The 225,653-nt window shown below is 58.6% G+C and carries 230 protein-coding genes, 3 tRNA genes, 1 other RNA gene and 1 pseudogene (1 of these 235 only partly in view); 99 read left to right on the plus strand and 136 right to left on the minus strand.

The window, feature by feature from the left end:
- Positions 1–86 (minus strand): annotated as a pseudogene (locus tag ASD54_RS27290) (porin); the annotation flags it as partial.
- 510 nt (positions 87–596) lie between these two features.
- On the opposite strand from ASD54_RS27290, the gene ASD54_RS12095 reads away from it, so the two are divergent.
- The 3 genes from ASD54_RS12095 (at position 597) to ASD54_RS12105 (ending at position 4,595) form a co-directional block, all read left to right on the plus strand.
- Complete coding sequence (locus ASD54_RS12095) at positions 597–1,883, plus strand: hypothetical protein (RefSeq protein ID WP_062554872.1); 1,287 nt, start codon at positions 597–599, stop codon at positions 1,881–1,883.
- 64 nt (positions 1,884–1,947) lie between these two features.
- Positions 1,948–3,321, plus strand: coding sequence for a M20 family metallopeptidase (locus ASD54_RS12100; protein WP_062554873.1), 1,374 nt, complete (start codon positions 1,948–1,950; stop codon positions 3,319–3,321).
- 149 nt (positions 3,322–3,470) lie between these two features.
- Positions 3,471–4,595 carry a fumarylacetoacetate hydrolase family protein gene (locus ASD54_RS12105; protein WP_062555441.1) on the plus strand — a complete coding sequence of 375 codons (1,125 nt, stop codon included), beginning with the start codon at positions 3,471–3,473 and terminating at the stop codon, positions 4,593–4,595.
- Between the two features lie 34 nt (positions 4,596–4,629).
- On the opposite strand, the gene ASD54_RS12110 is transcribed toward ASD54_RS12105, so the two are convergent.
- Positions 4,630–5,511, minus strand: coding sequence for a DMT family transporter (locus tag ASD54_RS12110; protein WP_162249585.1), 882 nt, complete (start codon positions 5,509–5,511; stop codon positions 4,630–4,632).
- A gap of 232 nt (positions 5,512–5,743) precedes the next feature.
- On the opposite strand from ASD54_RS12110, the gene ASD54_RS26180 reads away from it, so the two are divergent.
- Positions 5,744–5,917 carry a DUF1328 domain-containing protein gene (locus ASD54_RS26180; protein ID WP_082547198.1) on the plus strand — a complete coding sequence of 58 codons (174 nt, stop codon included), beginning with the start codon at positions 5,744–5,746 and terminating at the stop codon, positions 5,915–5,917.
- A 228-nt stretch (positions 5,918–6,145) separates the two neighbouring features.
- Here ASD54_RS26180 and ASD54_RS12115 read toward each other — a convergent pair whose 3' ends face one another.
- Positions 6,146–6,607, minus strand: coding sequence for an Lrp/AsnC family transcriptional regulator (locus ASD54_RS12115; protein WP_062555442.1), 462 nt, complete (start codon positions 6,605–6,607; stop codon positions 6,146–6,148).
- A 130-nt stretch (positions 6,608–6,737) separates the two neighbouring features.
- Between ASD54_RS12115 and putA the strand changes: the two genes are divergently transcribed.
- Both putA and ASD54_RS12125 read left to right on the plus strand, forming a co-directional pair.
- Positions 6,738–10,442, plus strand: a complete 3,705-nt coding sequence (gene putA / locus ASD54_RS12120; protein ID WP_062554875.1) for a trifunctional transcriptional regulator/proline dehydrogenase/L-glutamate gamma-semialdehyde dehydrogenase — start codon at positions 6,738–6,740, stop codon at positions 10,440–10,442.
- A 70-nt stretch (positions 10,443–10,512) separates the two neighbouring features.
- The gene (locus ASD54_RS12125; RefSeq protein ID WP_244484750.1) at positions 10,513–11,118 is read left to right on the plus strand and encodes a DUF922 domain-containing protein; all 606 of its coding nucleotides are present in this window, start codon (positions 10,513–10,515) and stop codon (positions 11,116–11,118) included.
- 88 nt (positions 11,119–11,206) lie between these two features.
- Here the strand turns inward: ASD54_RS12125 and ASD54_RS12130 are convergent, their stop codons facing one another.
- A complete protein-coding gene (locus ASD54_RS12130) occupies positions 11,207–12,535 on the minus strand; it encodes a dicarboxylate/amino acid:cation symporter (protein ID WP_062554876.1) in 1,329 nt (442 codons plus the stop codon).
- Positions 12,536–12,750: 215 nt separating this feature from the next.
- Between ASD54_RS12130 and ASD54_RS12135 the strand changes: the two genes are divergently transcribed.
- The 3 genes from ASD54_RS12135 to ASD54_RS12145 all read left to right on the plus strand — a co-directional run bounded on the left by ASD54_RS12135 (position 12,751) and on the right by ASD54_RS12145 (position 17,358).
- Positions 12,751–14,607, plus strand: a complete 1,857-nt coding sequence (locus tag ASD54_RS12135) for an ATP-binding protein (protein ID WP_062554877.1) — start codon at positions 12,751–12,753, stop codon at positions 14,605–14,607.
- Complete coding sequence (locus ASD54_RS12140; RefSeq protein ID WP_062554878.1) at positions 14,604–15,965, plus strand: sigma-54 dependent transcriptional regulator; 1,362 nt, start codon at positions 14,604–14,606, stop codon at positions 15,963–15,965. Before ASD54_RS12135 ends, ASD54_RS12140 begins: the two co-directional genes overlap by 4 nt.
- A gap of 91 nt (positions 15,966–16,056) precedes the next feature.
- The gene (locus ASD54_RS12145; RefSeq protein WP_062554879.1) at positions 16,057–17,358 is read left to right on the plus strand and encodes a UDP-glucose/GDP-mannose dehydrogenase family protein; all 1,302 of its coding nucleotides are present in this window, start codon (positions 16,057–16,059) and stop codon (positions 17,356–17,358) included.
- A 10-nt stretch (positions 17,359–17,368) separates the two neighbouring features.
- Here the strand turns inward: ASD54_RS12145 and ASD54_RS12150 are convergent, their stop codons facing one another.
- Positions 17,369–17,821, minus strand: coding sequence for a response regulator (locus ASD54_RS12150; RefSeq protein ID WP_062554880.1), 453 nt, complete (start codon positions 17,819–17,821; stop codon positions 17,369–17,371).
- Positions 17,818–18,954 carry a PAS domain-containing protein gene (locus ASD54_RS12155; protein ID WP_062554881.1) on the minus strand — a complete coding sequence of 379 codons (1,137 nt, stop codon included), beginning with the start codon at positions 18,952–18,954 and terminating at the stop codon, positions 17,818–17,820. The genes ASD54_RS12150 and ASD54_RS12155 overlap by 4 nt, the downstream gene beginning before the upstream one ends.
- A gap of 156 nt (positions 18,955–19,110) precedes the next feature.
- On the opposite strand from ASD54_RS12155, the gene ASD54_RS12160 reads away from it, so the two are divergent.
- Positions 19,111–19,187 (plus strand) — tRNA-Pro (locus ASD54_RS12160).
- Positions 19,188–19,791: 604 nt separating this feature from the next.
- Entirely contained in the window at positions 19,792–20,451 is a 660-nt protein-coding gene (locus tag ASD54_RS12165; protein WP_062554882.1) for an MT-A70 family methyltransferase, read from the plus strand.
- 1 nt (position 20,452) lies between these two features.
- On the opposite strand, the gene ASD54_RS12170 is transcribed toward ASD54_RS12165, so the two are convergent.
- Both ASD54_RS12170 and ASD54_RS12175 read right to left on the minus strand, forming a co-directional pair.
- Positions 20,453–21,259 (minus strand): BglII/BstYI family type II restriction endonuclease, encoded by an 807-nt coding sequence (locus tag ASD54_RS12170; protein WP_062554883.1) that lies wholly within the window; start codon positions 21,257–21,259, stop codon positions 20,453–20,455.
- A gap of 61 nt (positions 21,260–21,320) precedes the next feature.
- Positions 21,321–21,557 carry a hypothetical protein gene (locus ASD54_RS12175; RefSeq protein WP_062554884.1) on the minus strand — a complete coding sequence of 79 codons (237 nt, stop codon included), beginning with the start codon at positions 21,555–21,557 and terminating at the stop codon, positions 21,321–21,323.
- A gap of 140 nt (positions 21,558–21,697) precedes the next feature.
- On the opposite strand from ASD54_RS12175, the gene ASD54_RS12180 reads away from it, so the two are divergent.
- On the plus strand, positions 21,698–22,006 hold the full coding sequence (locus tag ASD54_RS12180; RefSeq protein ID WP_062554885.1) for a hypothetical protein: 309 nt from the start codon (positions 21,698–21,700) through the stop codon (positions 22,004–22,006).
- Between the two features lie 162 nt (positions 22,007–22,168).
- Here the strand turns inward: ASD54_RS12180 and ASD54_RS12185 are convergent, their stop codons facing one another.
- Complete coding sequence (locus ASD54_RS12185) at positions 22,169–22,753, minus strand: hypothetical protein (protein ID WP_062554886.1); 585 nt, start codon at positions 22,751–22,753, stop codon at positions 22,169–22,171.
- 128 nt (positions 22,754–22,881) lie between these two features.
- On the opposite strand from ASD54_RS12185, the gene ASD54_RS12190 reads away from it, so the two are divergent.
- A complete protein-coding gene (locus tag ASD54_RS12190) occupies positions 22,882–23,325 on the plus strand; it encodes a hypothetical protein (protein WP_156379203.1) in 444 nt (147 codons plus the stop codon).
- On the plus strand, positions 23,322–23,510 hold the full coding sequence (locus ASD54_RS12195; RefSeq protein WP_062554888.1) for a hypothetical protein: 189 nt from the start codon (positions 23,322–23,324) through the stop codon (positions 23,508–23,510). Before ASD54_RS12190 ends, ASD54_RS12195 begins: the two co-directional genes overlap by 4 nt.
- 180 nt (positions 23,511–23,690) lie before the next feature.
- Here ASD54_RS12195 and ASD54_RS12200 read toward each other — a convergent pair whose 3' ends face one another.
- The 29 genes from ASD54_RS12200 to ASD54_RS12340 form a co-directional block, all read right to left on the minus strand.
- Complete coding sequence (locus ASD54_RS12200) at positions 23,691–23,963, minus strand: hypothetical protein (RefSeq protein ID WP_062554889.1); 273 nt, start codon at positions 23,961–23,963, stop codon at positions 23,691–23,693.
- On the minus strand, positions 23,960–24,307 hold the full coding sequence (locus ASD54_RS12205; protein ID WP_062554890.1) for a hypothetical protein: 348 nt from the start codon (positions 24,305–24,307) through the stop codon (positions 23,960–23,962). The genes ASD54_RS12200 and ASD54_RS12205 overlap by 4 nt, the downstream gene beginning before the upstream one ends.
- On the minus strand, positions 24,300–24,560 hold the full coding sequence (locus ASD54_RS12210) for a hypothetical protein (protein ID WP_062554891.1): 261 nt from the start codon (positions 24,558–24,560) through the stop codon (positions 24,300–24,302). Before ASD54_RS12210 ends, ASD54_RS12205 begins: the two co-directional genes overlap by 8 nt.
- Before the next feature lie 269 nt (positions 24,561–24,829).
- Positions 24,830–25,300, minus strand: a complete 471-nt coding sequence (locus ASD54_RS12215) for an N-acetylmuramoyl-L-alanine amidase (RefSeq protein WP_062554892.1) — start codon at positions 25,298–25,300, stop codon at positions 24,830–24,832.
- 110 nt (positions 25,301–25,410) lie between these two features.
- Complete coding sequence (locus tag ASD54_RS12220) at positions 25,411–25,782, minus strand: hypothetical protein (protein WP_062554893.1); 372 nt, start codon at positions 25,780–25,782, stop codon at positions 25,411–25,413.
- A 225-nt stretch (positions 25,783–26,007) separates the two neighbouring features.
- On the minus strand, positions 26,008–27,822 hold the full coding sequence (locus ASD54_RS12225) for a hypothetical protein (RefSeq protein WP_062554894.1): 1,815 nt from the start codon (positions 27,820–27,822) through the stop codon (positions 26,008–26,010).
- A 78-nt stretch (positions 27,823–27,900) separates the two neighbouring features.
- On the minus strand, positions 27,901–28,158 hold the full coding sequence (locus ASD54_RS12230) for a hypothetical protein (RefSeq protein ID WP_062554895.1): 258 nt from the start codon (positions 28,156–28,158) through the stop codon (positions 27,901–27,903).
- Positions 28,159–28,235: 77 nt separating this feature from the next.
- Positions 28,236–28,460: a hypothetical protein gene (locus ASD54_RS12235; RefSeq protein WP_062554896.1), complete on the minus strand. Its 225-nt coding sequence runs from the start codon at positions 28,458–28,460 to the stop codon at positions 28,236–28,238.
- 4 nt (positions 28,461–28,464) lie between these two features.
- Entirely contained in the window at positions 28,465–30,330 is a 1,866-nt protein-coding gene (locus tag ASD54_RS12240) for a carbohydrate-binding protein (RefSeq protein ID WP_062554897.1), read from the minus strand.
- The gene (locus tag ASD54_RS12245) at positions 30,327–30,878 is read right to left on the minus strand and encodes a hypothetical protein (RefSeq protein ID WP_062554898.1); all 552 of its coding nucleotides are present in this window, start codon (positions 30,876–30,878) and stop codon (positions 30,327–30,329) included. Before ASD54_RS12245 ends, ASD54_RS12240 begins: the two co-directional genes overlap by 4 nt.
- A complete protein-coding gene (locus ASD54_RS12250) occupies positions 30,878–33,313 on the minus strand; it encodes a hypothetical protein (RefSeq protein WP_062554899.1) in 2,436 nt (811 codons plus the stop codon). The genes ASD54_RS12245 and ASD54_RS12250 overlap by 1 nt, the downstream gene beginning before the upstream one ends.
- Positions 33,313–33,966, minus strand: a complete 654-nt coding sequence (locus ASD54_RS12255; protein ID WP_062554900.1) for a hypothetical protein — start codon at positions 33,964–33,966, stop codon at positions 33,313–33,315. The genes ASD54_RS12250 and ASD54_RS12255 overlap by 1 nt, the downstream gene beginning before the upstream one ends.
- 39 nt (positions 33,967–34,005) lie before the next feature.
- The gene (locus ASD54_RS12260) at positions 34,006–34,782 is read right to left on the minus strand and encodes a hypothetical protein (RefSeq protein ID WP_062554901.1); all 777 of its coding nucleotides are present in this window, start codon (positions 34,780–34,782) and stop codon (positions 34,006–34,008) included.
- A 12-nt stretch (positions 34,783–34,794) separates the two neighbouring features.
- A complete protein-coding gene (locus tag ASD54_RS12265; RefSeq protein WP_062554902.1) occupies positions 34,795–35,256 on the minus strand; it encodes a hypothetical protein in 462 nt (153 codons plus the stop codon).
- Positions 35,257–35,342: 86 nt separating this feature from the next.
- Positions 35,343–35,717, minus strand: a complete 375-nt coding sequence (locus tag ASD54_RS12270; RefSeq protein ID WP_062554903.1) for a hypothetical protein — start codon at positions 35,715–35,717, stop codon at positions 35,343–35,345.
- Positions 35,717–36,298, minus strand: a complete 582-nt coding sequence (locus ASD54_RS12275; protein WP_062554904.1) for a hypothetical protein — start codon at positions 36,296–36,298, stop codon at positions 35,717–35,719. The genes ASD54_RS12270 and ASD54_RS12275 overlap by 1 nt, the downstream gene beginning before the upstream one ends.
- Positions 36,298–36,633 carry a hypothetical protein gene (locus ASD54_RS12280; protein ID WP_062554905.1) on the minus strand — a complete coding sequence of 112 codons (336 nt, stop codon included), beginning with the start codon at positions 36,631–36,633 and terminating at the stop codon, positions 36,298–36,300. Before ASD54_RS12280 ends, ASD54_RS12275 begins: the two co-directional genes overlap by 1 nt.
- On the minus strand, positions 36,630–36,989 hold the full coding sequence (locus ASD54_RS12285) for a hypothetical protein (protein WP_062554906.1): 360 nt from the start codon (positions 36,987–36,989) through the stop codon (positions 36,630–36,632). The genes ASD54_RS12280 and ASD54_RS12285 overlap by 4 nt, the downstream gene beginning before the upstream one ends.
- A 69-nt stretch (positions 36,990–37,058) precedes the next feature.
- Positions 37,059–38,078, minus strand: coding sequence for a major capsid protein (locus ASD54_RS12290; protein WP_062554907.1), 1,020 nt, complete (start codon positions 38,076–38,078; stop codon positions 37,059–37,061).
- 29 nt (positions 38,079–38,107) lie between these two features.
- A complete protein-coding gene (locus ASD54_RS12295; protein WP_156379204.1) occupies positions 38,108–38,521 on the minus strand; it encodes a hypothetical protein in 414 nt (137 codons plus the stop codon).
- A 13-nt stretch (positions 38,522–38,534) separates the two neighbouring features.
- A complete protein-coding gene (locus ASD54_RS12300) occupies positions 38,535–38,972 on the minus strand; it encodes a hypothetical protein (RefSeq protein ID WP_062554909.1) in 438 nt (145 codons plus the stop codon).
- Positions 38,917–39,780: a hypothetical protein gene (locus tag ASD54_RS12305; protein WP_156379206.1), complete on the minus strand. Its 864-nt coding sequence runs from the start codon at positions 39,778–39,780 to the stop codon at positions 38,917–38,919. Before ASD54_RS12305 ends, ASD54_RS12300 begins: the two co-directional genes overlap by 56 nt.
- 143 nt (positions 39,781–39,923) lie before the next feature.
- Complete coding sequence (locus ASD54_RS12310; RefSeq protein WP_062554911.1) at positions 39,924–40,376, minus strand: hypothetical protein; 453 nt, start codon at positions 40,374–40,376, stop codon at positions 39,924–39,926.
- 300 nt (positions 40,377–40,676) lie between these two features.
- Entirely contained in the window at positions 40,677–42,323 is a 1,647-nt protein-coding gene (locus ASD54_RS12315; protein WP_062554912.1) for a phage portal protein, read from the minus strand.
- Positions 42,320–42,562 (minus strand): hypothetical protein, encoded by a 243-nt coding sequence (locus ASD54_RS12320; protein ID WP_062554913.1) that lies wholly within the window; start codon positions 42,560–42,562, stop codon positions 42,320–42,322. The genes ASD54_RS12315 and ASD54_RS12320 overlap by 4 nt, the downstream gene beginning before the upstream one ends.
- Positions 42,563–42,571: 9 nt before the next feature.
- Positions 42,572–44,710: a terminase gpA endonuclease subunit gene (locus tag ASD54_RS12325; protein ID WP_062554914.1), complete on the minus strand. Its 2,139-nt coding sequence runs from the start codon at positions 44,708–44,710 to the stop codon at positions 42,572–42,574.
- 4 nt (positions 44,711–44,714) lie between these two features.
- Positions 44,715–45,362, minus strand: a complete 648-nt coding sequence (locus ASD54_RS12330) for a terminase small subunit (protein WP_162249582.1) — start codon at positions 45,360–45,362, stop codon at positions 44,715–44,717.
- A 353-nt stretch (positions 45,363–45,715) separates the two neighbouring features.
- Positions 45,716–46,141: a hypothetical protein gene (locus ASD54_RS12335; RefSeq protein WP_062554916.1), complete on the minus strand. Its 426-nt coding sequence runs from the start codon at positions 46,139–46,141 to the stop codon at positions 45,716–45,718.
- Positions 46,138–46,566 carry a hypothetical protein gene (locus tag ASD54_RS12340; protein ID WP_062554917.1) on the minus strand — a complete coding sequence of 143 codons (429 nt, stop codon included), beginning with the start codon at positions 46,564–46,566 and terminating at the stop codon, positions 46,138–46,140. Before ASD54_RS12340 ends, ASD54_RS12335 begins: the two co-directional genes overlap by 4 nt.
- Before the next feature lie 136 nt (positions 46,567–46,702).
- On the opposite strand from ASD54_RS12340, the gene ASD54_RS12345 reads away from it, so the two are divergent.
- Both ASD54_RS12345 and ASD54_RS12350 read left to right on the plus strand, forming a co-directional pair.
- Positions 46,703–47,053 (plus strand): hypothetical protein, encoded by a 351-nt coding sequence (locus ASD54_RS12345; RefSeq protein ID WP_062554918.1) that lies wholly within the window; start codon positions 46,703–46,705, stop codon positions 47,051–47,053.
- 68 nt (positions 47,054–47,121) lie between these two features.
- Positions 47,122–47,520: a helix-turn-helix transcriptional regulator gene (locus tag ASD54_RS12350; protein WP_062554919.1), complete on the plus strand. Its 399-nt coding sequence runs from the start codon at positions 47,122–47,124 to the stop codon at positions 47,518–47,520.
- A gap of 156 nt (positions 47,521–47,676) precedes the next feature.
- Here ASD54_RS12350 and ASD54_RS26600 read toward each other — a convergent pair whose 3' ends face one another.
- From ASD54_RS26600 to ASD54_RS12420, 15 genes are all read right to left on the minus strand, one after another.
- Complete coding sequence (locus ASD54_RS26600) at positions 47,677–48,057, minus strand: hypothetical protein (protein WP_156379207.1); 381 nt, start codon at positions 48,055–48,057, stop codon at positions 47,677–47,679.
- A 69-nt stretch (positions 48,058–48,126) separates the two neighbouring features.
- Complete coding sequence (locus tag ASD54_RS12360; RefSeq protein WP_156379208.1) at positions 48,127–48,378, minus strand: hypothetical protein; 252 nt, start codon at positions 48,376–48,378, stop codon at positions 48,127–48,129.
- Positions 48,375–49,136, minus strand: coding sequence for an antitoxin VbhA family protein (locus ASD54_RS12365; RefSeq protein ID WP_062554920.1), 762 nt, complete (start codon positions 49,134–49,136; stop codon positions 48,375–48,377). Before ASD54_RS12365 ends, ASD54_RS12360 begins: the two co-directional genes overlap by 4 nt.
- A gap of 56 nt (positions 49,137–49,192) precedes the next feature.
- Positions 49,193–49,684 carry a class I SAM-dependent methyltransferase gene (locus tag ASD54_RS12370; RefSeq protein ID WP_062554921.1) on the minus strand — a complete coding sequence of 164 codons (492 nt, stop codon included), beginning with the start codon at positions 49,682–49,684 and terminating at the stop codon, positions 49,193–49,195.
- A complete protein-coding gene (locus tag ASD54_RS12375; RefSeq protein ID WP_062554922.1) occupies positions 49,681–50,340 on the minus strand; it encodes a hypothetical protein in 660 nt (219 codons plus the stop codon). The genes ASD54_RS12370 and ASD54_RS12375 overlap by 4 nt, the downstream gene beginning before the upstream one ends.
- A 116-nt stretch (positions 50,341–50,456) precedes the next feature.
- The gene (locus ASD54_RS26605) at positions 50,457–50,645 is read right to left on the minus strand and encodes a hypothetical protein (RefSeq protein WP_156379209.1); all 189 of its coding nucleotides are present in this window, start codon (positions 50,643–50,645) and stop codon (positions 50,457–50,459) included.
- A gap of 8 nt (positions 50,646–50,653) precedes the next feature.
- Entirely contained in the window at positions 50,654–50,980 is a 327-nt protein-coding gene (locus ASD54_RS12380; RefSeq protein WP_062554923.1) for a hypothetical protein, read from the minus strand.
- 63 nt (positions 50,981–51,043) lie between these two features.
- The gene (locus ASD54_RS12385; protein ID WP_156379210.1) at positions 51,044–51,883 is read right to left on the minus strand and encodes a hypothetical protein; all 840 of its coding nucleotides are present in this window, start codon (positions 51,881–51,883) and stop codon (positions 51,044–51,046) included.
- Between the two features lie 117 nt (positions 51,884–52,000).
- Positions 52,001–52,417, minus strand: coding sequence for a hypothetical protein (locus tag ASD54_RS12390; RefSeq protein ID WP_062554925.1), 417 nt, complete (start codon positions 52,415–52,417; stop codon positions 52,001–52,003).
- 106 nt (positions 52,418–52,523) lie between these two features.
- Positions 52,524–53,480: a nucleotidyl transferase AbiEii/AbiGii toxin family protein gene (locus ASD54_RS12395; protein ID WP_062554926.1), complete on the minus strand. Its 957-nt coding sequence runs from the start codon at positions 53,478–53,480 to the stop codon at positions 52,524–52,526.
- A gap of 61 nt (positions 53,481–53,541) precedes the next feature.
- On the minus strand, positions 53,542–54,363 hold the full coding sequence (locus ASD54_RS12400) for a hypothetical protein (protein ID WP_062554927.1): 822 nt from the start codon (positions 54,361–54,363) through the stop codon (positions 53,542–53,544).
- A gap of 3 nt (positions 54,364–54,366) precedes the next feature.
- Entirely contained in the window at positions 54,367–54,939 is a 573-nt protein-coding gene (locus ASD54_RS12405; RefSeq protein WP_062554928.1) for a hypothetical protein, read from the minus strand.
- A 301-nt stretch (positions 54,940–55,240) separates the two neighbouring features.
- Complete coding sequence (locus ASD54_RS12410) at positions 55,241–55,570, minus strand: hypothetical protein (protein WP_062554929.1); 330 nt, start codon at positions 55,568–55,570, stop codon at positions 55,241–55,243.
- 135 nt (positions 55,571–55,705) lie between these two features.
- On the minus strand, positions 55,706–56,146 hold the full coding sequence (locus ASD54_RS12415; RefSeq protein ID WP_156379211.1) for a hypothetical protein: 441 nt from the start codon (positions 56,144–56,146) through the stop codon (positions 55,706–55,708).
- Positions 56,147–56,729: 583 nt separating this feature from the next.
- Positions 56,730–58,103, minus strand: coding sequence for a hypothetical protein (locus ASD54_RS12420; protein WP_062554931.1), 1,374 nt, complete (start codon positions 58,101–58,103; stop codon positions 56,730–56,732).
- Between the two features lie 286 nt (positions 58,104–58,389).
- Here ASD54_RS12420 and ASD54_RS12425 point away from each other — a divergent pair, with 286 nt between their 5' ends.
- The 5 genes from ASD54_RS12425 (at position 58,390) to ASD54_RS12445 (ending at position 61,971) form a co-directional block, all read left to right on the plus strand.
- A complete protein-coding gene (locus tag ASD54_RS12425; protein WP_062554932.1) occupies positions 58,390–58,929 on the plus strand; it encodes a hypothetical protein in 540 nt (179 codons plus the stop codon).
- Positions 58,929–59,228 (plus strand): hypothetical protein, encoded by a 300-nt coding sequence (locus ASD54_RS12430; RefSeq protein WP_062554933.1) that lies wholly within the window; start codon positions 58,929–58,931, stop codon positions 59,226–59,228. Before ASD54_RS12425 ends, ASD54_RS12430 begins: the two co-directional genes overlap by 1 nt.
- 12 nt (positions 59,229–59,240) lie before the next feature.
- A complete protein-coding gene (locus ASD54_RS12435; protein WP_156379212.1) occupies positions 59,241–59,690 on the plus strand; it encodes a hypothetical protein in 450 nt (149 codons plus the stop codon).
- A gap of 326 nt (positions 59,691–60,016) precedes the next feature.
- Entirely contained in the window at positions 60,017–60,550 is a 534-nt protein-coding gene (locus ASD54_RS12440; RefSeq protein WP_062554935.1) for a hypothetical protein, read from the plus strand.
- 5 nt (positions 60,551–60,555) lie between these two features.
- Positions 60,556–61,971, plus strand: a complete 1,416-nt coding sequence (locus ASD54_RS12445; RefSeq protein ID WP_062554936.1) for a tyrosine-type recombinase/integrase — start codon at positions 60,556–60,558, stop codon at positions 61,969–61,971.
- Between the two features lie 204 nt (positions 61,972–62,175).
- On the opposite strand, the gene ASD54_RS12450 is transcribed toward ASD54_RS12445, so the two are convergent.
- Positions 62,176–63,147, minus strand: a complete 972-nt coding sequence (locus ASD54_RS12450; protein ID WP_062554937.1) for a helix-turn-helix domain-containing protein — start codon at positions 63,145–63,147, stop codon at positions 62,176–62,178.
- Between the two features lie 239 nt (positions 63,148–63,386).
- Here ASD54_RS12450 and ASD54_RS12455 point away from each other — a divergent pair, with 239 nt between their 5' ends.
- The 11 genes from ASD54_RS12455 to ccoS all read left to right on the plus strand — a co-directional run bounded on the left by ASD54_RS12455 (position 63,387) and on the right by ccoS (position 74,556).
- Positions 63,387–64,064, plus strand: a complete 678-nt coding sequence (locus ASD54_RS12455; RefSeq protein ID WP_062554938.1) for a YqcI/YcgG family protein — start codon at positions 63,387–63,389, stop codon at positions 64,062–64,064.
- A gap of 25 nt (positions 64,065–64,089) precedes the next feature.
- Complete coding sequence (locus ASD54_RS12460; protein ID WP_062554939.1) at positions 64,090–64,785, plus strand: class I SAM-dependent methyltransferase; 696 nt, start codon at positions 64,090–64,092, stop codon at positions 64,783–64,785.
- Between the two features lie 110 nt (positions 64,786–64,895).
- Complete coding sequence (locus tag ASD54_RS12465; protein WP_062554940.1) at positions 64,896–66,167, plus strand: APC family permease; 1,272 nt, start codon at positions 64,896–64,898, stop codon at positions 66,165–66,167.
- Between the two features lie 254 nt (positions 66,168–66,421).
- Positions 66,422–68,047, plus strand: coding sequence for a cytochrome-c oxidase, cbb3-type subunit I (gene ccoN, locus ASD54_RS12470; protein ID WP_062554941.1), 1,626 nt, complete (start codon positions 66,422–66,424; stop codon positions 68,045–68,047).
- A gap of 12 nt (positions 68,048–68,059) precedes the next feature.
- A complete protein-coding gene (gene ccoO, locus ASD54_RS12475) occupies positions 68,060–68,791 on the plus strand; it encodes a cytochrome-c oxidase, cbb3-type subunit II (protein ID WP_062554942.1) in 732 nt (243 codons plus the stop codon).
- Positions 68,792–68,804: 13 nt separating this feature from the next.
- The gene (locus ASD54_RS12480; protein ID WP_062554943.1) at positions 68,805–68,957 is read left to right on the plus strand and encodes a CcoQ/FixQ family Cbb3-type cytochrome c oxidase assembly chaperone; all 153 of its coding nucleotides are present in this window, start codon (positions 68,805–68,807) and stop codon (positions 68,955–68,957) included.
- Between the two features lie 2 nt (positions 68,958–68,959).
- Positions 68,960–69,823: a cytochrome-c oxidase, cbb3-type subunit III gene (ccoP, locus tag ASD54_RS12485; RefSeq protein WP_062554944.1), complete on the plus strand. Its 864-nt coding sequence runs from the start codon at positions 68,960–68,962 to the stop codon at positions 69,821–69,823.
- Between the two features lie 209 nt (positions 69,824–70,032).
- The gene (ccoG, locus tag ASD54_RS12490) at positions 70,033–71,613 is read left to right on the plus strand and encodes a cytochrome c oxidase accessory protein CcoG (RefSeq protein WP_062554945.1); all 1,581 of its coding nucleotides are present in this window, start codon (positions 70,033–70,035) and stop codon (positions 71,611–71,613) included.
- Entirely contained in the window at positions 71,610–72,104 is a 495-nt protein-coding gene (locus tag ASD54_RS12495; RefSeq protein WP_062554946.1) for a FixH family protein, read from the plus strand. Before ccoG ends, ASD54_RS12495 begins: the two co-directional genes overlap by 4 nt.
- Positions 72,101–74,407 carry a cation-translocating P-type ATPase gene (locus ASD54_RS12500; RefSeq protein WP_082547201.1) on the plus strand — a complete coding sequence of 769 codons (2,307 nt, stop codon included), beginning with the start codon at positions 72,101–72,103 and terminating at the stop codon, positions 74,405–74,407. Before ASD54_RS12495 ends, ASD54_RS12500 begins: the two co-directional genes overlap by 4 nt.
- Positions 74,404–74,556 carry a cbb3-type cytochrome oxidase assembly protein CcoS gene (ccoS, locus tag ASD54_RS12505; protein ID WP_062554947.1) on the plus strand — a complete coding sequence of 51 codons (153 nt, stop codon included), beginning with the start codon at positions 74,404–74,406 and terminating at the stop codon, positions 74,554–74,556. The genes ASD54_RS12500 and ccoS overlap by 4 nt, the downstream gene beginning before the upstream one ends.
- Positions 74,557–74,568: 12 nt before the next feature.
- Here ccoS and ASD54_RS12510 read toward each other — a convergent pair whose 3' ends face one another.
- From ASD54_RS12510 to ASD54_RS12555, 10 genes are all read right to left on the minus strand, one after another.
- Positions 74,569–75,264, minus strand: a complete 696-nt coding sequence (locus tag ASD54_RS12510) for a ParA family protein (RefSeq protein ID WP_062554948.1) — start codon at positions 75,262–75,264, stop codon at positions 74,569–74,571.
- 148 nt (positions 75,265–75,412) lie between these two features.
- Positions 75,413–76,498, minus strand: coding sequence for a chemotaxis response regulator protein-glutamate methylesterase (locus ASD54_RS12515; protein ID WP_062554949.1), 1,086 nt, complete (start codon positions 76,496–76,498; stop codon positions 75,413–75,415).
- A gap of 3 nt (positions 76,499–76,501) precedes the next feature.
- Positions 76,502–77,362 carry a protein-glutamate O-methyltransferase CheR gene (locus tag ASD54_RS12520; RefSeq protein ID WP_062554950.1) on the minus strand — a complete coding sequence of 287 codons (861 nt, stop codon included), beginning with the start codon at positions 77,360–77,362 and terminating at the stop codon, positions 76,502–76,504.
- A gap of 12 nt (positions 77,363–77,374) precedes the next feature.
- A complete protein-coding gene (locus ASD54_RS12525; RefSeq protein WP_062554951.1) occupies positions 77,375–77,863 on the minus strand; it encodes a chemotaxis protein CheW in 489 nt (162 codons plus the stop codon).
- A 1-nt stretch (position 77,864) separates the two neighbouring features.
- Positions 77,865–79,793: a methyl-accepting chemotaxis protein gene (locus ASD54_RS12530; RefSeq protein ID WP_062554952.1), complete on the minus strand. Its 1,929-nt coding sequence runs from the start codon at positions 79,791–79,793 to the stop codon at positions 77,865–77,867.
- An 84-nt stretch (positions 79,794–79,877) separates the two neighbouring features.
- Positions 79,878–81,554 (minus strand): methyl-accepting chemotaxis protein, encoded by a 1,677-nt coding sequence (locus tag ASD54_RS12535; protein WP_062554953.1) that lies wholly within the window; start codon positions 81,552–81,554, stop codon positions 79,878–79,880.
- Between the two features lie 20 nt (positions 81,555–81,574).
- The gene (locus ASD54_RS12540; RefSeq protein WP_062554954.1) at positions 81,575–82,090 is read right to left on the minus strand and encodes a chemotaxis protein CheW; all 516 of its coding nucleotides are present in this window, start codon (positions 82,088–82,090) and stop codon (positions 81,575–81,577) included.
- Positions 82,087–84,102 carry a chemotaxis protein CheA gene (locus ASD54_RS12545; protein ID WP_062554955.1) on the minus strand — a complete coding sequence of 672 codons (2,016 nt, stop codon included), beginning with the start codon at positions 84,100–84,102 and terminating at the stop codon, positions 82,087–82,089. Before ASD54_RS12545 ends, ASD54_RS12540 begins: the two co-directional genes overlap by 4 nt.
- Positions 84,099–84,467, minus strand: a complete 369-nt coding sequence (locus ASD54_RS12550) for a response regulator (protein WP_062554956.1) — start codon at positions 84,465–84,467, stop codon at positions 84,099–84,101. The genes ASD54_RS12545 and ASD54_RS12550 overlap by 4 nt, the downstream gene beginning before the upstream one ends.
- Positions 84,467–84,790: an STAS domain-containing protein gene (locus ASD54_RS12555; RefSeq protein WP_062554957.1), complete on the minus strand. Its 324-nt coding sequence runs from the start codon at positions 84,788–84,790 to the stop codon at positions 84,467–84,469. The genes ASD54_RS12550 and ASD54_RS12555 overlap by 1 nt, the downstream gene beginning before the upstream one ends.
- 300 nt (positions 84,791–85,090) lie before the next feature.
- Between ASD54_RS12555 and ASD54_RS12560 the strand changes: the two genes are divergently transcribed.
- Positions 85,091–86,815 carry a hypothetical protein gene (locus ASD54_RS12560; protein WP_062554958.1) on the plus strand — a complete coding sequence of 575 codons (1,725 nt, stop codon included), beginning with the start codon at positions 85,091–85,093 and terminating at the stop codon, positions 86,813–86,815.
- Positions 86,816–86,823: 8 nt separating this feature from the next.
- Here the strand turns inward: ASD54_RS12560 and ASD54_RS12565 are convergent, their stop codons facing one another.
- The gene (locus ASD54_RS12565; RefSeq protein ID WP_062555445.1) at positions 86,824–87,576 is read right to left on the minus strand and encodes a siderophore-interacting protein; all 753 of its coding nucleotides are present in this window, start codon (positions 87,574–87,576) and stop codon (positions 86,824–86,826) included.
- 145 nt (positions 87,577–87,721) lie between these two features.
- Entirely contained in the window at positions 87,722–88,792 is a 1,071-nt protein-coding gene (locus ASD54_RS12570) for a DUF475 domain-containing protein (protein ID WP_062554959.1), read from the minus strand.
- Between the two features lie 467 nt (positions 88,793–89,259).
- On the opposite strand from ASD54_RS12570, the gene rbfA reads away from it, so the two are divergent.
- From rbfA to ASD54_RS12595, 5 genes are all read left to right on the plus strand, one after another.
- Positions 89,260–89,676: a 30S ribosome-binding factor RbfA gene (gene rbfA / locus ASD54_RS12575; RefSeq protein ID WP_062554960.1), complete on the plus strand. Its 417-nt coding sequence runs from the start codon at positions 89,260–89,262 to the stop codon at positions 89,674–89,676.
- 7 nt (positions 89,677–89,683) lie between these two features.
- Positions 89,684–90,613 (plus strand): tRNA pseudouridine(55) synthase TruB, encoded by a 930-nt coding sequence (truB, locus tag ASD54_RS12580; protein WP_062555446.1) that lies wholly within the window; start codon positions 89,684–89,686, stop codon positions 90,611–90,613.
- 160 nt (positions 90,614–90,773) lie between these two features.
- Complete coding sequence (rpsO, locus tag ASD54_RS12585) at positions 90,774–91,043, plus strand: 30S ribosomal protein S15 (protein WP_062554961.1); 270 nt, start codon at positions 90,774–90,776, stop codon at positions 91,041–91,043.
- Between the two features lie 305 nt (positions 91,044–91,348).
- Positions 91,349–93,484 (plus strand): polyribonucleotide nucleotidyltransferase, encoded by a 2,136-nt coding sequence (gene pnp, locus ASD54_RS12590; protein WP_062554962.1) that lies wholly within the window; start codon positions 91,349–91,351, stop codon positions 93,482–93,484.
- Between the two features lie 179 nt (positions 93,485–93,663).
- A complete protein-coding gene (locus tag ASD54_RS12595) occupies positions 93,664–94,680 on the plus strand; it encodes a class I SAM-dependent methyltransferase (RefSeq protein WP_062554963.1) in 1,017 nt (338 codons plus the stop codon).
- 76 nt (positions 94,681–94,756) lie between these two features.
- Here ASD54_RS12595 and fabI read toward each other — a convergent pair whose 3' ends face one another.
- The 3 genes from fabI to fabA form a co-directional block, all read right to left on the minus strand.
- Positions 94,757–95,563, minus strand: a complete 807-nt coding sequence (fabI, locus tag ASD54_RS12600) for an enoyl-ACP reductase FabI (RefSeq protein ID WP_062554964.1) — start codon at positions 95,561–95,563, stop codon at positions 94,757–94,759.
- Between the two features lie 4 nt (positions 95,564–95,567).
- A complete protein-coding gene (gene fabB / locus ASD54_RS12605; RefSeq protein WP_062554965.1) occupies positions 95,568–96,791 on the minus strand; it encodes a beta-ketoacyl-ACP synthase I in 1,224 nt (407 codons plus the stop codon).
- A 70-nt stretch (positions 96,792–96,861) separates the two neighbouring features.
- Positions 96,862–97,377, minus strand: coding sequence for a 3-hydroxyacyl-[acyl-carrier-protein] dehydratase FabA (fabA, locus tag ASD54_RS12610; RefSeq protein WP_062554966.1), 516 nt, complete (start codon positions 97,375–97,377; stop codon positions 96,862–96,864).
- 289 nt (positions 97,378–97,666) lie between these two features.
- Here fabA and irrA point away from each other — a divergent pair, with 289 nt between their 5' ends.
- Positions 97,667–98,083 carry an iron response transcriptional regulator IrrA gene (gene irrA, locus ASD54_RS12615; protein ID WP_062554967.1) on the plus strand — a complete coding sequence of 139 codons (417 nt, stop codon included), beginning with the start codon at positions 97,667–97,669 and terminating at the stop codon, positions 98,081–98,083.
- On the opposite strand, the gene ASD54_RS12620 is transcribed toward irrA, so the two are convergent.
- Positions 98,084–98,740, minus strand: a complete 657-nt coding sequence (locus tag ASD54_RS12620; protein ID WP_062554968.1) for a trimeric intracellular cation channel family protein — start codon at positions 98,738–98,740, stop codon at positions 98,084–98,086.
- 159 nt (positions 98,741–98,899) lie between these two features.
- Between ASD54_RS12620 and ASD54_RS12625 the strand changes: the two genes are divergently transcribed.
- Positions 98,900–99,355, plus strand: a complete 456-nt coding sequence (locus ASD54_RS12625) for a hypothetical protein (RefSeq protein ID WP_062555447.1) — start codon at positions 98,900–98,902, stop codon at positions 99,353–99,355.
- Here the strand turns inward: ASD54_RS12625 and ASD54_RS12630 are convergent, their stop codons facing one another.
- The 6 genes from ASD54_RS12630 to ASD54_RS12655 all read right to left on the minus strand — a co-directional run bounded on the left by ASD54_RS12630 (position 99,356) and on the right by ASD54_RS12655 (position 104,528).
- The gene (locus ASD54_RS12630; RefSeq protein ID WP_062555448.1) at positions 99,356–100,129 is read right to left on the minus strand and encodes a YdcF family protein; all 774 of its coding nucleotides are present in this window, start codon (positions 100,127–100,129) and stop codon (positions 99,356–99,358) included.
- 5 nt (positions 100,130–100,134) lie between these two features.
- Positions 100,135–100,842: a YoaK family protein gene (locus tag ASD54_RS12635; RefSeq protein WP_062554969.1), complete on the minus strand. Its 708-nt coding sequence runs from the start codon at positions 100,840–100,842 to the stop codon at positions 100,135–100,137.
- 126 nt (positions 100,843–100,968) lie between these two features.
- The gene (locus tag ASD54_RS12640) at positions 100,969–101,796 is read right to left on the minus strand and encodes an alpha/beta hydrolase (RefSeq protein ID WP_062554970.1); all 828 of its coding nucleotides are present in this window, start codon (positions 101,794–101,796) and stop codon (positions 100,969–100,971) included.
- 18 nt (positions 101,797–101,814) lie between these two features.
- Positions 101,815–102,654 (minus strand): tryptophan 2,3-dioxygenase, encoded by an 840-nt coding sequence (gene kynA / locus ASD54_RS12645; protein WP_062554971.1) that lies wholly within the window; start codon positions 102,652–102,654, stop codon positions 101,815–101,817.
- A complete protein-coding gene (kynU, locus tag ASD54_RS12650; protein WP_062554972.1) occupies positions 102,651–103,850 on the minus strand; it encodes a kynureninase in 1,200 nt (399 codons plus the stop codon). Before kynU ends, kynA begins: the two co-directional genes overlap by 4 nt.
- A 120-nt stretch (positions 103,851–103,970) precedes the next feature.
- Complete coding sequence (locus ASD54_RS12655) at positions 103,971–104,528, minus strand: DNA-3-methyladenine glycosylase (RefSeq protein WP_062554973.1); 558 nt, start codon at positions 104,526–104,528, stop codon at positions 103,971–103,973.
- Positions 104,529–104,637: 109 nt separating this feature from the next.
- Between ASD54_RS12655 and ASD54_RS12660 the strand changes: the two genes are divergently transcribed.
- Entirely contained in the window at positions 104,638–104,892 is a 255-nt protein-coding gene (locus ASD54_RS12660) for a hypothetical protein (protein WP_062554974.1), read from the plus strand.
- Positions 104,893–104,983: 91 nt separating this feature from the next.
- On the opposite strand, the gene ASD54_RS12665 is transcribed toward ASD54_RS12660, so the two are convergent.
- Together ASD54_RS12665 and ASD54_RS12670 are read right to left on the minus strand one after the other, a co-directional pair.
- Positions 104,984–105,059 (minus strand) — tRNA-Ala (locus tag ASD54_RS12665).
- 151 nt (positions 105,060–105,210) lie between these two features.
- The gene (locus ASD54_RS12670; RefSeq protein WP_062555449.1) at positions 105,211–105,597 is read right to left on the minus strand and encodes a TIGR02300 family protein; all 387 of its coding nucleotides are present in this window, start codon (positions 105,595–105,597) and stop codon (positions 105,211–105,213) included.
- 266 nt (positions 105,598–105,863) lie between these two features.
- On the opposite strand from ASD54_RS12670, the gene cmk reads away from it, so the two are divergent.
- The gene (cmk, locus tag ASD54_RS12675) at positions 105,864–106,499 is read left to right on the plus strand and encodes a (d)CMP kinase (protein ID WP_062554975.1); all 636 of its coding nucleotides are present in this window, start codon (positions 105,864–105,866) and stop codon (positions 106,497–106,499) included.
- Between the two features lie 171 nt (positions 106,500–106,670).
- Positions 106,671–108,374, plus strand: coding sequence for a 30S ribosomal protein S1 (rpsA, locus tag ASD54_RS12680; RefSeq protein WP_062554976.1), 1,704 nt, complete (start codon positions 106,671–106,673; stop codon positions 108,372–108,374).
- A gap of 68 nt (positions 108,375–108,442) precedes the next feature.
- Here the strand turns inward: rpsA and ASD54_RS12685 are convergent, their stop codons facing one another.
- The 10 genes from ASD54_RS12685 to rimP form a co-directional block, all read right to left on the minus strand.
- Entirely contained in the window at positions 108,443–110,164 is a 1,722-nt protein-coding gene (locus ASD54_RS12685; protein ID WP_062554977.1) for a hypothetical protein, read from the minus strand.
- A 228-nt stretch (positions 110,165–110,392) separates the two neighbouring features.
- Positions 110,393–111,019 carry a ribonuclease D gene (locus tag ASD54_RS12690; protein ID WP_062554978.1) on the minus strand — a complete coding sequence of 209 codons (627 nt, stop codon included), beginning with the start codon at positions 111,017–111,019 and terminating at the stop codon, positions 110,393–110,395.
- A 534-nt stretch (positions 111,020–111,553) separates the two neighbouring features.
- Positions 111,554–112,555 carry an Ldh family oxidoreductase gene (locus ASD54_RS12700; RefSeq protein WP_062554980.1) on the minus strand — a complete coding sequence of 334 codons (1,002 nt, stop codon included), beginning with the start codon at positions 112,553–112,555 and terminating at the stop codon, positions 111,554–111,556.
- 117 nt (positions 112,556–112,672) lie between these two features.
- Positions 112,673–113,641, minus strand: coding sequence for a TonB family protein (locus tag ASD54_RS12705; protein ID WP_062554981.1), 969 nt, complete (start codon positions 113,639–113,641; stop codon positions 112,673–112,675).
- Between the two features lie 10 nt (positions 113,642–113,651).
- Complete coding sequence (gene exbD, locus ASD54_RS12710) at positions 113,652–114,107, minus strand: TonB system transport protein ExbD (protein ID WP_062554982.1); 456 nt, start codon at positions 114,105–114,107, stop codon at positions 113,652–113,654.
- Position 114,108: 1 nt separating this feature from the next.
- On the minus strand, positions 114,109–115,170 hold the full coding sequence (exbB, locus tag ASD54_RS12715; protein WP_244484751.1) for a tonB-system energizer ExbB: 1,062 nt from the start codon (positions 115,168–115,170) through the stop codon (positions 114,109–114,111).
- 350 nt (positions 115,171–115,520) lie between these two features.
- Positions 115,521–118,322, minus strand: a complete 2,802-nt coding sequence (gene infB / locus ASD54_RS12720) for a translation initiation factor IF-2 (protein ID WP_062555450.1) — start codon at positions 118,320–118,322, stop codon at positions 115,521–115,523.
- A gap of 100 nt (positions 118,323–118,422) precedes the next feature.
- Entirely contained in the window at positions 118,423–119,109 is a 687-nt protein-coding gene (locus ASD54_RS12725; RefSeq protein ID WP_062554984.1) for an RNA-binding protein, read from the minus strand.
- Positions 119,106–120,728, minus strand: coding sequence for a transcription termination factor NusA (nusA, locus tag ASD54_RS12730; RefSeq protein WP_062554985.1), 1,623 nt, complete (start codon positions 120,726–120,728; stop codon positions 119,106–119,108). The genes ASD54_RS12725 and nusA overlap by 4 nt, the downstream gene beginning before the upstream one ends.
- 74 nt (positions 120,729–120,802) lie before the next feature.
- Complete coding sequence (gene rimP / locus ASD54_RS12735) at positions 120,803–121,390, minus strand: ribosome maturation factor RimP (protein WP_062554986.1); 588 nt, start codon at positions 121,388–121,390, stop codon at positions 120,803–120,805.
- A gap of 247 nt (positions 121,391–121,637) precedes the next feature.
- Between rimP and ASD54_RS12740 the strand changes: the two genes are divergently transcribed.
- Positions 121,638–123,275 carry an MFS transporter gene (locus ASD54_RS12740; protein ID WP_062555451.1) on the plus strand — a complete coding sequence of 546 codons (1,638 nt, stop codon included), beginning with the start codon at positions 121,638–121,640 and terminating at the stop codon, positions 123,273–123,275.
- Between the two features lie 27 nt (positions 123,276–123,302).
- Positions 123,303–123,758, plus strand: a complete 456-nt coding sequence (locus tag ASD54_RS12745; protein WP_062554987.1) for a GNAT family N-acetyltransferase — start codon at positions 123,303–123,305, stop codon at positions 123,756–123,758.
- Position 123,759: 1 nt separating this feature from the next.
- Here the strand turns inward: ASD54_RS12745 and ASD54_RS12750 are convergent, their stop codons facing one another.
- Both ASD54_RS12750 and recR read right to left on the minus strand, forming a co-directional pair.
- Positions 123,760–124,953 carry a lytic murein transglycosylase gene (locus ASD54_RS12750; protein ID WP_244484761.1) on the minus strand — a complete coding sequence of 398 codons (1,194 nt, stop codon included), beginning with the start codon at positions 124,951–124,953 and terminating at the stop codon, positions 123,760–123,762.
- Between the two features lie 64 nt (positions 124,954–125,017).
- Complete coding sequence (gene recR, locus ASD54_RS12755) at positions 125,018–125,623, minus strand: recombination mediator RecR (RefSeq protein WP_062554989.1); 606 nt, start codon at positions 125,621–125,623, stop codon at positions 125,018–125,020.
- A 56-nt stretch (positions 125,624–125,679) separates the two neighbouring features.
- Between recR and ASD54_RS12760 the strand changes: the two genes are divergently transcribed.
- Complete coding sequence (locus ASD54_RS12760; RefSeq protein WP_062554990.1) at positions 125,680–126,300, plus strand: MOSC domain-containing protein; 621 nt, start codon at positions 125,680–125,682, stop codon at positions 126,298–126,300.
- 33 nt (positions 126,301–126,333) lie between these two features.
- Here ASD54_RS12760 and ASD54_RS12765 read toward each other — a convergent pair whose 3' ends face one another.
- From ASD54_RS12765 to ffs, 3 genes are all read right to left on the minus strand, one after another.
- Positions 126,334–126,657, minus strand: coding sequence for a YbaB/EbfC family nucleoid-associated protein (locus tag ASD54_RS12765; protein ID WP_062554991.1), 324 nt, complete (start codon positions 126,655–126,657; stop codon positions 126,334–126,336).
- 24 nt (positions 126,658–126,681) lie between these two features.
- The gene (locus tag ASD54_RS12770) at positions 126,682–128,562 is read right to left on the minus strand and encodes a DNA polymerase III subunit gamma/tau (RefSeq protein ID WP_062554992.1); all 1,881 of its coding nucleotides are present in this window, start codon (positions 128,560–128,562) and stop codon (positions 126,682–126,684) included.
- A gap of 125 nt (positions 128,563–128,687) precedes the next feature.
- An RNA gene (gene ffs, locus ASD54_RS12775) (signal recognition particle sRNA small type) lies at positions 128,688–128,784 on the minus strand.
- 106 nt (positions 128,785–128,890) lie between these two features.
- Here ffs and ASD54_RS12780 point away from each other — a divergent pair.
- On the plus strand, positions 128,891–129,301 hold the full coding sequence (locus tag ASD54_RS12780) for an HIT family protein (RefSeq protein ID WP_156379215.1): 411 nt from the start codon (positions 128,891–128,893) through the stop codon (positions 129,299–129,301).
- On the plus strand, positions 129,298–130,260 hold the full coding sequence (gene nudC / locus ASD54_RS12785; protein ID WP_062554994.1) for an NAD(+) diphosphatase: 963 nt from the start codon (positions 129,298–129,300) through the stop codon (positions 130,258–130,260). The genes ASD54_RS12780 and nudC overlap by 4 nt, the downstream gene beginning before the upstream one ends.
- A 16-nt stretch (positions 130,261–130,276) precedes the next feature.
- On the opposite strand, the gene ASD54_RS12790 is transcribed toward nudC, so the two are convergent.
- Genes ASD54_RS12790 through ASD54_RS12800 form a run of 3 tightly spaced genes read right to left on the minus strand, consistent with a single transcriptional unit; the run spans position 130,277 to position 132,860 of the window.
- Positions 130,277–131,218 (minus strand): DMT family transporter, encoded by a 942-nt coding sequence (locus ASD54_RS12790; protein WP_062554995.1) that lies wholly within the window; start codon positions 131,216–131,218, stop codon positions 130,277–130,279.
- 10 nt (positions 131,219–131,228) lie between these two features.
- A complete protein-coding gene (locus tag ASD54_RS12795) occupies positions 131,229–132,092 on the minus strand; it encodes a prephenate dehydratase (protein WP_062554996.1) in 864 nt (287 codons plus the stop codon).
- A 12-nt stretch (positions 132,093–132,104) separates the two neighbouring features.
- The gene (locus ASD54_RS12800) at positions 132,105–132,860 is read right to left on the minus strand and encodes a 3-deoxy-manno-octulosonate cytidylyltransferase (RefSeq protein WP_062554997.1); all 756 of its coding nucleotides are present in this window, start codon (positions 132,858–132,860) and stop codon (positions 132,105–132,107) included.
- A 156-nt stretch (positions 132,861–133,016) separates the two neighbouring features.
- On the opposite strand from ASD54_RS12800, the gene ASD54_RS12805 reads away from it, so the two are divergent.
- Entirely contained in the window at positions 133,017–133,565 is a 549-nt protein-coding gene (locus ASD54_RS12805) for a cytochrome c family protein (protein ID WP_062554998.1), read from the plus strand.
- A gap of 81 nt (positions 133,566–133,646) precedes the next feature.
- Here ASD54_RS12805 and ASD54_RS12810 read toward each other — a convergent pair whose 3' ends face one another.
- Positions 133,647–134,594, minus strand: coding sequence for an AEC family transporter (locus tag ASD54_RS12810; RefSeq protein ID WP_062554999.1), 948 nt, complete (start codon positions 134,592–134,594; stop codon positions 133,647–133,649).
- 328 nt (positions 134,595–134,922) lie between these two features.
- On the opposite strand from ASD54_RS12810, the gene ASD54_RS12815 reads away from it, so the two are divergent.
- A complete protein-coding gene (locus ASD54_RS12815; protein WP_062555452.1) occupies positions 134,923–135,915 on the plus strand; it encodes an adenosine kinase in 993 nt (330 codons plus the stop codon).
- Positions 135,916–135,924: 9 nt separating this feature from the next.
- On the opposite strand, the gene ASD54_RS12820 is transcribed toward ASD54_RS12815, so the two are convergent.
- Entirely contained in the window at positions 135,925–136,479 is a 555-nt protein-coding gene (locus tag ASD54_RS12820; protein WP_062555000.1) for an SH3 domain-containing protein, read from the minus strand.
- 180 nt (positions 136,480–136,659) lie between these two features.
- On the opposite strand from ASD54_RS12820, the gene ASD54_RS12825 reads away from it, so the two are divergent.
- Together ASD54_RS12825 and ASD54_RS12830 are read left to right on the plus strand one after the other, a co-directional pair.
- Positions 136,660–137,664, plus strand: coding sequence for a D-glycerate dehydrogenase (locus ASD54_RS12825; RefSeq protein WP_062555001.1), 1,005 nt, complete (start codon positions 136,660–136,662; stop codon positions 137,662–137,664).
- Positions 137,665–137,876: 212 nt separating this feature from the next.
- A complete protein-coding gene (locus tag ASD54_RS12830; RefSeq protein ID WP_062555002.1) occupies positions 137,877–138,377 on the plus strand; it encodes a DUF3833 family protein in 501 nt (166 codons plus the stop codon).
- Here ASD54_RS12830 and ASD54_RS12835 read toward each other — a convergent pair.
- From ASD54_RS12835 to recF, 3 genes are read right to left on the minus strand one after another with little or no spacing between them, the layout of a single operon-like run.
- Positions 138,367–138,858 carry a GNAT family N-acetyltransferase gene (locus tag ASD54_RS12835; RefSeq protein ID WP_062555003.1) on the minus strand — a complete coding sequence of 164 codons (492 nt, stop codon included), beginning with the start codon at positions 138,856–138,858 and terminating at the stop codon, positions 138,367–138,369. The two genes, ASD54_RS12830 and ASD54_RS12835, sit on opposite strands and share 11 nt — an antisense overlap.
- A gap of 2 nt (positions 138,859–138,860) precedes the next feature.
- Entirely contained in the window at positions 138,861–139,622 is a 762-nt protein-coding gene (locus ASD54_RS12840) for a molybdopterin-synthase adenylyltransferase MoeB (RefSeq protein WP_062555004.1), read from the minus strand.
- A gap of 28 nt (positions 139,623–139,650) precedes the next feature.
- Positions 139,651–140,772, minus strand: a complete 1,122-nt coding sequence (recF, locus tag ASD54_RS12845; RefSeq protein ID WP_062555005.1) for a DNA replication/repair protein RecF — start codon at positions 140,770–140,772, stop codon at positions 139,651–139,653.
- A gap of 173 nt (positions 140,773–140,945) precedes the next feature.
- Between recF and ASD54_RS12850 the strand changes: the two genes are divergently transcribed.
- Genes ASD54_RS12850 through ASD54_RS12860 form a run of 3 tightly spaced genes read left to right on the plus strand, consistent with a single transcriptional unit; the run spans position 140,946 to position 142,042 of the window.
- Positions 140,946–141,236, plus strand: a complete 291-nt coding sequence (locus ASD54_RS12850; protein WP_062555453.1) for a hypothetical protein — start codon at positions 140,946–140,948, stop codon at positions 141,234–141,236.
- A 42-nt stretch (positions 141,237–141,278) separates the two neighbouring features.
- Entirely contained in the window at positions 141,279–141,488 is a 210-nt protein-coding gene (locus tag ASD54_RS12855) for a SlyX family protein (protein ID WP_156379237.1), read from the plus strand.
- Between the two features lie 11 nt (positions 141,489–141,499).
- On the plus strand, positions 141,500–142,042 hold the full coding sequence (locus ASD54_RS12860; protein ID WP_062555007.1) for a DUF924 family protein: 543 nt from the start codon (positions 141,500–141,502) through the stop codon (positions 142,040–142,042).
- A gap of 7 nt (positions 142,043–142,049) precedes the next feature.
- Here ASD54_RS12860 and ASD54_RS26960 read toward each other — a convergent pair whose 3' ends face one another.
- The 5 genes from ASD54_RS26960 to ASD54_RS12885 form a co-directional block, all read right to left on the minus strand.
- Entirely contained in the window at positions 142,050–142,346 is a 297-nt protein-coding gene (locus ASD54_RS26960) for a hypothetical protein (protein WP_200958467.1), read from the minus strand.
- 96 nt (positions 142,347–142,442) lie between these two features.
- Positions 142,443–144,071 (minus strand): ABC transporter ATP-binding protein, encoded by a 1,629-nt coding sequence (locus tag ASD54_RS12870; RefSeq protein WP_062555455.1) that lies wholly within the window; start codon positions 144,069–144,071, stop codon positions 142,443–142,445.
- 5 nt (positions 144,072–144,076) lie between these two features.
- Positions 144,077–145,225, minus strand: a complete 1,149-nt coding sequence (locus ASD54_RS12875) for an ABC transporter permease (protein ID WP_062555008.1) — start codon at positions 145,223–145,225, stop codon at positions 144,077–144,079.
- Positions 145,222–146,304 (minus strand): microcin C ABC transporter permease YejB, encoded by a 1,083-nt coding sequence (locus tag ASD54_RS12880; RefSeq protein ID WP_062555009.1) that lies wholly within the window; start codon positions 146,302–146,304, stop codon positions 145,222–145,224. Before ASD54_RS12880 ends, ASD54_RS12875 begins: the two co-directional genes overlap by 4 nt.
- A gap of 161 nt (positions 146,305–146,465) precedes the next feature.
- A complete protein-coding gene (locus tag ASD54_RS12885; protein WP_062555010.1) occupies positions 146,466–148,298 on the minus strand; it encodes an extracellular solute-binding protein in 1,833 nt (610 codons plus the stop codon).
- A 260-nt stretch (positions 148,299–148,558) separates the two neighbouring features.
- Here ASD54_RS12885 and mepA point away from each other — a divergent pair, with 260 nt between their 5' ends.
- The 9 genes from mepA (at position 148,559) to ASD54_RS12930 (ending at position 157,157) form a co-directional block, all read left to right on the plus strand.
- On the plus strand, positions 148,559–149,533 hold the full coding sequence (gene mepA / locus ASD54_RS12890) for a penicillin-insensitive murein endopeptidase (RefSeq protein ID WP_244484762.1): 975 nt from the start codon (positions 148,559–148,561) through the stop codon (positions 149,531–149,533).
- A 103-nt stretch (positions 149,534–149,636) separates the two neighbouring features.
- Complete coding sequence (locus ASD54_RS12895) at positions 149,637–150,017, plus strand: methylglyoxal synthase (protein ID WP_062555457.1); 381 nt, start codon at positions 149,637–149,639, stop codon at positions 150,015–150,017.
- 13 nt (positions 150,018–150,030) lie between these two features.
- Positions 150,031–151,053, plus strand: a complete 1,023-nt coding sequence (locus ASD54_RS12900) for a glucokinase (RefSeq protein WP_062555011.1) — start codon at positions 150,031–150,033, stop codon at positions 151,051–151,053.
- Between the two features lie 226 nt (positions 151,054–151,279).
- Positions 151,280–153,001 carry an ABC transporter ATP-binding protein gene (locus ASD54_RS12905; RefSeq protein WP_062555458.1) on the plus strand — a complete coding sequence of 574 codons (1,722 nt, stop codon included), beginning with the start codon at positions 151,280–151,282 and terminating at the stop codon, positions 152,999–153,001.
- A gap of 30 nt (positions 153,002–153,031) precedes the next feature.
- The gene (gene dapB / locus ASD54_RS12910) at positions 153,032–153,853 is read left to right on the plus strand and encodes a 4-hydroxy-tetrahydrodipicolinate reductase (RefSeq protein ID WP_062555012.1); all 822 of its coding nucleotides are present in this window, start codon (positions 153,032–153,034) and stop codon (positions 153,851–153,853) included.
- Positions 153,854–153,877: 24 nt separating this feature from the next.
- Positions 153,878–154,513 carry a 2,3-bisphosphoglycerate-dependent phosphoglycerate mutase gene (locus ASD54_RS12915; RefSeq protein WP_062555013.1) on the plus strand — a complete coding sequence of 212 codons (636 nt, stop codon included), beginning with the start codon at positions 153,878–153,880 and terminating at the stop codon, positions 154,511–154,513.
- A 398-nt stretch (positions 154,514–154,911) separates the two neighbouring features.
- Positions 154,912–155,610, plus strand: coding sequence for a DUF1045 domain-containing protein (locus tag ASD54_RS12920; protein WP_062555014.1), 699 nt, complete (start codon positions 154,912–154,914; stop codon positions 155,608–155,610).
- Positions 155,607–156,746: an alpha-D-ribose 1-methylphosphonate 5-triphosphate diphosphatase gene (locus ASD54_RS12925; RefSeq protein WP_062555015.1), complete on the plus strand. Its 1,140-nt coding sequence runs from the start codon at positions 155,607–155,609 to the stop codon at positions 156,744–156,746. The genes ASD54_RS12920 and ASD54_RS12925 overlap by 4 nt, the downstream gene beginning before the upstream one ends.
- 108 nt (positions 156,747–156,854) lie before the next feature.
- Positions 156,855–157,157 (plus strand): hypothetical protein, encoded by a 303-nt coding sequence (locus ASD54_RS12930; protein ID WP_062555016.1) that lies wholly within the window; start codon positions 156,855–156,857, stop codon positions 157,155–157,157.
- Between the two features lie 134 nt (positions 157,158–157,291).
- Here ASD54_RS12930 and polA read toward each other — a convergent pair whose 3' ends face one another.
- Positions 157,292–160,282, minus strand: coding sequence for a DNA polymerase I (gene polA, locus ASD54_RS12935; protein ID WP_062555017.1), 2,991 nt, complete (start codon positions 160,280–160,282; stop codon positions 157,292–157,294).
- A gap of 202 nt (positions 160,283–160,484) precedes the next feature.
- Here polA and ASD54_RS12940 point away from each other — a divergent pair, with 202 nt between their 5' ends.
- From ASD54_RS12940 to ASD54_RS12950, 3 genes are all read left to right on the plus strand, one after another.
- Complete coding sequence (locus tag ASD54_RS12940; protein WP_062555018.1) at positions 160,485–160,877, plus strand: hypothetical protein; 393 nt, start codon at positions 160,485–160,487, stop codon at positions 160,875–160,877.
- Between the two features lie 359 nt (positions 160,878–161,236).
- Positions 161,237–161,695 (plus strand): MarR family transcriptional regulator, encoded by a 459-nt coding sequence (locus ASD54_RS12945; RefSeq protein ID WP_062555019.1) that lies wholly within the window; start codon positions 161,237–161,239, stop codon positions 161,693–161,695.
- 80 nt (positions 161,696–161,775) lie between these two features.
- Complete coding sequence (locus ASD54_RS12950; RefSeq protein WP_062555020.1) at positions 161,776–163,158, plus strand: dipeptidase; 1,383 nt, start codon at positions 161,776–161,778, stop codon at positions 163,156–163,158.
- Between the two features lie 355 nt (positions 163,159–163,513).
- Here ASD54_RS12950 and ASD54_RS12955 read toward each other — a convergent pair whose 3' ends face one another.
- Positions 163,514–163,723 (minus strand): cold-shock protein, encoded by a 210-nt coding sequence (locus ASD54_RS12955; RefSeq protein WP_062555021.1) that lies wholly within the window; start codon positions 163,721–163,723, stop codon positions 163,514–163,516.
- A 442-nt stretch (positions 163,724–164,165) separates the two neighbouring features.
- On the opposite strand from ASD54_RS12955, the gene ASD54_RS12965 reads away from it, so the two are divergent.
- A complete protein-coding gene (locus tag ASD54_RS12965; RefSeq protein WP_062555023.1) occupies positions 164,166–164,645 on the plus strand; it encodes a YbaK/EbsC family protein in 480 nt (159 codons plus the stop codon).
- Here the strand turns inward: ASD54_RS12965 and ASD54_RS12970 are convergent.
- Positions 164,642–164,998 (minus strand): hypothetical protein, encoded by a 357-nt coding sequence (locus tag ASD54_RS12970; protein WP_062555024.1) that lies wholly within the window; start codon positions 164,996–164,998, stop codon positions 164,642–164,644. The genes ASD54_RS12965 and ASD54_RS12970 overlap by 4 nt on opposite strands.
- Before the next feature lie 171 nt (positions 164,999–165,169).
- Complete coding sequence (locus ASD54_RS12975; protein WP_137134937.1) at positions 165,170–165,382, minus strand: hypothetical protein; 213 nt, start codon at positions 165,380–165,382, stop codon at positions 165,170–165,172.
- 498 nt (positions 165,383–165,880) lie between these two features.
- Between ASD54_RS12975 and ASD54_RS12980 the strand changes: the two genes are divergently transcribed.
- The 4 genes from ASD54_RS12980 (at position 165,881) to pncB (ending at position 173,450) form a co-directional block, all read left to right on the plus strand.
- Positions 165,881–168,484, plus strand: a complete 2,604-nt coding sequence (locus tag ASD54_RS12980) for a transglycosylase domain-containing protein (protein WP_062555026.1) — start codon at positions 165,881–165,883, stop codon at positions 168,482–168,484.
- A gap of 256 nt (positions 168,485–168,740) precedes the next feature.
- Positions 168,741–170,639, plus strand: coding sequence for a molecular chaperone DnaK (dnaK, locus tag ASD54_RS12985; protein WP_062555027.1), 1,899 nt, complete (start codon positions 168,741–168,743; stop codon positions 170,637–170,639).
- Positions 170,640–170,725: 86 nt separating this feature from the next.
- A complete protein-coding gene (gene dnaJ / locus ASD54_RS12990; RefSeq protein WP_062555028.1) occupies positions 170,726–171,865 on the plus strand; it encodes a molecular chaperone DnaJ in 1,140 nt (379 codons plus the stop codon).
- A 277-nt stretch (positions 171,866–172,142) separates the two neighbouring features.
- Positions 172,143–173,450 (plus strand): nicotinate phosphoribosyltransferase, encoded by a 1,308-nt coding sequence (pncB, locus tag ASD54_RS12995; RefSeq protein WP_062555459.1) that lies wholly within the window; start codon positions 172,143–172,145, stop codon positions 173,448–173,450.
- A gap of 47 nt (positions 173,451–173,497) precedes the next feature.
- On the opposite strand, the gene ASD54_RS13000 is transcribed toward pncB, so the two are convergent.
- Positions 173,498–173,893 (minus strand): DUF1236 domain-containing protein, encoded by a 396-nt coding sequence (locus tag ASD54_RS13000; protein WP_062555029.1) that lies wholly within the window; start codon positions 173,891–173,893, stop codon positions 173,498–173,500.
- 204 nt (positions 173,894–174,097) lie between these two features.
- Here ASD54_RS13000 and ASD54_RS13005 point away from each other — a divergent pair, with 204 nt between their 5' ends.
- On the plus strand, positions 174,098–175,222 hold the full coding sequence (locus ASD54_RS13005; protein WP_062555460.1) for a carbohydrate kinase: 1,125 nt from the start codon (positions 174,098–174,100) through the stop codon (positions 175,220–175,222).
- 3 nt (positions 175,223–175,225) lie between these two features.
- The gene (locus ASD54_RS13010; protein WP_062555030.1) at positions 175,226–176,149 is read left to right on the plus strand and encodes a pseudouridine-5'-phosphate glycosidase; all 924 of its coding nucleotides are present in this window, start codon (positions 175,226–175,228) and stop codon (positions 176,147–176,149) included.
- Between the two features lie 46 nt (positions 176,150–176,195).
- Here ASD54_RS13010 and ASD54_RS13015 read toward each other — a convergent pair whose 3' ends face one another.
- On the minus strand, positions 176,196–177,137 hold the full coding sequence (locus tag ASD54_RS13015) for a nucleoside hydrolase (protein WP_062555031.1): 942 nt from the start codon (positions 177,135–177,137) through the stop codon (positions 176,196–176,198).
- Positions 177,138–177,290: 153 nt separating this feature from the next.
- On the opposite strand from ASD54_RS13015, the gene ASD54_RS13020 reads away from it, so the two are divergent.
- A complete protein-coding gene (locus ASD54_RS13020) occupies positions 177,291–178,073 on the plus strand; it encodes an SDR family NAD(P)-dependent oxidoreductase (RefSeq protein ID WP_062555032.1) in 783 nt (260 codons plus the stop codon).
- A 39-nt stretch (positions 178,074–178,112) separates the two neighbouring features.
- Here the strand turns inward: ASD54_RS13020 and ASD54_RS13025 are convergent, their stop codons facing one another.
- The 3 genes from ASD54_RS13025 to ASD54_RS13035 are packed head-to-tail and all read right to left on the minus strand — an operon-like array spanning position 178,113 to position 181,486.
- Positions 178,113–179,333: a cyclopropane-fatty-acyl-phospholipid synthase family protein gene (locus tag ASD54_RS13025; protein WP_062555033.1), complete on the minus strand. Its 1,221-nt coding sequence runs from the start codon at positions 179,331–179,333 to the stop codon at positions 178,113–178,115.
- Positions 179,334–179,348: 15 nt separating this feature from the next.
- Positions 179,349–180,146, minus strand: coding sequence for a DUF1365 family protein (locus tag ASD54_RS13030; RefSeq protein ID WP_062555034.1), 798 nt, complete (start codon positions 180,144–180,146; stop codon positions 179,349–179,351).
- Complete coding sequence (locus tag ASD54_RS13035; RefSeq protein WP_062555035.1) at positions 180,143–181,486, minus strand: FAD-dependent oxidoreductase; 1,344 nt, start codon at positions 181,484–181,486, stop codon at positions 180,143–180,145. The genes ASD54_RS13030 and ASD54_RS13035 overlap by 4 nt, the downstream gene beginning before the upstream one ends.
- 227 nt (positions 181,487–181,713) lie before the next feature.
- Here ASD54_RS13035 and ASD54_RS13040 point away from each other — a divergent pair, with 227 nt between their 5' ends.
- The 9 genes from ASD54_RS13040 to ASD54_RS13080 all read left to right on the plus strand — a co-directional run bounded on the left by ASD54_RS13040 (position 181,714) and on the right by ASD54_RS13080 (position 188,036).
- On the plus strand, positions 181,714–182,280 hold the full coding sequence (locus ASD54_RS13040; protein WP_244484752.1) for a sigma-70 family RNA polymerase sigma factor: 567 nt from the start codon (positions 181,714–181,716) through the stop codon (positions 182,278–182,280).
- Positions 182,277–182,933 (plus strand): ChrR family anti-sigma-E factor, encoded by a 657-nt coding sequence (locus ASD54_RS13045; RefSeq protein ID WP_062555036.1) that lies wholly within the window; start codon positions 182,277–182,279, stop codon positions 182,931–182,933. The genes ASD54_RS13040 and ASD54_RS13045 overlap by 4 nt, the downstream gene beginning before the upstream one ends.
- Before the next feature lie 59 nt (positions 182,934–182,992).
- Positions 182,993–183,397, plus strand: a complete 405-nt coding sequence (locus ASD54_RS13050; RefSeq protein ID WP_062555037.1) for a DUF2177 family protein — start codon at positions 182,993–182,995, stop codon at positions 183,395–183,397.
- A 91-nt stretch (positions 183,398–183,488) separates the two neighbouring features.
- Positions 183,489–184,151, plus strand: a complete 663-nt coding sequence (locus ASD54_RS13055) for a hypothetical protein (RefSeq protein WP_062555038.1) — start codon at positions 183,489–183,491, stop codon at positions 184,149–184,151.
- Positions 184,144–184,560, plus strand: a complete 417-nt coding sequence (locus tag ASD54_RS13060) for a phage holin family protein (RefSeq protein WP_062555039.1) — start codon at positions 184,144–184,146, stop codon at positions 184,558–184,560. Before ASD54_RS13055 ends, ASD54_RS13060 begins: the two co-directional genes overlap by 8 nt.
- Entirely contained in the window at positions 184,560–185,561 is a 1,002-nt protein-coding gene (locus tag ASD54_RS13065; RefSeq protein ID WP_062555040.1) for a DUF3618 domain-containing protein, read from the plus strand. Before ASD54_RS13060 ends, ASD54_RS13065 begins: the two co-directional genes overlap by 1 nt.
- 86 nt (positions 185,562–185,647) lie before the next feature.
- Positions 185,648–186,463, plus strand: a complete 816-nt coding sequence (locus tag ASD54_RS13070; RefSeq protein ID WP_062555041.1) for a DUF1206 domain-containing protein — start codon at positions 185,648–185,650, stop codon at positions 186,461–186,463.
- A gap of 15 nt (positions 186,464–186,478) precedes the next feature.
- Entirely contained in the window at positions 186,479–187,228 is a 750-nt protein-coding gene (locus tag ASD54_RS13075) for a phosphatase PAP2 family protein (RefSeq protein ID WP_062555042.1), read from the plus strand.
- A 43-nt stretch (positions 187,229–187,271) separates the two neighbouring features.
- Positions 187,272–188,036 (plus strand): glycosyltransferase, encoded by a 765-nt coding sequence (locus ASD54_RS13080; RefSeq protein WP_062555043.1) that lies wholly within the window; start codon positions 187,272–187,274, stop codon positions 188,034–188,036.
- Here ASD54_RS13080 and deoA read toward each other — a convergent pair whose 3' ends face one another.
- The 10 genes from deoA to ASD54_RS13130 form a co-directional block, all read right to left on the minus strand.
- The gene (gene deoA / locus ASD54_RS13085; protein WP_062555044.1) at positions 188,037–189,347 is read right to left on the minus strand and encodes a thymidine phosphorylase; all 1,311 of its coding nucleotides are present in this window, start codon (positions 189,345–189,347) and stop codon (positions 188,037–188,039) included.
- A gap of 6 nt (positions 189,348–189,353) precedes the next feature.
- Positions 189,354–190,124: a deoxyribose-phosphate aldolase gene (gene deoC / locus ASD54_RS13090; protein WP_062555045.1), complete on the minus strand. Its 771-nt coding sequence runs from the start codon at positions 190,122–190,124 to the stop codon at positions 189,354–189,356.
- A gap of 101 nt (positions 190,125–190,225) precedes the next feature.
- Positions 190,226–191,029, minus strand: a complete 804-nt coding sequence (locus ASD54_RS13095) for a purine-nucleoside phosphorylase (protein WP_062555046.1) — start codon at positions 191,027–191,029, stop codon at positions 190,226–190,228.
- Complete coding sequence (locus ASD54_RS13100; protein ID WP_062555047.1) at positions 191,026–191,418, minus strand: cytidine deaminase; 393 nt, start codon at positions 191,416–191,418, stop codon at positions 191,026–191,028. The genes ASD54_RS13095 and ASD54_RS13100 overlap by 4 nt, the downstream gene beginning before the upstream one ends.
- 6 nt (positions 191,419–191,424) lie before the next feature.
- Positions 191,425–192,396 (minus strand): ABC transporter permease, encoded by a 972-nt coding sequence (locus ASD54_RS13105; protein WP_062555048.1) that lies wholly within the window; start codon positions 192,394–192,396, stop codon positions 191,425–191,427.
- A 10-nt stretch (positions 192,397–192,406) separates the two neighbouring features.
- Positions 192,407–193,510 carry an ABC transporter permease gene (locus ASD54_RS13110; protein WP_062555049.1) on the minus strand — a complete coding sequence of 368 codons (1,104 nt, stop codon included), beginning with the start codon at positions 193,508–193,510 and terminating at the stop codon, positions 192,407–192,409.
- A 103-nt stretch (positions 193,511–193,613) separates the two neighbouring features.
- Entirely contained in the window at positions 193,614–195,125 is a 1,512-nt protein-coding gene (locus tag ASD54_RS13115) for an ABC transporter ATP-binding protein (RefSeq protein ID WP_062555462.1), read from the minus strand.
- 82 nt (positions 195,126–195,207) lie between these two features.
- Entirely contained in the window at positions 195,208–196,200 is a 993-nt protein-coding gene (locus tag ASD54_RS13120) for a BMP family ABC transporter substrate-binding protein (protein WP_062555050.1), read from the minus strand.
- Positions 196,201–196,441: 241 nt separating this feature from the next.
- Positions 196,442–197,095 (minus strand): peptide-methionine (S)-S-oxide reductase MsrA, encoded by a 654-nt coding sequence (msrA, locus tag ASD54_RS13125; RefSeq protein WP_062555051.1) that lies wholly within the window; start codon positions 197,093–197,095, stop codon positions 196,442–196,444.
- A gap of 78 nt (positions 197,096–197,173) precedes the next feature.
- A complete protein-coding gene (locus tag ASD54_RS13130; RefSeq protein WP_244484753.1) occupies positions 197,174–197,527 on the minus strand; it encodes a hypothetical protein in 354 nt (117 codons plus the stop codon).
- Between the two features lie 175 nt (positions 197,528–197,702).
- On the opposite strand from ASD54_RS13130, the gene ASD54_RS13135 reads away from it, so the two are divergent.
- Together ASD54_RS13135 and ASD54_RS13140 are read left to right on the plus strand one after the other, a co-directional pair.
- Positions 197,703–197,792: transfer RNA gene (locus tag ASD54_RS13135), tRNA-Ser, on the plus strand.
- Between the two features lie 78 nt (positions 197,793–197,870).
- Complete coding sequence (locus ASD54_RS13140; RefSeq protein ID WP_062555052.1) at positions 197,871–199,523, plus strand: site-specific integrase; 1,653 nt, start codon at positions 197,871–197,873, stop codon at positions 199,521–199,523.
- A gap of 23 nt (positions 199,524–199,546) precedes the next feature.
- Here ASD54_RS13140 and ASD54_RS13145 read toward each other — a convergent pair whose 3' ends face one another.
- A complete protein-coding gene (locus tag ASD54_RS13145; RefSeq protein ID WP_062555053.1) occupies positions 199,547–200,047 on the minus strand; it encodes a hypothetical protein in 501 nt (166 codons plus the stop codon).
- On the opposite strand from ASD54_RS13145, the gene ASD54_RS13150 reads away from it, so the two are divergent.
- Positions 200,046–200,282 carry a hypothetical protein gene (locus ASD54_RS13150; protein WP_062555054.1) on the plus strand — a complete coding sequence of 79 codons (237 nt, stop codon included), beginning with the start codon at positions 200,046–200,048 and terminating at the stop codon, positions 200,280–200,282. The two genes, ASD54_RS13145 and ASD54_RS13150, sit on opposite strands and share 2 nt — an antisense overlap.
- Positions 200,283–200,377: 95 nt before the next feature.
- Here the strand turns inward: ASD54_RS13150 and ASD54_RS13155 are convergent, their stop codons facing one another.
- The 3 genes from ASD54_RS13155 to ASD54_RS13165 all read right to left on the minus strand — a co-directional run bounded on the left by ASD54_RS13155 (position 200,378) and on the right by ASD54_RS13165 (position 203,401).
- The gene (locus ASD54_RS13155) at positions 200,378–201,676 is read right to left on the minus strand and encodes a hypothetical protein (protein WP_062555055.1); all 1,299 of its coding nucleotides are present in this window, start codon (positions 201,674–201,676) and stop codon (positions 200,378–200,380) included.
- A gap of 6 nt (positions 201,677–201,682) precedes the next feature.
- Positions 201,683–201,964, minus strand: coding sequence for a hypothetical protein (locus ASD54_RS13160; RefSeq protein ID WP_062555056.1), 282 nt, complete (start codon positions 201,962–201,964; stop codon positions 201,683–201,685).
- Between the two features lie 291 nt (positions 201,965–202,255).
- Positions 202,256–203,401: a hypothetical protein gene (locus tag ASD54_RS13165; RefSeq protein WP_062555057.1), complete on the minus strand. Its 1,146-nt coding sequence runs from the start codon at positions 203,399–203,401 to the stop codon at positions 202,256–202,258.
- 321 nt (positions 203,402–203,722) lie between these two features.
- Here ASD54_RS13165 and ASD54_RS13170 point away from each other — a divergent pair, with 321 nt between their 5' ends.
- The 3 genes from ASD54_RS13170 to ASD54_RS13180 all read left to right on the plus strand — a co-directional run bounded on the left by ASD54_RS13170 (position 203,723) and on the right by ASD54_RS13180 (position 211,330).
- Complete coding sequence (locus tag ASD54_RS13170; RefSeq protein WP_082547204.1) at positions 203,723–205,579, plus strand: AAA family ATPase; 1,857 nt, start codon at positions 203,723–203,725, stop codon at positions 205,577–205,579.
- Positions 205,580–206,435: 856 nt separating this feature from the next.
- Complete coding sequence (locus ASD54_RS13175) at positions 206,436–210,527, plus strand: tail fiber protein (protein ID WP_062555059.1); 4,092 nt, start codon at positions 206,436–206,438, stop codon at positions 210,525–210,527.
- Positions 210,528–210,826: 299 nt separating this feature from the next.
- Positions 210,827–211,330 (plus strand): hypothetical protein, encoded by a 504-nt coding sequence (locus ASD54_RS13180; RefSeq protein WP_062555060.1) that lies wholly within the window; start codon positions 210,827–210,829, stop codon positions 211,328–211,330.
- Positions 211,331–211,345: 15 nt separating this feature from the next.
- Here ASD54_RS13180 and ASD54_RS13185 read toward each other — a convergent pair whose 3' ends face one another.
- The 7 genes from ASD54_RS13185 to ASD54_RS13215 all read right to left on the minus strand — a co-directional run bounded on the left by ASD54_RS13185 (position 211,346) and on the right by ASD54_RS13215 (position 216,857).
- Complete coding sequence (locus ASD54_RS13185; protein ID WP_062555061.1) at positions 211,346–211,870, minus strand: TIGR02281 family clan AA aspartic protease; 525 nt, start codon at positions 211,868–211,870, stop codon at positions 211,346–211,348.
- Positions 211,871–211,979: 109 nt separating this feature from the next.
- Positions 211,980–212,609 carry a uracil phosphoribosyltransferase gene (upp, locus tag ASD54_RS13190; RefSeq protein WP_062555062.1) on the minus strand — a complete coding sequence of 210 codons (630 nt, stop codon included), beginning with the start codon at positions 212,607–212,609 and terminating at the stop codon, positions 211,980–211,982.
- A 73-nt stretch (positions 212,610–212,682) separates the two neighbouring features.
- Positions 212,683–213,699, minus strand: coding sequence for an adenosine deaminase (locus ASD54_RS13195; protein ID WP_062555063.1), 1,017 nt, complete (start codon positions 213,697–213,699; stop codon positions 212,683–212,685).
- On the minus strand, positions 213,696–214,916 hold the full coding sequence (locus ASD54_RS13200; protein WP_062555464.1) for a phosphopentomutase: 1,221 nt from the start codon (positions 214,914–214,916) through the stop codon (positions 213,696–213,698). The genes ASD54_RS13195 and ASD54_RS13200 overlap by 4 nt, the downstream gene beginning before the upstream one ends.
- Before the next feature lie 114 nt (positions 214,917–215,030).
- Positions 215,031–215,651 (minus strand): TadE/TadG family type IV pilus assembly protein, encoded by a 621-nt coding sequence (locus ASD54_RS13205; RefSeq protein ID WP_062555064.1) that lies wholly within the window; start codon positions 215,649–215,651, stop codon positions 215,031–215,033.
- Complete coding sequence (locus ASD54_RS13210; protein WP_062555065.1) at positions 215,648–216,280, minus strand: TadE/TadG family type IV pilus assembly protein; 633 nt, start codon at positions 216,278–216,280, stop codon at positions 215,648–215,650. Before ASD54_RS13210 ends, ASD54_RS13205 begins: the two co-directional genes overlap by 4 nt.
- Positions 216,281–216,434: 154 nt before the next feature.
- Complete coding sequence (locus ASD54_RS13215) at positions 216,435–216,857, minus strand: pilus assembly protein N-terminal domain-containing protein (RefSeq protein WP_062555066.1); 423 nt, start codon at positions 216,855–216,857, stop codon at positions 216,435–216,437.
- 400 nt (positions 216,858–217,257) lie between these two features.
- On the opposite strand from ASD54_RS13215, the gene ASD54_RS13220 reads away from it, so the two are divergent.
- The 9 genes from ASD54_RS13220 to ASD54_RS13260 all read left to right on the plus strand — a co-directional run.
- Positions 217,258–217,437, plus strand: coding sequence for a Flp family type IVb pilin (locus ASD54_RS13220; protein ID WP_062555067.1), 180 nt, complete (start codon positions 217,258–217,260; stop codon positions 217,435–217,437).
- A gap of 73 nt (positions 217,438–217,510) precedes the next feature.
- Positions 217,511–218,020 (plus strand): prepilin peptidase, encoded by a 510-nt coding sequence (locus ASD54_RS13225; protein WP_062555068.1) that lies wholly within the window; start codon positions 217,511–217,513, stop codon positions 218,018–218,020.
- A 127-nt stretch (positions 218,021–218,147) separates the two neighbouring features.
- Positions 218,148–218,957 (plus strand): Flp pilus assembly protein CpaB, encoded by an 810-nt coding sequence (gene cpaB / locus ASD54_RS13230; RefSeq protein ID WP_062555069.1) that lies wholly within the window; start codon positions 218,148–218,150, stop codon positions 218,955–218,957.
- Between the two features lie 20 nt (positions 218,958–218,977).
- Positions 218,978–220,534 (plus strand): type II and III secretion system protein family protein, encoded by a 1,557-nt coding sequence (locus ASD54_RS13235; protein WP_062555070.1) that lies wholly within the window; start codon positions 218,978–218,980, stop codon positions 220,532–220,534.
- An 11-nt stretch (positions 220,535–220,545) separates the two neighbouring features.
- Entirely contained in the window at positions 220,546–221,217 is a 672-nt protein-coding gene (locus tag ASD54_RS13240) for a CpaD family pilus assembly protein (protein ID WP_062555071.1), read from the plus strand.
- Between the two features lie 14 nt (positions 221,218–221,231).
- A complete protein-coding gene (locus tag ASD54_RS13245; RefSeq protein ID WP_062555072.1) occupies positions 221,232–222,521 on the plus strand; it encodes a CpaE family protein in 1,290 nt (429 codons plus the stop codon).
- Between the two features lie 33 nt (positions 222,522–222,554).
- On the plus strand, positions 222,555–224,063 hold the full coding sequence (locus ASD54_RS13250) for a CpaF family protein (RefSeq protein WP_062555073.1): 1,509 nt from the start codon (positions 222,555–222,557) through the stop codon (positions 224,061–224,063).
- An 18-nt stretch (positions 224,064–224,081) separates the two neighbouring features.
- The gene (locus tag ASD54_RS13255; protein ID WP_062555074.1) at positions 224,082–225,086 is read left to right on the plus strand and encodes a type II secretion system F family protein; all 1,005 of its coding nucleotides are present in this window, start codon (positions 224,082–224,084) and stop codon (positions 225,084–225,086) included.
- Positions 225,087–225,094: 8 nt separating this feature from the next.
- Positions 225,095–225,653, plus strand: partial view of a type II secretion system F family protein gene (locus tag ASD54_RS13260; RefSeq protein WP_062555075.1) — the 5' portion only. Its footprint extends 422 nt past the window's final position; only the first 559 of its 981 coding nucleotides appear in the window; it begins with the start codon at positions 225,095–225,097; its stop codon lies beyond the right edge, outside the window.

Below are 225,653 nucleotides of genomic sequence, written 5' to 3' on the forward strand. Positions count from 1 at the left end.
GCAGCAACGATAGCGTCGGCAGCCTGGGCGCCGGATACTGCTGCAAGGGCAGCAGCGGAGCCGAGAAGAAGGCTCTTGATGTTCATAATGACCTCCAGTCATGATTTCTTTGGTGCCGCGCAAAATCTGAAAGCGTGTTGTCCCTGCCACCAATGCTTTGCGCTGGGAAATACATGACAGATGCTTAGGGTTTTAGGCAATGCAGGATTTTAGAATCTGATTATGTTCGAGATGCCTAAATTTAGAATTGTAGCAAATACGCAACAATTATGGGGACGCAGAGATCGGGCACCCAAAGCTCGGCCCCAAACGAGAACCGTGTGTCAGTCTTTGACAGCATTAAAAACGACCGTTCCGATCCACCGTTCGAAATTTCTAAGGCGAATCAAATATTAAGGAAGAATTAATTTTTGGAAACCGCTGCCGTCTCGCAATTGGCTATTTAAGATGCTCCTAACAATAACCGCTCGTTGAAGAAGGCAAATACGCTCTTGCTGGTCCTTCTTATCCTGCCTTAGTTGCCGCGGATCAAGGTCGTCACCTTCTCAAATCCGCCATCTCAAGGCCACGATTCGTTACCGCAATTGTCTCCCCCAATGCTTAAGCTCGGTCTCTTCCTGATAGGTGCTCGCTCCTTCGCCGCTTCGGCACATTATGCGTTGATGGGCGGAGTGCTTCTCATCGCTTGTGGTTTCCTTGGTGTGATCGTTCCCGACGACCAGGGCGTTCGCATTGGTCTTGCTATCCTCGGCCTTGGCTTGGCTACCCGGGCCTGCGTTTATGTCGGCGGCCTGGTTCTTCATTCGAGCCTTACTGTTGCGACACTCATCCTATCGCTGCTCTTTTTGCTCGTCTCGCTGGTCTGGATGGCGGCGCCTGTTATAGGCGCGAGACCCGCTGCTGTGGCTCTTGCTGTAGCGTTTACAATCGACGGTCTGTCGCGACTGCCGCTCATTGCGCTCGTACGGTTCGAGAGATGGAGGGATGGCGTTCTACTCGCGTCTGGAGAGCTTCTTCTTGCCTGGGTTCTGGCATCCGAGTGGCTGATACCTGCCTATAAAAGCCTTGCGCTTCTTTCTGGTATTTCCCTCTCTGTATCGGGGCACAGTCTTCTGCGGCTAGCCCTCCTGATGCACAACGGCGGTCCTTTCGGCTCGCTGCACGATTTCCTGACAGGTGACCTCCGCTCATGGCACCGCGAAATTCCTAAGGGCAGACGACCCGAATGCGAAAAACAGTCCGCATCGCTTGCGGTTCGTCTCTATATCTGGACACCGAAGTTTGCGGTCGCGGGTTCGACGAGCTGGCCTCTGGTCGATCGTTATCTGATGACCTTCGGGGAAGGTGGCAAGCCATCCGCTGGTCATGCGGCACTCGGCATTGATTCCGATCTATATCTGAGCCACTGGCCGGTGAGCGAAATCAGTGCCGGTATCCGCGATCTTCCGCATGTATTCTATTCTGGACGCAATAAGGATATGCCCGGACTATTTCCACCGTCCTACGCGTTCGAGTGTGAAGATTGGATTCCGGCTGATCAGTGCATCGAGTTCAGGACCCGAAACGCCGACGCTGTCCGCGCCTACTGGAATGCCTATCGGCAGAATACCGCCTACAACATAACAGACAGAAACTGCTCCATCGTCGTGGCGAATGCGCTGGAACTCGGGCTCGAAGGTCATCTGCGCACGTGCCACCCTTGGCTGCAACTGGCCAGGCTTCTGGTGCATCCGGCGCTCTGGCAGGCAAGCTACCTCAGATCGCGTGCGCACCATATGTGCTGGACACCGGGTCTCGTTCTTGACTACGCCAACCTGCTGAAACAAGTCGTGGAGCCGTCGGGAAGGGCCGCATCCTCCCTCTCAGCGGTCAGAACGCGCTGAATTCGCCCTTGGCCCCGTCGCTCCTTGGCTGGTAGTCTCGCGTGCTCCATGAGGATTGAAAGACATGAATGATCAGCAGCTTGTCGATACAGCGCACTCTCTAGCCGAAGGCCAGGCATTTTTCGATACTCTGTCCCGGCTGATCGCGCGCCGGTCCATCAGCCAATCGGAAGGACAGGTTAAGGATCTCCATGCCTATCTGCAGCAGGACATGTTGCCGCTCCTCGAGCCAATGGGTTTTGATTGCCGGATCCTGGACAATCCGACCGGGAGCGGCGGCCCCTTCCTGATCGCCGAGCGTATCGAAGATGAAAAGCGGCCCACAATACTCATCTATGGCCACGGCGACGTCTGCAATGGCGAGGCAGCGCGGTGGCGTTCCGGTCTGGCCCCTTTCGTTCTCTCCCGAGAAGGAGATCGACTGTACGGACGCGGAACAGCGGACAACAAGATCCAGCATCTCATCAATATCCTCGCGCTTCGCCATATCATGGAGCACCGCGGTTCTCTCGGGTTCAATGTTCGGCTTCTGATCGAGATGGGTGAAGAGACCGGGTCGAAGGGCCTGCACCAATTATGCGAAACCCACAGGCAAGAGCTGGCTGCCGACGTTCTGATCGCGTCCGATGGGCCGCGCCTCCAGGCCGATATCCCCACGATGTTCATGGGGTCGCGCGGTGGTGTGTCCTTCGAATTGCGGGTTGATTTGCGCGAGGGCGAGTTTCACTCGGGCAATTTCGGCGGCCTTCTCGCCGATCCGGTCACGCTGCTTGCCCATGCCATCGCCACCATCGTCGACGCCCGCGGTCAAATCCTCGTCCCCGAATGGCGACCGGACAGTCTGACTGACGATATCCGCGCGGCGCTCCGAGGGCTACCTGATCGACGCCATGATGCAGATTGGGGCGAAGAGAGCCTGACGCCCGCCGAACGGGTCTTCGGCTGGAATTCCTTTGCGGTCCTCGCCATCTCTGCTGGCAACATTGCAGCGCCCCAGAACGCAATCTGTGGCACTGCGCGCGCGGCCTGCCAGCTGAGATTTGTTGTCGGCACCAATATGGATGAGCTTCTTCCCTCGCTTCGCAGGCATCTCGATGCGCACGGCTACCCGATGGTGGAGGTCCATGAGGTCGGCCATGCGCCTTTCAAGGCCACACGCTTTCCGCCGGATCATCCCTGGGTGCGGTTCGTGGAGCGGTCCATCATGCACTCAACCGGCAAATCGGTGCATGTTTTGCCCAATCTTGCCGGATCGCTTCCGAACGATGTTTTCACGGACATTCTTGGCCTTCCGACGATCTGGATACCGCATTCGCACGCCGAGTGTGGCCAGCACGGGCCCAATGAACATGCATTGGTGTCCATTGCGGGAGAAGGTCTGCGAATCATGACTGCGCTGTTCCTGGACATCGGAAAGACAACGGAATTGCCCAGCTGATGATTGCTCGGAGAACCGGCTGGACAGAGCATGGTCTGAAAATTAGACATGCCTGATGATTGCGTGCTGCCATGAATAACCGGGTGCTGCGCTGAATTGGGACTCCAAGGGAGGAAAAACTGGTGACCCGCATTGCATTGACGAACGAAATGATCCTGCCGCATGAGCCGGAGGCGCTTCTTGTCGGACGCGTCTGGTCAAAAGCGCAGGACGGTCCATGCCTGGTTCTTGTCCGGAATGCGCATGTCCTGGATATCACACCACTGGGCCCGACCATGTCTGCCCTTCTTGAGCGGCAGGATCTCGTCGCCACATTGCAAGCAGGGAGTTTCCAGAACCTTGGCTCTCTGGACAGCTTCCTGGATGGATCAGCCGGGCAACTCTTGGCGCCGGTCGATCTTCAGGCGGTGAAGGCCGCAGGCGTAACCTTTGCCGACAGTATGTTGGAACGGGTTATAGAAGAGCAGGCGAGGGGAGATGCATCGCGTGCTCTGGAAATTCGTCAACGTTTGGCGCCGGTGATCGGTGACAATTTGAAGGGCGTTGCCGCAGGCTCGGAAAAGGCCGCACAGGTCAAGGCGCTCTTGCAGGAAATGAATCTCTGGTCGCAATATCTGGAAGTCGGTATCGGCCCGGACGCGGAAATTTTCACGAAATCCCAGCCGATGTCCTCCGTCGGTTGTGGCGCCGAGGTTGGTATTCATCCGATTTCCGAGTGGAACAATCCGGAACCGGAGGTCGTGCTATCCGTGCGCTCAGACGGAACAATCATCGGCGCGACACTGGGCAATGATGTGAACCTTCGGGATGTTGAAGGACGCTCGGCGCTCCTTCTGGGCAAGGCGAAAGACAACAATGCCTCCTGCTCCATCGGACCCTTCATCCGCCTCTTCGATGACCGTTTCACGCTGGAGGAACTCGGTCAGGTGAGGGTTTCGCTTCTGGTGGAGGGGGAAGATGGCTTCCAGATGACGGGCGAGAGTGCCATGTCAGCGATCAGCCGCAGTCCTGCCAACCTTGCCGGGCAGTTGTTGAACCGCAACCATCAATATCCGGATGGCGCGGTGCTCTTCCTGGGCACGATGTTCGCGCCCGTTAAGGACCGGCGCGGCAAGGGACAGGGCTTCACCCATGAGGTCGGTGATCGGGTGGAGATCGCAACGCCGCGGCTCGGTCGACTGGTAAACTGGGTCAACCGCTCGGATGCTTGCCCGCCTTGGACCTTTGGCTCTACGGCCCTGTTCCAGAATCTCGCACGCAGAGGCCTCCTGTAAGATGTAAGATAGCCGGAATAGGGCATGCCTTGTCCTATTCCGGAATGCTCGGCAGCACCTTGTCGCGCTTCTTCAATTGCTGCTCGCGGAAGAAGATGAACAAGCCTGAGCCCACAATCAGGGCTGCGCCAAGGATCATGGGCAGTCGAGGCACTTCTCCGAAGAAGGCCCAGCCGAAGATCACAGCCCAGAGCAGAAGTGTATACTGAAGCGGCGCGACCGTCGCGGCATCGGATATCTTCAGGGCGCGATTGACGAGAATATGCGCGCACATGGCCACGATACCCAGCAGTCCCAAAAGCAGGCCTTCCGTTGTCGATTTCAACGGAACCCAGTCGAAGGGCGCAATGAAAAGACCTGCGATCCCGGATGCAGCCAGCTGAAAGAACACCAGGGTCGTATCGGGCGTGTTACGCAGGCTGCGGCCGGAAATCAGCATGAAGGCGAAGGCGGCAGTACCGACGATCGAAATCAGCGCCGGCATGGTGAACATAGCGCTCGACGGTTCGAGCGTCACGATTACGCCAACGAAACCGATGGCAATGGCAAGCCATCGGCGCCATCCAACCTTCTCTCCCAGAATGAACGGTGATGCGGCGGCCACATAGATCGGTGCGGCCAGCCAGTAGGTCATCACATCCGCGAGCGGCATGTACATGACCGCATAGTAGAAGCAGAAGATCTCGACTGTCGAGAAAAAGACACGTGCCGCTTGCAGCCACGGCCGTTCCGCCTGCAATATCGCCTGCTTGCCCCCGAGCCACAGAAACGGTGCCAGGATAATGAGCGCAGCAACGCTTCTCAGGAGAATGACCTGACCGAGGCCATAGCTGGCGACGAGCCATTTCCCCATGGCGTCGTTCAAAGCGAACAGAACCATGCCTAGCAGCATGATCGCAGGTCCTGCCGTTGTCATCGATTTCAATCCCTGCTGTAGGGTTTGGCTGGTCTGCATCATCCATCTCCGCAGGAATCAGGGACACAAGGTGTCGTTTGTGTCTTTCGCCTTTGGCTTAACTATCCTCCGACAGAGAGGAAAACCAGATCCATGCCCGGAGTTTGCGATGTGTGACGGGAACAAACTCGGCAATGGAACCAGATGCTTCACATTCCGTTGATGGACAAGAATCATCGAAGGAACCTATTCCATGCTGAAGTGGGCACTTATCTTTCTCGTCATCTCGCTGATTTCCGGATTTCTGGGCTTTTCAGGCGTATCGGCCGCGACGGCCACGATTGCCCGCGTCCTCTTCTTCATCGCGATCGTGATCTTCCTGATCTTTCTGGTTCTCGCGTTCATGGCAGGAAGTGCGGTCCTGTAGGACCCTTAGATCGCTCGAGGTCGGTGGCCGGAGGATCGGCCACCACGAAGCCTTGCTCTTGGGCAAAAAAAAGCCCCACCGAAGCAGGGCAATATGGGGGAAAACTCGCGTCATCTGACGTGAGCATGATCATGAAGCCAGAAATCCGCCCAATTGACGAGGGCACTTTGCTGGAATTCGGTACGATCATTGATTAAAATGGCAGCATTGTTGCCCAATTTTTGTATTTTATCGTTCTTTGACTGATTGCATTGCGACGGATGTTGACGTGCTGGCGACATAGGGCAGGCTTGAGATCTTTTCTCCCAGCACTTCGCGATACCGCCGGATGCTCTGCGTTCTGATCTTGATGAGATAATCGAAGCGGCCGGCGATCATATGGCACTCTTCCACTTCCTTGATTCTTGAAATGGCCTGATTGAATTCGGTGAGTGCTTTCTCTCGCGTGTCGGAAAGCTTCACTTCCGCGAAAGCAACGTGATCCAGTCCCAGTTTTGGCAGATTGATCACGGCACGAAATCCCAGAATATAGCCTTCATCGACAAGCCGCTTCAGGCGAGCGTTGCACGGAGTCTTCGATAGACCGATCTTCTCTGCGAGTTCCGTCACCGAGATCCGGCCATCTGCGGCCACAACATCCAGTATCTTCAGATCGAATGCGTCGAGTTCGCTTGTTTTGCGGATTTCCATGGTGAATTTGCCTGCCTTAACGCCCATTTCAGGTGATAATACCTGAAAACAAAGCGCAGAATAGTCTCTCGCGTTGCGGTCTGCCGTAGTATCATTTTCCCACTGTTTCCCTTGATACGAGGCTTGAGCCATGACTGTGCAAACTCCGCTGTCGGTCGCAGACCCCTATGCTCTCAAACCTGCTTTCAGTGATTTTGCTCCGTCGATCCGGCCGCCATCGCAACTGCGGCAGGCGATCACCAATGCCTATCGTCGTGCGGAAATTGATTGCATCCTGCCACTTCTCGATGAGGCCAGTCTGGAACCGCAGCAGAAGCAGGCAGTGCGCAAAACTGCAAGAACGCTGGTGACTGCTCTTCGAGGAAAGCATCGTGGCTCTGGCGTTGAGGGGCTCGTCCACGAATATTCGCTGTCCAGCCAGGAGGGAGTGGCGCTCATGTGCCTTGCAGAGGCACTGCTCCGCATACCCGACATGGCGACACGCGATGCGCTGATCCGCGACAAGATCTCCCATGGCGACTGGAAATCCCATGTCGGCGGCGGGAGGTCGCTCTTCGTCAATGCGGCAAGCTGGGGTCTTGTCGTGACCGGCAAGCTGACCGCGACCGTGAATGATCGAAGCCTGACGGCAGCACTCACCCGTCTGATCGCTCGTTGCGGCGAGCCGGTCATCCGGCGCGGCGTCGATATGGCCATGCGCATGATGGGCGAACAGTTCGTCACCGGCGAGACGATCGATGAAGCTCTGAGCCGTGCTCGCGAGATGGAGCAGAAAGGCTTTGGCTATTCCTACGACATGCTGGGAGAAGCAGCCACAACGAAGGCCGATGCCGAGCGTTACTTCCGTGATTATGAGAACGCCATTCACGCCATTGGACGGCAAGCAAATGGGCGCGGAGTTTATGCCGGTCCGGGCATCTCCATCAAACTGTCGGCCCTGCATCCACGCTATTCCCGCTCCCAGGCGGCGCGCGTTATGGCGGAATTGCTGCCTCGGGTGAAAGCCCTTTGCCACTTGGCGAAAGGCTATGACATCGGCCTCAATATTGACGCTGAAGAGGCGGACCGTCTCGAGCTTTCGCTCGATCTTCTCGAAGAGATCTGCTTCGACCCAGAGCTGGCTGGCTGGAACGGTATCGGTTTCGTCGTGCAGGCCTATGGCAAGCGCTGCCCCTTCGTGCTCGATTTCATCATCGATCTTGCCAGCCGGTCCGGCCATCGTATCATGGTGCGGCTGGTCAAGGGCGCCTACTGGGACGCAGAAATCAAGCGTGCACACCTGGATGGTCTAGAGGACTTTCCCGTCTTTACGCGCAAGGTCCATACCGATGTTTCCTACATCGCCTGCGCTCGCAAGCTGCTGGCAGCGCGCGATCTCGTCTTTCCGCAGTTTGCCACTCATAATGCCCAGACGCTGGCCACCATCTATCAGTTGGCCGGGCCGGAATTTTCCATCGGCAGCTATGAATTCCAGTGCCTGCACGGCATGGGCGAGCCTCTTTATGAAGAGGTTGTTGATCCGGCCAAGCTGGCACGGCCATGCCGCATCTATGCGCCTGTTGGCACGCATGAAACCCTGTTGGCCTATCTCGTGCGCCGTCTTCTGGAAAACGGTGCCAACTCATCCTTTGTCAATCGTATCGGTGACGAAACGGTCAGCATTGATGACCTGATTGCCGATCCGGTCGAGGTCACGCGCGCTCAGGCCAGACCGGGCTCGAAGCATGACAAGATCGCCTTGCCGCGCGAACTTTTCGGTAAGAGCCGTTTGAATTCCGCTGGCCTTGATCTTTCCAACGAACAGACGCTTCAAAGCCTTTCGACAACGTTCAAGGCCACTGCAGCCTCGCCCGTACAGGCAAAGCCGCTTCTTGGCTTTGAGCCAGATCTCGGTGAGGAGCAGGCTGTTTTGAACCCTGCCGACCATCGCGATCGGGTTGGAAGCGTCATCCCCGTCACGACGCAGGATGTTGTGAAGGCCGCAACAGCGGCAGCTGAGGCTCTTGCCCGTTGGCAGGCCGTGACAGCCGCCGAGCGAGCCGATTTGCTGGATCGATCCGCCGCTCTTCTGGAAGAGCGCATAGATCACCTGCTGCCGCTGATCATGCGGGAGGCCGGAAAATCTCTTCCCAACGCCATTGCCGAAGTGCGTGAAGCGGTCGATTTCCTGCGTTACTATGCCGAACAGGCACGCCGGACCCTTGGTGTTTCGCATCTCCCGCTTGGTCCCGTTGTCTGTATCAGCCCGTGGAACTTCCCGCTCGCCATCTTCCTCGGCCAGATCTCTGCCGCCCTGATTGCCGGGAACACGGTTCTCGCCAAGCCAGCGGAAGAAACGCCGCTGATTGCCTACGAGGCAATTGGCATCCTGCATGAGGCAGGCATTCCGCGGAGCGTCATCCAGCTTCTTCCCGGTGATGGCCGCATCGGCGCGGCTCTTGTGGCGGCTCCTGAAACCGCGGGCGTCATGTTCACCGGCTCGACGGAGGTGGCGAGGCTGATCCAGAAGCAACTGGCGGGTCGTCTCTCTTCCGCAGGCAAGCCCATTCCGCTGATTGCTGAAACGGGCGGTCAGAATGCCATGATCGTCGATTCGTCTGCTCTGGCCGAACAGGTTGTCGGCGATGTCATTGCGTCTGCTTTCGATAGCGCTGGCCAACGCTGCTCAGCACTTCGCGTCTTGTGCCTGCAGGACGACGTTGCCGATCGTGTTCTGACGATGCTGAAGGGTGCGCTCGCCGAGCTATCCATTGGCAGGACCGACCGGCTATCCGTTGATATCGGCCCGGTCATTACAGAAGAGGCGCGCCAGACGATCGAAGGTCACATAGAGCGGATGCGCATTCTGGGACGTACCATCCATCAGGCCGCAATGCCGAAGGAAACCGAACACGGGACCTTCGTTGCTCCCACGATTGTGGAACTGACCTCGATCAAGGATCTGCAGCGTGAGATTTTCGGGCCGGTTCTTCACGTCATCCGTTTCAAGCGGAACGACCTCGACCGGCTGATCGACGATATCAATGCCACGGGGTATGGCCTGACCTTCGGCCTCCACACGCGCCTGGATGAAACCATCGCCCACGTACTCAGCCGTGTGAAGACCGGCAATCGCTACGTGAACCGCAACATCATCGGTGCCGTTGTGGGTGTGCAGCCATTTGGTGGTCGTGGCCTGTCCGGAACCGGTCCGAAGGCGGGCGGTCCTCTTTATCTCGGTCGTCTTGTCCAGACACCTCCGGTGCCGCCGCAGTTGAGCTCGGTGCATCGCGATGCGGCCTTGGGCGATTTTGCCCGTTGGCTGGAAGATCGTCAGCAGGCGCAAGCGGCCGAATTGGCGCGCACGATTGGCGGCGCTTCGGCGTTGGGGCTTGAATTGCAACTGCCAGGACCGGTTGGCGAGCAGAACCTCTACGCACTTCACCCGCGAGGTCGCATCCTGCTGGTTCCGCAAACAGAAGCGGGTCTTTATCAGCAATTGGCCGCAGCTCTGGCCACAGGAAATACAGCCGTCGTTGACATCAGCAATTCGGTTCTTGCGAACCTGCTGCATGCGCTTCCGTCGAGCGTGGCTGCACGCTTGCAGCGTACGAAAGACTGGAAAGCGGATGCACCCTTCGCCGGTGCGCTGATCGAGGGAGAGGGTGAGTTTCTGACAGAAACCCTCCAGCGCCTGGCAGCACTTCCTGGCCCCCTGGTCCTCGCACAGGCTGCGGCATCAAATGCTATGGCCAAGCCCGATGCCTATTGTCTGAACTGGCTGCTGGAGGAAGTATCCACCTCGATCAACACGGCAGCCGCTGGCGGCAATGCCAGCCTGATGACAATTGGGTGAGGCAAGGCTTGCCTTGCTGCTTCTGAGACAGCAATAGTCGCGCCGGGTTCATCTCGGCGCGAGACAAACAGTGCGACTTCAGACAGCATCGATCTTCATCGGCTTTTCCATCAGTGTTTTGACGACCCTTGCCGGTCAGGCCAACGCCGCCGACTGGCAGGCGGTTGAGCAGATCAAGACCTATGCCATCACAGGCAAGACGGGCATCGATCTCTATCGATCGATCGGCGAAAAAGGCCCGCAGGCCGGTGTGCAGGCCATTGCTCATACCAGTTTCAAGCTGACCTGGACGCGCAAATACGAGGTGCAGGGGACCGCTTGCGCCATCACGGTCGCGAAGCCGAAGCTGATCATTACCTACACAATGCCGAAACCCGCCAATCCGCTGCCGCCCGATGTGGAGCAGAACTGGGCCCGTTTCATCGCAGGCGTTGAGAAGCACGAGCGTGTCCATGGCGGCTTTACCAAGGAGCTCGTGCAGCAGATACAGGATTTCAGCCTTGGTCTGCGGGTCGAGAATGATCCTGACTGCAAGCGTATTCGCGAAGTCTTGACCAAACGTCTTGGCGAGCTTTCCAAAGCAGAGCGTGCGAGGAATGCCGAGTTCGATCGGATCGAGCTGAGCGACGGTGGCGCCGTCCATCAGTTGATACTGGCTTTCGTCAACGGTCCGTGATGCGACACGGGCATGAAAAAGCCCGCCGGGATGAACCAGCGGGCCGTCATCAGGGCTCGTTCAGACGTGCCCTATTCCTTGGGAGGAATTATTCCGCAGCCTGCAAGGTGCCATTGGCAACCGGCTCCGAGACATGTCCTGCCAGCACTTCCTGAAGTTTCGTCTGGTCAAGTTCATTTTCCCAGCGTGCCACCACGATGGTTGCGACCGCATTGCCAACGAAGTTCGTCAGGGCACGGCACTCGGACATGAAGCGGTCGATGCCGAGAATCAGCGCCATACCGGCCACGGGAACCGAAGGAACCACCGAAAGCGTGGCCGCCAGCGTGATGAAGCCTGCGCCCGTGATACCGGCGGCACCCTTCGAACTCAGCATAGCCACCAGCAGCAGCAGGATCTGATCCGCGAATGATAGCTGAATATCGGTCGCCTGGGCGATGAAGAGTGCCGCCAGGGTCATATAGATATTGGTGCCGTCGAGGTTGAACGAGTAACCCGTCGGAATGACGAGGCCGACGACAGAGCGCTTGCAGCCTGCACGTTCCATTTTCTGCATCAGACCCGGCAGTGCCGCTTCCGAGGACGATGTTCCGAGAACCAGCAGCAGCTCTTCCTTGATGTAGCGAATGAGCGCGAAGATCGAGAAGCCGTTGTAGCGTGCGACGGCGCCGAGCACCACGACCACGAACAGGATGGAGGTCAGGTAGAATGTGCCGATCAGGAAGGCGAGGTTGGCAACGGAGCCAATGCCGTATTTGCCAATCGTGAAAGCCATGGCGCCGAAGGCACCAATGGGGGCAGCCTTCATGAGGATGGCAACCAGCTTGAAGATCGGAGCCGTGACCGCATGCAGGAAGTCGGTCACAGGCTTTGCCTTGTCACCGACCATCGCCAGCGAAATACCGAACAGCACCGAGAAGAACAGCACCTGCAGGATATCGCCCTGCGCGAATGCGCCGACGATGGTTTCCGGGATGATGTTCATCAGGAAGCCGGTGATCGTGGTCTCATGGGCTTTTGTTGCATAAGTGGCAACAGCCTTGGCATCCAGCGAGGCCGGATCGATATGCATTCCTGAACCCGGCTGTACGACATTTGCAACCAGCATGCCGACAGCAAGCGCGAGCGTCGAAAAGGTCAGGAAGTAGATCATTGCCTTTCCGGCAACGCGGCCCACCTTCTTCAGGTCGGTCATTCCGGCAATGCCGGTGGCAACCGTGAGGAAAATAACCGGTGCAATGATCATCTTCACCAGACGGATGAAGGCATCGCCCAAGGGCTTCAGGGAAGCGCCGATATCCGGATAGTAATGGCCGAGAATGATACCGGCAGTAATGGCAACGAGCACCTGAACATAAAGCTGCCGATAAAGTGGCACCTTGCCGCGGGGGGCGGCAGCATCGAGATTCAATTCCATGTTGATCCTCCTTCGCGCCCCTACCCAATGGTTCTCCCGAGGCGACATTTGATGATGCCACCAGCTTTGCAACAGGCGTGCCAGATCACGTAGTTTCTTTATGTATCTGATTTTTAATGTTTAATTGTCATGATTGGAAAAGATCGGCCCAATGTCGTGCGATTTTCCGCATGGATCGCATTGCGTAGTGAATGTTATTGTGCGATTTTCCGCACATGGATTCCGGTGAACTTTATCCTCTTGGGGCAAAGGTTTCGGTGCGTCAGACGCACCGTCCATGGTTCATTTTCGCCGTGGTGGCCATCCTGTTGAGTACGGTTACGCTCATGACGGTTCGCACCATTGCGGTCGATGCCACGATGCAGGACCTCGAACAGCAAAGCCGGATCGATGCGGGTCTCAAGGTCGCGTTTCTGAAAGCAGTGCTGGAGCGACCGCGGGCTCTGCCGCTGATTCTGGCCCGTGATCGGGATGTTACAGATACGCTCACCGCTCCAACGCAAGAGCATCTCGATGCCTTGAACCGTAAGCTTCAGGATCTCGTGGAGGGGACGAATGCCTCGGTCATCTATGTGATCGACCGCCGCGGCGTTGCCATTGCGTCCAGCAATTGGCGTGAACCGTCGAGCTTCGTCGGTGTCGATTACAGTTTTCGCCAGTATTTTTCCCGCGCGATGGCTGAAGGAAAGGCGGAGCATTTTGCGCTTGGCAGCATCAGCCTGCGCCCGGGTCTCTACATCTCGCAACGGGTGGGTCCGCCGGACAATCCGATCGGGGTGGTGGTGGCAAAGGCCGAGTTCGACCAATTGGAGCGGGACTGGCGCGATGCGCAACGACCGACCTATGTCACGGACGCCCATGGTGTCGTGCTGATCACCAGCATCGAGTCCTGGCGGTTCATGGTCGAGGCGCCCTTGTCTCCGCCGGTGCAAGCCGAGATCAGGAGTAGCCTGCAATTTGGCGATGCACCGCTTCTGCCCTTGCCGATCACGCGGGAACGACAGCTTTCCGGGGATGCCGCTACAATTGATGCACTGCTTCCAGGAGCCTCAGTCGCCGGGTTTGTCGAAATGAGCCTCCCAGTGCCATCCACCCCCTGGTCACTCAGGTATCTGCTGCCCGTCCAGCCGCAACTCGACAATGGTGTGGGGCAGGCGCAGGTTTTATCCATGGCCATCCTGTTGCCCCTGCTTGGCCTCGCCGCTCTGGTAATCTGGCGCAGACAGACATCTCTTCGTCATATTGCAGCGGAGCAGGCGGCGCGGATCGAGCTGGAGCGTCGGGTTCTGGAGCGCACAACGGATCTGAGCCGGGCGAGAGACCGTCTTGAAGCGGAAATTGCCGATCACCGAGCCACCGAGAACCGCTTGCAGGGCGTCCAGGAGGAACTCGTCCAGGCAAACCGCTTGGCCATTCTTGGACAGGTCGCGGCCGGTGTCGCCCATGAGATCAACCAGCCTGTGGCGACAATCCGGGCCTATGCCGATAATGCTATAACCTATCTTGACCGTCAGCGAGAGGATGCAGCGCGTGACAACCTTACGGAGATCGCCGGACTGACTGAACGGATCGGGTCCATTACCGAAGATCTGAAGGCCCTTGCACGGCGCGGTCGATCTGCAGCCGAGCCGGTGGATATGCGGGAAGCGATCGCGGGTGCGCTGGTGCTGTTGAAAAGCCGCTTCTCCGGACGTCTGGACCGGGTCGAGATCCGGGCGGAAGAGCAGGATCTGTATGCGATCGGCAACCGCCTTCGGTTGGAACAGGTGCTGATCAACCTGATCCAGAATGCGCTGGAAGCGGTTGAACCCGTCGCCGACGGGGCCGTGGTCGTCTCCGCTGGCCGCGATGCCGACAGGATTCACATCAGAATTGAAGATAATGGCGGCGGCATCGCTCCAGCAATCCAGGAACAGCTGTTCTCGCCTTTCAACAGCTCGAAGGAAAAAGGGCTTGGTCTCGGTCTCGTCATCGCCAAAGACATCGTGACGGATTATGGCGGCAAGCTTTCGGTGGAGACCTCGTCGCAGGGCACAATCTTCCTCATTGATCTGAAGCAGGCTGACAGATGAACGCTACGACCTCCCTCCTTCTGGTCGATGATGACCGGGATCTGTTAAAAGCCACCGCTCAGACCCTTGATCTTGCCGGTTTCTCCGTCACCAGCCGAACCTCTGCATTGGAAGCATTGAGCAGTCTTGAGCGCGACTATGCCGGTGTCGTCGTCTCAGACATTCGAATGCCTGCTATGGATGGTCTGGAGTTTTTCGAGCGTATTCGATCCATCGACCCCGATATACCTGTCATCCTCATGACCGGGCATGGCGATATTCCCATGGCCGTGGTGGCTATTCAGGCGGGCGTTTATGATTTCATGACCAAGCCTTTTGCCGCCGATCGTCTGGTCCAATGCGTGAGGCGTGCTGCTGAAAAGCGCAAGCTCGTGCTTGAGAACCGCCGTCTGCGCGAGGCGGTGCAGGATGAAGATCAGGGCGATGTAACCCTTCTCGGTCAAACCCCGGTCATGCAGCGGCTTCGAAACACCATTCGCCAGATCGCCGACACAGATGTGGACGTTCTCCTGACGGGCGAAACCGGCACCGGGAAGGAGGTCGTGGCAAGCCTTCTGCACCGATGGAGCAGCCGCTCGAAGGGGAATTTCGTAGCACTGAACTGCGGCGCCTTGCCGGAGCAGATTCTGGAGAGCGAATTGTTCGGGCACGAGACGGGCGCTTTCACCGGCGCACAGAAGCGACGTGTCGGGCGCATTGAGCATTCCAGCGGCGGCACTCTTTTTCTGGATGAGATCGAGAGCATGCCGCCAGTCTCCCAGATTCAGATGCTTCGCGTGCTGGAAATGCGCGAGGTTACGCCGCTTGGGACGAACGAGGTGCGGCCAGTCGATCTACGGGTCATCGCCGCCGCCAAGGTCGATCTCGGCAACCCGCAGGAACGCCGCGATTTCCGCGAAGATCTCTATTATCGATTGAACGTTGTCAGTCTGTTTATCCCTCCCTTGCGTGAGAGGCGGGACGACGTGCCACTGCTTTTCCGCTTTTTCTGTCAGCGCGCGGCTAAGCGTTTCAATCGCGAGGTTCCACCGCTGACGATCTCCCTCAACCGCCATCTGCAGGATCACACGTGGCCCGGCAATGTTCGCGAGCTGAACCATTTCGCCGAGCGGTTCGTTCTGGGTCTCGAGACGCTCACCCATGACACCTTGATGCCGGAAGCTGAGGTAATGGATCGCTCCGGAACGCTACCGGACCGCATGGCGAAAATCGAGGCGGAACTGATACGGGAGGCCCTTCAGGCGAATGATGGGGACGTGAAGCGCACGATTGAGGCCTTGGGAATTCCGCGCAAGACATTCTACGACAAGCTTCAGCGGCATGGGATTTCGCGCGCGACTTTCGTCAATGGTAGCTGAATGACATTTGAAAGTTGAGAGCATGGCCTATATGCCATGGCTATGAACCCTTCATGCTCCCGCCCGGGAGAACGTCAAGCGAGAGCTCTTCATGCGGATTACGATGATCGGTGCCGGCTATGTGGGTCTGGTATCGGGTGTGTGCTTTGCTGATTTCGGTCACCATGTGACCTGTGTGGATAATGTCGAGGAAAAGGTTGCCGCCCTGAAGGCAGGCACCATTCCCATCTATGAGCCTGGACTGGACGAACTGGTAAAGTCGAATGTCAAGGCGGGTCGCCTGATGTTCACCACGGATCTGAAAGCGGCGGTGGCAGAGGCAGACGTGGTGTTCATCGCGGTGGGGACGCCCTCACGTCGTGGCGATGGCCATGCCGATCTTTCTTATGTGTACGCCGCAGCGAAGGATATCGCGCACGCCATGACCGGTTTCACGGTCGTCGTGACGAAATCGACGGTACCGGTTGGAACCGGCGACGAGGTGGAGCGGATCATCCGCTCTGAGCGCCCGGATGCTGAGTTCGCGGTGGTTTCCAATCCGGAATTCCTGCGCGAAGGTGCCGCGATTGCCGATTTCAAGCGGCCCGATCGGATCGTCATCGGCTCGGAGGATGAGCGCGCAAGCGAGGTGATGCGTGAAGTCTATCGTCCGCTCTACCTCAACTCCGCGCCCTTGTTCTTCTGCGATCGCCGGACGTCCGAGCTGATCAAATATGCCGGCAATGCGTTTCTTGCCATGAAGATCACCTTCATCAACGAGATGGCCGATCTCTGCGAAAAGGTCGGTGCCGACGTTCAAAAGGTGGCCAAAGGCATTGGCATGGACAAGCGCATCGGCGACAAGTTCCTGCATGCCGGGCCTGGCTACGGGGGCTCCTGTTTTCCGAAGGACACGATGGCTTTGGTGAAGACGGCACAGGACAATGACAGTCCGGTCCGCCTGATCGAAACGACAGTCGCGGTCAACGATACCCGCAAGCGTGCCATGGCCCGCAAGGTTATCGCAGCCTGCGGTGGCTCCGTGCGCGACAAGAAGATTGCTGTATTGGGGCTGACCTTCAAGCCGAATACGGACGACATGCGGGACGCGCCTTCGCTTTCGATCATCCAGGCACTTCAGGACAACGGGGCGCTCGTCCATGCCTATGATCCCGAAGGCATGGAGGCCGCACGAGGTATGTTGCCAGATGTCGACCTTGGCGACAGTCCCTACGATATCGCCGCAGGAGCGGACGCCCTGGTCCTTGTTACCGAGTGGGATGAGTTCCGGGCTCTGGACCTGCGACGGCTGAGGCCGATCATGAACGCGCCGGTGCTGGTCGACCTGCGCAATGTCTATCCGGCCGATGAAGTCCACCGTTACGGCTTCGAATATCACGGCGTCGGGCGATAGCGAGCGGCAACTATGCCTGCGATTGACGTTGCTGTCTGCTTTCCGTCATCTGTCGCCGACGCAGCCAGGGAGATGGCACGAGGCTCGGCGGGATGTTGCCGCGATTTTCGCCACGCACGAACGTTTCGATGAAGGAGAGCGCATTCTCGAGCCCGTTCATCGTATAGGGCTTCTCGATCGCTCCCATCGCTCCGGCAAAATCTTCCGGGATGCGCTTTAGATTGCCACTCACGAAGACATAGGAAATACCCTTGCTTTCAAGGTAGCGGCCCACATCTATGCCAGTCGGGCCATCCAGCAGGTGGATGTCGACGAAGGCGAATTCGGGGTGCTCCCGGTCGATGATGGCCTTTGCCTCCTGGCTGGACATTGCGACGCCCACGATCGTGTGTCCGGCATTTTCCAGCTCGCTTTCGAGTTCCAGCGCCAGCAAGGCCTCGTCTTCAACAATCAGAATATTCACGCTTTCCTGCTCTCCTCGACACTTCCGACCGGCAGACGAATATCGACGATCGTGTCGTGATGGTGTTGGTGTCGTTCTATCTTTGCATTCACCTGCCGCGCGCAGGTTTCCAGAATCGTGCGGCTGAAGGCTTCAGCTTCACTGTCGACGGCCACATCGACCGGTGGCATTGTGTCCTTGACTCTGATCTGGAAGTGTCCGTTCAGGCGGCGGATGCAGATGTCGATGGCACCGCCCCCGTCCTTGAGACCTCGCCGCACGGCGTCCCCGACAAGCTCGTTGATGATCAGTGCCAGAGGCGAGGCCTTTATGGCCGGCACGAGGACTGGCGATAGGTCGAAATGAACGTGGATGTCGTCGCGTCGCAGCGCGCTGATCATATCCGTAATGAGGTCTCGCGCGAAGTCCGATACGTCGAAGCGTTCTACATCTGCGGTCGTGAAAAGTTTCCTCTGGACCGTGCTGAGCGCTTCGACACGGTCCAGAACCGATCTTAGTGTTTTCTGAACGGTCGTATCCGCACTGGTTCTCGCCTGCAGTTTGAGAATGGATGCGATTGTCAGCAGGTTGTTCTTGACGCGATGATCCACCTCGTGAACCAGCAGCGTTTTGGCATCCAGGGCATCGCGCAAGTCCTTGGTACGGCGCGCCACCTCTTGCTCTGCGGAACTGCGGGCCGCAGCGAGTTCCTTCTGCTTGTCTTTCACATGCGTGAAATCCAGCTGAGACGCGAAAAAGTAAATGACTTCGCCTTCGCTGTTACGGACTGGACTCATGAAAAGCGCATTCCAGAACGTCGAGCCATCCTTTCGATAATTCAGGATATCGACCTCAAGGCTTCGCTCGGCAGCAATGGCTTCGCGAAGCTGTGTGATGGCTGTTTGGTCGCTTTCAGGCCCCTGCAAAAGCCGGCAGTTCCGACCGACCAGCTCCTCCTGCGAATAGCCTGTAAGCTGTGAGAATGCCTTGTTCGAAAAGATGATCGGATTATCGGGCTGCCGCGGATCGGTAATCAGCATCGGCATGCGCGTTGCTTTGAACGCGGCAGCAAACGGATCCTCCGACCCATGTTCCGCAAGAAGACGGTCGCCGGCTTCCCTTGCGTTCTGCTTTGAATTCTCTTCGCTGTTCATACAATGTGAGCCGCCTGAAAGAGTGCGAAACCAGAGAATGAAATAAGGCTGGATTGGTTCCTGAAAAGTACTTCTGCCCACTGCGGGCGACTTAAAAAAATCGTGCCAAGTGCTTGTTAAAGCCGCAGGCCTCGGTTATAGGAGCGCCACTGGTCACGGAGTGTAGCGCAGTCTGGTAGCGCACCACGTTCGGGACGTGGGGGTCGAGTGTTCGAATCACTCCACTCCGACCAGCCGTTAACGCCTTGTCCCGAAAGGCATTTTAGCTTCCTGATATGTAGTGTTTTGACCCTGCGGCGCGGGCTGTCTGACAGAAACTCTGACAGAAACCCCTGGTATCTGTCATTCAGGTCAGAACGACTATGGCCCTCCGAAGAGGGCCATATCAGTCGATGCCGACAACTTTGAATCTCACCAGGGATGGATGACCGCCGACAGGCTGCACGACCGTTCGGCCACCTTACTCGAGCCGCCTGCGCATTACGCAGACCCTACTGGCGACGTGCCGCATGTAGCATGTGCGGCCCGTATGTCGTCACCGAAGCGTTCGGATGCCAGCAGAGTAGGTAGATCGCGCCGGATGTGGCCGCATCAAGATATAGCCGGCGGGGAGTGGTTGGAACGCGTGACAGGTTGACGTGTGGCAATTTATAGAACAAAACACGAACAAAACGGCAATCTGCGAACGCAGACTCAACTGGGGACCGCCGAACAAAGGAATGTCCGGCGCAAGCTCTATATGCTACGTCAGAACTAACCGTCGGAAATTGTAACTCGACTGAGTGCAGCGCGTCCGGTACACAGTCCGCAAGTCCCGGGAATAAAAGGAGATTTCATTTGCTCAATCGTCCAGACGAAGCTCCATCACCATCCCAGGACTTTCTCGATTTCACCGCCGGCCGCAAGTTTGCGACCATCATGGCCGACCCGCCGTGGCAGTTCATGAACCGCACGGGGAAAGTCGCGCCGGAACACAAGCGCCTGAACCGATACGGCACGATGGAATTGGATGCGATCAAGGCGCTTCCCGTCGCGACGGCCTGCGCGCCCACGGCACACCTATATCTTTGGGTTCCGAACGCCCTCCTGCCGGAAGGTATCGAGGTCCTGAAAGCTTGGGGCTTCACGTATAAAGCCAATATCGTCTGGCATAAGCTCCGCAAGGATGGCGGCTCTGACGGTCGCGGCGTAGGCTTCTACTTCCGCAACGTGACGGAGCTGATCCTCTTCGGAACCCGTGGAAAGAACGCTCGGACGCTTCCGCCTGGTCGTTCGCAGGTCAACTACATCGGCACCCGCAAGCGCGAACATTCCCGGAAACCCGACGAGCAGTATCCACTGATCGAGAGCTGCTCACCTGGTCCATATCTCGAGATGTTTGGCCGTGGCGTCCGCCCTGGTTGGACTACATGGGGTAATCAGGCCGACGAGAGCTATGAACCGACCTGGAAGACGTACGGCTTCAACTCAGCAACCGACCGCGTGGCGGCCGAATAAGTCATTCTGTGGCGGCCGCGATGCCTTCTTCGACTAGGGCGGCGGCCTCTCCTTCGATATCTTCGAGACCAAGCCCTTCGTTGAACGTGACGATTGACGAAGGGAGTCCGACAAGTACCAGAGGACAGGGATTGCCGACGCCGCGATGTACACGGTCTTCGAGCTTCGACCAGTGGGTCGTCGCCTGGCCGTACTTGTCGGACACGAATTGACCAGCCCACGCCTCTTCGTAAGTCATTCCGGCGTTGACCCGACGTTCGACTTCGCGGTTCTGGCGAGCGGTCCGGCTCATACCGAATGCGACCACCGCTTCATGGGAGTTCAGGCCTCGCTCGACGGCGAACCGCTGCACCATCGCTTTCAGATGGTCCTGCATCGACGTCCCGCGCGTGATGATCACGCCGACGGAGATGGCGCTATCCGCGTGCAGCCGTTTGAAGTTTTCGAGGTCGCGATCATAAAATGGGTCTTTGTTGTTCCACTCGATCTCGCAGGCGATGACGCCAGCGTCGAAAGTCTTCACGTGGTCGATCTCGTGTGAGATGGCTTCGCGAGCTACGCCGTTGATCCGCTTCTCGACTGTGAAGTTCATCTTGGTCCAGCCTAGCTCGGCCAGTTTCCGGCGCAGTCTCTGCGTCCCTTGGGACTCCCCGCCGCCCGACCCGATGATTTCCTCGATCGGGATCGACAGTCCGCCTACAGCCTCTTCAAGCTCGGCGACCGCATCGGGAAAATCAACGCTCAGGATAGCGCGGGCGTGGGAGTGTATCTCGACTTGGAAGCCGCGTTTTATGAGGCTGTCAAACATATGTGTATCGCTGATTGATTCGTTGGCCGATACTACCACACGCGACCAGGAAGACGATCGACTACGCCGCGACTAGCCACCATATCAACACTGCGATAGGCACGGCGACCGTCAACGCCGCCATTACGTACGCCTGAACGACCGGAGCCTCCCGCTCTCTCTTCTCATCGAGTTCCTTGAGCCTGCTCTCGATGCCGCGGGGGTCGTCGACATGTGTCCTCTTGATCCAGTGTCGCTCGTGGGCGTCACTATCCTGAAGTCCGGTAAGCCACATCTTCACAAGCCACGGTCTCTTCATCACGCTCTCCCTTCCTATGGATAACGCGCAGCGCTTACACGAGCTCCGTTAACTCTTCGATCGCCAAATTGCCCATTGTCGACTTGCCGGATTCCATCGAGCCCGGCACAACACGCATCCGACAACACGGAGGCATGCAGATGGCGAATTTTGGTTCACCGGCCCACAACGCGGCGATGGGTAATCTTCCAGGCATGATGCTCGTAGCCGGTGGCGCGATGTGCCTCGCGCGCGGTGTCTCAGATGCCCTCGATGCGGTCGCCGAAGCTCGCTACCGTCGTCAGTACCACGATGCTCTGGGCGCGGCGTCTGCGCATGCCCGGGAGCTGGAAAACGTCGCCCGGGTCGCCGTGACGCTGATCGCCGAACTCGAGGTCGAAGTCGCGGGCCTGCGCACGGCATGCGCACAACGTCAGGAAGTCATTGAAGCTCTGGTCGGCCGCGCATGAGTATCTCGGACCGGGAGTGGCAATGGATTCGTCGGCAGTATGGGGACCTCGCTTACGAGCATCCGGAGTGCCACCAGCAGTGGCTCAAGTCGATGCCACGGCTCCGTCTCGTGGTCGACAACACGACCAGCAAAAAGCCCGCCTAGTTGGCGGGCTTTGTCGTCAGAAGGATGATTTTCGGGGATAGGGGAATGGCTCCGATTCCGTGGGCTTGAGCATCTTCGCTCGGATTTTCCAGACCATCGCCTCGTGCACGGTCATGCCCTTCGGCATGGGTTCATCGGCCACCGTCGGGAGGCGTTCGCCGAATGACGGGACGCCCTGGATGCCGTGGGGCTTGGCGGCGAGGAATTTGCGCACCTGACCGATGCCCGACGTGTACAGTTTCCGCAGCGCGACGTCGTCCATCTGCAAGAGCGCCGCCCTGACCTCCGGCGTAAGGGTCTTGGGTAGCGACATGGTCGCGCGCGTGTCACGGTGCGCCTTCGCGAATTCTAGGACGCTTTCGATATCGTTGCGATCGAGCCGGTGGGCTTCGGCCTGCGCCGCCTCCCGGGCATCCTTCAGCGTGTTCAGCAGGTCGGCGGTCTGGACGTCGGGTGTGTAAGACGGCGCTCCTCCGCCACCACCGAAGACGGTCCGGAACGGCATCGACAGAAGGTCGTCGAGCCACTTTCCAGCGGTCGGCAATGAGTTGATGAGCTTGCTCGCGGCAGAGGCGAGGAGGGCGGCAATTCTACGTAGCATTTCTAGTCTCCCATTTTGTTCGCAGAATATTGACTCGCATGAATGCAAAATAAAAACCGTCGGCGTATTGTATATTTCTAAGTATACGCACAAAAATAATTCAGGATCGCTAGAAGGGGAGAGAATTAGTGAATTCTGATCATATGAATGCTTATCAGTTTTGCCGAGACATGTACCAGATATTGAGAGGCATCGGCGTCTCGCCGAATTACATCGCCACCTTCGTCAAGCGCTCACCACAGACGCTCAGACGATACATGTCGGAGCCAGGCACAAAGGCTGCGCAGAAGCCGCCGCTGGAAGTAACCGACCGCCTCGTCGCGCTTATCGATATCCTCGAAAGAGGGCATCGTCCGCAGACCAAGGATGAGTTTAGGCTGATGTGCGAGTGGACCGATATCGTCAACCGAGCCGAGGTTCCGAAGTCGATGTTGGCGAATATCGCCGGCGTGAGTGACTACCACCTGGCATGGGTGGGTCGGAGCCATCCGTCGTTCGGTATCCAGCCGACGCTTGACCAGGTTGCTACTGCGATGGCGGTCGAGGCACTGATGCAGGGAGTGGCGGCATGAGCCATGTTGTCGTGTTGAAGAAGTTGCCGGACGGCAGCCTGCGCCGCGCTCGTCCGGCGTTCATGTTTCAGGACCCGAAGTGTGTGACACAGAAGCTACTGTTGCCAGAAGGGTATGTCGTATCCGGATCGCCCGAACATCAGGCGGCATTGGAAGAACTCGAAAGACTGGATCGGGGAGCCTGAGGGCTCCCTTTCTGCATTCAGACACCAAAAAAAAATAGGCCCAGGTGAAAACCCGGGCCTCTTAGTTTGGAAGGTTGTTTCAGCTGACGCGTCTTGGACTGGGGAGACCGAGGACACCGTCTGCTGAGTAGATATTGCGGTCGGCGTGTGCGCCCATCAAGACCGCCGGCGGAAAATGCTCTACTCGACCAGACCGTTGTCCTTGATCCACTTCTGCGCCGTATCGGCTCTCGTCAGGCAGTCCGCGTGCGCAGCCTCCAGACGGTCGTAGTACCGCTTGACGTTGCTCTGCATCTTCCACTCTTCCGTCGGCCTCGGTTTGCGTGCGCAGGGCGTCACAAGCGACTGCGGGGCCTTGGGGCGGACGTATTCGATGCGGACGTCGGGTTTCGTGGCCGCGCATCCGGAGAGGGCGATGGCGGCCACTATTGCGATGATGGATACCTTGATCATCTACCATCTCCCGACATCAGACGCTGGCGTGTCTTCTGCCAAAACGGCGCTGCGGGGGCGTCTTCGGTCGCCGATATCGACGACGTCTCCTCGGAGGCAATCCGGGACTGCTTCTCGTTCTCGATTAGGCCGTTCTGGAGGAATTCGAGCGTGGCTACGGCGACCAGGCGGTCGGCCTCGGCCTTCCGGAAGGCTTCCTCGTTCCTATCTGCGCGTTCGGTCTGGGCGTCGCGCTCGACCGTCAAGGTGGCTACCTGGTCCTTGAGGCTGGTGTAGTGCCAGTACCCCAGGCCGCCGACGGTGATGAAGGAAGCGGCGGCCGCGATCTTGAGACTATCAATCATGCGGCTTCGCTCTCGTCACATTGAACAGGCCCGCCTGAATCATCGTTTTCAGGTCCCACGCTCCCACTCCCATGTACATTCCGCCAAGCGCGAGATGTGCGCCGACGTAGATACCGAAGACTTCCTGGGATGAGGTCGGGTTCAGGAACATCGAGAAGGCAGCCATCGGCTGTAAGAGCAGGATGAGAAGCACGACGAGGCGCTTCGAGAATGTTCGAGTTTTGGCCGTGCCCTGGAGTTTGCGTGTTGTCATTGGGGCTTTTCCGGAACGTGATTTCTGGGGAGTATCCGAGGGCTTCGGCGATCTGGGTAAGACGGGTAAGTCCGTAGAGCGCGCCGTCGCCATCGCGGAAATCGCGTAGGATCGAGGGCCTGCAGGACTTCACGGTTTTCTTGATCACGGCCTCGGCGGAGGGGTGGGATATGAGACGCTGGCGGATCGCTTCCGCAAGGGTCTCTTTCATCTCGTCCATGCTATCGCTGGAATAGGGCGCAGCCTTCGTCGGTCTCCATTCACCCATGTTACGCAGCCTTCCGCAGGAGGTCGGCGTACTCGGGGATCGCGTCGAAGCACGGGCACGCCTTGAGCCATTCCCTCTGCGTGATCTGCCCGTCGCCGTTGAGGTCAGGCGAGAAGTCCCGATGGCCTTTTATGGCCTTGATCGCGGAATAGGTCCTCGCGAGTTCGGCTAGGAGCTTCCGGAGCGCGGCCTTCTGTGCGGGCGTCCTGGTGTCCTTGGGCGTCTTGCCGTCGGTAGCGACACCGCCGATGTAGCTGACGCCGATGGACGTGGCGTTGTGGCCCGCTACGTGCGCACCGGCCTTTTCGACTGGGCGGCCTTTCGAGATACGGCCGTCGGGGTGGATGACGAAGTGATATCCGACGTCGCTCCAGCCGAGCGCTTTGTGCCATCCGCGGATGGTGTCGATGGTGTAGTCTTTCCCTTCCGGGGTTGCGGTGCAGTGCACAGCAACGGTGTCGATCAGGCGCATGCGGGGTACTCAGGCGAATACCCCGATTATTCGTCGACCGGCGGTTTGGAACCAGTCCCGGAAACGCAAAAGCGGCCCGTAGGCCGCTCTCGATCGTGATGGTGGGCGGGTTAAGCCGCTTCTGCTACCCGGTCCTTCAGTTCCTCATGGGCATCGAGGAGCTTCTGGTGGACGATTTCGCTGATATCGCCCAGCATGCCGCGCTGTGCATCCTGGCTGGCTTGCTCGTAGTGCTCCTTATCCGAGCTGGACAGCGCCGAGGCTACGCTGTGGCGATATTCGCCGTTGGCGGCGAGGTGCGTGTCCTGGTGGGAAAGGTCCATGTCTTCGTCAATCCACTCCAGCGTTGTGTGGACTACCTGTCCGTCCACAGCGATGTCGAATGCGATATGAGCAGCGGGGTCGAACCCGAATTCGGCGTTGACGACCGAAATGCGATCTTCGAGTGCTGCGATCTGGTTCTTTGCAAGCGTATTCTTCATTTTTCGTCTCCCTGTTCAGATGTAAATCACAATCTGTAATTAGATGATTGCTGTCGGCGGCTAAATATACAAGTAGATATACGCAAAAATATACAAATAATTTTTCCGTATATCGTGTTGGCTTGCTTTGTTAGCAAAATTTAACCTGTGAGACATAGGTAGAGTGTTCCAAGGGGTGGTTTCAAGCGATCGGAAAAATAAATTTTGGGAGGGCTTAGGCGGCCCTCAAGGCCGCCATTTCCCGCTCACGATCGGCACCAACTGCATAGTGCCGTCGGGTTGCTCGATACCGAATGAATGACCCCAGGTGTTGATGCCCCGTGCATATGGCGGCTCGTCGATGATGTTTCCGAGACGCACGAGCTGACGGTGGTTTTCGACCGCGTGATTGTCCGCAGCCGCGATATCGATGCCGAGACCCTTGAGGTTGGTGTTCGATCCTCTCGAGCCGTTGGACCCCTGATCGCCGTGGCATTGGAAGAAGTAGCGGAAGAACCTCAAAGGCTGGTCGAGGCTAGACATGAGAAAATTTGCCGCAGGGTTCGCCAGTTTAAGGGCATGCTCCAACACATTGAACGTCTTATCACCTGCCTGCATAGCCTCGACTTGCGCTAGATTGCATCTCAGCAATACAGCGGCGTTCTTAGGGTCTCGCTTCCAGTCCAGTTCTAGGAGGGCGCGGAAGAAGTGCTTGTGATGGTTGCTCTCGACGATCCACGTATTCCGGGACGGGCTTTGGATAGACTCGAGGAAGTCGGCGGTAAGCTTGAGTTCCGCCTCGATATCGTCGTCGTCGTTGATCCGCTTTTCGATCTGTAGGAATGGATTCTTCCGGTTATGCGGGCTTCCGGAATATCCATCGTAGACGTCGTTCAGGACCTGCTCCGACGGATTAAGTGCCTCGACAACGGAGATGTCGCCTTCGGGCTTGCCCCAGAGCGCCCTCACGCATGACTGGTTGATCCAGCGGACGTGAACACAGCCTACGCCCAGCACGGGACGCTTGAGGCCACGCTCTTCGATTACCGTCGAGGCGTCTCTGACGATGCCGTTTTCCACGACCACGTCTAAATCCCAAATTTCCCCTGACACTGGATGACACCGGACATTCCGGCTGAAGACATTGCCTTCGAAGTCGCCCTGGATGATGACGGCACCGATCACGTGATTTTGGATCGCAGTCATTCCGGCCTTCGAACGTGAATAGTTCGGCACGCTGATCGCACCGGAAGCGCGGGCGAAGGCCTGCTTTGCGCCCCGGAACCTCGGAAGCGTTATCATGTCTTGACGCATACTGCCGAAGACATGCGAGCGTCCCTGGCAATATGATCCTATGCCGTCAAGAGGAGCCTCGTGCGTTGCCTTTATCGGAAAGGCACCGTCTACGACGATGTCTCCGAGATCATGGCGCTGGGTCGTCACATAGCCTTCGACCATCGCGGGCCAATCGGCGATCTTGTCGGTTTTCGATGCCGCGCCTTGGGCGGTGTGTTCGATCCCGACTATGCAGAGAGATGCATCCCGATAGGCGGCCAGTGCCGCCAGCGCCATGAGGGCAGGGCCGTGCACAGGGGTGTGCTGTTGTGCCGCCGTGACGATGAGACCCCATTTGACCCGCCTGTTGGGTTTCGCAGCGATGCCGAGCTGGTCGTACGAGGTTGGTCCCTGCCAGTTTGCAGGCCACACGACGCCCGGGTCATGGGTTACGCTGCGGGTGCGGACCTGACCCTTGCGATCGGTCTCGGATTCGATTTTCGGGGGGTGGAATTCGCGGGTCCAGCCTTCACGCCAGTTCGTCAGGTCCGTTACGGACGCGCGTTCGTCGAAGGATGCCGTCGGTGGAATGGTGTCGGTGGTGTCGAGAGGCTTCGGCGGCTCTACAGGCCTTGTTTCGACCCGATTACGGATCATTTCCAACGCATAACGCGCCTGGCGCTCCGAAATCCCCAATTTGACGGCCAGTGCGCGCCTACCGAGGTCTTGCAATCCGTTTTCGATGATCTTGGATGCAATAACGTGAGTGTTGGTGTCTTTTTTCAATTTTTTGTCTCCCCCAGACGTTTCTGATGAGACTTTTTGTTCGCGGATTCGCCATTGCAAATTTCGCCGGCCGAAATTTCAGCGTGTGAAGAAATCTTGGAGACCCAGCCAGACCAGAGCGCCCGCACCGGTTACGGCCGTCGTGAAGATGGCGGCCACGGCCTTGAAGGAGATTTTCTCTGCGGCTTCACGCTGCCGGCGGAGATATCGGAGGTCGTCCGTGAACCCCACGACGGAGTCGATGTCAGCTGGGTCAACGCGCATCAGCGAAAAGACTTCCTTGACGGCCTCTCTAGCGGCTGTGGATGCAAGTGCGCGGATTTCGGCTTCGGTCATCGAGTTTTGTCCATATTTCGAAGATCATGAACCCATGACCGCACATTCAGCTGCAAGATTCAGCCCGCCGCCGACGGTTACGGGTCCGGGGTCGGCGGCGTGTAGGTCACTTCGGTGGATTCCAGGCACGAGGATGCGTCCACGGCCGTCAGGGAGCCGATGATGGCCGCCGAGGAGTCGTCCTCGGCGGTATCCCGACGTCCGCGAGGGTTCGTATAGCTCGCGGCGGCCGCCCTCGACCGCTGCTTCTGGATGCGGCGGTCCATGAGTTCGACGATCGCGGATGTGGCACTGAAAGACATGGGCTTACTCCGGTGTGAATCTGATCTGTTTCGGCAGCCTCAACGGCACCGTCCGCAGGGTTATCCGACGGGCGAGAAGGTCCTCTTCGCGGAGAGACGGGAACGCTATCGTCCAACGAGTGGGGTTGGCACCGATCGCGGCGATGGGGTCGAGGCCGGTGGTTGCCGCTTCACGCGCAATGGCTTCCTGGGCGGTCGCATCGTTGTCTACGATATCGGCGTATGGGCCGATCGTATCCAGACCGACCGCGTTGACGGGCTGGTAGAGCCTCCCGAAGGTCGTGGAATACGCCAGATCGCCAGTCTGCTCCTGGTTCTCGCTTGCCTCGGGCGGCAGGGTGCCGTCACCGTTCGCCGCGGCGATCTGTATCTGCGCGATCCGCTGACCCCGGTTGTCGATCCGGCGCTCGATGGAGATGATCTTGCCGACGACCTCACCAACGCGTGGAGCCTCGATCCTTATCGTGTCCGCACAGGACATAGACCTGGCGTCGAGGTATGGGATCGGAAACGTCAGGACCGCACAGCGTGCGCGCAGCGTAACGATGCGGCGGAGGCGGTTCACGGCATAGCGCATCGACCGCTTGCCACGGTTGGTGCCAAAGTACGTTGCGAGGCGGCGGTCAGCCTGCGGAGCGAGCTTGGTAAAGGCCCGAGACCAGTATTTTTCCTTCGGAATGCCCCACCACATTGAAAACCGGGGCGTGGCGTCGTGTTCGACGAGGCAGGTAAACCGACGGCCGTTGTACTGGACGGAATCACCGACCTTGTAGTGCTTGCGGATCAGCGTATCCGGGTGTTCATATTCCCAATACGGGGTCACGTGGTCGGCGTTTATGTCGCCGAGCTGTAGGACTTCGACGGTCTCGACGAGTTCGTCGGCAACGGGACGCTCCAGCGCCACGGGCATCTCGATATCGAGGATTTCCTCACGGGCCTGCTCATAGTCGTGATACGCACGCCAGTTTACCGTTATCTCCTTCGCACGGAGGTGTAGGTAAGACCCTGCGGCGTCGCCGTAGTTAGCGCTGTTGGCCTGGACGCGCAACGAGGTCGCCGCAGGAGTGACGTCGGTGACTTCGATGCTGTCGAAGGTCCATCCCGTGTCGCTGCCGATCGGGTCGCCAGCCTTAGGCATCGAGGACTGTAGGTCGTCGAAGGTATAGGTTCGGATCGTCTTGATCCTGTTGAAGTCCTGACGTGCGCGGTTGCGCTGCGCGAACTGCGCCGATACCCGGAGCCTCGTCACGGGCTTCGGAGGGTTGTTGACCTGAAGGGATATCCCGCCCGACCGGAGACCGCTCGGGACGACGTGTTCGGTGCGTCCGTCGGAGATCGACACGAGTTCCGGAAGGAGCGTGATCGGGTCAAACCTCCAGAACTCGTTACGTGCGAGGATCGCGGTTGTCGGATCGAGGATCGCGTCCAAGTCAAAGAACGCAGGGTCATAGCGGTCGTCGTCGTAGCGGTCCTCGGGAGCCGCGTCGGCATCGTATTCGACCTCGCCGACGCGGAGCGCCATGGCGGCCGCGCGTAGGACCAGGTCTTCGCGGGGAGGGACTGCAATGAACTCCAGCTTGGCGGTGACGTCACCGAGTTCGATGGGAACCACGTTGACGCGACCACGGATGACCTGGCGCGGTGCGACGTCGTCCTCGGCGCGCTCCGAATACACGAAATACTGCTGGTTCAGACCGACCAAAGTCGTCATGTGGACGTTCTTGACGGTCGTCTCGAAGGTGAAGCGTATGACGTCGCCTTCCTCCGCCTCGCGGGAGACGAAATCGAAGACCTCGAACTGGTTCTTGCAGTGCAGCGCCGGATCGAACGGGGTGTTCCATGCGGCCAGGGGTGCGAGCCATTTCATCATTCGTCAGGCCCTCCGACTTCCTGGCATGGGAGTTCCCATGAGACTTCGGCTAGGCCTTCGACGGTGGTTTCCTTGAGGGGCTCCCACACGGTGAGTTCGAGGATTGGGCGGTAGTAGATGCGCAGGACGGCCGGTGCGGGTGCCAGCAGGGTCACCACACGGCCTGACGCAGTGAACGGCACGTCTTCAAACCCAAGCGTCAGTACGCGGATAGACCCCGGATGCGGATCGCGGGCGAGGGTGCGCATCGTCTCGCCCACATAGAAGATATCGGGCATGAGGAAGCTCGGCACCGCTTGAAACGACGGCAGCCTCTGCACGTGGTCGAGAGCCGGTGGTCGCATTTCCCCGGGTCCACTGGCTTTAATGACTACAGACATCAGGTCGAACGCGGAGTCCGACATGGTGACCGCGCGGCCGTTCCACGTGCGGTCTTTCACGACGGCACCTTCGATGTACGTACGGTCGATCGTCAGCTCGGTGCACGACTGCCAGCCGATCGCGAGGTCGGTGCAGATGAAGGGGGTGAATGGGGTGTAATCGTTCATCAGTCTAGCCTCACCGCCCGCCGTAGCTCGCTGACGAGGCCGTTGCCTTCCTGCTCGTCGTAGCGTCCGGAGAACGTCTTTCCGTTGATCTTGAAATTCAGGTCGATCGACTGCCGCGACCGTGCTTTCTGGAGCATGTCATCGATGCGCAGGCGCTCCTCTGGAGACGAGCCAGTGTCCGCGTAGGTCAAAATCCGGCCAGATGCTTTCCGCGCATCAAGCTCGGCCTGCGCGGCCGCGTTGCGCTGCCCTGTGCTCATGACACCGTAGTTGTCGTAGCCACGCGCCGCCCGGTATTCGAGCTGCTGATCGCGGGTCATCGACGCGTATTTCCTGTCACCGTATGCCTTGTCTTGCATCCTCATCAGGCGGGCGGTGTCATCCTGGATTTTATTGTCGCGGTTGACGAGCGGTTCGATGAGCTTGCCGCCAAGCCACTCCCCGATTTTCCAGGACGCCAGTAATGTAGCGCCAATCAGAGCGACCTGTCCGACCACGGCAGCCGCGGCAGTCGCCATCGTTGCGAACGCCGCACCGAATGCTGTAGAGAGACCACCGGCCAGTCCGAAGAGGATACGCACGGTGCCAACCATCGCGCCCAGGATGCCGGAGAAGCGGAGCATGCCGAGGAATAGAGCGGTCGTGAGGACGTCAGTGCCAAGAAAGCTGCCGATGACCTTCAGTCCGGAGTGGAGAACGTCCAGGACCCGCTTGAACATGCCCCAGGCTTCTTTGAGGTGTGCCAGGAAGTCGAGAACAACGGCGCGGGCTTGATTGAGCCATTCAAACCGGACAGCCTCGCCACCGCTGAAAACGGCTACGACGTCGCGTACCGCATCGGCGATCGCGACGAAGCCGTCTCGGACATAGTTCAGCCAGGCCCATTCGGAATCCTGACCGGACATTACCTTCTGGAACTCGGTGTAGGTCTTCGCGAGAACGTCGAATACCAAAGCGGTGACGGCAATCGCCACCTCCTTGGCCTTGTTGTAGGCACCCATCGCCCAATCGACGACCGCCTGCCCCTTCGTGAAGAGCGCGGATTCGAACGACTTGTCGCCACTGAAGAGACCCGCGATGTCACGAACGACGGCGGTGATCTCGACAAAAGCCTCGCGGGTCCAGACCGCGATGGATTTACGGTTGGCGGCGAGCCAATCCGCGAAAGCCCGATTGGTCTCGATAAGGATAGGCGTCAGTTCACGCGCGATCTCGAGCTTGGCTCCACCGATCGCCGTGTTTCGCACCAGTTCGGCGCGCTTCAGCTCGGAAGCAGCCTCTCCGTCGGCGTCGGTGACCTTACCACCGTACCGCTCCATATCGGCCTGGTATCTGCGCACTCCCTCGCGCCCCTGGCGCAGGACGGGTAGCTGGGTCGTGTCGCCGAAAAGACCTCGCACGAGTTCGACCTGACGTGCCGAATCGAACTTCTGAATTGCCTCTGCGATTTCTTCGAGGGCTTCGACCCCGCCGCCGAGAGCGACGTCGGCATCGAGACCGACTTCCTTTAGGTCTTCCAATGCACGGCCCGCAGGACCCATCGATTCGCGCAGCGCTTTCGAGGCTTCTAACAACTGCTGGAACTGGAGGACGAGTGGCAACAGGAGTTCGGCCTGCGCCTTCCGCATGGCTTCGATGCCCTGCGTATCCGCACCGTCTTTCAGGTACTGGTTGGCGAGGTTCGACGCAATCCGGCCGCGCTGGGTCGAGCGGATGACGGCCTCAAGCCGCTTCATCCGGTACTCGACGTTCTTGATGTCAGCCATACCGGTCGACTTGGACGCCTCGATCAACTGATTGAGGGAATCGGCGTCACCTGTCTGCAGAGCGAGGCCGAGGCCGTATCTCAGGAAACCCCTCGAACGGCTCTGGGCGTCTTGGTTCAGGTCGCGGTTGCGCTCGAGTTCACGAACAGTCGCCGATACGGTCTGTAGGGACCCGAAAAGACTGTCGGGGTCTGTCCCTTGCAATCCGGCAATGCCGCGCAGGGCAGCTTGATCCTGCACCGAGACGCCCGTCTGGCGGTTCGTCAGGTCCATTTTACTGAGGTCGGTCGCGGAAGACGACGTGATCGCCATCGCGGCCGCGACTTTGGCACCAGCAGCGGCGGCGGCCGCGCCGATCCCGATAAAGGCGGCCTTGGCGGACTTTTCCATGGCGGAGAAGCCGACGGTCTTCGTAGCCGTCGCGAGCTTCTTGAGACCCGCGGTGGCCTGTTCGATCCTTTTGGTCACCTGCGCCACGGAATCAGATGCGGCGTTGGCGAACTCGCGGCGGATCGCGGTGCCAGCCCGCCGTGCGAGGTCGGTGGTCGCACGGCCGGCACGGGAAGCCGCGTCTCTGATGGACGTCTCAAGACGGCGCAGACCTCTGCCGACGGCGTCGATACCGTCGATGGCAAACCTTGCGATGATATTCGGGTGTCTACTAGCCATCAGATGTCTCCGACAGCTTCATGGCTGTCCTTGTCGCCCATCGCGGCGGCGACGGCGTGGAATATTGAAATCCTGTCATTGCGGTTGATGTCAGCCTGGACACGTAGTGCGAAGCCGAGGGCGGCGGGCGTCAGCTCCATTCCGTCCCGACCGGTGCGCAGCGTGTACTCGGTGGCGTCCTTCACCATCGCCAGGAGACCGGAGTCTGGCCGCACGTCGTCGGCAGCCTTCTCATTGTCCTTGGGTGTAGGCCGGCGCGGCCTTTTCGGCTGTGCAGGCTTCTTTTCCTTCGGAAAGAAGTCCGACCCCGGACGGGTCATCAGGGTCGCGCTCAGTACCGAGAAGAACAGGTCGAGCTTGAACTCGATCTCGAGGCCGGAAATCAGCTTCGCCGAGACGTCCGACCCCTTGGCCCCTACGGTCTCGATCGCATCGACACCGATCGCCTCGACCCATTCGTCCGCAGTCGTTCGCGGTGTGCTGGGGTCGATAACCTCGGCGAGGGTAGGGTAAAGCGCGATCAGGTGGAGAATTTCACGGACGCTCAGGCCTCTGACGTAGTGCTGCTTGCGACCGACCAAAATGCCATGTCTCGCCGCCGGGTCTGCGGCGACGAGGATGTCATGGATCGTTATAGGTTTCGGTGCCTGCATCGATACGCCCTCCCTGGCTCAGATGCCGACGGTCTCCCGTCAGTCCTTGAGTTCGGTGATCTTCGCGTAGCGGAACTGCGGAGGCTGAGTGCCGTCGGCAAGGACCTGGACGTTAAGCTCGAGCGACACGAAGTCGTCGGTTCCCTGAAGCTGGATCGACGTCGTCGTGATGCGGCAGTTCCAGAGTTCAACCTGGTACTTGAAGCCGTCGTCATGTGTTCCGTAGAACGTGATCTTGCCGTAGCTGCCCTGGTTCGCGACCAGACCGTAGACGCCGATATCGTCCTGCGCCGTGATAGCGGCGGCCGAGAACGTAACCTCGATCTGGGTCGCACCTTCCGGGACGGCGATGATCTCGATATCACCCGTTTCGGAGTTCAGCTTGTAGTGGACGTCGCGAACGAAGGTGATCGGCTCATCGCCGCCGTCGTCAATCGAGATGATCGTGACTTTGCGCTTTCCGAGGTTGTAGGAACGCTTGACCTTGGGAGACTGGAACGTGATCGTCTCCGACGTCACGGCGGTCTGGACCAGCTTCGCGCCGAGGTCGTCCATGAAGTAGAGCGCTGCCGTCGTGCGGTTCAGCGAGAAGATGGTCATCGTGAAGTTGGTTTCCTTCTGGATGGTCTTCACGGCCGCCAGAACCTTTTCGGCACCTTCACGCGAATAGCGGGAGATGTCGGTGAGCGCGATGGTCATCGGTGCGGTCTCGATGTCGCCAAGGCTCTCGGCGTAGTCCTTGCCACGCGGCTGGAAACGCGCCTGGGCGGACTGGTGTACGTAGCTGTCGTAGTCAGGCTGGAAGATTTGAGCCATTGATGTTTCTCCTCAAAGAATGATGTCGGCCCGACCGGGAGCGGTCAGGATCGTGCATGTGTACGTCAGGGTTTTCTCGGCGACGCCCGCCTGCGGTGAGCCGGCAGTCGGTGAGGTCTGGGCGTGGAACCAATTCTTGACGCCGCGAAGGACCGGCGGATCGCTGTCGAGGACGGCTTCGACCTTTGTCTGAAACTCCGCCAGCGCCTCTTCCCCGTCGTCGGGGTCGCCGATCTGGGCGATCTGGATAGCTGCGACGATGCTGCGCTTCTTGGCCTTGCCCCGACTGGGGCCTTCGGTAACCGGACCGACGGTCTCGGCGATCTGGATCACGACAAGCGGAAACTCATTCGACTGGAAATCGCGGTCGGCGCGGAGCGCAGGGACAATCGAGACAAGGCCTTCAACGCCGTCACGTAGACGGCGCTCGATAGCCTTCCTCAACTGTATGATTGCATGCTCGTTGTCGGCCATTACGATCTCGCCAGGATTACCCAGAGATCGTGTCAAACCCGGCTGCAAGATTCAGCGCAGCGGTCGCCGCCGGCTAAAACCGGACGTCAGCCGAGCTTTGATGCACCGAGCCAGAATTCATCGAGCTGGGACTCGGACATGCCGAGCGCGACTCCGAATGCGCCGACGAGAGGATGCGACCGGACGAACGTCGTCGCTCCGACCAGGAGCATCCTCGCGGAGAACTGGGTCTCGGATGGAAGGTTGGAGACAATCGCTTCCACGGCAGCAGGCAGCATACCGCTGGCGACGGCTGCGAGAGCCTCGGCCTCGGTGATGTATGGATCGTCACCGAGCGCCAGCGCCTGGTAAAACTGGCGTCGCGAAAGGTTACGGAGATAGGGCTTGCTCGGCGGCAGAGGAGCGATCTCGACCGTCGTCGTGGTTTTGGTTTTGACGTCGTAGCGTGTCAGTGTTGGCATCAATTTCTCCACTGCAAGTATGCGTAGCCGCCGATGAAGTTGTCTGTTCCGTCACCGTTTCCGTGACTGAAAATGCGTATACCGGTGCAGTCGGCATCTCCGACTGCAAGTGTACCGATGAAGTGCCGCGTGTAGTCGAAGAAGTTTGTGCTGACAAAAAATCCGTCTGCGCTGCGCTGGATATGTACGTATCCGCGCAAGTTAAATCCGCTCGAAAACCCTTGGTAAACGACTATAGATTGAGCATTCGAGACCGCCACATTCATCGACACATTTACGTCGTTCATGTATCCGCTGTAGCCGCTAATAACTTCGCCCGAGCCGTCGATAAGCTGTACATGTATGTCGCCGTAGTCGGCGACCGCAGCTCCATCAACGGTGAACATCACTTCGTTTGCGTGTGGACCGGCATTGTAGAGTTCATACGCGTTCGAGCCGTTAAGGACGACCAAGTCACTGCCGACCCAACCGTGTTCGCCTCTCCCGGTCGAATTCCAAGTGGCTTGATCGACCATCCGTTGAACCTGGTCTACGGATGTGCCGCCCGTGCCGCCGATGGTTTTGAGTGAGGGCTTAAACATCAACGTACCTCCAGAATTTTAACCACCGTGTCGTCGGCGATGGCTTTCCAGACGAGCGTCTTCAGGCCGTCAGGGAGGCCGTAAAAGTGGACGCCAGGCGGAAGGTCGAGCATCTGGGCATCGGTCGATACGCTGCCGTTTCCGATCAGGATGCCAGTGTCGCCACCGACATGGATTTCGACGATGTCCGTGGAGGGGTGGCAGACGTGTGTGGAAGCCGAAGCACCGACGGTGTGCGTCGATACATTCGAGCTATCAAGCATGACGATCTGGAGCGCGTCGTAGCCCGGATTGTTGGCGATGGGGAGTTGTACGGTTTTCAGGTCGGCGGTCATCTGCGGTCCTCTATCAGTGTGATCTCGAGAAGATCGTGCGACACCAGCCGACACGAGATGGGTTGATACGAGCGGCCCGAGATCAGCAGCGTGTCGTCGTTGTCGATTGCGCAGTCGATGGCGTCGCCGCGTTCGGGCGCTATCGAGACCACGTGTGAAAGCATGACCCAGGCCATGGGCTGCGGTGCGGTCATGCTCAGGCCGTCGGTTTCCACCACGGCGTGCGATGGGTTGAATATCAGTTCGATGGCGTCGCCGACGACAGGGCCGTCATGCCGCAACCAGCGATGCACACCCGGCTCGCGCAGGTGCTTCATGGCTCGCTTGGTCATGAGTTGGAAAGCCTTGGCGGACATCGGAACCTCCTCGGAGATATCCGGTCGGGCGGCGTAGGGAGTTCGCCGCCCGACCGTGACAAGCGAGCCTTACGGCTTCAGCTTGAGCTTGATGATTGCGCGCGGGCGCTGGGTGTAGGAGATAACGTCCGTGGTGGACTTCATCTCGACGCCAGCATCGTGCGGCAACAGTTCCGTTGAGAAGTACTCGGGCTCGCCCATCTGGCCGAGCGTCGCGGTCGCGATGCCGGGAGCGTGGCGGACCTGGTACATGTCGTCGGCGATCGGGCAGAGGTATGCCTCGTCATCGGCGATGAGCGGACGGCCGGCGATCTTGCCGCGGCTGTACGACACGGCGAAGATGTCGTTGGCGATCGGGAAGCCTTCGCGGTTGTCGGCGCGCAGGAACTCGCCGTCCTTCCAGCGCTTCCAGATTTCCGCCATCTTCGGGTGGCCCGTGAGCTTCTTGAAGAAGGTCTTGCCGCAGATGAGAACGTAGCCGTTCGCATCGAAGGCACCGAGTTCTTCTTCGGAGAGTTCCTTGCACTCGATCAGCTTCTCGACGATCGGTGTCGAGGCGGTGTTGAGGTCGAACTCGACCTGGTGGCGGGTAACGCCGAACAGATCGTACCAGTCGTACCTCGAGAAGAAGTTGCCGTCGGCGTCCATTTCGAGGAGAACGCCCGTGATCGCGCCGCCCTTGGAGTATTCCCAACGGAGCAGGTTGCGGTTGTGTTGCTTGTCCAGGATGTCGTTACGCTCTGTTTCGAAAGCCTGTTCGAGTTCGGACCCCGCCGCACGGACGCCACGGATCGACTCCGCGAGAAGGGCGTCGGTCTGGGGGTAGTGCGGGATCATCACCGGGAAGACGCCGCGGGTGTCGCGCTGGGTGCTGTCACCCTTCGCTCCACGCGGAGCTTCCGGGATGAGCGACAGGTTGCCTTCCTTCAGCTCAATGAAGGCCGCGTTCAGGTAGACGCCCTTGGTCGTCCACGGCAGCCACTTCGCGAAGTGCTGCGGAATGTAGGGCTTCTTGTCGACGTAGTCGAGCATCGCCCTCTGAGTGAAGACGCCCTGTGCGCCCCTGTAGAAATCAACGAAAGTTGCCATAGTCTGTGTTCCTCCTCGGAATTCTGTGATCAGCGCAGCTTGATGCCCGCGGCCTCTACGGCGGCGACGATCAGAGCTTTCGCTGGAGCGGATAGGGCGGAGAGCGTCGTGTCACTCGTGCGGACCTCGGCGTCCTGATCGACGACGAGCTCATTGATGTCGCCATCGGTCGCGAGCGTCGGGCGCACCAGGAAGGCGGCCTTTACCTTCGCGTAGCCCTCGAAATCGGCGGCAGGCACCGAGGTTGCGGCAACCCAAAGACCGGTCGGCGTGTCGAAGTCTCCGGAAGCGGAGACCGCTTCCTCGTATTCGGCGACGACGACTTCGCCCGAGACATATTCGGTCTCGGATTCCTTGAGCGTCACGGTGCTGTACGACCGGTCGCTTCTGGCGGTGGAAAGAATGAAGGCCGCGGCGACCCTGTTCATGTAAGTGATAGCCATATCTCAGGGCTCCTTATGCGCGCTTGTTGAGTTTGTCGTAACGGCTGCGCGTCGAGGCCGCCGAGGACTGATGCTCGCGGTCATCCCTGACCGTGAGGCCGTCGGTGGAAAGGCCGCGAGCGCCTGCCTTGGTCAGTTCGCGAAGGACTGCTTTGCGAATCTGGGAGCCACGAGCGCCATTGGCGCGCATCAGACGTGCGAACTGGCCGAGTTCCTCGGAAGCGCGCTTGGCGGTCCTGACGGCCTGGTCGGCGTCGGCCTCTTCTTCTGGCGTCAGCTCCTCGTCGGACGCGACATCCTCATCGGCACGGGCCTTGCGCTTCGCCCTCAGCTTACGGATTTCTTCCTCGAGCTGGGCGATCTCCTCTTCCTCTTCGGAACGTGCCTTGCGCTTGCTACGGGTCTCGCCGTCCTCGTCCTCGTCGGCGCTTGCGCTTCGAGCGAACTTCATCTTCGGCGGCATCGTCTTCCTCGGCGCGGGCGCGCTTGTTACGCTTGCCACGGAACTTCCGGAGACCGCGTGCGCGCTCCAGCAGTTCGTCCGAAACCTCGACGTCGGCATCCACGGCGTCCTCGACGGCCGCAATGGCTTCGTCGATAGCTTCTTCGGCCGCGATTACGAGGTCCTCGATTTGAGTCTCATCCATGTTTCTCTCCTGTTTTCTTGTTTTCGACCGCTTCCGGGTGAAGGCGGGCAGGGGGTAGAGCTTCTTTCCCCGGGTGCCCGTGACGATCGCGTTGGGGTCCGCCCCGACGGGGACGATGGACACCTCGTGGAGGGTCCAGGACACGGCTTCAGCGAGCGGGACCTGGCCCTCGCGCTCGGTGATCACGTATTCATTGACGGTGAAGCCCGCGCTGACCTGGGGGTAGAACCCCGCCTTCTGGTCGGCGGCGATGGACTTGCGGCTGGGGGCGTAGACACCGTCGGCGTGAACCTCGGTGCCTTCGACGCGGACGTTGTCGACGCGGCCCAGGGTCGCCTCAAGGCCACGTTCGAGCATGTGGTTGTCCATCAACGGCATGCCGGGGACGCGTGAGAAGTCGAGACCGGAAGCGAGTAGGACCTCGTCAACCTCGATCGTCTTCGTGGGGTCCAGAGGATCGGGGATCGACGTCCTGACCGGCGTCTCGGTCGTCGCGATCATCGAGAAACGGCCGGCGGCGTCGTCGACGGCAGACGGATCGACGAGGATGGCGCGCTTCGAAAGCTCGACTCCCTGTGTCCTGGTCTGTTGTTTCCGCCTGATCTTGGGCATGCGACGTCCTGAATTTCTGTCTTCAGGGAGCGTGACAAAGTCAGCTGCAAGATTCAGCGCAGCCTCGGCCGCCGGCGAAAACGGCATAAAAAAAGACCCCGAGGTTTCCCCCGGGGTCTGGTTGTCGAACTGAGTCCAGAAGACTATTGTGCCTTCAGCTTGAGCCACGCCATTGCCGTCACCAGCATCGGCGTCATGACCATGATATCGAGGTCCCTGACGATGTCATTGGCCTCATCAATCAAGCCTTGTTCTACTTTCCGGTCCGACAAACGGAGCAAGATCATAGAGAGGTTCAGCTGCCGCTGCATCTCTTCGCCGGTCATTTCGCCGAAGAAGATATGATAGAGGTCAGCATATGACACGGTAGTCTGCCTCCCGAAATCCAGGCGCGCAGTCGTTGCCTCATCGATGTGAGACAAGAGCTCCGCACGTGGACCCGCGACGATCTCCGTCATCGTGACGACAACGACAGCGTCGTCGATCGTCATGACTGGAGAGGATGCGCCTGCGAGGAGCGTCTCCCTGAATTTCACGATTGCCTTGTCAGCAATCGCGGTTTCAGATTCAGGGATGCGGTGGGTAGAAGTAGCCATTTCCAGGGTCTCCTGGTGTGAGATGACGGCAGGTAGGCCGCCCCGATCCGGTGGATGCGATAAACCACTTCGGTTCCCTGTTTTCTCACGCCTCTGTCCGGACCGATCAAATCTCCCTCTGAACCGTTTCGACGGCCAAGACCTACGCGGCGGGGTCATAACATCGAATTAAGACAACTGGTTACCTAACCTGATGTGACTTCGCCGCAATTTTACGGGTTATGCCAGACACCCGGAAACGCCAGATGTTCAGGGACAGGAAGATGCGGCGGCCGACGTCAGCTGCCGCATCATTTTTTTCTAGGCCGGTTCCAGTTCGTCGGCGTCTTCGAGCTGATCCTCGTCGGCTTCATCGAGGTCGTCTTCGAGATCGAATGACAGGTCATCGCCGTCGAGGTCCTCGGAGGACGAGAGGAGGGCCAGCGGAAGAGATGACGCTGACGGTTCCCCGTCGGGGGTGGTGGGTGCTGCCGTATCCGGGAACAACTTGTCCAGGCCGTAGACCGGATAGCCGAGCTTGAGCAGGAACGCCCGCGCCATGTCGGTCGCGTTCTCGGCATCGATGTCCTCGACGTCTTCGCCGAGCTGGGCGACGCCTCGCTTGCGAGACATGAGACCGTTCTTGATAGCCTCGACGACCGCTGAGACCTCTTGAAGAGGATGGATGTGTCCGCGCTTCGGCGTCATCCACTCGACGTCGCAATAGTCTTCGACGGTCTTGCCAGGCTCCGGCACGAAAAGTTCGGCCATGTAGGCTGCCTGAACGAACCGCTCGAAGATCGGTTGGCAGAAGCGAGCGACCATCACGTGGTGCTGGATAGCTTCGATGTGCCGGATCATCTCGAGCTGGACAGCGCGGTACTGCCGGTCCGACGTCATCTTGTCGTGGTTCATGTTGACCATCTCGACATACCAGCCGAAGGAAACGGCGAGCTGTGAGAGGTATTCACGCTTCACGTCGGCGTAGTTCGAGTCGCCGGGCGACGGCAACGCCTGTTCGATATCCCAGCCTTCGGGGATTTCGACCCATTCGCCGGGTTCCATCGCGCGGAATTCACCGTCGGCACCGTCGAAGATGGACTCATCGTCACCGGCCAGACGCGGTTTCTTGTAGTATCCGCCCCTGGTGGAGCTGACGATCATCCTTTCAAGCTGGACCTCGTCGTATGTCCTGGCGCGCTGGGTGGTGTTAAGGGCGGCCGCACCCCAAGGGTAGCCCCTGGTGTCACCGATGCGGTCGGGCATGTAGAGGTGAAGCACCTCGGACGCAGGCACCCTCTTCGGCAACGCCGAGCCCGCAAGGAAGATGTCCTTGGGGTGATGGTCGAGGAGCCAGTATGCGACGGTACGATCGATCTGGTCGCGTTCCACGCCGTTGATGATGAGGTTTCCACGCTCTCCGGGGATCGTCTTCTCGAGCGGCAGGTAGTCGGCCTCGAGGAGCTGGACCTGAAACGGGATTTTGGTGCGCATGTCCTTCGCCATCCGTGGCCGCAGGCGGGCGATGATCTCGCCGTCCCGAGCCATTGCGATGGCGGCTTGGAACTGCTGGCCGTAGAAGTCGAGCTGACCCCTGGCGTCGGACTCGCGGACCCACTGCTTCCACAGCTTCCGCAGGCGCTTGTTCCTGATGATGGGTTTGATGCCGTAGTGTACGACGTTGTTGCCGACTTGACGGCACGACTGGCGGAAGTAGGGGTCGTTGGCATACATCCAGCGCGATTGGGCACGTAGCCTCGCATGCTCGGCGTTGCGCGCGTTGGGTCCGACGTCGGTCGCCTGGACGACACGTTGGTTTTCGCCCGCGGCCTCGAAGAATGTCTGTCCGGGCGGCAGTCCAAAGAAGTTGGATGCGCGGGCTCGCCAAGTTCCGAGTGCCTGACGGAACGTCCGGGTCGCCTTTTCAGGGGGCTTGGTCGTGGCTTGGGTGGTTGTGGACCTGTTCATCTCGGACGCACTCCATACCAACCGCCCCTGCGTGTGGATTTCGCAGGCTTAACGCCGTCTATCTCGTCGATACGGGCTTCGATCTGGGCGAGGACGAGGGCGGCTTCGGTGAGGGTTCGGAAGGTCTGGCCCCCCGAGGTGGGATGGGAGATCGAGACGATGGGCGACGCCATGATCTCCTCGATATCTTCGACCTCTTGGACAAGCCACTCACGGGACCTGCGGCGAAACAGCTTCATTCTTCCTCCTCACCAACGCCTCGGACGGGAGGACTTGATGACGCCTCCAGCTCGTGGCTGCCTTTTCTCTTTGCCCACCGCGGGTGGCGGCACCGTTGCCGTCTGCGGTCGCGTTTCTTTCTCCTTCACGACCCTTCGAACTTCGTGGATGGTGGCCGCCTCGGTCACGGCAGCGTCCAGCTGTGTGTTTACCGGGGCCTTCTCCGTCGCCGGAACCGACATGTCTTCCGTCGGCTCGAATATCTCGCCCGTTTCAGGGTCGTGCGGGATAGCGACAATTCCGGCCTTGTCAGCTGCAAGATTCAAATCAGACCATTTGCTGGGGTAGCTCGTCTGTAGGCCCTTGAGCGCCGCATAGGCGTAGGCCAGACACATCCATTCTTCCTCAGGTCGCTCGCCGCGCTTGGGTACCCACTTGAGTTTACCCTTCACCCGCTTGCGCTCCTCGCACATCAGTCGGTTCAGGTAGCCGGTTCCGAGCTTGTGGGGGATCAGGGCGCGGTTGTTGCCTGTGAACTGCAGGAGATGGAAGACGGCGTCTCGGGCGAGGTGCGAGTCGATCATGTAGAATGTCGATCCACGCTTCGCCTTGCGGGGCCAGACCGTCGGCCTCCGATGCGCGGAGCCATGGATAGCCCAGACGTTGCGGTTCTGGGGATACTTGGCCGCGAAGGATCGGACCTGGTCGGTGTAGTGTCCGCCGCCGTCGAGCGCCGACGCCACGATCTTCATCTCCGTGCCGTCACGTTTGTAGAACTTGCGGTCGAGAAGTTCGCGTAGCTGCCGATCGGCCTCCGGCTCGCCAGGGGCACCGAGAATGACCCAGTGTCCGATGATCCGGAACTGGCCGTAACGGTTCCAGCCGACGACACTGACCTCTCGGGACCCTAGCTGTTCGAGGTTGGAGCCTTCCTTGTTCGTCTGCGTGTCTCCGCCGACCGTCAATACGACCACGTCGTCCGGGACTTCGGCGGTGTACCTGGCGAGCAGAGCGGAAAGATCGGAGGCCTCGAGGGACGAGGCGGTGAAGTCATCGAAAGGCCAGCCGGCGACGGTGTTGAACCATGCCTTTCGAAGGGACGGGTTGCCCTTGGAGTCTACCCATTCCTGTGCGAGGTTGATCCAGCCGGCCTTACCTGCCATGGAAAGCCACTGCGGCACGTGGAAGCCCACACGGCCCCTGACCTTGGCGACGCAGGACGGCCGGTAGTCGACGTTCTCGACCATGTCGTACTTATGGCGCTCGTCGATCCGGCAATGCTCGGGACCCTCGCACTGGTAGAAGCACTCGGTGACGTAGTTGTTCTCGTCCCGCTTGAACTTGAAGCCGTATTCCGTGTCCTCATCGCCCCACTTGAAGTTCTGCCACAGGCCGCAATGGGGGCATTGAAGGTAAGGCAGCCTTTGGTCCGAACCGAGCCATCGCGCATAGGTCCGGCATTCGTCCACGAAGGTGGGCGTACTGCCGAGCGCCAGGATCGAGTCGGCCCATTCACCGCCACGCTGCTTGAGAAGGTTGGCCTTGTCGCCTTCGTCGAGATCGCCGGGGTCATCCGCCCATGGAGGAGCCGAGTACTCGTCTCCGAATAGCCACATGCCGCGCCACCCGCGCAGGGCATTCGACCTCGCCGCACCCGTGATCTTCATCTCCGCCTGGTTCTTGAAGATGTGATCGAGCATGGTGTCCTGCGTGTCGCCACGTCCGGCCTTTCGGCGGATCGCCTTGAGCGCAGGAACCGTCCTCAGGAGCGGTTCGATGACCTTCTTGTAGAACTCCTCGGCCTGACCGCGTGTCGGCTGCACGATGCCGATGGGGAAACCCTTGTATGCGAGGGCGTAGGCTGACATGCCGCCGATGAAGAGCGACCACCCGACACGCGTTCCCTTGAGGACCACGACCTCGCTGACGCCCTCGCTCATGAAGGCCTTCGCGATAGGCCTCTGGTATCCCGTGAACTTGACGTATCCGGGCTTGTAGGTCTTGGCCTCGGGGAGTTCGATGTTCTCCGCCACCCATTCCGAGGGGTCCCTCGGGGGCGGTATCTGGAGGGCGGTGTTCCTCAGGCGGTCACAGCCCTCGTTGAACAGCGTCAGCGCCTCCGAGAAGTCCAGGTGGTCGATGGAGAACGACGAGTGATCGTAAAGCATGCGCTTAGTCCTCGTCGGTGTCTTCCGATGACGGGGCCTGGGCTGCCTTGATGACGTCTTCTACCTTGAGCTTCGCCAGCATCGCCCGGACCTGTTCGTCGGCGATCTCCTTGACGACCCTCTGGATCGAGGCGTCCATGCGTCCGGCTATGGCGGCCGACAGGGTCATGAGGCGCTTCTTGATCTCGTTGTAATCCCGCTCGATCCGATCGAGGACAGGCTGTAAAGGAACCACCATACGGAGCATGTCGGCGGCTTCCAGTTCGGCGACAATGGCCTGGGCGTCCTCCTTGCGCTTCTTGGCTGCCGTCGGCTTCCCGTCACCGTCTTCGTCCCCGCCACCGGTCGCATTCCGGACGGCACGATCCTGGAGCCAACGGACTACGGCGGCGAGATCAAGCTCCCAGGCGACGCCACGGTCGCGGTCGGCCTTGGTGATGTATGGACAGTCCTCGAACTTGACCCACTTCTCGACGGTATTACGGTCGTATCCGAGCATGATCGCGCACTGTTGCAAGGATACCACGCGGGCCTTGTTGACCTCGCGTTTAGTCGCGCCTTGGGTGTCGTCTTCGATGGGTGGTGCTGAGGATTTCCGGGGCTTCCCGCGCTTATTCAGCAGGGGGGTATTGTCATCTTCAGTCGTAGGCATCGGCCGAAACTCCATGTAAATCGCTGTGACCATTGGAGATTTGCGGCTTGCAAGATGCAAAACGGACCGCCGAGACGCTCGGGGGTGCTGATGCTGAACGCGATTTTAAATTTTTGTAGCGAGTGAAAGAGTGCGGTCTCCAATACACCGCATCTTGCCAGAATGCTCAGGGACCCCGGGTGATTTTTGGAAGAATTGCGTGACGAGAGACGGGGCTTGCACCTCACTCCAGGTCTTGAAATCGACCGTCGGGCTATCGTTCGTCCCTCGTCACGAGGTGGCCCCAGATGGAGACCAAACAGGCATTGCCTACAGAGAGACTGCCCCGGCGTCCGGCATGGCGCAAGCGCCGGCTAACACTTGGGGTCGAAGGCCTCCCGATCCCCACGCCAGCGAACGTTGTCCTCGTTAAGCTCCTCGGTGGCTGCCGTGGCCTGAGGGTTCAGAAGCCACTTAGCCAACCGCTCTCGATCCTCTTGGTCCCAGACCCAATACATGCGGTCCTTCTCGTACATGCCGTTGCGTCCCCAGCCGCTGGGGTGGATTAAGACAATGTCACCGCCGCCTGGATCGGGATAGCTGTCGTGATGGATGCTACTGGCATCGCGAACGTTTGGCAGAAGTGACGTCTCGCAATAGTCATTGGGGCTTCGGCCATAGAACAGGGTCTCGCCCTTCATCTTTACGTCTTCGATGTCGCCTCCGTTGTAGCTACGAGCCTCAGAGAAGATGGTGCCATCGGGAAGTGCGATGAATTCTTTCCAGTGAACCAGCCTCATACCGCACCCCCATTCATCGCCGCCAGCCTCTGCCTATCCCTCTCATTCTCCGCATCGACTGTCTGGACGTCTATCCCGAAGTACTCACAGGCCTCGCGGCGGGTTACTATGCCGTCCTGGATCGCGGTTGCGACGGCTCCCACCGCTGCCACGGGATGTTCGCCCATCTCGACGGCCTCCCAGTTGAAGACGACGTCGAGAGGATGGCGCTCGCCGTCCATGCGGTACCTCATCGTGTCGGCGAACACGAGATACGGCGCGCGACCTTCCTGCCGGATTTCACGGAAACGATCAGACAAGGGACCTGGTCCCACGAGCTCAACGTCGCCGTAGTCGTTTGAATACCAAGACCGCGTCACGGTCATCGAAACGGTTTCGGGTAAGTCGTACACCCTGCCAACCTCCAGCTTAAATTCTTCAGACATCAAACTCTCCCTCTGTTGTGTCTCCTTTCATGTTGTGACCAGCCGACGACCAGCACAAATCCGCCGACGGAAAATCACGGTTGCAGTTGAATGTGGTCGTGCTTACCTATGCGCGACAACGAAAGAGGAACCCTTCATGCAGACATACGAATTCGACGTCGCCCAGAAGCCCGTAGGCCCGGGCGTTCACTCCTGGGAAGCAATCGACCGCGCCAACGGCAAGAAGATCGACCTGCCGAAGGGTGGCAATGACGACGGCGTGAAGAACCTGGTCGGCCGCTACCCGGAGATCGAAGCCTATCTAGAGAGCGAATACGGCGTGAAGACCGACCTCTCGAACATGTATCCCGCCGACAAGATGGACTACATTGACGGCGGGAGCAGGTGGACGCTGCCTCGCCCGCAGGATGGCGTCACGGTCATCGTCGACGATATCTTCCGCACCGTCATGTCGATCGAAGCTACGCACTACCCGCCAACGCCTTGAGATTGCATTCCGTTGACTTGTGTAGCATATACGAGACGCAAGAGCTGAATGTGTAACGGATACGCGACATGGCCGACAACTCAAAAATCCCGAGGTCACGCGGCAGCGTTGTCCACCCGCGTGTAGAGCGCGGTCTCAAGAAACTCGGCGAGGATATCTCCTTGGCTCGCCGTGCGCGAAGGATGAGCGCTCAGGACTTCGCGGATCGTTGCTCGATTTCGCGGGCAACTCTGCACCGGCTTGAAAGCGGTGATCCTGGTGTCGGCATCAATGCATTGGCTGTCGCACTGCATGCGCTGGGTCGTCTCGATGCGCTGATCGATATCGCAGACCCGATGCACGACGCCGTGACGATGATGCAGCTGAGGGAGGCCGTTCCGCAGCGGATCAACAGGCCGAGGAAGAAGTCCGATGTCGAGGCGGCGGGACTGGTCGAAAAAACAGACGGCAAGTTCGTCGGTTTCTGACATCCGGATGGCGCAGATGGAAAACAAAGACCCCGTCGGTGAGAACGGGGTCTTGGGTTATCGGCAATGTTATGGGACGTCTCTTAAATCGCACCCTCCGATCATCGCGTCCTTGCCGATGCCAGCGACGAGAAGACCGACAGCCCGCTTGTTACGTCAGACTGCATGATCATCATGCCTGCCGGCGGTTAGCGGCGCAACGTCATGGTCTCCAATCTTGGCCTGAACATCCACACCGCGAACGGAGAATACGTTTGGCGATATCTCTTGAGCCGCAAGGAGATTGAGGTAGGCAACGCATTCGTCCCCATGCGAAGGCTCGACGCCGTTCTGCTCGTCTGTGATGAACGACAGGACCGTTTCGAACTCTCGTTGAAATGCTTCTGGCTCCTCAATGTAGCGGCGCATCCACTCGTTATGGAGGCGGGCTAGAGTCTTGCCCGAGAAATAGGTGTCGGCCGAGGATTCGAGGTGCCATCCTTCGGGCATCTCGACCACGGCTCCCGGCTCGACATGATAAACATTGCTTTCTGACATCAAAAATCTCCCTAAGTTGGTGTCTAGGAAGATGTTAGGGTCGCCAGACGCCAAACGGCGCTCCGCCGGTCATTTTTCGGTGGTCGGCGTGTTTCCCTGCGCCCAGGGGGGCGGCAGGCCGTCGGTGCCGAGAAGCGTCTCACCGAATTCGGTTTCGAGACCCTTGATGAGTGCGACCTCGGTGTCGTCGAGCGTATCTTGCCAGACAAGACGCCAATTCCTTTTGTATAGCGCCCACGCCTCTTCGCGTTTGACCGGCCGCGTAGGATCGCGGTTCCAGCAGAGCAGTCGCAACCCTTCGTAGTCTGCGGGAATGATCACGTTGCGCTCCGATCTAGAAACAGACGTCGAGCCAGTTTATCCATGACGTCGTCTACGGCGGTGTCCTGCGCTGCCGTGCCGCCATTGTCCCAATCCAACGCATATCCTGGATTTAGGTCTTCGCACCGCTCGAGGACGAAACCGATATCACCCATCGCATCGATTTCCCGCAGCGCCGAAAGCAGGACGTCACGCTGCCGATCATCGAGAACGACTATGCAGTCGGCGGCGAGCAGGTGCTTGAACTCCTCAATACCGGACGGATCACTGCGGGAAGCGTCCAAGTGCTCGACATCCGCCCATGTCAGGTCTCCGTGCGCAGCGTCGCGAGCCGATGTCTCCGTCTCGGCGCTGACATTAAGGCCCGCAAGGCGCGAGTTCGCCAACGCGTCCCTGACCATTTCATCTGGTGACAGCTTAATCGGAGGTCTCGGTGTGTTTGGCTCCGGACCCCAGACCAACGGCGCTCCGAGCAAGTCCTCGGGCATCACCGCATGAAGTTCGACGTCTGCATTGATAGACTCCGTCGGCCATTCGCCATCGTCGTCGCGGGGAATGAGATCGAAACCCGGAAGTGCGGAGCTGCCGTCGATTGCGACCAACATGGAAAACATGAGACCTGTGAGGCGCTCGTGGGTCGGGTTGCCGTTCGGGTTACCCGCGAGGACTTGGACGTCGGGTAGATCGCGCCAGTACGTGACCAGGTGGGCGATGTGGGCGAATAGGCGTTGGCGGGCTTCGTGTGGTGTCATCGGCATGGGCGGTCTCCATCTCGGTCGGCACACTACCGGGAGATGGAGACCGTGTCCGGGTGTTACTTCAGAAAGACGAGCCAGTGCGTCAATCCTTTGCGTCCGCCCGTCTGCCCGAAAAGAGGCGCGTAGGGTAGGGCGAGATCGAGGACTTCACTGACTTTGACTTGGGTCTCGTTCCATTTGAAGACCAGCGTGCCGTTCGGCTTGAGGACGCGCATGCACTCGTGGAAGCCCTGACGCAGGTCGTCACGCCAGTTTTTGCCGAGCTTGCCGTACTTGGCGGCTAGCCAGCTCTTCGGGCCAGCGTTGACCAGGTGCGGCGGATCGAAGGCGACGAGGTAGAAGCTCTCGTCCGGATACGGTAGCGCCCGGAAGTCCAGAAGCGTGTCTGGTTCGATCCGCAGTTCCCGAGTGCCGTCTTCGCGGCCGTGAGAACGATCGGTGACCGTCAGGACCTCGTTACGGCGATCCCCGAAGATGACCTCGGGGTTGGCCTTGTCGAACCACATCATGCGTCCGCCACAGCAGGGGTCCAGTACCCGCGCCGTCATTCGGCTTTTCCGGTCGCATATGCGATCTCGTCAGCCACTGCCGAAAGGACGTCAGGATGCACATACCCGGCGTCCACGGCAGCCTGAAGGTCTTCGGGGCTGACGGTCGCGTAGTTGCCTCGGGCGAACGCGAACAGGCCGCGTAGGGCGGGGATGTGGTCGGTGGGGTCGGAAGCTATGGGTGTGGAGCCGACGAGAATGTGACTGCCGTTCGAGAAGTTCTTCTTAAACCATTCTGCCGGGGTCAGAAGTTCCGGACGATCGAGCCTCACACCAGTGCGGGCTTCAATCTCATCATTCGTGTAAACCACCGGAATGGTCTGGAAATAGTTGACCAACCACTTCTTCACGCTGGCGGCCGGCAGGAGCCCTGGTAGGCCCTTCAAAACGTGCCACAGGTGATCCTCTGACTTATCCTTCAGGCTGTAGACCAGGATGAATGTACTGCCGTCCCAACTTTGGCTGGCGTCGATCACGAGGCCGCACTTCTGTCCTGTCAGGAGCCGACCGAGTTCCTGGCGGACGGCACCCTCGACGTCGACCATGAACGTCTTCGCGGCGACGTACACGCCGTGACGGAAAAACGAGGTACGAACGTGCGTTTTCGAAAACACGATCTCGGCCAACAGGTTTTCAGGCTTCTTATTCTCAGACATCAATCATCTCCCTATCGTTGTTGTCTGAGATGATTGTGTTCTCGCCGATCGCAGGATGCGTTTTCGCCGGCGAGATTTCCGGAAATGAAAGACCCCGCCGAGTGCGGGGTCCATAGTCAACAACACATGTTGCAGAGCGTTCGCTCCAGCCTCGCGATGTCGTCGAGAATATGCTCCCGTTCGCGGCCGTCTTCGTACCGCAGGCGCTCGCGGAGGTCTTTGACTTCCCGCTCGAGCTGATCCGCGAGCTGGGCGTCGTCGTGACGCCAAGGACGACCCCATCGTGTCTGCATCTGCTCTTGCATGTCGCCTCCTAGTCGATTTCGGCAAAGACGTCGTCGCCGAACTCGTTGACCCCATAGGCATAAGCCTGGTGTACGGCTGCACCGTGAGCAAGTGCCAACTTGCGTGCCGATCGGACGGCGGGTTCGAGCTTTTTGCGGATAACATGCGTTTCTAGATCGACAACGTTAGATGCAGTGCCGGAAGTCGATGGCCGCTTCCACACGGGTCTGGTGACGGCGTAAGTCGCTAGGCTGCGCACGTAGCGCGTCATGCGTTCCTGCTGTTTCGGCGAGTACCCTTTGAATGCTTCGATGGCCCACATCGCGAGCACCATCTCGTCGAGTTCTTCTTCCATTGTCGTTCTCCCCGCCGATCTCCCGTGTCGGCTACAGACATTGTGGTATCCGCCGGCGCAGGATCAAAATCGGCCGACGGAGCGGGCAGAGGGAGCGGAAGTCGTGGAGGGCATCTCGTCCGGCAAGATGTCGTCGAGCGCGTTATTGAAGAGTTCGACGATGTGCGGCTCCGGAACCGAGTTGCGGGGGCCTTGGAACTGCCGAACGACCACAGTTGGAACGTCGTCAACAAGCCGCGGCGATGTCGCTACCGTCGCCCAAGGTTGTCCGTCAGCGTCGCGGATCGAATAGAAGTGGAAACCCGGATGTCCGAGATTTGCGTCATATGCACCGTGACCGATGCAGTGGCGCATCCGGGCGCTCTCGACGTCCAACGCGTCGGGAGTCAGAAGCTCGACAACGGTGTAGCCAGCGCCGAGGTCAACGACGTGGCGCTCGTCAGCGCGAGTGAGGTCTTTTAATGTCTTGCGCGGAGAGTGACGGCCGCGCATGGCTTTTTGCGACTCGTTGTAGAGAGCCTCGACCGTTCCGCACTTCATGAGCTTGAGCGGCCGCCCCTGGTCATCGACGCGAAGGAGCCAGGCGTGATGCTCCGCGCCCGCGAGCAGGAGCCAGTCAATGATCTCGACCAGCTCATACTGATATTGCCCGAGAAATGCATCCGTCCGTAGAAGCCAGCGCTGCATGATGTCCTCGAAGCGCCCCAGGTCGCGACAGGGCAACGGTGCACCGTTGCCAGCGGCGATATCTCGGTCAACCTGACGTGACCACTTCACAAAGAGACGGCCGACCGACTCTGAGATGAGTTCCGGAACGGTGCGGTTGACCATGCGCATGGGCTCAGCGTCCAGTTCGCGGAGCAGGACCTTGAGACCGATCTTTTCGTCGTCAGTGTATTTCATCGCGCTCACTCCCTGATCCGCCGTCGACATAGTCTTTGATGGGAATGATGTCCGGGCCTCATGCATGAAAAAAGCCGCCCTGAGGCGGCTCAGTTGGTCATGTGGTAAAGGAGGGGCTCAGGCGGCTCTCTGCTCGGCAGCTACGATCTTGTCATAAGCTTCACAGCCGCGTACCGATCCGAATTGCACTGTCCACCACGCATCCACCGCCGCCCTCCGATTGTCGGAGGTCTCTTTCTCGGTAATTCCAGCGTTTCGGATTGCGGCGGCGAATCCGTGTTCAGCGCTTAAGTCAGCCATGACCTGATCGAATGTCTGGAAACCGCAGCCCGTTACGTTAAGCTGCTCGTAGAACGACTTTATGAAGTGAAAATCGAGCAATTCGGTTGCCGACGCTGTGTCGTATATGCGAGTTCTACGATTGTTCTCTAAGCTGACGAACACGGGCTTCAACTCTTGTTGTCTGCGATTGATATGCCCGAAAATCACCGCCGATGATTTTGTGTTCTTCAGTATTTCTGCAAGCGTCTTCATTGTAGTTCCCCAGTTAGAGCGGATGTGCTCTTAACAATAAGGGTTGCTTCATCGGCGGAATGAAGCAACCCCTTTGTATATTTTTCTGTATATTTATTTTCTATCGTCAGAAGCGAGGCTTGTACGCCGGAACTTCATGCCTTGGCGTCTCGATGATTTTCTCGAGAAGCCTCGGTCTATAGTCCGGGCGGCGGACTTCGCGGATAACGTTGTTCCTCAGTTCCTCGTAAACGTTCGACCAGATGATGCCGATGTCAGTCCAGGCCTGAAACATCGTCTTGCCCGTCCGTCGGGCCGCACCATCCTTTTCCCAGTTCGCTTCAAGGCGCGCCATGACGATCCAACGCAGGGCCTCGGGGTCTTCCTGGCAGACCGACATCGGAATGCCACGCTGCGCACACACCCGTGCTACTTCCTTGGCGACGACGTCGCAGTTGAGTTCGGCCGGCCAAAGCTCGGTGTGGACGAGATCAGCGAGATGTTTGACGCGGAGGTCAGAAGCGGGCTGCATGAGGACTGCAAGGAGCTTCTGCGCCGCCGAGGTGGACTTCGGCTGTATGTAGCCGTGGAAATCCGGCAGGCCTTTGATCAGTGACGGGATGCGTCTTGAGACGGTCGGCTCTGTAGTCCTAGCCAAGGGACCATTGGCGCATCCGATATCGAGATCGAAGTTTGTCCGGATGCCTCCGGTTGTCGCTTGGACGCGCCACCGGTTCACGGACTCGCCGTACTCCATGGGCATTTCCCGCGGCTCCCGTGACAGGTCTTTTATGTTGATGCCTTGAAGCGCCAGGCGCGGAGCGATGGTCTTGAACGCGGTCTGGATTTCCCTGTTCGAGACGTGCCGGATAGCGACGATATCGGCGTCTTCGGTTTCGCGGAGCTTGGCATCAAACGCCAGGCCACCGACGACCACGTACGGCGGCAGGTGTGGCTTGAGTGCCTGCAGGACGCTCTTGGCGGCGTGTGCGGTGGCGGTCTTGGTCGTGTCGAGGCCGTATGCGCGGCTAGCCTGCTTGAGCTTGTCGCCGAGCGCAGCGTCGGAAATCGTGAAATGTGCCATGTGATGTCTCCCCAGACGTTTCTGAGGACGACCATGTCCGCCGGCCATGCAAGCGACAAAACTACGGCCCCGATCTCGCTGACTGGATGCGTTCCAACTCCCTGCCGAACGACGCTGACGTCAATCTCGCCGTCTGGGCGCGTTCCATCGTCTCCGAGAACTTGAGCCGCTTGCGGTATCTCGCCTGGTCACTGAACGCGAGGATGAGCTTGGGCTTGTTGTTGCCCCTCGGCTCGACACTGCGGACACCCTTGCGGCGGATTGGAGCCGCCACAGAGCGCCCCGGACGCTCCCAGTAACCACGGACGCCGTCGATCGTCGCGAAGAACGTGCCGGGTTCATTCCCGGACTTCGTGACCCACTTCAGGGGCTTCAATTTCATTCCCGCGCGCGCACGGGCTTTATCGGTGGTCGCCTCGTTACGTAACGCGCGCACGGCAGCGCGACGTCCGGCGAGCGTCAGTCTCTTCGTCTTCTCGGTCTTCGCGGCCTTGGCGACCTTTTTCAGGGTACCGCGCTTGATGCCGCCGTATTGGTCGGTGTTCTCCGGTGCAGCGCCGACGGCGACGTCATACCTGGTCGCGCCGACGTCTCCCTTTCGACGGATGCCGCCGTCGATCTGATATTGGAGGACGGCAGCCTGTTGCGGTTTGGCCTTGAGAACGGCGACCATTCGAGCGCCGTCGGCGGGTTTTGCCTTGTCGACCTGCCACGCCTTGTCCACGGTCCACTCGCGCGGCCGGTCGAAGACACGTCTGGACTCGGCGATGATGCCGCGACGTCCTTCGAAGGCTGCCGACGTCAACGTCGCGGCGGCCGCCTTGAGGAGGTCTGCCTCGACGGCGGCAAACTGTCTGCGGAGAGATGCCAGGTCAGCGCTCATGTGTCAGCTCCTCGCGTCGAGACGGTTGCGGAGAACGTCGATCTGGGACTGTAGATCGTCGCGTTCGTAGGCTGCGGCCTGAAGGGCGTCGCGGACCCACGTCAGGAGGCTGCCGGAACCGATGTACTCGTCGTGGAGCGACTGTGTCCCAAACACCTTCGAAGCCAAGCTCTGGGACGAAGTCTCGAACGACCACGCGGTGCCTCCGAGAAGCATCTGCAGAAGACTGCGATTGGCCGTGCGCACCCCTTGCTCGTCCCCCTCGAGGACGCGCTGGATGAATGGCTTCGTCTCTAGGTCGAAATCGACGATGCCGTAAGCACCGTAGGTTCGTGTGATGATCGATGCGTCGTAGTTCAGCAGCCAAAAATCGGAATCCGGGCGTGTGTATGTGATCGGGTCTTCGCTGTTCGCAACGGAGCCCTTCATCGTCAGCTCGTAGAGGCGGTTGAGGCCCGCGATGACGGCTGTGAGGTCGCCACCGTCACCGGGTGCCACGTTCTTGAGCTTCTCTTCTACGAGATGAAGGCGTGTGGCGACCGACTGGGAATCGTACAGTTTGGTCGTCGTCGTCATCAGCGTCTCCTCAATCCGGTCACGCGCCTGTCACGCTTCCCGACCTCGGTGGGCGAGGGGGTCACGGTCTTGTCTGAGGTCTTTACGGACTTGGCACCCTCGGCGGGCTTGGTCTTGTCGGTCATCGTCGGCGTCTCTGTTTACTGCCGACCAGAATACCGCAGGGACAAGCGTGACGGTGTACGCCGGCGAAAACGGGACAGAACCGTCACTACGTGCTTTCACCCGGAATCGATTCAAAAAAACGAAGTAATGGGGAGAAGACAGCGAAAATCACTATCGGAAAACGATGCGCAGCGCGTCACCTAGACGACGTAGAACCAGAGCCGTTGACGAGCGGAATGAGAGACTCGACATCGGTACGTCTCACCCGACGACGGACCATGCGTTCCGCTTCGACGACAGAAGAACCTCGAGACACCAGGTATCTCACCGCCATCTTTTCCAGAGCTGTCACCCGCGTCCGGTCGCGCTCGGACTGCTTGACCTCGGCCGTATGCGCGTACAGGGCGACCGCGACGGCGAGGGCGGTGTCTACCGCATCCGTCTCCGGCCGCTTCACTGCCCGAAGCCGCTTGCGCCATTCCCTAGTACGCAGAGTGCTGTCTGCACCGTTGTTCTTCCTCGGCATATCCGTCTCCCATCGTCACTACGTGTCGTCACTACGGGACGATAGGCGGCAGCGATGCATGAGACAAAACGGCGGCCGAGAGACCCAGCCGCCGAAATCAGTTCAATGTGAGAATGGGACACGGACGTCCCATGTTTAAATCAGAGCAAATCGCAGGCGCTGCATGCGCTCTTCCCGTGTCATGTCCGGATATCGCAGGTACTTGGGCTTGAGGCTCCTGCTGACGCATTCTCCACGGATAGACATGGGAGCGCCGATCTGGTGCCGGAACACCTGGGCGAGCATTGCCTCGATCTCGTCGGCGACAGGCCCACCCCTCTGTAAAAGCATCATCGCGACGTCGGCGAGCGCCTGGCGTGTCGTGTCTGCGTCACGGATGACAGAGGCGGTTTCTTCGGCCTTCGCTTTACGCTGCCGACGGCGTTCGGCTTGTTCGGCCGATTTCCGTGCGCGACGCTCGTCGTCGGTCTCTCCGGTGCGGTCTTGCCTCTTTGGCCGACCAGGACGTTTCCTCGTCGCCGCCGGTTCTCCGATGAGTTCTTCGAGCATCGTGATCTCTAGTGCCTTGGCTGCCATGTTCATCTCCCCGTCGGCGTCCAATATGGAGATCATGCTTGTCGGCGGAACTTCGCACAATTCAAAAGTTACATGTAACTGAAATAATTATGGCTACATGTAACTTACGATTTTAAGGCGATATCTGTGGAGGGAGCGCAAGAAATGGAAAAGGGGCGACGCCGGAAGTCACCCCTTTTCAGAGCAGGACGGCCGGGATGGCGTCTTGCTTTACCCTTCGAGTCTGACCGTCGGCGGCGCATAAAGCAAGTATCTCAACCGGTTAATATCAGAGCGTCAAATCTGACCGCACAGCACCGTTTCTGGTTTCAGATGTGTCTGCATACCTTCGCGAGCGTTATCGGTGCTGTACGTCGATCCCTGCCTCGATTTTGATGCCTTGCGGTTAGCGGCGACAGTCTTTCCCAGTTCCCATGCAGCTAGACGTTCATCACGAGCGCGACGAAGGAACTCCGGAGCCGGACGACGAACGACTGGACGATACGGTTCATGGTCAGAGGCCGAGGCAACGTTAGAGACAAGACGAACACCAGGTAGAATCCAAGAAGGCTGCGACGAAGAAGAAGAAGAATCGAGATTCTCCTTAGACGTCGAACCCAGAAGAGAGGTCCCACCAACGACCACACCAACAAGAACTATCCCGTTTGTAGTCTATATTCGCGTAAGCCTCTGTTCTCGTTGCCGTATTCGCCACGGTCGACTTGACGATCTTCTCACGGTTTTCGACCTTCCCCATCACGCGCTCGAATGCGTCTTTCATGACCTGAATGAGGGCTTCCTTATGGCTCTCCGGAACGATGAAGCTATCGTGAACCGGGAGTACTGGAATGCCGCGCTTGACCGTCATTTCCGTCAGCACGATCTCCGCCATTCTTGCGTCCAGTCCCTGTAGCCTGATGCCGACGTTCGAGTGGAAGTAGCTCTCGACTCCGCGGTGACGTCTCTTGATCGCTTCGATGACGGCCTCGGCCGTGCGGAAGTCGCCGTCCAGTTCCTTGGCGACCGCGCCCGACGCTGACTTGTAGCACGAGGCATTGATAAGGATGTTAAAGGCAGCCTTACACAGACCTCGGTCGTATCCCGGGATGTCGTATGCGTCGCCGACCAGTTCGACGCCCGCCTCTAGGTATATGATCCGCGGGTGTATTTGGGAGTAATCGATTTCCTCGGTCCGCTCGCCGTTCAGGAGAAAGTATTGGCGGTCATCGGACTTCACACCTTGCCACCACCCGCCATAGAACCGGCCGCCCAACGTCCATCCTCCATTGTAGACACGGTACAGCGTCTTGAGCGCCGGATACATCACGTGATTGCCTTTACGTAGCCACGGGCCGTCTTCAACGATGCCCTCGGCGGCAAGGACGATCTCGGTGGCCTCGAGGACTTTGTTGACCTTACGGACTAGGTTCCTGACGTCGTGTACGCGCCCGGACTCTTTGTACGGCACGACATTGCCGTCCTTATCCTTCATCACGATCTCGGGACGGTTCGGGGACAGCACGATCGGCTGCAGGAGCATCGACAGGGACGGATGGGGTGTGAATGACGATTGCCTGCCGCGAGGTCCGGGCGGACGTCTCTTGTGGTTAACGATGTAGCCGAGGCTGTCGAGCGTATCGATCGCTGCCGTGACGTTCGCCAGATTGACGCCCTTGGGCAGATACTGACGTCGGTTTTTATAGAAGGCGTCAGTCCGGGAGTATGAGATGCTCCTGCCCGGATACATCTTTGCCGACATGACGATATTGGCCGCGACCAGGCGCAGAACGGCGCTGCCGATCTTTGACTGCATCGCTGGTAGCTTGAGTACGTCGGCGAGGGCGTTATCGACCATCTCACACCGAAAGCCGAGCGGCATGTCGCGCGTCGGGTCCTCGAGCCAGTGGTCATCGTAGCCGTGCATCGATGACGTCTTATGAGACGTATCGGTGTCTTGTATTTTATCGAAATCAAGCATTGATCTATCCCGGTCATAATCGAGACAGAACTTCCGGCACCATCTCGTACCATTACGGTGCTTGTCGGCGGCGATTGAATCAATGAATACTTGAGAAATACTTTGTTTACTTCCGATCGCAGAAAATTAACTACACCCGCGGCGTCGACGTTGACTGCAGGAGTCGTGCCCGGCATGGTCGCCACGAGTTCAACAGGACCACGGACATGAACGCACTGCGAATAGCCATAGCGCACTGACAGCCCCTCGGGGCCGCACGCTATCGTTATGTTCGCAGGAGACCCTCATGTCGTTCTTCCGACGCAAGTTCTACACCGCCGACTCTCATTTTTCCCACGCTCTCATGCTCACTCACCCGGGCCGTCCCTTCGCTTCCACCGAAGCCATGGACGAGGCGCTCATCGACGCTTGGAACGCGGTCGTCGGCGACAACGATATCGTTTACCACCTCGGCGACTTCTCGATGAACCTCGGCGACGAGGATCGCGTCCGTGGCATCTTCAACCGGTTGCGCGGTTCCAAAGTCCTGATCTTGGGAAACCACGACTTCAAGAAGCCGAACCAGGTCCACCCGACCCTCGCGCGCCTCGACTGGATGACGGGTCCGACGACGTCGCTCGAGACGACGGACGACGGACACCGTGTCTTCCTTTCTCATTACGCGCACCGCACGTGGCCTGGGGCTCATAAAGGCAGCTTCCACTTCTTCGGGCATTCCCATGGGAACCTGCCGGCACAGGGACGGTCTCGTGACGTCGGTGTCGATTGCCCTGACGTCGCCTACGCGCCGCGCACATTCAAACAGCTGACAGAAGGGATGATCTGATGACGACCGGTGAAGACATCAACGCACTATATGGGACAATGATTTCGCCGAATGCGCACGTCGCCGTTCCGGATGCATGGCTACCGGCCGTGCACACGGCGATGCAAGAGCTGTGCGATCTGCCAGCGGAAATCCGCTCCTACGTCATCGTCCTCGGGATTACGACGGACGCCGAGGGCGATCTGAGGATCGAGGTCGGGGCGGCGATGGGGTTCATCTCGGACCCTGGGATCAAGCGAGTGTGGGCGATCTGCGACAAGGCGCTGGCGGCGACGGCGGCGCTCGGAGTCAGGAATTAAATGGAGAGCCTGATGTTCAACGTTTTACGACACAAATTTCCGGACAAGTTCGATGCGAACTCGCCGATCGAGATTGGCGCTGGCTGGCTCGGCGTGGCGCAAGACCTAGTCATGCAACTCGCCGAGTTGCATCCGGACATCCGCATCGGGGCGATGTTCCGCGATCAACACGGCATGCTCCACGTCGACGCCGGAGTCGTGCCGACTGCAACGCCAGGTGACGTCCCGGTGGATGACCTCGATATCCTTTATTACATCGTCGACAACGTCCTCGATCCGGTCGCCGACAAGCGCCTGCTCGACAACATGTTGCACTTCATCGGGCAAGCACGGCTTCTGTCGGCATGGACTTGTTATGAAGACGGCAAGCCTGGGTGGCTCGTCGACGCTCCCGACGGCCGGCGGCCGTTGTGCGCGGAGTGTCAGCGGCGGCGGGGGCTCCTGCGACGTCACGAGGCCTGAGAGGCACCGGTCGGCGGAGGCATATGAAGACCTCAGGGCGTCATTCGCGGCGCTCTGGACGGCGAAATTCAAGACGTCGTGATGTACGCGGCATGGTTGAAGTCTCGAATTACGAATTCCGATAGTTAGACTTTTATTCAATTGCGACCAGAGAATTAAAGACTCCGATAATGCGTTGATTAATTTACAAATGTCGCAGGATTTTGCGTTCTGGCGACATTTGTAGATTTGGGATTGCTTATTTATTGAGGGTTGTAATTTTCTTGTTGACGAGATGGCGGTGGGCGTGATTTTTGCGCTGACAGAAACAGCGTGAGGTCGAGAAGATGACGAAAAAACTTCCGGAGCCGGAACTCGATCATGCGGAGTTGAGCCGTCGTGCTTTGGCCGACATGGAAGAGGCTCTCGTCGAATTCCAACTCGGCATGGACGACGTGATTGGCGGTCTCAATACGGCCAAAGATGCTTTCCAGATGGAAGCGGACGGGAAGGTCGCTAGGCCCTTCGGCGAAGACACTCCGCTGAGACTGTCGGACGCGGTCTATCTGCCCATCCTCGGTGGCGAGGTCCGTCGTAACGGAGAGAGGTTGCCGTCGCCGACGTTTACCAAACGCTCTCTGGAGGGTGCGATCAAAGCCGGTCATCTGGACGGTCGTCTGCTCCGTGGAAAATGGACAGTCACGATCCTGGCGCTCAAGGCATGGCTCGATGGCGGCGCTCAGACAGAAGCGAAGCCCGCAGCGGTTAAGCCTGCGAGATCGGTTGCAGCTGTTTCGAACAGGGAGCGAGAGCGTCGCGCGGCTTCGAACGCGATCGCCCGCGAGATGCTGGCGTCGATCGGAAACACAAGGAAGAGGTAGCGGACATGGGTAGACCCACAGAAGGTGCGCGTTGGTGGCACGATAAGAAAACGGATAGATTCTTCATCCGTGATCTCGTTGACGGAAAGAGCGTCAAATTTAGCCTTGGCTTCGGAGAAGCAGATGAGCCGGACTTCGTAAATCGCCGTGAGGCGGAGCTGGCGAAATACGTCGCGCAGAAGCATGCCGGGGAAAAGCTGCGTATCAAGCATCAAGACGCATCGGACGTCTACGTTTCGGAGGTGATCGCGAGATACATCGACGTCCGCATCAATAAATGGGAGTTCTATGATTACGAAAACCCGCCGAGACGCGAGAAGGAATTTAAAGCGCGTCTGAATGTCCTTCTGGACTTTTTCGGCGATATGACCGTGATGGACCTTGATCACGATGCGGTGGCCGACTTTGTCGATTTCCTCGACGAGCGGACCTATCAGCGCGAGTTGGCAAGGAAGCAAAGCTCTTACGAGAAGCGGAAGAAGCGGCGTGACTGGTGTGCCGAGAACGATACCGGACCTGAGCCGGTCGCGAAGAAGTTCAATCCCAAGGCGGCTATTCGCTACCTCGATGATCTGAATGCGGCGATCGAGGCGGCAGTCACAACTAATCTTCTGAAATACGGGAGAGTGGTTCCGACGCCGAAGGACTATAAGCCGCGTACCGCTGTACTCACTCGGAAGCAGGTCGCCGACCTTATCAGGGCTGCGCGCCGCAAACGTGGCCTTGTGTTTGTAAATAAGCAACCTGTAAGGAACGCTCGGATTTGGGAGCATCTTGCCAGGTTTATCCTCATCGCCGTCTACACCGGTTCTCGAAAGTCCAAGGTCTGGAGAATCTCATATAGGAATGAGAAGGACCGTCCGTGGGTGGAGTTCCGAGGCAACAACCCAATCCACAACACGACTCTTCATCGACTTGGTGAAGACGAAGTCGAGCACAAGATGAAGCTAGCGCCCTCCATTCCGGCACCGGCTAGGTTGGCGGCGCACCTCCATCGCTGGAAGAGAATGGGGTTGTCTTATCCGTGCCAGGGATTGCAAGGGACCGCAGGTGATCCAAGGACGGCCTTGGAGAACCTTTTCGACGAGGTGCTGGGAGAGGGGCATAACGTCGTGACGCATACACTCAGGCACACGGCGGCCACTTGGCTAGTCTCGCGCGCGGAGCTTCCGATGGCGGCTATCGCCGCCTATCTCGGTATGTCGGTCGAGACGTTGGTCCGCAGGTACGCAAAGGTCCGTAAGGTCGATCTCGTGCGTGTAGGAAAGTCGTTCACTCATTCAAGGGCGGGGTCGGATCAAGAAATCGACGTAGATAGCCCAGCCTTCACCGGAGGCCGTTTCGTGTCGCCTGTGATCGCGGATAGCCTGACAGATACTGACAGAAACGAAACGTTGGCGAATGTTTTGGAAAGTGCGTGAAAAGGAAATAAAGCAATAAAATCAGTAAATGGCGCTGGGGAGGCGACAGTTTGGAAGCCTCCCCTCCACGTTCGGGACGTGGGGGTCGAGTGTTCGAATCACTCCACTCCGACCAGTCGAAAAGCTCGCAGTCGTGGGCTTTTTTCGTCTTTGTCTCCCGGTTTCCTTTTTTCTTTGCCCATGGTCCCCTATTGATCGGAGACGTCAGGCACCCGAGCAATCCGAGTCGGAGCGAAAACGGCGTCGATAGGCCGCCGGAGACGTATGAAACTGTCGCTGGAAGTGATGGCGGAAGGTATCGATCGTCCCGAAGCCGACAACCAGCGCTATGTGTTCCAAGGGCATGACGGTTTCTTCAAGCAGCTCACGAGCACGCGCCAGCCTCTGCTGTATAAGCCATTCCGCTGGTGCGGTGCCGGTTGCCGCCTCGAAGCGGCGAATGAATGTGCGGCGGCTCATCAGGGCCTTTGCGGCCATGTCATTGACTGAAATCCTTTTCTGCAGATTTCGTCCCATCCATGCGCAGAGGTCGGCAAGGCCATCTACTTGCGTCTGAGCCGACGCAGGGATGTATTGACTCTGATCACCATCTCGATGCGCCGGAATGACCATGCGCTGCGCCACGGCCCGGGCGATCCTGCCGCCTTGATCCTTTCGAATGATATGGAGGCAAAGATCAAGGCCAGCGGCTCGCCCGGCTGAACTCATCACGTCCCCGTCATCGACATAAAGAACTTTCGAATCCACCTGTATGCGCGGAAATCGTTCGGCAAGAAGCCGCGCCTGCGACCAGTGGACTGCTGCCCGCCGTCCATCCATGATTCCAGCCTCCGCCAGAAGAAAGACGCCAGAGCAGATGGAAACGATCCTTGCTCCTCTGGTGCTGACACTCTGGATGGCATGAATGGCCGCACGAGGCAGCGGAGTATCCACGTCGAGCCAGCCAGGCACAATAACGGTATGGGCATTGAGAAGCGCTGAAGGACCCGCCTCGACATCAAGGCTCACCGGTCCAGCCGAGATCCTGCCCCCTTCTCGTGCGGCGCAGACAAGAACCTCGTAGCAAGGCTGAAAAGCGTTGCTCAGAGAAAATATTTCGAGCGCCGCTCCAAGCTCAAAGATGTTGACGCCGTCATAGGCGAGGATCGCAACACGCGGCAGAGATTTGGAATCCATCGCTCACTATCCTTGCAGGGCAATTTGGCACGATTTTCGGCAATACTGTCACATCCGACCGTTGTGAACATCTTACCACAAATGTGAAGTTTGCACCCCGACGGGCAAGCGTGACCGATGGCCGATAACGGCATCAGTTACGCCCGATCTCAAAGGGTAATTATATGATTTTATTATCTTCTCATATTCAATCACTAGGCGCACCCAGTGCTGCAGATCTGAATTGGTCAGGTCATCTGATGCAGCAGATTTCCTCTCGCTTCGAGCTCAAGGATGGACCGGAGTTCCCTTGTGTATTCGCGCAAAACGCGCATCAACGAGGCAACATCCTTTGCCTTCCCATCCCCTTTCAGAGCGATCTCGGAACCTACCGGTTCGAAGTGCTTTTTGAGGGATTGAAAGCCTATCTCAAGGCGGAGTCCCAGTGGGACGGTTCAGTCAACACCGCTCGCCCGTTATTAGTTCTGTTCCAGCCGATGGAGCACCTTTCGACCACGAAAGACTACGAACGGATCTTCGTCGAAGCGCTCCAGTATCTTATCGATAACGATCAAGTTCCGTGGGTGAACGGAACGCCGACGAAGCCTGAACAGGAATATTGGTCGATGTGCTTCGACGGCCAGCAGCTCTTCATCAATGTGAGCCATCCCCAAAACGTCAATCGGCTAAGCCGCAACCTCTGTGACGCCATGGTGCTGGTCATCAACCCGCGAGAACGCTTTGACGTGGTCGCCGGTGCTCACAAGCGCGGCTACGCAGTGCGCGAAAAGATCAGGAAAAACATCGATCTGTATGATCGGATCTCGCATAGCCCGCTTCTCGGTCACTATCAGGCCGGCGATCTCGAATGGCCGCAATACATGCTTCCAGACAACAATGAGGCGCCTCCCATGAGATGCCCGTTGAAATTTCGTTGAATGATGGGGTGAAAGGGGGGCAGTAATGGCAGGTTTGGCATTTCGTATTCCAGAGCCGGAATACATGACGGAAGAGGAGGAATTTTGCTACGCGCTGGCGGACTACAGTGTTCCGCATGAGGCGCTGGCGAGAGAGATCGTCTTTACGGTCGACAGACGGTCGGTGCGGGCGCTCGATATCGGCTGTGGTCCGGGAGACGTACTGCTTCGATTGCGCAATCATGCGCCGAACTGGACGCTCTTCGGTGCTGATATCTCGGCGCGGATGTTGACGATTGCCCGCGACGCGGCACAAACGAGACTTGCATCGCATCACCAGGGCATCAACTGGATTTTGACCAACGGCCGCAGTCTTGGTTTTGAAGACGGCTTCTTCGACGTCATTCTGAGCAATAGCGTGTTGCACCATGTCGCCGATGCGGATCAATTCTGGCGTGAGATCGGTCGTCTTGCGGTCGACGGCTGTCATATCTTCGTCCGAGACCTGCGGCGGCCTGCTAACGAGGAAGAGGCGCGCCGACTTGTAGAACTGCACGTGGGACAGGAATCGAGGGTGGTTCAGGATCACTATCTCAGCTCCCTGAAAAGTTCCTACACCTGCCAGGAAGTCCGGGCGCAACTGGATGCTGCAGGTCTGGAAGGCCTGCAGGTCGAGGCTCTGGAGGACCGTTACCTGACGGTAAGCGGCCGGCTGCGTCGTACTGTTACAGCAGAGATATGAAACAGCAGCGCGTGGAAAACGGGTGAGCGGGTCCGGGCAGTTCGATTGTGCTTTCATGCCAGTCGTCGCCCGGCCCGGGAGAACTGCAAAAGACCGGGTGGAGAATTGCCATGTCACTCAAGAAATCGATGTCGGTTCCACAGGGCGTCGTCCTCGCCATATGCACCATCATCGGCTCCGGATTGCTTGGCCTTCCCGGCCTGGCAATAGAGGCAGGCGGAGGCGCGGCAGCCGCATTGGCCTGGCCGCTGACCATGCTGATCTCTCTTCCGCTCGTCGTCATCTTTCTCAGCCTCTCATTGCGCGTCCAGAGTTCCGGCGGTGTTGCCCGCTATGCAGCGATGGCGCTGGGCGACTGGGCGGAAACGGCCGTTTCCCTTATATTTTCGATAACCTTCATGCTGTGTATTCCGATTGGGACATACATGGGGTGCATCTATCTGCAGAAGATATTCGGACTGCCGGAAAGCTCGGTCATCTGGTTGGCGATCGGCGTTCTCTCCGTCTCGACCGTGGTGAACTTCTTTGGTTTGCGACCCGCATCCTGGATCAACATCGCATCAGCGCTTTCGCTCGTATTGCTCGTCCTGCTCATTGTCATCAGCCAGCCTGATTTGCTGGCAAAAGGAACGACAGCCTATCGGCACTACGCGCTGTCTCTCCCCGATGTCCCAATCTCCTCGCTCTGGACTGCCGCCGCTGTGCTTTTCTGGGCGTTTCTGGGATGGGAGAACTTGAGTTTCGGGACGGAAGAAGTGTCCGGCGGCACGAAAGCGATCAAGACGATCTTTGCGGTCGGGTTTGTTCTGGTGACGGCAATCTATGCGGCTCTTGCTGTCGTTGCTACAGGGGCCGAAGCATCGGGATTGAACATCCACGGCGTTGCCGGGCTTCTGGGATTGCTGGATGGAAGCCCGCTTGCAATTGTCGCCTATCCACTCATCGTTCTTGTGGTGCTGGCCAATGTGAACGCCTGGGTATTTGCCGCCAGTCGTCTGATCTATTCCGCGGGGCGCGCCCATATCTTGCCGTCATTTCTGGGTCATCTCGCAGAAAATGGTATGCCGAGACGCTCGCTCGCGTTCATGCTGGTGGCCTATATATGCATCTGTACAGCGCTTCACCTCGGTCTGTTCTCCATCACAGATGGATTGATGCTGGCAAACCAGAACTTCATCGTCATCTATCTGGCTGTCATCCTCTGCTATGTTCGGCTCAATCGCAGCTTGGTCGCAAGGTTGATCGCTCTGCTTGCCGTCGCTTCGAGCCTTTTCCTGGTTGCTGGCTTCGGTTGGACATTGCTGGTCCCGCTCGCGCTGATCCTTGCGGGCCATCAGTTGGAACAGCGTCGGCGGCTGCGACCTGCCGCGCTCGCAAGCTGATCCAACAGGCGTCTTTCCTCCCGGACCAGCAGCCTGCTGCTCCATGAACTGGAGTGGCAGGCTGCTGAGCGGAGAGCAAGACGTGATCGAGCGTGTCTCGTTACGATTATTTGAGCTTGGACGTGCACTTCGAAAATCTCTGTTGATTCAGATCAAGGCTCTCTTCTCCCGATAATGTGATTTCTCCCAAGCGAAGGGGTTCGTCGGTCCAACCGGTGCGGATCCTGCAATTGACGTCTCTGGGGGATGTTCCGATGAACAATACCATACCCGTCGTGGCGCTGACCCTGGGGGCCTTCGTGGCCCTCCTGGGGGCTGGCTTTGCTAACGACAGTCTTTTCGCCGCGCATATGTGGGTGCTCTTTTTCACCCTGACGGCATTCACAATCATTCTGCTTCGGCGGGTCAACTTCGCTCCCGTTAAGAAGGTGGCGCAGGCTTCCGATCATTCCGGCTACTTCGATGAAGTGGTGAAATACGGTGCGATCGCCACGACCTTCTGGGGTGTCGTCGGCTTTCTGGTCGGCGTGGTCGTTGCCTTGCAACTGGCATTCCCCGATCTCAACTTCGGACCTTGGTTCAACTTCGGGCGCATGCGTCCGTTGCACACATCTGCCGTCATCTTTGCCTTTGGTGGTAATGCGCTGCTGTGCACCTCGTTCTACGTGGTCCAGCGAACATCGCGTGCACGCTTGTTCGGTGGTGATGGTTTGGGTTGGTTCGTCTTCTGGGGCTATCAACTCTTCATCGTCATGGCCGCTACTGGTTATCTGCTCGGCATCACACAGGGCCGCGAATATGCAGAACCTGAATGGTATGTCGATCTTTGGCTGACGGTTGTCTGGGTCGCCTATCTGGTCGCTTTCCTCGGCACGATCCTGATGCGCAAGGAGCCGCATATCTATGTGGCAAACTGGTTCTACCTTGCCTTCATCGTCACGATCGCGCTCCTGCATGTCGTCAACAATCTGGCGATCCCCGTCTCGTTCCTGGGTGTAAAGAGCTACTCGGTTTTCTCCGGTGTTCAGGATGCGCTGACGCAGTGGTGGTACGGCCATAATGCCGTGGGCTTCTTCCTGACAGCAGGCTTCCTGGGCATGATGTACTACTTCGTGCCGAAGCAGGCCGGTCGTCCGGTCTATTCCTACCGCCTGTCGATCATCCACTTCTGGGCTCTGATCTTCATGTACATCTGGGCCGGCCCACACCATCTGCACTACACCGCACTGCCGGATTGGGCGCAAACGCTGGGAATGGTCTTCTCGATCATGCTGTGGATGCCATCATGGGGCGGCATGATCAACGGTCTGATGACGCTGTCCGGCGCTTGGGACAAGATCCGCACGGACCCGATCATCCGCATGATGGTCATCGCGATTGCCTTCTATGGCATGTCGACCTTCGAAGGCCCGATGATGTCCATCAAGGCCGTCAACTCGCTCAGCCACTATACGGAATGGACCATCGGTCACGTTCACTCGGGCGCCCTTGGCTGGGTCGGTATGATTTCCTTCGGCGCCGTCTACTTCCTCGTGCCGAAGCTGTGGAACCGTAACCGCCTCTACAGTCTGGCCATGGTCAACTGGCACTTCTGGCTGGCCACCCTCGGCATCGTTGTCTACGCCGCCGTGATGTGGGTTGCCGGTGTGCAGCAGGGCCTGATGTGGCGCGAATACGATAATCAGGGCTTCCTGGTCTATTCCTTCGCGGAAACCGTGGCCGCCATGTTCCCCTACTATGTGCTGCGTGCCGTTGGTGGCCTCATGTATCTGGCTGGTTCGCTGATCATGGCCTTCAATATCACCATGACCATCCTGGGTTACGAGCGGCGTGAAAACGTACCGGGTGCTATCCCGGCCGCCCTCCAGCCTGCCGAATAAGGAGTGGATCCCATGTCCATTATGGAGAAACACCAGTTTATCGAGCGCAATGCGACCCTGCTTCTGGTCGGCTCGCTTCTCGTCGTCTCGATTGGCGGTATCGTTGAAATCGCACCGCTCTTCTATCTGCAGAACACGATCGAGAAGGTGGAGGGAATGCGTCCCTACTCGCCGCTCGAACTGGCGGGACGCAATATCTACATCCGGGAAGGTTGCTATGTCTGTCACAGCCAGATGATCCGTCCCTTCCGCGATGAGGTCGAGCGCTATGGCCATTACTCGCTTGCTGCGGAAAGCATGTATGATCACCCCTTCCAGTGGGGCTCCAAGCGAACCGGTCCGGATCTTGCACGCGTCGGTGATCGTTATTCCAACGAATGGCACGTCCAGCACCTCACCCGTCCGCGCGATGTTGTGCCGGAATCGGTCATGCCCGGCTATGCCTTCCTGAAGGAAACCCCGCTGAAGGTGACGGATGTCACGATGGATCTAAAGGCCAACAGCCTGGTCGGTGTGCCCTACAGTGCGGAAATGCTGGAGAACGCCAAGGCAGACCTTGCAGCGCAGGCTGATCCGAACGCCGATACGGCGGGTCTTCTGGCTCGCTATCCAAAAGCCAAGGTTGGCGATTTCGACGGCAACCCGGCTCAGCTTACCGAAATGGATGCTCTGGTTGCCTATCTCCAGATGCTCGGCACGTTGGTCGATTTCACGACCTATGACGACGCCACTGGTTATCGTTGAGGAGGGCTGATCCATGGAAGTCTACACGGCAATGCGCCACTTCGCCGATAGCTGGGGTCTCCTGGCGATGGCTCTGTTTTTTGTCGGCTCGGTCCTGTTCGTTCTGCGCCCAGGCGCAAAGCGCTCGGCTCAAGACGCCGCAAGCATCCCTCTGAAGGAGGATTGATCATGGCAGACAAACATATCGATGAGATCAGCGGCGTCGAAACCACCGGCCATGAGTGGGACGGCATCCGCGAGCTGAACAATCCGTTGCCACGCTGGTGGCTCTGGTTCTTCTACGGCACGATTGTCTGGGCTATCGTCTACATGATCCTGTATCCGGCCTGGCCTTTGCTCACCAGCGCGACGCCGGGAATATGGGGCTATTCCAGCCGGGCCGAAGTTGCAGCTGAAATCGTCGCTGCGAAAGAGGCGCAGGGCGAAATGCTGCAGAAGATCGCAGACTCGTCCGTGCAGGAGATTTTGGCAGATCCCCAGCTGGCCAAATTTGCAACATCCGCAGGTGCCGCGGCCTTCAAGGTCAACTGCGTCCAGTGCCATGGCTCGGGTGCGGCCGGTGGAGCTGGCTATCCGAACCTCAACGATGACGACTGGCTGTGGGGTGGAAACATCGAGCAGATCCATCAGACGATCTCGCACGGCATCCGCTTCCAGGATGATGCCGAAACCCGTACATCGGAAATGCCGGCCTTTGGCGATATTCTGAAGCCGGATGAGATCAAGCAGGTGGCGGCTTATGTCGTGAGCCTGACCGAAAAACCGCACAATGCCGCACTCGTTGAACGCGGCAAGCAGCTGTTCGCAGACAATTGCGCTTCCTGCCACGGCCAGGATGCCAAGGGTAACCGCGAATTCGGAGCCCCGAACCTTGCCGATGCCATCTGGCTGAAGGTCAGGGGTGAGGAGCAGATCATCGCCCAGATTCGCCAGCCCAAACATGGCGTCATGCCAGCCTGGACGGCGCGCCTCGGCGATACGACTGTGAAGGAACTGGCAGTCTACATTCATTCGCTCGGTGGCGGCGAGTAACGATCTCCCGGACGAAACCTGAGTTTAACACCCGTCCTGAATTAAGAGCCGTCTCTTCGACAAGAGGCGGCTTCTTTCGTTTTGCCGAACGGGCTTTGGTGTCCATAGCGGTGCGACATCGCGGCGCGGCGGATCCATTCTTGACCTATATCAAGGTATGCTGTCGCATCCGGTGCGAAAAGGCTGGGAGATCATACTGGATCCTTGCCATGAACCTTTACACAGCCCCATCCACCAAAGACCGGAAGAAGACAGAGGACGAGAAGCGCCCCGCTGCGCCGCCGCCTCACGAGCCGCTCTACGAAGCCCAAAAGAAGATTTTTCCCAAGGAAATCAAAGGTCGCTTCCGGCGCTTCAAATGGCTGGTCATGCTGATCACGTTGGGGATCTATTATCTGACGCCCTGGATCCGGTGGGACAGAGGGCCCTTCGCCCCTGATCAGGCGGTGCTGGTGGATCTGGCCAATCGTCGCTTCTATTTCTTCATGATCGAGATCTGGCCGCAGGAGTTTTTCTTCGTTGCCGGTCTGCTGGTCATGGCAGGCTTTGGCCTTTTTCTCGTGACGTCTGCGGTCGGTCGCGCCTGGTGCGGCTATGCCTGTCCGCAAACGGTGTGGGTCGATCTCTTTCTGGCTGTCGAACGCTTTGTCGAAGGCGACCGGAACGCACGCATGAAACTGGATGCGTCACCCTGGAGCGCGCAAAAGCTGGCCAAGCGCACTGTCAAGCATGCGGCATGGCTTCTCATTGCCATTGCAACAGGCGGCGCCTGGATCTTCTATTTCGCCGATGCACCTTCGCTGGCCTTTGATTTCGTCACCGGCCATGCAGCTTTCGTCGCTTATTCCACAGTCGCGATCCTTACAGCCACGACCTATGTGCTGGGCGGGCTGATGCGCGAGCAGGTCTGCATCTACATGTGTCCCTGGCCCCGCATCCAGGGGGCCATGCTGGATGATAATTCGCTGGTCGTGACCTATAATGACTGGCGGGGCGAGCCGCGCGGCAAGAGCGCGAAGAAGGCGGTCGCGGAAGAGCGAGCCGTTGGCGATTGCGTCGATTGCAACGCCTGCGTCGCCGTCTGTCCCATGGGTATCGATATTCGCGATGGCCAGCAATTCGAATGTATCACCTGCGCTCTGTGCATCGATGCCTGCGACAACGTGATGGACAAGCTCGGACGTGAACGTGGTTTGATCGCCTATGCCACATTGAATGAATATCAGTCCAACATGGCGCTGGCGACTGATGGCGGGCGCTCGAGCATCGATCCGAACCGTGTACGCAAGTCCGACGGAAGCTTTGTCGATCAGATCCGGCACTTCGACTGGAAGATCCTGCTTCGTCTTCGCACGCTTCTCTATATGGGGGTCTGGAGTGCGGTAGGACTTGCCCTGCTGGTCGCCTTGCTCAGCCGCGATCGGCTGGAGATCAACGTCCTCCATGACCGCAACCCCCAATTTGTTCTCGAATCGGACGGTTCGATCCGCAACGGCTACACGGTGCGCCTCCTGAATATGATCCCAGAGCGCCGCACGGTATTTCTGTCGCTACAGGGATTGCCGGGCGCGGAAATGAAGATCCCCGAAATCTCGACCGATTATGCGGACCGCGTCTTCGCCATTCCGCTGGATCCGGACAAGGCAACGCCACTCAAGGTCTTCGTCACTTTGCCCAAGAAGGCGATCTTTGATCCGAGAGAAGGCTTCAACTTCGTCCTGGAAGACCGCGCCAGCGGCGAGACGGATATTTACCACGCAAACTTCAACACCCCGGGAGCCAGCAAATGACAACGCGCGATGCAGGCAGCTTCACCTTTACAGGCTGGCATATGCTGGGAGTGATCGGACTCTTTTTCGGTACGATCATATCGGTGAACTTCTACATGGCCTATCAGGCCGTCCATTCATGGAGCGGGCTCGTCGTCGAAAACACCTATGTCGCGAGCCAGCAGTTCAACGCGAAGGTCAATGAAGCAAAACAGCTGAATGCGTCAGGCATAACAGATGTACTCTCTGTCACACCCTCGAAGATCGAGATCCTGATCACCGATGCCAAAGGCCAGCCGGTCTTTGCAGATGAGGTCTTTGCGATCTTCAAGAGGCCCGTGGGCGACCATCAGGATTTCAGAGAGACACTTCAGCCATTGGGCAGAGGTGTATACGCTGTGGAACGAACCGTACAGGCGGGCCACTGGATCGTTGATATCAGTGCCCTGAAAGATGGAAGCCGCATCCTCCACCATTCGCAGCGGATTGCCGTCATGGGAGAGGCAAGATGAGCTGCTGCGCGCCCGGTACCGAGGCCGCGCTTGAACTGGCTGGCGCCTCACACACATTTCCCTCTTCCGAAGAACTGAGGCTGGCAAGCCGGGATGTCGGCGATGGCTTCCGTCAACTGGATCTCAGCGTTCCGGGCGTCCACTGCGGTGCCTGCATCACAGCGGTAGAACAGGCCTTGCGTGACGTTCCAGGCGTTCGCAGGGCGCGCGTCAATCTTTCAACGCGGCGGGTTTCGATTGTCTGGACTGCGACCGCCGAAGTAGCCGGGCAAGAAACGGATCCGCGATCCTTCCCGGCGGCCATCTGGAAGCGAACCGGTTACGAATCTCACCTCTTCTCCGCAGAGCTCGAGGGAGACGATGAGATCAGGTCCCAGCTTCTCCGCGGTGTTGCAGTCACAGGCTTTGCCGCGGCCAACATCATGTTGCTTTCCGTCTCTGTCTGGTCTGGAGCAGAGGCGGCGACGCGTGATCTGTTTCACTGGATCTCGGCCTTCATCGCAGCACCCGCGCTGATCTACGGGGGACGCTTCTTCTATCAGTCAGCCTGGGCTGCGCTCCGGCACGGACGCACGAACATGGACGTGCCGATCGCGCTGGCAATATCCTTGTCCTATGCTGTCTCCCTGTGGGAAACGATCAATCATGGCGAACATGCATGGTTTGACGCAACCGCCTCGCTCCTGTTTTTTCTGCTGATCGGCCGCACTCTCGATCATATCATGCGTGATCGTGCCCGCTCCGCCATCGTCGGCCTTGCACGTCTGTCTCCGCGGGGCGCCATGGTCATTCAGCAGGACGGCTCGCGTGAATATCGTCCGCTTGATGAAGTGAAGCCGGGCGATCGCATCGCAATCTCTGCCGGTGATCGATTGCCAGTCGACGGGATTATCAAACAGGGCAGCAGCGATGTCGACCGCTCCATCGTCAACGGCGAGTCTGATCCGTGCCCGGTTGGCCCCGGTGCCAGCGTCCAGGCGGGCACCATGAACTTGACAGGCGCTCTCGTGATCGAGGCGACGGCGTCAGCGCGCCAATCGTTCTTGTCCGAGATCATCGGGCTCATGGAAGCAGCTGAAGGTGGCAAGGCACATTACCGGCGCATTGCCGATCGTGCTGCCCAGATCTATGCCCCTTGCGTGCATGTTCTGGCGCTTGCAACCTTTCTGGGCTGGGGCATTTTCGGTGGTGACTGGAAACAGGCGCTGCTGATCGCCATTGCCGTTCTGATCATCACCTGCCCCTGTGCGCTCGGCCTTGCTGTGCCTGTGGTTCAGGTGGTCGCGGCCGGACGTCTTTTCAAACACGGGATCATGGTGAAGGACGGTTCGGCAATGGAGCGTCTCGCCGAGGTCGAAACGATTGTCTTCGACAAGACGGGAACACTGACCCTGGGCAAGCCACGCCTCGTTTCGAGTCGAGGAAAACCCGCACACGTGGCAATGGCAGCATCGCTGGCCGTCCATTCGCGACATCCCCTCTCGCAAGCGATCCACGCTAGTCATGTTGGGCCTGTTCTGGCTTTTGACGGTGTCGAGGAACTGGCGGGGCAGGGGATCCAAGCAGAAACGCCGGACGGGACCTACCGACTGGGCCGTCGTACATTTGCCTCGCCTGCCTCTCCCGAGATTGACACAGGAGGATTCTCAGAGGTTGTCCTGTCGCTGGAAGGACAGGAACTCGCGACATTCCTGTTTGAGGATATGCTTCGTTCCAATGCGCGCGAGGCAATCGAGGCTCTGAAGCAGCACGATCACGAACTGATGCTTTTGTCCGGTGATCGGGAAAGCGCTGTGGCTCGGGTGGCCGATCATCTGGACATTGACGCCTGGCGGGCTGAACTGACGCCGCGTGACAAGTGCGAAACCCTCGCAGAACTCACACAAACCGGCACAAAAACGCTGATGGTCGGTGACGGCATCAACGATGCGCCAGCTCTCAGGACAGCCTACGTGTCAATGGCACCTGCAACCGCAGCTGACGTTGGAAGGCAAGCCGCCGACTTCGTTTTCATGCACGAGGGGCTGGATGCGGTACCGACGGCGATCAGCATCTCGAAGCAAGCCGGTCGCCTCATTCGAGAAAACTTCGCCTTGGCAATTGGCTATAACGTCATTGCCGTTCCGATCGCCATTGCCGGTTATGCAACACCGCTTATTGCCTCGATAGCAATGTCCACATCATCGCTGATCGTTGTGGCTAATGCTCTGCGTCTCAATGGAATCGTCAGATCACGGGCTAATTCGGCTCCTCGGCAGGCTGTGATGACGACGAGCCAAACCAGAGAGGTGCATGCAGCATGAACATGCTGATTTATCTTATCCCGGTCGCTCTGGCTTTGGGTGGATTGGGTCTTGCAGCGTTCCTCTGGTCGCTGAAGAGCGGCCAGTATGATGATCTGGATGGCGCGGCCTGGCGGGTGCTGGAAGACGACGACGGGCCGAAATCCTGATTTTCGAACCATTCAGGCGGCGTTGCGTGACTTTGCCGCCTGTTGGGTGCGTGCAACACGCCGCATGACATCCTCGGCATAGAGGCGAGCGTTTTCACGTGCCTTGTCCAGATTGCTGACCCGACCAAGATCCATGGTGTGAAGTGTGCCGCCGCAATCGAAGACGTCGCGGAAAGCCGACCGCTCGATGATCGGAACGTTGAGAACGTCAACATTCTTCTGGGCCAGCAGCCCTTTGACGGCCAGGAGTGCACGCGTCGTTACCATCGAATTGACCCGGGTGAGGATCACGGAATGGGGCACCTTCAGTCCGAGCTTGTCATCGAGGTATTGCAGCAACTCAAGAACATGTGCGCCGCCCTGCGCATCCATCGCACACCCTTGGATTGGTATCAGCACATGATCGGAAAGCCCGATTGCCTTGGCAAGAAGCGGGCTGCGTGCACCGGGAAGATCGATCAGAACATAGTCCGATTTCTTCCGGGCTTCCTGCAGATGGCGGTCGATCGAGGATTGCGTGACATAGGGGATGACATTGAGGCGGGCGATGGGCTGCGATAGATCGTACCAGCGCGACATCCAGTACTGCGGATCGGCATCCAGAACCGTCACCCGGTGGCCCATCTGTGCCAGTTCTGTTGCGAGCAAAAGTACGGCGGTTGTCTTACCGGCGCCGCCCTTGGTGTTGGCAAAGGTGATAACGGACATGGTCTATCCTGATCAATGAAATCATGAGGCTGCATCGCTCGGCTGCTGCACGCTCATCGTGTGATTGCATTGTCGGTCTTCATGGTTAATCAACGGTATATGAACAACTAAAACAATTGCGGTTTGATCCAGTCCGTGCAGCCAGATTTCACCGGCGCCGGTCTGCTGCCATGATCTCCTGTGCGATCTGTTGAAGCGACACGATACGGTCAACGCCGCCGCGCGCGATAGCTTCCTTTGGCATGCCGAATACGACGGATGATGCCTCGTCCTGGGCGAGCGTAAAGGCACCCGCTTGATGCATTTCCTCCATTCCCCGGGCACCATCGTCTCCCATGCCGGTCATGATCACGCCCATGGCATTGGCGCCGGCGGCGCGGGCGGCGGAGCGAAACAGAACATCGACGGATGGTCGGTGGCGGCTGACAAGCGGACCGGTACGTACAGAAACATGGTAACGTGCGCCACGACGCTCAAGCAGCATGTGCTTGTCGCCGGGTGCAATCAGTACATGACCCCGCAGAACCGGATCGCCATCCTCTGCTTCCTTCACCTCGACTTCGCATAAACCGTTGAGGCGCTTAGCGAAAGCCGCGGTAAATTTCTCTGGCATATGCTGCACGATGATGATGCCGGGCGCGTTGGCAGGTAAGGTTTCCAGCATTTCGCGCAGCGCCTCCGTGCCGCCGGTGGAGGCACCGACGCACACGACCATCTCGGTCGTTTTTGCCATCGCCCCCCCGGTGGGCGGTGGAAGGATTGCATCGGCAGTCAGCTTTTCCTGGACCGGGCTGGGAGCCTCGCTCCGGAAACGCTTCAGTTTGTTCATCCGGGCCCGGGCGGCGCCCTTGACGGCGGTTCGGACGCGCTCGGCGCTTTCGGCAAGTTGATCGGCTGCGCCGATCTTTGGTTTCAGGATGATGTCGACTGCGCCTGCCTCCAGAGCCTGCATCAGGGTCTCCGAGCCCTGTTCGGTCAGCGAGGAGCACATGACCACCGGGATCGGATGCTGGGACATCAGCTTGCGCAGGAAGGTGATCCCGTCCATCTGCGGCATCTCCACATCAAGCGTGATGACATCCGGGATCTCATCTCGGATTTTTCGTGCTGCCATGAACGGATCGGTAGCCGCACCGATCACCTCGATTTCATCATCTTCGGACAGGATCTTGGTGAGTGTCTGCCGGATGCTGGCGGAGTCGTCGACGATCAGAACTCGGATCTTTTTCTTCATCAGTCAGATTCGCTTGAAGATGGTGTTCGCGACCTGCTTGATCGGCAGATCGAGCCCTGTGGCGGATTCGGAGTGGCCGATAAAAAGATAACCCCCTGGAATTAAGCAATCGCAAAGGTTGGAGAGGACGTGCTTTTGCGTAGACTTGTCGAAATAGATCAGCACATTCCGGCAGAAGATGATGTGCTGCAAATCCCGGACGGGATAGGCTTCATCCATCAGGTTCAAACGTCCAAAGCCAACCTTGCGACGGAGCGATACGTCGATCCGGACTTCTCCTCTGTCCCGGTCGACATGATCCAGCACGTATTTCCGTCGAAGATGATGGGGTACGGGATCAACCATGCCCACCGGATAGATCGCTTTCCGGGCTGTCTCCAGCACTTCCGTGGAAAGATCGGTGGCGATGATCTGGTAATCCAGGTTCGGGTCACGTGATCCGAGTGCTTCGGAAAGCACCATGGCCAGCGTATACGGCTCGGCACCGATCGAGCAGGCAGCACTCCAGACCCTCAGCTTTCCCGGAACATCTCTCAAGAGATCCGGCAGGGCCGTGTCGATGAGATACTCGAAATGCTTTGGCTCACGAAAGAAGTCAGTCTTGTTGGTCGTCACCGCGTCGATGAGGAAGATTGCTTCTCTTTCCAGCCCGTTATGGTCGAAGAGAAAATCGCAATAGTCGTCGAACGTGGCGATATTGCACACGCGCAGGCGCTTTCGAAGCCGGCCCTCCAGCATGGTCGCCTTGGTAACGGGCATCTTGATGCCGCTATATTTGTAGATGAACTTCGCCAGACGATCGAAATTCCGCCTGCTTAAACGGTCATCCGGAGACTGGGAAACCTGCCTGGCTGCTAAGCTCACGTAAGAACTCCGTTACGCTACGTGCTGCATGCGCGTGGCAGTCGCCAGTGCGCTGCCGCTATCGGAGAACAACCGGGCAAGATCGATGATGACAACGAAGCCGCCATTGCGGCGCACGACGCCGGAAATATAGTCGGAGCGCCACTGAATCCCGATATCAGGCGCTTCTTCGATCTGATCTCGCAGGAATGGCACGACTTCGTAAACACGGTCCGCGACCAGCCCGAGGGCGAGAACGCGATTCTCGACGGGAACATCCAGAACCAGGATACGTGTATGGGACGTCTTGACGGTTGGTGTCATCCCGAGCCGAACGCGAAGGTCGATGACGGGCACACCCTGACCTCGCACGTCCCGGAGCCCCAGAAGATAGTCAGGGCCATGGGGGATTTTGAACGCATCCTCGTGATCAAGGATTTCTCGGACGACTTCAACAGGCACGGCGAAGATTTCTTCGCCGAGACTGAAGGTTACGAACTGCGCTTCGGTTTTCTGCGCCATATCAGGCAATCCTCTGAAAGTCGTGATCCTCGTCATCGGGTCCACCCATGTCGAGCGCGAAGCCCTTCACGCGGGATTGTTGGCCCGCCACGCTGTTGTCCGATGAGCGAGCCGACGAGGCAGTCTTGGTGGCCGGACGCTTGGCTGATGGCTTCGGCTTTGCTGCCTGCTGCGGCGCGACGACCGGTCGAGAACCACCGGAGCGTTCGACCCGGAAGAAGGCGATGGACGCCTGTAATTCCTCGGCCTGTGCGGCGAGTTCTTCCGAGGTCGCCGACATCTCTTCCGATGCCCCGGCATTTTGTTGAATGACCTTGTCGAGTTGCTGGATCGCTTCGTTGATCTGGCTTGCACCAATATCTTGTTCGCGGCAGGCGGCTGAGATTTCTGCAACAAGTTCCGCTGTCTTCTGGATATCTGGCACGAGCCGGTTCAGCATCTCACCTGCTTCCGTCGCAACCTGGACAGTGGCGCCAGAGAGGGCGGAGATTTCGGCGGCTGCAGCCTGCGAGCGTTCTGCGAGCTTGCGTACTTCGGAGGCGACGACGGCAAAGCCCTTGCCATGCTCCCCGGCACGCGCAGCCTCGACCGCGGCATTGAGGGCAAGCAGATCCGTCTGCCGTGCGATTTCCTGTACGATGGAAATTTTCTCGGCAATCGTGCGCATCGCGAGGACCGCCTTGTTCACGGCCTGGCCGGACGCTTCAGCATCGCGCGAAGACTGGCGGGCAATCTTCTCCGTCTGAGCCGCATTGTCGGCATTCTGCTTGATGTTGGCGGCCATCTCTTCCATTGAGGCAGAGGCCTGCTCGGCAGCGGAGGCCTGCTCGGTCGCGCCCTGGCTCAATTGTTCCGAACCAGCCGATAGTTCCTGACTGCCGCTGGACACGTTGTCTGATGCAGACAGTGCATCGCCCACGATTGTGCGAAGGCGCTCCACCATCTTCTCCAACGAGATTCCCAGAGTGTCCTCGTCGGACTTGCGGCGCACATCGGTCGTCAGATCGCCTTCTGCAATGTCCTGGGCAATCGCTGCCGTTCTATGCAGATAGCCCACCATACGCTCCATGGCGATGCCGAGCGTGTCTTTGTCGGACAGCCGTTTCACGGTAACACTGATGTCACCTTCGGCGATCTGATCGGCAATGGAGGCTGTCTGACGCAGATTCGCAGTCATCTGGTTGACGGTGTCGATGACGTCCTTGACTTCATCATTGGTCTTGACCTGGATCTGCTGGTTCAGGTCTCCAACAGCGACCGCGCTGGCCGCAGATTGTATTGCAGCCAGCCCGCCTCGAATTCCGCGAAGAATGACGAACGCGGTTACGGAACCAACGAGCAGGGCGATGATAAGTCCGGATGTTACGATTGTGAGAGCGAGCGTCTTGCTTTCGATTGCATGCTCTTCCGCCTGCTGCATCTGACTGCGGTTGGTCGCGAGCCGACCTTGCAGCAGGGTTTCGATTTGCGACATGAGGGGAGAACTCTGACCTTGCATTAGAGCGAGGGCAGCCTGGCGATCACCGGCCCGAATATGCGCCCGAATCTGGTCATCGATCCTGCCGATGTCCCCCGCCAGTTTTACGATGTCCGCATAGGCCTTCTTGCCGGCCTCGGTTTCCGCAGCATCGGCCGCCCACTGGGCTGATTCGATGAGTGCTTTACGACTTGCGTCACTTTCTGCGATCAAGGGAGACGTTTCCGCTGCCGTCTGAGCTTCGATCAGGCTCAATTGCGCACGCGCGATCTGAGCCTGATCTTTTGACATGGTCAGGGCATTGGCCTGACGCGCCACCGGCCCCTGGAGGACGTGATGGAGTGTCTTTGCGGAGTCATCAAGGGCGTAGAGACCATATCCGCCCGTGATCAACATCAAACCCAATAGAAAGGCAAATGTAGCCGTCAGTTTTGTCTTGATAGTCAGGCGCATCACACTGAATCCCCGTGAGCGAAGAAAGCTTAAACGACCCGGTTCCCCAGAACGGGCGAGATGTAGGTTTGGAAGTCAGAGCGCCTAGGCGCTCTGACGAAAGTGTGCGTCTTCATCATCGGGTCCGCCCATATCCAGCGCGAACCCTTTGACGCGGGACTGCTGACCAGCCACGCTGTTGTCAGGGCGACGTTGCGGCGCGGCTTTGGAGGGGGCACGTTTTGTCTTGGCACTCGCCGACGATACGGGAGCTGTCCGGTGCCCACCGGAAGCCTCGACCCGGAAGAAGGCGATGGAGGCCTGTAATTCCTCGGCCTGTGCGGCGAGTTCTTCCGAGGTCGCCGACATCTCTTCCGATGCCCCTGCGTTCTGCTGTGTCACCTTGTCCAACTGCTGGATCGCGTCGTTGATCTGGCTTGCACCGATATCCTGTTCACGGCAAGCGGCAGAGATTTCGGAAACAAGTTCCGCCGTCTTCTGGATGTCTGGTACCAGCCGGTTCAACATCTCGCCTGCTTCCGTCGCAACCTGCACGGTGTCACCGGAGAGGGCGGAGATTTCAGCCGCCGCAGCCTGCGAGCGTTCTGCGAGCTTGCGTACTTCGGAGGCGACGACAGCAAAGCCCTTGCCATGTTCCCCGGCACGCGCAGCCTCGACGGCAGCGTTCAGGGCAAGCAGGTCTGTCTGTCGGGCGATTTCCTGAACGATGGAGATCTTTTCCGCAATCGTGCGCATCGCACCGACCGCCTTGTTTACGGCCTGGCCGGACGCTTCTGCATCGCGCGAGGACTGGCGGGCGATCTTTTCCGTCTGGGCCGCATTGTCGGCATTCTGCTTGATGTTGGCGGCCATCTCTTCCATTGAGGCGGAGGCCTGCTCGGCAGCAGAAGCCTGCTCAGTCGCGCCCTGGCTCAGCTGTTCCGAGCTGGCAGAAAGTTCCTGGCTACCGCTGGAGACGTTATCGGAGGCAGAGAGCGCGTCGCCCACGACGCTCCGGAGGCGCTCGATCATCGTATTCACGTAGCCGAGAAGATCGCCGATCTCATCGCGGGTCGTCACATTTGCAAGCTTAGTCAGATCACCGTCTGCTACGTTCTGCACTGCGTTGACGGCGTTCCGAAGACCGCTGTTGATGGACATCGCGATCCAGACAGCAGCAATGACAGCGATCAGGAGAGCCGCACCAGCGACGCCGAGGAGAATGAGGCGGGTCTGGGCATAGTCCGCACCAGCTTGCACCTTCGCATCCTTCAGACGGCTCGTCTCCAGTTCGACGACTTCGGTCAGAAGCTTGTCGATTTCGTTGACGGTTGCGCGGTTTTCATTGAGGGAAATCTTCAGGGCTGTCTGCGTGTCACCCGCCAGCACCAGCGTGCGGATCTGGTCGTCCTGCTTGCGATATTCCGTTTCAAGCGCGCTCAATTTATTCCAGAGAACTTTTCCCTGTTCTGTCGCGAGAAGCAGAACGGCCTGGAAGTTCTGGTCGAATTCCTTGCGGTAGCCATCACGAATTGTCGTGGCTGTTTCGATAGCCTTGGCATCCGTCACAAGAAGCATGTTCTTCTGCTGGCGCAGTTGTTGCAGCTGAGCATTATTCATGTTCTGCGCGAGGTTGAGGCGGGCTGCCGGACCTTCAACCACGGTCTGGAGTGTTGAGTTCAGTTCTCCAAGACTCGATACGCCGAGAACGGCAACCGAAACGAGCATTGTGATGACAAAGCCGAATGCAATGCCCAGTTTGAGTTTGATTGTGGCGCGCATTGTATTGTTTCCCTATCGCCTCAGGCCTGGGTCGGTGATCCGCCGATGCGTTCACGCTGAGCCGAGAATATGGTGTGAAGGTTCGGTATGATGATGAATTCCCCGCCGCGTCTGACGAGGCAGTCGATGAAATCAGGACGCCAGCGCATGCCGACGCTCGGAGGCGGTTCACCCGCGGATTTCATCAAGGTGGTGACTTCATTCACCTTATCCGTACGGATGCCGACCAAGGTCGGCTCCCCTTCTATATCCAGCTGGATGACGATGATCCGGCTGTCGATCGTTGTGCGTGTGGCCTCCATGCCGAAGGCCAGACGAATGTCTGCAAGCGGAATGACCTTTCCGCGAAAGTTGATGACGCTCGCAACGAAGGCCTTGGCGCCAGGCACACTGGTTTCTGGTACAAGATCGAGTATTTCCTGAACCTTGATCGCTTCCAGGGCGAACATTTCGCCAGCGATATCGAAGGTCAGAACCTCCAGTTCTTCTGCATTTCCCCAGAGGCTTTCGGGAAGTTTTCGTGCCGGTTCGCTCATCCTGCTGCGCGCAATTGCGCCTCCTGATGCTGCCCCGCCGCGACCAGATGGCCGACGTCGAGGATAAGGGCGACCCCGCCATCGCCAAGGATGGTTGCACCGGAGAAGGTCGCGACGTCATGGTGCAGTTTGGACATGCTTTTGATCACGGTCTGGTGGTCGCCGATGATCTGGTCCACCACGAGACCGACACGTTCCGAGCCGGTCGAGATCACCACGACCTTCTGGAAGGGATCTGGCGTCGTGTTCGTATGGAAGAGATCCCGCAGGCGGATGAAGGGAACCAGGCTGTCGCGCAGCGAGATGAAGCTGCGTCCGCGAGAACGCATGTCCTCTTCCGGCGAAAGTTCCAGGCATTCCTCCACGGCGGAGAGCGGTATCACGTAGCGACCGGCGCCAACCCGCACCAATAGCCCATCGATGATTGCAAGCGTCAGCGGAATGGCGAGCGAGATTTCCGATCCGGTGCCGTTGTGGCTCATCACGTCGATCGAGCCACGCAGAGCGTCAATCGTCCGCTTGACCACGTCCATGCCGACACCACGGCCGGACAGGTTTGTCACCTGCTGTGCTGTCGAGAAGCCCGGTTGGAAGATGAGCTGTAGAAGATCCTGATCTGCCAAGACCGCGTTGGGAGCGATGATCCCGGACGCTTCCGCCTTGGCTCGCACACGCTCGCGATTGATGCCGCGCCCATCATCCTTGATGGTGATGATGACTTCGCCCGCCGCCTGGCGCGCGGAGAGGTAAATGTGACCGACAGGGTCCTTTCCGGCGGCTCTGCGTTCTTCCGGCGTTTCCAGCCCATGGTCGCAGGAGTTTCGAACAAGATGAACCAGAGGGTCCGCGAGACGTTCGACGACGCTCTTGTCCACCTCGGTCGTCTCGCCTTCGGTGATCAGTTCAATGGTCTTGCCGGTCTCGATGGCAAGATCATGGACCAGACGGCGGAAGCGGCTGAAGAGATGCGCAACCGGAACCATGCGCAGGACCATCATCGTGTCACGCAATTCGCCGGAAAGCCGCTCGACGTCCTCCGACACGGCGCGCAGTTGCAGGTCGCCGCTGGAGCCAGCCAACTGGCTAAGGCGAGACTGTGCAATAACCAGTTCGCCGACCCGGTCCATCAACTCGTCAAGTCGCTCCGCCGGGACACGCACGTTCTCGTTCGATTTTGCCTGCTTCGCGTCCTGTTGCTGCGGAGCAGATTTCGCAGGCACCGCACTGTCCTGACGGGCAGGGGCGCTGGCGATCTCGATTTCCTTGGTCTGTGGTGGCTGTGCCTGTTCGATCGGCGCAGCGATAGTCTTCCGACGCTCGCCTACAATTTCGAGGCTGAGCTGCATTTCATCCATGACGAAAATGAAGACGTCGTCGATAGCAGAGCGTGGCTGTGTGGTTTTCAGATCGACAGTCCAGGAGAGGTAGAGATCGCGCGGGTTCAGATCGTCGAGCGACGGGATTTCCTGTTTGTCGACTTCGATAGTGCACTCTCCGAGCTCACGAAGCTCATCAAGCAAGGGAAGCGGATTTGTGCCATTCACCATCGCATTGCGAGGCAGGCTGAAGTGAAGCCTGTAATGGGTCAGGTCGGGGCCGGCCGCAGGCTTGGCGATCGCCTGCATGTCAGGATTGCCAGCATGCTCAACGGCCAGCCTCAGCGCGGATAGAAGATGTTCGCTTGCCGCGTCGTGATCCCCGGCAGGAACCTCTATGAGCGCGCGCATGTGGTCGGTGGCATTGAGGACGGCACTGACCAGGTCGTGCGTGGCCGGAACAACACCCTTGCGAACCTGATCGAAGGCGCTTTCGCAGTGATGGGTGAAGGCCGCCAGCGCCTCGAACCCGAACATGGCGCCGGATCCCTTCAGCGTGTGCAGCCCACGGAAGACGGCGTCGACCTGGTCCTTGTTGGCCAGGTCATGATTGAGATCCAGCAGACCGGTTTCGATCTGCTCAAGCAATTCCGCAGCTTCCGTACGGAAAACCGCTATTGGATCGGGAAAACTCATCTGCCGAGAACCTTCTTGACAATCTTGACCAGGCTTTCCGGGTCAAAGGGCTTGGTCAGCCAGCCTGTCGCACCGGCGGCCTTGGCTTGGCTCTTCAGTTCGTTGTCGGATTCAGTCGTGAGAAAAATGACCGGGACCCCCATATAGGCAGGGAGCTTGCGAAGCTCGCGGATCATGGTCAGGCCATCCATCTGCGGCATGTTCAGGTCTGTCACGATCAGATCGAATTGACCGCTTCGCATTTTGCTTAATCCATCCATACCGTCCACGGCTTCCGTGATGGCATAGCCCGCATTGGTGAGCGCAACGCGTGTGGTAAGGCGGATACTGGCAGAATCGTCAACAGTCAGAATCTTGGCGGTCATTACTTAACTCCATCATGCAGCCAGAAGTTGGAATCTTCCGGAGATATGTTTTGCAGGAAACCGCCTCGCTCAAGCACGTCACGCACATGACCTGACGCCGGCTTCAGCAGTGTGAGCTTCTTGCCGGAGGTCGAGGCATAGATGCGCGCCGACTCTATAAGTTGGATGAGGGTGAGATCTACAGGCTGGTCATCAGTTATATCTATAGCAACCACAGATTTCTGGGTTAGTGCTAATAGAAGCTCATCGCAATGGTTAGATATGGTGCGAAGCGTAGGGCTTTCGTCCCAGGAAAGGACCGCCACAGTCTCATTGCTGCTCATCGCGAATTAACCTGTCGCTAAACGGTGATTCAACTTTGGGTAATGTGGTGCCGGATGCTTAACAAGTTACTAATGGTCGAGCATCACTTCTTGCCTAGTAATTTCCGGTGCCTTCAGAATTGCGCACTTCAGCGTCAGGAAAATTAACCAAGCTGCAGAAATCGTGAGTCCTATTGGCAAGTCTTTAACGCCCGGCAGGTCAACTAATTCACGCACAAGTCGAGTAAAGCGATTCGAAACTCGATGCGGAGTGCTGGAACGGGGCAATTCTGCCTAAAACCGGAGATTGACGGCGTGGTAATGGCAGCAACCAGAAAAGAGATGAGCTTTCCGCGCGATGCCTCATCTTATGCGGATCGGCTGGAGGAAGCGCGTACGCGCATCGAGCAACGCTTTCTGGACGGTGGCGCTGTACTTCTGTCTATTCTCGATATCTTGAACAAGATGATCTCTTCTCTCGATGCCCTGACCGGCTCGCTGGACGAAGGAACTGCCAACGCCACGATGGGCGAACTGAAAGCCACCGTTGCCAGGCTTTCCAGCCTCACGGAAGGCGAGGCGAAGCGGCAGATCGGATTTCGAGAAATTGCCGAGGCAGAACGCTCTTTGCGTCCTCACATCAGCCGGATGCAGGAAACACTGCGTTATCTTCGAACCTTTGCCGTAACAGCCAAGATCACAGGGGCCGGTATCCCGGATTTCGCAGGATTTGCGGAAGAGATCCTCGAACGCATCCAGGAAGGCAGCGAGCAGGTCAATGGCCTGTCGCAAAAGCTCGGCGAACTCGGATCAGGACTTGGTCCTGTCATGAGCAAGGGCTCCGCGACACTGGACCGATATAGCCAGACGATTCCGACGATCGTGTTTGGCCTGGGGCGCGGCATCGATCAGATCAGCGCGCACCGCTTTGAGCTCAACCAGCGTGCCGAGCAGGTAAAGGGTATTGCAAGGGGCATCCAGAACAAGTTGGCTTCCACCCTTTCCGCCATGCAGGTGGGTGATATCACTCGCCAACGTGTCGAACACTGCCAGACCTCATTCTCGATACTGGAGGATTATCTTCTATCCGCGGAAGCGGCATCGCTGAGCCGTGACGATCATGAGGCGCTCAGAGCCATCGTTCGCCAACTCGTCGCTGCACAATTGCATCAGACGCGCCAGGATTTTGAGCGCGATACGGCGAGAATCGTCGAGACAATCGCGAGCTTCCGTCATGAACTTGGCCAGATCACGACAATCCAGCGTGAAATGGTCGGCGAGGGTGACGAGCCCTCGAACGGATCGTTACGCGATCTCGAAACCGGCATTGGACAGGCGCGTTCAGCCGTTACCGAAATCGAGGCGGTCGCTGACGAGGCTTCTCGGATGACGAGGCGCACCCTGGCGACAGTGGAAGTTCTCCTGAAAGACATCGGAATCGTTCGTGTCGTTCGCGGCGACATCCACTACATGGCCCTCAATACGAACCTGCGTTGCGGCAAGATTGGCGAGGAAGGCAAGGCCATCAACGTTGTCACGGCGGAATTGCGCATCTTCGCAGGTCATCTGGATGAAGCGGCTGAGCAGATCCTCGAGCAATTGAAGGTGCTTGAAGGAGCGGCAAAAGGCCTTTTGACCGATACGCCAGAAGATGCTCCACAGGATTGCCTTGATGATCGTCTGCGGCGCGCGCTGGAAAGCATCCGCTCGGTCGGCCAGGCCATGGAGGGTGATCTTTCCAATTTGGCGAAGGAAGGCGCTTCCGGGGTTGCTGAAATGAATGCCGCTCTTCAGCGACTGGATTTTCGTGCGGATCTGGGTGAAATCCTCCATCGGTGCGAAGAGGAACTGCATACCAGTTCCCACCAGTCCGTCGATGTCACGCGCCTTCAGCCTGCACTCGATGTCATTGGTCCCAGGATCAACCGGATCTACACAATGGCGGCCGAGCGAGAGCTTCACGCTGCCATCCTTGGAACCGCTGTCCCGGAGCAGGCACCGCTTACCGTCCTCTCGGATGATGATCTCGATGCCGCTCTGTTTTGACCTGAAAGTCAGTCATCGACGTGATCGTGACCGCCGTTGCGACCGGGGCGCCAGTAACCTTCTGATGCGATCCGATCCCGGCTGAAGCCACGTTCGATGAGATAATGGCGCTGGGCCCGCACATTGCTGGTCTCGCCGATGATGAGAGCCTGCCCATGTCCGTCAGGCAGCGCAAGCGTGCTCAACCGATCGATCATCACGGAGCTCGGACCTGCCTTGCCGCGTGCGATCCACTCGATCGTGACCTCGCCTTGCGTCTCGAAATCCTGTTTCCAGCTATCATCCTCGATCTCGATGAAAGCAATCGCTCGTGCGCCGGTCGGCAATGTCTCGAGAATGTGCAGGATGCCGGGAATGCAGGTTTCATCGCCAGTCAGCAGGTGCCAATCGGCGTCCGGCCTGCAAACCACCCGTCCGCGCGGACCCTTTACCTCGACCTGATCGCCCGGCTTTACGCTTCGGGCAAAGTTGGGACCGACGGAATTGCCGTGCAGAACGAAGTCCACAGAGAGGGTGCTGGCATCCCGGTCAACTGCGCGCACGGTATAGTGCCGGCGTCCATGGCCGCCTGCTGGATCATTCAAGAAAAAGACGATGTCCTGTCCAGGTTTGTACTCGAAACGGTCTATGTTTTCGACGCTGAACACAATACGCCGCATCTTTGGCGTCACGTCGAAGCTTTCAAGCACGGTGAGTGTCCAGGAGGGCAAATTGGGGCCTCGACGAGGCGTCTCTGTCACAGGGGCTGAAACTTGATCCATGGCAAATTCCTGAAAATTGAGAAGCAATCTGCCTCCCTGAATAACGGTCAATTCCTGTATTTAAAAGTCATGTTTTATTACGGTTATGTCATGATACCTGCAAAATGAAATCGGGCCCATCAAGGGCCCGATTTCGTGTCTGAACTCAAGTCAGTGCTTCGGCACCATGTGCCTGTTCACGTCGATTGTAGCGGATGGACGACCAGAGCGAGAGACCGATCAGACCTGCGCCGCCGAGACCGGTAATGACCTCCGGGATATGATACAGCGTCTGTACATACATGATGACCGAGAGGATCAGGATGGCATAGAATGCGCCGTGCTCCAGGTAGCGATACTCTGCAAGCGTGCCCTTCTCCACCAGCATGATGGTCATCGAGCGCACATACATGGCGCCGATACCGAGGCCGATGGCGATGATGAACAGGTTCTGCGTCAGGGCGAAAGCTCCGATCACGCCATCGAAGGAGAAGCTGGCATCGAGCACTTCGAGATAGATGAAGGCTCCGAGGCCACCTTTGGCCGCTTCGCTCATTGTCTTTTGGGACGCATCAAGAACGCCGCCCAGCACTTCCACCAGAAGGAAGGTCAAGAGGCCGTAGACTGCTGCATGCACGAAGGTCGAGGCGTCCGCTTCCGGCAGCAATTGCGAGAACAGCATGATCAGCAGCAGGACGAAGGCGATCTCGACGCCCTTGATCGTCGCGAAACGTGCAACACGGCTTTCGAGAAACTCCACCCAGTGCACATCCTTCTCATGGTTGAAGAAGAAGGTGAGGCCGACCATCATCAGGAAGGTACCGCCGAACGCGGCGATCGGCAGATGCGCCTCGTGCATGATACGTGAATATTCTTCCGGGCGCGATGCCGCCAGAACGATGGCATCAATGGGTCCAATGCCTGCTGCGATCACGACGATCAGCAGTGGGAATACGATACGCATGCCGAAGACGGCAATCAGGATGCCCCATGTCAGGAAGCGCTGCTGCCACACGGGCGTCATGTCTTTGAGCTTGTTCGCATTGACGATGGCGTTATCGAATGACAGGGAAATCTCCAGCACGGCCAGGACCGCACAGATAAAGAAGACCGTGAGGGTTCCGCTCACGGTTCCCGTCGACTGCCAGCCGAGAACGCCACCCAGCACAAGTCCGACAAAGGTGACGATGAATGCCCACCGGAAATAACCGAGGGTGGAGGATGAGGAACTGCTCATGGCTGCACCTCCCGGCTACTGGAGAAGGAGGGCATGCAAGATGTTGCGGGCACGCGCAGGGCGTCACCCGTCGAACGGATTGGATAGTAGGTCATGTTTGTTATCCGCCGGCTATGCTGCAGGCGGTACCGACATCGCGAGAGCGCCGTAAAAACTCTCGCCAGAGGGGCCCGGCACCAATGTTCAATCCCCGGCTTCGGTTTAGCCATGGGGGAGACAGCGGTTAAAATGGAGGATTCTCATAAAACGTCAAGTTCGATGTGCGACACGGTAACGCATGAGGTCAAAAATTCGTATGGTTGGGTTATCAAAAAACTCAGCTCTTCGTGAACGCATGTCAGGCAGATTTGCCCGGAAACCTTGACGTTTGGCATCAAGCGAGGCATTGAGCACGCCTGCCCGCGCCAACCGGTCCGGATTCTGCTATTCTGGCATCTTGAGATTGGCCGAAGGAAAGAAAAACAACAATGAGCAAAGCAACTTCTTCAGCGCCTTCCCAGCGCATGCTGCGCGTTGGCGAACAGGTTCGTGCCGCTATCACGCAAGTCCTGCAGCGGGGCGAAGTGCGCGACGATATCATCGAGCGCACGGTCATTTCAGTGTCGGAAGTGCGCATGTCGCCGGATCTCAAGATCGCGACTGCATATGTCACGCCTCTCGGCGTCTCCGATCATGCCAAGGTTATCGAAGCCTTGAACCGCAACGCGAAATTCATTCGCGGGCGAATGGGCGGCGCACTTCGTCAGATGAAGTACATGCCTGAGGTTCGCTTCCGCGACGATACGAGCTTCGATAACTACAAGAAAATCGATGAGCTTCTGCGCTCACCGGAAGTCAGTCGCGACCTCGCTGCTGACGACGCAAAAGATGACGAAAACGAATAAGAGCAAGATGTCCAAACCGCGTAAACCCAAGGGCCGGGCCATTTCCGGCTGGCTCGTTCTCGACAAGCCCGTTGATTTTGGCTCCACCGAAGCCGTGGGCAAGATCAAATGGCTGTTCAACGCCCAGAAGGCCGGCCATGCCGGCACGCTCGACCCGCTTGCCTCTGGCATGTTGCCGATCGCGCTCGGCGATGCCACCAAGACCGTGCCTTATGTCATGGATGGCCGCAAGATCTACGAATTCACGGTCTCCTGGGGCGAAGAGCGCACGAGCGATGATCTGGAAGGCGAGGTGACGCAGACCTCCGACAAGCGTCCGACAGAAGAAGAGATCCGTGCCCTGCTGCCAAACTACATGGGCGTCATCAGTCAGGTTCCGCCGCAGTTTTCAGCCATCAAAATCGCGGGCGAGCGCGCCTACGATCTGGCCCGTGACGGCGAAACCGTCGAGATCCCCTCTCGTGAGGTGGAGATCCACCGGTTGACGCTGTTGAAAGCGGAACAGGACCGCGCCTTCTTCGAAGTCGAATGCGGCAAGGGCACCTATGTTCGGTCGCTGGCGCGCGATTTTGGCCGCGACCTTGGATGCTACGGTCATATTTCCGGCCTCCGTCGCACATTCGTCGCGCCTTTCGCTGAAGAGGCGATGGTGCCACTGGCGGAACTGGTGGCTCTGGAAGAGATCGAGGACCGTGACGAGCGTCTGGCAGCACTCGACGCATTCCTCATGGAGACGAGCGAGGCCTTGTCTGCGCTGCCGCAGATCCGCATCAGCGATGATCAGGCCCATCGTATTCGCATGGGCAATCCGATCATTCTGCGTGGACGCGATGCGCCCGTCGATGAGCCGGAGGCCGTGGCGCTTGCCGGTGGCAAGCTGGTAGCAATCGGCGAAATCGGACAGGGCGAGTTCCGGCCGAAGCGCGTTTTTGCCTGATTTGCGGCAACTAACATAGCTCTTCCCATCAATGGCCGAATGGTTTATAGCCACGGCCAGCTAGGGTGCGCTTGTGCGTGCCCTTTGCGTTCATGGCCAAGGCTGGACGACATCCCGGCCTTTGGTGTCTTTATTCCTAAATTTCAGAAAGGATTGTCCGATGTCGATCACTGCAGAGCGTAAGGCTGCCCTCATCAAGGAATACGCAACCGTTGAAGGTGATACCGGTTCTCCGGAAATCCAGGTTGCTATCCTGACCGAGCGGATCAACAACCTCACCGAGCACTTCAAGGGCCACAAGAAGGACAACCACTCCCGTCGTGGCCTTCTCAAGATGGTCTCGAGCCGCCGTTCGCTGCTCGACTACTTGAAGAAGAAGGACGAAGGCCGTTACACGAAGCTCATCTCGAGCCTCGGTATCCGTCGCTAAGAGCAGATTCGGCGGACGATCCAAAGGGTCGTTCGCCGCATTTCATCCGGGCGCAAGACCCGGAAACGGCCGCATGGATTGCGGCAGACTTGGCAGGCCCGGATCCGCCGTTCCTGCTAACTTAACCGATGACCTGTCATGGGGCAGGATTGCCGGATGCTTTCGCCAGGCACATAGTCTGGCTCATTGAAAGCCTCTTGTTGTCTTGCCCGTGATCTCGTCACACGAAGCGCTGGATGCGGCTTTCGGCATGCTCCCCTTGGCGGGTGAGGTGCAAGGCCGCCGCGCATGAAGGACTGAAAATCATGTTCAACACACATGCTGTCGAAATCGAGTGGGCAGGCCGCACGCTCAGACTGGAAACCGGCAAGGTTGCTCGTCAGGCGGATGGCGCCGTCATCGCCACCTATGGCGAAACCGTGGTCCTGGCGACTGTGGTCTCTGCCAAGGAGCCGAAGCCGGGCCAGGACTTCTTCCCGCTGACCGTCAACTATCAGGAAAAGACCTATGCTGCCGGCAAGATCCCGGGCGGCTATTTCAAGCGTGAAGGCCGTCCTTCGGAGAACGAAACGCTGGTTTCGCGCCTGATCGACCGTCCGATCCGTCCGCTCTTCCCGGAAGGCTACAAGAACGACACGCAGGTTGTCGTCACCGTCATTCAGCATGACCTGGAAAACAACCCGGACATCCTGTCCATGGTTGCTACCTCTGCTGCCCTGACGCTGTCCGGCGTTCCGTTCATGGGCCCGGTTGGCGGCGCACGCGTTGGCTACATCAATGGCGAATACGTTCTGAACCCGCATCTGGACGAGATGGACGAGTCGACGCTCGACCTCGTTGTCGCCGGTACATCCGACGCGGTTCTGATGGTTGAGTCCGAAGCCAAGGAACTCAACGAAGAAGTCATGCTTGGCGCCGTCATGTTCGGCCACAAGGGTTTCCAGCCGGTCATCGACGCCATCATCAAGCTGGCTGAAGTGGCTGCCAAGGAGCCGCGCGAGTTCGAACCGGAAGATCATTCCGAACTCGAAGCCGAAATGCTGAAGCTTGCCGAAGCCGAACTGCGTGACGCCTACAAGATCACCCAGAAGGCTGACCGCTACGCTGCCGTTGATGCCGTCAAGGCAAAGGTCAAGGCACACTTCCTGCCTGCAGAAGGCGAAGCCAAGTATGCGCCCGAAGTGGTTGCAGCCGTGTTCAAGCACCTGCAGGCCAAGATCGTTCGCTGGAACATCCTCGACACCAAGAGCCGCATCGACGGTCGCGACCTCGAAACCGTTCGTCCGATCATTTCGGAAGTTGGCATCCTGCCGCGCACACACGGTTCCGCTCTCTTTACCCGCGGCGAAACGCAGGCTCTGGTCGTTGCAACGCTCGGCACGGGCGAAGACGAGCAGTATGTCGACAGCCTGACGGGCATGTACAAGGAGCAGTTCATGCTCCACTACAACTTCCCGCCCTATTCTGTCGGTGAAACTGGCCGCATGGGCTCCCCGGGCCGCCGCGAAATCGGCCATGGCAAGCTCGCATGGCGCGCTATCCACCCGATGCTGCCCACGCCGGAACAGTTCCCCTACACGCTGCGCGTCGTGTCTGAAATCACCGAGTCCAACGGTTCGTCCTCCATGGCAACCGTTTGCGGCACCTCGCTGGCGCTGATGGACGCAGGCGTTCCTTTGGCCAAGCCGGTTGCCGGTATCGCCATGGGCCTCATCCTCGAAGGTGAGCGCTTTGCGGTTCTCTCCGACATCCTGGGTGACGAAGATCACCTCGGCGACATGGACTTCAAGGTGGCCGGCACCGAAGCGGGCATCACCTCGCTGCAGATGGACATCAAGATCGCCGGTATTACCGAAGAGATCATGAAGGTCGCTCTCAACCAGGCCAAGGGTGGCCGTAACCACATTCTCGGCGAAATGGCCAAGGCCATCACCGAAAGCCGTGGTCAGCTGGGCGAATTCGCACCGCGCATCGAAGTCATGAACATCCCGGTCGACAAGATCCGTGAAGTCATCGGTTCGGGCGGTAAGGTCATCCGCGAAATCGTTGAGAAGACCGGCGCCAAGATCAACATCGAGGACGACGGTACGGTCAAGATCGCATCTGCTTCCGGCAAGGAAATCGAGGCAGCCCGCAAGTGGATCCATTCCATCGTGGCAGAGCCGGAAGTTGGCCAGATCTACGAAGGCACCGTCGTGAAGACGGCCGACTTCGGCGCATTCGTCAACTTCTTCGGCGCACGTGACGGCCTCGTTCACATCTCGCAGCTGGCTTCCGAGCGCGTTGCCAAGACCTCCGACGTCGTCAAGGAAGGCGACAAGGTATGGGTCAAGCTGATGGGCTTCGATGAGCGTGGCAAGGTTCGCCTGTCCATGAAGGTTGTCGATCAGGCAACCGGCCAGGAAATCAAGAAGGCTGAAGGCGACGCTGCCGCTGAATAAGGTTTCTTCTTGAGACCATTCTTGGGGCGCGGGATCGTTTCCGCGCCCTTTTGCTATCCCGGAGCACGTCCGAGCAAAAATGCGTTAGCGGTTTTGCGTCCGGACTGCGTAGAAACAAAGACATAGAGCATAATCAATGATCCGGTTGACCGGAAAAGCTCTAAGACCCGGAACCCACCATGATCCGCGACGCCGCTAAAACACTGTTTCATCCCTTCGCCATTGGCACGCTGGACGCGCCGGGCGAGGGCAGCCGCTTCCTCTTTCTTGCTGCGGAAGTGGCGCCTCGTTTACCCGAGGACTTCAAGGCTGAGATCCTGAACATCCAGCCGCTTCGCCCTCTCTTTCGCCCCTTGAGCGCGACCGGTGCCCGTGTGGTTCCGGAAGTTGAAGGCGAGAACTTTGATGGTGCGCTGATCCTGTGCAGCAAGCACAAAGGCGAAAACGAGCAAAATGTTGCCGAAGCCCTGACGCGTGTGCGCGACGGCGGGGTCATTGTTCTGGCCGGCGCCAAGGAAGACGGCGTCCAGCCGCTTCGCAAGCAGCTCGCCAATCTTGGCTTCGACGTGGAGCACATGCCGAAGTATCACGGGGTTGTCGCCTGGTTCACAAGACCGGCAGACGTTACGGCTGCTGTGGTCAAGCTCGCAAAGCAGCCGCAATTGATCGACAATCGGTTTGAGACCGTTGCTGGAACCTTCTCGCACGATCATGTCGATCCGGGCTCGGAGCTGCTCGCAAGCCGCCTGCCGCGCGATTTCGATGGAAACGCAGCCGATCTGGGCGCAGGTTGGGGCTATCTCTCGGTCATGCTCAAGGAAGCGTCGCCGCGTACCAATCGTATCGATCTCTTCGAGGCCGATCACCGTGCATTGGAGTTCGCGAAGCAGAACCTTGCGCGCAATTGCCCGGATCTCGCGACCCGCTTTTTCTGGCAGGATCTCGTGGCTGAGCCGATCAAGGAGAAGTACGATCTCGTGATCATGAACCCGCCGTTTCATGAGGGTCATGCAGCCGATCCAGCCATCGGCCAGGCTTTCATCAAGGCAGCATCCAGCGCGCTGCGCATCGGCGGCCAGCTGCTGATGGTGGCCAACCGCGGTCTCCCCTATGAGCCGGTCCTGAAGGCAGAATTCAAGGAAAGCAGCGAAGTCTGCCGCAATGCCCGCTTCAAGGTGCTTCAGGCACGAAAGTAGGTCAAAGTCGCCATCAATTAGAAAAGGCCCCCGGATCTGATGATTCGGGGGCCTTTCTTGTTCGACGCTCGGTTCCTTACTCGGAGTCGGCGTTGCGCAGACGATCCAGATTGGGCAGCGAGGTGATGTTGTAGCCCGCATCCACGTAGTGGATTTCACCCGTGACGCCGCGCGAGAGGTCCGACAGAAGATAGAGGGCGGAACCGCCGATATCCTCGATTGTCGCGGTGCGGCGGAGCGGCGAATTCTTCTGGTTCCAGGAGTAGATAGCGCGCGCATCGGAAATGCCAGCGCCGGCCAGGGTCCGGACAGGGCCAGCCGAGATCGCGTTGACGCGAATACCCTTTGGACCATAGTCTGCGGCCAGATAGCGTACGGACGCTTCCAGAGCTGCCTTTGCGACGCCCATGACGTTGTAGTTCGGGATAACGCGCACCGAGCCGCCATAGGTCAACGTCAGCATCGCGCCTTCGTCCGTCATCAGTTCTGCGGCGCGCTTTGCGATCTCCGTGAAGGAGAAACAGGAGATGACCATGGTCCGGCTGAAGTTGTCACGGGTCGTATCTGCGTAAAGGCCCTTCAGCTCGTTCTTGTCGGAGAAGCCGATCGCGTGGACGATGAAGTCCAGCTTGCCCCAGCGCTCCTTGATGGCATCGAACGTGGCATCGACAGATGCCAGATCCTCGACATCGCAGGGCAGGACGAAATCGGAATTGACCTCTGCTGCCAGCGGCTTGACGCGACGGCCCAGCGCTTCACCCTGATAGGTGAAGGCCAGCTCTGCGCCCTGCGCCGAAACAGCCTTGGAGATGCCCCAGGCAATGGAGTGATTGTTCGCGACGCCCATGATGAGCCCGCGTTTTCCCTGCATGATACCGCTCATGGTCTTATCCGTTATAGCGCTGGAAGACGAGCGTGGCGTTGGTGCCGCCGAACCCGAAGGAGTTGGAAAGGGCAATATCGAATTTCGCATTGTCGATGCGCTGACGAACGACAGGCATATCGGCAAAATCTGGATCGATCTCTTCGATATGCGCGCTTTCACCAATGAAGCCAGCCTGCATCATCAGCAACGAATAGATCGATTCCTGAACGCCGGCCGCGCCGAGAGAATGGCCCGTCAACGACTTGGTGGATTGAATGTGCGGGATCTTGGAGCCGAAGACTTCGCGGATCGCTCCCATTTCCTTGGCGTCACCCACGGGCGTGGATGTGCCATGCGTGTTGATGTAGTCAACCTCGCCTTTAACTGTAGAGAGCGCCTGCCGCATGCAGCGGATTGCGCCTTCGCCGGAGGGGGCGACCATATCGTAGCCGTCGGATGTCGCACCGTAGCCGACCACTTCCGCATATATCTTCGCGCCACGCGCCTTGGCACGCTCCAGCTCTTCGAGAACGAGGACGCCTGCGCCACCGGCGATGACAAAGCCGTCTCGGTTGGCATCATACGCGCGCGAAGCAACCTCTGCGCGGTCGTTGTACTTCGTTGACATGGCGCCCATGGCGTCGAAGAGGTCGGACATCGTCCAGTCCAGATCCTCGTGGCCACCGGCAAACACCATATCCTGCTTGCCCCATTGGATCATTTCGACCGCATTCCCGATGCAGTGCGCCGATGTCGAGCAGGCTGAGGAGATCGAGTAGTTCACGCCATGCAGCTTGAACCATGTGGCAAGCGTTGCCGAAGCAGTGGAAGACATGGCCTTCGGCACAGCGAACGGCCCAATGCGCTTGGGGCTGTTGTTCTGGCGTACGATATCGGCAGCTTCAACGATCTGGCGGGTGGAAGGACCGCCGGAGCCCATGATGATGCCAACGCGCTCATTCTGCGCGTAATCGGCTTCTTCCAGGCCTGCGTCGGCAATCGCCTGCTTCATCGCAACATGGTTCCAGGCGCCGCCCTGGGAGAGAAAGCGCATCGCGCGCCGATCCACCAGTTCGGTCGGATCAAGGGTAGGCTTGCCCCAGACCTGGCACTTGAAGCCGTGCTTGGCAAAATCGCTGGAGAAGGTGATGCCGGACTTGGCATCGCGAAGCGAGGTGGTCACCTCATCGGCATTATTGCCGATTGAAGAAACGACACCCAAACCCGTGACAACTACCCGTCGCATGACAATGAACCTTTTGAAGTCGTTGAAAAAAGAAAGCCGACATCGCCGGCTTCCTGGCACTGGCCTGCAATCAGGCCGCCTTGTCCTTGGAAAGCCCAACGCGAAGGTCGGTCGCCTGATAGATCGTCTCGCCATCGGCCTTCAGCCAGCCATCGGCGGTGCCAAGAACCAGACGCCCACGCATGACACGCTTGAAGTCGATGCCGTATTCCAGGAGTTTTGTGTGCGGGCGAACCATGCCCTTGAACTTGACTTCGCCGGTTGAGAGAGCCATTCCGCGGCCTTCCTCACCCAGCCAGCCGAGGAAGAAGCCGGTCAGCTGCCACATCCCGTCAAGGCCGAGGCATCCTGGCATGATCGGATTGCCCTCGAAATGGCACGGAAAATACCAGTCGTCCGGCCGCACATCGAACTCGGCGCGCAGAAAGCCCTTGTCGAAGGCGCCGCCTGTTTCGGAAATTTCCGTGATCCGGTGAACCATCAGCATGGGCGGCAGCGGCAATTGCGCATTGCCCGGCCCAAACAGTCTGCCGTGGGCGCACTCGATCAGTTCTTCGTATGTGTAGCTGGATTGTCTGCTGCTCATGAGGTCTTTCCGTTCCCCCTCGTCTTTGGTCCACAGCGTGTTTAAAGCAAGACCGCTGGAAAATGAAGCGCGAGGGTTAGGTCTCCTGCGGATAAGCAGAAGCTTTTCGCGCCATCTTGGTGGTCGGCATATAGGAAGCGGCACCGGCAAACCAGAGGCTTTGAGCGCATTTTTCGCATTTCGACCTAACAGGAACCTTAGAAGCGCCATTTCTCGCTATTGAAAGTAAGGGCTGCAAAAGTTATATCGAAAACTTGAGTACATTGGTCTTGATGGAGCAAGGCAACGAATGGCGGACGCCACAGTTCAAGTGGAAACAAGACTTCGCGCGCGCGGCTTGCGCCCGACGCGTCAGCGTGTAGCGCTGGCCGATCTCCTGTTCGCCAAAGGTGATCGTCATCTGACGGTCGAAGAACTGCATGAGGAAGCCTCCCAGGCAGGCGTGCCCGTGTCGCTGGCGACCGTCTACAACACGCTCCACCAGTTTACGGAAGCCGGACTGATTCGCGTTCTGGCCGTCGAGAGCGCCAAGACCTATTTCGATACGAATATCTCCGATCACCACCACTTCTTCGTCGAGGGACGCAACGAGGTGCTGGATATTCCGGTCAGCAATATCGAAATCGGCAATCTTCCCGAAGCGCCCGAGGGAATGGAAATCGCCCATGTGGATGTGATCATCCGCCTGCGCGAAAAGAAATCCTGATTAATTCCGCTTTTTGGTTTTCGTCTTCAGCGCCTCGTCCGCGGGCCTGCCTGGACGCGGGCGATAGCGTGGCAGCGTCCATCCGAAATGCAGCGCACCTCCGCGAAGCGCAAAAGCGATGACGATGCCCGCTGCGGAACTGGCGGCCAGCGGCAGATCCAGCAGCTGTGCGGCTGTGAAGGCGCTGGCGCCAGCAAGTGCTGCCGTCACATAGATTTCAGGGCGCAGCAGAATTGACGGCTCGTTGGCAATCAGATCGCGCAGAATACCGCCGAACGTTGCCGTCATCGTGCCGGTAACGATGGCGATGGTTGGCGAACCGGTGGTCGCCAAGCCCTTGGCCGCCCCCATGACGCTATAGGCCGAGAGACCGATCGCATCCAGCCAGATCAGCAACTGGTAGCGCCATTCGATCATGTGCGCTGTCAGAAACACGATGATTCCAACTGCAACACAGATGAGCAGATAGGTCGGGTCAGCGACCCAGAAAACTGGCTTGCCGAGCACGAGATCACGCAGAGTCCCGCCGCCCACCCCCGTGGCCGCCGAGAAGAACAGAAAGCCGATGAGATCCAGTTGCTTGCGTGATGCTGCAAGCGCGCCTGTGGCGGCAAACAGGGCGACCCCTGCGTAATCCAGCAATCCGAGCAGAGCCATGGCAGGGCTTTCCCCTTAATGTTCACAAGCGTCGCACAAGTACGGCGCGATTATATGCGCGGCATCTGATTTTGATGCCGCCGTCCCGGCAGGTTTGTATGCCGTGAAAAAGCATCGGGGAAGTCGATCGTGGTAAAAAGCTTCAGCAATCTTTTCTTGATGTCATCGCTCGCTATCCTCATGGCAGTCGCGCCTTCGGTTGCCTCTGCGCAGCAGCCGTTGTTAAGTGATCCCGAGATCTACGAAAAGGATCACTACCGCAAGGAATGCCCCGGCGTTTTGTTCGGCGATGGCTTCATCAAGCGCTTTGACGTCAATAATGATGGGTTGATCGACGCAGTCGTCAATCATGGAGAAATGACCTGCAAGGGTCAGAAGGGCATTGGCTGCACCGAGGAAGGTTGCCCCAACAACTTCTATCTTCAGGTCAAGGAAGGCGGCTACTTCATGATCGCCACCGCCCAGATCTATGGCTATGATTTCGTCAAGCGGTTCGGCAACATGGTGTTCGTCTTCAAGATGCACCCGAAATATTGCAACCGTACCGAAAAGCCCGATTGTGAAATGACGGTCCGGATCCGCGGCGCGCAAATGGTCACGATCTCGAAGAAATAGTCAGCCGGTTCGCCCGGATAGCCGATAGGCGACGATCGCCAGCCATTCCCGGACCGCCGTTGCCATGTTCTGGGCATTCAGCGAGGGTTGGGTGAAATCGAAGCCGATCTCCGTCCTACCAGTCGTTCGGTAATCGACCGGGTAGGGAATAACGCCGATCCCCATTTTGGCAAAGAGCGCCGTGGCGCGTGGCATGTGGAAGGCGGAGGTCACCAGCAGGCAATCTGTCAGGCCATGCCGCTCCAATAGCTCCCTGGTGTTGGCTGAGTTCTCAAACGTATTGCGCGACGTGTTTTCCTTGATCAGACGGTCGGCGTTGATCCCCAAATCGGTAAAAAACCGTTCTGTCACCTCTGCTTCACCTTCATATCGCCCGCTGAACGAACCATCGCCACCGGAAATGATCATCTTGGCTTGCGGGTATTTCAGAGCCAGTCTCACCGTCTGCGTATAGCGGTCCGCCGCTGCATTGAACTCTATGCCACCGCGTGCGTCCATCACGTCATTTTCGATCGCGCCACCCAGCATGATGATGCAGGAGACAGAGGCGGGGTCCGGTTGAGGGCGCACTGCCTTGTTCTCGAGCCTTTGCAGAAGAACATTGCCGGTTGTCGTGTAAAGCGTCACGAACAGCAGAAGCGCAGCAAGGCTCGAAAACAGGAAACCGGATTTCCGCCAACCCGCGAGGCTGAGAAGCAGCGCCAGCAGGATCGCCAGGAACACAAGCGAAAGCGGCTGTGCGACCAGCCAGACGATCTTCGAGAGATAAAACATGAACACTATCTACGTGAGGTGCTGGCAGGGCGCTGGTTATAGCGGTGGTGCAGCGTCTTGCGGATGAAAAGCGACGAAATGGCGATGCCCATGGCAAATACAGCCGCAAGGAACAATGATTCGCGCGCAAATGCACCGCCGATCAGGGCGCCGCACAGGGCACCCGTCACCATGCCGGACCAGGGTACGATCTGGATGGACCAGTCCAGCCGCCGGTCTCCCATGATGAAGCGGCCAATGCCGCGCCCCAGACGCGATAACGCGCCCGTCACATAGGTCAGGCCGATTGGCAGGCCTTCGATCTGTTCGACGGCGGCATTCACGACCCCCATGGCGAGAACGACGAGGTAGAAGCGCAAGACGCCAAGCTGCGGCTGGTCCAATATCGAAGCGAAACTAAGGAGCAGGGACACCGCCGCCAGAACCCCGAAGATCCTGCGTCGAACGATACTGGCGATGACGATGCCTAGCGCGTTGCCCATGACGAAAAGGGCAATGGCGCCGAGCAGCACCAGTCCATGTCCCCAGTTGCCATCCACGAAGAAAATGGCGGCGCGCGTGGTATTTCCCGTCATGAACGAAACAAAGTCGCCGGAAAGCCGCAGGCCGATGGCATCAGTTATTCCGGCCAGGAAGGAAATCGCGGCAACGAGCGCAATCCCTGTCCAGGCACGTTGCGCCCGAATCAATCGCTTTCGCCTCGCCACAGTCATTGGTCGTCACCCGGTGATTCGCATTCCGTCACACCCAAGCGTAGATCCCCTTCAGACCGAAGGGGAGGGGCCATGTTGAGGAAGGTCGCTCACATTTTACAGACGAAGACGAAGAAGCGTGAAAAGTCAGGAAAGAAGGGTCTTCACCAGAGGATGATGAGGATCGGCAAGGCCGTCGACAATGGTGAAATGGTGCTTGTCAGGTTCCGCATAGGCTCCGGTTTCCGCGCCGAGACCGAGCCACACGCTGGCCATCAACGTATTCTGGCGAACGAATTCAGAGCGCTCGTTCGCACCCACCCAGCAGAAAAGGCGCGTGTCGCGACCGGGCCTCATCAAGACGGGACTTTCCTGAGCGGCCTCCGCATCGTCTAGCCGCAGCTTGGCATTGAGGTTGGTGTTCACCAGCGGCCGCAGATCATGAACGCCGGAAATCGAAACCACCGTCCGCACCCGTGACCGAACATCGTTCGGCAGCGGTGAAGTTTCGGCCACCATGCGGGTGACAAGATGCCCGCCGGCGGAGTGGCCTGTCAGGTGGATTGGTCCGTCGATCTCGCCTGCCGCATCCGAAATCGCAGCGGCAACTTCCTGAACGATGTTACCCACACGCACATCCGGACAAAGCGTGTAGGAAGGCATGGCCACCGCAAAGCCATGCTCGATGCTGCCATGGGCCAGATGCGACCAGTAGTTTTTGTCGAGTGCCTGCCAATAGCCGCCGTGGATGTAGACGACCAGACCCTTCGGGGTTCCTTGTGGCAGGAAGAGATCAAAGCGATTACGCGGGTTTGCACCATAGGAAAGATCGAGCCGGGCGCGACCTGCTTCGATCATGCGTTCGCGATAGAGCCTTGCCGGTTCCACCCAGACTTCAGGCCAGGCTTCGCCGCGCGGGATGTTGCCGCCGTTTGTATAGGCGTCGCTCCAGTCATCGATCCGGTAAAACAGCATGAATCCCTCCCGCTGGTGTCAAAGTACGGTTCTGACGCGCCACAATTCTGGAAACAGTTCCACCTCCAGCATCTTCTTCAGATACTGGGTGCCAGACGTCCCACCGGTGCCGCGCTTGAAGCCGATGACACGCTCGACGGTGGTGACATGGTTGAAACGCCAGCGACGGAAATAGTCTTCGAAATCCACCAGCTTTTCCGCCAACTCGTAAAGCACCCAATGTTTGCCGGGCGCCGCATAGACGGCTCGCCAGGCTTCCAGCACCTGCTCGCTCTCACCACGTTTGTCACGCCAATCCTGGCGTTCGCCGTCAGCGCCGATGTCGAAACCGCTTCGTCCGAGAAGCAGAATGGCTTCATCGTAAAGGCTTGGGCGGGACAAGATGTCTTCCAGATGCGTCATCAGGTCCGGGCGGTGCTGGTGCGGCCCCAGCATCGCTGCATTGCGATTGCCCGCCAGAAACTCGATGGCGCGATACTGATAGGACTGAAAGCCGGAAGACTGACCAAGCGCGTTGCGGAAATCGGTATATTCGCTTGGCGTCATCGTGCGCAGCACGTCCCAGGCACTGTTCAATTGCTCGAATATGCGTGCCACGCGTGACAGCATCTTGAACGCGGGCTGCGGATCGTCCCGTCGAATGGCCTGCATGGCGGAGGTTATCTCGTGGATCGCGAGCTTCATCCAGAGCTCGGACGTCTGATGCTGGATGATGAACAGCAATTCGTCATGCGCGCTGGAAAGCGGCTTCTGGGCAGACAGGATCGGGTCGAGCTGCAGATAATCCGTATAGGACATGCGCTCGCGAAAGGACATTTGCGCCCCCTCCCGGGAAGGATCGTAGGGCTTGTCGGTCACGTCACGAGCGCCTTCTGCTTGAATTGCGGTTGGTCCCAGAGATTATTCGTCATGATGTCGGCCAGAATATCGACAGCAGCGCGAACGTCGGTCTCATCGATATAAAGCGGCGTGAAACCAAAGCGGATTGCGTCCGGCGCACGGAAATCACCAATCACGCCGCGGCTGATCAAGGCCTGCATGATCGCATAGCCTTCCGGATGGATGAAGGATACCTGGCTGCCCCGCTGGGTGCCGTCGCGTGGTGAACCGAGTTTCAGGCTCGGGCATTTGCCTTCAACCTCACGAATGAACAGATCGCACAGCGCAATCGACTTCTGTCGGATATCGGCCATGTCGATGCCGTCCCACGCATCGAGAGCCGCATCGAGCGCCGCCAGCGCAATGATCGGCGGCGTACCGACGCGCATGCGGTCTATTCCGTCGCCCGGACGATAGGTAAGATCGAAAGCAAACGGTCTTTCGTGCCCCAGCCATCCCGAGAGGGCAGGACGTGCCTTGTCCGCCCATTTCGGCGCCACATAGATGAAGGCAGGCGCACCCGGCCCACCGTTCAGATATTTATAGGTGCAGCCCACGGCGAAATCGGCTTCAGCCCCCGCGAGGTCAACCGGGATGGCGCCTGCAGAATGCGCCAGATCCCAGATCGCAAGTGCACCCACGGCATGGGCCTTGGCGGTCAGCACCTTCATGTCATGCAGCCGGCCGGTGCGATAATCCACTTCCGTGAGCATCGTCACGGCCACGGTCTCATTGATCGCCGCCTCCACTTCGTCCGGCGCGACCACTTTGAGCACGTAACCGCGATCGAGAGACTTTATGAGTCCTTCCGCCATGTAGAGATCGGACGGAAAGTTACCGCTGTCCGACAGGATCACCCTGCGGCTTTTGTCTTCAACGAGATCGAGGGCTGAGGCAAGTGCCTGATAAACCTTGATAGAAAGCGTGTCACCCATGACCACGGTTCCGGCAGGTGCACCGATCAGTCTGCCAACGCGGTCGCCTATCCGGCGGGGCATGGTCATCCACTGCGCGTCGTTCCAGCCGCGGATCAGCATCTCGCCCCACTGATGTGTCATCAGCGAGGAAACCCGCTCGACGGCTGAATGCGGCAAGGGCCCGAGCGAATTCCCATCCAGATAAATGACACCATCCGGCATGTAAAACAGTTTGCGTGTCCTAGCGAAATCCATCATGCCGACAATCCCATCATAAACCTCACCGCCTCGTCATAGCCGAAGAACATAGACGATAACGATAATCCAGATATTTTAAGTTTAAAATAGTCTTGGTGAGGTGACTGCCAATTTTACCAATCAAGACGACCTGAATTTTTTGCTCACGTAGACGGAATTCTGCAGACCGAAGCGCCAGAGATGATCAACCGCCTTGCTGATGCCGATTCTCCGGTCTGTGACGACCAGCACCGATTCGTGGGATGGTTTCAGTTCGAAGGGCGCGTCTGACAAGGGTAGGCCATCATGCCGGATGTCGATGCCGAGTGCCTGGGAAACCCTTCCGGGTCCAGCGCATAGCAGCAATGGATCGGAAACCCGGCGCCGCTCTTCCATTTCTGCCAGGCCGTGGACCGGCTGGAGGGCGCGGATCAGCACCGCGCTTGCGGGAAGGCACACGAAGTTCAGGCACCAGTGGATGCCATAGGAACGGTAGACATAGGCGTGCGCGGGCGGCCCGAACATGGAGCGGTTGCGGTTGGTCTGGCCGCGAAAACTATGCGAAGCCGGATCATCGGGCATATAGGCTTCAGTCTCGACGATGACCCCGCCAATGCCATCAACGCAAAGGCTCGCACCGATGAGATCGCGGGCAACCTCGACGGCGCTCCTGTTGAAAAACTGTTCTAATTCCTGCAAACGCCTCTTTCTCCCATTTCCCTGTCACTATCTGGACGCGGCGAAAACATTCGGCAAGTCAAAGATCAGCAGGCTTGCCATCGTCAAGCTCCCATCTTAGGTAAGCGCCATGGCTGCGCGCGATCGATACTCCCGGAAACTTGAATGCCCTCAATGCGGACACTCCGGCTTTGCCGAGGTTTCCGAGGATGATGACCCGCGCCGCAAGGACCCCGGCTTCCAGATCGACGAAATGCCGAGGGGCTTCTCGACCGAATTCGCGTCACGCGATCCCCGCAAATACATGCTGCGCTGCCAGTGCAGCCACAAGTTTCGCTTTGAAAGCAAGAGCGTTTACGCGCCGGGCGGCGAGCCGCGGCGGTAGGTGGTCTGGTAGGTCGACGAGGTTGGTCTGAAACGCTCGTCTGCTACGACAGATGCAACAGCTTCAAACGTAGAATTAGAATGGAAAAGTTTGGTGGAGCTAAGCGGGATCGAACCGCTGACCTCTTGCATGCCATGCAAGCGCTCTCCCAGCTGAGCTATAGCCCCATCAGGGTACCGGGCATTTACCGGTTCCGGGAACCCGTTCGAAGCAGCGCTTCTGTCGGGGTGGCGGCTTATTACTTCCGGAAATTTCCAAGCGCAAGCCGAAAATGAAAAGCCCGGTGATTTTTTTCACCGGGCCTCGAAATTCAAGAGCTTAGACTTCGTCTTCGTCGCCACCGACGCCGATGATGCCGGACACATCGTCATCATCATCGTCTTCATCGGCTTCCAGGAACGTGTCGTCGTCGTCGCCGTCGATTTCGACGTCGTCATCGCCCATATCCGGAATGTCATCGCCGGCCGCCGCGTCATCACCCTCTTCGAGCGAGACGAGTTCGACATCGGGATTTTCCGTATCGACTTCGGCGACCTCTTCCTCTTCGGCCTGCTCCATCTTCATCTGCGCCGTGTTCTCTTCAAAGAAAGAGAGTGGCCAGGATTTGCCGGTGTAAGGAGAGACGACCGGATCTCTGTTCAGATCGTAGAATTTCTTGCCCGTATCCGGGTCAGTACGCTTGGTTCCAAGTTCCGCTTTTGCCACTGTGGATGCCCCGTGAGAATGGCCGATCAGTTCGGCGTTGCCGCAAATGCGACGCTCAAAAATGTTAGCCGGTCCCATTAAAGCTTGTAAATCCCCATGTCAAAGGCAAACTTCGCATGTAAATGCCCGGTTTCCGGCCCTTTTGCAGAACCTGTCGCGGGCGCGTTGTCTCCCATCAACTCACGAGGACAATACAAAACTTCTCCGTCTGGTCATGCGGCGGATATTTCGTTAAGCCGGATCCCATTGATTTTCGGGAGTGAGTCATGACTTTTATCATCGCGATCGATGGGCCAGCTGCTGCCGGCAAAGGAACGCTCTCGCGCAAGATAGCCGATACCTACGGCTTCCATCACCTCGATACGGGCCTGACTTACCGGGCCACCGCAAAGGCGCTTCTGGATGCTGGCCTGCCGCTGGACGACGAGGATGTGGCTGCAACAACGGCTCATAAGATCGATCTGGCCGGTCTTGATCGCTCCGTCCTGGCGCAGCACCATATTGGAGAGGCGGCCTCCAAAATCGCAGTCATGCCGTCGGTTCGGCGCGCCCTTGTCGAAGCCCAGCGCGCCTTTTCGAACCGAGAGCCGGGAACTGTGCTGGATGGGCGCGATATCGGCACGGTCGTCTGCCCACAGGCGCAGGTCAAGCTGTATGTGACGGCCTCGCCGGACGTGCGAGCAAGGCGTCGTCATGACGAAATCATCGCCAATGGTGGAAGTGCCGATTACGAGGCCATTTTCGAAGATGTCAAAAAGCGCGATGAACGCGATATGGGTCGCGCCGATAGCCCTTTGAAACCGGCAGATGATGCGCACTTGCTTGATACATCGGAAATGAGTATAGAGGCCGCATTTCAGGCAGCCAAGATCTTGATCGACGCAGTCCTGAACCCCAATTGACGGTCCGTCGGCCAAGCCGGTGAACCGGAGACTGAACAGACTAAGCTTGAAGATATGGGTCCTGCGCCGGATTGCCCTCGAAGTGTGTAGGGCGGACTTGTTCTTTGGGTATGAACAACACCAACCCCCGGCGCATTGCGTGCCAGACAAACGGCACGATCAGGAGATTTCATGTCAGTAGCAACCCCCACGCGGGAAGATTTCGCAGCCCTTCTCGAAGAATCCTTTGCCTCTAACGATCTGGCCGAAGGCTATGTTGCCAAGGGTACAGTCACGGCAATCGAGAAGGACGTCGCGGTTATCGACGTAGGCCTCAAGGTTGAAGGCCGCGTTCCGCTGAAGGAATTCGGCGCCAAGGGCAAGGACGGCTCGCTCAAGGTCGGCGACGAAGTTGAAGTTTACGTAGAGCGCATTGAAAATGCTCTCGGCGAAGCTGTTCTGTCGCGCGAAAAGGCTCGCCGCGAAGAAAGCTGGATCAAGCTCGAAGCCAAGTTCGAAGCTGGCGAGCGCGTTGAAGGCGTTATCTTCAACCAGGTCAAGGGCGGCTTCACGGTTGACCTCGACGGCGCTGTTGCCTTCCTTCCGCGCTCTCAGGTCGATATCCGTCCGATTCGTGACGTAACGCCTCTGATGCATAACCCGCAGCCCTTCGAAATCCTCAAGATGGACAAGCGTCGCGGCAACATCGTTGTTTCGCGTCGTACGGTTCTGGAAGAGTCCCGTGCCGAGCAGCGTTCTGAAATCGTTCAGAACCTCGAAGAAGGCCAGGTTGTTGACGGCGTCGTCAAGAACATCACCGATTACGGTGCGTTCGTTGACCTCGGCGGCATCGACGGCCTGCTGCACGTCACCGACATGGCATGGCGCCGTGTAAACCATCCGTCGGAAATCCTGAACATCGGCCAGCAGGTCAAGGTTCAGATCATCCGTATCAACCAGGAAACTCACCGCATCTCGCTCGGCATGAAGCAGCTCGAGTCGGATCCGTGGGATGGCATCTCCGCCAAGTACCCGGTTGGCAAGAAGATCTCCGGTACCGTCACCAACATCACCGACTACGGTGCATTCGTTGAGCTGGAGCCGGGCATCGAAGGCCTCATCCACATCTCCGAAATGTCCTGGACGAAGAAGAACGTTCACCCCGGCAAGATCCTGTCCACGAGCCAGGAAGTTGACGTGGTCGTTCTCGAAGTCGATCCGTCCAAGCGTCGTATCTCGCTCGGCCTGAAGCAGACCCTCGAAAATCCGTGGCAGGCATTTGCCTACAGCCATCCGGCTGGCACGGAAGTTGAAGGCGAAGTCAAGAACAAGACCGAATTCGGCCTGTTCATCGGCCTCGAAGGCGACGTCGACGGCATGGTTCACCTGTCCGACCTCGACTGGAACCGTCCAGGCGAGCAGGTCATCGAAGAGTTCAACAAGGGCGATGTCGTCAAGGCTGTCGTTCTGGATGTGGACGTCGAGAAGGAACGCATTTCGCTCGGTATCAAGCAGCTCGGCCGTGATACGGTCGGTGAAGCCGCTTCCTCCGGCGAACTGCGCAAGAACGCTGTCGTTTCGTGCGAAGTCATCGGTGTTAACGATGGCGGCGTTGAAGTGAAGCTCGTCAATCATGAAGACATCACGTCGTTCATCCGCCGCGGCGATCTTGCCCGCGACCGCGATGATCAGCGTCCTGAGCGCTTCTCCGTTGGCCAGGTCTTTGATGCTCGCGTCGTCAACTTCTCCAAGAAGGACCGCAAGGTCATGCTGTCGATCAAGGCTCTCGAGATCGCAGAAGAGAAGGAAGCTGTTGCACAGTTCGGTTCGTCCGATTCTGGCGCATCGCTCGGCGACATCCTGGGCGCGGCTCTGAAGAACCGCAGCAACGACTAATCGTCGCTGGATTGAATAGAACAACCCGCCGGTGCCTTGATTGGCCCCGGCGGGTTTTTTGTTGCCTGTTACCAGCCGCCCAGCCGCCCGTAGAAGTCGGATGATTCTGCCGAGGTAGATGCGTCCTCTTCAGATGTCTTGGGAGCGCCGCTGCGATGCGAAGGCTCATCGCGATCACGGGATTGGTCTTGCTGATTGTCTCGCCGCCGCCTGTGGTGCCGGTCCTCATCCTCCGCCTCCACCGCCGGAATCAGGGCATCCTCATCGTCACCCGGTCCGCCGTCTGAGGGGTAGAGCACATGCGCAGGAACGGCAGTTTCCTTCAGGACTGTCCGCATCTGGACAAGGGCTTGCGCCAGACCCGCAATGGCGGATTCATCCTGAAGCAAGGCCGCAGTCAGACTGAGCGGGATCGCAGGCTGTGGAATGATCTCCGCCGCACTAGGCGCGGACATGGCGTCTGGTGGGGACGATTTCAAAACTGGTGCGTGATCTTTGGAAGCAGCTGCTTGCCGTGCGGTCAGCGCCTCCTTGTTCAGACCTTCAAGCACATCTTCCTCAGCGGTCGAGCTGCTTACCGCGATGCGCTGAAGAAACAGATTGGAGCTGCTTTCCCCCTCTGCGCCTTCCATGGTCTGCACTTCCGAGGCTTCCAGGATCAATCGCTTGGCAAGCATAGCATCATTTGCTTGCACTGCGCGGCCAGTTGGGTTGGCAGTGGTTTTCACATCCGCCGGGCGTGTCCCTGCCTCCTCATCTGCTTCACCATAGGCGTTGGGCAGGATCTGCCGATAGCCCCTTTCGTCAAAATCACTCTCGTCCAGAGTGAAAGAAGGGTTCCCCGTCTGCAGCGTTTCGGCTTTGGTTGAATTGCTGGCAGAAACCTTCGTGTCGTTAGGCAGCGAATCTGCTGCCGCCTCGCTGTCGGATTGGGGGAGCGACGCCGGCATTGCCGTGGCCAGGGCAGGCGATGTGCTGGAAGGCACCGCGCTTCGGCCCCCCGGAACTGCGCGTTGCGAAGCCGCCCGGTCAATATCCGAATCACTGCCCTTGATGGCGATCTCAAGACTGACAGGCTCGTCGGCTCCAGATATGGCTTCTTGCGGACCTCGATCGGCCATTGGTTGGCCGCTGGAAAGGGCGGATCGAGTAGGCGCCCGCAAGTCGCCTGGAACCTGCTCTGCCAGCGGCATCATAGGACGGCTCGTCCGAGACTGGTCTGTCAGCCCTGTATCATTGGCGGCTTTTGGCGGGATGACAGGCCGAAACGTCTCTGAAAAGTCGTCGATATCGTCAAGATCGGTATAGCCGGCTGTGATCTGACGCTGAGCCGCCTCGCGATCGCGACCGACCGTTTCCAACTGCGCCGCAAGCTTCGTAGCCTCTGCCCCTGCTGGATTACGCAGTGCCTGCACAAGCATGCCAATCGCCAAACCACGGACCCACTGATTGAGCGCTTTCTGCAGAGCGGCTTGAGCGGATGGAGGCAATGCCTTCAGAGCGTCCAGCAGCCGCTCCGTAAAGTTTGCCGTGCTTTCGTCTGGTTGCCGCTCGATGTTCAACAAGGAGCCGATCATGTCCGTCACATTGGCAATGCTGCGCCCGCTGGAAAGCTGTCCGGCAAGTGCGAGTGCGACAAGCCGTTCCTGAACGGGTTGAGCCGCATTGACCGGGATTACCGGCTCAATGTCACTGCCTGCTGGCGGTTTGATGGACGGGGCTTCAACTGGTGCGTCCTGGGGTGATTGTGCCGGACGGAGAGAGGCAACGCTGGAAATAGGCGGCAGCATAGGGACACCTCCGCTTGCCTGGAACAACGGGCATTTCGGCGAACTTCAGGAGCCTCCCGGGTTTCCTTTCCCTGCGCCACGTCTCATGACGTGAATCTGCCGACAGGCTGTCAGCCTGCCCAGATCAAGGTAAATCTTTGGTAAACAAACTCCGCCGGGAGGCCGGTTTTATTGCGATCAGGCAATCAATATGTCGCAAATCGAACCAGTCGATCACCTTTGCAACCATCAACTATGGGCGAAGATATCCGTCTCTTCCCAGCCGAGAAGGTCGAGTTTCGAACGTGTCGGCAAGAAGGCAAAACAGGCTGCCGCCAGTTCCATACGATCGTCACGCATCAGGCGTGCGAGCAGCTTGTCTCGCAACGCGTGCAGATGCAGAACATCCGAGGCTGCATATTCGAGCTGTGCCTGAGACAGGACCTCGGCCGCCCAGTCTGTCTGCTGCTGCGCCTTGGAGATATCGACCTCAAGCAACTCCTTGAGATTGTCCTTCAGGCCGTGGCGGTCCGTATAGGTACGGGTAAGGCGGGAGGCGATCTTGGTGCAGAACACGTTTTCCGTCGTCACGCCGAAGGTATGGAAAAGCACCGCGATATCGAACCGGCCATAATGAAAGATCTTTTGCCGCGAAGCATCGGCCAGAAGACTGCAAAGATTCGGTGCCTGGGATTGACCGCGGGCAATGCGAATAACGTCCGCTGTGCCGTCTCCGGGCGAGAGCTGGACGACGCAAAGGCGGTCTCGGCGCGGAACAAGGCCCAGAGTCTCCGTGTCGATTGCAACAGCATCCGTGTACCGTCTCATGTCCAACCCGGAAATGTCGCCCTCGTGATAGCGGATCGTGGTGCTCATGCCTGCCCTCAGTTATCAAGTCTCGGATCTATCGAGTGGATGCCTACTTCAATCCCAGCTTGATCAAAAGAGAAATCACCCTGAAGATCGAGGGTCTCCGCCCTATCCTTCCAAAGCCTCCGCATAGAATCGCTCAAACATTTGGCGGAGGCGACAAGAGATATGCAGTATACGCATTGCTGCATTGCGGTGAAGCTCTTGTTCCCGCCGACCATAAATCATATATATCGACCATCGAAGCGACGCACTCCTCCTCCCAGCGTCGCACGATGAGATCGGCAATCTCCTCCTCCTCCCAAATTGCCGATCAGGTTTAAAAGCCTGCCGCACCTCCTCCCGCGGCAGGCTTTTTCATTTCTAAAGCATGGCGCGCAATAGTGGGCCGCGGTTTTGCGGTAACGACATACGATTAAACAAAGAGATAAGCGTCAGGAGCGAATCTGAAAGATCGCGACGCGCTTTAGAACCGCCTTCATCAGCCGCTCTTGTAAACGCCCTGAAGCCGTCTAGGCTGCTTCTGCTGACTTCACGCCGTCAGTGACGCACAATCAGCTTTTCGATTGCCTGCATCAGGCTATCATCCACCTCTAGCCCGTTCTGAAGGGCAAGCGCGCGCAGACCCAGACCCCGTCGGCCAGGCAATCGTACACCTTCTTCGCGAGACATCTCCTCCGCAAGAAGCTGAATACGACTGTTGACGCGTTCACCGGCAGCCGCGCAGGGATCAATCGCGATGATGAAATGGCCGAGTGCCGGAGCGGGCCCTTGATCGTCGAAAAGCGAGCTTGCCTCGAAAGAATAGTTGGCGCCGGTCAGGCTGGCCGCCAAAACCTCCACCATCAAGGCCAAAGCGGCTCCCTTGGCGCCTCCAGCGGGGGCCATGGTGCCGGTCAGGGCGATCGTTGCATCGGTCGTGGGGTTTCCGTCAGGATCCAGAGCCCAGTCATCCGGTATTGATGTACCCTTCTGGTGCGCCTCCATAACTTTGCCGCGCGCGACTTTCGACAGGGCGAGATCAATAATGATCGGCTCTTGCCCTGGAACGGGCAAACCAAACGCTATGGGGTTCGTGCCGAAAAGCGGCCGTCTGCCACCCCATGGCGCCATGGACGCCGGAGCATTGGCAAACATCAGGGCAATGAGACCCTTCTCGGCAAACCGCTCCACCGTCAGCGCCAGAACGCCTGCGTGGTGCGAGCGATGAATGGCCGCCGCCGCAATACCTTGGCTCTTCGCAAGGGGAACGAGCCGATCAACGGCAATGTCGATGGCCGGATAAGCAAAACCCAACCCTGCATCGATTGAAAGCATCGAAGGTCGCGGTTGGGTCACGGCAACATGTGCGTCCGGCTTCACCTTTCCGGACCGCGCCTGCGCGACGTAGGCCTGCACGCGTCTCAGGCCATGCCCGGATTGTCCAGCCGCCTCTGCCGCAACAAGGCTTTTCGCAACAGACAGTGCGGCTGTCGCAGGAACGCCATTGGCTTCGAAAACGGAAGCGATCTGACGTTCGAGTTCGGAAAGCGAAATATGCATGCTTCAGTCCTTGGCTGGTCGCGGCGAACGAATCCCGAGAGCGCGACCCGCAAGGGCTTCACAACATTGGCGCATATCGATATCGCAAAATCGCAACACACGTTTGCGCGGCATGCTTTAGCAGTTTCTATAGCCGAGCGGAACCGTAACCTTGTTGCCGATGCCCGAAGGCGGTGGCGGCACGGGAGAGGCCCGGCGAACCAGATCCACCATGTAGTCATCGAAATCGCCAAAGCCCGAAGAACGCGCCAGCGAAACGGCGCTCAGATTTCCGCCACCATCAATCCGGAAGCTCACATAGGCGGTGCTACCACGTCCATTGGCCGGGCACTTTCCGCGCTGACGGGCCAGATGCGCCGCAAGCTTGGCCTGCCACTTCGCCGGTGAAACGGAAGACGTGCCAGTTGCGCTGGATGTGGCGGCTGCAGCTGTCCGCGTCGATTCCTGAACGTCGGCCTTTGCCTGTACGGTAGCTTTCGCTGCCGGCGGCTGCGGCTTTGGCTTGCGCTGTTCTACCTTCTTTTCAGGCTTCTGTGTCACCACCGGCTTTGGCGTCTCCGGGGCAGGGCGGGCTGCGGGCAAAGGAACCTCGACATGCTCCAACATGGTCAGTTGTTGTTCCGCCGGTTGTTCAACGGGCTCCGGAATCTCTTGTGGAATGGTCTGGGTGGTTTCCTGCACCGGTTCCGGCTTCTCCTCGATCGGTGGCGGCTCCGGTTTGAGCATGGCAGTTTCCAGAGGCTGCTCTGCTGGCGGTTCCGGTGTTGGCTCAGGTTCCGGGACGGGCTGTGCGTCAGGCGTCAACTCGGCCTGCTCAACCGGTTCGCTTTGCTCTGTCTTGACCTCAAGCGAGTCTTGCGTTTCTTCGGACACAACCGTTTCCTCGGTCGCTGCGGCTTCCGGAACCGCTGCAAGCTCGATCATGATCGCGGCAGGCGGCGCAAGATCACCGCTCTCCTCCGGCTCATGACGCAGCAGAACAGCGGCCGCAGCCAGATGAGCGGTTAGAACCAGCGAACTTGCCCCGGTCCACAGGGCTGCTTCACCCAGTCTTCGTTTCCATCTGCCGGCTGTGGATGTCATCATGACTAACTCCTCAAGGCCCTAGTGCCGGTGTCGTCGTTGATGGAACGCCAACCGTTTCCAGGCCCACAAGAGCGATCTTCAAATAACCAGCATCGCGCAAAAGGTTCATGACTTCCATGAAGTGGCCGTAGTCCACCATCTTGTCTGCACGCAGGAAGATCCGCGTATCCTTGTTGCCCTGTGTCTGCGCTTCCAGAGCCTGTGAAAGCTGCTCGCGCGCTACGGGGTCATTGCCAAGGTTAAGGCTAAGATCTTCCTTGACGGTCAGATACAGCGGTTGGTCAGGTCTCTGGGCCGGTTTCGCGGTCGAGGCGGGGAGATCGACATTGACATCCACTGTCGCGAGCGGCGCCGCCACCATGAAGATGATCAGCAGAACGAGCATGACATCGATGAAAGGGGTGACATTGATCTCATGATTCTCGCTCAGATCATCCCCATGGTTTTCGCGAATTCCACCTGCCATGTCACTCTCCCGCCATCAGCGACACGTTAGGCTTTGTACGCTGGCCAGGCGGCACTTTGCGGAAATCCAGATCGCGGCTCACCAGCCGCTCGACACCTGCGGCAGCATCGGCCAGCAACTGCCGGTAACCGGTAATGGACCGGGCAAAGATGTTATAGATCACCACGGCAGGAATGGCGGCAACAAGACCGATCGCAGTCGCCAGCAGCGCTTCAGCAATGCCGGGTGCAACAACAGCAAGGTTGGTCGTCTGGGATTGGGAGATGCCGATGAAGGAGTTCATGATCCCCCAGACGGTCCCGAACAGTCCCACGAAGGGGCCGACGGAGCCAATCGTAGCAAGTGCACCGGTCCCGCGCATCATCCGGCGACCCGCGCCGACCTCGATCCGTGAAAGTACTGAAGCGACGCGCTCCTTGACGCCGGAATTGTCTGCATGATCGAGCGTGGTCTCGGAAAGCTTGAGTTCGCGTGCTGCCTCATGAAGCATGGTGGCAGCAGGACCTTTGCGCCGCTCCGCAAGCACAATGGCGTCCGCCAGTGTGCGCGACTGACGAACCGCCTCCACGATTGCCGTCGCGCGCCGCCGCGCGCCCATAAGTTCCAGAGATTTGGCCAGCCAGACCGTCCAGGTCAGCAGAGAGGCCAGAGCAAGGCCGATCATGACGCTCTTCACCACCCAATCGGCGGCCATGAACATGCCGAGAGGCGAAAGATTATGGGGAATGTCCGAGCGCTCGCCGCTTGGGAGCAACTGGGAGAGCGCTTGACCCGTTGCCTCGACAATTGACTTACCCTGTGGCGCGTCGCCGGCTGGCGGCGTTGCTGCCGAAGTAGCACCGGTTGACGGCGTGGTCTGCCCAGGGGCAGCAGGAGCGGTCCGGTCCAAAGGTGCCGTAACTGCCGGGGCGGCTTGCTGGGTCTGGGGAGTTGAAGGCTGCTCGGTTTGCGCAAGGACTGGCAGGGCAATAAATGCAAGGCAGGTTGCCACCAGAAGCATCCGGCTCCAAGAATTCCGGGCTGTCGGCGGTTGAATAGAGAGGTTGGCGAGTGTGTAAGACATGGACAGCTCCCGATTTCTGACCGGCATCAGGGATGACGGGTTATCCCGCCCTATCGCGGACAGGCCAGTCCTGCCACGCTCCGTTGAGCTACCGCATAATAAACATGACGAAAAATGTAAACTATTAAAGGCCGCCGTTTGAAAGAATCTTTCAGACGGAACTCATGTTTTAAAGCATGGCGCGCAAAAGTGTGCAGCGGTTTTGCGATAACGACATGCGATAAGGGAAGAGAGATAAAGCGGCAGGAGCGAGTCTGAAAGATTGCGACGCGCTTTATCTCAAAAGGCTTTCTGAAACGAAAAACGCCGGGCACGAGGCCCGGCGTCGGATGCAATCGATCGTGTGACGATCAGAGTGTGCGTGTAACGTGTTCCACACGGAAGCACTCGATGGTGTCGCCAGCGCGAATGTCTTCGTAGTTTTCGAAGGCCATACCGCATTCCTGACCCACCGGCACTTCGGAGACTTCGTCCTTGAAGCGCTTGAGTGTCTTGAGCTTGCCTTCGTGGATGACCACGTTGTCGCGAACCAGACGCACGCCTGCGCCGCGCTCGACCTTGCCTTCCACGACACGGCAACCGGCAACCTTGCCGACCTTCGTGATGTTGAAGACCTCGAGGATTTCGGCATTGCCGAGGAAGGTCTCGCGACGTTCCGGCGACAGAAGACCCGACATCGCTGCCTTCACGTCATCCACCAGATCGTAGATGATGTTGTAATAGCGAATTTCGATACCTTCGCGTTCAGCCAGCGAGCGAGCCTGTGCGTTAGCACGAACGTTGAAGCCGATGATGGCTGCGTTCGACGCTTCAGCGAGTGAGATATCCGATTCCGTCACGCCACCCACTGCGGAGTGAACGATGCGGGCACGAACCTCGTCGGTGCCGAGCTTGTCGAGAGCGCCGGCAATGGCTTCGATCGAGCCCTGCACGTCACCCTTGATGACCAGCGGGAACTCCTTCATGCCGGAGCTCTGGAGCTGGTTCATCATCTGCTCGAGCGAGCCGCGCGAACCGGACTGGCGTGCTGCCGCCTTGTCACGGGCCAGACGCTGGCGGTACTCGGAGATTTCGCGAGCACGTGCTTCGTTCTCGACGACGGCGAACTTGTCACCGGCAGCAGGTGTGCCCGACAGGCCAAGAACCTCGACAGGCATGGCCGGACCGGCTTCCTTGACGTGCTCACCCTTGTCGTTGACCAGCGCGCGAACGCGGCCCCACTGATCGCCCGCCACGATGATCTGGCCCGGACGCAGAGTACCCTTCTGGATCAGAACGGTCGCAACGGCACCGCGACCACGGTCGAGCTCGGCTTCGATAACCGTACCTTCAGCCGTCCGGTTCGGATTGGCCTTCAGGTCGAGAATTTCGGCCTGCAGCAGGATAGCTTCAAGAAGCTTGTCGAGGTTGGTCTTGTTCTTTGCCGAAACTTCGACGTCAAGAACTTCACCACCCATGGATTCGACGAAGACTTCATGCTGCAGAAGCTGCGTGCGCACCTTCTGCGGATCAGCCGTCGGCTTGTCCACCTTGTTGATCGCCACGATGATCGGCACGCCGGCCGCCTTCGCGTGGTTGATCGATTCGATCGTCTGCGGCATCACGCTGTCGTCGGCCGCAACCACGAGGATTGCAATGTCCGTCGCTTGCGCACCACGGGCACGCATGGCCGTAAAGGCGGCGTGGCCGGGCGTATCGATGAAGGTAATCTTCTGGCCGTTCTGTTCGACCTGATAGGCACCGATATGCTGCGTAATACCACCAGCTTCGCCAGCAACGACGTTGGCGTGACGGATGGCGTCGAGAAGCGAGGTCTTGCCGTGGTCGACGTGGCCCATGATGGTCACGACCGGCGGACGCGAAACCAGCTCGCCTTCATCGTCCTTCACGTTGAAGATACCTTCTTCAACGTCCGACTCGGAAACGCGCTTCACGGTATGGCCGAATTCGGTTGCGATGAGTTCTGCAAGGTCGGCGTCGATGACGTCGCCCGGCTTCATCATCTGACCTTCCTTCATCAGGTACTTGATCACGTCGACAGCGCGTTCGGACATACGCTGCGAAAGTTCCTGGATCGTGATCGTTTCCGGCAGGATGACTTCGCGCATGACCTTTTCACGCGTTTCCTGCATCTGGCTGCGGCGGAACTTTTCCTGACGGCGGCGCATGGCAGCCATCGAGCGGCCACGCGAGGAACCGTCATCATCCACATCGGCGGTGGTCACCGTCAGCTTGCCGCGGCGGCGATCGTCTTCCTTCGGACGGGCCGGAACCTTGGCCGGAGCCGGGGCGGCAACCTTGCCACGCGCCGGACCGCTACGGGCTGGACCGCGATCATCGTCTTCGTCATCCGATGGCTTGCGACCACGAACCGGCAGACCAGGCTGCGGGGCAGGTGCGGCCGGAGCCGCACGGGGCGGCTGGGGACGGTTGTTGTTTTCGCGCGGGCGAGCCGTGACCGGAGCCGCAGACTGGGAACGTTCCGCTGGAGCCTCTGCAGCCGGAGCTGGCTGTGCAGTGGCGGGCGCAGCAGGCTCGGCGAGCGCCTGAGCCTTTGCCTCCGCAGCACGACGCTCTTCTTCGGCACGCTGTTCTGCAGCGCGACGCTCTTCCTCAACCTTGCGACGGGCCTCGTCTTCGGCACGCTGCTTGGCTTCGATGATATCGCGTGCCTGAGCTTCTGCCAGGGCGCGGCGGCGTGCATCCATTTCCGATGCGGAAAGGTCGTGCAGCACTGCACCGCGCGGACGGTCGCTGTTCGGACGCGAGTTGTTCTGCTGCGGGCGGGAATTGCCCTGCTGCGGCCGCTGGTTCTGCGAGCTCGGCTGATGAACGCGCTGGGGTGACTGCGGCGCCGGACGGGCGGGCTGCGGCGCGGGCGCTGCGGGGCGTGCCTGCTGAACAGGAGCCTGCTCTACGGGGCGCGGCGGCTGGGCAGCCGGTGCTGCTGCAACGGGAGCCGCAACAGGCGTGATCGGCTTTTCGTCTTCGGGGCGGAGAGGGCGGCGCTTGCGGGTTTCAACCACAACCGCTTTGGTGCGACCGCGACCCATATCCTGGCGCACGGTACCCTGGCTCATCCCTGACGGCTTCAGGGTGAGGGTTTTCTTGCCCGATACGCTGAGTGTCTTGTCGTCTTTACTGTCGGTCATCCGTTCCTGTTCCTTCCGGCAGGAGCGGATGGCAACCATCAGGTCCTGTCGTTCAATACACGTCTTCCAATGCGGCAGCCGGCAATAGCCGGTGACCGCGTCATGTGTCTGACCGGCCAGCGCCACCATCTGCTCCGGAGTGACCGCCATTGCGGTACGTTTCGAGCATGGTTGCGCGCTTCACTACACCTTCACCCGCCTGTCCGGCAAGCGCCGCGGCATGGATAAAAGCATTCTGGCCCATCAGTTCGTCCATTTCGGCTGCGGAGAAGAGCCGAAAGGAGGGAATCTCCTCCTCGGCATCCGTTCCGAGCCTCCAGGCCTTGCGGGCCTGGTCAATCTTTCGCACGCCATCTGCGGCGGCATCGGCAGCGTGAAACACGCCGACCGCTTCGCCGGTCCGCACGGCATTATCCACCTTCATCGCGCCGGAGATGAACTGTCCCGCCTTGCGAGCCATGCTCATCATCCCGACCAGATCGGTTACCAGCAGGCGCTCGACCATCAGGCCCAGATCGGGCTCGGCCTTCACGTCCCGCTTGAGAGCCCTGGCGAAGAGCTTGCGTTTGATCGCGAGCTCCACCAGATCCCGTTCCGCCTTCACCCAGCATCCACGACCGGGTAATTGCCGCTTCAGATCCGGCACAACCTGCCCCTGCGGGCCGGCAACGAACCGGATCAGTTCATGAGGGTCGAAGGTCTTGCGGCTCACGATACAGGTACGATCGTTCACCACGAGTTCCTCTTCATCCGCTGCGTGATCACGGGCGTCAGCCGCCGCAATCATTGTTCGGCAGCGGCGTCCGCCTCCTCGTCAACGGCCTCTTCTTCAAGAGCAGCCTGTTCGCGAGCCAGATCTTCCTGCGTGATCCAGCCAGCAGCCAGGCGCGCCTGCAGGACCATGTTTTCCGCTTCCACGCGGGAAACGTCGAACTTTGAAAAGAGGCCTTCGAATTTCTTGGTCTCACCGTCCTTGCGCTCGGACCAGCCAACCAGATCGTCTGCAGCGCAACCGGCGAAATCCTCTACGGTCTTGATACCGTCTTCGCCAAGCGCAACGAGCATCTTTGCCGTCAGGCCGTCGATCTGGCGCAATTCGTCGGATACGCCGAGTTCCCGGCGTTTTGCATCCATTTCGGCTTCGATCCGGTCGAGATATTCACGAGCACGCGTCTGGATCTCGTTGGCCGTATCTTCGTCGAAACCGTCGATAGAGGCGATTTCGCCAAGTTCAACGTAAGCCAGTTCCTCGACCTGCGCAAAGCCTTCGGACGCCAGAACCTGACCCACCATTTCGTCGACGTCGAGCGCATCCATGAACAGGTTCGTGCGCTCGTTGAATTCCTTCTGGCGGCGCTCGGATTCTTCCTGCTCCGTCATGATGTCGATATCCCAGCCCGTCAGCTGCGAGGCAAGACGAACGTTCTGGCCACGACGACCGATGGCCAGCGAAAGCTGCTCGTCCGGCACCACGACTTCGATGCGCTCTGCATCTTCATCAAGAACCACCTTGGCCACTTCCGCAGGTTGCAGTGCGTTGACGATGAACGAAGCCGGATCGCCCGACCACGGAATGATATCGATCTTTTCGCCCTGAAGTTCGCCGACGACCGCCTGAACTCGGCTACCGCGCATACCAACGCAGGCGCCGACGGGATCGATCGAGCTGTCGTTTGAAATGACGGCAATCTTGGCGCGAGAACCCGGGTCGCGAGCAACCGACTTGATCTGGATGATGCCATCGTAGATTTCCGGCACTTCCATGGTGAACAGCTTCACCATGAACTGCGGATGGGTACGCGAGAGGAAAATCTGTGGGCCACGCTGTTCACGGCGAACGTCATACACGTACGCACGAACGCGGTCGCCATAGCGCATGTTTTCGCGCGGGATCATCTCGTCACGGCGAATAATGCCTTCGCCACGGCCAAGGTCGACGATGACGTTGCCGTATTCGACGCGCTTGACCGTTCCGTTGACGATTTCGCCGACACGATCCTTGAATTCGTCATACTGGCGATCGCGCTCGGCTTCACGAACCTTCTGCACGATAACCTGCTTGGCAGACTGTGCAGCGATACGGCCGAAATCCATCGGTGGCAGCGGATCGGCAATGAAGTCGCCGATCTTGGCGTCGACGTTGCGGTCACGGGCCAGAGCGAGCGGAATCTGGGTCGTGTAGTCTTCCGCATGTTCCACGACTTCCAGCAGGCGCTGAAGGCGGATCTCGCCCGTCTTGGAATTGATGTCCGCGCGGATATTGCTTTCCGTGCCGTAACGCGAACGAGCGGCCTTCTGGATAGCATCGGCCATAGCGGCCAGCACGATTTCGCGGTCGATGACCTTTTCGCGCGCCACTGCATCTGCGATTTGCAGAAGTTCAAGCCGGTTCGCACTCACTGCCATTGTCGTCAGTCTCCGTCGATCGATTTTGTCTGTGCCCCAACCCGAGGAGGGTGAAGGTCTTGAAACGTGTTGTCTTACTCTTCGTCAGCGTCGTTCTGGTTCGCGGCTTCCGCCTTGGCCAGTTTGTCGGCGCGCAGGGCGTCGCGGATCAGATCATCCGTCAGGATCAGCTTGGCTTCCGCCAGGGCTGTGAACGGAACACGCAGGCGGGGCTCTTCCCCGTAGCCGATCTGGTCGCGCTCCAGCGTGAAGCCTTCATCGTCTGCCTCGGTAATCTTGCCGCGAAAACGCTTGCGGTTATCCAGCAGGATGGAGGTCTCGCATTTCACGATATGACCGGACCAACGGGCAAAATCAGACTTGCGAACCATGGGCCGGTCGATTCCGGGCGACGATACTTCCAGATGATACGCCTTATCGACGGGATCTTCCACATCGAGAACCGGAGAAATCGCCATCGAAACCTGCTCGCAGTCTTCAACGGTCATCGTACCGTCGTTGCGCTCGCACATGACCTGAAGGGTCAAACCGTTGAGGTTCAGCAAACGCACCCGCACAAGACGAAAATCCATCGCGTCGAGAGTGGGTTCAATGATTTCGGCGATCCTGAGATCGAGGCCCGTCTCGACGATGAGACGCGGTTCCTTCTGGTTTTCCTGCATATGGTCTTCCGGCTTTGCTCGCACAAGGGCGAGAACGTCGCGTGCATCGACCGCCTAACAAAAAAGAGCGGGTCCGGTGCGGCCCCACTCTTCATCTGACGATCAAGAATTTGAACTCTCTATACCGCTTAAGCCCCGTGAATGCAAGGGTTGCGGTCAGAGCCGCCAAAGCCTCTCGATTTGCGCTTGTTAGAGGTGGCCAGCACGCTAAGTTAGTCAGCATAAACAAATCAGCATGAGGTTCAACGTGCCCGAGCGCATCTCATCCTTTGCGCCCTTCCGTCACCAGACCTTCCGTGAAATCTGGCTCGCAAGCGTCGTTTCCAATTTCGGCGGTCTGGTGCAAGCGGTCGGTGCCGCCTGGATGATGACGGCGATCTCCAGTTCGGAAAACATGGTGGCGCTTGTTCAAGCCTCGCAGGCTCTGCCGATCATGCTGTTTTCCCTGATTGCCGGGGCGCTGGCGGACAATTTCGACCGTCGGGCGATCATGATCTCCGCGCAGGGGTTCATGCTCATTGTCTCGGTTTTTCTGGCAGTGTTTGCCTGGGTGGATCTTCTGACACCCTGGCTGCTGCTGGCCTTCACCTTCCTCATCGGCTGCGGAACGGCGCTCAACAATCCATCCTGGCAGGCCTCCGTCGGGGATCTCGTCCCGCGTCCGGTCCTTCCTGCCGCGGTCTCCTTGAACAGCGTCGGCTTCAATATCACCCGCAGTGTCGGCCCTGCCATCGGCGGCATTATCGTGGCCTCTTTCGGAGCGGCCGCGGCCTTCGCCGTCAATGCCATGAGCTACATCTCCCTGATCTTTGCCCTGTCGCGCTGGAAGCCCGAAACACCGGACAACCGGCTTCCGCGCGAGACGCTGGGGAGGGCGCTTTCGGCGGGCTTTGGCTACGTGGCCATGTCTCCGAAGCTCATCAATGTCCTGTTTCGCAGCCTCCTCTTCGGCGTCTCCGCCAGCGCCATTCTGGCGCTGCTGCCGCTGGTCGCGCGCGATCTTGTCGTGGGTGGTCCGCTGACTTACGGTCTGATGCTCGGTGCCTTTGGCGTAGGTGCCGTGATCGGCGCCCTTTTGAATGCGCGCATTCGCGAAACATTTTCGACGGAGATCATCGTCCGCATCGCTTTCACCGGCTTCGGGGTGAGCGCTGTAACCGCTGCGCTCTCATCCTCCACGCTCCTGACCTGTGCAATCCTTACGATCCCTGGGGCGTGCTGGGTTCTGGCGCTTTCGCTGTTCAATACAACGGTGCAACTGTCGACACCGCGCTGGGTGGTCGGGCGCGCACTTTCCTTTTACCAGACAGCGACCTTCGGCGGAATCGCCCTGGGCAGCTGGCTCTGGGGCATGCTGGCGGAAACCTATGGCGTCTCAACCTCACTGATGATTGCCAGCCTTGCGATGGTTTTCGGCGCACTGTTCGGCTGGCGTTTCGCGCTTCCATCCATGGAGGCCCTGAACCTCGATCCGGCCAATACTTTTCGCGAACCCTCGCTTCGGCTTGATCTCCAGCCAAGAAGCGGCCCGATCGTTCTGCTCGTTGACTACACGGTGCGCGAAGAAAACGTGCCTGCCTTCCTGGCGCTGATGTCCGAGCGACGCCGTATCCGTATTCGTGACGGTGCGCGCCAGTGGGCCCTGATGCGGGACTTGGAAAACCCCGATATCTGGACTGAAACCTATCACACGGCCACCTGGGCGGATTATGTGCGTCATAATCAGCGTCGCACCAAGGCGGATGCGGAAATCTGGACGCAGATCCGGGCGCTCCACGCGGGGCCGGACGGTCCACGCGTCCATCGCATGCTGGAGCGGCAGGCCATACCTCCCGATCACGCCCGTGAGGATGTCTTCCACAAATCGGCGCTCGACCTTCATTGACCTTGTCGCAACATCCGGAAAACCCGCATGACCGAATATCGCAGAGCCGAAGAGACAGACCTTACCGCCATCGTCGCCATGCTTGCCGATGACGCTCTGGGCCGGACCCGTGAAGTGGTGTCAGATCCGGTCGACCGACGGTATGTCGATGCATTCCATGCCATTCAGGCTGATCCAAACCAAATGCTGGCAGTCGCGGTCGATGGCTCAGGCGATGTCGTAGGATGCCTGCAGATCAGCTTTCTGCCTGGGCTTTCCCGCCTTGGCCTCTGGCGCGGCCAGATCGAAAGCGTTCGGGTGGCGGCAAGCCAGCGTGGCAAGGGCGTCGGGCGGGAGATGATTCGCTGGGCCATCGGAGAGTGCCGCAAGCGCGGCTGCGGCGCCGTTCAATTGACCTCCGATAATCGCCGGGAGGACGCCCATCGCTTTTATGAAAGCCTAGGCTTCGAGAAAAGCCACGTGGGCTTCAAATTAACGCTCTGACTTATCTCAGCTTCGCCTTGAGGTTCTTATCGGGAAAGCAGGTGGGCGCCATCCCGTTCTTCGCCTGCCAGTCGCCAATCGAGCGGCGGGTCTTGAAACCTGCCAGTCCATCGGCCTTGCCCACGTCATAACCTTTCGCCTGCAAGCTTTTCTGCATGGCCAGCACATCGGAACGCAGCATCTTCCCCGTGGGCTTCCAGCCTGCCTGAAACGGACCTGCTCCGAAAGCGATACGGTCCGAGAGATTGCCGATGAAGAGCGCATAGAGATCGGAGTTGTTATACTCCTTCAGCACGTAGAAGTTCGGCGTCACGATGAATTCCGGGCCATTGCGACCGGCAGGCACCAGCATCATGCCATCTACCTTTGCCTCATGTGCCGGAAAGCCTTTGCCGTTGACACGGGAAATTCCGAGCGAAGCCCATTGCGAAATCAGCTTGGCGAGATCCGGCCCCTCCTGCGCACAGGAAACCTGAGCCGGGATCGTCACCTCGAAGCCCCAGTCGCGGTCGCGCTGCCAGCCCTTCAGCACCAGATAGTGTGCGATGGAGGCGAGTGTATCCGGCACGGAATCCCAGATATCCGCCTTGCCGTCGCCGTCGAAATCAACCGCATACTTTGCGTAACTCGAGGGCATGAACTGCGGCTGGCCCAATGCGCCGGCCCAGGAACCCCGCATACGCTCCGGCGTGATGTCGCCGTGCTGGATAATGCGCAAAGCGTCGATCAACTCGGTGCGGAACATGTCCTTGCGGGTGGACATGAAAGCCTTTGTTGCCAGCACATCCAGCGCCGCAAAGGGCAGTTTCGCACGTCCATATCCGGATTCACGACCCCATATCGCAAGAATGATCGACCCCGGTACACCATAGGTCTGTTCTACCTTGCGCAAGGTCGCAGCATGCGTCTGCGCCAGCGAACGCCCGGTCATGGCCAGGCCTTGCATGCGTTGCTCGGAAAAATAGGCGCCGGGTGAGGAAAATTCGGCCTGGGTTTGATCCTGTTCCTTCGGCGGCGTGGTGCCCGGTGGAACAAGGTCCGGCAGATCCCATTTCAATGAAACGCCTTTCAGCGCCGCATCGATCGTGGAGGCGGAAACGCCGGCCTTCTTTGCTTCCGGCGTGATGTCCCGGCTAAGCCATTGGCGAAATTGCTGCTCAACCTCGGCCTTGGAGGGAGCCGCCAGCGCAGGCATGGGAAGGCCGAGTGCCATCAATGAGAGGCAAAGTGTACCAAGTTTCCGGATCATCCACGCCTCCTCAAATCGCCGTTCGTGCACGTAACGCTGCCGTCAGCGTACCCTCGTCCAGGTAATCCAGTTCCCCACCCACGGGCACGCCATGGGCCAGCCGCGTGATTTTCACGGGCAGGTCTGACAGGCGGTCCGTTATGAAATGGGCGGTTGCCTGACCTTCCACGGTCGCATTGACGGCCAGAATGATCTCGCGAATGCCACCTTCGCTCACGCGGTCGACAAGGCTCTTGATGTTGAGATCGTCAGGCCCCACGCCATCGAGCGGCGAAAGCGTTCCACCCAGCACATGATAGGCGGCGTTCATGGCGGCTGCCCGCTCAAGCGCCCAAAGGTCCGATACGTCCTCCACGACGATGATGACGGATTGATCGCGACGGTCGTCGGTACAGACGGTGCAAGGGTCGCTTGTATCCACATTGCCGCAGCGGGAGCAGACCTTCACCTTGTCATAGGCCTCGCCCAGCGCGTGAGAGAGCGGGCCCATCAATTGCTCGCGCTTCTTGATGAGATGCAGCGCCGCCCTACGTGCGGAGCGGGGGCCAAGCCCCGGCACCTTCGCCAGCAGTTGAATGAGTTTTTCGATTTCGGGACCGGTAACACGTTTTGCCATGAGGCGCTTTTAGACGATAAGCACCGTTAACGGAATCTCACATTGAGGTATCTCTCATGAAAGTCAGCGCCGTCTGTCTCGGCAAGCCGGAAAAACTACCGGGCAAGAGCTACAAGAGCGGCATCAACAAGCAGCCGGTGGGCTATCCAGTCCATGTGGACGAGAACGGGCTGGTGGGTGATTCGATCTGCAACGGCAAATATCACGGGGGCCACGAACAGGCGGTCTATCTGGAAGGCAGCGAGACGCTCCGCTGGTGGGAGCAGGAACTGCAAAGGAATCTGCCACCGGGAACCTTTGGCGAAAATCTGGTCATTGATGGCCTTGAGAATCGCGATGTCTGTGTGGGCGACCGCTTCCACCTGGCAGGTGGCGTCATTCTGGAAGCCACATCACCGCGCGTTCCCTGCAACACGTTCACGGCGCATATGAATGATCCGAAAATTGCCAAGCGCTATACAGCGGCGGCGCGACCCGGCATTTATTGCCGCGTGATCCAGACAGGGGTTCTTGCAGCCGGTGAAGACGTCGAATTTCACCCCTATCGGGGCGAGCGCGTCAGGATTGCCGAACTCATGATCTTTCAGCCAAAGCGGCTCAGCATCGAGCAGCGAACCCGCTACCTGAGCGTTCCGCTGCATGAAGATCTCCAGGCAAAAATCAGGGATCTGGTATAAAAAAGGGCCGCATCTGCGACCCTTCGTCGGAGATCAGAACGGCAGCTTCATGCCGGGAGGCAGCGGCAGACCAGCCGTCACGGCGGCCATCTTTTCCTGCGCCTGCGCCTCGCTCTTGTCCTTTGCATCCTTGTGTGCGGCAACGATAAGGTCTTCAAGAATCTCGACCTCGTCTTCCTTGAACAGCGACGGGTCGATCTTGAGGCTGCGCAACTCGCCCTTGCCGTTCAGAACAACAGTCACAAGGCCGCCACCCGCCTTGCCCTCGACCTCAAGAGCGGCGATTTCCGCCTGCATCTTTTCCATCTTGGCCTGCATTTCCTTGACCTTGCCCATCATGCCCATGATGTCGCGCATCGTCTTGTCCTTCTCTTGTCGTTGTCAGATGTCGAGGTCGTCACCCGGCAGAATGTCGCCTTCGTCTGTTTCGATTATCGCCGGAGGTTGAGCCTCTTCCAACTCGTCCTCAACCGGCACCTTGATGCGAACGTCAATGATCCTGGCGCCCGGAAACTGAGCGAGAATGGCCGCGACATCCGGATCGGCTCGTGCATCCGTCTTGTGCTGTTCCTTGATCTGCGCTTCCGCCTCGGCCAGCGTCGGTTCGCCGCGCTCATTGGATAGCGTTACCCACCAGGTAATGCCGGTCCATTCTTTCAGCTTGGATGCCAGATCACTGGCAATGGATTTCGGCGCATCCGGCTCCAGGCGAATCTCAAGCCGACCCGGTTCCAGTTTGACCAGATGAACGGATTGGCGCACGCGTGCCCGCAGGATCGGCTCCCGGTTCGCTGTGCAGAGGTCGGAGATATCGGCGAGCGATCGGACATCCACCTTCGGCTGAGGCTGCGCATTTTCTTGCGGCCTGGTTTCCACGCGCCCGACCGGGGAGGGCTCAGCGCTGCTGGAGGGAACGGCCTGAAGTCGTGCCACCGGTTGTCCAGCCGTGGTGCGGGCCTGCGGTGTTTCGATTGCGCGGGCGGCCGGTGCCGCAGACATGGAGGCAGAACCGCCAAGGCTGGCCCGGGCGCCGCCACCGGAACCGCTTGGCGCGGATGCAGCGCCAGCATTGCCCGAAGCCAGAAGCTCGGTCACGCGTCTCGCCGCATCCTCCGGCGAAGGAAGGTTCGCCGCATGGGCAAGCCGGATGAGTACCATTTCGGCAGCACCTGCCGGACGAGACGAGTTTTCCGTTTCGGGTATGCCTTTGAGCAGCATCTGCCACATGCGAGACAATGTGGTGACGGCAACGGCTGCGGAAAACTCGGCACCGCGAACGCGCTCCACTTCGCTCAACGAAGCATCGTCGGCGGCTGCCGGAATATATTTGATCCGGGTTACCAGATGGGTGAAATCGGCAAGATCGGTCAGCACCACGACCGGGTTGGCGCCCGCTTCGTACTGGGCAGTAAACTCCTCCAACGCTGCCGTCACGTCACCACGAACAATGTGCTCGAAGAGGTCGACGATACGCGCCCGGTCGGCGAGCCCCAGCATGCCACGCACGGTTTCCACCTGAACGGAACCGCCACCATGGGCAATCGCCTGATCGAGCAGAGAAAGGCCGTCACGGGCGGAACCTTCCGCAGCGCGGGCAATCATCGCAAGCGCTTCCGGCTCGAACGCGATCGCTTCCTTGCCGAGAATGGTCGAGAACAGGCCGACGAGATCAGCGGCACTGATGCGGCGCAGGTCGAAGCGCTGGCAGCGCGAGAGAACCGTGATCGGGACCTTGCGGATTTCCGTCGTCGCAAAAATGAACTTTACATGCTCTGGCGGCTCTTCCAGCGTCTTCAAGAGACCGTTGAAGGCTTGCGTCGAAAGCATATGCACTTCGTCGATGATATAGACCTTGTAGCGCGCCGATACCGGGCGGTAGCGCACCTGCTCGATGATCTCGCGAATATCGTCGATGCCGGTATGGGAGGCAGCATCCATCTCGATCACATCGACATGGCGGCCTTCCATGATAGCCTGACAATGCTCGCCCGGAACGCGCAGGTCGATGGTCGGCTTATCGATGTCAGCGGTCTTGTAATTCAGGGCTCGCGCCAGAATGCGCGCTGTCGTGGTTTTGCCCACGCCACGAACACCCGTCAGCATATAGGCCTGGGCAATCCGGCCGGTCTCGAACGCGTTGGTCAGCGTTCGTACCATGGGCTCCTGGCCGACCATCAGGTCGGAGAAATCCTTCGGGCGATATTTTCGCGCCAGAACGCGGTAGGTGGCTTGGGGGGAATTCGTCAGGCCCGCATCACTCATCAGGTGTCACTCATCCTGTACCGCCAGTCTGATAGAAGCCTTGGTGGGGCCAATTCATCTCCGGTCAGTTCATTGATCGGACATCAGCGGGAAGCTGGCCGAACACTGACCGTGAGATAGATTAGGTGGGAGGCTGGCACGGCGACCCGTGCCGGGCTCGTTAGGGCTGCTTCCTTCCGGACCTGACCCGGTTGGCGAGTGGCTCGTCCACCACCAACCTCCCGAGGCCACATATCGTCGTTTCCCAAACCAAATGCAAGCCCCCAAACCAAATGCGAGCCAAGCCCTGAAAAAACTGCTAGCAAGATTATCGATGCAGGAGAGCCACGTGAATCGATTTGTGCTGGACGCCCGACTGGAAAAGGATTCTGAACTCGTCACCACGCTTGGCCTCTGCCAGTTGCGTTTGCTGAAAGACAGCCGCTGGCCTTGGTTGATGCTGATTCCACAGCGGGCGGATAAGACCGAGATCTTTGAACTGACGCCGCTTGATCAGACGATGCTGACCTTCGAGACCAATCTGGTTGCAGAAGCCTTGAAGACGGTGACGAAGGCTCGCAAGATCAATGTGGGTGCTCTCGGCAACATCGTTTCGCAGCTTCACGTCCACATTGTTGCCAGGCACGAAGGTGATCCCAACTGGCCCGGTCCGATCTGGGGTCATGGCTCCGCCACGCCTTGGGCCGACGATGCCAAACAAAACTTTCTGACCAATCTGAATGAAGCCCTCGCATCATGACACTTTCCATTTTTGAAACTCGTGCGCCGCACGATGAGCCAAGCAAGCTGACCGCATTTTCCGGAAACCGCCTGAATCGGGACGCCGAACATCGTACCGACGATTGCCTGGAGCCGGCGCTGGGTGTTCCAGGGCAGACGCTTCTGGTCATTGCTGGCGGCAAGGTCGTCCTCAAGCGGGAGGAGCCGGTTCCAGGCGCGTTCTTTTCGCGTGACGAGATCGCTGACCTGGGGTCGGACGAGGACAATGCCGTTCTCCTGGGCTACACGGTCGATGGAGCGCCACGCATCGCCATGCCGATTCGCACTCCCATGGAAGAGCTTGAAGCACGTTTCCGATTGACGGATGGCCGAAGCGCCTTCCGGGACGGTCTGCTGGATGAGGAAACGCTTGGCATCATCGCACAGGGCATCAGTCTGGTGCACTGGAACGGGGCCAACCTGTTCTGTGGCAAATGCGGAACGAAGACGGTCAGCCAGCAGGGCGGCTACAAGCGCAGCTGTCCGAACTGCGGACATATGATGTTTCCACGCACCGATCCGGTTGTCATCATGTTGACGGTCGACATCGAGCGCGATCTGGTGCTGCTGGGTCGCGGGCATCATTTTGCCCCGGGAATGTATTCGACGCTCGCCGGCTTCGTAGAGCCGGGTGAGACCATCGAAGATGCCGTTCGCCGCGAAACCTTCGAGGAAGCCGGCATCCGCACAGGCCGCGTTCGCTACCATGCCTCCCAGCCATGGCCCATGCCGCATTCTCTCATGATCGGCTGTTATGCCGAGGCGCTCGACCGGGACATCAACCGTGATGAGCAGGAGTTGGCAGATTGTCGCTGGTTTACGCGGGACGAGATCGCCACCATGCTGGACGCCGATCCTTCCGGAGAGGGGCCGTTCAGTCCACCACGCGGGGCGATCGCTCACCGGCTGATGCGCGATTGGGTGGAATGGCAAAGATAAGGGAGGCCGATGACGGTCAGTGAACCGCCATCACCTCGTCCTCCACCGCTTTGGGCTTGCGACGTGTAAACTGGTGCACCGCCAGCGAGACGCCAAGGATCTGCAGAAGGGCACCCAGGCTCTCGGTTATCGTAGGCCATCGCCCATCCATCATCAGCCCGAAGATGAGGCCGAAAACTGTTTCGGCAATGATGAGTTGCGCCGTCAAAGCGAGCGGCAGGCGGCTGGATGCGATGCTCCAGCACCACGTGGCAAGCCATGAAGCGGCAATGCCAAGCACGATGGCCCAGAGGAAGAAACGCGTTACCGCTTCGGCTGGTGCAGTGACATAAGCATTGGAGGCTAGGGGGATCAGCATCCCTGCACCGATCAGGCAGCCGATACCATGCAGTGTCGTCCAGTCGATGGCGCGCGGTGGATTTTCTGAGCGCATGACCTTTGCATTGAAAATGCCATAGACGACCCAGACCAGAAGGGCCGCCACGGCGCAGCCGATACCGGCGGCCATCATCTGCCGACCCTCGACGTCCAGCCCGTTCAGATGCTCGGCGTTGACGATCAGGATCCCGCTGCCGATCATCACGAGCGGCAGGCCGATCCTGCGCCACGAAATCGATTTGTCGATGAGATTGGCGATCACTGGCAACATGATGGGGGTGATGCCGATGATCAGCGGCGGCACGACGGATCCGGCCCACAGCACAGCCTGCGATGCAAGCGCGAAATAGGCGACATAGCCAATGAGGCCCAGCACAGAGCCGGCGAGCGCGTGCCGCCACCCGATGTTGCGCGGCCGGAAATAGGGATGCGCCAGCGATATCAGGCAGGTCAGCCCGAAAATCGCATAGCGCGCTATCGTGATATCCCACAGCGTGAAGGGGTGCACCAGCCGCGCGGCAACAAAGGTCAGCCCCCAGACGGCACAGGTAAACAGACCGGCGAGCAGACCAAGCAGCATGACGCGACCGTCACGCTGCGTTCAGGGTGCCGCGCATGGGATGCCCGCGATAGACGCCGAGAATGCGAACCTTCTCGGAAAAGAACCGGAGTTCCTCCAGCGCGCGGCGCACCGGTGCATCATCCGGGTGCCCCTGGATATCCGCATAGAACTGGGTCGCGATGAACTTGCCGCCAATCTGGTAGCTTTCCAGCTTGGTCATGTTGATGCCGTTGGTGGCAAATCCACCGAGCGCCTTGTAGAGTGCCGCCGGAATGTTGCGGACATTGAACACGAAGGTTGTGACAAGAACGTCTTTCTCGTCGCGGCGTGTCGTCCAGTGTTCGTCGCGGGACAGGACGACGAAACGCGTGACATTGTGTTCGGAGTCCTCGACGTTTTCCTGCAGGATGTCGAGACCGTAGAGGCTGGCTGCCAGCCGTGGCGCCAGCGCCGCCATGCTGCGGTCCCCCCGTTCGGAAACCAGCTTGGCAGCACCCGCCGTATCGCCTGCCACGACGGCCTTCCAGCCGTTTGAGCGGATGATCTTGCGGCACTGGCCGAGCGCATGGATATGGCTGTGAACGGTGCGGATATCGTCATGCTTCACGCCGGGCAGAACCATCAGCTGGAAGCGGATCGGCATGAAGTATTCGCCGACGATATGCAGGCGCGATTCCGGCAAGAGATGATGGATATCGGCAACGCGGCCTGCCAGCGTATTCTCGATCGGGATCATGGCGAGATCCGCATCGCCGCTTTCCAGAGCCACGAAGGCATCTTCGAAGGTCGGGCACGGCAAGGGCTCCATTGTCGGGAACATGTCCCGGCAGGCCATGTCCGAGTTGGCGCCGAAATCGCCCTGAAAGGCGATGCGATTGGTGGTCTGAACCATCTGCTTTTCCGATTATTGCTTGCGGCCAGCGAGGATTGCACGGGCCTTTTCGAGGTCGGCGGGAGTATCGACGCCGAGAGGAACCGAGTCAACGATCTCGACATCGATGCGCATGCCCGCCTCAAGGGCGCGCAATTGCTCGAGGCGCTCGCGAAGTTCCAGTGTCGAGGGACGCAGCTTTACGAATCGTTCGAGAGCCGAGCGGCGATAGGTGTAGAGACCGATGTGGTGATAAAGCGGGCCGGGGCCCGTCGGTGCAGTTGCCCGTGTAAAATAAAGGGCCCGAAGGCGGTTGTCCGCAATCGGGGAACCGATCACCTTCACGATGTTCGGGTTGAGCTTGTCTTCTTCGTCGACGATCTCCACCGTCAGCGTCGCAATATCGACGCTATTGTCTTCCATCGGACGAAGCGACGCATGGACCGCATCCGCCTCGATTGTCGGCAGATCGCCCTGCACATTGACGACAAACTCAACCTTGCCTTCGGGATCCGCCGCAAGAAGTGCCTCATAGATGCGATCGGAGCCGGATTGATGGTCGTCGCGTGTCATGACCACGTCGAACCCGGCGGCCTGCACAGCCTCGAAAACACGCGTATCGTCCACCGCAACCATCACGCGACCGACATCGGCTTCGCGTGCACGATGCGCCACCTGCACGATCATCGGCAGCCCGTTGATGTCCGCCAGTGGCTTGCCGGGAAGCCGCATCGACGCCATCCGTGCCGGAATGAGAACGAGTGTCTTGTCAAATCGCGGATTGCGCATGGTTTTCTCTTCGTATATGCCGCGCTGATGGAGGCAAAAGGTCTCAGGGGCGGGTTCGTGATTCAGGTTGCGCCAGTCCCGCAAAAGACATAGCTTTCGGTGGAATTCAAGGTGGGACGCCTGTGATTCCGACGGGTGGGAAGGAGCTTTTCGCGGATGAATGCCTATTCGAACATGGCTATGGGGGCCTTGCTCAGCACTGTATTTGTCTTGATGTCTGTGTCGATCGCCTCTGAAGGGCTTTTTCATTCGAAAGCGCCTGAAAAGCCTGGCTTTGCGATTGTAGCGGAAGAAGCGCCGAGCGCAGGTGGCGAAGCCGCCGCTCCGGCTGCTGTTCCGATCGCACAGCTTCTGGCAAAGGCCGATGCAACGGCGGGTGCCGCCGTCTTCAAGAAGTGTCAGGCCTGTCATTCCGGAGAGAAGGGCGGACCGAACAAGGTCGGTCCAGATCTCTGGGGTATCGTCAATCGCCCGATTGCGGGCCACGAAGGCTTTAGCTATTCGGCAGCTCTTAAGGATTTCTCCAAGGGCGGTTCCGTGGTCTGGGACTTTGAGCACCTAAATCACTTCCTTGCTGCGCCAAAAGCTTATGTTGCCGGAACGGCCATGGGTTTTGCCGGTGTGAAGAAGGATGATGAGCGCGCAAATCTGATCGCTTATCTCCGTTCGCTGGCCGATAGCCCGGCACCGCTGCCGACGCCCTGATCAGGCGTTGGGTCCGACTCTAATCGAAAGGCTCGCCCTGGCGGGCCTTTTTTTCGTTCGTTGTCGCCTGCCGATATTAACTTAGCTGAGAAGCCAGGCCCAGAAGCTAACGGAAAGAACGCCGAAGAGCGTCGTGATGCTGATGACGGAAGCGGCCAATCCGCTGCCGGAGCGAAAGCGCGTCGCGATGATCCAGGCGTTGATGCCTGTGGGAACTGAGGCGGTCAGGACCATGGCGGCCGTCCAGGTCTTCGGCAGGTCGACCAGCAGGGCAACGGCGTAGACTGCTGCCGGAAAAAGGATCAGCTTCAGCACTGCCATGACCGAGGCAAGCCCAAGCTGCCCGCGTACCGGATATTTGGTCAGTGTCATGCCGAGAGAAATTAGTGCAGCCCCGGCGGTGATGCTGGCGATCTGGTCGACGACGCTTTTCAGCACGGTTGGCAGAGTACCAAAGCCCGAAAGATTGAACGCGACGCCCAAGGCCAGCGCGATGACCAGCGGATTGCGGCTGAGATTGCTGCCGACCTGTTTCAGAACCGCGCCGATGCTGCGCCGCCCACCGCCATCGACTTTGGCGCTGGCATGCTCCATCAGGACCGTGCCGATGATCATCATCAGCGGCAAATGGATCGCCAGCAAAATGGAGATTGCAAGAATGCCGTCATCGCCCACCGATCGTCCAACCAGCGGCAGCCCGATGAACACATTGTTGGCGAAGGCGGCGGACATGCCGGCAATGACGCCCACCTTTTCATCCCGCTTGAAAAGATACTTCGCGATCAGATGACCAATGGTCCAGGTGACCGCAACGCCGCCGAAATAGGCAATCCAGAGCCTGAAAGGTGAAGCGCCTCCAAAATGCGCTTCCGCCAGCGTCCGGAAAATGAGTGTCGGCAAGGCGATCTTGAAGACGAATTCAGCGATCGAATCGCCCGCCTCAGAGCGCATGAGACCGGTCCGGGCGACAAGCCAGCCAATCAGGATCAGGATGAAGACGGGAGCGACATTGGTGAATACGGCAGACAAGGCGGGAACTTTCCGGGTCGGGGAGTTCCGGTCTATCGCATTCGCATATCAGTGACAAATGATGCTGCGCGCGGGCGATGCAGAAAAAGCACGCCCGTCCTCGGCTATGAACCCACGCTGCAAGCTTCGCGGTTGTGAGGGGTACCGGAACCGCCTCGCGCCAGTTCATCCGTGGACTGCAAGGCGTTCCGATGCTCCAGTCACTAAACGATAAGGATGACGATGGTATGACAGCAGTATCGAGCGCGCGACGGCCGGTTTTTTGCTTTTCTTCGGGCGTGAAATTATCCATACAGAGCGCGCAAATCCTACGGAGATGGATCAGTTTATGAGCAAGTTCGACGTCCTCACCATCGGCAATGCCATTGTCGATATTCTGTCCCGCTGCGAGGACACGTTTCTGGACGAGAACGAGATCATAAAGGGAGCGATGAACCTGATCGATGCCGATCGCGCCGAGCGTCTCTACAGCCTGATGGGCCCGGCCCACGAGGCATCCGGCGGAAGTGCCGGCAATACGGCGGCAGGTGTTGCCAGTTTCGGCGCGCGGGCTGCCTATTTCGGCAAGGTGGCCGAAGACGAACTGGGCAAGATCTTTCAGCACGACATCCGCGCGCAGGGCGTTCATTTCGAAACGAAGCCTGAAGGCACCTTTCCACCAACGGCCCGCAGCATGATTTTCGTCACACCCGACGGCGAACGCTCGATGAACACCTATCTCGGTGCCTGCGTCGAGCTTGGTCCCGAAGATGTGGAGCCGGAAGTCGTTGCCCAATCCAAGGTCACCTATTTCGAGGGCTATCTCTGGGATCCGCCGCGTGCCAAGGACGCCATCCGTGATTGCGCCCGCATAGCTCATGAAAACGGGCGTGAAGTCTCCATGACGCTTTCCGACAGCTTCTGTGTCGGACGTTACCGCGCGGAGTTTCTCGAACTCATGCGCTCCGGAACCGTAGACATCGTTTTCGCCAATCACGAAGAAGCCCTCTCGCTCTACGAGACCGATGACTTCGAACTCGCTCTGTCCAGCATAGCAAAGGACTGCAAGCTGGCGGCTGTCACACTTGGCGAAAACGGCGCAGTGATCGTGCGCAAGGACGAGCGGGTGAAGGTCGAGGCGATCAAGATCGATCGCCTGCTCGACACGACCGGCGCGGGCGATCTGTTTGCAGCCGGCTTCCTGACGGGCTACACGCAGGGCCGCTCGCTGGAAGATTGCGGCAAGCTTGGCTGCCTTGCGGCAGGAATCGTGATCCAGCACTTCGGGCCACGACCCATGGTTTCCCTGAAAGACGAAGCGATCAAGGCCGGGCTGCTGTAAAGGCAGCCCTTATTTGAAGGCTTCTCCCGGATAGGCGCCCCAGATTTCGCCTTGCGAAACCCAACCCTCGGCACTTCCGGCCTGCGCGCGGCACCAATCGCCATTGCATTCCTTGATATGGATGATGACGCCGGGCTCAAGCTTGGCAACCACCTGAGCCGAGGTCTGGGCTTCGCGCCGCATGTTGACAAAGACATCCTTGCCCTTGCCACGCATCCAGGGAGCGGCAATCGCGGTGCGGTCACCCGATAGAAGTGCCTGGTTCACCCAGCCTTCCGTGCCCTCGGCATCACGCACACGCCGCCAGTTTTCGTATTCCTGGATGATCTCCATCGGAAGCCCTTCCTTGGTGTACATCCAGGAGACCGCATAATCGACGCTTGGCCCGATGCGGATATTGACGCGGCGTGACTTCAGGCTGACGAAGCGGGGGAGGGGCAGGCCACTGGCACCCTTGGTCGTGCCTTGCGCATGGGCAGTGCTGTCTTCCATCACAGCGCCAAGCGTGGCTGCCATGATTGCAAGAACGCTGGTAAGGCATATGGTTCGTATGAAACGACGCATGTAAACTTCTCTCTGGCCCGTGAGGTTCAGTCAAACCGAAAAACCTTGGCCGGACCTGTCGTTGCGCAAGTCCGCGAGGTTTTATTTGTCTTCCCCGTCGGGTCTGGTAGAAAACGGCTGATCCGCCGAATGTCGCCGATCTTGGTTAACGACCTCTGAACGCGTTTCTGAAGGATACTCATGACTGCCAGGAAGAAGCCCAAGGTCTATCTGACCCGCAAACTGCCGGATGCGGTGGAAACGCGCATGCGCGAATTGTTCGATGCCGAATTGAACATCGATGATTCGCCCCGCACGCGTGAGCAGTTGGCGGAGGCCCTGAAAACCGCGGAAGTTCTCGTTCCCACGGTGACCGACCGGATCGATGCGGGCCTGATCGAGGCCGCCGGACCGCAATTGAAATTGATTGCCAGTTTTTCCAACGGTGTCGATCACATTGACGTTGATGCCGCAGCAAAGCGCGGAATTACCGTCACCAACACGCCCAACGTCCTGACGGAAGACACCGCCGATATGACGATGGTTCTGATCTTCGCCGTACTGCGACGCCTGATCGAAGGTTCGAAAGTACTGACCGATGATCCATCGAGCTGGGCAGGGTGGTCGCCGACCTGGATGCTGGGGCGACGCATTGGTGGAAGGCGCATCGGAATCGTCGGCATGGGGCGAATCGGGACCGCCGTTGCCCGCCGTGCCAAGGCGTTCGGCCTTTCCATTCACTATCACAATCGCAAGCGTGTGAACCCGGCCACCGAAGAAGAGCTGGAGGCGACCTATTGGGATAGCCTCGACCAGATGCTGGCGCGGGTCGATATCGTATCCGTCAACTGTCCGTCGACTCCGGCGACCTTCCATCTTCTGTCGGCACGACGATTGGCGCTCATGCAGCCGTCCAGCATTATCGTGAACACCGCCCGTGGCGATATCATCGATGAAGATGCGCTGATCCAGCTTCTGCGGGATGGTAAGATCGCCGGCGCGGGGCTTGACGTGTTCACCAATGAACCCCTGGTCAATCCGAAGCTTCTCAAGCTTGCCCATGAGGGCAAGGCCGTGCTGCTTCCACATATGGGGTCTGCCACCATGGAAGGGCGGATCGACATGGGCGACAAGGTCATCATCAACATCCGGACCTATTTCGACGGTCATCGCCCGCCAAACAGGGTGCTGCCCGGTCGCTTGTGACAAAGGTCCTCAACTGTTCGTTTCAAAGAGCCCGCATCCGTGCAAGGACGCGTTACTGCGTTAACGCGGCAGAGCCTGCCCGTGGTGTGAAGGTCAGTTCGGGCAGTTCCCTCAAGAGCGATAGCGGCTAAATTCCATTCGAGATTTCGTGATCGGAAATCCAGTCGCTCGGCGGTCGCGTATCACATCGCGAACAGGAAAGGAGACAGCCTATGAACAGGGCAGTGCTCTCTATGGCGATGGGGCTTGCGATGCTGACTGTGACGCAAGAAGCGTATTCAGCGGATTTTACACTCGAATCCTATTTCACCGGCAAGACGAAGGCGACCGGATCCTTCAGCGCCATCAATGGCGTGAAGAGGCAGTTCGATGTCGACCTGACCGGCACGTGGAATGGCAAGACATTGACCTTGCGCGAGGATTTTAAATATTCCGATGGCGAACGCGACACCAAGACCTGGCGCTTCACCAAGATCGGACCCGGCAAATACACCGGAACCCGTGAAGACGTGATCGGAGAAACGACCGTCGAAATCGAGGGCAAGGTCGCCAAGTTCAACTACCTTGTCAATCTTGGAACGTCTGCCAAGCCCAACAAGGTGCATTTCTACGACACGATGGAACTGAAACCGGACGGCACTCTCGTCAACACGGCATGGGTTACGAAGTACCTGCTGCCGGTTGCCAAGACGACGGTGATCTTTAAGCGGTAACCGGTTGCGCCAGCGGCTTCATCATCTCGATGAAGGTGATGCGGTCATAGCCCGGATGAGAGCGATCGGCGGTTTTGACAAAACCCCAGCGCTGGAACGCTTGGTGATTCTCGCGAAGTTCGATGCGGGTTTCCAGACGCAAGTTTGGAAGCCCGCGCTCGACAGCCTCCAATTCCGCACGCTCGAGAAGCGCGCGACCGATGCCCTTGCCTTGCATCGCCTTGGAGATCGCAAGTTTGCCGATGTAGAGGAAAAGCGGCGGCTCAGGCCGGCAGAAGATGCAGCCGACCAGCACGCCCTGATCTTCCGCAATGTAGCAGATTTCATCTTGTGCCTTTTGGGCAAGCGACGTTTCCGTCAGCTTGTGGGCCGAGGATGGTGGATCAATGCGCTCATCCATATAGGCAAAGGCCGACATGATCAGCGAAAGCAGTCCGGACCAGTCGGTAAAGTCATCGGGTAGCTTGTTGATGCTCAGCATGGTCAGGCCTTTGAACGCCGCCGGTAACGGATGGTGTTGAAATTCGCACCGAGGCTATCGTAGCTCAGCAGGCGACCGATCAAGGGTTCGCCGATGCCGGTGACGATCTTGATGACTTCCATCGCCATCAAGGTACCGATGACACCGGTGAGAGCGCCAATGACGCCGGTTTCTGCGCAATTGGGCAAAAGCCCCTGCGGCGGCTTGATGGGGAAGAGATCGCGGTAAGTGGGGTTCTGTTGGCCTTCTTCATTCGTCTCGTAAGGCGCCAGAACCGTTACCGTGCCATCGAACCGCCCGACAGCGCCTGTGACCAGCGGAATTTCCGCCGCCTCTGCCGCATCGGCAGCGGCATAGCGTGTATCGAAATTATCGGAACCATCCACCAGAAGATCGAAACGCTTGAGGTGGGTTGCCGCGAAGCTTTCGTCGAACCTTTCCTCAAAGCGCATGACCCGCACATTGGGGTTCAGCCGTGCAATGGCCTGCGCGGCACTTGCCGTCTTCAACTCGTTCAGGGTGCCGCTATCGTGGATGACCTGACGCTGGAGGTTGGAGAGCGATACATGGTCGTCATCGGCAATGCCGAGCGTTCCAACGCCCGCAGCCGCCAGATATTGCAGCACAGGGGCGCCGAGCCCGCCAGCACCGATGACCAGCACACGGGCATTCTTGAGACGTTGCTGCCCTTCGCCACCCACTTCCGGCAGCAGGATATGCCGCTTGTAGCGCTCGATTTCGTCCTGGCTGAGTATGTCTGTCATGAGGATTCTGGCATTCTGGAGTGCAAGATCAGCTAAGGACTTCGCCCTGGCTGACGGTGAAGAACTGCGCCCGATCGTTCAGCGCGGAGAACATGGCACGATCCGTGCCGGTCATGAAGGCCTGACCGCCAAGATCATGAACGAGATCGAAGAGCGATGCACGGCGACCCTCATCGAGATGGGCGGCAATCTCATCCAGCAGCAGAACGGGCGCGCAGCCCGTCATGTCGCCCGTCAACCGTGCATGGGCAAGGATCAGCCCGACCAGAAGCGCCTTCTGCTCTCCGGTCGAGCAACGCTCCGCTTCCATGTCCTTCTCCCGGTGGCGCACCAGAAGATCGGCACGGTGAGGACCATGAAGTGTGCGTCCGGCGGCAGCATCGCGATGGCGGCTATCACGGAGGTTTTCCGCATAGGCCTCTTCCAGTTCGGCATAAGGGCGCGTGTCGTCTTCATCCAGAAAACCAACCAGACTAAGGGTTGGAGAAGGAAAGGGCGTTTCGCCGCTCCGCGCAAGGAGCGCAGCCAGCAGGGTCAGCATTTCGCGGCGGGCGGCCGCCATGGCAATGCCCAGCTCGGCCATCTGCACCTCGATGCCGCTCAGCCATGCAGGATCGAACCGGCCTTCCGAGAGAAGACGATTGCGGCTGCGCATGGCGCGCTCGTAATCGGCAGCGCGACGTCCATGGGCTGGATCGAGCGACAGCACGAGCCGGTCCAGAAAGCGGCGGCGATCCGATGCGCCGCCGGTGAACAGCCCGTCCATGGCCGGTGTCAGCCACAGCACGTTCAGGTGGTCGGTCAGTTCCTCGACCGACTTGGCGGGCGTGCCGTTCAGACGCAGCTTGCGGCTTGTGCTTTCTTCGCCGGTCTCGATGCCGGTGCCGATGGCAACCTCGCCCTCGCGTCCCTCTAGATCGGCAAAAACCGAAAAGCCGCCGGACGCCCCAACCCGCGTTACATCCGACAGGACGGCGCGGCGCAGGCCGCGACCGGGCGAGAGAAAAGAGACGGCTTCCAGAAGATTGGTCTTGCCCGAACCATTGTCCCCCGTCAGCACCACATGACGCTCGTCCAGCGCAAGACTGGCTGATGCATAATTGCGAAAATCAGTGAGCTTCAGCCGGGTGAGATAGGTCTTCTGCGCCATGCTGCTCTGCTATCGCCAGTGACCGGCGAAGGCAAGCGGATCGTGGTCTCTTCGGAACAGTCTTGATCACCATCGAGAACTGTAGGCAAAGTCAGATCAAACTATCTGAGGATGAAGAATTCTGCTGATGTAACCTGTGCCACTGTGCTATCATGTCGCAGGAGGATGCGCGCATGGTGGACAATGAGGAGATGACACCGGACGAAGCCCGCGACGACCATTGGCAGATGCTGCGGTTTCTGGGCTTCAATGCCGGGTTCGGATTTGCAATCGGGCTTCTGATCGCAGTTGCCATCGTCTGGATGAATGTCGGCGATCTTGGCACGCGCATGGCGCGTTCGGCCAATCCGCCGCTGGTGTTCTTCATGCTATCGGTGCCGCTGGCCTTTACCTTTGCCAGCGCCGTGCTGGGATCGGCGGTGATGCTGATGCCGTACAAGCGCAAGAAACAGCTGAAAGGGTAGCCTCAAGGCCCTTGCTTCGTTACAAAGCCAGCCATGAGCGAGATCAAGACTGACGCAGAGCGCATAACGCTTCTGGAAGAGACCATTGCCCATCAGGCAAGGACAATCGACGAGCTGTCCGAGCAGATCGCCGAACAGTGGAAGGTTGTCGAGCAGACGCGCGCCAAGCTGGACCGGCTGACGGAGCGTTTTCTCAGTCTGGAAGAATCGTCGCTTGAAGCACCCGCTATCACCCGACCGCCCCATTATTGAGGATTGTCACCATGATTCATGAAGGGGCCGCCAAGGTTCTCGACTTTTGGATTGAGGCCGGGCCGGAGCGCTGGTTCGACAAGAACGCCGAATTCGATGCGAGTTTCCATGACCAGTTTCGCGAGCTGCATTTTGCTGCGGCACGGCAGGAGTTTTCCGGCTGGCTGAGAAATGCGCAGGAAACTCTGGCGCTGCTACTGTTGCTCGACCAGTTCCCGCGGAACTGCTTTCGTGGCACCGCGCATATGTTTGCGACGGACTATCTTGCACTTCATTACGCAAGACAGGCTCTTGCCGCAGGGCTGGACCACCAAGTCGAAGAGCAATTGCGGATCTTCTTCTATCTACCGTTCATGCACGCCGAGACCCTGGCCGATCAGGAATTATGCTGCACTCTGTGTGAGCCACTGGGCGGCACATCCCTTCAATACGCGATCATTCACCGGGACATCGTTGCCCGGTTTGGCCGCTTTCCGCATCGCAACTTTATTCTGTTAAGAGAAACGACAGCGGAAGAGCAGGCCTTCCTGGACGCGGGTGGCTTTTCCGGGTGATTCGATATCAAGGGTTCGATGATGGTGCCGCATTCGGATTTGCGGGCGTCGTCGGACCAGCAGGCGGGCTTGCCGTCTGCTCCGCTGGCGGTTCGGTCGCTTGACCGTACCATTCGGCGGCACCCCAGGCGACCATTGCCAGAAGAAGACCGGCCACGAGCACCATGAAGACCGGTTTTCCCCTTTCACCCTGACGGGCGTCTGTCGGCGTCAATGGCCTTTCGACCGGTGGTGTCGTGCTGCGGGTAAAGTTCGGATCCTGCAAATGCGTGGGCGTGCCACGGTCGTCGATACGTGTGTTCATGCCGATGTTCCTCCATGGCGCGGTGATTGCGCAATCTGGGGAGCCAACGACGTGAGATTAGAAATGGTTCCGAGGGCAGAAAGCCCCGGAACAGGGTTATTGCGCAACGGCCCCGGTACGCACCGCTTTGAGATTGAAAGCGGCGGCCATCAGCGCCTTGGTATAATCATTCTTCGGCTCTGCGAAGATATCCGCCGACGGGCCTTCTTCCATGACCTTGCCCGAGCGCATGACGATGACGTGATTGGCCAGTGCCTTCACCACTTTCAGATCGTGGCTGATGAAGAGGTAAGCGAGATCGTGCTTCTGTTGCAAGTCGCGCAGCAGATCCACCACCTGGGCCTGAACGGTCATATCCAGCGCCGAGGTCGGCTCGTCCAGCATCACGAAACGCGGTTTGAGAACCATGGCGCGGGCAATGGCAATGCGTTGGCGCTGGCCACCGGAAAATTCATGCGGGAAGCGCCAGCGGGTAGCAGGGTCCAGCCCCACTTCCTCCAGCGACCATGAAACCTGCCGGTCTCGCTCCTCGAAGGAAAGCTGCGGCTGGTGCACACGCAAACCTTCGGCGATGATATCGCTGACAGACATGCGGGGGCTGAGTGAACCGAAGGGATCCTGAAACACCACCTGCAACCGGTCCCGCAGCGGGCGCATCTGCTTGAAGGTATATTCGTTGATGTCCTTGCCGATGAAACTGATGCGGCCCTGGCTGGAAATGAGTCGCGCCAGCGCAAGGCCTAGCGTCGTCTTGCCGGACCCGGATTCGCCAACGATGCCGACCGTTTCCCCGGCGCGAAGGGTGACATCGATACCATCGACCGCCTTCACATGATCCACCACCTTGCGCAGGAAGCCCGCCTTGATAGGGAACCAGACGCGAATATCCTTGCCTTCCATGACAACGGAACGTGACGGATCCGCAGCGGGCGGTTCGCCGCGCGGTTCCGAATCCAGCAGATGGCGGGTGTATTCGTGGGACGGACGCTCGAACACATCCGCGACCGCGCCCTGCTCGACAATCCTGCCCTTGGTCATGACGCAGACGCGATCCGCGAAACGGCGGACGATGCCGAGATCATGGGTGATGAACAGGATGGACATGCCATAGTCGCGCTGAAGCTTTTTCAGAAGCTCCAGAATCTGCGCCTGAACGGTGACGTCCAGCGCCGTCGTCGGTTCGTCTGCGATCAGAAGCTTGGGGCGGTTGGCAAGCGCCATGGCAATCATCACACGCTGACGCTGACCGCCCGAAAGCTCATGCGGATAGGCTTTCAACCGCTTTTCCGGTTCGCGAATACCCACCTGATTGAGGAGTTCGATCACGCGGGCACGCGCAGCATCACCCGTCATGGCCTGGTGTAGTTCAAGAATTTCCGCCACCTGCTGCTCGATCGTATGCAGCGGGTTGAGCGAGGTCATCGGCTCCTGAAAGATCATGGTGATGTCGTTGCCGCGTACATGACGCAGTTCGGCATCAGAGGCCGTCAGCATGTCCCGGCCCTCGAACAGGATGGAACCGGATGGATGGCTGGCCGATGGATAGGGCAGGAGCTTCAGCACCGAATTGGCGGTAACCGACTTTCCGGAACCGGATTCGCCGACCAGCGCCACGACTTCGCCGGGCTGGATGTCGAAGGAGACCCGGTCCACGGCGAGCGACTCATGGCCGCCCTGATGAAACGCGACCGACAGGTCTCGAACGGAGAGGAGGGGCTCTGTCATCAGGCTCACCGGAATGTCTTGCGGGGGTCGAAGGCGTCACGCACGGCTTCCCCGATGAAAATGAGCAGCGAAAGCATGACGGACATGGCGAAGAAGGCCGTCAGCCCCAGCCATGGCGCCTGGAGGTTGTTCTTGCCCTGCGCAATCATTTCACCGAGCGAGGGCGAGCCGGGTGGCATGCCGAAGCCAAGGAAATCCAGCGAAGTGAGGGTTGCAATCGAGCCGGAAAGAATGAACGGCAGGAAGGTGAGCGTCGCGACCATCGCGTTCGGCAACAGGTGGCGGAACATGATGGTCCAGTCACCGACACCCAACGCACGGGCTGCCCGTACATATTCGAAATTTCGCGCCCGCAGGAATTCGGCTCGCACCACGCCGACGAAGCCGACCCATTGGAACAGAAGCATGATGCCGAGCAGGACGAAGAAGCCGGGAGGCAGGATCGCGGCGATGATCAACAGGATGTAGAGAACCGGCATGGAGGACCAGATCTCGATGAAACGCTGCATCAGAAGATCCGTCCAGCCGCCGAAAAAGCCTTGGATCGCGCCAGCGGTCACGCCGATGATGGCCGACAGGATGGTAAGCGCCAATCCGAACAGAACCGAGATGCGAAAGCCGTAGATGAGGCGGGAGAGAACATCGCGCGCCTGATCGTCGGTGCCGAGCCAGTTCATGTTGCCGAGCGTGCAGTTCGGATCGGCATCCTTCAACGGATAGGCAGCGCAACGCTCTGCCTTGTCCATCAGCCAGAAGGGTTGCGTGGGGGCAGAATGGGGAATTTCGGAATTCACCGTCTGATAGGAATATCGGACCGGCGGCCAGATCATCCAGCCATTGCCCTGAATTTCCTGCTGGATGTAGTCGGACCGGTAATCGGTGGTCGCCAGAAAGCCGCCGAACTTCTCCTCCGGATAGTTCACGACGACGGGAAACAGCATCTCGCCCTTGTAGGAGACCATCAGCGGTCGGTCATTGGCGATCAGTTCGGCGCAGAGCGACAGCACGAACAGGACCATGAAGATCCAGAATGACCAGTAGCCGCGACGGTTGGCCTTGAAATTCTGCCAGCGACGAAGGTTCGTCGGCGAAAGAAGACCGCGCCGGGGCGGTGCAGCGGGAGCGGTGCGTTCAGCGACAGAGGCCATGCTCATACCTCCCGCTTTTCAAAGTCGATGCGCGGATCGATCCAGGTATAGATCAGGTCCGAAATCAGACCGACCACGAGGCCGAGCAGCGAGAAGATGTAAAGTGTGCCGAAGACGATCGGGTAGTCGCGGTTGACGATCGCGAGATAGCCAAGACGGCCAAGGCCATCCAGCGAGAAGATGTTCTCGATCAAAAGCGAACCGGTAAAGAAGGCAGAGATGAACGATGCCGGGAAACCGGCAATCACGATCAGCATGGCATTGCGGAACACATGGCCATAGAGCACGCGATGCTCCGACAGGCCCTTGGCGCGCGCTGTCACCACATACTGTTTCTTGATTTCGTCAATGAAGGAATTCTTCGTCAACAGCGTTGTCGTCGCAAAGGCCGACAGGGACAGCGCAATGAGCGGCAGCGTGAGGTGCCAGAAATAGTCGACGATCTTCTGCCACCAGTTCAATTCGGCCCAGTTGTCGGACACAAGGCCGCGCAAGGGGAACCAGTCGAAGAAGGAACCGCCCGCAAACAGCACGATCAAGAGAATGCCGAACAGGAAGCTCGGCACCGCATAGCCGATGATGATGACGCCGGAAGTCCACACATCGAAGGCCGAACCATCCTTCACCGCCTTGCGAATGCCAAGCGGAATGGAGACCATGTAGGAGACGATCAGGATCCAGACGCCCAGCGACATGGAAACCGGCAGCTTGTCGATAATGAGATCCAGCACCGAGGAATTGCGGAAGAAACTCTCGCCGAAATCGAAGCGGATATAGTTCCACATCATTTCCAGAAAGCGCGTGAGAGGCGGCTTGTCGAAGCCGAACTGCTTCTCGAGCTTGGCAATCAGCTCCGGATCAAGACCCTGACCGCCGCGATAGCGCGCCTCGTCTCCGCCACCGGCCTGCAGGCTTTCCGAACCTCCGCCGGAAAGCCGGTCGCCGCTATCGGAGCCCTGCAATTGCGCAATGACCTGTTCGACCGGACCACCCGGTGCAAACTGTACCACGAGGAATGAAATGCCCATGATGCCGATCATCGTCGGAATCATCAGCAGAATGCGGCGAAGGATATAGGCTCCCATCAGCGCTGGCCCGTCCGGCTGGCGCCTGCGCAGCGCGTGTCATTCCTGGTCAAATTGCAGCATCTCCTGAGAGCTAGGTTAGAGAATCAGTTGTCCCGACTAGAGGGACTCTATGGCGAGAATGGCGCAAGCAGCTTGAACCGGGCTTGCGCCGCTGAAGTTTACTTCGCCCACCAGAGCGCCGGGAAGCCGATGCCGTATTCAGGCAGGGGATCAGGGCGAACGAGCTTGCTCCAATAGGCGATGCGCGTTTCGCCGGAATAGAACATCGGGATGACGAAGTGGTTCGCCAGCAGCACGCGATCGAGCGCATGGACCGCGGCAACCTGATCCTCCCGCGTCGGAGCGGTGATGATGAGCCGGATAATCTGGTCGACGGCCGGATCTGCAATGCCGGCAAGATTGCGCGAACCGGTCTGGTTTGCGGCTTCCGAACCCCAATATCCGGCCTGCTCGTTGCCGGGGTTCATGGTCTGCGCCCAGACGCCGAATATCATGTCGAAGTCGAAGCTGCGGACGCGATTGACATATTGCGAGGAATCCACGGTGCGAATGCGCGCATCAATGCCGATCTTCTTCAGGCTTGCCACATAGGGGAGAACCGTCCGCTCCATGGACGGGCTGTTGAGCAGTATTTCGAAGCTCATCTGTTGACCGGTCTTGGCATTGACCATCCGGTTGCCCTTCAGCTCCCAGCCCGCCTGCTTGAACAATTCGACGGCCTTGCGCAGGTTATCGCGCACCTTCTGCGGATCGCCATTCACCGGATTGGTATAGGGCTCGGTGAAGACGCGGGCCGGAACCTTGTCCTTCAGGCCGTTGAGGATCTCCAGTTCCTTGCCTTGCGGAAGTCCCTTGGCGGCCAGATCCGTTCCCCAGAAGAAACTGTCCACACGGTTCAGGCCACCAAAGGCGAGATTCTTGTTCAGGTCCTCGAAGTCATAGGCATAATTCAGCGCCTCGCGAACACGCGCATCCTTGAACTGGTCGCGGCGCAGGTTCGGCACATAGGCCTGCATGACGCCCTTGGCGCGAAACTCGTTCTTCAGCGCCTCACGTTTCACGCGCCCATCCTTGACTGCATCGAAATCATAGCGTGTCGCCCAGCGGCTGGAACTGTTTTCCTGACGATAGTCGATCTGCCCGGCGCGGAAGGCTTCCAAGGCCACATCGTAATCAGCAAAATAGGTGTAAGAGATCACCCGGAAATTGTTCTGGCCGATATTGATCGGCAGATCCTTGCCCCAATAGTCGTCCCGCAATTCGTAGCGGATGGTAGAGCCGGCCTGGAAGCTGGCGATCTTGTAGGGGCCTGAACCCATGGGCGGCTCCAGGCTTCCCTTGGAGATATCGCGCGCGACGCCCTTGGCATCCTTGCCTTCATACCAGTGCTTGGGCAGAATCGGAAAATCCCCGACGATAGCGGGCAATTCCTTGTTGTTCTTTTCGTCGAAGCGGAAGGTCACTTCCCGCTCGCCGGTTTTCTCCGCGCTTGTTACATGACGGTAGTAGTTCGCCAGGACATTGCTGTTGGCCTTGGCGCTCTGGAAGCTGAACACCACATCATCCGGTGTGACCGGTTTTCCGTCGGCCCATTTTGCTTCTGCACGTAGCCGGAATGTCACCGACGAGCGGTCTTCGGGAAATGACAAGGCCTCCGCCAGCAGGCCGTAGCTCACGCCGATCTCGTCTTCCGACTGCTTCAAAAGCGTATCGAAGACGATACCGACACCTGCTGCCGGATTGCCTTTGTCGGCCAGTGGATTGAAGCTGTCATAGGTGCCTTCATCGGCAAGTCGCAACTCCCCCTGCCTGGGCGCGTCCGGGTTCACATAAAGCAGGCGCTTGAAATCCGCGGGCAGCTTTGGCGGCTCGAGAACGCCGATCGCGTGACGCCACTGTGGCTGGTCCTGGGCATGGAGATCGGCCGGAGACGCCATCATTGCCAGCACTGCGAGCGCCAGCGCCCCATTTCGAAACTGCGCCAAATTCATTCGGGCTGCCCCTTCTTATTTTCCGTATGTCGATGAAGCATAAGGCAATTATCGACAAAAAACAGTCCGGCCGCCTCACCATCGGTTTACCGCGGATCGTGGCTTGCCCTCAATTGGCCCCAGAATTGAGGGCAGAGATTCACCAGACAGGCAAATCAGTTTAGAAACGAAGCGAGATGGCTTTACTGGCAAAGCGGCAAAAATCCGGATTCCTGCGCATGAGATCATTCCCGACTGTCCTGAAAGCTGGCGTGCTGAGCATGCTTTCGTTTTCCCTATCCCTCTCCGCCGCCATGGCGGATCAGCCGGCCAAGCAGGCTTTCGGGGCCGTGACGCTGCCGAGTGCTGGCACGCCGACGCCGATCGGTTCCTACGCGAAAGGCTGCATTTCCGGTGCCATGGCGCTGCCGGATGATGGACCGCATTGGCAGGCCATGCGCCTTTCCCGCAACCGCCACTGGGGCATGCCGCAGACGGTTTCTCTGTTGAAGAAACTTTCGGAAGACGCCGCGAGCATCGGCTGGGGCAATGGCATACTGGTGGGTGACATGTCGCAGGCACGCGGTGGGCCGATGGTCTTCGGCCATGCATCCCATCAGATGGGTCTGGATGTCGATGTATGGTTCACGCCCATGCCGGAAAAGCGCCTGACGCCGGAGCAACGAGAAACGCTTCCCTTCACCTCCATGCTGGACAAGTCGAAGTTCCTGACGGTTGATGGCCGCAAATTCACCTCGACGGCGGCACGGCTTGTCATGACTGCCGCCAGCTATCCGCAGGTGGAGCGCATCTTCGTCAACCCGGCGATCAAGAAGAAACTCTGCGACAGCTGGACCGGCGATCGCAGCAATCTCGGCAAGGTGCGGCCCATGTATGGCCACGACGAGCACTTCCATATTCGCCTGACCTGCCCGCCCGGCCTCGCCAGCTGCAAGCCGCAAGCCGCCGTTGCTGCGGGCGATGGCTGTGACAAATCGCTGGCCTGGTGGTTTACCGAGGAGCCTTGGGCCAAGCCGAAGAAGGATCCGAATGCGCCGCCGCCAAAGCCGCCGCGTCCGGTCATGGTGTCCGATCTTCCCAAGGCCTGCGCCGCTCTGCTGGAAGCCCCTGCCAATCGCAATGCCGTAGCCGGAACCCGACCGCCAGCCGCACCCGCTTCGGCGCTTGCACCCATGGCAGATGACGATCTGCCCGATCTGCCCGATAGCGCACCGTCACCGCGCGCCAAACCCTGATTATAATCGGTTTAAATGCTTCCCATGTCCGACGGGTTCGGTATAGATACGGCCGGTGGGCGTGGGGAGAAACCGTGCGCTCTGACGAATGGGAGGCGGTCCGATGTCTGACAGACCCTGTATCGCGCTGATTGCGCATGACCAGAAAAAGGCCGAGATGGCCGAGTTTGCCCGGCGGCATCAGCTTGCTCTCTCCCGGTTTCGCATTGTTGCGACCGGCACGACAGGCGGGCGCGTTCTGGATGCCTGCCCGACATTGGATGTGACGCGCCTGAAAAGCGGGCCGCTGGGCGGCGACCAGCAGATTGGCGCGATGATCGCGACGGGAGAGGTCAGCATGCTGATCTTTTTCACCGATCCATTGACGCCGCTGCCGCATGATGTTGACGTGAAGGCGCTCACCCGCCTGGCGACCGTCTACGACATTCCCATGGCGCTGAACCGCGCGACAGCTGAAAAGCTGATCGATTTTCAACTGACCTGATACGGATTTTCTGATGGCAAACGCATCCGAGAGCGAAACTCTGGCCTTCCCGATCCTGATCGGCGACATCGGTGGAACCAATGCCCGATTCTGGATCCTGTCGGACGCGAAAGCCGAGCCGCAGCAATTTCCCAATGTGCGCACGGCAGACTTCGTCAACATCGATGATGCGCTTGCCCGTGAAATCCTGCCGAATGCGAAGCAGAAGCCGCTCTCTGCCATACTGGCGATTGCCGGTCCGATCGAGGGCGATGAAATCGCGCTGACCAATTGCGACTGGGTGGTGCGCCCGAAAACCATGATCGCCGATCTCGGTTTCAAGGATGTGCTTGTCATCAACGATTTCGAGGCGCAGGCCTTGGCCGCAGCGACGCTGGCGCCGGAATATCGCGAGCCGATCGGTCCTGCGCACGAGGCACAGATTGCCTCTCGCGTCGTCATGGGTCCCGGAACGGGTCTGGGTGTGGCAGGACTGCTGCGCGCCCGCGACATGTGGTTTCCCATCCCGGCCGAAGGCGGCCATGTGGACCTCGGCCCTCGCAGCGAGCGCGACCTGCAGATCTTCCCGCATATCGAGCGGATCGAAGGTCGGGTGGCGGCGGAGCAGATCCTGTGCGGGCGTGGTCTCGTCAATCTTTACCGGGCGCTGTGCACGGCGGATGGCATAGAGCCGAAGTTCACCGATCCGGCAGATATCACTTCGCACGGTCTGGCGAAGTCCGACCCGCAGGCCACCGAAACGCTGTTGCTGTTCGTCACCTATATCGGTCGCTATGCGGGCGATCTGGCGCTGATCATGATGGCAAAGGGCGGGGTCTATCTGGCAGGCGGTATCAGCCAGAAGATCATTCCCGCCTTCCGCTGGCCGGAATTCCGTGCCGCCTTCGAGGACAAGGCCCCGCACAACGGCCTGATGCGCCAGATTCCCACCTTCGTGGTCACGCATCCGCAGGCCGCTCTCTCCGGACTTGCAGCCTTTGCCCGCACGCCGGATGAATTCGGCCTGAACACCGCAGGCCGCCGCTGGCGTGGTTGATGCAAAGCCGCAAGTTGTTGCTGCTCTTTCTGTTGCAAGGCGGGAACACCTTGCAGCAACAGCACGGCTGACACGCAATGGTGTGCTAGCAAAACAGGCACGGACTGGCTAAGACCGGCTTGAGTTTGGCAATTTCGCCGCCTCGTCACATGGGACATTGCTTTTGGAGCAAAGCGAAAAAGAAAGACTTGCCGCGTCCCGCGTCGATGCCGGTACAGTTACCAGCATGCTGAAGCGCATCATCGCGGAAAACGGTCGCGAGCACGTCAAGGGCTATGCTTTCGCCATCAGCTGTCTTGTGCTCGTCGCGCTGTCCACGGCCTTTACGGCCTGGATCATGGAATCCGTGGTCAACGAGGCCTTCGCCAACAAGCGCGCCGACCTGGTGCTCCTGATCTGCGGCTCAATTTTCGTTGCCTTTCTCATTCGCGGTTTCGCCTCCTATTTCGAAGCGGTGACGCTTTCCAAGATCGGCAACAACATCGTCGCCGTCTATCAGCGCCGCCTTTACGACCATTTGATGAAGCTGTCGGTCGGTTTCTACAACGAGTCCCGCTCCGCGCATCTGGCAGCGCAGATCAGCCAGAACGTCAACGGTATCCGTGACGTGATGAACCTGACGATCACATCGACCTCGCGCGATCTCCTGACGCTGATTGCGCTGATCGGCGTGATGATCAGCAAGGACTGGATCCTCTCGCTCATCGTGTTTTTCGTCGCGCCGCCGCTGCTCTATGCCCTGCGCTACGTATCGAAGCGGCTGCGCAGCGCGACGCGCGAGTCTGTCGAGTTCAACAGCCATGTCGTCGGTGCGATGCAGGAGACGATCCAGGGCATTTCCATCGTCAAGGCCTTCACGATGGAGCAGGAACTGAGCCGCAAGGTCGATTCCATCATCGGTTCTGCGGAAAATCGTGCTAACCGCATTGCGAGGCTCTCGGAACGCACGGCGCCCCTGACGGAAACCTTCGCCGGTGTAGCGATCTCCAGCGTTCTGGCCTATGCAGCTTTCCGCTCGATCTACAATGACGTGCCGCCAGGCGCCTTCTTTTCCTTCGTGACGGCGCTGCTGATGGCCTATGACCCGGCACGGCGTCTCGCCAAGCTGCAGGTCAATATCGAACGCGCCGTCGTCAACGCGCGCATGATCTACGATCTGCTCGATCTCCAGCCCATGCAGCGGGAGCATCCGGAAGCCAAGGATCTGGTGATCACTTCCGCGACTGTCGAACTGCGCGACGTCGTATTCCGCTATGGCCCGAATGAGCCGGTGCTGAGGGGCGTCAGCATCACCGCCGAAGGTGGCAAGACGACCGCGCTGGTTGGCCCCTCGGGTGCGGGCAAATCCACGATCATTGCGCTGATCCCGCGATTCTATGATCCGGCAGAGGGCACGATCCTGATCGACGGACAGGACATTGCGAAGGTCACGAAAGTCTCGCTTCGCAACCACATCGCCTATGTTTCTCAGCAGCCTTATCTGTTTGAGGGCACGATCCGCGACAACATCCGCTATGGCCGGCCGTCAGCCACGGATGCTGACGTGGAACAGGCAGCAAAACTTGCCTATGCCCATGATTTCATTCTGGCCCAGCGCATGGGTTATGACACGCCTGTGGGTGAAAATGGTGTGACGCTATCAGGCGGCCAGCGCCAGCGGCTGTCCATTGCCCGCGCATTGGTGCGCAATGCGCCGATATTGCTGCTCGATGAGGCGACCTCCGCACTCGACAACGAATCCGAAGCCGCAGTCCAGAAGGCCCTTGAAACAGCCATGAATGGACGAACTGTTCTGGTCGTGGCCCATCGACTGTCGACTGTCGTCAAGGCCGACAAGATCGTGGTGATGGCAGAAGGTCGCGTGGTGGAAGAAGGCAGCCACGAGGAACTTGCACGCCGTCAGGACGGGCTTTACGCTCGCCTCAACAATCTGCAAGCACCGAACTGATCAAATCCCGGATGGAGAACAGAGTTTCCGATGAGCGAGCATGACATGAAGCTGGTGGTCGTGGGCGCCGCAGGGCGTATGGGCCAGACCCTGATCCGCATCATTCAGGAGACCAAGGGCGCGAAACTTCATGCAGCGGTGGAGCGGGAAGGTTCACCCTTCATCGGCAAGGATGCTGGCGAGCTGGCGGGTGCCGGATTCATTGGCGTTCCGGTTACCGCAGATCCGCTTGAAGCCTTCCTGCATGCCGATGGCGTTCTGGATTTCACCTCACCTGCCGCCAGCGTCAATTTCGCCGGTCTGGCCGCTCAGGCCCGGATCGTTCATGTGATTGGAACGACGGGCTGTGCGCAAGCCGACGAAGACAAGTTCCAGGCCGCCGCACGCCATGCCCGGATCGTCAAATCCGGCAATATGAGCCTTGGCGTGAACCTGCTCGGTGTCCTGACGGAGCAGGCCGCCCGTGCGCTGCCTGCGGCAGGCTGGGACATCGAAGTGCTGGAAATGCACCACAAGCACAAGGTGGACGCGCCTTCCGGCACGGCCCTTCTGCTGGGCGAAGCCGCAGCCAAGGGCCGTGGCATTGCGCTAAAGGACCATTCCGTTCGCGTGCGCGATGGCCATACCGGCCCGCGTGAGGCTGGCACCATCGGCTTTGCCACGCTGCGCGGCGGCTCGGTCATTGGCGAACATTCGGTTCTTTTTGCCGGCGAGGGCGAAATCGTCACCCTCTCGCACAGCGCCGGAGACCGCTCGATTTTTGCCCGTGGTGCCGTGGCCGCAGCCCTATGGGCGCATCCGCAAAAGCCGGGCTTCTATACCATGCTCGATGTACTCGGGCTCAACAGCTGATCACCCTTATATCTGGAGGAATTCATGAGCGGAACTCTCGTACTCGTCCGTCACGGACAGAGTGACTGGAACCTGAAGAACCTGTTCACCGGCTGGAAGGATCCTGAACTGACAGAGCTTGGCGTACAGGAAGCTACCGCAGGCGGACAGGCTCTGGCTGAGACCGGCATCAAGTTCGATATCGCCTTTACCTCCGAACTGAAGCGCGCCCAGGAAACCTGCCGCATCGTTCTGGAAAAGGTCGGTCAGAGCGGTCTGGAGACGATCCGCGATCTCGCCCTCAACGAGCGTGACTATGGCGATCTTTCTGGGCTGAACAAGGACGATGCTCGTGCAAAGTGGGGCGAAGAGCAGGTGCATATCTGGCGCCGTTCCTACGACATTCCGCCTCCGGGTGGCGAATCCCTGCGTGACACCGGTGCTCGCGTCTGGCCCTATTACCTGACTGAGATCCTGCCGCGCGTCTTGAAGGGGCAGACGGTTCTGGTGGCAGCGCATGGCAATTCTCTGCGTTCGCTGGTCATGGTTCTGGATCGGCTTTCGAAGGAAGAAATCCTGAAGCTGAATCTCGCGACCGGCGTACCCATGGTCTACAAGCTGAACGCGGATTCGACCGTTGCGTCCAAGCAGGTGCTTGGCGATATGTCTGGCGCGCACTGACACCTATCTGACATGAGAGCGGCCCCGCGATTGCTCGACGGGGCCGCTTGCCATCCGGATCAGGGGATTCATCCGGAGGAAGGAAGAGGGCGGATCTTGCACGCATCTGCACCGCTTCCGGGGAATTTACTCGAAACTTTTACTTGGCGTACCAGTAGGCAGTAAGCACGCCGCTCGCTGCAAAGACGGCCATGAAGGTTGCCATCAGGATTTCTGCATCCATCGTCATTCTCCTTCTGTTTGCGTGACAATGCGCAAACAGAGCATTTGGTTGCGATGGGGCGCTGGATTTTCATTTCAGCCAGCAACATAAGTTGCATAGGGCTGTGAGAGAAATGTCATAAACATCCTGTTTGTAGAGCAGATTATCGATCCGACAGAACAGGTCATCACCCCGCATGCGCAATGCCATCTACTTCTCGCCGCCAGAAACTCATGCACTGACACAGACCGCGAGCGCCTGGCTGGGACGCAGCGCCTTTGGGACGCTTTCCGCTGAGACCGTGACGGCGGGATCATCGGCAGAAGAGCACCGGCAACTGACTGCGGAACCGGCGCGTTACGGATTTCATGCAACGCTCAAGGCGCCGTTCCTTCTGCCGACGGACCGGACGCAAGGGGCGTTGGAGATCTTCTTCGACGAGTTCTGCAGCAGGCAGGCGCCGACGCTAGTGCCGAGGCTCGAACTGACGGAGATTGGCCCTTTCTTCGCCCTGACCTGCGGTGGCGGGACGGAAGGGATCAACCACCTCTGCAACAGCGTGGTCGAAGCATTCGAACCCTGGCGCGCACCGCTGACCCCGGAGGATATGGCGCGCCGGAAGCCGGAGCGGTTGAGCGAGCGCCAGCGGGAGCTTCTCGATCGCTGGGGCTATCCTTATGTCTTCGAGGAATTCCGGTTTCACATGACGCTGACCGGACCTGTCGAGGAAGGCAGCAAGGCCAGGGTCCGGGATATCCTGCAGACTGTTTTCGCAGACCATCTTGGCAGGCCGCTGCCCATTGAGCATCTGGGTCTTTTCGTGGAAGTGGAGCGCGGTGCACCCTTTACGGTGGCTCGCCACGCAGAACTGCGCGGCATGGGGGATCGCCCATGAGCCACGAGCAGGTGTTTACCAATGCACGGATCGTCCTGCCGGAGAGTGTCATCAGCGGTGCAGTGGTCATCCGCGACGGGCTGATTGCCGACATCAGCGAATCCCCAACCCGGACCGGCGAAGATCTGGACGGGGATTATCTCATTCCCGGACTGGTGGAACTGCACACCGACCACCTGGAAACACATTACGCACCGCGTCCGGGAGTGAAATGGGATCTGACGGCCGCCTTGCAGGCCCATGATGCCCAGATCGCCACCTCGGGCATTACCACGGTCTTCGATTGCCTGCGGCTGGGCTCGGATGAAGCCGGTGGGTTCGCACGCGGCGAAATGCGCGAATTGGCCAATGTCATTGAACAGGCGCAGAATGAGGGCCGATTGAGAGCGCAGCATTTCCTGCATCTGCGCTGCGAAGTACCGTGTCCGGACGTGCTGGAGCAGTTCTCGGATTTCGAGGGCGATCCGAATGTGCGCCTGGCGTCCCTGATGGATCACGCACCCGGCCAGCGGCAGTTCCAGACGCTGGAGCAGTACATCTTTTTCTACAAGACCAAGCGCGGCCTTGATGAGGAGGCGTTTCGGGCCTTCACTCAACGCCGTATGGAAGCTTCCGCGCGCTATTCTGCCAGACACCGCGATGCTCTGGCCGAGCGCTGTGCCGCCAACGGCATCTTTGTGGCAAGCCATGACGATGCGACCCTTGCGCATGTGGAAGAAGCAATTGGCCATGGGGTGCGGCTTGCGGAATTCCCGACGAGCATCGAAGCGGCGGAAGCATCGCATGCGGCGGGTCTCAGCGTTCTGATGGGCGCGCCGAATGTCGTGCGCGGCAAATCGCACTCCGGAAACATCGCTGCACGCGATCTGGCGGAGCGCGGCCTGCTGGATGTTCTTTCGTCAGATTACGTGCCCTTCAGCCTTTTGCATGCACCGTTCATTCTGGCGGATACGGTGGAGGGACTGGATCTGCCGCATGCCATCTCAATGGTCACCCGAGCCCCAGCCGACGCTGTTGGTCTGACGGATAGAGGCCGTATTGCAGAGGGCGCCAGGGCGGATCTCGTGCGCGTGCATCGGGTCAGCGGCGTCCCGGTCAGTCGTGCTGTTTGGCGCGCGGGCAATCGTATTGCCTGAGCTGAAAGACCTCGCGCTGGCCCGCGCGGGGAACCACTCCACTCCGAATGAGTTTCTCTCACCAGGCTTGAAGCCAGGCCTGCAAACTAGAAGCTATGGAGAAACGGAATGGACGAACTTCGATCGATGAAACACAGCAAGATCGAGACCGACCTTGACCGCGTTTCAGCACTCGAAGCGCGTATCGTCGTGCTGGAAATCGTATCCATGTCGGCGCTGGCCATGGCAATGGATACGTCCGAGAATGCCGACACGGAAGCGGCGCGCGGCATGGCCGGCCTCATTGTGGATACGGTCAACCAGCGTTGCGATGAACTTGGCGTGTCGGACCAGACGCGCAAGGCGGCGCGCGATTACGCGAACCGCCTCTTGGGTGTTGCCATGGAAAGCCTTTATCCGCAGCCTCACTAAAGCGCGGCGCACCTTTTTGGATTCAACAGAGCCGCGCTTTCGATCTTTTCCTGCCGCATGTACGTTATCGTTCAATCGAGGACGATTGAACGCGACATGCTGTAGCCAGCGTCTGCAAGGCGTGGTTTGCGCGATCAATGCGCCTCGTCCCAGTTTGACGCCGCACGCGCATCGACTTTCAAGGGAACCTTCAGTTCGAGTGCCGGGAGAGCGGCGTTTTCCATCGTATGGACGATGACCGGCATGGCGACACCCACTGCCTCGTCTTCCACTTCGAAAATCAATTCATCGTGGACCTGAAGCAGCATCCGCACCTTCTCGCCCAAACCGGATTTCGCAAGCGCCGGTTCGATCTGCACCATGGCACGGCGGATGATATCTGCCGCAGAGCCCTGGATCGGCGCATTGATTGCTGCGCGCTCGTTGAACGCTCTTACCGACGGGTTGGACGACTTGATGTCCGGATAGTGGGCGCGGCGTCCGAAGATGGTTTCGACATAGCCGTTCTCCCGCGCAAACGCCTTTGTGCTCTCCATATAGTCGCGAATGCCGGGGAAGCGCTCGAAGTATTTCTTGATGTAATCGCCGGCTTCGGAGCGTTCGATGGATAGCTGGTTGGCAAGACCGAAGGCCGAGATGCCGTAGATGATGCCGAAGTTGATCGCTTTGGCACGGCGTCGGACCTCGGATGGCATGCCTTCCACCGGCACGCCGAACATTTCGGACGCCGTCATCGCGTGAATATCGATCCCCTCGGCAAAGGCCTGCCGAAGCTGTTGGATGTCGGCGACATGCGCGAGGACACGCAGTTCGATCTGGCTATAGTCAGCCGAAAGCAGCTTGTGTCCGGGCGTCGAGATAAAGGCCGTGCGGATCTTGCGGCCCTCCGCATTGCGCACCGGAATGTTCTGCAGGTTCGGCTCGGAGGAGGAGAGGCGACCCGTGGTGGTGGATGCGAGCGAATAGCTCGTATGCACTCTCTTCGTCTCAGGATGGACATAGGAGGGCAGGGCATCCGTATAGGTGCTCTTGAGCTTGGTCAGCTGGCGCCAGTCCACGATCTTGCGCGGCAGGGGCTCGCCCTGCGCTGCCAGATCTTCCAGAACCTGCGCTGATGTGGACCATTGCCCGGTCTTGGTTTTCGAGCCGCCGGGAAGGCCCATTTTGCCGAACAGGATATCGCCCAGCTGCTTCGGCGAGCCGATATTGAAGCGCTCGCCCGCCAGCTCATAGATTTCGTCCTCGAAGCTTGCCGCCTTTTGCGCCAGTTCGCCGGAAAGGCGCGACAGGATCTGCCGGTCGATGGTGATGCCGCGTTCTTCCATATGGGCCAGAACCGGCACGAGCGGACGCTCCAGCCGCTCATAGACGCGGGTAAGACCAGCGGCGGCGAGGCGCGGCTTCAGGGTCAGCCAGAGACGCAGCGTCACATCGGCATCTTCGGCGGCATAGGCGGTGGCCTTGTCGATGTCGACATAATCGAACGTCACGGCGGATTTCCCGCTGCCAGCCACATCCTTGTAAGCAATCGGCGTATGGCCAAGCCAGCGCTCCGACAGCGCATCCATGCCATGATTGCCAGCACCCGCTTCCAGCACATAGGAGATGAGCATGGTATCATCGAAGCCCTGCAACGTGATGCCGTGGCGCTTGATGACGAGATAGTCGTATTTGAGGTTTTGCGCGACCTTCAGGACAGACGGATCTTCCAGCAGCTCCTTCAGGAGCGCCAGAGCCTCTGCCATCGGAACCTGGTTCTCGACAAGCTTTACGCCATCGCTGAACAGATCGTCGGCACCCGCCTTGTGCGCCAGCGGCAGATAGGCCGCCCGGATCTCGTTCGCGTTCGGCTGTTGGGTATTGTCCTGAATGGCAAGCGAGACACCCACCAGCTCCGCCTGCATGGGATCGAGCGAAGTGGTTTCCGTATCAAAGGCCACGATGCCCGTTTCCCGGGCAGCAGCGATCCAGAGCTTCAGGTTTTCGACCGTGCGGATCGTCGTATAGGAGGCGTGGTCGATCTTGTGACCGGAAAAGGCCTCATGCCTCTGCGCTGCCAAATCCATGGCCCTTGCGCCATCCGCCGAGGACGCAGAGGCGGGCTTGGCGGACGCTGTCGCAGCCTTCGGCGCTTCCGCATCCTGACCCTCCGCCACGCCCGGATCGAGATCCGGTCCATGAGCTGTTGCCCCCCATTCGACCGGCACTTCCGCGGGCTCGATGGCAGACGCATCGCAATCACAAGTCTCTGCAACGCGACGGGTCAGCGTGGTGAATTCCATGGCCTTCAGGAAGGCGATGAGCTTCGGTCCGTCCTGTTTTTCCAGAACCAGCTCTTCCAGGCCAAGCTCCAGCGGCACATCCGTGCGAAGCGCCACCAACTGGCGGGAAAGACGGGCTAGATCCGCATTGGCGACAATGTTTTCGCGTCGCTTGACCTGTTTGATCTCCGAGGCCCGGGCCAATAGGGTTTCGAGATCGCCGAATTCTTCCAGAAGCTGAGCGGCGGTCTTCGGGCCAATCCCGGGAATGCCGGGAACGTTGTCGGTCGAATCGCCGGTCATCGCCTGAAGATCGATCATCTTTTCAGGCGGCACGCCCCATTTCTCGATGACATCAGGAATGCCGATCTGCTTGTCCTTCATCGCGTCGTACATATGCACGTTGGGCGTAACGAGCTGCATCAGGTCCTTGTCGGAGGAAACGATGGTGACATCGGCGCCGATGGCCTCTGCCGCACGAGCATAGGTCGCGATGATGTCATCCGCCTCGAAACCTTCCGTCTCGATGCAAGGCAGATTGAAGGCGCGCGTCGCGTGGCGGATCAGACCGAATTGCGGGATCAGGTCCTCAGGTGGGGCCGAGCGGTTCGCCTTGTAGAGAGGGTAGATCTCCTTGCGAAAGGTCGTCGAGGAATAGTCGAAGATGACGGCGAGATGCGTCGGCGTCACTCCGACATCGGTGTTGCGCGCATCGCGCAGGAGCTTCCACAGCATGTTGCAGAAGCCTGAGACCGCATTGACGGGCAGGCCGTCCGACTTGCGGTTCAGGGCAGGGATGGCGTGAAAGGCGCGGAAGATGAAACCCGAACCGTCAACGAGGAAGAGATGATCGCCTGTTTTCATGGAAGGATGGATAGCGCGACAGCGGCAAAAGGTCCATCGGCGAGACCTGCTCGGCTACGTTTTAATCAGGGTTCAACGCCGGATTATCGGAGGTACTATCAGCCCCGTTCGCAGCGCTGTTCAGGTTTCTGACGTGCATTTTTGAACGATGCACCTAAGTTGAAAATGGATTTCTGAGGCATATGACAAAGGGAATAGGCGGATGATTGCTCAAACATCTGGTTCGAACAGGCGGAATTTCTATCTTCTCTTGCTGGCGCTGATCCTTCTGGTCACTGTGATGGACTATCAGCAGGAAAAGAGCGGAGCAGACATTTTGCGCCATGTCATGCTCTGCCCGGTCTACCTTCTGGCTGGCCACGGCATTGCAGCTCTCTTTCCCCCTGTAGATCGAGCGTCCAGTTCGTGGTGGATCGACATGGAGCGTCACATCCTCGATGGCCTTTCGCTTGCAATCTTCCCCGTCGTGGTCATCCTTGACCATCCGGGGGTAACCCTTCTGGAGCAACTGCAGACCTTACTCCTGTTCATGCTGCTTTACGTTTTCGCGCGATGCGTGATGTCGTGGGTGAAGCACCGACCTTCGGTCAGGTGATCACCGCAACGTTACCTCGTTGTCATCGAGCCTCGCCTTGAATCTGCCCGATACGAAAACCATCTCAATCGTACCGGCGATTGATCACGCCGCAGCCTGACCGCTGGCTCGTCCCCCGCCGCGGTAGGCCGGGCAAAGGCTCATCCCCCCTCTCCGGGCCTTTGTCCCTCCATTCCGCCACGACCGTCCCCCTCCCCGGTCGTGGCGGTTTCACTTTCTGGGCCTCCCCTTTCAAAAGCCTCAAAAAAGCATACGGTGCTATGCAACTTCTGCTGCCCGAATCATATGGCTGTTGCCCGGCAGACGGATGGCCTAGACCGTCGGGTGAGGGGAGGCCTCAAAACAGGCTCAGGGATGCCATGCCATTTGAACGCTCGGATTCTGCGCTGTATCTCGCCACGCAACTGGCCAAGGGGCTTTCTCGCGCCTTGCAGAAACGGGCAACGGCGCTGGGTTTCTCCCCAGGCCAGTTTCCAGTGCTTCTGTCGCTTTGGCACGAGGACGGACTGACCCAGCGCCAGCTCCTTGACCGGCTGGATGTCGAGCAGGCGACATTGGCAAATACGCTCGCACGCATGGAGCGCGATGGCCTCATCCATCGAACGCCGCATCCCACCGACCGGCGTGCCCAGATCATTGTCCTGACGGAACACGGTCGTTCGCTGGAACGTCTGGCGATCGAAGCCGCAGCCCATGCGGATGATGAGGTCTTTGCCGGGTTTCGTCGTTTCGAGCGAGAACTGTTGATGGAATACATGCGCATGGCCATCGCCAATGCGCGCAGGCTGGACGATCCTTCGGAGCAGGGTCGCTCCTGAATTTCTATGCGCACCCGGTTTCCTCTTGGTACGGATCGGTCTAGGTTCAGGCCTTCGCAATTTAGTAAGAGCTGATCTCCATGACCGATCTCACTCCCGTTCTCGACCGGGCGGACAAGAACCTCGACAAAAGCCTTGAGCGCCTTTTCGAACTGGTGCGCATTCCCTCGATCTCCACCGATCCATCCTACAAGGCCGATTGCCGCAAGGCCGCTGAATGGCTGGTGTCGGCGCTCACGGAACTGGGGTTCTCGGCTTCGGTTCGCGATACTCCCGGCCACCCGATGGTGGTCGCCCATCATGAGGCCGGTCGTGCGGATGCGCCGCATGTGCTGTTTTACGGTCACTACGACGTCCAGCCGGTCGATCCGCTGGAGCTTTGGGAAAACGATCCGTTTGCTCCGGCCATCAAGGAGCTCGACGGTGGCCGCAAGATCATCACTGGTCGCGGCACCTCCGACGACAAGGGCCAGTTGCTGACCTTCCTCGAAGCCTGCCGCGCCTACAAGGACACGATCGGCTCCCTACCGGTGAAGATCACCATCCTGTTCGAGGGTGAGGAGGAATCGGGCTCTCCGTCGCTGAAGCCATTTCTGGAAGCGAACCGGGATGAACTGAAGGCGGAGTATGCGCTCGTTTGCGACACGGGCATGTGGGACACGCAAACGCCCGCAATTGCCGCGACCCTTCGCGGTCTCGTCGGAGAAGAAGTCACGGTGCAAGCTGCCGATCGTGACCTGCATTCCGGCCTGTTCGGCGGCGCTGCCGCTAACCCGATCCACATCCTGACGACTGCGGTTGCCGGCCTTCGCGATGAAACAGGCCGCATCACGCTTCCCGGCTTTTATGATGGCGTCGAGGAAACGCCGGAAAACATCAAGGCAAGCTGGGGAACGCTCGGTCGCGATGCCAAAAGCTTCCTCGGCGAAGTTGGCCTGTCCGAACCATCTGGCGAGAAGGGCCGCTCCGTCCTGGAACTCACCTGGGCAAGACCGACCTGCGAGGTCAATGGCATTTGGGGCGGCTACACGGGCGAAGGGTTCAAGACGGTCATTGCCGCCAAGGCATCCGCCAAGATCTCGTTCCGACTCGTGGGAACACAGGACCCTGACAAGATCCGCGAGAGTTTCCGCACCTATATCCGCTCAATGATCCCGGCAGATTGCTCGGTCGAATTTCATGAGCATGGCGGATCGCCTGCCATCCAGCTGTCCTATGATTCGCCCGTGCTGACGAAGGCCAAGGCCGCTCTTTCCGACGAATGGCCGAAACCTGCCGTGATCGTCGGGATGGGGGGCTCGATCCCGATCGTCGGCGACTTCCAGACCTATCTCGGAATGGATTCCCTGCTGGTTGGCTTCGGCCTGATCGATGACCGAATTCATTCGCCAAACGAGAAGTACGATCTCAATTCCTTCCACAAGGGCATCCGCTCCTGGGTGCGTATTCTTGCGGCTCTTTGATTTGGGAAAATGAGGAGGACTGCGTTCACTCCGAGCGCAGTCCTCAAAAACAAAAAGGCCGGGACGAACCCGACCTTTTATCTGCCTGTTTCACTCTGCCAGTACATCCGTGGTCAGTTTGCAAAACAGGTCCGGCATTTCTACGGCGCCAACCTAAATCAGCGCTTCTGTATCTTCATGGTCTCTCAAGAAGGTTAACGTTCGGTTAACGAAACCGTAAACCTTCGAAAGGCAACGCAGCCGTGAGGCTGGCGGAAGATCGCGTCGTCATGCCGCTTGATCCTGAAATGGGAATGGCGCCCCGCGATTGCAAGGGCGCCATTCAAAAACAAATCCGAAGAGTCGGATAAAGCTATCAGGCAGCCTGCAGGCTGTCAGCCGAAACGCGGCCCGAACGACGGTCGGTGACCAGTTCGTAAGCGATCTTCTGGCCGTCCTTGAGGCCGGCCATGCCAGCGCGCTCAACAGCAGAGATGTGAACGAAAACGTCGGCAGCGCCGTCGTCAGGCTGGATGAAGCCGAAGCCCTTGGTTGCATTGAACCACTTTACAGTACCAGTAGCCATTACGAAGTCCTTTCTTTCGCAACGTTGACTTTGTTCCGTGCCCGAAGGCGCGAAACGTGGAAGGTCGTATTTGAAGGAAAGGTCGTCGTAAGCGCAGTCAGCGCTGTAGTGCCGCTTGTCAAACAAATATCGATGTCAGGGAGTTAGCCTCGCCACGCCGCCTGTGTCAAGGCTGACGGAATATCACAACTCCCGCTTAAAAATGGAAGAAGCCCGGCGTGGGAGGAGGATACGCCGGGCTTCAGATACTGACCAACAACTGGGAGGAGGAGGTGTTGTTGGTCCCGTCGACAAACACTGGGAGGAGGAGTGCGTTTGCCGATGACCTCAAGATAATACAGAATAGCTTAAAAAACAGTCAACATTTCGCAGTGCAGCATTGCATTTTTCGCATGGCTCTTTCCGGCTTGCGCACGAGGGGCGTTCTGGATAGCGTGACGACATGAGCCTACAGTCCGTCAAAGATTTTTTCGCCGTTCATGCACCCGATATTTCGGTCATCGAAACCGAGGCGAGCTCGGCTACTGTCGCCCTTGCCGCCGAGGCGCACGGCGTTGATCCAGACCAAATCGCAAAGACCATCTGCCTGCGAGCGGGGGATGAAGTCTTGCTGCTTGTTGCCTCCGGGATGAGCCGTCTCGACAATCGGAAATTCAGAGACCGCTTTGGGGCAAAGCCGCGCATGCTGGAGGCCGATGAGGTGGTGGCGCGCACAAGTCATCCCGTCGGGGGTGTCTGCCCGTTCGGTGTTGCTGAACCTCTGCAGATCTACTGCGACGAATCCTTGCGAAGGTTCGAGCTCGTCGTCCCGGCAGGCGGCGCAACCAATGCCGCCGTGAAGATTTCGCCACAAAAAATGGCGGAGTTGACCTCCGCCATTTGGGTCGATGTTTGCCAACCGCCAAAGGCGCCAGAAGCTTAGCTGTAGTAGCGACGATACCAGGCTTGCTTCTGCTCGAACGAGTTCGAACCGACGAGATAGCCAAGTGCAAAGAATACGCCGCCGACAACCGTCAGAAGGGTTCCAGCCGTTGCCGGATGCTCGCGAATGACGCCCGCAACGGAAGTCGCTTCTTCCTGGACGTACTGGGCTGCATCGCTCGCCTTTTCCTTGACCGTGTCATAAGCCTCGGAGCCAAAATTACCCAGCGATGCGCGAATGCTATCCATCTCGCGGCGCAATGCAGACAATTCGGCACGCAGGGCATCGTCGGCCTCGTTGGCAATGCGCTGGCCACGTGCTTCAAGCGACCCTTCTCTTCCGGCTTCGATCATGACGCGATCTCCTTGTTCATCAACCTCAAAAGACGCCGGTTAACTACCAAGTCCGTGATAGGTTCCTTGTGATCTGTTCTCAGTGGACGCTTTGCGGATCAGCCCCCTGTTCAGGGGCATGGGTTGGATCTGACAAAGCGGGCGGAATTCCAACCCGCAGGACATTGCGGCTTATCGGCTTTGAGCCATGGCCTCGGCCAGCGCCGCCAGGGCTTCCTTCTCGTCCATTCCCTTCTGCAAGGAGTTGACCAGAATAAGTGCCAAGGCCTCACCGTCCGGGCTGTCCTTGCTGATCTGGTATTGCTGGCAGGCAGTATCAAAAACCTGCTGCAGCAAGGTCAATTGCGCGGGGCCGACAGGTCGTCGTATCTGTTTGGAATGCAACTGAACCTCCATCCGTGCCTGGCAGTCTTCTCCCGAGACGCCGTCAGATCATTCAACCACAAGCTCTTCACGATCCGGGATGGCGTCCCTACGCAAAATTGTCATCAAGCCGGAAGAAACGCAACATTGTGATTAAGTGACGGTTATATGTATTTGTTGTCGTTTCGAAGGCAACTAGCATTCTTTGTAGATGATTTAGCATAGGCTCATAATTTTGCTGCACCAGATGCATACACCATGCAGGATCTATTTTGGCTCAGTCCTTTTTACACTTTGAACGTGCAATTGGTTGTGTCCGTCAAGGTTTCTGCAACCTCGTGTGTGATCCAATAGGTTAGCAGATAGGAATTGGCTTTAACGCCCCCTTAAATCGCCGCATTTAGCTTGCAAGGCGGCAAGTTATGGCGGGGTCTGCGGCGCAACGATCCCTTGCGTCGCTTCCTTTGGCCCAAGACCGCTGCAATGTACCACCAACAACCGGGAGCATGGCCAGGAGATATGGCATCGGGCAAGAGACCGCGCGAACGCGTCGAGCCATCATTTGGCGCCGATCAGGACAATGATTCAGGCGAACTGCGTCTCGGCGCAGGAGAGCGGATCGTCGGTCACTCTTCCCGCAAGTCGAAGCGTGTTCCCGTTGAAGACATCGATGACGATGATGATGGGGAGGAAGAGGACCTGGAGCCTCGAACCCGGCGTGCGAAACCGGCAAGGACGAAGCGGCCAGCCCGCGCAAGTCGCGGTGGCGGCTTCTTTGGTGCAATCCGCTCTTTGCTCTACTGGTGCATCGTTCTGGGAATATGGGCCGGTATCGCGGTCGGTGGCGTGGTTATCTATTTCGCCGCTCAAATGCCGAGTGCGAGCACGTGGTCGATTCCCGACCGCCCTCCCAATGTGAAGATCACCGCTCTCGATGGAACGCTGGTAGCCAATCGCGGTACGACTGGAGGCGAGGCGATAGCGCTCGAAGAGATGTCGCCCTATCTGCCCCAAGCCGTCATGGCCATCGAAGACCGCCGCTTCTACTATCATTTCGGCGTCGATCCCCTTGGTCTTGCGCGTGCCTTCGTCAACAATCTGACGGGCCGCAGCATTCAGGGTGGTTCGACTCTGACCCAGCAATTGGCAAAGAACCTGTTTCTATCGCCGGAGCGGACATTCGAGCGCAAGGTACAGGAGGTGCTGCTCTCCTTCTGGCTGGAGCACAAGTTCACCAAGGATCAGATCCTGGCGATGTACCTGAACCGTATGTATTTCGGTTCGAACGCCTATGGCGTGGAAGCGGCGTCGCAACGCTATTTCAACAAGTCGGCGCGGGACGTGAACCTTGCGGAAGCTGCCACGCTTGCGGGTCTCCTGAAGGCGCCGAGCCGTCTTTCTCCAGCCCGCGATCCGAAAGCGGCCGAAGAGCGGGCGCAGGTTGTATTGGGGGCCATGCGCGAGGAAGGTTATGTGACCGCCGAGGAAGCAAAGACCGCCATGTCGCAGCCGCCTGCCAAGGCGCGTTCCTACTGGTCCGGAGCAGAGCATTACGCCGCCGACATGGTGATCGACGAGGTCAAGGCGCTCATTGGTGATGTAAAGACGGACATCAACGTTCAAACGACCCTGGACATGCGGCTGGAAAAGCAGGCGGAAGCTGCACTGACCGCAGCACTGGACAAGGAAGGCCGCAAGGTCAATGCGTCCCAGGCGGCTCTCGTTTCGGTGGATGCGACCGGAGCCATCCGCGCCGTGGTCGGCGGACGCGATTATACCGATAGCCAGTTCAATCGCGCGGCCAAGGCCAAGCGCCAGCCGGGCTCTGCCTTCAAGCCCTTTGTCTATGCTGCGGCACTTGAGGCTGGTTACAGGCCCGACACCCTGATGAATGACGGGCCGGTGAGGATCGGCAACTGGACGCCGGAAAACTATGACCAGAAATATCGCGGCCAAGTCACTCTCTCGACTGCGCTCGCCCACTCGCTGAACACGATTGCTGCCCAACTCGTGATGCAGGTCGGTCCGAAGAATGTGATTTCGGTGGCGCACCGGCTGGGCATTGATTCCGATCTGCAGGAAAACGCATCCATCGCGCTCGGAACGTCGGAAGTCTCGCTGGTGGAGCTGACCTCCTCCTACGCAGCCTTCATGAACGGGGGCATGAAGGCGACACCGCATCTGGTGACCCGCATCACCGATACGAGCGGCAAGGTTCTTTACGAGGCAGACTATTCCAACCCGCCGCGCGTGCTGAGCGAACAGGTTGTGGCCAATCTGAACGGCATGCTGAACCGCGTGATGACCGAAGGAACGGGTCGTGCGGCGCAGCTCTCCAAATGGCAGGCGGCGGGCAAATCTGGTACGACGCAATCGTTCCGAGACGCGATCTTCGTCGGTTTCACCAGCACCATGACGACGGGCATCTGGTTCGGCAACGACGATGGGACGCCGATGAAGAAGGTGACCGGCGGCGGATTGCCCGCCCGCGCCTGGAAGACCTACATGACGGCAGCGCTTGAGGGCTACAAGCCGACGCCTCTCTTTGGCGTTGGCATCCAGCCCGCCAAGCCGGAGCCGCAGACAACCTTGAGCGATATCATTTCCGGTGTTCTCCCGGGTGTTGGTGGATCGCGCGACGATTTCCCGCCCGCACCTGATGCGCCGCCGGAAGATGTGCCCGTACAGGGCCAGGCAAGCTATCCGGCAGCGCCGCCGCCGGTCCAGCAGGGGTACCCAGCACAACCGCAGCAGCCCGTGACACGGGAACCCGCCATGCGCGACCCCGCGCAACGGGCGCCTTCCCAGCGTGATCCAGCCCCTGTGGACCGACGCCAGCAGGCGGTTCAACCGAACTATCCGCCGGGAGCCGTTCCCGATTACAGAGCTCGCGATGGCGGGCAGATGGTGCCTCCGGCCGATGTGCCCAATCGAGGCTACCAGGACTATCGCCAGTATCGCGGACCCTATGACGACCGTGTCCCCCCGGATGCCGTTCTCGAAGGCCGGGCACCTCCCGATGCCGTGCTGGAAGGGCCTGTTCCGCCGGGGGATGTGGGTGGAAGCAGTCGTCGCGGACAGCCACGCGAATCGACACTTTTCGATATCATCATGGGCCAATAGAGACCGCTGGATTGAAGCTTGCGTTCCCCGTACCCCTTGTCGCGACGCAAGTGCCCTTGCGTGAGGCTTGATCCGCTGCGAATTCCGCATTTTTTTGCGCGAGACCAGTGACTTTCCTGCCTTGCAGTCGGAAAAAGCGGTCCTTATATACGCCGCATGACAGCAGCCGATGCTGCGAAACCATCCCAGTCGAGGAACTGTCAGTGGAATGCCTTGAGAAGGGGTTCCGACAGTTCGCTTAAAGGAGAGAGAAGAAATGGCAAAAGTAATTGGCATCGACCTTGGCACGACCAACTCCTGCGTTTCCGTCATGGACGGCAAGGACGCGAAAGTGATCGAGAATGCCGAAGGCGCACGTACCACGCCGTCCATGGTTGCATTCAGCGATGATGGCGAGCGTCTGGTCGGCCAGCCGGCCAAGCGTCAGGCTGTAACAAACCCCACGAACACGCTGTTTGCCGTCAAGCGCCTGATCGGTCGCCGCTATGACGACCCGACGGTTGAGAAGGACAAGGGTCTCGTCCCTTACGAAATCTCCCGCGGTGACAATGGCGATGCCTGGGTCAAGGCCAATGGCAAGGGCTATTCTCCTTCGCAGATCTCCGCCATGATCCTTCAGAAGATGAAGGAAACGGCTGAAGCCTATCTCGGCGAAAAGGTCGAAAAGGCCGTCATCACTGTTCCGGCCTACTTCAACGACGCCCAGCGTCAGGCAACAAAGGATGCAGGCCGCATCGCTGGTCTTGAAGTCCTGCGTATCATCAACGAGCCGACGGCTGCCGCACTTGCCTATGGTCTCGACAAAAAGGACGGCAAGACCATCGCCGTTTACGACTTGGGTGGCGGTACCTTCGATATTTCCGTTCTCGAAATCGGTGACGGCGTCTTCGAAGTGAAGTCGACCAACGGCGACACCTTCCTCGGCGGTGAAGACTTCGACATGCGTCTGGTCGAGTATCTCGCAGGCGAATTCAAGAAGGACAGCGGCATCGACCTGAAGGGCGACAAGCTTGCGCTTCAGCGTTTGAAGGAAGCTGCCGAAAAGGCAAAGATCGAGCTGTCCTCCTCGCAGCAGACCGAAATCAACCTGCCGTTCATTACGGCGGATGCATCCGGTCCGAAGCACCTGACGATGAAGCTGACCCGCGCGAAGTTCGAAAGCCTGGTGGATGATCTGGTTCAGCGCACCGTGGCACCGTGCAAGGCAGCCCTCAAGGATGCTGGCGTTTCCGCCTCCGAAATCGACGAAGTCGTTCTCGTCGGTGGTATGAGCCGCATGCCGAAGGTGCAGGAAGTCGTCAAGCAGCTGTTCGGCAAGGAGCCACACAAGGGCGTGAACCCGGATGAAGTGGTCGCCATGGGCGCTGCAATCCAGGCTGGCGTTCTGCAGGGTGACGTGAAGGACGTTCTGTTGCTCGACGTGACCCCGCTGTCGCTCGGTATCGAAACGCTGGGTGGTGTCTTCACCCGTCTGATCGATCGCAACACGACGATCCCGACGAAGAAGAGCCAGACCTTCTCGACCGCTGAAGACAACCAGCAGGCCGTGACGATCCGCGTCAGCCAGGGCGAGCGCGAAATGGCCGCAGACAACAAGCTGCTCGGTCAGTTCGACCTCGTTGGCCTTCCGCCCGCACCCCGGGGCATGCCGCAGATCGAAGTCACGTTCGACATCGACGCCAACGGTATCGTGCAGGTATCCGCAAAGGATAAGGGCACGGGCAAGGAACAGCAGATCCGCATTCAGGCCTCCGGTGGTCTGTCCGACGCCGACATCGAAAAGATGGTGAAGGACGCCGAGGCGCATGCCGAGGAAGACAAGAAGCGCCGCGCTGGTGTTGAAGCCAAGAACCAGGCGGAAAGCCTTGTTCACTCCACCGAGAAGTCTCTCAAGGAGTATGGCGACAAGGTTTCCGAGACGGATCGCAAGGCTATCGAAGATGCGATTGCCAGCGTGAAAACGGCAATCGAAGCCTCTGAGCCGGACGCAGACGATATCCAGGCCAAGACCCAGACCCTCATGGAAGTTTCCATGAAGCTCGGTCAGGCCATCTATGAATCGCAGCAGGCTGAAGCCGGAAACGGCGGCAAGTCCGAAGATGGTGTAGTCGACGCCGACTACGAGGAAATCAAGGACGACAAGAAGTCCGCTTGATGCGAGGCTTCTTCCACCTGGTGTAACTGCGTTGAGTATCCGGCTGCCCTCGTGCAGCCGGAATCCTTTCGGGAGCCGCAATCTTCATGGCAAAAGCTGACTATTACGAATTGCTGGGTGTCGGCAAAACAGCGGACGAGAAGGAGCTGAAAAGCGCCTTCCGCAAAATGGCGATGAAGTATCATCCGGACAAAAACCCGGATGACCAGGAAGCCGAGAAGAAATTCAAGGAGATCAACGAGGCCTACGAAACCTTGAAGGATCCCCAGAAGCGCGCAGCCTATGACCGTTTCGGTCATGCAGCCTTCGAACAGGGCGGCATGGGTGGCGGCGGCTTTGGCGGAGGCCAGGGTGGCTTCGGCGCCGGGGGCTTCTCTGATATCTTCGAAGATATCTTCGGCGAGATGATGGGTGGCGGTCGTGCGCGCCGGTCTTCCGGTGGTCGCGAGCGCGGTGCCGATCTTCGCTACAACATGGAAATCACGCTTGAGGAATCCTTCACTGGCAAGACGGCGCAGATCCGCGTTCCAACAGCGGTGACATGCGATGTCTGCACCGGTTCGGGTGCAAAGCCCGGTACGCAACCGAAAACCTGTGGCACGTGCCAGGGTTCCGGTCGCGTACGCGCAAGCCAAGGCTTCTTCTCGGTCGAGCGCACCTGTCCGACGTGCCATGGGCGTGGCCAGATCATTCCCGACCCTTGCACCAAGTGCCACGGTCAGGGCCGGGTGACGGAAGAGCGTTCGCTATCGGTCAATATTCCGTCGGGCATCGAAGACGGCACACGCATTCGCCTGCAGGGCGAGGGCGAAGCCGGTGCACGTGGCGGTCCGTCGGGCGATCTCTACATCTTCCTGTCGGTCAAGCCGCACCAGTTCTTCCAGCGCGATGGAGCCGACCTCTATTGCACCGTTCCGATTTCCATGACGACGGCAGCCCTTGGCGGAACCTTCGACGTTGGGACACTGGATGGCACGAAGTCTCGTGTGACGGTGCCGGAGGGAACGCAGCCGGGCAAGCAATTCCGTCTGAAGGGTAAAGGAATGCCGGTTCTGCGCTCGTCGCAGACGGGTGACCTCTATATCCAGATCCAGATCGAAACCCCGCAGAAGCTCACCAAGCGTCAGCGCGAGTTGTTGCAGGAATTCGAGGAGATTTCCTCGAAGGAGAATAACCCGGAATCGACCGGCTTCTTCGCACGGATGAAAGAGTTCTTTGAGGGGTGAGGAAGGCTCCGAGTAGTTCTTCTTGTCGCATGGGTTGGGCGAAAAACCGCTTCGCACTTTGCCTGCCCAAGCTTTGAAGCGAAAGGCCGGGATACGCGCCTCGTATCCTGGCCCTATTTTTAAAGCGCATGCCGAACGCGCTACATTCAAATCGATTGATATGATGGCTGGACATCCTATCGGCTTTTTTCGATAACAACCGGCGAGGTTGTCAGTCGATGCCTCGATCAGAGGAAGTGCAAACGCGCCGTTCTTCGGCCGTTGGGCAAAGGCAATCATGGCAACCAAGACCGATATTGCAAAGCGCGTCTACAATCACACCTGGAAACTCGATCCGATCGTGCGAAGCCTGATCGATACGGATTTCTACAAGCTTCTGATGCTGCAGATGATCTGGAAGCTTTATCCGCAGGTCGACGTGACCTTCTCGCTGATCAATCGTACCAAGCGTGTGCGGCTGGCCGACGAGATCGATGAAGGCGAATTGCGGGCGCAACTGGACCATGCGCGAACGCTTCGGCTTTCAAAAAAGGAAGCGATCTGGCTGGCCGGTAACAGCTTCTATGGCAAGTCGCAGATTTTCGAGCCGGATTTCCTCGCCTTCCTCGCCAATTATCAATTGCCGGAATACGAGCTTTCCAAGCGAGACGGTCAGTATGAACTGACCTTCCATGGTCGCTGGGTGGATACTACCATGTGGGAGATCCCGGCGCTTGCGATCATCAACGAACTGCGTTCACGGGCAGCGATCCGGTCATTAGGCCTCTTCACGCTGGATGTTCTCTATGCCCGCGCCAAGGCCCGCATGTGGGAAAAGGTAGAGCGCCTGCGTTCGCTTCCGGGCCTGCGGATTTCCGACTTCGGTACCCGTCGCCGCCATAGCTTTCTCTGGCAGCGCTGGTGCGTGGAAGCGTTGAAGGAAGGCGTGGGGCCTGCTTTTACCGGTACCAGCAACGTCCTTCTGGCCATGGATTCCGATCTGGAAGCGGTGGGAACGAATGCCCATGAACTCCCCATGGTCATGGCGGCCTTGGCTAACAGTGATGAAGAGCTGCGGGCTGCGCCCTATCAGGTTCTGAAAGACTGGAACCGGCTCTATGGCGGCAATCTGCTGATCGTACTGCCGGACGCCTATGGCACGACGGCCTTTCTGCGCAATGCGCCGGAATGGGTGGCAGACTGGACGGGCTTCAGGCCGGACAGCGCGCCGCCAATCGAAGGCGGCGAGAAGATCATCGAATGGTGGAAGAAGATGGGGCGGGATCCGCGCCAGAAACTGCTGATCTTTTCCGATGGCTTGGACGTCGATGCAATCATCGACACCTATCAGCATTTTCAGGGGAAGGTGCGCATGTCCTTCGGTTGGGGTACAAACCTGACGAATGATTTCGCAGGCTGCGCTCCCGAAGACATAGCCGGTCTGAAGCCGATTTCCATCGTTTGCAAGGTAAGTGAGGCGAACGGCCGTCCTGCCGTCAAACTCTCTGACAATCCGTTGAAGGCAACGGGCGATCCGTCCGAAGTCGAGAGATATCTGAAGTTCTTTGGACAGGAAGATCTGGTCGAGCACGAAATCTTCGTCTGACCAAATGCTGTGAAGCGGGCCGCGTGGCCCGCCTCACGGTACACAGCTTACTCGATGATCTGCACGACCGTATGGGTGCGGGGATCGACGATCACGCGCTGATCGTTGACGATCGCGTAGGAATATTCCCGGTGCTGCGGAACCGGCGTCAGCACGACGGTTTCCGGCAGAGGTTCACCGACAACTACCTTACGTTCGACAACAACGGGTGCTGCGACCGGTTGCTCGCGAACATAGGTAACGACCTCGCGCGGCGGCGGATCAATGGCTGTGCCAAGTGCGGCACCCGCAATGCCACCAACGGCCGCACCGATGGGACCGCCCACGATTGCGCCTGTCACGGCGCCGCCGGCCGCACCGCTGACCGTGCCATCCTGAGCAGAAGCTGTACCAATCGTGGCGAGGGTCAGAACTGCCGTGGCAGCCAGAATGATCTTACGCATAAGTTTATCTCCTCTCGTTGTTTCGGTTCGGCTCAAGAACTCCCAATGTCGACAACCCGTTCCCGAGTCTCGCACACGAAAAGTGATAGAAAGTAATTTTTTGCGAGCGAGATCGTGTCGACGGAAAGCGGGTAGATGCATAAACATCTGTTTACACAATAAACATTTGTTGATATAACGGCACTCTCGCCATAGGGATTGATGATGTTCGCCGACCTAGCTCAACAGGAAGCTGCCGTACTCAAGCTGATTGAGGACAATCCGTTTGTCGGACAGCAAGAGATTGCCGATGCTCTGGGGCTGGCGCGTTCCACGGTGGCAGCGCATATCGTCCAGCTTGTTCAGAAGGGCTATATCCTGGGACGTGGCTATGTCCTGCCCCACGTGTCTCGTGTCGTGTGCATGGGCGGCGCCGTCTTCGATCGCAAATATCGCGCGCGCCAACCGCTGGTTCCTGAAACATCGAACCCGGTCGATGGAATGCGTAGCTTTGGCGGTGTTGCGCGTAATGTTGCTGAAAATCTTGGCCTTCTGGGTGCCTCGACCAGTTTCATTTCCATTCTCGGCGATGATGAAACAGGCAGTGCACTGCTGGCGCATCTGCGACAGATCGGTATCGACGTCTCTCAGGTGCTAACGAACAGGGAACGCCCGACTGCGGAATATGCCGCTGTCCTCGATGAGAAAGGAGATCTGTCCATCGGTCTGGCGGATATGGGCATCTTCGACCTGTTCCAGCCCGCCCATCTGGAAAAGGTCTGGCCGCATCTCGCTTCTGCTAACCTTGTGTTCTGCGATTGCAACCTGCCAGCCGAAACCCTGAGGCTGTTGATCGAGCGCCGCAAGGATGCGCGCTTCCGCCTGGCCTTCGATGCCGTTTCCACACACAAGGTCATGCGACTGCCGGATGATCTCAGCGGCATCGACTTTCTGTTCATGAACCTGGACGAAGCCAATGCGCTGATGGCGCGGCGCTCGCTCGGTCCTTTCCGGGACGCCGAAGCGGCTGCCCTTGCCCTTGTAAATGCCGGCGTTTCCCATGCGATCGTGACGCGTGGCGCATCCGGTGCTGTCGTTGCCGAAGGAACGCAGGTTCGAGCCGTTCCTGCGGTCACGGCAGAACCCGTTGAAATGACGGGTGCGGGCGATGCAATGATTGCCGGAACGCTGCAGGCCTTGCTCTCTGGAAAACCTGCCTTCGAAGCTGCACGCATCGGCACACTGCTGGGTGCCTTGACCACCGAAAGCGCCGCCAGCGTTCACCCCGAACTCTCCCCCCGCTTCCTGGAAGCGAACATGCACCGGCTGCAGCCGGTTGAAAGGATTTGAGACATGACCCTTCACAAACCGAAACTCAGCCGCGAAGTGGCACAGGCTCTTGCCGCTGGCGGCCCTGTCGTTGCACTGGAATCCACCATCATTACCCACGGCATGCCCTATCCCGCCAATCTGGAAACGGCGCTGGCCGTGGAAGATGTCGTTCGGCAGAACGGTGCCGTGCCCGCGACGATCGCTGTGATCGACGGTGAGCTTCGCGCCGGTCTGGAGCGTGCCGAGCTTGAGGCGCTGGCGCAGGCCAAGGGCGTGGTGAAAGCCTCCGGTCGTGATCTGGCGGTTGCCATGGTACGCAAGCAGTCAGCAGGAACAACGGTTTCCGCCACCATGCTGCTTGCCGATCTCGCAGGCATCGATATCTTCGCGACCGGTGGCGTGGGTGGCGTACATCGCGGTGCCGAGCAGAGCTTCGATATCTCCGCCGACCTGACGGAACTGGGCCGCACGAAGACAGCAGTCGTCTGCGCGGGCGTCAAATCCATCCTCGATATTGCCAAGACGCTGGAATATCTGGAAACCCAGCGCGTGCCCGTCATTGCCTATGGCACGGACGAGTTTCCGGCCTTCTTCACCCGAACCAGCGGCTTCAAGGCAGATCACCGGCTGGATGCGGCGGAAGAGATCGCCAGCGCCATGCACCTGCATCACAAGCTTGGAACCGGAACTGGCCTGCTGATTGCCAATCCGATCCCTGAGGAAGCCGCTCTTTCCAACGCATTCATCGACGGCACGATTGCCGATGCGGTACGCGAGGCGGAAGAACGCGGCATTGGCCGCAAGGAACTGACACCCTTCCTGCTGGCGCGCATCAACGAGCTTTCCAAGGGTGAAAGCCTGAAGGCAAACATCGCGCTGGTAAAGAACAATGCCGCACTCGCAGCACGCATGGCCGTCGCCTACGCGGCGCTGAAAAAGGGCTGATCGGCAAGAGTGGCGGCTCAAGCTTCGGCATGAGCCGCCTCAATGATTACGCTGGCAGACGTGCCAGACGCTCTGTCAGAAGCGCGTAAAAGCCATCGGCATCGACATCGCGCATGAAGGTCGCATTCTTCGGGCGGTTGGTGACGCCCCACCAGTCGGCAACCGTCATGCCCTTGGTGAGTGCGCTATCCGCTTCGATTTCCACATTGCAGAGACGGCCCGAATAAAGCTCCGGCTTGATGAGATAGGCGATGACATTCGGATCGTGCAGCGGTCCGCCATCGGTGCCGTATTTCTGCTCATCGAAACGCTCGAAGAATTCCAGCCAGCCGACAACCGCTTCCGAAAGCGGCGTGCCAAGCGCCTTGATGGCGGCGACACGCTTGGCCGTTGTCAGCACCTGGTGCGTGACGTCCAACGGCATCATGACGATGGGTGCACCGCAGCCGAACACGATCTTGGCGGCAGCCGGATCGACGAAAATGTTGAACTCGGCGGCAGGCGTGACATTGCCGCCCTCGAACAGGCCGCCGCCCATCAACACGATCTTCTGGATGCGTTCAGCAAGCTTCGGCTCGCGCTTCAGTGCGGTTCCGAGGTTGGTCAGCGGACCGAGGGTGCAGATGACGATGCTGCCCGGCTCGCTGTTCATGACGGTCTCGATGATGAAATCGACGCCGTGCTGCCCCTGAAGCGGCATTGTCGGCTCCGGCAGATCAGCACCATCCATGCCCGTGGCGCCATGCACATATTCGGCGGTGAACAGCGTACCCTCCATGGGGCCATCGCAGCCTGCAAACACCTTCACGTCGGAGCGTCCGGCCAGTTCGCAAACCTTGCGGATGTTATTCGACGTCAGGGCTATCGGCACATTACCAGCTGCCGCCGTGATGCCCAGCACCTCGATTTCCGGACTTCCCAGCGCCAGAAGAATGGCGAGCGCATCGTCCTGGCCCGGATCTGTATCGATGATGATCTTTTGCGGCATGATAGGTCTCTTCTTGGTCTTGTAAGGCAAGCGCCTTGATAAGCATCAAGCGATGGATGTTGCATGTTGTTCCACGCTCGACAAGCCTGTGCAACGACGGCTTGAGAACCAAATCCGTCGCTCTGCGTAGTAGAAGGCAAATGGAGGCTTTCGATGACAGACACCACCCTATCGTCCCCGCAAGTGCAGACGGGGAAGCTTGCCTGGATCACGGGTGCCAGCTCGGGTATTGGACGTGCAGTGGCAATCAAGCTCGCGCGTGAAGGCTACCGCGTGGCGGCAAGCGCTCGCAGCGCTGACAAGCTGATGGAACTTCAGGCCGAAATGCCGGACCGGATCTTTGCCTTTCCGCTGGACGTGACGGACCGTGCCGCCGCAAGTTCGGTCGCAAACGCCATCCGGGCCAGCCTCGGGCCGATCGATCTGGCCATTTTTTCCGCCGGGAGCTACAAGCGCGACAGCGTTCGTCGTTTCGACAGCGGAGCCTTTGCAGAAACACTGAACCTGAATGTCATCGGCACCGCCCATACGCTGGAAGCGGTGATACCGGACATGGTCGCCCGCCGAAACGGCGAAATATGCGTCGTCGCCTCCGTTGCAGGCTATGTCGGTTTGCCGGGCGGCGGGTTCTACGGAGCCACGAAAGCAGCTCTCAACAATCTCTGCGAAGCGCTTTATCCGGAACTGGAGCGGGAAGGGGTGCGCATGCGTGTCATCAATCCCGGCTTCGTCGATACGCCGCTGACCGCCAAGAACGATTTTCCGATGCCTTTTCTGATCAGTGTCGATGAGGCAGCAGAGAGCATCGTCGATGGTCTGAAGACAAACAAGTTCGAGATCATCTTCCCGTGGAAGATGGCGCTTGCCATCAAGTTCCTGCATGCGCTGCCACACAGGCTGCGATTTGCACTGACCCGGAAGATGCTGCGGAAATGAAGGGGCTTTCTCCCGGGATATTGATCCCGGGAGAGGCCGTCAGGCAGATTTTGCCAAACGGAACTGCGCGACGTCGATCCGGCCGGTACGAAAACCGACAGCGCAGTAATGCAGGTAGTAGTGCCACATGCGGAGGAACCGCTCGTCAAATCCCAGCGGCGCGATCTTCGCCCAGGTCGCCTGGAAAGCCCGATCCCAGACGAGCAGGGTCCGTTCGTAATCCCGGCCAAACCGGAAGCAATCCTGAACCTTCAACCTCGCCTTTTCGGCAATCTCGCCGAAATTGGTCACCGTCGGCAGCATGCCGCCTGGGAAGATGTAGGTCTGGATGAAATCCGCGTGCCGTCGATAGAGCTCGAAGCGGCTCTCATCAATGGTGATGACCTGGATCATGGCTTCCCCGCCGGGCACCAGCAAATCACGCACCTGCTCGAAATAAATCGGCCAATGTTCTTCGCCGACCGCCTCGAACATCTCGATTGAGACGATCTTGGTGAACTGGCCGCGCACATCGCGGTAATCCTCGAGGCGGATCTCTCCGCGTTCGGCAAGTCCGGCATCTGCCAGCCGCTGGCGCGCATAGGCTGCCTGTTCCTTGGAAAGGGTGAGACCCGTCACACGGCATCCCGTTTCGCGGATCGCCTGTTCCATGAAACCGCCCCAGCCGCAGCCGATTTCCAGGACATGGTCGTCCGGACCAATGCCGAGATCGCGAATGATCCGACCGTATTTTTCACGCTGCGCCTCTTCAAGCGGCATGTCTGCTCGCGTGTAGATCGCTGACGAATAGGTCATCGATCTGTCCAGCCAGAGCCGATAGAAATCATTGCCGAGATCATAATGGAAGGCGATGTTGCGGCGGCTCCCCGCCTTGGAATTACGGCGAAGGCGGTGACGCAGATGTGCCAGCCGGCCAAACAGCGCCATTGGCTTGACGAGTTTTTCCCAATCCTTCTCATTGGCCATGGCAAGATCGAGAACATTGCCAAGATCCGGTGTCGACCAGTCTCCATCCATGTAGGCGCGGGCAAAGCCAAGGCTTCCACCGGTCATCACCTGCCGCAAGACACTTGCGCGATGGAAGCGGATGGTAGCCGACGGACCCTGCGCGCTGTTGCCAAAATGGTATTCACGCCCTGTCGGAAACACCACCGTCAGGCGACCATGGCGTGTGCGCGCCAGCATGCGGCACAGCATCTTCTCCCAGAAGGGTCGGCGCTCTGTGACGAGAACGGGATCTCCATGTCCGGCATGCGTCATGATGCACTCCTCCACTCAAACAATGGTCTGTTCCACCGAGCTCGCAACCCGCTCCGCCGCGGGCTTGTGCCTGTAGATCGGCACACCCTTCAGCCAGAGACGAAGCGCCTCCCAGTGGATTCCCGCCATGACCTTCATGGTCATCAGCGGATAACGCATGAAGACGCGGGCAAGACCCGCATCGGATAGTTCGGAACGTGCGCCGGCAAAACTTGCATAGAGCAAATCGCCCTCGGCATCGCGCTCATTGATCGCCACCTTCACCTTGTCGCCCGTTATATTGGCTCCGGGTGGGAGGATATCGAAGTCGTAGGCGCAGTCCATCGGAACAAACGGAGAGACGTACATGGCCTTCTCGCAGGAATGGCGAACCGGGCCTTCCCGATGAGAACCCGCCGGTATTACGTAGGTATGCCGCTCATGGAATGTATTGCAGACCTCGTAGAGCAGCGCCAGAAGATTGCCCTGTTTGTCTTCGCAGAAATAGACCGTCAACGGATTGAAAACATATCCGAAGATGCGCGGATAACATAGAACCCGAATGCGTGCCGGGAAGGTCTCGATCCCTGCCATGCGCAAGTGATTTTCGGCCCAGGCTCTGAGCCCGTTCCTCTCGCCGTTTCCGTGATCCTGATCGTAGAAACTGAACAATGCGCGGCAGTTATGGCCGAAAAGCTTCAGCGAACGGTCGAGCAGCGGAAGTTCATCCAGATCCAGCAATAGCGAGAAGACGCGGTAGCGCAGGCGATGCGTCTTCGGCCGGTGCCGGGCATGGATCACGGTGCCAGCATAGATGGCAGATGATAGGGTCATTCTGCCGCTGCCAGAAGGGGGGTGGAAAAGATCCGGCCCGACTCGTCCGCGACCTGCCAGGGGCGGCGTGAGCCTGTTGCGGCCTCTGCGGCGGCAAGTCCTGCCTGCAGACCATCCTCATGGAAGCCGCTTCCGAAATGGGCGCCACAGAAGAATGTGTTCCGGCGCCCCTGGAGATCCCAGATCCGCTTTTGAGCTGCCATGGCGCTGAGGTCGAACAGCGGATGCGTATAATTGTACGTCGCGACGATCTTGTCCTCGCGGATCTCACGGCAGGCATTCAGCGTGACAAACAGGTTTTGACGACGGTCGAGATCCTGCAACAGATTCATCCAGTAGGTCACGCAGAGCGGAGCCCCGTCGACTGCCTGCCGACCGGCAATATAATTCCAGCTGGACCAGACAGATTTACGCTTCGGCATCAGGTTTTCATCGCTGTGAAGGACCGCAATATTGTCCGTGTATCGGAAGGATCCGAGAATTTCACGCTCAAGGTTATCTGCATCACCCAGCATGGACAAAGCATCGTTCGCATGGGTTGCGATGATCACGTCGTCGAAGCGGTCGGCGTGACCGGACTTGTCGGTCACGATCACGCCGTTTGCCATCCGTTGAATGCGGGCTACCGGCGTCGAGAGGCGGATCTCGCCGGCGAAGTCGGCAATCAGGCGGCTGACATATTCGCGGCTGCCACCCAGAACGGTGCGCCAGCGAGGACGGCCCTTGAGGAGGATCAGACCGTGATGAACGAAGAAGCGTACGAAGGCGTGAAGCGGATAGGCGCGCATGTCGATCGTGGTCATCGACCAGATGGCAGCTCCCATCGGCAAAAGATGATCTTCAATGAAGGCTTTCGAATAGTTTTCACGGTCGAGATATTCGCCGAGGGTCAGACCCTCAAGCTCCGGACGCTTCAGAAGGCCTTCTGCTTCGCGATAGAACCGCAACACATCCGTCAGCATCCGCCAGAAGCGCGGGCGGGCGATGTTCAACCGCTGTCCGAGAAGCCCCTTCAGACCGGTGCCGGAATATTCAAACCTTCCATCGTCGATGGAGGCCGCAAAGCTCATGTCGGAAGCAATGGTCGGCACATTCAGGTGCTGGAACAGAGCCACCAGATTGGGATAATTCTTGTCATTAAAAACGATGAACCCCGTATCGACAGGGATATCGCCATAGGCAGTGGGAACGATTGCCGTATTGGAGTGACCGCCAAGACGATGATCCGCTTCATAAAGCACGACCTGATTGGATCGTGAGGCAAGCCACGCTGCAGACAGGCCGCTGATGCCAGACCCGATAACCGCAATGCGACGATTTCCTGCCGTGTATGAAACCATTTTGATTTTCCACTGTTTACCTATGCTTAGCCTCTACGGCGGCAATCACGAAACGGATTGCTGATAAATTTCTTTTCCCTCCCATGATCCGCCGCCGGATGTCTGGCGTAACGCCAATCATGAGCTTGACTGTTTCCATCTCGGCAAGGACGTGCCACAACGAACAACAAGCGGCCAAACGGCCGCGTGCTCGCGTTCAGCTTGGCCAAAGGATGAAACGGACTGATTTGACTACGCCGGAACATGAACTTTCCCCGGCAGACTTGTCCAAGTTGCTGACCCGTGTCGGGCAGCAGCGCGACGTGGATGCCTTTGAAACACTGTTCCGCCATTACGGGCCGCGCGTGCGCTCCTTCATGGCGATGAAGACCAGGGACACGCAGCTCGCGGAAGAGCTGATGCAAGAAACGATGATGGCCGTCTGGAACAAGGCGGTGCAGTTCGATCCGGCGCGAGGCAATGTCTCCGCGTGGATCTTTACCATAGCCAGAAACCAGCGGATTGACGCGTTTCGTCGCAAACGCCCGATGTTCGATGAAAATGATCCGGCGTTTGTGAAGGACGATATCCCGCCTGCGGATCTGGAGCTCGAAGAGCGCCAGGATGCGGAGCTTCTTCGCAAGGCCATGGAAACACTGCCGCCAGAGCAGCTCGACGTTCTGAAGCGTGCCTTCTTCGATGAGGCATCGCATTCGACGATCGCGCAGGACATGGGTATTCCTCTTGGAACTGTGAAGTCCCGTATCCGGTTGGCCTTTGAGAAATTGCGTTCGACCCTGGAGGCCGTGCGATGAACGTTCAACATCAAGTCAGCGACGAGCTTCTGCTCGACTACGCATCTGGAAACCTGTCGGAAGGCTGGAGCTTGGCTGTTGCCACGCATCTCGCGCTTTGTCCGCAGGCTCGCCGCCGCCTTCAGGCCATGGAAGGTGCGGCCGGTGCCTTGTTCGACAAGATTTCCGTCAGCGCAAAGGCGACGGACGCCGACTGGGACAAGATGAAGGCGAAGCTTTCCGGTTCTCGGAGCGCTGGTCATACTGTTGCCCGGCCATCCCAATCGGAAGGCGTCATCCCGGAGCCGCTGCGCTCCTATCTGGGTGGCGATGTGTCCAGCCTGAAGTGGAAGGCACTTGGACGTGGCGCCTATCAGATCCGTATCGATACCGGGGATCCGGACACCCAGGTGCGCCTGCTTCGCATTCCGGCCGGAAAGCCGGTGCCGGAGCACACGCATGACGGTCGTGAGTTGACGCTTGTTCTGGCTGGCAGTTTCCACGACGGTCAGGACCTGTTTGCCCGTGGCGATCTGGAAGAGGCAGATGGCTCGCTTCTCCACACCCCGACCGCCACGGAAGGTGAGGACTGCATCTGTCTTGCAGTGACGGAACGTCCACTGAAATTCTCAAGCTGGGTCGTGAGAATGATCCAGCCAATCCTCAAGATCTGAGGTTCCATCAGCCGGTCCCCTGACCGGCTGATTTTTTTGGTAAGTGAAAGGAAGTACTGATGTATGTCTACGTGGTGGCCTACCTTGCGACAGCGGCAGTCTTCTTCGGTCTCGATTTTGTCTGGCTCGGCAAGGTCGCGACCGGCTTCTATCGAAGCCAGCTCGGCGACATGATGCGCGAGCGCCCGGATTTTCTGGCAGCCGGTGCCTTTTATCTGATCTATGTGGCCGGTCTCGTCTATTTCGCCGTACAGCCCTATCTGTCCGGCGGCAGCTGGACGCAGGCGCTGTTGTCCGGCGCAATCCTCGGTCTCATCGCTTACGGGACCTATGACATGACCAATCTTTCCACATTGAAAAACTGGCCGCTCGCCATGAGCCTCGTGGATATGGCCTGGGGAACGATCCTCTCCGGTGTCGCGGCCGCCGCAGGCCTTGCGATCACGCAAAAAATTGTCGGCTGAGCCGCTTTAACAAGCTCCACTCTTCTCTGGAACAAAGCGCATTCACTCCTGTTCGGTCCTGCAGAGCCAGGATCGTCAACAGGAGAGAGACATGACAGACAGGGACACTACCTTCCCCGGAGATGGTCGCGCGAGCGCCACCTATGGCAGCATGCGGCCGGAACCCGGTCAGACATCCGCCTCGTCCAAGCCGCCTATGGTCGAACTGAGCCAGAAGGCCAAGGATGATGTTGCCGAGGTCAAGGATATCGCAAGAGACAAGATCTCGCAGGCGACCACGAAAGCCGAGGAACTGGCCGATAGCCAGAAGGGATACGCCGCCGAGCGCGTGGCGGGACTCGCTCAGGCGATGGAAAAGGTTGGTGCCGAGCTTGAACAGGGCGAGAACCGCGAAGTCGGCCGAATGGCGCGCCAGATGGGTGAAAGTGTCCATCGGTTTGCGGACGACATCAAGGGCCGCAACATGGGCGAGATTGCAGGCATGGCGGAAGACTTTGGTCGACGCCAGCCACTTGCGTTTCTTGGACTTGCTGCAATGGCAGGTCTTGCGGCAAGCCGCTTCGTAACAGCATCGGCCAGCCGTCAGGCAGGCTCGTCTCAGACCACATCGACAGGCGATCTTCACGCTCGCCATTCTGCTGCGGAATCCGCGATGCGCCAGGCTCCTGCCACCAGTGCTCCTGCGTCCCCGCCGTCCGGCACCTCCACTGCTGGTTCCTCGATCCCTCGCACGACAGGAGCGTCGAATGTCTAATCCCGTTGAAAACCGCCCCTTGTCTGAACTTCTGACTGGCCTCGTGGGCGATGTGTCCGGCCTGTTTCGCAAAGAGATCAATCTGGCGAAAGCAGAGGCCTCTGAAAAAGTCTCCAAGGCCATGACAGGCGTCGAGATGATGGCGGCAGGCCTCGTGTTTGCTATCGGTGCCATCGGCGTCTTGCTTGCAGCAGTCGTCAGCGGGCTTTCGGCCCTCCTGCTTTCAATGGGCTTTGCTGAACGCAATGCAGACGCCATTGCAGCTGTGGTTGTGGGTCTCGTCGTCGCCGTCATTGGCTGGGGCATGATTTCGCGCGGCCTCGCTGTGTTGAAGGGCAGCTCGATGAACCTCGACCGCACGACCCATTCCCTGCAACGCGATGTTCAGGTGCTGAAGGAGAGAACATAATGGCTTATTCTACGGAACGCACCCCGGAAGAGATCGAGCGCGAGATCGAACAGGATCGCCAGCGCATCAACGCCAAGCTCGACGAAATCCAGAACCGCATGTCGCCGGGCCAGCTCGTCGATGAGGCGATCGCTTACGCAAAGGGGAGTGGCGGCGCGGAGTTCCTTTCGAACCTCACTGGTTCCATGAAGTCGAACCCGATCCCTGTGGCCTTGATGGGCGTTAGCCTGGCGTGGCTTATGTCCGGCCCGAAACCTTCGGTTCAAACGGATGTCGGAAAGTCGCAAGAGCATCCGCTGGTACCCGTGACCGGCACAATACGCCGCACCGGCCCTGTCGAGCAGATCGGTGAGAGCCGCTACAGCCACTTCACCGATGAGGCCGGCGCAAAATTCAGGGCAATGTCCGATGCTGCGGGAAATCGTGCCGGACACTTTACGGATGAGGCCGGGAGAACCTATCGCGGCTTTGCGGACAAGACAGGTCGTCAAATCCACGATATCCGGGACGAGACCGGACGCCTGTTCGACGATGCCTCGGGCTGGGTCGCTGCATCCTGGCAGGATCTCAAACATTCGGCTGCCCGTGCTGGTCACCACGTTTCGGAGGCGGGACGCAGCGCAGGCCGCACGACGATGGACATGGGCGCTTCTGTCCGGGATTCGGCACAGGCTCTCAATGAAACGATCTTTCGCCAGTTTCGTGATCAACCGCTTGTGGGTGGCGCTCTTGCTTTCGCTGTCGGCGCGGCCATTGGCGCTGCGCTTCCTCGGACAGAGCGCGAGGACGCTCTGATGGGCGAAATGTCCGATGACGTGAAAGGCAAGGTGGCGGCAGAAGCGTCTCACGCCATGGACAAGGCGGAAGCCGTGGCAACGGAGGTCTCGCACACCGCAGCCGCTGTTGTTTCTGACGTCCATGATGCTGCGAAAGACCGCATTGTTGAAGAGGCGCGTCAGTTCCGCAACCCGAGCAATGGGTCGGCGCCACGCCCGCATTAAGCGTGGGTCACCCGTTATGTCTTCGTCATGAAACAACAGAGGCCCGTCACGCGTTGACGGGCCTCTTCCTTTGAAAGATTGGACCCATGGGCAGCGAAAAATTCGAATGGATGGCAAGAGCAGGCTATGCTGCACGCGGGCTGGTTTATGTTCTTGTGGGAATGATGGCGGTCCTTGGCAGTATCGGTGGCGGTAGCCCGGATTCTGAATCCGCACTACAAATGGTGCTGTCTCAGCCATTTGGTCGTATCTGGCTCGGATTTATCGGCCTCTGTCTCATTGGATTCATTGTTTGGCGGCTGGCCCAGTCGCTTGCCAATGCGGATAACCATCCGGCTGACCTGAAGGGCTACGTGGTCAGGGCCGGATTGTTGATCAGCGCCATTACCTATAGCGGTCTGGCTCTATTTGCCGTGACACACGCATTGATGATGAGGACGGGCGAATCTGGTGGTGGCTCTTCCAGTTGGACCGCATGGTTGATGCAGCAACCCTACGGTCGCTATCTGGTCGGGATTGTTGGTCTCTGCATCCTTGGTGCTGGTGCAGCCCACATCGTCAAAGGCATCCGACGCAGCTACCATCGCTATCTGGCCTTCGACGCCAATTTGCATCCCGCGCTGGACAGTTGTTGCGTTTATGGTCTCGTCGCCAAGGGCATCGTCTTCCTGATCATTGCTGTATTTTTTCTCTTTGCGGCTTTCATGGTTGATCCGGACCAGGCAGGAAGCATGGCCGACGCCTTGACATGGGTTCGTCAATTACCCTTGGGTGGCGTGCTTTATCTCGCGATCGGTCTTGGTCTGGCCTGTTTCGGTATTTATGGCTTCGTCGAGGCCCGTTACCGTCGCGTTGCACCCCCAAGCCTCGATCAGGCCCGTCGCTCCATTCCCGCCATCTGAGGCAACAGAGTGCCAATGACGAACTTACGCTCTGCCCAATCCCTGATTGATCGTCTGAAGCGCTTCGAACTCACGACTCTTGTTTTTTTCGGCATTCTGACGGGCGGTGCGTTGCTGTTTGCCATGCTGGCAGGCGAGGTTGTGGAAGGCGATACGCACGCGCTCGACGAGGCGATCCTGCTGGCGCTTCGTCGCTCGGGCGATCTGGGAGAGACGATCGGGCCCTACTGGCTGACCCATGCCGTTCAGGACATCACCAGTCTGGGCGGCGTCACGGTGCTTTCGCTGATGACCCTGCTGACAACGGCCTATCTTGTCATTTCCCGTCGCATCAGGATTGCGATCTTTACCGCCTGTTCGATCCTGGGCGGTTGGCTTGTCAGTACTGCGCTAAAAGTCATCATCGCGCGGCCTCGTCCCGATATCGTGCCGCATCTTGTCGATGTGCGGGACTTAAGCTTTCCAAGCGGTCACGCCATGCTCTCCGCGGTGACCTATCTCACGCTGGGAGCGCTTCTGGCCCGAACGCAGACGACGAGAGCGACGCGTCTCTTCATGATCGCTGCAGCGCTGTTCCTGACGCTGATTATCGGTCTCAGTCGTATCTTCCTCGGCGTGCATTATCCGACCGATGTTCTGGGCGGCTGGTGTGCGGGCGCCACCTGGGCCGTCGGTTGCGCCCTGGTGGCTAGATCTTTCGTCTCGGCAAAGCCTGAACCGCAGCGCGTACATCCAAAGATGGACGATTCCCCGGCCAATGGGTAAGGAGTGATATCGCCGATGGGGCGAAGCACTGCAGGGGTATGGCGTGAAGACCTTGATCTATCAGTTCTGGAAGGGCGAGGTTCCCGACTATGCCCGCCTGAGCCGTCGTCTGTTCCGGGACTATGCCGACCGGCATGGCGCCGACTACTTCTTCGAGGAAAACCCGACCTTCTTCACCGGCAAATATGCCGAATATTATCATGCGGTTCGTCCTGTCTGGGACCCGGATTTTCACAACTATGATCGCGTGATCTACGTTGATGCAGATGTGTTTCCCAAGGACAATGCCTCCGGTGAAATCCTGACTACCGCCGTCAACCACATCGGCATGGTAGAGGAATTGGCCCAGCCCCAGCTGCGAAAAGGCCGTAAATCGCCCATCCGCCATAGCAACGACATGCGTTGGGCAGCGTTCGGCAGCGCCTTCTTTCACGCGACGCCGCCACGCACGGCGGATCGCAGTCCCCGCGTCTTCAATTCGGGCGTCATCGCCTATACCCGGGAAGGCATGATGGCGGCATACCAGCATTTTCCTGAGATCAGAACCTATGTCATGGCGATGCGCCTCGCCATTCTTCCCCGCTTCTACAGACTGGACCAGAATTATCTCGGGATTTCCTGCTTCCGCGCCGGCATGCAGTTTACCGCGCTCGAGCAGCGCTGGAACCGCATTCTCGAGCAGGGCGATATTGGCGAGGGCTATCGGGCGAAGGAAACGAAGCCGGATACCGCCTTCGTTCACTGGCAGGTGCGCAATCGCAAGGAGATCTCCGAACGCCAGATCCTCGATCTCGTGGCCAGCGCCTGATCAGCCGATCTTCTTGAGCACCGGCGGACGTGTCAGTACCGGTACGTCCGACAGCGTGTAGAGAGAAGCGACCCGCGCCGCGACCCGGTCCGCGCTCTCCTGATCCGCCGCGTGGACATAGGCAATGGGTTCACCCTTTTCGACCCGTGTGCCAAGCGGAAGAATGCGGTCCAGCCCGACACGTGGATCGATATCGTCAGAGGCGCGCATGCGCCCACCGCCGAGTTCCACCACTGCAAGGCCAAGTCCCCGTGTGTCGCACGCGGAAAGATAACCGCTTAAGGGAGCCGTGACGGCGGTAATGAACGGTGCGCGGAACATGTGGTCCTGCGGATGCGCCACGAAATCCTGCGGCCCGCCAAGGGCATGCACCATGCGGGCGAAGGTATCGAGCGCGCGACCGGAGGAGACCGACTTGCGCGCCTTTTCGACACCGTCTTCCAGCGTTTCAGCCACCCCGCCCTGCAACAGCATCTCGGCTGCAAAGGCAAAGGTAACCGTTTCAATGCGCGTACCTTGCTTTTTGCCCTGAAGAAAATCGATCGCGTGGATGACTTCCAGCGCATTGCCCGCAGCATCGGCCAATGGCTCGTTCATGTCCGTCAGCATGGCCGACGTCTTCACGCCTGCGCCGTTGGCGACCTCGACCAGCGACTGCGCCAGAGCCTCGGCATCGCCAAGTTCCTGCATGAAGGCGCCGTTGCCGAACTTCACATCGAGCACGAGGCTTTGCAGGCCTGCGGCCAGTTTCTTGGACAGGATCGAGGCGGTGATCAGCGGGATGGATTCCACAGTCGCCGTCACGTCGCGCACGGCATAGAGCCGCTTGTCGGCAGGAGCGAGATCGGCGGTCTGGCCGATGATGGCGCAGCCAACCTCCTTGATCGCCTTGCGCAGCACATCCGTGCCTGGCATGACCTGATAGCCCGGAATGCTTTGCAGCTTGTCCAGCGTGCCGCCGGTATGGCCAAGGCCACGTCCGGAAATCATCGGCACGGTCAGGCCCCAGCTGGCAACGATCGGCGCCAGCATGAGCGATACGTTGTCTCCAACGCCGCCGGTCGAATGCTTGTCCACGATCGGCTTGCCGGTTTCCGACCAGTTCAGCACATCGCCGCTGTCGCGCATGGCAAGCGTCAGTGCAATGACCTCATCGCGGTCCATTCCCCTGAAGAAGGTTGCCATGGCAAAGGCCGCAACCTGGCCTTCCGAAATGCTTTCGTTGGTCAGGCCCTTGATGAATGCGCGGATCAGCGCCTCAGACAGCGCATGGCCGTCGCGTTTACGACGAATGATTTCCTGCGGCAGCATGATCGATCAATATCCGGTGGAGGCGCGCGGAGACGTGGAGCCGCTCAGCACGGCGCTGATATCGTCCAGCAGACCGGACGCGCCGAAGCGGAAGGTGGAGGGCATCAGCCAGTTGGCACCCATGATGGTTTCCGCAAGACGCAGGTAGAGATCGGCATCGGCGACAGTTGAAATGCCGCCTGCGGGCTTGAAGCCCACCTTCTTGCGGCTGTCGCGAATGGCCTGCAACATGATATCGGCTGCTTCCAGCGTTGCATTGACCTGCACCTTGCCGGTGGAGGTCTTGATGAAATCCGCACCCTCGGCAATGGCCAGCTCCGAGGCACGGCGAATAAGAGCCGCATCCTTGATCTCGCCAGTTTCCAGAATGACCTTCAGGCAGGAATCCGGGCATGCGGCGCGAACCGCGCGTACCATCTCGCTGACGGAGACCTCGTCGCCACCCAAGAACTTTGAATAGGGGATGACGAGATCGATTTCATCCGCGCCATCGGTGATTGCCTTGCGCGTTTCTTCCACGACCTCTGAAACGGGCAGATTGCCGGACGGAAAATTGACCACCGTTGCGATGCGAACCGGATTGCTGGTGCCGAGGATGCCCCGCGCCTGCGCTACGAAACGGGGCCAGATGCAGATGGCGGCCGTATTTCCGTTCGGCCCTTGCGCACGCTTGCACAGTGTCTCGATGGCGGATGCATCGCAATCGTCACGCAGGTTGGTCAGATCCAGAAGCGAAAGCGCAAACGCCGCAATCTCGCGCGGGCCCAGCAATTCCATGGTGATCCCTCCCGGGTTGGTCGGAGAATGCATAATTATCCTTCAATCGATTAGACGCAACCCATGGCGGGTTCGTGAATGAATTTGAGCGAGAAGGTCGTTCAGGCAAGGCTCGGCTGGCTGAACATATCCTTCAGAATGGCGGCAAGACGTTGACCGCCTTTGGGCGCCATTTCCTTGGTCTCCTCGTGGGACAGTTCGGCACCGGTCATTCCGGCCCCATAATTGGTGATCACCGAGCAGGCGGCAACCTTCAGGCCCACATAGCGCGCCAGAATGACTTCCGGCACCGTCGACATACCAACAGCATCGGCGCCAAGGGTACGCGCCATGCGGATTTCCGCGGGCGTCTCAAAACTTGGGCCCGAGAACCACATATAGACCCCTTGGAAAAGGGGCGTTGTCGTGCGGATGGCGGCATTGCGGATCGCGGTCGAAAGACCTTCGTCATAGGCATTGGTCATGCCAACGAAGCGCCTGTCCCCGGCGGTTCCGATCAGCGGGTTCATGCCGGAATAATTGATGTGATCCGTCATCTGCATGACGGAGCCGGGCGGCATGTCTTCGCGCACGGAGCCCGCCGAATTGGTGAGGATGAGTGATTGAACGCCAAGGCCATGCAAAACTTCGATCGGGAAGCGCATGGCTGCCGCATCGCCGTGCTCATAATAATGCGCGCGACCAGACAGCATGACGACGGGATGGTTTCCCAGCATCCCGGCCACCAGTTCACCCGCATGGCCCGTCACGCCGCTTGCCGGAAATCCCGGCAGTTCGGCATAGGACACCCGGACCGGATCATCCATGCCGGAGACCAGCGAGCCGAGCCCTGAACCCAGCACGATGGCATGGCGGGGCATCAGCCCGTTGAAGCGGTCGACGAGAAGGTCGATGACGGATCTCATCCGAGCATCTCGGTCTTGAACGAGAAGGGCAGCAGTTCTTCCATCGTCATAGTCTTTTGCACGCCCACCTCATCGCAGAGATAGACGCGGGTTTCCGGACCGGCGAACTCTGCAATCTTCTGGCGACAGCCGCCGCAGGGCGGGCAGAGCGCCAGCTTTTCCGCAATCACCGCCATTTCGACGATTCTGCGCCCGCCGCCCATCACCATATTGCCGATGGCGGTCGGCTCGGCGCACCAGCCCTGCGGAAAGGACAGGTTTTCGATATTCGCGCCGACATAGATCTTGCCATCATCGGCGCGGATTGCCGCGCCAACCGGAAACTTGGAATAGGGAGCGTAGGCGCGAGCCATGGCATCGCGCGCTGCTTCGAACAGGTCGTGGGACATGGAAACTCAACGCTCCTTCGTATAGGGCACGCCACCAGCCTTTGGCGGATGTGCGATGCCGATAAAGCCGGCAAGCAGGATACAGGTCAGGATATAGGGCAGTGCCTGGAAGATCTGTACCGGCACTTCACCAATGCCCGGAACCGCCTTGCCCTGCATGAAGTTGGCAAAGGCATCGAGGAAACCGAATAGCAGGCAGGCGAACATGACAGGCACCGGCTTCCATTTGGCGAAGATCAGTGCGGCCAGCGCGATATAGCCCTTGCCCGCAGACATGTCCTTGATGAAGGCGGCGGATTGCGCGATGGCCAGATAGGCGCCGGAGAAGCCGCAGAGGAAACCGGCGACCAGCACGGCGCGATAGCGCAGCCACGTGACGGAAATGCCCGCCGTATCGACGGCACCCGGATTTTCGCCAACGGCACGCAGCCGAAGACCGAAACGCGTGCGAAACAGCACCCACCAGGACAGCGGCACCGCCGCAAAGGCCATATAGGTCAGGATGTTGTTGCCGGAAATCACATTCGCATAAAGCGGCCCGATGATCGGTACATCGCGCACCACATCGACGAAGGGCAGGATGATCGGCGCAAAACGCCCTTCACCGGTCAATTGCGGCGTACGTCCGCCCTGGCCGAACCAGGCCTGACCCAGAACGATGGTCAATCCGGCAGCCACGAAATTCAGCGCGACGCCGGATACGATCTGGTTGCCGCGATTGGTGATCGAGGCAAAGCCGTGGATCAGCGAGAAGACCAGCGAAACACCAATGCCGCCCAGAAGCCCAAGCCAGGCATTGCCGGTGACATAGGCGACACAGGCGGAGGCGAAGGCGGCAGCCAGCATCTTGCCTTCAAGGCCGATGTCGAAAATGCCGGCGCGTTCGGAAAACAATCCGGCGAGAGCTGTAAACAGCAGTGGGATCGACAGTCGTATGGTCGAACCGAGGATGCTGACGACGATATCGAAGAAATCCATGACGTCCTCCTCAAGCCCGCTTGAAACGTTGGTAGATATGAACAAGCGCTGGCCGGAACATGTATTCCAGCGCACCGGCAAACAGGATCACCAGACCCTGGATGACGACGATCATCTCACGCGTGATATTGGGCATTTCGAACGAGAGATCCGCGCCGCCCTGATAGAGAATGCCAAACAGCAGTGCCGCGAAGATGATGCCGACCGGATGGCTTCGACCCATCAATGACACCGCTATGCCGACGAACCCTGCACCGCCGACGAACTCGACCTGCAGGCGCGCCGATGCTCCCATGACAGGATTGAGAGCCATCATGCCTGCAAGGCCGCCTGAAATCAGCATGGCGATGATGACCGTGCGCGAATAGGGAATGCCTGCATAGACAGCCGCCGAAGGGCTGATGCCGAGCGTGCGCATCTCGTAGCCGAGCTTCGTGCGCCAGATCAGTAGCCAGACCAGATAGCACATCACGAGCGCGATGATGAAAGAGACGTTGAAAGGCGCAGGTCCGAGCTTCGCTCCGAAGAGCGCCATCAGCCAGTCCAGCTTCGGCAATTGACCACCCGGCAGGAAGGTGCGGGTTTCCGGCGCCATCTTGCCCGGAACGATCAGCACGTTCACCAACAGATAGACCATCAGCGCCGCGCCGATGAAGTTGAACATGATGGTGGTGATGACGATGTGGCTTCCGCGCTTGGCCTGCAGCCAGGCGGGAATGAACGCCCAGCCCGCGCCGAAGAGTGCCGCGCCCATGATGGCGAACGGCATGGTGACATACCACGGAACATATTGATCGAGCGCAAGCGCCACGAGAGCCGCACCCAGGCCACCAATATAGGCCTGACCTTCAGACCCGATATTGAACAGGCCCGCATGAAAGGCGACCGCGACGGATAAGCCCGTGAAGATGAAGCTCGTGGTATAGAACAGCGTGAACCCGATGGCGTCTCCGCGACCGAGCGCACCTTCGATGAGCAGGCGGAGCGCCGTGAACGGATTTTCACCGATCCACCAGACCACGAGGCCGGAAATGAAGAAGGCCACAATCAGGTTGAGCAGCGGAATCAATCCGTAGTTTATCCAGTTGGGCAAGGGTACGGAGGCTGTGCTCATGGGCAGGTGGTCCTCATCGTCATGGAGACGGTGCGGGCGAACCCGATCTCCCTGCTCTCCATGCCGTCAGAATAGGGGGGGATGATGCTGTGGGCGGGAAGGGTCATGCCGCAATCCCCGCCATCATCAGGCCAAGTGTCTGTTCGTCCGCTTCCGGCGTTTTTTCGCCGACGATCCTGCCCGCGAACATGACGATGATACGGTCGGAGAGCGAGCGGATCTCGTCGAGCTCGACAGAGACAAGCAGGATGGCCTTGGAGGCATCCCGCATTTCGACGATGCGCCGGTGAATGAATTCGATGGCACCGATATCGACGCCGCGTGTCGGCTGGCCGATGATCAAGGCCTTCGGATCGCGCTCGATCTCGCGGGCAACGACGATCTTCTGCTGGTTGCCGCCGGAGAAATTGGCGGTCTTCAGCCGCGGGTTCGGCGGCCGAATGTCGTATTTCTCGATCTTCTCGACAGCTTCTGCCTGGATGGCTTTCAGGTCGAGCAGGGCGCCTTTGCCGTATTTCGGATCGCGGTGATAGCCGAGGACTGCATTTTCGTACTCCTCGAACTTCAGCACCAGACCCATGTGGTGCCGGTCTTCAGGAATATGCGCAAGCCCCAGTTCGCGCAGGCGTGCAGGGTCTGCATTGGCAATGGGCTTGCCATCGATGAGGATTTCGCCGGAGGAGGGTTTGCGGATACCTGCAATGGCCTCCAGCAATTCCGATTGGCCGTTTCCGGCAACGCCTGCAATACCGACGATCTCGCCTTCCCGCACATCGAAGGAGACGTTGTCCACCATGGTCACGCCACGGCTGTCCTTGACGGTCAGGTTCTTGACCGACAGCAGGATCTTGCCGGGATTGGCTTCGCCCTTTTCCACGCGCAGCAGCACGCGGCGACCGACCATCAGTTCCGCCAGTTCCTCCACCGTGGTCTCGGCAGTCTTGCGCGTCGCTACCATCTCGCCGCGGCGCATGACGGAAACCTCATCAGTGATTGCCATGATCTCGCGCAGCTTGTGGGTGATGAGAATGATCGTCTTGCCCTGGTCGCGCAGGACTTTGAGTACCTTGAACAGGTGGTCCGCTTCGGCAGGGGTCAGAACGCCGGTCGGTTCATCCAGGATGAGGATGTCTGCGCCGCGATAGAGAGCTTTGAGAATCTCCACGCGCTGCTGCGTTCCGACGGGCAGGTCTTCGATGACAGCATCGGGGTTGACCTTCAGGTCGTACTCGTCCTCCAGGCGCTTCAATTCCTTGCGCGCCGACGAAACGCCCTTGGCCAGCAATTGCCCGCCTTCCGCGCCCAGCATGATGTTTTCCAGAACCGTGAAGTTCTCGACCAGCATGAAATGCTGGTGCACCATCCCAATCCCGGATGCGATCGCCGTCTGGCTGTCCTTGATGCTCAAGGCCTGGCCGTTGATGCGGATCTCCCCGCTATCGGCCTGATAGAAGCCGTAGAGAATGGACATGAGTGTGGATTTACCGGCACCGTTTTCCCCGATGATGCCGTGAATTGTGCCCTTTTCCACCTTCAGGTGGATATTCTTGTTGGCATGAACAGCACCGAAACTCTTGTCGATGCCCACCAGTTCGATCGCTGGGTTATGGCTCACGCGTCTTGCCTTTCCTTTCCGGAAGCCGGACATGAAGAGGGCGTATGATGCACCGTTTGCACCATACGCCCCCTCGCGTTGATTACATCGGGCAGCTGTTGCTCGACATGTAGTCGTGAACCTTGACCGTTCCCGCAATAATATCGGCCTTCGCCTTTTCGACGGCGGCCTTCATTTCCGGCGTTACCAGCTTGGCATTATTGTCGTCCATCGCGTAGCCGACGCCGTCTTCCTTCACGCCATTGGCCTGGATGCCGCCGGTGAACTTGTCGGAAGCGGTATCCTTGTAGGCGTTGTAGACAGCCAGATCGACGCGCTTGACCATCGAGGTCAGGACGGAACCCGGATGCAGGTGGTTCTGGTTGGAATCCACGCCGATCGAAAGCTTCTTGTTGTCAGCTGCCGTCTGCAGAACGCCGAGACCCGTTGCACCGGCTGCCGCGTAGATGACATCCGCGCCCTGGTCGATCTGGTTCTTCGTCAGTTCACCGCCGCGAACCGGGTCGTTCCATGCAGCACCGGTGGTGCCGGTCATGTTCTGGAGAACCTGGATCTTTGCATTTGCAGCCTTGGCGCCCTGGGCGTAGCCGCAGGCAAACTTGCGGATCAGCGGAATGTCCATGCCGCCGATGAAGCCGACCTTGCCGGACTTCGAAGCCAGGCCCGCCATGACGCCGACGAGGTAAGAACCTTCCTCTTCCTTGAAAACGACCGAGCGAACGTTCGGCAGCTTGACGACGGAGTCAACGATCACGAACTTGGTGTTTGGAAACTCGGCAGCAACCTTCTCCATGGCCGATGTCCAGGCGAAGGACACGGCAACAACCGGGTTAAAGCCCTTGGAGGCGAAGTTGCGGATTGCCTGTTCGCCCTGCGTGTCGCTGGTCGGCTCGAAATCGCGGTAGTCGGTACCCGTTTCCTTCTTGAACTTCTCGGCGCCCTGATAGGCCGCTTCGTTGAAGGATTTGTCGAACTTGCCGCCCGTGCCGTAAACCAGCGCCGGCTTGACATCAGCGGCCAGAGCCGTGGTCGAAAGCGCGGCCAAGGCAAGAATTGAGAGAAGGGTTTTCTTCATCGTGCAGCCCTATTATTTTTAGCGTTCATCATGGGTCCCCCCGCATGCCCTGTTCGAGGCATGTCTGCGGTCGCCAGCGGTTGTCTATTATGACTGGCTAGAGCCCATCCTTGCATGGCTGCGAAGGAAATTCACCAGAAATTTTTCATCTGGTAAAAAACGCAGATATTGTTGAAGGACTGCACAAATAAAGCCGCGGAAGCGATGAATTCCGCGGCTTTCTGATCAGAATTTCGTCAGATCAACGCTCGATCGGGCAGGAAACGCCGGTGCCGCGCAGGCCGCAATATCCACCGGGATTCTTGGCCAGATATTGCTGGTGATAGTCCTCGGCATAGTAGAACTCTTCCGCCGGCTTGATTTCGGTCGTGATCTTGGACCGGTTTCCGGCATCGTTCAGGGCTTGCTGGAAACGATCCCGCGCCGCTTCAGCCGCCGCCTGCTGTTCCGGACTGGTCGTGTAGATTGCCGAACGGTAGGTCGTGCCGATATCATTGCCCTGCCGCATGCCCTGCGTCGGATCGTGCTCTTCGAAAAAGATCTTCAGCAGCTGATCGTAGGAAACCTGCGACGGATCGAACACGACTTTGACGATTTCCGTATGCCCGGTCATGCCCGTTGTCGTTTCGTGATAGGTGGGGTTCCTGGTAATCCCTCCCTGATAACCGACAGCCGTGACCCAGACGCCTGGCGTTTTCCAGAACAGACGCTCGGCGCCCCAGAAGCAGCCCATGCCAACATAGGCAATGTTCAGATGATCTGGATAAGGACCCTTGAGAGGGTTGCCGTTGACGAAGTGGTGGGTGGCGGTCGGCAGAGGGTCCGTGCGCCCCGGCAGAGCGGTGTCTGGCGTGGGCATGACCGTCTTCTTGTTGAACATGTCGATCAAAAACATCCTTGCCTCCTTGCGTGAGCCTGCTTCCGCATTCCGACAGATTCGGTGCGGAGAGGCGCTGTGCCCCCGGAATGGAGGCTAAACCAGCAATGCTTGCGGGCGCGGGCGACGGTAGCCGATCATCCAGAACAGGAGTGACAAACCGAGAAGAACGACAAAGGCCGGTTGTGCAATGATGACGGCAAGTCCGCTGCGCCAAGCTTCAGGGTGAATATAGTGTTCAACCCACTGCTTCGCTAGGGGGAGCGAATCCGGGCTTAACGCCAGCCAGTCCTGTTCGAAGCTTGTCAGGATGACTTTCGAAGATGCGACGGATACGATGGAATCAACGGTGCCGGCGGCAATTGCCCCGAGGAGAAAAAGCAGGCTTAGGAAGCGCAAAAAGAACGCCATCGGTGCTTGATCCCTCGAGCCGGACTGGATTTTCGCCAACCTATAGGTGTCTTCCGCGGATTGCAAACGCTGCATCGCAAGGCATGGATTTGAAGAGAGTTTGGGGACAGGTCACATTTCTTTCAGAATCGGGTTGATCCTTTGAAATTCATCGGTATATATCCGCCCCGACCGCTGCTTCGCACAACACCGCAAGGCAGCCCTTGGATAGCAAGGACAGGTGGCCGAGTGGTTGAAGGCGCACGCCTGGAACGCGTGTATACGTGAAAGCGTATCGAGGGTTCGAATCCCTCTCTGTCCGCCATACCTAACCCATTGATATTTGTTCTGGATTTGCCGTTTTTCGGGAGTTTCTACCCACGAAAATACCCACGGCACCCTCATGTATCTCACCCACAGGAAGAACGGTTTTCGGTTCCAGATCGCGGTTCCTGTCGATCTGCATCTGCGTCTCGGCCGAACACCTATCCGAGTTCCGCTCGGCCTAATCCCGGTCTCCGCCGCTCGCCGGATTGCGCGTTTACTCTCCGGTCACGCCGAAAGGCTATTCATCGAGCTTCGTTCAATCAGCCAGCAGAATATGACGACCGACCCGAGAGACATCATCATTGCCGAACTGACGGCCCATATCGACACCCTCATTGAGGGCTTCCGCGAGTACAAGGAGAGTGTGTACCGCCTGCGCAAGTTCGAGGTCGAGGAAGCGCGACTGGCGACCGAGAACGTCTATCTGGCCGAGATGGGCAAAATGAGCGACCATCTCACCTACATCGCCGATGGCATGCAGACCCTCGAAGGCAAGGTCCGATCCTTGCCTTCGAGGGACAAGACAGACGTCGGCTCCACAATGGCAGCCATCCAAGCCCAAATGATCGCGCTCTCCCAGCAGGTTCAGACATCCCTAGATGGAGGACCGGTACGTCCATTGCTGTCCGAGGTCCTGGACGAGTGGACTACAACTCGGCAAGGGCTCCGTATCGGCAAGAAAAAGGTCAAGACGGACTACAACCGCATCAAGGACTTTATGACATTCGCTGGCGATCGTCCGTTGAACAAATACATCTTCTCGGACTTCCAGAATTGGGCCAATCTTCTCGCCCGTCTGCCGGAGAGTCATCGGAAACGGGCAACGGTTCGTGATCTTTCTCTGCTAGAAGCTGCCGACTACAATGACAGCCTGCCCCGGAAGAGCCGGCTGGCAACGCTCACCGAGAAAACGATCGATACCAATTATCTGAGTCCCTTGAGAACCTTCTTCCGGGAGATGGCCGCAGACCATTCCTTTCGCTATCCACTAGCGGATGCCGACGTCAAAATTTCCGCCAATGCGTCCGCGTCGGTCGAGCGCCAACCCTTCGACGTCGACGAACTAAATCAGTGGTTCGCGCACTCAGCCTGCGAGATCCGAGCGGACATGAAATGGCTGCCTCCTCTGGCGGCGATTTCCGGCGCTCGAATCGGAGAATTGATCTTCCTTCAAGGCAAGGACGTGTCTTTGATGGACGCGGAAGACGGAACCGAATATTGGGTCATCGATCTTCGCACGGACCTTGATGATGGCGAAGGTGATACGGAGGCGCGCAAGACCAAGACCAAAGCGTCGAGACGGCTGATCGCCCTTCATTCAGTATTCGTGGAGACGGGCTTCATCGAGTATGCAAAATCGCGTCGTGATGAAGACTGGCTGTTCCCCTCCGCCTTCTACCACGGGAGAAAGAAGGTCGCGGACCCGGCCGATGCCGCCAGCAAGCGCATGGGTCGCGTCCTCCGAAAGGTGGGCATTCACCAGAGGCTTGAGAAAGTCTTTCATTCAAGCCGCCACTCAGCGAAAGACATTATGCGCCTCGCGCGCGTGGATCAGAGAACGCATGACCTTCAGACAGGCCACGCACTGGGAAGCGTCTCCGCGCGATATGGCTCAAAAGTTCTCGTGCGGGAGGAAGTCGAAGTGCTTGCAAGTCTTCCACTTCCCAAAGGTCTTGACCTTTCCCCCTATGTGGAAAGCCGCCAACCTACACAACGCGGTCGGAAGTAACGGCAACGGGGAATCCGGCTCATTTATCTCGGTCTTGGAGCGGGTGGCGGAGCGGCGGCGCCTGCATCGTCGGTCGCGTCCGAAGCCGCAGCCGTTTGGCGCTCGATTTCCCACCGCATCGCTGCCAGAGCTGCTTGGTCCCGGATTTCGTCTTCAGTACGGTCATACCCGATGATGCGCAGCGCGATCCAATCCCCGGTCATTATCATCTCCCGCAGCCACTCCAAGGCCTCCGGCGGAACGCGCTCTTCGATCATGATCCGCGCGCGGTCCTTGGAGGATCGACGGTTGATATCCTTCACCAGACGGCTCCAGGAAGGGCGAGGCTTTGGTCGATCGACGGGGTACCAGATCGGCTCAAGGCCGCGTTCTCGGGCCCATGCGTCGGCGCCAAGGCCATAGTCCGGGGGAGGTATTCGGCGATCCCGGCGGAAATTATTTCCGCGTCCGGGAGGCGAGGAAGCAGCAGAGCTTTCCGGAAGAAGCGCCAGCACCGCCGACAACATGCCGAGCAGATGGAGCATGGTTCTCGAAGCAGGATCGCGGCGGCGCCGTCTGGCTACGTTGCGGCGAATCAAATCCGCGCAGGTTCTCCGTCGCTTACTCTGCTTGATTTCCCTGTCCATGCACGACCTCCTCAATCCTTCAGGAAAGGATGAGGCAGCAGAAGGACCGGCGCAAATCCGGGGCGACTATGCCGGCTACCTGAACTTCAAGCTCCGGCGCGCGTTGCATGATGAACGTTTCGGGGTGGGTTAGGATACGGCAACACTCGCCAGACGCGCTGTACGGGCCTGAATCCGGCCTTCAATTTGTGGACACAGGCCGTTTCCGGCCAAAATCACGGTCTTGGGCTAGGTCGGCCGGAAAGAGACGGCTGCGTCTCCGGGGGGCCTTAGCTTCGCCAGTTCCCGCCAGGCGGCGTCGCGCTGGATGCCGATTTCGGCAAGGCTATGCTCCATGTTGCAGCGCCTCTCTTCCGCTGCTCTTCGCGCAGCGTCGGCGGCACTGGCACGTTCGGCTGCCGCCGCTGCCTGATCCCGGAGCAGGGACATCTCCGAATCCACCGACTGCCGGATTCGATCCTCAACCTTCGATCGCCGGAATCCGTCCCAAAGCGAGCGCAGCAGGCCGGGTAGCCGTTGAATCCTTGCCGCTGCCTTCTGGACCCGTTCGGCCTCTGCCCGGACACGCGCCATCATGCTCCTTGCGCGCCGCTGTTCGGCAACCGCACGGTCCTGCGCAACCAGCGCGGCGGCGGTCGCCTCCTTCGCGGCTTCCATCTGGCGCATGGATTCGGCCCTTGCGGCGTCCGCTTCGGCTCGGAGTTTTCCGGCATCTGCTACGGCGGTTGCCGTCAGGGTCTCAGTTTCAGTCTTCGTGCGGGCGACGAAGGATTCGACCTTCCTTTGGATAGCGTCGGCACGATCGAGAGAGGCGCGCAGCGCGTTCGCCTGCGTCCTCTCGGCCTGCCACTCGGCACGCGTCAGGCGACGTCGCGCGGGGCCAAGGCGGGTCAGGCCGCACTGCAACGCCACGGTCTCGAAATATGAATCCTGCCAGGCGCGCATGGCGGCACGGTAGGCAGCGTCACCACGGCGGTTCAGCGTCTTTGAATCCTCATCTGCGCCGGGACCGGCTTGCATGACCGCAGTCTTGGCAGCTTGCCCCGGATGAAGCGCCGCTGCCTTCAGGTCCTGCGATGGCGGTAGGATGTAGGCGTGAAGGTGCCAGTAGGCTTCATCCTCATGCCGGACAACGGAGACGAGAGCATCGCCATACAGCTCCCTAAGCCAGTCCACCGTCAGTTCCTCCCAACGATCAACTTCGGCCCGCTTCCGAGGATCGGCATGGACTTCATCGACGGTGTGGGGATGGCTGGCGACGACCGTCAGCAGGGTGTGCTGATCAACGCGAATCTTACGCGGCTTTCCGCCCTTCGGTGTTGTGCGCGCTGCGGCGGCAGCCGCATCATGCAAGGATTCAACCTGTTCCGGGCTCACGCCATAGATGACGATCGGGGTTCCTGGAGACGGGACGTGGACGGATGCGGCAGGATCACGGCGCGCTTCGGCCAGAACGAATCCTGTCGAACGCCCCTTGGTGTCCGGCCTCCTTGCGTAGGATTCGAGATGGACGAATTGAAAGGCCATGCGCCGTCACCTGTTCGGATAGGCGATGGCCTGAGCATTGCTTTCCTCATCACGATCGAAGCCGATGTCCCGGCGATGTCGAACAACCCACTGCTCTACATCCGGATCGGCCCAGCCGCCTAGATGACATGCGGCGCAGTCAAGACAAAGCCAGCGGCTATCAGAGGTTTGAACGTCCGGCACGGCCTCGCAATGAGGGAGAATGTTCATGACTGTCCCATCGCCGAACCTGATGACGGCTTGCCCTTCGCATTCCATCCGAACCATCGGCCGCTCATATTTCTGCATCACGATCCTCCCGAATGATGTTCATGGAAGAATCGTGTCTGCCGGCGGAGCAAGGAACAAGAAGATTTAGTGACCGACTAAAGCTTTTCCCTCCCAACCCCTTGAGGGTTTCCAGTCAAAGCATCGGCTCTTCGAGGAGGCCTTCAGCCGGATCAGCAAGTGGACGGCGGAGCAGCACGTCCAAGGCTACGGGTACATCAGTACCGGGAGCGACCCGCACCGCAGGCCGAGGCTCGCACGGAGCGGAGCTTGCATTTGTAGTCCACTTCCGCGTCATCTACATGTTTTCTTTCACTTATCTCCGATGCTCGCTGTTGCCCGCGCAAAGGCAGTCTTCATTGTCACGACCAGTTCATCCTTTGCCGTTTCTGGGACGATGAAGCTGTCATGCACTGGCAGGACGGTGATCCGCTTCTTCACCGACATTTCCGCGAGCACAAAGCGGCACATCTCCGAATCTACGTTCTGCAACCGCAACCCTATGCCGCTATGGAAATAGCGCGCGACCTTCGGATGCCGGCCCTTTATGTCGTGGATCAGATCGCGGGCGGACACTTCGCAGCCATCGAGATACGGGAGCAGCGCGCCATGTGCCTCATGGTAGCCAGAAGCATTCAGGAGCACATTAAAGGCGATCTTGCACAACTTCCTGTCCCAACCAAGAAGCGTATAGGCATCGCCATCCAGATGCTCTCCGGCAAGCGCGTACAGTAGCCTCGGATGCAGTTGCTCGTAATCGACTTCCGTCGTGCGCTTGCCGTCGAGAATGAAGTGCTGCCGATCCTTCGACTTCACCGACTGCCACCAGCCGCCATAGAAGCGCCCTCCCTTGGTCCAGCTACCATTGAACACCCGATACAGGGACAGCATGTCCGGATACACCGAATGCTCCCCGAATCGGATCAGCTCGCCATCGAAATGGGCGTCAGGTGCGTTCAGCGAGATCTCCGTATCTGCGATCAGACGGTTGACCTTCTCCACCAGCTTCCGCTCCCGGTGCGTCCGCTCAGTGTCGCGGTAGGAGACGAGGGAACCAGCCGAATCCTTCAGCCGGATCAGCTCGCCCGGCTTCCGCCGAAGCCTCGGCGTGCTGGTACCCGCAAGCCAGGCTGCGGGCCGATAGCTCGACTGAATCCCGGTCGCCCGTCCTCCGGGCTGAAGATCATGGTCGACAAGGATTCCAGCGGCGATGAGGGCATCCACGGCAGGCACGACGGTGTCATAGGTGAACTCACGGCTCCGGTATCGGCTGCTCTCCGTCCACCACCCTTTGCGGCGTGAGTAGGAGATGCGGCGTAGCGGTTCGCGGCGTGCCGACATGATGGCATCGGCGACAATGACGGCCTGCACGTGTGCGGCCTTCGCCGACCGTGCGGTTGGCATGGAAACGTGCTTGCCGATTTCATCGACATCGACCGACCAATCGAGGCAGAGCAACCTGTCCCGATCTCCCGGCCAAATTAGTTGACGCTGTAGGGTGTGAAGTTCTGATGTCCGGGCTGGCTTATCTACCAGCCCCCGGCTCACCGACCCATACTGTGGGTCTTTACAATTTCAGCGCCGACGTTCAACATTTTCGAACACACCTTGAAAAGACCGCCGGAGGGTTCCAGCCCAATGATGGCGGTCTTTTTCATGGTCAGTTGTCGGCGCGCATGGATCAAGTGCTTATATTGGATGCCAACAAGTCCTGCAGAGGCTGGTCCTCCGAACTATACACGTTAAGATAGATGCATGATTCGGGGCCGTGGGTGTTGAATGCGGAAAAATCCAAACCTAATAAATAGTGTGGAGGTAAAATACTTCCGATCGATAAGTTCTCAGAGGATCCGCGAGTGCAAGCCTGTGAATATAATCACGGGAAGCAACGATATTGGGAAGTCTAACCTGCTGAGAGCTCTGAATCTATTTTTCAATGAAAAGGATGAGCACGGGAAAGATATTGTCTTTAGAGATGAATTTTCCCATTCTCGTCTGGATGCTGTCCGACGAGAATCAGTAAAGGGTCGCCAGTTTATTCAGATAGAAATTGAGTTTAACTGCCAAGACTCGTTCCAGAAGACCCTGCCACCACGTTTCAAGGTGCGGAAAACATGGTTCCGAGATAGCAAGACGCCAAACCTCACTCATGACCTAGAGAGGCACATAGCTCTTGGCTCTCTTCAAACGACGAAGAATAAGGCAGAGGGAAGCCTCCAGCGCTTTCTGAATTCTATTGTATTCACCTATCTCCCTGCAATTAAAGACAAAAACATCTTCCAAGCTGTTTTATCCGAACTGCAGGCAGTCCTCTTCGAAAGCAGCAGCGGAGGATTTGCCGATGACATTGATCGTTTCAGCAGCGAGCTAGAAAACCAAGCACAGGAACTTCGCCAAGCGTTCTTCGACATCACCGGAGTCGATGCTCGAATATCGCTTCCTTCAACCTATGCCGAGCTTTTCAGGGCATTCAACATCAAGACGTCTGGATCCTTTGAAGAGTCAGTAGCCCTGGACAACCGAGGCGATGGAGTTCGGGTGCGCTTCCTACCAGCCATTCTAAATTACATCGCCGAGCGTTCTCCAAAGCTTCACGTGTGGGGAATTGAGGAACCGGAAAACTCGATGGAGTACAAGAGGGCCTTCGAGCTAGCGAGCGCTATGACGTCGACTTACTGCCAGAACGCTCAGATATTCCTGACCACGCACTCACCCGCGTTCATTGATGTCACGAGGGAAGGTCAGTCGATATATATGGCGAAGCGGCAGGGTGCGGACACAGTATTTACCCACCTGAACAGTGCCAAAAAGAAAACGGTATCTGAAGAAGACCCAGCGATGCTTATTGCCGACGAGCTCGGTCATATCAAGTTGATGAACGACCTCCACGAAAAGCTGCAGGCGCGGTTGCTGGCAGCAGAAGAAGCCGAGAAAAATCTGGCCGCGGCACTGGACGAAGTGACCAAGTTGAACAAGCCCGTTCTACTAACTGAAGGGAAGACGGATGTCTTGATCCTGACAGAGGCGTGGAAGAAGCTCAGGGGCGGCGCGCCGCCTTTCGAAATCAAATCTTGCAATGTATTTGGTGATGATGAGAAAACAGACGCAGCCGGCGCTGCTCAGTTGGCAATGTGTCTGCGATCGATAATGGCGGATCACCATCACTCTGTCATTGGGTTGTTCGACCGAGACATCGATGGCCTAAAGGGGTGGAACCTTGATGCCAACTTTACCAAGTTCGGATCATACGATGACGTCAAAGTCTCCCGGAACAAGAAGGCTTATGCAATTAGGCTACCTGTTCCTGCAAAAGTTCCAGATTTAGCGAAAAGCAGTCACCATTGCGTCGAGTTCATGTTCCCGGTCGATGCTCTCAAAAAGACTCTCGAAGCGAAGGGGCTACGACTCAGGGGGCTCCCGGTCGAAACCCGGTGTGGCAACACTGTGATCACAAGCATCCAAGGCACCGAGATTTGGCAAATGATCGTAGATGACGGCAAGAAATGGTTTGCCGAGAGAATCGTGCCCACTCTTCCTGTAGAAGACTTCGAAGCATTTGAACAAGTGTTCGCCCTAGTTGATGCCATTCTTGCGCAGCCTGTAGAGGAAACAAGCGATACCGCACCTGCATCATAGTCTGCGAAAGCGGTTATCGAAGACATTTTCTCGCGGACCGAACTGAAGCCGGCATCGCTCGGCCCAGGTGCTTGATGAAGCAAGTTATGGACGATACTACCGCAACAATTGACTGCAACCGCGGGAATTGTTGACATCCGTCTGAGCTATAGATACCCATCCTCCTACCCGGACGACTAATTTGGACAGCGAGTATCAATGGGTTACGGACATTTTGGGAGGCGGTCCCTCTCTGTCCGCCATCTTCCTTCAATTTTCAGATCGTTCCGATATCCTGCATTTGGTTTTGTCCAATACGCTTGTCGAGTTGGACAATCTCGATTTCTCGGAACTGTTGGGCGCAGTTGCAATGGTAGCATCTGCTTTTCGCTGGCTTGGTGGGTGGCGATCTGCTGGCGATCTCTCTTGGGTTCCTTACCAAACAACGGTGGGTAACGATGCCGGATGCAAAGCGGCAAGCCGAATACTCCAGTGGTGCAGCCTTGGAACAGTCTGGATTCAGTTTCGGTTTTAAATGATGTGCTGATAAGGTGTGTTTTGACGCAAAGAACCCTCTTTGGTTGATTTTCCTGCAATCCTGTGATTGCCTCATATCACCCGCGGTTGATGAAGTCCGAGCCTCGCGAAGCGCCATGTCTTCTCGCGAGGTGTCTCACCGAAATTGCAAACTATTGTTTCAGTTGAATTTCTTTGAAGCTTTCACAAGCGCGACCGCCGTGCAAATTGCGCGGCGCATGCGTATTAGAGAGCTATAACATTCCGGTGCATTCCTTGCGAACTTGTTGCGTACTCGTAATGTCCGCGCCCGAGGGTGGCTGTTTCATGCGGCCGGGTTCAGCCAAGGGGATGCGCGACCATGACGATTTCCAACTATCAAGATAGTTTTGTTGTTCGCCAGACCGTCGTGAATAATTCCAGTATTCCAAGCGCAAGCAGTGCCAGCGCCCACGGTTTCACAGGTCAGGTGCGAACCTTCCTCGTTGGAGAGAGCGGAATCTGGACGCCAATGGACGCGGATGGCCGCACCCTGAAAATAGCAGATAATCAAGACCTGTTTCGTGTGTTGGGAACCACCTATGGCGGCAATGGAGCGACCGTTTTCAAGGCGCCCGATTTGGGTGGCCGGGTTATCATTGGTGCCAAGCCGACGGATCTGGGGGCTACCAGCGGTGTCGGGAACCTGACACTCGAACAGAAGAACCTGCCAGCTGCCTGGGGCGGTTCATCTGTTCCCATTGATAACAAGCAGCCTTCCATGGGGCTGCTTCCGCTCATTCGTACATCCGGCGGCGACGATGCAAACGGTGATTTTGTTGGCGCTATTACCTTCAGTGCCACAAACACCAGCCCGATAAATTACCTCGTTGCAGACGGCAGGACTGTTTCCAAGTTTGAATACCGAGAGCTCTTCGATCTTATCGGATATCGCTATGGAGGAGCCGGCGACAAGTTTGCGCTACCCAATCTGATTGGCAAAACCGTCATCGGTGCTGGCAGATGGTACGAGGATGATGATGTAGATTTCGCGCTGGGCAGGGTCTCCGGCGCCTCCGCATCAATCCTCACCGAGGACGCGAATCCCCTCAACCCGAGAATGATTACACAATCTATTGATAATAATCAGGAATCTATCGCGCTTTACTACCTCATTAACGTCAGCGGCAACTATCCCCAAGGAAATTTCCCAGCCCTTCAATCCTCTCCTCTTGGCGAGGTGATGATCTTCGCCGGACCGCAATCAAAAATACCCGCAGGCTGGATGATTGCGAATGCTGGCATTCTTGATGAAGATACTGCTCCGCTGCTAGCCGAGTTGTACGGCGGCACTATGAACTATCCACGTGGCCTTACCCTTCCGGACTTTACTGGCAAGGTGCTGGTCGATAACCAGCCGACATCAAACACGATGTGGCAGGACGTTGGGGATAGATTTGGCGCTAATCAAATGCATGTTCCGCGCCAAGATGTTCCGGCGGTCAACTTCACGGGTTCCGATGCCGGCGCGCGTGCATTGGGCAGCCAGTTTGACGATGTAATGCGCGGCAAGGGAGGCGACGACAACCTCTTTGGCGATCGAGGTAACGATCTGCTGATCGGTGGCAAAGGGGCTGACGTGCTGGACGGAAGTGCTGGCACCGATACTGCCTCCTACGAGGATGCTGAGGCTGGCGTTACTGCAAATCTGGCGAAGAGTTCTGACAATACGGGCGATGCTGCGGGGGATACTTATTTCAGTATCGAGAACCTGAAAGGTTCGGACTTCGATGATGTCCTGACCGGGGACAGCGGCGACAACGAGATCAATGGCGGGAAGGGGAATGATCGTCTGAATGGCGGCGGTGGCAAGGACAGGCTGACAGGCGGCGATGGGGCAGATGTCTTTGTCGTCGACCAGGGAGTTGTCACGATCACCGACTTCAATCCGCTTGTTGATAAGCTATACAGCCAGAATTTCGCTTCCATAGACAGTTTGGCCAAACTTCGCGCGCTGGAGGTGTCGACGAATGGCCCGGACACAGTCCTGGAATTTGCCAACAATACGCGGATCATACTTACGGGCGTTGCGCCGGGCACTTTGGTTCTGAACAATTTGCAAGGCATACAGCCGCCGGAGCCGACGCTGACGCTCAAGACGGATCTTGGCGATGCTCAAGGCATCAGCAATGACGGTGTCGTCAATGTTGGTGAGCTTAGGGAGAATGCCCGCTTCGAGTTCAGCACCAATGGCGGCAAAGACTGGCAGACCGGAAGCGGAACCGGCTTCGTCGTGGCAGATGGCAACTATCAGCCAAATATGATTGTCGTGCGTCAGATCTCTGTCGATGGCATTCCCAGTCAAGCAGCCAGCTATACCAAGCAGTTGATTGTCGATACGGTTGCCCCCAGCATCGTGGAAATTGCGCGGGTCACTCCTGCGACGTCTATAACCAATGCCGATCAACTGTCTTTCCGTGTTTCCTTCTCTGAAAGTGTCGATCTGACCAAGGGCAATGTGGCGGTTATAGGCTCCACAGCAACGGTGCAAAGCGTAGTGAAGGATGGCAACAGTGCCGTTGTCATCGTGGCGGGTGGCGATCTGGCCGGTCTCAACGGAGAGGTCAGCCTCAAGATCTCGAACGTTCGTGATATCGCCGGGAATTCTGCCACTGGCCAGGTGTCGGGTAACAACCAGAGCTATGTGCTTGATAACACGCGGCCTACCTTCGTCGCGCTGAAGCAGCCAGCAAACGGCAGCTATCATGCGGGTGACAAGCTGACATTTTCTCTCACCGCCAGCGAGGTCGTCAATGTATCCATAGACAGCGGCAAACCAAAGCTGCTGCTCATTGGTGAAAATGACGCAAAGATTACCGCCGAATACGTGTCTGGCAGTGGCCCCACTACGCTGACATTCGAGGCGGTGCTGCCCGCGGGGTTCAACGCACGTTCGGGCCTTGCTCTCGATAAAAACCTCAGTGTGGTGGATACCAATATCCGGGATGCTGCGGGTAATGATGTTCAGGTCTCAATCCCCTCAATTGCGGCGAACACCTCGATTCTGGTCGGTGTCAACCGTCCGCCAATCCTTGTAGGAACGCTTTCTGCTAACGTCGATGAGGGCAAGACGGTTATCCTGACTGAAAACCAGCTTGGCTTCAGCGATCCGGAAGATGGCGCCGCCGATATTACCTACACCGTATCGAGCCTTGCCAATGGTATTCTGCTGGTGAAGAACAAGGCCGCGACGAGCTTCACGCCTGCTGATTTAAAGGCCGGTGACGTTTCCTTCCGGCATGATGGATCTGAAACGACCAAGGCGTCCTTTTCTGTTTCCGTCGAGGACCTGAACGGGGATAATTCCGTGCCGATAGCCTCGACGTTCCAGCTTGCAGTCGCACCCGTCAATACCACGCCCAGCCTGGCGCTTCCTTCCGCGCAATCCCTCGGCGCTGGTGAGAGTCTCGCGTTCAAGGCGAAGTCCGCGATTGCCGTTGCAGATCCTGATGCCGGCAGTGCCACCCTCACCATCAAGGTTGAAACCGAAGATGGCAACCTCAAGCTGGCTGACAAGCTTTCCGGCGTTCAAGTGCAAGGCGCTGTGGCTGGCGATAAGGCACTCATTCTTTCAGGCAGCCTGACAGATCTCAATGCCGCGCTTGAGACATTGAGCTTTACGCCCACAAGCGGATTTGCGGGAAAGGCAAATATCAAGATCAGCGTGGATGATGGCGGAAATACCGGCGCTGGAGGTGCACTCACTGCTGCCAGTACGATCGTGGTTGATGTTGCGAAGCCGCCCGTCGTTGTACCGCCTTCGACCGATACGACCGTAACGCCGCCAGTTGTGACGCCGCCGGTCAACCCCACACCCGGAAGCGGCGGCACGCTTGCCAATGATACGATCGAAATCAAGCCCGGTAATTCCAAGATGGATGCTGGCGGTGGGTTTGATATCGGCGTCATCGCCCAATCCCGCAACGACTTCACCATCGAGCTGAAGGACGGCGTGGTAACACTCAGTGGACCCTATGAGATCCAGCTATCGAATTTCGAACGTATCAAATTCAGCGATGGAACGTTGGCGCTGGACTCGGACGGCAATGCCGGCATGCTGATGCGGCTCTACAAAGCCGCCTTCGGTCGATTGCCGGAACCGGGTGGCGCTGGCTTCTGGATCAACAAGCTGGATGGTGGCACGGCTGATCTGCCACAACTCATATCCCAGTTTTTCCACTCACCGGAATTTGCCGCACGGTTCGGTACAAAGCGTGATAGCGGCAGCTACGTGGATGCACTTTATACCAATGTTCTGGGGCGCAGCGGGGACAAGGCTGGAGCCGCATTCTGGATCGATGCACTGAACAATGGGACCTTCAGTCAGGAGAAGGTTCTGTTGATGTTTGCAGAAAGCGCCGAGAACAAGACCGCTCAGGTGGGTGCGATGGCCGACGGGCTCTGGTATGTCTAGCACTCCTTTGGCAAATCTGGGCAAGGCAGATCTGCCTCCCGTTCATTGAGGCAAGGGCATTGAGCCGATGGCCGAGCGATTTGCGCCAGGCCAGTAACCGGCCTTCACCATTTCATTTCGGATGGCCCTTGGGAATTTTGAAGTATTGAATTTTTTTGAATGGGGCGGATTTCCCTTTTGTCCGCCATCTGCTTGATCTCCCAACAAACCTGAGCTCAGCCCTTGGTGGCCCTATCCGCCAAGAGGAACGAATTGCGAGGTCATGATGTTCTGTGTCATCCAAAGCCGGAGACACCCTCATGAAGTTGCTGATCACCACAGTGCTCGCATTTTCCTGTCTTTCCATTGAAACTGCATTCGCATCCGAAGAGCAATTTCTGAAATCCATCGAGGGGCGGTGGACCGGTGGCGGACTTGTTCTTCGCGAACTGGGCGGACAGAAGGTCAATGTGACCTGCAACATGCAGTCGAAGGCGAATGCTTCACGCTTCCAGATGGACGGATCCTGTCGCGCACTGGTGGTGATATCGCGTGGCTTCAATGCCAATGTCACGGCATCCGGCGCCCGCTACTCCGGAACCTATGTTGGCGTGTCTGGAAAGCCGTCCACACTTGTCGGGTCGCGCTCTGGCAATACCATCAGCTTCGATGTGACCTGGGCCAACGTGGTCTATGGCGATCGGAAGGCGAGGATGGAGGTTCGAAAGGTTGGGGCCAACGGTCTCCAGATCAGGACCATCGACAAGGATCCGAAGTCGGGCAGGAGCATCGTTACCACTCAGCTCAATCTGAAAAAGAGCTGAGTTCGGTCTTTCGCTTTACGGAACGAGCTTCAGCGAGCCATCGGCGACCTGGAACGACGAAAGTCGTTTCAGAAAACTCATGCCGATCAGCGTGCCGCTGAGGGCATCATCCTTGAGAACCATTGCATCGACGCCAGTGACCCGGATGCTGCCGATCTCCACCCGGTCGAGGCGCACCAGAGCCCCCTTGGTCGAGCCATTGGCCGTACTGATGGTATACCGGTAGTCAAGAGAATTGCTGGAGAAGCCGAGCCGTTTTGCCGTCGTTTCGTTGATGGCGATGGAGGATGCACCGGTGTCGATCATCCCCTCCACAGGCTTGCCATTCAAGCGGAAGGTTGCCTGAAAATGACCGCGAGCATCGGCGCTGAGTGTGATGCCCAAACCACTGCCTGTGGCTGCGCCTTGCCCGGAAGCGGAGCGTACAGCAGCAGCGGTGCCTTCCTGCGATGCAGGCTTGGAGTGCGTAAGGCCCATCACATAAGGGATCTGCGATGCGGCTGCGGCGACAAAGCTTAACAGGAGGACGAAGCGCAGCATGGGAACCTTGACGATGATGATAGTCGATCGACCCTACACCACAAGATTGAACGAAAAACGCCCGCAGTGATGAACGGCGGGCGTCATTTCAGTCGTGGTTAACGGCAGCTTACTTGGTGCCGTACATGCGGTCGCCGGCATCGCCGAGACCTGGCATGATATAGCCCTTCTCGTTCAGATGGCTGTCGATGGAGGCGGTGAAGATCGGCACATCAGGATGTGCTTCCTGGAAGTTCTTGATGCCTTCCGGCGCTGCGAGCAGGCACAGGAAGCGAAGGTTCTTCGCGCCGCGTTCCTTGAGCTTCTCGATAGCTGCAATGGAGGAATTGCCGGTAGCCAGCATCGGGTCGACGACGATGACCAGGCGCTCTGCAAGATTCTCCGGAGCCTTGAAATAATATTCGACGGCTTCAAGCGTTTCGTGGTCGCGATAGACGCCAACATGGGAGACGCGGGCAGCCGGCACGAGTTCCAGCATGCCTTCCAGAAGACCATTGCCAGCCCGCAGAATGGAGGCGAAGACAAGCTTCTTGCCTTCCAGGATCGGCGACTGCATCTCTGTAAGCGGCGTTTCGATTGTTTCCATCGTCAGCTCGAGATCGCGCGTCACCTCATAGCAGAGGAGAGTCGAGATCTCGCGAAGCAACCGGCGAAAACTCGAAGTCGAGGTTTCCTTGCGCCGCATGATGGTCAGCTTGTGCTGCACCAGAGGATGATTGATGACTGTCACGCCGTCCATGAGAACCTGCCTTCGCTCTTCTTATTTCTCTTCTCGTTTCTTCATCTACGCAAATGCGCGGCTTCGCAAGACATCAACCGCTGTTTGAGCCGCCATCCCCAGCCGTGTCTTCCACGGATTGATCAAACCGTGCGAGAAGAGCTGTCCTGGTGGACGCGTCCACGAATGCCGATTCCAGCGCCGTGCGCGTCATCACGTTGATCTGGTGATCGGTCAGTTTCATGATGGTGGATGCGATCTCATATTCCTGTGCCAGCGATGTGCGGAAAAACGGCGGATCGTCAGAGTTGATGCAGACTCGCACGCCCGCCTCAATCAGTCGCGGCAAGGGATGGCTGTCAAAGCTCGGAAACACATTCAACGCTACGTTGGAGCCGGGGCAGACTTCCAGGACCACCTGTTCATGGACCAGCCGTTCGATGAGAGAGGGATCCTCGATCGAGCGAACGCCGTGACCGATGCGGGCCGGATGAATGAGATCCAGAGCATCGCTCACGCTGAAGGCACCGCAGACCTCGCCTGCGTGAATGGTGAGACCGAGCCCGGCCTCCCGCGCGATATCGAAGGCTGGCGCATAATCTGCCACGCGGTTCATCCGCTCTTCACCGGCCAGATTGAAGCCAGTGATAAGCGGGTTGCGGCTTGCTGCCGCATAGCGGGCGGCCTTGACGACGCTCTCGGGACCAAAGTGACGCTCGCCCGTGACAATAATACGTGTTTCGATGCCCGTCTTTTCCCGTGCCGAATGAATGCCCTGGCAGATGCCTGCCAGATAGGCGTCCGCCCCAAGGCCGATGCGGTCTCCATGGTCCGGCGAAACGATGATTTCGCTATAGATTGTGTTGATGGCTGCCAGCTCGGTCAGATAAGTCTCGGTCAGCAGGGCATAATCGGCCTCGGTGCGAAACAGGGCGGCAACCCGATCGTAGGCCTTGATGAACTCGGCGAAGTCGTTCCACGCGTAAGTATCTCCCGCCATGAAACTGAAGGGATCGACGCCATACCGCCGCGCCTGTGCAATGGCGAGGGTGGGCGGCGCAGCGCCCTCGATGTGGCAGTGGATCTCTGCCTTCAGGAGATGATGTGTCACAGGAAGCTCCGTCCGTGTTTGCCTGCCGGAATGCCGAGATGCGCAGCAATTGTTTCGCCGATATCGGCATAGGTGCCGCGAATGCCGATGGTTCGTGAGCCCAGCCCCTGCCCGAAGGCCAGAACCGGAACCCTTTCGCGCGTATGATCGGTTCCGCGCCAGGTCGGGTCACAACCATGGTCCGCGGTCAGGATCAGAAGATCGCCCGGACCCAGCTTGCGGCTGACTTCGCCAAGTCGTGCATCGAAAGCCTCCAGTGCAGCGGCATAGCCGGGGACATCGCGTCGATGGCCATAGAGCATGTCGAAATCGACGAAATTGGTGAAGACGAGATCGCCGTCCTGAGCCTCATCGATAACGCTGAGTGTCGCATCCATCAGGGCCATGTTGCCATTTGCCTTGATGATACGGGAGACACCCTGATGAGCAAAAATGTCTCCGATTTTGCCGACGGCGTGAACGCTGCGCCCTGCTTCGACAAGCCGGTCCAGCAAGGTGGGTTCTGGTGGAAGAACGGAAAAATCCCGGCGGTTCCCGGTCCGCTCGAAAGTTGAAGCACTTTCGCCAATGAAGGGCCTTGCGATCACGCGCCCGATATTAAGCGGATCCAGCAGGGTTCGAACGGTTTCGCACAGTTTCAACAGTCGCTCGAGGCCAAAATGGGTCTCATGCGCGGCGATCTGGAATACCGAATCGGAGGAGGTGTAGCAGATCGGCTTGCCGGTGCGGATGTGCTCTTCGCCCCATTGCGCGATGATCTCCGTTCCCGAGGCATGGCAATTGCCAAGAATGCCCGGAACTTCTGCCTCTCGACAGATAGCCTCCACCAGTTCGGGAGAGAAAGCGTCGCCTTCCGTCGGGAAATAACCCCAGTTGAACGTCACAGGGACGCCTGCAATTTCCCAATGGCCGGACGGTGTGTCCTTGCCGCGCGATACTTCGCTTGCTGCGCCATAGAGCCCGTAAAGCTTTTCCGGAACCGGCATCCCTGCCGGAAAGGCGCCCGTCGACAGCTTGGCCGCATGGAGCAGCCCGAGTGCCGACATGTTCGGAAGCTTCAGCGGCCCTTCGCGCAGGCCTTTTCGGTCTGCGGCTCCGCCTGCGCAGTATTCGGCAATGTGGCCGAGGGTGTCTGCCCCAAGATCTCCATAGCGATCTGCGTCGCGCGCACCGCCTATGCCGAAGGAATCCAGAACAAAAAGAAAAGCACGCGCCATCATTTCACCTGCGAGAGAAAGCTTTTACGGACACTGATCCGTATTCTTCCCTTCTTATACCGAGCCGTCTCAAGCGGCAAATCCGCTATCTCGTCGCTGACTGGAGCGCCCGGATCAGCAATCGCTGCAGGTGATGGAATCGCCCATTCTCTGGCGGTAGAAGTAGCTGCGGGAGATTGTGATGGACCTTGTTTCGGACGAGAGAACCGGCATCAGCATGAACAGCTCATGAGGTACGGAAAGTTCCGACCGCACAAGAAACGAGTTCGCCGTCTTCAATTCGGTGGGCACGTCCGTCACTGTCGCGCCGACAGCATAAGGCCTGCCGCCTCCCTGGTCCCAGGACCAGGCGACCTTAGGCGTTCCCGTGGAATCGACCGAGATACCCGTAACCTTCAGCTTCAGGTTGGTCGTACTGGTATTGTAGGGAACGAAGATCGCCTTGCTGACGTCGATCATGCTTGCGAGGTAAAGCTTCGTCACGCTCGTCTGCTGCGTGACAAGGTCCGCGATCGTGCCGGTCGCCTTCGTTACACGCTTGGAGACGCTGAGACCCATCGTCAGCTCGAAACAGGTGATGTAGATCGCAATCAGGATCGGCGCGATGATGGCAAACTCCACCGCCCCGACGCCGCGCTGGTCGGCCAGCAGACGTCGCAGCGGCAGGATGACACCTCCGAAGCTAGCCCTGACTTCTGTCTGGGTTTCAACGGCATTCCTTCCGAAGATCCTCATGGGTAATCCTCGTTCTGGAAAGCTGCGGTGGCAACGATCAGGAAATCGGTTGGAAGCGATCCGTCTGCGGGCCTGATGTTTGTGATATAAGGCCGGATAAGATCCGTGATGATTTTCCAACGGTAGTAAGCCCGCACGATATTGATTGATTTCGGTCCGCCTGGGCTATAGCCGAAGCTTGTCGGGTCCAGATCCGCATAGGTGCCCGTCGATTTTCGCGGAATTGCTGTTGGGACAAGAGCGAAGGTCGCGAAGCTGCGGACATCGAGATAAAGTTGCGTCGGCGTCGCGATCTCGGTCGCAGAGCACGAGATCATGATGGAGATCTCGTCGCAGAACAATTGACGGAACTGCGTCTGGTTCTTGTCTGTCGTTCGGCCCAGACCCGCCGTGATCTGACCAGTTCGCAACTGTCTCGCCAGCGTGTCGGTCGCATTGCCGATGACCTGTTCTGCCGTATAGGCAACGAAGGTCTCGATGATTGCAAAGATGATCATAAAGTAAGGAATGGCCAGAATGGCGAATTCGATCGCCGCGGCGCCATCCTGCGATCGCCAGAACCGCCGTCGGGGGCTTTGTCGCGGTGCCTGGGCCGAAATGGGGGGCCGGGATCCGTGATCCTCACACATGGCAGTAACGTCTCCGTGGAAGGTCCGACGCTATGCCGACTTTATTGATATTCCGTTGCCGCGGTCGTTCTATTTGCACCAGTAAGGAACAGCTTGCAGCATGTCGCGCAAAAGTGTGCAGCGGTTTTGCGATAACGACATGCGAGGAAACAGCTTAGTTTCCAGCGGTGCCATTCGTCGCGCCGCTGGCACCATTGTTGGCGGAGTGCTGCTCACAGTTCGGCGTACAGGAAAGAACAGCTCGATCCGTCTGGCGGAACACGCGCACGGTGTTGCCTTCGTCAATCGATACAATGACGCGTTCATCGGCAATTGCGTTGCCTTCCGCATCAAGGAGAACAAGATTTGTGGCGCCATAGGAGCGCCCCGTCAGAACGATTGTCTGCGGGTCGGCGACCGTCGCATCCGCAACTTGAGCATTCCCGACGATGACCTTGCTGACCGGCCGATCGAGCTTCAGAATGCGTGCCTGATTCATATAGACACGCATGAGTCCACCAGCGTCCTCGCAGAAGGCCGTGGCAGGAACAGCAAAAGAGATGGCGGCCAGAAGCGCGGCCAGCAATTTCGACGGCATGGGCTTTCAGCCTTCAAATCGATGTACTGTTTCAGACCATGAAGCAATTTGGTGAATGAAATCTTAATGGCGCATTTCAGGCCAAAATGCCGATTTGGGACAGCTTATTCGTGCGCAGGTTGTCTTGTTTCGGGGCGTGCGCGTCAATCGATAAAAGCTAAAATAGCAGCGCCTCCAGTGATTACGCAGATGAGGTCATCAAAACAGGCCTCTAGATAAAATTGAAACAATTCGCTTTATCGGTGTTTTACCATGGCGGTTGGAAGGCCTCGTTAACCGAAACGTAACCAGATTTTTTAAGTGAATGGAAATCGCCTCTCCGTAATTTGGGCTCACCGAACAGCGGACAACAGTTGTCGGCAATGCTGAGAATAGAGATCCCCGGAGTTAGGAGAGACGCATGTCCAAGATTTTCGCACGTTTCGTAAAGGAAGAGTCGGGTGCAACGGCCATTGAATATGGTCTGATCGCCGCCCTGATTTCGGTTGCCCTCATTGCTGGCGCCAGCGCGCTCGGTAACAAGCTGAACAACCAGTTCACTAACATTTCCACATACCTGGATAAGGGTTCCAAAACCTGATCACCTAATCAGCTAAGTTGAATGAATTCGGTTTCATGAATTCAACAGTACTGATGCGGATTTCGTTCGTAGTATGGGAAATAGTGTGAGCGAGATATTATTTCTGGCGATCTCACTGTTGTTGATTTATGCAGCCCTAGGTGACCTTCTAACCATGAAGATCCCCAATTGGCTTAGCTTGACAATTGTATGTCTATTCATTCTAGCCGCTTGGCTTTCTGATATGTCCGCGGCCGCGATAGGCTACTCCCTCGGAGTGGCCGTCGCGGTTTTCGCGGTTTGTTTTTTGCTCTTCGTGCTGAACGTGATGGGTGGCGGCGACGCAAAGCTGCTGACGGCACTGGCACTCTGGTTCGGCCTGACACCGGCTCTCCTGGTCTTCCTCGTCAATGTGGCGTTTGCTGGCGGGGTTCTGACCCTCGCCATACTCGCAATCCGTTGGAAATCGCATTTGGTGACCGATCGCGGCGTCTGGCTGCCCGCATCGCTGACGACGGCGAAAAAGATACCCTATGGGATAGCGATTGCTGCCGGTGCGCTCATGGCCATGCCGCAGGCGCCGATCTTTTTGGTGGCTTCCTGAGTTCGAAGACTTGCAACAAATTGATTTAAACTCTGCTTAACCATGTCTCCTAGGCAGACGTTAACTATAATTACACCATTCGCGGTCAAACCTGCGGGGAACCAGTTGGTCCCGTCAAGGATTTGCCATGAAACCCGCCCGTCTGATCATTCTTACCGTCGCTGTGGTTGCAGCCGGCCTTGCCGGTATGCTGGCCTTGAGGCTGTCAGGTGAGAAGACTGTTGTCGAGACGCCGTTGGAGGTCATCCGCAAGGAGCCGACAACCAATGTCCTTGTCTCATCGGCCAATCTCCCCGTCGGGGCACGCCTCAATGAAAAATCGATCCACTGGATGGCCTGGCCGGAAGGCGGCGTGGTGGAAGGCTTCATCACCGAGAGCGCAAGGCCAAAGGCGATCGAGGAACTGAACGGCGCCATCGTGCGCCTTCCGCTGTTTGCGGGCGAGCCGGTTCGCGCCGAAAAGGTAGCGGATTCATCCAATCGGATCATGTCGTCCATTCTCCCCAGCGGCAAGCGCGCCGTTGCAACCGAAATTTCCGTCGCGACCGGCGCTGGCGGCTTTGTACTCCCGAACGACCGCGTCGATGTCATCATGGTTCGCAAGAACGAGCAGGGCAGCTACTCCACCGAAAACGTTCTCAACAACATCCGGGTTCTGGCGATCGATCAGCGCATCGAGCAGAAGGAAGACGGATCGCAGGCGGTCATCGGCACGACCGCGACTCTGGAACTTACTCCCGATCAGGCGCGCGTCATTGCGGTCGCGCAGCAGATGGCAGACCGCCTGACGCTGTCGTTGCGATCCATTGCCGACGTGCAGGACTCGGACACGCAATTTGCTGACCATTTGCTGGCCGGTGGCGGAAAGGGCGAGGTGCAGATCATCAAATCAGGCTCCATCGTCAATATGAACACCACCGGCTCGGTCCAGCGTTAAGATTTGAGGGAGCGGTCACCGTGACATCCTGGAAAAGAATTTACAGAGCCTCCGCAGTCGCTTCCTTGAGCGTCTGCCTTGCCCTATCGGATCTGGCGGTTCTCCGGTCGACGGATACCGCCGAAGCCGCTTCGGACAGTATCGTGCGGATCTCGGAATCGGGGAAGGGCGTGCACAAGCGGCTGAAGCTTGGCCTGAACAAGGCCTTGGTCGTTGATCTGCCGCAGGATGCGCATGACATCCTTGTTGCCGATCCTGCCTTGGCCGACGCGGTGACAAGAACGTCACGCCGGATCTATCTGTTCGGAAAGTCGGTCGGCCAGACGAATATCTTCATCTTTGGCCCCGGCGGGCAGGAGATCGTCAGCCTGGATCTGGAAGTCGAGCGCGATATCGATGGTCTTCAGGCTAATTTGCGGCGTTTTCTACCCGAATCCGATATCAAGGTCGAAATCGTCTCGGACAACATCGTGTTGACCGGTACTGTCCGCACGCCGCAGGATGCCGCGCAGGCGGAAAAGCTGGCGCAGGCCTTCCTCAAGGGTGGTGAAGCAACGACGAGAAATCGCACCGCTTCGGGCGGCGGTAATCAGCAGGGTGTCGCGATCTATGCCGAAGAACGCCAGACATCCCAGATCGTTAACCTTTTGACCATTCAGGGTGAGGATCAGGTAACGCTGAAGGTCACCGTCGCCGAGGTCAACCGGCAGGTGCTGAAGCAACTGGGCTTCAATGGTTCGGTGCAGACGACGGGCAGCTCGGCCAGCGGTGGCATCTCGTTTGCCAATCCGGTCAACCTTGGCAACGCGGCGGCAGTTGGCGGCCTGGGTGGCGTCGTCGGTTCGATCGGAACCACTGCGATCTCGACCTATGTCAACGCCATGGAGCAGGCAGGTGTCATGCGAACGCTCGCGGAGCCCAGCCTGACAGCCATATCGGGCCAGCAGGCTAAGTTCTACGTCGGTGGCGAATTCCGACTGGCAGGCCAGCAGGAGGTGTCGCTGGATACCACGACGAACCGTCCTACGGTTTCGCGGAGCCTCGAGACTGTCAATTATGGAGTCGAGCTGAACTTCAAGCCGGTCGTTCTCTCGGCCGGACGCATTGCCCTCAATATCGAGACCAATGTTTCCGAGCCCACATACGAAGGTTCTGCGACGACCGGCAACGGCTCCTCGCTCTCTGTACCGGGCAACACTTACCTTTCGATCCGCAAGCGCGAGGCATCGACATCCGTCGAACTCCCATCGGGCGGTTCGATCGTGATTGCCGGTCTTGTTCAGGACAATGTCCGCCAGGCCATGTCCGGACTGCCGGGTATCTCCAAGGTGCCGGTATTGGGCACGCTTTTCCGCAGCAAGGATTTCATCCGCAACGAGACGGAACTCGTCATCATCGCGACGCCGTATCTGGTGCGTCCGGTTGCCCGCAATCAGCTTGCGCGCCCGGATGACAACTTCAATCCCGAAAACGATGCCGCAATGTATTTCCTCAACCGCGTCAACAAGATCTACGGACGAAAAGATCCCGTTCCGGCCGCTCCCTACCATGGCGCCGTTGGTTTCATCTATAAGTGAGAGGCACGAGAATGTTTACGAAATCCATTGCTCCGGCTCTCCTGATCGTTTCCACCGCCCTTTTGACGGGCTGTGGCAATAGCCAACTGACCACCGGCTCCATCCCCATGGACTACCGCGAGCGTCACCCAATCGTTCTGACGGACGCACAGACCGCACTGGATATCCCCGTCGGCGCAAATGATAGCCGCATGACGATCGGTATGCGCGACACGGTCAAGGGATTCGCACAGAACTTTGCCAACTCGTCTGCCGGTTTCATGCAGATCCAGGTACCGCAGGGATCGGTCAACGCTGGTGCGGCTGCGCACATGGCTGGCGATATCCGGAAGACCCTGCAAACGGCTGGAATTCGTGGCGACCGGATCGTCATGGCACGCTACAGCGCCGGCGGCCATAACGATGCCGCCCCCATCCGGCTCTCCTTCATCGCCACCAAGGCCGTGACCGGAGCTTGCGGAGAATGGCCGGAAGACTTGTCCGACAATACCTTTGGCAATCGTAACTGGTATAATTTCGGTTGCGCTTCGCAAAACAACCTGGCTGCCCAGCTCGAAAGCCCGACAGATCTTCTCGGGCCGCGCGCGCAGACCCCGATTGATGCCGTTCAGCGTTCCAAGGTGATCAGCACCTATCGCGGGACGAGCACGAACAGCACGACGATCACGATCAACTCGAACTGAGTAGGTAAGCTGACATGAGCGCGATCGATTACGAGATCCGGACGCCGGGCGGATCGCCAGAGGCAATCGAGGAACACAGCCGCCCCGCTGATCTGGAGGCGCTGCGTCCGCTGCCGCGCATTTCCGTGCATGCATTCTGTGAGACAGATACGATGCACCGGGTGGTGGAGCGTCTGGGTCAGGACCGCCGCATGTCCAAGGTGAACCTCCGCGTTACCAGTGGCAGCACGGATGCGGCAGCAAACATGTTTGCCGCGGCACCGACGCCCAATCTGATCATCCTTGAAACCGATGCTGAACCGGCCGATGTGCTGACGGAGCTTGCTCCGCTGGCACAGGTTTGCGATCCCTCGACGCGGGTGATCGTCATTGGCAGGCATAACGACATTTCTCTGTATCGCGACCTGATTCGGAACGGCATTTCCGAATATCTTGTCGGGCCGGTGAAGATGCAGGATCTGTTGGGTGCAATCGCAGCGATCTTCGTTGATCCGGAAGCAGAACCGCTCGGTCGTTCCATTGCCTTCATCGGCGCAAAGGGCGGCGTGGGATCTTCCACGATAGCGCATAACTGCGCCTTCGGCATTTCGTCACTCTTCTCCACCGAAACGATCCTTGCCGATCTCGATCTGGCCTATGGAACCGCGAATATCGACTTTGATCAGGATCCGGCTCAGGGTATTGCCGAAGCGGTCTATGCCCCGGAACGACTGGACGAAGTCTTTCTCGACCGTCTGCTGACAAAATGCTCCGAACACCTGTCGCTGCTGGCTGCGCCGTCATTGCTGGACCGCGCCTATGATTTTGATCGCGCGGCTTTCCAGCCGGTCGTGGAGGTCCTCCAACGCAGCGCTCCGGTCGCGGTTCTGGATGTTCCACATGCCTGGAACGAATGGACGCGCTCGCTATTGGCGGAAGTCGACGAAATCGTAATCACCGCAACGCCGGACCTCGCCAACCTGCGCAACACGAAGAACTTGCTGGATGCCCTGAAGAAGCTGCGCCCCAATGACAAGGCGCCGCACCTGGTCCTCAATCAGGTCGGCATGCCGAAGCGTCCGGAGATAACTCCATCCGATTTTCTGCAGCCGCTGGAAGTCGAACCGATTGCCATCATTCCGTTCGACGCCCAGCTGTTCGGCAATGCCGCAAACAGTGGTCGCATGATTTCCGAACTCGATGCGAAATCGCCGACGGCGGAAACCTTCTCACAGATCGCCCATGTGGTGACGGGTCGTAACTCGGCAAAGAAGATCAGGAAGGGTGGTCTCAGCAAGGTGCTGGGGTTGCTCGCTCGCAAGTAAGACTGACATCAGGTTTAGGAACTGGATCGCAGGATGTTTGGAAAACGTGGACATGAAGGCTTCGGCAAGTCGGCTCCCCCGACGGCGGTGCCTCAGCCTGTTCAGCCGGCAGCGGCCTCGACCGGCCAAGGCGTTCAGGCTGGCGGGTCGACCGATCTCCTCCTCGATATCGGAAGTGGTGCGGCAGCACAGGTTCGCCAATCCGTCACAACGCCTCCGCTTGCGCCCGGAGCAGGGCAGCGCCGCCGTCCTGCACGCGACGAGGGCTATTACGATACGAAGGCGCAGGTCTTTTCTGCCCTGATCGACACGATCGATCTCTCGCAGCTTGCCAAGCTCGACGGCGAAAGCGCCCGTGAAGAAATTCGCGATATCGTCAACGATATCATCACGATCAAGAACTTTGCGATGTCGATTGCCGAGCAGGAAGAACTGCTCGAGGACATCTGCAACGACGTTCTTGGCTACGGGCCTCTGGAGCCCCTGCTGGCGCGCGACGACATTGCCGATATCATGGTCAACGGCGCGGGCCAGACCTTTATCGAAGTGGGCGGCAAGACGATTGAATCGGAAATCCGGTTCCGCGACAACAGCCAGCTCTTGTCGATCTGCCAGCGGATCGTCAGCCAGGTCGGCCGACGTGTCGATGAATCCTCGCCCATCTGCGACGCCCGCCTGCCGGACGGTTCGCGTGTGAACGTTATTGCACCGCCACTGTCTCTCGACGGCCCCGCCCTGACCATTCGCAAGTTCAAAAAGGACAAGCTGACGCTCGATCAGTTGGTCAAGTTCGGCTCTATCACGCCGGAGGGCGCGGCCGTTCTGCAGATCATCGGACGCGTGCGCTGTAACGTTGTCATTTCTGGCGGTACAGGCTCTGGTAAGACAACACTTCTCAACTGCCTGACGCGCTATATCGACGGACACGAGCGCATCATCACCTGCGAAGATACGGCTGAATTGCAGCTGCAGCAGCCGCATGTCGTGAGGCTTGAAACCCGGCCACCCAATATTGAAGGCGAGGGCGAAATCACCATGCGTGATCTCGTCAAGAACTGCCTTCGTATGCGCCCGGAACGCATCATCGTCGGTGAAGTGCGCGGACCGGAGGTTTTCGACCTGTTGCAGGCGATGAACACCGGTCATGACGGTTCCATGGGGACGATCCACGCCAACACGCCGCGCGAGTGCCTCAGCCGTATGGAATCGATGATCGCGATGGGTGGCTTCAGTCTGCCCGCCAAGACGGTGCGCGAAATCATATCCGGTTCGGTGGATGTCATTGTCCAGGCCGCGCGTCTGCGTGATGGTACACGCCGCATCACCCACATCACCGAAGTGGTGGGCATGGAAGGTGACGTCATCGTCACGCAGGATCTCGTTCGATACGAGATGGAAGGCGAAGACGCGGCGGGCCGCATCATTGGCCGCCATGTTTCAACCGGTATCGCAAAGCCGCATTTCTGGGATCGCGCCCGCTACTACAACGAAGAGCGGCGTCTGGCTGCGGCGCTGGACCAGATGGAAGTCAAGACCAACTGATAAGAGGAGAGGCCGGCAATGGATCTGACTGTCATCGCCCTTGCGGGCCTCGTTGCCATTGCCGCTTCAGGACTGGCCTACGCCTTTCTCTTTTCCCGCATCGAGGTGGAAAAGAAGACGACCACGCGTGTTCACAAGGTAGCAGCCGGTGAGGGCGATCGTGCGCAAGTAAAGGCCGCGAAAGATCGGGTCCAGGAGCTTTCCAAGCGTCGCAAATCGATGCAGGAATCCTTGAAGGATCTTGAAAAGAAACAAAAGGAAAAGGACAAGAAGTTCGGCGACCAGAGCATGAAGGCAAAGCTGCCTCGTTCCGGTCTGCCACTGACGCTCGGTCGCTTCTATACATTCAGCGCCCTGTTCGGTGGTCTTGTCGCCCTGATGTGTCTGATGGCCGGAATGCCGCTGGTCGCCATTCTTGGCCTGGGCTTTGTCGCAGCCGTAGGCTTGCCGCGCTGGGTGATCGGGTTTCTCATCAAGCGGCGTCAGGACAAGTTCCTCGAAGAATTGCCGAACGCACTGGAAGTCATGGTGCGCTCCATCCGGTCCGGCTTGCCTTTGAACGATGCGATCCGACTGATTGCCACCGATGGCCAGGAACCGGTGAAGAGCGAATTCCGGCGTGTGATCGAGGCGCAGCAGGTGGGTCTCAGCGTTCCCGAAGCTTGCGCCCGTATGCTCCTGACCATGCCTCTGTCCGAGGTCAATTTCTTCTCGATCGTCATCACGATCCAGTCTCAGGCGGGTGGCAATCTTTCCGAAGCGCTTCAGAACCTGGCCAAGGTTCTGCGTGAGCGCCGCAAGATGAAGGCCAAGGTCAAGGCGCTTTCAATGGAAGCCAAGGCGTCCGCTGTCATCATCGGCGCGCTTCCCTTCATCGTGGCAACGCTCGTTTACCTGACCTCGCCACACTACATCTCGATCCTTTTCACCGATGCGCGAGGTCATATCATCCTTCTGTTCTCAGGTTTCTGGATGGCAGTGGGGATCTTCATCATGCGCAATATGATCAACTTTGACATCTGAGGTCTGATATGTCGGAAGAAATGGCTGCCAGCCTCACCGATCCGGCAATGTTGCTGGCCGTGCTTGTCGCAGTTGCCGTCTTTGCCACCATCTATACGCTCGTCCTGCCGCTTTTCGAGGGACGCGATCTCAACAAGCGGATGAAGGCGGTTTCCAGCGAGCGCGAGCAGATGCGCCTGCGCGAGCGTGCCAGGATGAATTCGGAGACCAGCCGGGCAACGCTGAGGACACAGAACAACACTTCCGCGATGCAGATCGTCGAGCGTTTCAACCTTCGCAAGGCGCTTGTCGACGATAATACGGTCAATCGCTTGAAGGCAGCGGGTCTTCGCACACAGAACGCCCTGAACGTGTTTCTGGCCGCGCGCTTCCTGCTTCCGTTCGTGTTCCTGGCAATCGTCGGCTTTTGGATTTTCGGCCTTGGCAACATGGCGGAAAGGCCGTTTGCCGTACGTCTGTTCGTGGCGATTGCTGCGGCCTATATCGGCTTTTACGCACCGAACATCTTCGTCTCGAACCGCATCACCAAGCGGCAGGCATCCATCAAGCGCGCATGGCCCGATGCGC

It is taken from the genome of Rhizobium sp. Root149, assembly GCF_001427345.1.
GTDB classification, from domain to species: domain Bacteria; phylum Pseudomonadota; class Alphaproteobacteria; order Rhizobiales; family Rhizobiaceae; genus Neorhizobium; species Neorhizobium rhizoryzae.

Bases quoted from the DNA above. Each gene is read 5' to 3' on its own strand.
- ASD54_RS12095 (WP_062554872.1), top strand. From the start codon at position 597: ATGCTTAAGCTCGGTCTCTTCCTGATAGGTGCTCGCTCCTTCGCCGCT.
- ASD54_RS12100 (WP_062554873.1), top strand. From the start codon at position 1,948: ATGAATGATCAGCAGCTTGTCGATACAGCGCACTCTCTAGCCGAAGGC.
- ASD54_RS12105 (WP_062555441.1), top strand. From the start codon at position 3,471: ATGATCCTGCCGCATGAGCCGGAGGCGCTTCTTGTCGGACGCGTCTGG.
- ASD54_RS12110 (WP_162249585.1), bottom strand. From the start codon at position 5,511: ATGACAACGGCAGGACCTGCGATCATGCTGCTAGGCATGGTTCTGTTC.
- ASD54_RS26180 (WP_082547198.1), top strand. From the start codon at position 5,744: ATGCTGAAGTGGGCACTTATCTTTCTCGTCATCTCGCTGATTTCCGGA.
- ASD54_RS12115 (WP_062555442.1), bottom strand. From the start codon at position 6,607: ATGGAAATCCGCAAAACAAGCGAACTCGACGCATTCGATCTGAAGATA.
- putA (WP_062554875.1), top strand. From the start codon at position 6,738: ATGACTGTGCAAACTCCGCTGTCGGTCGCAGACCCCTATGCTCTCAAA.
- ASD54_RS12130 (WP_062554876.1), bottom strand. From the start codon at position 12,535: ATGGAATTGAATCTCGATGCTGCCGCCCCCCGCGGCAAGGTGCCACTT.
- ASD54_RS12135 (WP_062554877.1), top strand. From the start codon at position 12,751: ATGGATTCCGGTGAACTTTATCCTCTTGGGGCAAAGGTTTCGGTGCGT.
- ASD54_RS12140 (WP_062554878.1), top strand. From the start codon at position 14,604: ATGAACGCTACGACCTCCCTCCTTCTGGTCGATGATGACCGGGATCTG.
- ASD54_RS12145 (WP_062554879.1), top strand. From the start codon at position 16,057: ATGCGGATTACGATGATCGGTGCCGGCTATGTGGGTCTGGTATCGGGT.
- ASD54_RS12155 (WP_062554881.1), bottom strand. From the start codon at position 18,954: ATGAACAGCGAAGAGAATTCAAAGCAGAACGCAAGGGAAGCCGGCGAC.
- ASD54_RS12170 (WP_062554883.1), bottom strand. From the start codon at position 21,259: ATGTTTGACAGCCTCATAAAACGCGGCTTCCAAGTCGAGATACACTCC.
- ASD54_RS12175 (WP_062554884.1), bottom strand. From the start codon at position 21,557: ATGAAGAGACCGTGGCTTGTGAAGATGTGGCTTACCGGACTTCAGGAT.
- ASD54_RS12180 (WP_062554885.1), top strand. From the start codon at position 21,698: ATGGCGAATTTTGGTTCACCGGCCCACAACGCGGCGATGGGTAATCTT.
- ASD54_RS12185 (WP_062554886.1), bottom strand. From the start codon at position 22,753: ATGCTACGTAGAATTGCCGCCCTCCTCGCCTCTGCCGCGAGCAAGCTC.
- ASD54_RS12195 (WP_062554888.1), top strand. From the start codon at position 23,322: ATGAGCCATGTTGTCGTGTTGAAGAAGTTGCCGGACGGCAGCCTGCGC.
- ASD54_RS12200 (WP_062554889.1), bottom strand. From the start codon at position 23,963: ATGATCAAGGTATCCATCATCGCAATAGTGGCCGCCATCGCCCTCTCC.
- ASD54_RS12205 (WP_062554890.1), bottom strand. From the start codon at position 24,307: ATGATTGATAGTCTCAAGATCGCGGCCGCCGCTTCCTTCATCACCGTC.
- ASD54_RS12210 (WP_062554891.1), bottom strand. From the start codon at position 24,560: ATGACAACACGCAAACTCCAGGGCACGGCCAAAACTCGAACATTCTCG.
- ASD54_RS12215 (WP_062554892.1), bottom strand. From the start codon at position 25,300: ATGCGCCTGATCGACACCGTTGCTGTGCACTGCACCGCAACCCCGGAA.
- ASD54_RS12220 (WP_062554893.1), bottom strand. From the start codon at position 25,782: ATGAAGAATACGCTTGCAAAGAACCAGATCGCAGCACTCGAAGATCGC.
- ASD54_RS12230 (WP_062554895.1), bottom strand. From the start codon at position 28,158: ATGACCGAAGCCGAAATCCGCGCACTTGCATCCACAGCCGCTAGAGAG.
- ASD54_RS12235 (WP_062554896.1), bottom strand. From the start codon at position 28,460: ATGTCTTTCAGTGCCACATCCGCGATCGTCGAACTCATGGACCGCCGC.
- ASD54_RS12240 (WP_062554897.1), bottom strand. From the start codon at position 30,330: ATGATGAAATGGCTCGCACCCCTGGCCGCATGGAACACCCCGTTCGAT.
- ASD54_RS12245 (WP_062554898.1), bottom strand. From the start codon at position 30,878: ATGAACGATTACACCCCATTCACCCCCTTCATCTGCACCGACCTCGCG.
- ASD54_RS12250 (WP_062554899.1), bottom strand. From the start codon at position 33,313: ATGGCTAGTAGACACCCGAATATCATCGCAAGGTTTGCCATCGACGGT.
- ASD54_RS12255 (WP_062554900.1), bottom strand. From the start codon at position 33,966: ATGCAGGCACCGAAACCTATAACGATCCATGACATCCTCGTCGCCGCA.
- ASD54_RS12260 (WP_062554901.1), bottom strand. From the start codon at position 34,782: ATGGCTCAAATCTTCCAGCCTGACTACGACAGCTACGTACACCAGTCC.
- ASD54_RS12265 (WP_062554902.1), bottom strand. From the start codon at position 35,256: ATGGCCGACAACGAGCATGCAATCATACAGTTGAGGAAGGCTATCGAG.
- ASD54_RS12270 (WP_062554903.1), bottom strand. From the start codon at position 35,717: ATGCCAACACTGACACGCTACGACGTCAAAACCAAAACCACGACGACG.
- ASD54_RS12275 (WP_062554904.1), bottom strand. From the start codon at position 36,298: ATGTTTAAGCCCTCACTCAAAACCATCGGCGGCACGGGCGGCACATCC.
- ASD54_RS12280 (WP_062554905.1), bottom strand. From the start codon at position 36,633: ATGACCGCCGACCTGAAAACCGTACAACTCCCCATCGCCAACAATCCG.
- ASD54_RS12285 (WP_062554906.1), bottom strand. From the start codon at position 36,989: ATGTCCGCCAAGGCTTTCCAACTCATGACCAAGCGAGCCATGAAGCAC.
- ASD54_RS12290 (WP_062554907.1), bottom strand. From the start codon at position 38,078: ATGGCAACTTTCGTTGATTTCTACAGGGGCGCACAGGGCGTCTTCACT.
- ASD54_RS12295 (WP_156379204.1), bottom strand. From the start codon at position 38,521: ATGGCTATCACTTACATGAACAGGGTCGCCGCGGCCTTCATTCTTTCC.
- ASD54_RS12300 (WP_062554909.1), bottom strand. From the start codon at position 38,972: ATGAAGTTCGCTCGAAGCGCAAGCGCCGACGAGGACGAGGACGGCGAG.
- ASD54_RS12305 (WP_156379206.1), bottom strand. From the start codon at position 39,780: ATGCCCAAGATCAGGCGGAAACAACAGACCAGGACACAGGGAGTCGAG.
- ASD54_RS12310 (WP_062554911.1), bottom strand. From the start codon at position 40,376: ATGGCTACTTCTACCCACCGCATCCCTGAATCTGAAACCGCGATTGCT.
- ASD54_RS12315 (WP_062554912.1), bottom strand. From the start codon at position 42,323: ATGAACAGGTCCACAACCACCCAAGCCACGACCAAGCCCCCTGAAAAG.
- ASD54_RS12320 (WP_062554913.1), bottom strand. From the start codon at position 42,562: ATGAAGCTGTTTCGCCGCAGGTCCCGTGAGTGGCTTGTCCAAGAGGTC.
- ASD54_RS12325 (WP_062554914.1), bottom strand. From the start codon at position 44,710: ATGCTTTACGATCACTCGTCGTTCTCCATCGACCACCTGGACTTCTCG.
- ASD54_RS12330 (WP_162249582.1), bottom strand. From the start codon at position 45,362: ATGCCTACGACTGAAGATGACAATACCCCCCTGCTGAATAAGCGCGGG.
- ASD54_RS12335 (WP_062554916.1), bottom strand. From the start codon at position 46,141: ATGAGGCTGGTTCACTGGAAAGAATTCATCGCACTTCCCGATGGCACC.
- ASD54_RS12340 (WP_062554917.1), bottom strand. From the start codon at position 46,566: ATGTCTGAAGAATTTAAGCTGGAGGTTGGCAGGGTGTACGACTTACCC.
- ASD54_RS12345 (WP_062554918.1), top strand. From the start codon at position 46,703: ATGCAGACATACGAATTCGACGTCGCCCAGAAGCCCGTAGGCCCGGGC.
- ASD54_RS12350 (WP_062554919.1), top strand. From the start codon at position 47,122: ATGGCCGACAACTCAAAAATCCCGAGGTCACGCGGCAGCGTTGTCCAC.
- ASD54_RS26600 (WP_156379207.1), bottom strand. From the start codon at position 48,057: ATGTCAGAAAGCAATGTTTATCATGTCGAGCCGGGAGCCGTGGTCGAG.
- ASD54_RS12365 (WP_062554920.1), bottom strand. From the start codon at position 49,136: ATGCCGATGACACCACACGAAGCCCGCCAACGCCTATTCGCCCACATC.
- ASD54_RS12370 (WP_062554921.1), bottom strand. From the start codon at position 49,684: ATGACGGCGCGGGTACTGGACCCCTGCTGTGGCGGACGCATGATGTGG.
- ASD54_RS12375 (WP_062554922.1), bottom strand. From the start codon at position 50,340: ATGTCTGAGAATAAGAAGCCTGAAAACCTGTTGGCCGAGATCGTGTTT.
- ASD54_RS26605 (WP_156379209.1), bottom strand. From the start codon at position 50,645: ATGCAAGAGCAGATGCAGACACGATGGGGTCGTCCTTGGCGTCACGAC.
- ASD54_RS12380 (WP_062554923.1), bottom strand. From the start codon at position 50,980: ATGGAAGAAGAACTCGACGAGATGGTGCTCGCGATGTGGGCCATCGAA.
- ASD54_RS12385 (WP_156379210.1), bottom strand. From the start codon at position 51,883: ATGAAATACACTGACGACGAAAAGATCGGTCTCAAGGTCCTGCTCCGC.
- ASD54_RS12390 (WP_062554925.1), bottom strand. From the start codon at position 52,417: ATGAAGACGCTTGCAGAAATACTGAAGAACACAAAATCATCGGCGGTG.
- ASD54_RS12395 (WP_062554926.1), bottom strand. From the start codon at position 53,480: ATGGCACATTTCACGATTTCCGACGCTGCGCTCGGCGACAAGCTCAAG.
- ASD54_RS12400 (WP_062554927.1), bottom strand. From the start codon at position 54,363: ATGAGCGCTGACCTGGCATCTCTCCGCAGACAGTTTGCCGCCGTCGAG.
- ASD54_RS12405 (WP_062554928.1), bottom strand. From the start codon at position 54,939: ATGACGACGACGACCAAACTGTACGATTCCCAGTCGGTCGCCACACGC.
- ASD54_RS12410 (WP_062554929.1), bottom strand. From the start codon at position 55,570: ATGCCGAGGAAGAACAACGGTGCAGACAGCACTCTGCGTACTAGGGAA.
- ASD54_RS12415 (WP_156379211.1), bottom strand. From the start codon at position 56,146: ATGGCAGCCAAGGCACTAGAGATCACGATGCTCGAAGAACTCATCGGA.
- ASD54_RS12420 (WP_062554931.1), bottom strand. From the start codon at position 58,103: ATGCTTGATTTCGATAAAATACAAGACACCGATACGTCTCATAAGACG.
- ASD54_RS12425 (WP_062554932.1), top strand. From the start codon at position 58,390: ATGTCGTTCTTCCGACGCAAGTTCTACACCGCCGACTCTCATTTTTCC.
- ASD54_RS12430 (WP_062554933.1), top strand. From the start codon at position 58,929: ATGACGACCGGTGAAGACATCAACGCACTATATGGGACAATGATTTCG.
- ASD54_RS12435 (WP_156379212.1), top strand. From the start codon at position 59,241: ATGTTCAACGTTTTACGACACAAATTTCCGGACAAGTTCGATGCGAAC.
- ASD54_RS12440 (WP_062554935.1), top strand. From the start codon at position 60,017: ATGACGAAAAAACTTCCGGAGCCGGAACTCGATCATGCGGAGTTGAGC.
- ASD54_RS12445 (WP_062554936.1), top strand. From the start codon at position 60,556: ATGGGTAGACCCACAGAAGGTGCGCGTTGGTGGCACGATAAGAAAACG.
- ASD54_RS12450 (WP_062554937.1), bottom strand. From the start codon at position 63,147: ATGGATTCCAAATCTCTGCCGCGTGTTGCGATCCTCGCCTATGACGGC.
- ASD54_RS12455 (WP_062554938.1), top strand. From the start codon at position 63,387: ATGCAGCAGATTTCCTCTCGCTTCGAGCTCAAGGATGGACCGGAGTTC.
- ASD54_RS12460 (WP_062554939.1), top strand. From the start codon at position 64,090: ATGGCAGGTTTGGCATTTCGTATTCCAGAGCCGGAATACATGACGGAA.
- ASD54_RS12465 (WP_062554940.1), top strand. From the start codon at position 64,896: ATGTCACTCAAGAAATCGATGTCGGTTCCACAGGGCGTCGTCCTCGCC.
- ccoN (WP_062554941.1), top strand. From the start codon at position 66,422: ATGAACAATACCATACCCGTCGTGGCGCTGACCCTGGGGGCCTTCGTG.
- ccoO (WP_062554942.1), top strand. From the start codon at position 68,060: ATGTCCATTATGGAGAAACACCAGTTTATCGAGCGCAATGCGACCCTG.
- ASD54_RS12480 (WP_062554943.1), top strand. From the start codon at position 68,805: ATGGAAGTCTACACGGCAATGCGCCACTTCGCCGATAGCTGGGGTCTC.
- ccoP (WP_062554944.1), top strand. From the start codon at position 68,960: ATGGCAGACAAACATATCGATGAGATCAGCGGCGTCGAAACCACCGGC.
- ccoG (WP_062554945.1), top strand. From the start codon at position 70,033: ATGAACCTTTACACAGCCCCATCCACCAAAGACCGGAAGAAGACAGAG.
- ASD54_RS12495 (WP_062554946.1), top strand. From the start codon at position 71,610: ATGACAACGCGCGATGCAGGCAGCTTCACCTTTACAGGCTGGCATATG.
- ASD54_RS12500 (WP_082547201.1), top strand. From the start codon at position 72,101: ATGAGCTGCTGCGCGCCCGGTACCGAGGCCGCGCTTGAACTGGCTGGC.
- ccoS (WP_062554947.1), top strand. From the start codon at position 74,404: ATGAACATGCTGATTTATCTTATCCCGGTCGCTCTGGCTTTGGGTGGA.
- ASD54_RS12510 (WP_062554948.1), bottom strand. From the start codon at position 75,264: ATGTCCGTTATCACCTTTGCCAACACCAAGGGCGGCGCCGGTAAGACA.
- ASD54_RS12515 (WP_062554949.1), bottom strand. From the start codon at position 76,498: ATGAAGAAAAAGATCCGAGTTCTGATCGTCGACGACTCCGCCAGCATC.
- ASD54_RS12525 (WP_062554951.1), bottom strand. From the start codon at position 77,863: ATGGCGCAGAAAACCGAAGCGCAGTTCGTAACCTTCAGTCTCGGCGAA.
- ASD54_RS12530 (WP_062554952.1), bottom strand. From the start codon at position 79,793: ATGCGCCTGACTATCAAGACAAAACTGACGGCTACATTTGCCTTTCTA.
- ASD54_RS12535 (WP_062554953.1), bottom strand. From the start codon at position 81,554: ATGCGCGCCACAATCAAACTCAAACTGGGCATTGCATTCGGCTTTGTC.
- ASD54_RS12540 (WP_062554954.1), bottom strand. From the start codon at position 82,090: ATGAGCGAACCGGCACGAAAACTTCCCGAAAGCCTCTGGGGAAATGCA.
- ASD54_RS12545 (WP_062554955.1), bottom strand. From the start codon at position 84,102: ATGAGTTTTCCCGATCCAATAGCGGTTTTCCGTACGGAAGCTGCGGAA.
- ASD54_RS12550 (WP_062554956.1), bottom strand. From the start codon at position 84,467: ATGACCGCCAAGATTCTGACTGTTGACGATTCTGCCAGTATCCGCCTT.
- ASD54_RS12555 (WP_062554957.1), bottom strand. From the start codon at position 84,790: ATGAGCAGCAATGAGACTGTGGCGGTCCTTTCCTGGGACGAAAGCCCT.
- ASD54_RS12560 (WP_062554958.1), top strand. From the start codon at position 85,091: ATGGCAGCAACCAGAAAAGAGATGAGCTTTCCGCGCGATGCCTCATCT.
- ASD54_RS12565 (WP_062555445.1), bottom strand. From the start codon at position 87,576: ATGGATCAAGTTTCAGCCCCTGTGACAGAGACGCCTCGTCGAGGCCCC.
- ASD54_RS12570 (WP_062554959.1), bottom strand. From the start codon at position 88,792: ATGAGCAGTTCCTCATCCTCCACCCTCGGTTATTTCCGGTGGGCATTC.
- rbfA (WP_062554960.1), top strand. From the start codon at position 89,260: ATGAGCAAAGCAACTTCTTCAGCGCCTTCCCAGCGCATGCTGCGCGTT.
- truB (WP_062555446.1), top strand. From the start codon at position 89,684: ATGTCCAAACCGCGTAAACCCAAGGGCCGGGCCATTTCCGGCTGGCTC.
- rpsO (WP_062554961.1), top strand. From the start codon at position 90,774: ATGTCGATCACTGCAGAGCGTAAGGCTGCCCTCATCAAGGAATACGCA.
- pnp (WP_062554962.1), top strand. From the start codon at position 91,349: ATGTTCAACACACATGCTGTCGAAATCGAGTGGGCAGGCCGCACGCTC.
- ASD54_RS12595 (WP_062554963.1), top strand. From the start codon at position 93,664: ATGATCCGCGACGCCGCTAAAACACTGTTTCATCCCTTCGCCATTGGC.
- fabI (WP_062554964.1), bottom strand. From the start codon at position 95,563: ATGAGCGGTATCATGCAGGGAAAACGCGGGCTCATCATGGGCGTCGCG.
- fabB (WP_062554965.1), bottom strand. From the start codon at position 96,791: ATGCGACGGGTAGTTGTCACGGGTTTGGGTGTCGTTTCTTCAATCGGC.
- fabA (WP_062554966.1), bottom strand. From the start codon at position 97,377: ATGAGCAGCAGACAATCCAGCTACACATACGAAGAACTGATCGAGTGC.
- irrA (WP_062554967.1), top strand. From the start codon at position 97,667: ATGGCGGACGCCACAGTTCAAGTGGAAACAAGACTTCGCGCGCGCGGC.
- ASD54_RS12620 (WP_062554968.1), bottom strand. From the start codon at position 98,740: ATGGCTCTGCTCGGATTGCTGGATTACGCAGGGGTCGCCCTGTTTGCC.
- ASD54_RS12625 (WP_062555447.1), top strand. From the start codon at position 98,900: ATGTCATCGCTCGCTATCCTCATGGCAGTCGCGCCTTCGGTTGCCTCT.
- ASD54_RS12630 (WP_062555448.1), bottom strand. From the start codon at position 100,129: ATGTTTTATCTCTCGAAGATCGTCTGGCTGGTCGCACAGCCGCTTTCG.
- ASD54_RS12635 (WP_062554969.1), bottom strand. From the start codon at position 100,842: ATGACTGTGGCGAGGCGAAAGCGATTGATTCGGGCGCAACGTGCCTGG.
- ASD54_RS12640 (WP_062554970.1), bottom strand. From the start codon at position 101,796: ATGCTGTTTTACCGGATCGATGACTGGAGCGACGCCTATACAAACGGC.
- kynU (WP_062554972.1), bottom strand. From the start codon at position 103,850: ATGATGGATTTCGCTAGGACACGCAAACTGTTTTACATGCCGGATGGT.
- ASD54_RS12660 (WP_062554974.1), top strand. From the start codon at position 104,638: ATGGCTGCGCGCGATCGATACTCCCGGAAACTTGAATGCCCTCAATGC.
- cmk (WP_062554975.1), top strand. From the start codon at position 105,864: ATGACTTTTATCATCGCGATCGATGGGCCAGCTGCTGCCGGCAAAGGA.
- rpsA (WP_062554976.1), top strand. From the start codon at position 106,671: ATGTCAGTAGCAACCCCCACGCGGGAAGATTTCGCAGCCCTTCTCGAA.
- ASD54_RS12685 (WP_062554977.1), bottom strand. From the start codon at position 110,164: ATGCTGCCGCCTATTTCCAGCGTTGCCTCTCTCCGTCCGGCACAATCA.
- ASD54_RS12690 (WP_062554978.1), bottom strand. From the start codon at position 111,019: ATGAGCACCACGATCCGCTATCACGAGGGCGACATTTCCGGGTTGGAC.
- ASD54_RS12700 (WP_062554980.1), bottom strand. From the start codon at position 112,555: ATGCATATTTCGCTTTCCGAACTCGAACGTCAGATCGCTTCCGTTTTC.
- ASD54_RS12705 (WP_062554981.1), bottom strand. From the start codon at position 113,641: ATGATGACATCCACAGCCGGCAGATGGAAACGAAGACTGGGTGAAGCA.
- exbD (WP_062554982.1), bottom strand. From the start codon at position 114,107: ATGGCAGGTGGAATTCGCGAAAACCATGGGGATGATCTGAGCGAGAAT.
- exbB (WP_244484751.1), bottom strand. From the start codon at position 115,170: ATGTCTTACACACTCGCCAACCTCTCTATTCAACCGCCGACAGCCCGG.
- infB (WP_062555450.1), bottom strand. From the start codon at position 118,322: ATGACCGACAGTAAAGACGACAAGACACTCAGCGTATCGGGCAAGAAA.
- ASD54_RS12725 (WP_062554984.1), bottom strand. From the start codon at position 119,109: ATGATTGCGGCGGCTGACGCCCGTGATCACGCAGCGGATGAAGAGGAA.
- nusA (WP_062554985.1), bottom strand. From the start codon at position 120,728: ATGGCAGTGAGTGCGAACCGGCTTGAACTTCTGCAAATCGCAGATGCA.
- rimP (WP_062554986.1), bottom strand. From the start codon at position 121,390: ATGCAGGAAAACCAGAAGGAACCGCGTCTCATCGTCGAGACGGGCCTC.
- ASD54_RS12745 (WP_062554987.1), top strand. From the start codon at position 123,303: ATGACCGAATATCGCAGAGCCGAAGAGACAGACCTTACCGCCATCGTC.
- ASD54_RS12750 (WP_244484761.1), bottom strand. From the start codon at position 124,953: ATGCCTGCGCTGGCGGCTCCCTCCAAGGCCGAGGTTGAGCAGCAATTT.
- recR (WP_062554989.1), bottom strand. From the start codon at position 125,623: ATGGCAAAACGTGTTACCGGTCCCGAAATCGAAAAACTCATTCAACTG.
- ASD54_RS12760 (WP_062554990.1), top strand. From the start codon at position 125,680: ATGAAAGTCAGCGCCGTCTGTCTCGGCAAGCCGGAAAAACTACCGGGC.
- ASD54_RS12765 (WP_062554991.1), bottom strand. From the start codon at position 126,657: ATGCGCGACATCATGGGCATGATGGGCAAGGTCAAGGAAATGCAGGCC.
- ASD54_RS12770 (WP_062554992.1), bottom strand. From the start codon at position 128,562: ATGAGTGATGCGGGCCTGACGAATTCCCCCCAAGCCACCTACCGCGTT.
- nudC (WP_062554994.1), top strand. From the start codon at position 129,298: ATGACACTTTCCATTTTTGAAACTCGTGCGCCGCACGATGAGCCAAGC.
- ASD54_RS12790 (WP_062554995.1), bottom strand. From the start codon at position 131,218: ATGCTGCTTGGTCTGCTCGCCGGTCTGTTTACCTGTGCCGTCTGGGGG.
- ASD54_RS12795 (WP_062554996.1), bottom strand. From the start codon at position 132,092: ATGGTTCAGACCACCAATCGCATCGCCTTTCAGGGCGATTTCGGCGCC.
- ASD54_RS12800 (WP_062554997.1), bottom strand. From the start codon at position 132,860: ATGCGCAATCCGCGATTTGACAAGACACTCGTTCTCATTCCGGCACGG.
- ASD54_RS12805 (WP_062554998.1), top strand. From the start codon at position 133,017: ATGAATGCCTATTCGAACATGGCTATGGGGGCCTTGCTCAGCACTGTA.
- ASD54_RS12815 (WP_062555452.1), top strand. From the start codon at position 134,923: ATGAGCAAGTTCGACGTCCTCACCATCGGCAATGCCATTGTCGATATT.
- ASD54_RS12820 (WP_062555000.1), bottom strand. From the start codon at position 136,479: ATGCGTCGTTTCATACGAACCATATGCCTTACCAGCGTTCTTGCAATC.
- ASD54_RS12825 (WP_062555001.1), top strand. From the start codon at position 136,660: ATGACTGCCAGGAAGAAGCCCAAGGTCTATCTGACCCGCAAACTGCCG.
- ASD54_RS12830 (WP_062555002.1), top strand. From the start codon at position 137,877: ATGAACAGGGCAGTGCTCTCTATGGCGATGGGGCTTGCGATGCTGACT.
- ASD54_RS12835 (WP_062555003.1), bottom strand. From the start codon at position 138,858: ATGCTGAGCATCAACAAGCTACCCGATGACTTTACCGACTGGTCCGGA.
- ASD54_RS12840 (WP_062555004.1), bottom strand. From the start codon at position 139,622: ATGACAGACATACTCAGCCAGGACGAAATCGAGCGCTACAAGCGGCAT.
- recF (WP_062555005.1), bottom strand. From the start codon at position 140,772: ATGGCGCAGAAGACCTATCTCACCCGGCTGAAGCTCACTGATTTTCGC.
- ASD54_RS12850 (WP_062555453.1), top strand. From the start codon at position 140,946: ATGGTGGACAATGAGGAGATGACACCGGACGAAGCCCGCGACGACCAT.
- ASD54_RS12860 (WP_062555007.1), top strand. From the start codon at position 141,500: ATGATTCATGAAGGGGCCGCCAAGGTTCTCGACTTTTGGATTGAGGCC.
- ASD54_RS26960 (WP_200958467.1), bottom strand. From the start codon at position 142,346: ATGAACACACGTATCGACGACCGTGGCACGCCCACGCATTTGCAGGAT.
- ASD54_RS12870 (WP_062555455.1), bottom strand. From the start codon at position 144,071: ATGACAGAGCCCCTCCTCTCCGTTCGAGACCTGTCGGTCGCGTTTCAT.
- ASD54_RS12875 (WP_062555008.1), bottom strand. From the start codon at position 145,225: ATGAGCATGGCCTCTGTCGCTGAACGCACCGCTCCCGCTGCACCGCCC.
- ASD54_RS12880 (WP_062555009.1), bottom strand. From the start codon at position 146,304: ATGGGAGCCTATATCCTTCGCCGCATTCTGCTGATGATTCCGACGATG.
- ASD54_RS12885 (WP_062555010.1), bottom strand. From the start codon at position 148,298: ATGAATTTGGCGCAGTTTCGAAATGGGGCGCTGGCGCTCGCAGTGCTG.
- mepA (WP_244484762.1), top strand. From the start codon at position 148,559: ATGCTTTCGTTTTCCCTATCCCTCTCCGCCGCCATGGCGGATCAGCCG.
- ASD54_RS12895 (WP_062555457.1), top strand. From the start codon at position 149,637: ATGTCTGACAGACCCTGTATCGCGCTGATTGCGCATGACCAGAAAAAG.
- ASD54_RS12900 (WP_062555011.1), top strand. From the start codon at position 150,031: ATGGCAAACGCATCCGAGAGCGAAACTCTGGCCTTCCCGATCCTGATC.
- ASD54_RS12905 (WP_062555458.1), top strand. From the start codon at position 151,280: ATGCTGAAGCGCATCATCGCGGAAAACGGTCGCGAGCACGTCAAGGGC.
- dapB (WP_062555012.1), top strand. From the start codon at position 153,032: ATGAGCGAGCATGACATGAAGCTGGTGGTCGTGGGCGCCGCAGGGCGT.
- ASD54_RS12915 (WP_062555013.1), top strand. From the start codon at position 153,878: ATGAGCGGAACTCTCGTACTCGTCCGTCACGGACAGAGTGACTGGAAC.
- ASD54_RS12920 (WP_062555014.1), top strand. From the start codon at position 154,912: ATGCGCAATGCCATCTACTTCTCGCCGCCAGAAACTCATGCACTGACA.
- ASD54_RS12925 (WP_062555015.1), top strand. From the start codon at position 155,607: ATGAGCCACGAGCAGGTGTTTACCAATGCACGGATCGTCCTGCCGGAG.
- ASD54_RS12930 (WP_062555016.1), top strand. From the start codon at position 156,855: ATGGACGAACTTCGATCGATGAAACACAGCAAGATCGAGACCGACCTT.
- polA (WP_062555017.1), bottom strand. From the start codon at position 160,282: ATGAAAACAGGCGATCATCTCTTCCTCGTTGACGGTTCGGGTTTCATC.
- ASD54_RS12940 (WP_062555018.1), top strand. From the start codon at position 160,485: ATGATTGCTCAAACATCTGGTTCGAACAGGCGGAATTTCTATCTTCTC.
- ASD54_RS12945 (WP_062555019.1), top strand. From the start codon at position 161,237: ATGCCATTTGAACGCTCGGATTCTGCGCTGTATCTCGCCACGCAACTG.
- ASD54_RS12950 (WP_062555020.1), top strand. From the start codon at position 161,776: ATGACCGATCTCACTCCCGTTCTCGACCGGGCGGACAAGAACCTCGAC.
- ASD54_RS12955 (WP_062555021.1), bottom strand. From the start codon at position 163,723: ATGGCTACTGGTACTGTAAAGTGGTTCAATGCAACCAAGGGCTTCGGC.
- ASD54_RS12965 (WP_062555023.1), top strand. From the start codon at position 164,166: ATGAGCCTACAGTCCGTCAAAGATTTTTTCGCCGTTCATGCACCCGAT.
- ASD54_RS12970 (WP_062555024.1), bottom strand. From the start codon at position 164,998: ATGATCGAAGCCGGAAGAGAAGGGTCGCTTGAAGCACGTGGCCAGCGC.
- ASD54_RS12980 (WP_062555026.1), top strand. From the start codon at position 165,881: ATGGCATCGGGCAAGAGACCGCGCGAACGCGTCGAGCCATCATTTGGC.
- dnaK (WP_062555027.1), top strand. From the start codon at position 168,741: ATGGCAAAAGTAATTGGCATCGACCTTGGCACGACCAACTCCTGCGTT.
- dnaJ (WP_062555028.1), top strand. From the start codon at position 170,726: ATGGCAAAAGCTGACTATTACGAATTGCTGGGTGTCGGCAAAACAGCG.
- pncB (WP_062555459.1), top strand. From the start codon at position 172,143: ATGGCAACCAAGACCGATATTGCAAAGCGCGTCTACAATCACACCTGG.
- ASD54_RS13000 (WP_062555029.1), bottom strand. From the start codon at position 173,893: ATGCGTAAGATCATTCTGGCTGCCACGGCAGTTCTGACCCTCGCCACG.
- ASD54_RS13005 (WP_062555460.1), top strand. From the start codon at position 174,098: ATGTTCGCCGACCTAGCTCAACAGGAAGCTGCCGTACTCAAGCTGATT.
- ASD54_RS13010 (WP_062555030.1), top strand. From the start codon at position 175,226: ATGACCCTTCACAAACCGAAACTCAGCCGCGAAGTGGCACAGGCTCTT.
- ASD54_RS13015 (WP_062555031.1), bottom strand. From the start codon at position 177,137: ATGCCGCAAAAGATCATCATCGATACAGATCCGGGCCAGGACGATGCG.
- ASD54_RS13020 (WP_062555032.1), top strand. From the start codon at position 177,291: ATGACAGACACCACCCTATCGTCCCCGCAAGTGCAGACGGGGAAGCTT.
- ASD54_RS13025 (WP_062555033.1), bottom strand. From the start codon at position 179,333: ATGACGCATGCCGGACATGGAGATCCCGTTCTCGTCACAGAGCGCCGA.
- ASD54_RS13030 (WP_062555034.1), bottom strand. From the start codon at position 180,146: ATGACCCTATCATCTGCCATCTATGCTGGCACCGTGATCCATGCCCGG.
- ASD54_RS13035 (WP_062555035.1), bottom strand. From the start codon at position 181,486: ATGGTTTCATACACGGCAGGAAATCGTCGCATTGCGGTTATCGGGTCT.
- ASD54_RS13045 (WP_062555036.1), top strand. From the start codon at position 182,277: ATGAACGTTCAACATCAAGTCAGCGACGAGCTTCTGCTCGACTACGCA.
- ASD54_RS13050 (WP_062555037.1), top strand. From the start codon at position 182,993: ATGTATGTCTACGTGGTGGCCTACCTTGCGACAGCGGCAGTCTTCTTC.
- ASD54_RS13055 (WP_062555038.1), top strand. From the start codon at position 183,489: ATGACAGACAGGGACACTACCTTCCCCGGAGATGGTCGCGCGAGCGCC.
- ASD54_RS13060 (WP_062555039.1), top strand. From the start codon at position 184,144: ATGTCTAATCCCGTTGAAAACCGCCCCTTGTCTGAACTTCTGACTGGC.
- ASD54_RS13065 (WP_062555040.1), top strand. From the start codon at position 184,560: ATGGCTTATTCTACGGAACGCACCCCGGAAGAGATCGAGCGCGAGATC.
- ASD54_RS13070 (WP_062555041.1), top strand. From the start codon at position 185,648: ATGGGCAGCGAAAAATTCGAATGGATGGCAAGAGCAGGCTATGCTGCA.
- ASD54_RS13075 (WP_062555042.1), top strand. From the start codon at position 186,479: ATGACGAACTTACGCTCTGCCCAATCCCTGATTGATCGTCTGAAGCGC.
- deoA (WP_062555044.1), bottom strand. From the start codon at position 189,347: ATGCTGCCGCAGGAAATCATTCGTCGTAAACGCGACGGCCATGCGCTG.
- deoC (WP_062555045.1), bottom strand. From the start codon at position 190,124: ATGGAATTGCTGGGCCCGCGCGAGATTGCGGCGTTTGCGCTTTCGCTT.
- ASD54_RS13095 (WP_062555046.1), bottom strand. From the start codon at position 191,029: ATGAGATCCGTCATCGACCTTCTCGTCGACCGCTTCAACGGGCTGATG.
- ASD54_RS13100 (WP_062555047.1), bottom strand. From the start codon at position 191,418: ATGTCCCACGACCTGTTCGAAGCAGCGCGCGATGCCATGGCTCGCGCC.
- ASD54_RS13105 (WP_062555048.1), bottom strand. From the start codon at position 192,396: ATGGATTTCTTCGATATCGTCGTCAGCATCCTCGGTTCGACCATACGA.
- ASD54_RS13110 (WP_062555049.1), bottom strand. From the start codon at position 193,510: ATGAGCACAGCCTCCGTACCCTTGCCCAACTGGATAAACTACGGATTG.
- ASD54_RS13120 (WP_062555050.1), bottom strand. From the start codon at position 196,200: ATGAAGAAAACCCTTCTCTCAATTCTTGCCTTGGCCGCGCTTTCGACC.
- msrA (WP_062555051.1), bottom strand. From the start codon at position 197,095: ATGTTTTTGATCGACATGTTCAACAAGAAGACGGTCATGCCCACGCCA.
- ASD54_RS13140 (WP_062555052.1), top strand. From the start codon at position 197,871: ATGTATCTCACCCACAGGAAGAACGGTTTTCGGTTCCAGATCGCGGTT.
- ASD54_RS13150 (WP_062555054.1), top strand. From the start codon at position 200,046: ATGGTTCTCGAAGCAGGATCGCGGCGGCGCCGTCTGGCTACGTTGCGG.
- ASD54_RS13145 (WP_062555053.1), bottom strand. From the start codon at position 200,047: ATGCTCCATCTGCTCGGCATGTTGTCGGCGGTGCTGGCGCTTCTTCCG.
- ASD54_RS13155 (WP_062555055.1), bottom strand. From the start codon at position 201,676: ATGGCCTTTCAATTCGTCCATCTCGAATCCTACGCAAGGAGGCCGGAC.
- ASD54_RS13160 (WP_062555056.1), bottom strand. From the start codon at position 201,964: ATGCAGAAATATGAGCGGCCGATGGTTCGGATGGAATGCGAAGGGCAA.
- ASD54_RS13170 (WP_082547204.1), top strand. From the start codon at position 203,723: ATGCGGAAAAATCCAAACCTAATAAATAGTGTGGAGGTAAAATACTTC.
- ASD54_RS13175 (WP_062555059.1), top strand. From the start codon at position 206,436: ATGACGATTTCCAACTATCAAGATAGTTTTGTTGTTCGCCAGACCGTC.
- ASD54_RS13180 (WP_062555060.1), top strand. From the start codon at position 210,827: ATGAAGTTGCTGATCACCACAGTGCTCGCATTTTCCTGTCTTTCCATT.
- ASD54_RS13185 (WP_062555061.1), bottom strand. From the start codon at position 211,870: ATGCTGCGCTTCGTCCTCCTGTTAAGCTTTGTCGCCGCAGCCGCATCG.
- upp (WP_062555062.1), bottom strand. From the start codon at position 212,609: ATGGACGGCGTGACAGTCATCAATCATCCTCTGGTGCAGCACAAGCTG.
- ASD54_RS13200 (WP_062555464.1), bottom strand. From the start codon at position 214,916: ATGGCGCGTGCTTTTCTTTTTGTTCTGGATTCCTTCGGCATAGGCGGT.
- ASD54_RS13205 (WP_062555064.1), bottom strand. From the start codon at position 215,651: ATGAGGATCTTCGGAAGGAATGCCGTTGAAACCCAGACAGAAGTCAGG.
- ASD54_RS13210 (WP_062555065.1), bottom strand. From the start codon at position 216,280: ATGTGTGAGGATCACGGATCCCGGCCCCCCATTTCGGCCCAGGCACCG.
- ASD54_RS13215 (WP_062555066.1), bottom strand. From the start codon at position 216,857: ATGCCGTCGAAATTGCTGGCCGCGCTTCTGGCCGCCATCTCTTTTGCT.
- ASD54_RS13220 (WP_062555067.1), top strand. From the start codon at position 217,258: ATGTCCAAGATTTTCGCACGTTTCGTAAAGGAAGAGTCGGGTGCAACG.
- ASD54_RS13225 (WP_062555068.1), top strand. From the start codon at position 217,511: ATGGGAAATAGTGTGAGCGAGATATTATTTCTGGCGATCTCACTGTTG.
- cpaB (WP_062555069.1), top strand. From the start codon at position 218,148: ATGAAACCCGCCCGTCTGATCATTCTTACCGTCGCTGTGGTTGCAGCC.
- ASD54_RS13240 (WP_062555071.1), top strand. From the start codon at position 220,546: ATGTTTACGAAATCCATTGCTCCGGCTCTCCTGATCGTTTCCACCGCC.
- ASD54_RS13245 (WP_062555072.1), top strand. From the start codon at position 221,232: ATGAGCGCGATCGATTACGAGATCCGGACGCCGGGCGGATCGCCAGAG.
- ASD54_RS13250 (WP_062555073.1), top strand. From the start codon at position 222,555: ATGTTTGGAAAACGTGGACATGAAGGCTTCGGCAAGTCGGCTCCCCCG.
- ASD54_RS13255 (WP_062555074.1), top strand. From the start codon at position 224,082: ATGGATCTGACTGTCATCGCCCTTGCGGGCCTCGTTGCCATTGCCGCT.